The organism is Halobacillus sp. Nhm2S1, assembly GCF_019599545.1.
Taxonomy (GTDB): Bacteria; Bacillota; Bacilli; order Bacillales; family Halobacillaceae; genus Halobacillus.
Window position 1 is genome coordinate 403,700 of record NZ_JAIEZV010000001.1, and the last position, 230,686, is coordinate 634,385.

At 44.7% G+C, this 230,686-nt stretch carries 240 protein-coding genes (1 of these 240 only partly in view); 55 read left to right on the top strand and 185 right to left on the bottom strand.

All coding sequences use genetic code 11. The annotated features are described in order from the left end of the window. Positions 1 to 298 precede the first annotated feature (298 nt). The 10 genes from rplS to smc form a co-directional block, all read right to left on the bottom strand. The gene (gene rplS / locus K2225_RS02060; protein WP_089652436.1) at positions 299 to 643 is read right to left on the bottom strand and encodes a 50S ribosomal protein L19; all 345 of its coding nucleotides are present in this window, start codon (positions 641 to 643) and stop codon (positions 299 to 301) included. A gap of 127 nt (positions 644 to 770) precedes the next feature. After that, the gene (trmD, locus tag K2225_RS02065; RefSeq protein ID WP_220583268.1) at positions 771 to 1,502 is read right to left on the bottom strand and encodes a tRNA (guanosine(37)-N1)-methyltransferase TrmD; all 732 of its coding nucleotides are present in this window, start codon (positions 1,500 to 1,502) and stop codon (positions 771 to 773) included. Beyond that, entirely contained in the window at positions 1,502 to 2,017 is a 516-nt protein-coding gene (gene rimM / locus K2225_RS02070; RefSeq protein ID WP_160912448.1) for a ribosome maturation factor RimM, read from the bottom strand. The genes trmD and rimM overlap by 1 nt, the downstream gene beginning before the upstream one ends. Positions 2,018 to 2,025: 8 nt before the next feature. Then, positions 2,026 to 2,412 carry a YlqD family protein gene (locus K2225_RS02075; RefSeq protein WP_220583269.1) on the bottom strand — a complete coding sequence of 129 codons (387 nt, stop codon included), beginning with the start codon at positions 2,410 to 2,412 and terminating at the stop codon, positions 2,026 to 2,028. A 90-nt stretch (positions 2,413 to 2,502) separates the two neighbouring features. Further along, positions 2,503 to 2,730 carry a KH domain-containing protein gene (locus K2225_RS02080; RefSeq protein ID WP_220583270.1) on the bottom strand — a complete coding sequence of 76 codons (228 nt, stop codon included), beginning with the start codon at positions 2,728 to 2,730 and terminating at the stop codon, positions 2,503 to 2,505. A 22-nt stretch (positions 2,731 to 2,752) separates the two neighbouring features. After that, the gene (rpsP, locus tag K2225_RS02085; RefSeq protein WP_089652441.1) at positions 2,753 to 3,022 is read right to left on the bottom strand and encodes a 30S ribosomal protein S16; all 270 of its coding nucleotides are present in this window, start codon (positions 3,020 to 3,022) and stop codon (positions 2,753 to 2,755) included. A gap of 85 nt (positions 3,023 to 3,107) precedes the next feature. Further along, positions 3,108 to 4,448: a signal recognition particle protein gene (gene ffh / locus K2225_RS02090; RefSeq protein ID WP_146816522.1), complete on the bottom strand. Its 1,341-nt coding sequence runs from the start codon at positions 4,446 to 4,448 to the stop codon at positions 3,108 to 3,110. Between the two features lie 13 nt (positions 4,449 to 4,461). Next, on the bottom strand, positions 4,462 to 4,791 hold the full coding sequence (locus K2225_RS02095; RefSeq protein WP_089652443.1) for a putative DNA-binding protein: 330 nt from the start codon (positions 4,789 to 4,791) through the stop codon (positions 4,462 to 4,464). 75 nt (positions 4,792 to 4,866) lie between these two features. Then, complete coding sequence (gene ftsY, locus K2225_RS02100) at positions 4,867 to 6,156, bottom strand: signal recognition particle-docking protein FtsY (protein ID WP_220583271.1); 1,290 nt, start codon at positions 6,154 to 6,156, stop codon at positions 4,867 to 4,869. A gap of 13 nt (positions 6,157 to 6,169) precedes the next feature. Then, positions 6,170 to 9,730: a chromosome segregation protein SMC gene (gene smc, locus K2225_RS02105; RefSeq protein WP_220583272.1), complete on the bottom strand. Its 3,561-nt coding sequence runs from the start codon at positions 9,728 to 9,730 to the stop codon at positions 6,170 to 6,172. Positions 9,731 to 10,453: 723 nt separating this feature from the next. Here smc and K2225_RS02110 point away from each other — a divergent pair. Beyond that, on the top strand, positions 10,454 to 10,675 hold the full coding sequence (locus K2225_RS02110) for a DUF1128 domain-containing protein (protein WP_146816528.1): 222 nt from the start codon (positions 10,454 to 10,456) through the stop codon (positions 10,673 to 10,675). 78 nt (positions 10,676 to 10,753) lie between these two features. Here K2225_RS02110 and rnc read toward each other — a convergent pair whose 3' ends face one another. From rnc to sdaAB, 9 genes are all read right to left on the bottom strand, one after another. Next, the gene (gene rnc, locus K2225_RS02115; protein WP_220583273.1) at positions 10,754 to 11,446 is read right to left on the bottom strand and encodes a ribonuclease III; all 693 of its coding nucleotides are present in this window, start codon (positions 11,444 to 11,446) and stop codon (positions 10,754 to 10,756) included. 75 nt (positions 11,447 to 11,521) lie between these two features. Continuing rightward, a complete protein-coding gene (acpP, locus tag K2225_RS02120) occupies positions 11,522 to 11,755 on the bottom strand; it encodes an acyl carrier protein (protein ID WP_035505393.1) in 234 nt (77 codons plus the stop codon). Positions 11,756 to 11,876: 121 nt separating this feature from the next. Next, the gene (gene fabG / locus K2225_RS02125) at positions 11,877 to 12,617 is read right to left on the bottom strand and encodes a 3-oxoacyl-[acyl-carrier-protein] reductase (RefSeq protein WP_146816532.1); all 741 of its coding nucleotides are present in this window, start codon (positions 12,615 to 12,617) and stop codon (positions 11,877 to 11,879) included. Next, entirely contained in the window at positions 12,617 to 13,558 is a 942-nt protein-coding gene (fabD, locus tag K2225_RS02130; protein WP_220583274.1) for an ACP S-malonyltransferase, read from the bottom strand. The genes fabG and fabD overlap by 1 nt, the downstream gene beginning before the upstream one ends. Then, a complete protein-coding gene (plsX, locus tag K2225_RS02135) occupies positions 13,555 to 14,559 on the bottom strand; it encodes a phosphate acyltransferase PlsX (protein WP_220583275.1) in 1,005 nt (334 codons plus the stop codon). Before plsX ends, fabD begins: the two co-directional genes overlap by 4 nt. Further along, on the bottom strand, positions 14,556 to 15,137 hold the full coding sequence (gene fapR, locus K2225_RS02140; protein ID WP_220583276.1) for a transcription factor FapR: 582 nt from the start codon (positions 15,135 to 15,137) through the stop codon (positions 14,556 to 14,558). The genes plsX and fapR overlap by 4 nt, the downstream gene beginning before the upstream one ends. Positions 15,138 to 15,437: 300 nt before the next feature. After that, entirely contained in the window at positions 15,438 to 17,474 is a 2,037-nt protein-coding gene (recG, locus tag K2225_RS02145) for an ATP-dependent DNA helicase RecG (protein ID WP_220583277.1), read from the bottom strand. Between the two features lie 5 nt (positions 17,475 to 17,479). Further along, positions 17,480 to 18,364 (bottom strand): L-serine ammonia-lyase, iron-sulfur-dependent, subunit alpha, encoded by an 885-nt coding sequence (gene sdaAA, locus K2225_RS02150; RefSeq protein ID WP_089652453.1) that lies wholly within the window; start codon positions 18,362 to 18,364, stop codon positions 17,480 to 17,482. 20 nt (positions 18,365 to 18,384) lie between these two features. Then, entirely contained in the window at positions 18,385 to 19,047 is a 663-nt protein-coding gene (gene sdaAB, locus K2225_RS02155; protein ID WP_220583278.1) for an L-serine ammonia-lyase, iron-sulfur-dependent subunit beta, read from the bottom strand. A gap of 221 nt (positions 19,048 to 19,268) precedes the next feature. Here sdaAB and K2225_RS02160 point away from each other — a divergent pair, with 221 nt between their 5' ends. Next, entirely contained in the window at positions 19,269 to 20,537 is a 1,269-nt protein-coding gene (locus K2225_RS02160) for an NCS2 family permease (RefSeq protein ID WP_220583279.1), read from the top strand. Between the two features lie 83 nt (positions 20,538 to 20,620). Here the strand turns inward: K2225_RS02160 and K2225_RS02165 are convergent, their stop codons facing one another. Next, positions 20,621 to 21,007, bottom strand: coding sequence for a YuzC family spore coat inner layer protein (locus K2225_RS02165; RefSeq protein ID WP_220583280.1), 387 nt, complete (start codon positions 21,005 to 21,007; stop codon positions 20,621 to 20,623). Positions 21,008 to 21,471: 464 nt separating this feature from the next. Next, on the bottom strand, positions 21,472 to 21,921 hold the full coding sequence (locus K2225_RS02170; RefSeq protein ID WP_220583281.1) for an Hsp20/alpha crystallin family protein: 450 nt from the start codon (positions 21,919 to 21,921) through the stop codon (positions 21,472 to 21,474). A 168-nt stretch (positions 21,922 to 22,089) separates the two neighbouring features. Here K2225_RS02170 and K2225_RS02175 point away from each other — a divergent pair, with 168 nt between their 5' ends. Further along, the gene (locus K2225_RS02175; protein WP_220583282.1) at positions 22,090 to 22,578 is read left to right on the top strand and encodes a sulfite exporter TauE/SafE family protein; all 489 of its coding nucleotides are present in this window, start codon (positions 22,090 to 22,092) and stop codon (positions 22,576 to 22,578) included. A 19-nt stretch (positions 22,579 to 22,597) separates the two neighbouring features. On the opposite strand, the gene K2225_RS02180 is transcribed toward K2225_RS02175, so the two are convergent. Beyond that, on the bottom strand, positions 22,598 to 24,265 hold the full coding sequence (locus K2225_RS02180; protein WP_220583283.1) for a DAK2 domain-containing protein: 1,668 nt from the start codon (positions 24,263 to 24,265) through the stop codon (positions 22,598 to 22,600). A gap of 31 nt (positions 24,266 to 24,296) precedes the next feature. Beyond that, positions 24,297 to 24,659, bottom strand: a complete 363-nt coding sequence (locus K2225_RS02185; protein WP_220583284.1) for an Asp23/Gls24 family envelope stress response protein — start codon at positions 24,657 to 24,659, stop codon at positions 24,297 to 24,299. Positions 24,660 to 24,901: 242 nt separating this feature from the next. Here K2225_RS02185 and rpmB point away from each other — a divergent pair, with 242 nt between their 5' ends. After that, positions 24,902 to 25,090: a 50S ribosomal protein L28 gene (rpmB, locus tag K2225_RS02190; protein ID WP_035505437.1), complete on the top strand. Its 189-nt coding sequence runs from the start codon at positions 24,902 to 24,904 to the stop codon at positions 25,088 to 25,090. 145 nt (positions 25,091 to 25,235) lie between these two features. On the opposite strand, the gene spoVM is transcribed toward rpmB, so the two are convergent. The 14 genes from spoVM to K2225_RS02260 form a co-directional block, all read right to left on the bottom strand. Then, entirely contained in the window at positions 25,236 to 25,316 is an 81-nt protein-coding gene (spoVM, locus tag K2225_RS02195; protein ID WP_035505439.1) for a stage V sporulation protein SpoVM, read from the bottom strand. Positions 25,317 to 25,364: 48 nt separating this feature from the next. Beyond that, positions 25,365 to 26,024 carry a thiamine diphosphokinase gene (locus tag K2225_RS02200; RefSeq protein ID WP_370632682.1) on the bottom strand — a complete coding sequence of 220 codons (660 nt, stop codon included), beginning with the start codon at positions 26,022 to 26,024 and terminating at the stop codon, positions 25,365 to 25,367. Between the two features lie 359 nt (positions 26,025 to 26,383). Continuing rightward, entirely contained in the window at positions 26,384 to 27,037 is a 654-nt protein-coding gene (gene rpe / locus K2225_RS02205) for a ribulose-phosphate 3-epimerase (RefSeq protein ID WP_220583285.1), read from the bottom strand. 2 nt (positions 27,038 to 27,039) lie between these two features. Then, positions 27,040 to 27,921 carry a ribosome small subunit-dependent GTPase A gene (gene rsgA, locus K2225_RS02210; RefSeq protein WP_220583286.1) on the bottom strand — a complete coding sequence of 294 codons (882 nt, stop codon included), beginning with the start codon at positions 27,919 to 27,921 and terminating at the stop codon, positions 27,040 to 27,042. Between the two features lie 11 nt (positions 27,922 to 27,932). Then, positions 27,933 to 29,990, bottom strand: coding sequence for a Stk1 family PASTA domain-containing Ser/Thr kinase (gene pknB, locus K2225_RS02215; RefSeq protein WP_220583287.1), 2,058 nt, complete (start codon positions 29,988 to 29,990; stop codon positions 27,933 to 27,935). Beyond that, on the bottom strand, positions 29,990 to 30,751 hold the full coding sequence (locus K2225_RS02220) for a Stp1/IreP family PP2C-type Ser/Thr phosphatase (RefSeq protein ID WP_220583288.1): 762 nt from the start codon (positions 30,749 to 30,751) through the stop codon (positions 29,990 to 29,992). Before K2225_RS02220 ends, pknB begins: the two co-directional genes overlap by 1 nt. Positions 30,752 to 30,896: 145 nt before the next feature. Next, entirely contained in the window at positions 30,897 to 32,243 is a 1,347-nt protein-coding gene (gene rsmB / locus K2225_RS02225; RefSeq protein WP_220583289.1) for a 16S rRNA (cytosine(967)-C(5))-methyltransferase RsmB, read from the bottom strand. Continuing rightward, the gene (gene fmt / locus K2225_RS02230) at positions 32,236 to 33,183 is read right to left on the bottom strand and encodes a methionyl-tRNA formyltransferase (RefSeq protein ID WP_220583290.1); all 948 of its coding nucleotides are present in this window, start codon (positions 33,181 to 33,183) and stop codon (positions 32,236 to 32,238) included. The genes rsmB and fmt overlap by 8 nt, the downstream gene beginning before the upstream one ends. Positions 33,184 to 33,205: 22 nt before the next feature. Next, on the bottom strand, positions 33,206 to 35,614 hold the full coding sequence (gene priA, locus K2225_RS02235) for a primosomal protein N' (RefSeq protein ID WP_220583291.1): 2,409 nt from the start codon (positions 35,612 to 35,614) through the stop codon (positions 33,206 to 33,208). Then, on the bottom strand, positions 35,611 to 36,816 hold the full coding sequence (gene coaBC / locus K2225_RS02240; RefSeq protein WP_220583292.1) for a bifunctional phosphopantothenoylcysteine decarboxylase/phosphopantothenate--cysteine ligase CoaBC: 1,206 nt from the start codon (positions 36,814 to 36,816) through the stop codon (positions 35,611 to 35,613). The genes priA and coaBC overlap by 4 nt, the downstream gene beginning before the upstream one ends. Before the next feature lie 104 nt (positions 36,817 to 36,920). Further along, entirely contained in the window at positions 36,921 to 37,148 is a 228-nt protein-coding gene (rpoZ, locus tag K2225_RS02245; protein WP_220583293.1) for a DNA-directed RNA polymerase subunit omega, read from the bottom strand. Between the two features lie 2 nt (positions 37,149 to 37,150). Continuing rightward, positions 37,151 to 37,765 carry a guanylate kinase gene (gene gmk / locus K2225_RS02250; protein WP_089654637.1) on the bottom strand — a complete coding sequence of 205 codons (615 nt, stop codon included), beginning with the start codon at positions 37,763 to 37,765 and terminating at the stop codon, positions 37,151 to 37,153. 14 nt (positions 37,766 to 37,779) lie between these two features. Beyond that, complete coding sequence (gene remA / locus K2225_RS02255; protein WP_027954142.1) at positions 37,780 to 38,043, bottom strand: extracellular matrix/biofilm regulator RemA; 264 nt, start codon at positions 38,041 to 38,043, stop codon at positions 37,780 to 37,782. A gap of 79 nt (positions 38,044 to 38,122) precedes the next feature. After that, positions 38,123 to 39,004 (bottom strand): YicC/YloC family endoribonuclease, encoded by an 882-nt coding sequence (locus K2225_RS02260; protein ID WP_220583294.1) that lies wholly within the window; start codon positions 39,002 to 39,004, stop codon positions 38,123 to 38,125. Between the two features lie 150 nt (positions 39,005 to 39,154). On the opposite strand from K2225_RS02260, the gene K2225_RS02265 reads away from it, so the two are divergent. Both K2225_RS02265 and K2225_RS19960 read left to right on the top strand, forming a co-directional pair. Further along, positions 39,155 to 40,870, top strand: coding sequence for an Rqc2 family fibronectin-binding protein (locus K2225_RS02265; protein WP_220583295.1), 1,716 nt, complete (start codon positions 39,155 to 39,157; stop codon positions 40,868 to 40,870). Between the two features lie 105 nt (positions 40,871 to 40,975). After that, positions 40,976 to 41,101 (top strand): hypothetical protein, encoded by a 126-nt coding sequence (locus K2225_RS19960; RefSeq protein WP_255574117.1) that lies wholly within the window; start codon positions 40,976 to 40,978, stop codon positions 41,099 to 41,101. Between the two features lie 39 nt (positions 41,102 to 41,140). Here K2225_RS19960 and K2225_RS02270 read toward each other — a convergent pair whose 3' ends face one another. The 42 genes from K2225_RS02270 to K2225_RS02475 all read right to left on the bottom strand — a co-directional run bounded on the left by K2225_RS02270 (position 41,141) and on the right by K2225_RS02475 (position 87,390). Next, positions 41,141 to 43,315 carry an FUSC family protein gene (locus tag K2225_RS02270; protein ID WP_220583296.1) on the bottom strand — a complete coding sequence of 725 codons (2,175 nt, stop codon included), beginning with the start codon at positions 43,313 to 43,315 and terminating at the stop codon, positions 41,141 to 41,143. 1,020 nt (positions 43,316 to 44,335) lie between these two features. Beyond that, complete coding sequence (gene pyrE, locus K2225_RS02275; RefSeq protein WP_220583297.1) at positions 44,336 to 44,962, bottom strand: orotate phosphoribosyltransferase; 627 nt, start codon at positions 44,960 to 44,962, stop codon at positions 44,336 to 44,338. Beyond that, the gene (gene pyrF, locus K2225_RS02280) at positions 44,937 to 45,659 is read right to left on the bottom strand and encodes an orotidine-5'-phosphate decarboxylase (RefSeq protein ID WP_220583298.1); all 723 of its coding nucleotides are present in this window, start codon (positions 45,657 to 45,659) and stop codon (positions 44,937 to 44,939) included. Before pyrF ends, pyrE begins: the two co-directional genes overlap by 26 nt. Beyond that, a complete protein-coding gene (locus tag K2225_RS02285; RefSeq protein ID WP_220583299.1) occupies positions 45,625 to 46,557 on the bottom strand; it encodes a dihydroorotate dehydrogenase in 933 nt (310 codons plus the stop codon). Before K2225_RS02285 ends, pyrF begins: the two co-directional genes overlap by 35 nt. After that, complete coding sequence (locus K2225_RS02290) at positions 46,554 to 47,312, bottom strand: dihydroorotate dehydrogenase electron transfer subunit (RefSeq protein ID WP_220583300.1); 759 nt, start codon at positions 47,310 to 47,312, stop codon at positions 46,554 to 46,556. Before K2225_RS02290 ends, K2225_RS02285 begins: the two co-directional genes overlap by 4 nt. Then, complete coding sequence (gene carB / locus K2225_RS02295; RefSeq protein WP_220583301.1) at positions 47,309 to 50,512, bottom strand: carbamoyl-phosphate synthase large subunit; 3,204 nt, start codon at positions 50,510 to 50,512, stop codon at positions 47,309 to 47,311. Before carB ends, K2225_RS02290 begins: the two co-directional genes overlap by 4 nt. Then, on the bottom strand, positions 50,491 to 51,600 hold the full coding sequence (locus K2225_RS02300; RefSeq protein ID WP_220583302.1) for a carbamoyl phosphate synthase small subunit: 1,110 nt from the start codon (positions 51,598 to 51,600) through the stop codon (positions 50,491 to 50,493). Before K2225_RS02300 ends, carB begins: the two co-directional genes overlap by 22 nt. Further along, complete coding sequence (locus K2225_RS02305; protein ID WP_220583303.1) at positions 51,581 to 52,870, bottom strand: dihydroorotase; 1,290 nt, start codon at positions 52,868 to 52,870, stop codon at positions 51,581 to 51,583. Before K2225_RS02305 ends, K2225_RS02300 begins: the two co-directional genes overlap by 20 nt. Then, positions 52,871 to 53,767, bottom strand: coding sequence for an aspartate carbamoyltransferase catalytic subunit (locus tag K2225_RS02310; protein ID WP_220583304.1), 897 nt, complete (start codon positions 53,765 to 53,767; stop codon positions 52,871 to 52,873). It lies immediately after the preceding gene. Between the two features lie 163 nt (positions 53,768 to 53,930). Next, positions 53,931 to 55,319: a solute carrier family 23 protein gene (locus K2225_RS02315; RefSeq protein ID WP_220583305.1), complete on the bottom strand. Its 1,389-nt coding sequence runs from the start codon at positions 55,317 to 55,319 to the stop codon at positions 53,931 to 53,933. 186 nt (positions 55,320 to 55,505) lie between these two features. After that, positions 55,506 to 56,159, bottom strand: a complete 654-nt coding sequence (pyrR, locus tag K2225_RS02320) for a bifunctional pyr operon transcriptional regulator/uracil phosphoribosyltransferase PyrR (protein WP_370632684.1) — start codon at positions 56,157 to 56,159, stop codon at positions 55,506 to 55,508. 86 nt (positions 56,160 to 56,245) lie between these two features. Further along, complete coding sequence (locus tag K2225_RS02325; RefSeq protein WP_220583307.1) at positions 56,246 to 57,157, bottom strand: RluA family pseudouridine synthase; 912 nt, start codon at positions 57,155 to 57,157, stop codon at positions 56,246 to 56,248. Then, complete coding sequence (gene lspA / locus K2225_RS02330) at positions 57,154 to 57,627, bottom strand: signal peptidase II (RefSeq protein ID WP_146816600.1); 474 nt, start codon at positions 57,625 to 57,627, stop codon at positions 57,154 to 57,156. Before lspA ends, K2225_RS02325 begins: the two co-directional genes overlap by 4 nt. A gap of 660 nt (positions 57,628 to 58,287) precedes the next feature. Further along, entirely contained in the window at positions 58,288 to 58,812 is a 525-nt protein-coding gene (locus K2225_RS02335; protein ID WP_220583308.1) for a DivIVA domain-containing protein, read from the bottom strand. Positions 58,813 to 58,888: 76 nt separating this feature from the next. Next, positions 58,889 to 59,662 (bottom strand): YlmH family RNA-binding protein, encoded by a 774-nt coding sequence (locus K2225_RS02340; protein WP_220583309.1) that lies wholly within the window; start codon positions 59,660 to 59,662, stop codon positions 58,889 to 58,891. A 73-nt stretch (positions 59,663 to 59,735) separates the two neighbouring features. Beyond that, positions 59,736 to 60,005, bottom strand: a complete 270-nt coding sequence (locus tag K2225_RS02345; protein ID WP_089652828.1) for a YggT family protein — start codon at positions 60,003 to 60,005, stop codon at positions 59,736 to 59,738. 3 nt (positions 60,006 to 60,008) lie between these two features. Beyond that, the gene (locus K2225_RS02350; RefSeq protein WP_146818889.1) at positions 60,009 to 60,458 is read right to left on the bottom strand and encodes a cell division protein SepF; all 450 of its coding nucleotides are present in this window, start codon (positions 60,456 to 60,458) and stop codon (positions 60,009 to 60,011) included. A gap of 21 nt (positions 60,459 to 60,479) precedes the next feature. Next, positions 60,480 to 61,151 carry a YggS family pyridoxal phosphate-dependent enzyme gene (locus tag K2225_RS02355; protein WP_220583310.1) on the bottom strand — a complete coding sequence of 224 codons (672 nt, stop codon included), beginning with the start codon at positions 61,149 to 61,151 and terminating at the stop codon, positions 60,480 to 60,482. A gap of 21 nt (positions 61,152 to 61,172) precedes the next feature. Then, positions 61,173 to 61,970, bottom strand: coding sequence for a peptidoglycan editing factor PgeF (pgeF, locus tag K2225_RS02360; protein ID WP_220583311.1), 798 nt, complete (start codon positions 61,968 to 61,970; stop codon positions 61,173 to 61,175). 57 nt (positions 61,971 to 62,027) lie between these two features. Beyond that, the gene (locus K2225_RS02365) at positions 62,028 to 62,303 is read right to left on the bottom strand and encodes a YlmC/YmxH family sporulation protein (protein ID WP_089652824.1); all 276 of its coding nucleotides are present in this window, start codon (positions 62,301 to 62,303) and stop codon (positions 62,028 to 62,030) included. Between the two features lie 408 nt (positions 62,304 to 62,711). After that, positions 62,712 to 63,491 carry an RNA polymerase sporulation sigma factor SigG gene (gene sigG, locus K2225_RS02370; RefSeq protein WP_146818891.1) on the bottom strand — a complete coding sequence of 260 codons (780 nt, stop codon included), beginning with the start codon at positions 63,489 to 63,491 and terminating at the stop codon, positions 62,712 to 62,714. 82 nt (positions 63,492 to 63,573) lie between these two features. Then, positions 63,574 to 64,293: an RNA polymerase sporulation sigma factor SigE gene (sigE, locus tag K2225_RS02375; RefSeq protein ID WP_089652821.1), complete on the bottom strand. Its 720-nt coding sequence runs from the start codon at positions 64,291 to 64,293 to the stop codon at positions 63,574 to 63,576. Positions 64,294 to 64,311: 18 nt separating this feature from the next. Continuing rightward, entirely contained in the window at positions 64,312 to 65,265 is a 954-nt protein-coding gene (gene spoIIGA, locus K2225_RS02380; RefSeq protein WP_370632716.1) for a sigma-E processing peptidase SpoIIGA, read from the bottom strand. 654 nt (positions 65,266 to 65,919) lie between these two features. Next, entirely contained in the window at positions 65,920 to 67,083 is a 1,164-nt protein-coding gene (ftsZ, locus tag K2225_RS02385) for a cell division protein FtsZ (RefSeq protein ID WP_146818708.1), read from the bottom strand. A gap of 75 nt (positions 67,084 to 67,158) precedes the next feature. After that, entirely contained in the window at positions 67,159 to 68,457 is a 1,299-nt protein-coding gene (gene ftsA, locus K2225_RS02390; protein ID WP_146818707.1) for a cell division protein FtsA, read from the bottom strand. A gap of 193 nt (positions 68,458 to 68,650) precedes the next feature. Beyond that, positions 68,651 to 69,007: a small basic family protein gene (locus K2225_RS02395; protein WP_146818709.1), complete on the bottom strand. Its 357-nt coding sequence runs from the start codon at positions 69,005 to 69,007 to the stop codon at positions 68,651 to 68,653. A 1-nt stretch (position 69,008) separates the two neighbouring features. After that, positions 69,009 to 69,713, bottom strand: a complete 705-nt coding sequence (locus K2225_RS02400; protein WP_220583312.1) for a DUF881 domain-containing protein — start codon at positions 69,711 to 69,713, stop codon at positions 69,009 to 69,011. A 5-nt stretch (positions 69,714 to 69,718) separates the two neighbouring features. Continuing rightward, on the bottom strand, positions 69,719 to 70,423 hold the full coding sequence (locus K2225_RS02405; RefSeq protein WP_220583313.1) for a DUF881 domain-containing protein: 705 nt from the start codon (positions 70,421 to 70,423) through the stop codon (positions 69,719 to 69,721). After that, the gene (locus K2225_RS02410) at positions 70,410 to 71,225 is read right to left on the bottom strand and encodes a cell division protein FtsQ/DivIB (protein ID WP_220583314.1); all 816 of its coding nucleotides are present in this window, start codon (positions 71,223 to 71,225) and stop codon (positions 70,410 to 70,412) included. Before K2225_RS02410 ends, K2225_RS02405 begins: the two co-directional genes overlap by 14 nt. Before the next feature lie 350 nt (positions 71,226 to 71,575). Then, positions 71,576 to 72,670: a stage V sporulation protein E gene (spoVE, locus tag K2225_RS02415; RefSeq protein WP_220583315.1), complete on the bottom strand. Its 1,095-nt coding sequence runs from the start codon at positions 72,668 to 72,670 to the stop codon at positions 71,576 to 71,578. 64 nt (positions 72,671 to 72,734) lie between these two features. After that, positions 72,735 to 74,078: a UDP-N-acetylmuramoyl-L-alanine--D-glutamate ligase gene (gene murD / locus K2225_RS02420; RefSeq protein ID WP_220583316.1), complete on the bottom strand. Its 1,344-nt coding sequence runs from the start codon at positions 74,076 to 74,078 to the stop codon at positions 72,735 to 72,737. Continuing rightward, the gene (gene mraY, locus K2225_RS02425; RefSeq protein WP_220583317.1) at positions 74,075 to 75,061 is read right to left on the bottom strand and encodes a phospho-N-acetylmuramoyl-pentapeptide-transferase; all 987 of its coding nucleotides are present in this window, start codon (positions 75,059 to 75,061) and stop codon (positions 74,075 to 74,077) included. Before mraY ends, murD begins: the two co-directional genes overlap by 4 nt. 39 nt (positions 75,062 to 75,100) lie before the next feature. Next, positions 75,101 to 76,459, bottom strand: coding sequence for a UDP-N-acetylmuramoyl-tripeptide--D-alanyl-D-alanine ligase (locus K2225_RS02430; RefSeq protein ID WP_220583318.1), 1,359 nt, complete (start codon positions 76,457 to 76,459; stop codon positions 75,101 to 75,103). Beyond that, the gene (locus tag K2225_RS02435; RefSeq protein ID WP_220583319.1) at positions 76,456 to 77,931 is read right to left on the bottom strand and encodes a UDP-N-acetylmuramoyl-L-alanyl-D-glutamate--2,6-diaminopimelate ligase; all 1,476 of its coding nucleotides are present in this window, start codon (positions 77,929 to 77,931) and stop codon (positions 76,456 to 76,458) included. Before K2225_RS02435 ends, K2225_RS02430 begins: the two co-directional genes overlap by 4 nt. 48 nt (positions 77,932 to 77,979) lie before the next feature. Next, a complete protein-coding gene (locus tag K2225_RS02440) occupies positions 77,980 to 79,902 on the bottom strand; it encodes a stage V sporulation protein D (RefSeq protein WP_220583320.1) in 1,923 nt (640 codons plus the stop codon). An 87-nt stretch (positions 79,903 to 79,989) separates the two neighbouring features. Continuing rightward, positions 79,990 to 82,128, bottom strand: a complete 2,139-nt coding sequence (locus tag K2225_RS02445; RefSeq protein ID WP_220583321.1) for a penicillin-binding protein — start codon at positions 82,126 to 82,128, stop codon at positions 79,990 to 79,992. Between the two features lie 17 nt (positions 82,129 to 82,145). After that, the gene (gene ftsL, locus K2225_RS02450; protein WP_146818696.1) at positions 82,146 to 82,517 is read right to left on the bottom strand and encodes a cell division protein FtsL; all 372 of its coding nucleotides are present in this window, start codon (positions 82,515 to 82,517) and stop codon (positions 82,146 to 82,148) included. After that, positions 82,514 to 83,494 (bottom strand): 16S rRNA (cytosine(1402)-N(4))-methyltransferase RsmH, encoded by a 981-nt coding sequence (gene rsmH / locus K2225_RS02455; RefSeq protein ID WP_220583322.1) that lies wholly within the window; start codon positions 83,492 to 83,494, stop codon positions 82,514 to 82,516. The genes ftsL and rsmH overlap by 4 nt, the downstream gene beginning before the upstream one ends. A 21-nt stretch (positions 83,495 to 83,515) precedes the next feature. After that, complete coding sequence (gene mraZ, locus K2225_RS02460) at positions 83,516 to 83,947, bottom strand: division/cell wall cluster transcriptional repressor MraZ (RefSeq protein ID WP_160912596.1); 432 nt, start codon at positions 83,945 to 83,947, stop codon at positions 83,516 to 83,518. A gap of 162 nt (positions 83,948 to 84,109) precedes the next feature. Further along, positions 84,110 to 85,735: a bacillithiol biosynthesis cysteine-adding enzyme BshC gene (bshC, locus tag K2225_RS02465; protein ID WP_220583323.1), complete on the bottom strand. Its 1,626-nt coding sequence runs from the start codon at positions 85,733 to 85,735 to the stop codon at positions 84,110 to 84,112. A gap of 393 nt (positions 85,736 to 86,128) precedes the next feature. Continuing rightward, positions 86,129 to 86,512: a DUF3397 family protein gene (locus K2225_RS02470; RefSeq protein WP_220583324.1), complete on the bottom strand. Its 384-nt coding sequence runs from the start codon at positions 86,510 to 86,512 to the stop codon at positions 86,129 to 86,131. After that, entirely contained in the window at positions 86,509 to 87,390 is an 882-nt protein-coding gene (locus K2225_RS02475) for a ketopantoate reductase family protein (RefSeq protein ID WP_220583325.1), read from the bottom strand. The genes K2225_RS02470 and K2225_RS02475 overlap by 4 nt, the downstream gene beginning before the upstream one ends. A 159-nt stretch (positions 87,391 to 87,549) precedes the next feature. Between K2225_RS02475 and K2225_RS02480 the strand changes: the two genes are divergently transcribed. After that, positions 87,550 to 88,035, top strand: a complete 486-nt coding sequence (locus K2225_RS02480; RefSeq protein WP_089652800.1) for an N-acetyltransferase — start codon at positions 87,550 to 87,552, stop codon at positions 88,033 to 88,035. An 83-nt stretch (positions 88,036 to 88,118) separates the two neighbouring features. Here the strand turns inward: K2225_RS02480 and K2225_RS02485 are convergent, their stop codons facing one another. From K2225_RS02485 to K2225_RS02500, 4 genes are all read right to left on the bottom strand, one after another. Next, positions 88,119 to 88,601 carry an RsfA family transcriptional regulator gene (locus K2225_RS02485; RefSeq protein WP_146818688.1) on the bottom strand — a complete coding sequence of 161 codons (483 nt, stop codon included), beginning with the start codon at positions 88,599 to 88,601 and terminating at the stop codon, positions 88,119 to 88,121. A 64-nt stretch (positions 88,602 to 88,665) separates the two neighbouring features. Next, positions 88,666 to 89,421, bottom strand: a complete 756-nt coding sequence (locus K2225_RS02490; protein ID WP_220583326.1) for an enoyl-CoA hydratase/isomerase family protein — start codon at positions 89,419 to 89,421, stop codon at positions 88,666 to 88,668. Positions 89,422 to 90,059: 638 nt separating this feature from the next. Then, entirely contained in the window at positions 90,060 to 90,233 is a 174-nt protein-coding gene (gene rpmF, locus K2225_RS02495; RefSeq protein WP_035505553.1) for a 50S ribosomal protein L32, read from the bottom strand. Between the two features lie 47 nt (positions 90,234 to 90,280). Continuing rightward, positions 90,281 to 90,802: a YceD family protein gene (locus K2225_RS02500; protein ID WP_146818676.1), complete on the bottom strand. Its 522-nt coding sequence runs from the start codon at positions 90,800 to 90,802 to the stop codon at positions 90,281 to 90,283. 206 nt (positions 90,803 to 91,008) lie between these two features. On the opposite strand from K2225_RS02500, the gene K2225_RS02505 reads away from it, so the two are divergent. Beyond that, a complete protein-coding gene (locus K2225_RS02505; RefSeq protein ID WP_220583327.1) occupies positions 91,009 to 92,223 on the top strand; it encodes a nucleotidyltransferase in 1,215 nt (404 codons plus the stop codon). A gap of 137 nt (positions 92,224 to 92,360) precedes the next feature. On the opposite strand, the gene K2225_RS02510 is transcribed toward K2225_RS02505, so the two are convergent. Then, complete coding sequence (locus tag K2225_RS02510) at positions 92,361 to 93,392, bottom strand: SepM family pheromone-processing serine protease (protein WP_220583328.1); 1,032 nt, start codon at positions 93,390 to 93,392, stop codon at positions 92,361 to 92,363. Next, the gene (locus K2225_RS02515) at positions 93,389 to 94,186 is read right to left on the bottom strand and encodes a patatin-like phospholipase family protein (RefSeq protein ID WP_220583329.1); all 798 of its coding nucleotides are present in this window, start codon (positions 94,184 to 94,186) and stop codon (positions 93,389 to 93,391) included. Before K2225_RS02515 ends, K2225_RS02510 begins: the two co-directional genes overlap by 4 nt. A gap of 149 nt (positions 94,187 to 94,335) precedes the next feature. Between K2225_RS02515 and ylbJ the strand changes: the two genes are divergently transcribed. Continuing rightward, positions 94,336 to 95,547: a sporulation integral membrane protein YlbJ gene (gene ylbJ / locus K2225_RS02520; RefSeq protein WP_255574122.1), complete on the top strand. Its 1,212-nt coding sequence runs from the start codon at positions 94,336 to 94,338 to the stop codon at positions 95,545 to 95,547. A gap of 28 nt (positions 95,548 to 95,575) precedes the next feature. On the opposite strand, the gene coaD is transcribed toward ylbJ, so the two are convergent. The 3 genes from coaD to K2225_RS02535 all read right to left on the bottom strand — a co-directional run bounded on the left by coaD (position 95,576) and on the right by K2225_RS02535 (position 98,441). Further along, positions 95,576 to 96,052 carry a pantetheine-phosphate adenylyltransferase gene (coaD, locus tag K2225_RS02525; RefSeq protein WP_146818667.1) on the bottom strand — a complete coding sequence of 159 codons (477 nt, stop codon included), beginning with the start codon at positions 96,050 to 96,052 and terminating at the stop codon, positions 95,576 to 95,578. A 12-nt stretch (positions 96,053 to 96,064) separates the two neighbouring features. Further along, complete coding sequence (rsmD, locus tag K2225_RS02530; protein ID WP_220583330.1) at positions 96,065 to 96,637, bottom strand: 16S rRNA (guanine(966)-N(2))-methyltransferase RsmD; 573 nt, start codon at positions 96,635 to 96,637, stop codon at positions 96,065 to 96,067. Positions 96,638 to 97,094: 457 nt separating this feature from the next. After that, on the bottom strand, positions 97,095 to 98,441 hold the full coding sequence (locus tag K2225_RS02535; RefSeq protein WP_220583331.1) for a hypothetical protein: 1,347 nt from the start codon (positions 98,439 to 98,441) through the stop codon (positions 97,095 to 97,097). Positions 98,442 to 99,071: 630 nt separating this feature from the next. Between K2225_RS02535 and K2225_RS02540 the strand changes: the two genes are divergently transcribed. After that, a complete protein-coding gene (locus K2225_RS02540; RefSeq protein ID WP_220583332.1) occupies positions 99,072 to 99,461 on the top strand; it encodes a DUF7147 family protein in 390 nt (129 codons plus the stop codon). A gap of 69 nt (positions 99,462 to 99,530) precedes the next feature. Here the strand turns inward: K2225_RS02540 and K2225_RS02545 are convergent, their stop codons facing one another. Next, positions 99,531 to 99,809 carry a YlbG family protein gene (locus K2225_RS02545; RefSeq protein WP_174787838.1) on the bottom strand — a complete coding sequence of 93 codons (279 nt, stop codon included), beginning with the start codon at positions 99,807 to 99,809 and terminating at the stop codon, positions 99,531 to 99,533. Positions 99,810 to 99,893: 84 nt separating this feature from the next. Between K2225_RS02545 and K2225_RS02550 the strand changes: the two genes are divergently transcribed. Further along, positions 99,894 to 100,226 (top strand): hypothetical protein, encoded by a 333-nt coding sequence (locus K2225_RS02550; RefSeq protein WP_370632688.1) that lies wholly within the window; start codon positions 99,894 to 99,896, stop codon positions 100,224 to 100,226. Here K2225_RS02550 and K2225_RS02555 read toward each other — a convergent pair. The 4 genes from K2225_RS02555 to K2225_RS02570 form a co-directional block, all read right to left on the bottom strand. Then, on the bottom strand, positions 100,223 to 100,666 hold the full coding sequence (locus K2225_RS02555) for a YlbF/YmcA family competence regulator (RefSeq protein WP_220583334.1): 444 nt from the start codon (positions 100,664 to 100,666) through the stop codon (positions 100,223 to 100,225). The genes K2225_RS02550 and K2225_RS02555 overlap by 4 nt on opposite strands. Before the next feature lie 81 nt (positions 100,667 to 100,747). Further along, entirely contained in the window at positions 100,748 to 101,113 is a 366-nt protein-coding gene (gene ylbD / locus K2225_RS02560; protein ID WP_146818659.1) for a spore coat protein YlbD, read from the bottom strand. Positions 101,114 to 101,172: 59 nt separating this feature from the next. Continuing rightward, positions 101,173 to 102,189: a CAP domain-containing protein gene (locus K2225_RS02565; protein ID WP_220583335.1), complete on the bottom strand. Its 1,017-nt coding sequence runs from the start codon at positions 102,187 to 102,189 to the stop codon at positions 101,173 to 101,175. A gap of 120 nt (positions 102,190 to 102,309) precedes the next feature. Beyond that, the gene (locus tag K2225_RS02570) at positions 102,310 to 102,738 is read right to left on the bottom strand and encodes a CBS domain-containing protein (RefSeq protein WP_146818655.1); all 429 of its coding nucleotides are present in this window, start codon (positions 102,736 to 102,738) and stop codon (positions 102,310 to 102,312) included. Positions 102,739 to 102,946: 208 nt separating this feature from the next. Between K2225_RS02570 and K2225_RS02575 the strand changes: the two genes are divergently transcribed. Together K2225_RS02575 and ytvI are read left to right on the top strand one after the other, a co-directional pair. Beyond that, complete coding sequence (locus K2225_RS02575; protein ID WP_146818653.1) at positions 102,947 to 103,426, top strand: YugN family protein; 480 nt, start codon at positions 102,947 to 102,949, stop codon at positions 103,424 to 103,426. 126 nt (positions 103,427 to 103,552) lie between these two features. Then, positions 103,553 to 104,611, top strand: a complete 1,059-nt coding sequence (gene ytvI, locus K2225_RS02580) for a sporulation integral membrane protein YtvI (RefSeq protein WP_220583336.1) — start codon at positions 103,553 to 103,555, stop codon at positions 104,609 to 104,611. Positions 104,612 to 104,641: 30 nt separating this feature from the next. Here ytvI and K2225_RS02585 read toward each other — a convergent pair whose 3' ends face one another. The 8 genes from K2225_RS02585 to cyoE form a co-directional block, all read right to left on the bottom strand. Next, on the bottom strand, positions 104,642 to 105,181 hold the full coding sequence (locus K2225_RS02585) for a GNAT family N-acetyltransferase (RefSeq protein WP_220583337.1): 540 nt from the start codon (positions 105,179 to 105,181) through the stop codon (positions 104,642 to 104,644). A 124-nt stretch (positions 105,182 to 105,305) separates the two neighbouring features. Beyond that, entirely contained in the window at positions 105,306 to 105,761 is a 456-nt protein-coding gene (locus K2225_RS02590) for a DUF420 domain-containing protein (protein WP_146818647.1), read from the bottom strand. 29 nt (positions 105,762 to 105,790) lie between these two features. Next, complete coding sequence (ctaG, locus tag K2225_RS02595; RefSeq protein ID WP_220583338.1) at positions 105,791 to 106,690, bottom strand: cytochrome c oxidase assembly factor CtaG; 900 nt, start codon at positions 106,688 to 106,690, stop codon at positions 105,791 to 105,793. A gap of 251 nt (positions 106,691 to 106,941) precedes the next feature. Next, on the bottom strand, positions 106,942 to 107,268 hold the full coding sequence (gene ctaF / locus K2225_RS02600) for a cytochrome c oxidase subunit IVB (protein ID WP_146818643.1): 327 nt from the start codon (positions 107,266 to 107,268) through the stop codon (positions 106,942 to 106,944). A gap of 3 nt (positions 107,269 to 107,271) precedes the next feature. Further along, positions 107,272 to 107,895 (bottom strand): cytochrome (ubi)quinol oxidase subunit III, encoded by a 624-nt coding sequence (locus K2225_RS02605; RefSeq protein WP_220583339.1) that lies wholly within the window; start codon positions 107,893 to 107,895, stop codon positions 107,272 to 107,274. Next, positions 107,895 to 109,766, bottom strand: a complete 1,872-nt coding sequence (gene ctaD, locus K2225_RS02610; RefSeq protein ID WP_220583340.1) for a cytochrome c oxidase subunit I — start codon at positions 109,764 to 109,766, stop codon at positions 107,895 to 107,897. The genes K2225_RS02605 and ctaD overlap by 1 nt, the downstream gene beginning before the upstream one ends. 38 nt (positions 109,767 to 109,804) lie before the next feature. Continuing rightward, positions 109,805 to 110,869, bottom strand: a complete 1,065-nt coding sequence (gene coxB, locus K2225_RS02615; RefSeq protein ID WP_220583341.1) for a cytochrome c oxidase subunit II — start codon at positions 110,867 to 110,869, stop codon at positions 109,805 to 109,807. Between the two features lie 76 nt (positions 110,870 to 110,945). Next, the gene (gene cyoE, locus K2225_RS02620; RefSeq protein ID WP_220583342.1) at positions 110,946 to 111,881 is read right to left on the bottom strand and encodes a heme o synthase; all 936 of its coding nucleotides are present in this window, start codon (positions 111,879 to 111,881) and stop codon (positions 110,946 to 110,948) included. Positions 111,882 to 112,296: 415 nt separating this feature from the next. Here cyoE and K2225_RS02625 point away from each other — a divergent pair, with 415 nt between their 5' ends. Next, positions 112,297 to 113,217: a COX15/CtaA family protein gene (locus K2225_RS02625; protein ID WP_220583343.1), complete on the top strand. Its 921-nt coding sequence runs from the start codon at positions 112,297 to 112,299 to the stop codon at positions 113,215 to 113,217. 150 nt (positions 113,218 to 113,367) lie between these two features. Here K2225_RS02625 and pyc read toward each other — a convergent pair whose 3' ends face one another. The 3 genes from pyc to glsA form a co-directional block, all read right to left on the bottom strand. Continuing rightward, on the bottom strand, positions 113,368 to 116,811 hold the full coding sequence (gene pyc / locus K2225_RS02630; RefSeq protein ID WP_220583344.1) for a pyruvate carboxylase: 3,444 nt from the start codon (positions 116,809 to 116,811) through the stop codon (positions 113,368 to 113,370). A gap of 204 nt (positions 116,812 to 117,015) precedes the next feature. Continuing rightward, a complete protein-coding gene (locus tag K2225_RS02635) occupies positions 117,016 to 117,297 on the bottom strand; it encodes an Fpa/YlaN family protein (RefSeq protein WP_075036512.1) in 282 nt (93 codons plus the stop codon). An 80-nt stretch (positions 117,298 to 117,377) separates the two neighbouring features. Next, complete coding sequence (glsA, locus tag K2225_RS02640; protein WP_220583345.1) at positions 117,378 to 118,307, bottom strand: glutaminase A; 930 nt, start codon at positions 118,305 to 118,307, stop codon at positions 117,378 to 117,380. A gap of 90 nt (positions 118,308 to 118,397) precedes the next feature. On the opposite strand from glsA, the gene K2225_RS02645 reads away from it, so the two are divergent. Both K2225_RS02645 and K2225_RS02650 read left to right on the top strand, forming a co-directional pair. Beyond that, a complete protein-coding gene (locus K2225_RS02645; RefSeq protein ID WP_220583346.1) occupies positions 118,398 to 118,892 on the top strand; it encodes a hypothetical protein in 495 nt (164 codons plus the stop codon). An 83-nt stretch (positions 118,893 to 118,975) separates the two neighbouring features. After that, positions 118,976 to 119,554: a YhcN/YlaJ family sporulation lipoprotein gene (locus tag K2225_RS02650; RefSeq protein WP_220583347.1), complete on the top strand. Its 579-nt coding sequence runs from the start codon at positions 118,976 to 118,978 to the stop codon at positions 119,552 to 119,554. A 34-nt stretch (positions 119,555 to 119,588) separates the two neighbouring features. Here the strand turns inward: K2225_RS02650 and K2225_RS02655 are convergent, their stop codons facing one another. Continuing rightward, positions 119,589 to 119,873, bottom strand: coding sequence for a hypothetical protein (locus tag K2225_RS02655; RefSeq protein WP_220583348.1), 285 nt, complete (start codon positions 119,871 to 119,873; stop codon positions 119,589 to 119,591). 138 nt (positions 119,874 to 120,011) lie between these two features. On the opposite strand from K2225_RS02655, the gene K2225_RS02660 reads away from it, so the two are divergent. Next, complete coding sequence (locus K2225_RS02660; RefSeq protein WP_220583349.1) at positions 120,012 to 120,215, top strand: YlaI family protein; 204 nt, start codon at positions 120,012 to 120,014, stop codon at positions 120,213 to 120,215. A 691-nt stretch (positions 120,216 to 120,906) separates the two neighbouring features. Here the strand turns inward: K2225_RS02660 and K2225_RS02665 are convergent. Then, positions 120,907 to 121,287 (bottom strand): YlaH-like family protein, encoded by a 381-nt coding sequence (locus K2225_RS02665; RefSeq protein ID WP_220583350.1) that lies wholly within the window; start codon positions 121,285 to 121,287, stop codon positions 120,907 to 120,909. Positions 121,288 to 121,408: 121 nt separating this feature from the next. Between K2225_RS02665 and K2225_RS02670 the strand changes: the two genes are divergently transcribed. Further along, complete coding sequence (locus tag K2225_RS02670; RefSeq protein WP_246139367.1) at positions 121,409 to 121,597, top strand: hypothetical protein; 189 nt, start codon at positions 121,409 to 121,411, stop codon at positions 121,595 to 121,597. A gap of 38 nt (positions 121,598 to 121,635) precedes the next feature. Here the strand turns inward: K2225_RS02670 and K2225_RS02675 are convergent, their stop codons facing one another. Next, a complete protein-coding gene (locus K2225_RS02675; protein ID WP_220583351.1) occupies positions 121,636 to 122,445 on the bottom strand; it encodes an inositol monophosphatase family protein in 810 nt (269 codons plus the stop codon). Between the two features lie 691 nt (positions 122,446 to 123,136). Next, entirely contained in the window at positions 123,137 to 123,325 is a 189-nt protein-coding gene (locus tag K2225_RS02680) for a hypothetical protein (protein WP_220583352.1), read from the bottom strand. A gap of 178 nt (positions 123,326 to 123,503) precedes the next feature. Here K2225_RS02680 and K2225_RS02685 point away from each other — a divergent pair, with 178 nt between their 5' ends. After that, positions 123,504 to 124,142: a YktB family protein gene (locus K2225_RS02685; RefSeq protein ID WP_220583353.1), complete on the top strand. Its 639-nt coding sequence runs from the start codon at positions 123,504 to 123,506 to the stop codon at positions 124,140 to 124,142. 33 nt (positions 124,143 to 124,175) lie between these two features. Here K2225_RS02685 and K2225_RS02690 read toward each other — a convergent pair whose 3' ends face one another. Both K2225_RS02690 and K2225_RS02695 read right to left on the bottom strand, forming a co-directional pair. Next, a complete protein-coding gene (locus K2225_RS02690) occupies positions 124,176 to 124,448 on the bottom strand; it encodes a UPF0223 family protein (RefSeq protein WP_146818830.1) in 273 nt (90 codons plus the stop codon). Between the two features lie 12 nt (positions 124,449 to 124,460). Further along, positions 124,461 to 125,420: an NAD(P)H-dependent flavin oxidoreductase gene (locus K2225_RS02695; protein ID WP_220583354.1), complete on the bottom strand. Its 960-nt coding sequence runs from the start codon at positions 125,418 to 125,420 to the stop codon at positions 124,461 to 124,463. A 124-nt stretch (positions 125,421 to 125,544) separates the two neighbouring features. On the opposite strand from K2225_RS02695, the gene K2225_RS02700 reads away from it, so the two are divergent. Further along, the gene (locus K2225_RS02700) at positions 125,545 to 127,014 is read left to right on the top strand and encodes an aminotransferase class I/II-fold pyridoxal phosphate-dependent enzyme (protein ID WP_220583355.1); all 1,470 of its coding nucleotides are present in this window, start codon (positions 125,545 to 125,547) and stop codon (positions 127,012 to 127,014) included. A 32-nt stretch (positions 127,015 to 127,046) separates the two neighbouring features. Here the strand turns inward: K2225_RS02700 and K2225_RS02705 are convergent, their stop codons facing one another. The 3 genes from K2225_RS02705 to K2225_RS02715 all read right to left on the bottom strand — a co-directional run bounded on the left by K2225_RS02705 (position 127,047) and on the right by K2225_RS02715 (position 128,474). After that, positions 127,047 to 127,205 carry a hypothetical protein gene (locus tag K2225_RS02705; protein ID WP_220583356.1) on the bottom strand — a complete coding sequence of 53 codons (159 nt, stop codon included), beginning with the start codon at positions 127,203 to 127,205 and terminating at the stop codon, positions 127,047 to 127,049. A gap of 107 nt (positions 127,206 to 127,312) precedes the next feature. Then, positions 127,313 to 127,426: a GapA-binding peptide SR1P gene (locus K2225_RS02710; RefSeq protein ID WP_089652758.1), complete on the bottom strand. Its 114-nt coding sequence runs from the start codon at positions 127,424 to 127,426 to the stop codon at positions 127,313 to 127,315. A gap of 193 nt (positions 127,427 to 127,619) precedes the next feature. After that, positions 127,620 to 128,474, bottom strand: a complete 855-nt coding sequence (locus K2225_RS02715; RefSeq protein WP_220583357.1) for a polysaccharide deacetylase family protein — start codon at positions 128,472 to 128,474, stop codon at positions 127,620 to 127,622. A gap of 138 nt (positions 128,475 to 128,612) precedes the next feature. Between K2225_RS02715 and K2225_RS02720 the strand changes: the two genes are divergently transcribed. The 3 genes from K2225_RS02720 (at position 128,613) to K2225_RS02730 (ending at position 131,957) form a co-directional block, all read left to right on the top strand. Then, entirely contained in the window at positions 128,613 to 129,689 is a 1,077-nt protein-coding gene (locus K2225_RS02720) for an FUSC family protein (RefSeq protein ID WP_220583358.1), read from the top strand. Positions 129,690 to 129,727: 38 nt separating this feature from the next. Then, positions 129,728 to 131,263 (top strand): glycine betaine uptake BCCT transporter, encoded by a 1,536-nt coding sequence (locus K2225_RS02725; protein ID WP_220583359.1) that lies wholly within the window; start codon positions 129,728 to 129,730, stop codon positions 131,261 to 131,263. A 319-nt stretch (positions 131,264 to 131,582) separates the two neighbouring features. Then, entirely contained in the window at positions 131,583 to 131,957 is a 375-nt protein-coding gene (locus K2225_RS02730; protein ID WP_220583360.1) for a hypothetical protein, read from the top strand. 237 nt (positions 131,958 to 132,194) lie between these two features. Here the strand turns inward: K2225_RS02730 and lpdA are convergent, their stop codons facing one another. The 5 genes from lpdA to K2225_RS02755 all read right to left on the bottom strand — a co-directional run bounded on the left by lpdA (position 132,195) and on the right by K2225_RS02755 (position 138,155). Further along, a complete protein-coding gene (gene lpdA / locus K2225_RS02735; RefSeq protein WP_220583361.1) occupies positions 132,195 to 133,604 on the bottom strand; it encodes a dihydrolipoyl dehydrogenase in 1,410 nt (469 codons plus the stop codon). Positions 133,605 to 133,607: 3 nt separating this feature from the next. Next, positions 133,608 to 134,906, bottom strand: a complete 1,299-nt coding sequence (locus K2225_RS02740; protein WP_220583362.1) for a dihydrolipoamide acetyltransferase family protein — start codon at positions 134,904 to 134,906, stop codon at positions 133,608 to 133,610. A 28-nt stretch (positions 134,907 to 134,934) separates the two neighbouring features. Then, positions 134,935 to 135,912, bottom strand: a complete 978-nt coding sequence (locus K2225_RS02745) for an alpha-ketoacid dehydrogenase subunit beta (RefSeq protein WP_220583363.1) — start codon at positions 135,910 to 135,912, stop codon at positions 134,935 to 134,937. A 3-nt stretch (positions 135,913 to 135,915) separates the two neighbouring features. Continuing rightward, positions 135,916 to 136,998, bottom strand: coding sequence for a pyruvate dehydrogenase (acetyl-transferring) E1 component subunit alpha (gene pdhA, locus K2225_RS02750; RefSeq protein ID WP_146818847.1), 1,083 nt, complete (start codon positions 136,996 to 136,998; stop codon positions 135,916 to 135,918). 467 nt (positions 136,999 to 137,465) lie between these two features. Then, the gene (locus K2225_RS02755) at positions 137,466 to 138,155 is read right to left on the bottom strand and encodes a YkyA family protein (RefSeq protein WP_370632690.1); all 690 of its coding nucleotides are present in this window, start codon (positions 138,153 to 138,155) and stop codon (positions 137,466 to 137,468) included. 214 nt (positions 138,156 to 138,369) lie between these two features. Between K2225_RS02755 and def the strand changes: the two genes are divergently transcribed. After that, complete coding sequence (gene def, locus K2225_RS02760; RefSeq protein WP_220583365.1) at positions 138,370 to 138,924, top strand: peptide deformylase; 555 nt, start codon at positions 138,370 to 138,372, stop codon at positions 138,922 to 138,924. Positions 138,925 to 139,004: 80 nt separating this feature from the next. Here the strand turns inward: def and K2225_RS02765 are convergent, their stop codons facing one another. Beyond that, complete coding sequence (locus K2225_RS02765; protein ID WP_220583366.1) at positions 139,005 to 139,781, bottom strand: Cof-type HAD-IIB family hydrolase; 777 nt, start codon at positions 139,779 to 139,781, stop codon at positions 139,005 to 139,007. A 438-nt stretch (positions 139,782 to 140,219) separates the two neighbouring features. On the opposite strand from K2225_RS02765, the gene K2225_RS02770 reads away from it, so the two are divergent. Continuing rightward, a complete protein-coding gene (locus K2225_RS02770) occupies positions 140,220 to 140,429 on the top strand; it encodes a DNA-dependent RNA polymerase subunit epsilon (protein ID WP_220583367.1) in 210 nt (69 codons plus the stop codon). Between the two features lie 3 nt (positions 140,430 to 140,432). Then, the gene (gene rnjA / locus K2225_RS02775) at positions 140,433 to 142,103 is read left to right on the top strand and encodes a ribonuclease J1 (protein WP_160912931.1); all 1,671 of its coding nucleotides are present in this window, start codon (positions 140,433 to 140,435) and stop codon (positions 142,101 to 142,103) included. 42 nt (positions 142,104 to 142,145) lie between these two features. Here the strand turns inward: rnjA and K2225_RS02780 are convergent, their stop codons facing one another. The 5 genes from K2225_RS02780 to K2225_RS02800 form a co-directional block, all read right to left on the bottom strand. Next, positions 142,146 to 143,867 carry a pyruvate oxidase gene (locus tag K2225_RS02780; RefSeq protein ID WP_220583368.1) on the bottom strand — a complete coding sequence of 574 codons (1,722 nt, stop codon included), beginning with the start codon at positions 143,865 to 143,867 and terminating at the stop codon, positions 142,146 to 142,148. Positions 143,868 to 144,066: 199 nt separating this feature from the next. Next, a complete protein-coding gene (locus K2225_RS02785; RefSeq protein ID WP_220583369.1) occupies positions 144,067 to 145,449 on the bottom strand; it encodes a coiled-coil domain-containing protein in 1,383 nt (460 codons plus the stop codon). A gap of 27 nt (positions 145,450 to 145,476) precedes the next feature. Next, positions 145,477 to 145,752 (bottom strand): hypothetical protein, encoded by a 276-nt coding sequence (locus tag K2225_RS02790; protein WP_220583370.1) that lies wholly within the window; start codon positions 145,750 to 145,752, stop codon positions 145,477 to 145,479. A gap of 1 nt (position 145,753) precedes the next feature. After that, positions 145,754 to 146,302: a hypothetical protein gene (locus K2225_RS02795; RefSeq protein WP_220583371.1), complete on the bottom strand. Its 549-nt coding sequence runs from the start codon at positions 146,300 to 146,302 to the stop codon at positions 145,754 to 145,756. A gap of 125 nt (positions 146,303 to 146,427) precedes the next feature. Further along, complete coding sequence (locus K2225_RS02800) at positions 146,428 to 147,099, bottom strand: BMQ_0737 family morphogenetic spore coat protein (protein WP_160912922.1); 672 nt, start codon at positions 147,097 to 147,099, stop codon at positions 146,428 to 146,430. 311 nt (positions 147,100 to 147,410) lie between these two features. Between K2225_RS02800 and K2225_RS02805 the strand changes: the two genes are divergently transcribed. From K2225_RS02805 to K2225_RS02815, 3 genes are all read left to right on the top strand, one after another. After that, complete coding sequence (locus K2225_RS02805) at positions 147,411 to 148,433, top strand: hypothetical protein (RefSeq protein WP_220583372.1); 1,023 nt, start codon at positions 147,411 to 147,413, stop codon at positions 148,431 to 148,433. 1 nt (position 148,434) lies between these two features. Continuing rightward, positions 148,435 to 148,830, top strand: a complete 396-nt coding sequence (locus K2225_RS02810) for a M67 family metallopeptidase (protein ID WP_220583373.1) — start codon at positions 148,435 to 148,437, stop codon at positions 148,828 to 148,830. 66 nt (positions 148,831 to 148,896) lie between these two features. Beyond that, a complete protein-coding gene (locus K2225_RS02815) occupies positions 148,897 to 149,034 on the top strand; it encodes a hypothetical protein (RefSeq protein WP_220583374.1) in 138 nt (45 codons plus the stop codon). A 205-nt stretch (positions 149,035 to 149,239) separates the two neighbouring features. Here K2225_RS02815 and K2225_RS02820 read toward each other — a convergent pair whose 3' ends face one another. From K2225_RS02820 to K2225_RS02840, 5 genes are all read right to left on the bottom strand, one after another. Further along, positions 149,240 to 149,905, bottom strand: coding sequence for a potassium channel family protein (locus tag K2225_RS02820; RefSeq protein ID WP_089652745.1), 666 nt, complete (start codon positions 149,903 to 149,905; stop codon positions 149,240 to 149,242). A gap of 235 nt (positions 149,906 to 150,140) precedes the next feature. Then, positions 150,141 to 151,154, bottom strand: coding sequence for a cytochrome d ubiquinol oxidase subunit II (locus K2225_RS02825; RefSeq protein WP_220583375.1), 1,014 nt, complete (start codon positions 151,152 to 151,154; stop codon positions 150,141 to 150,143). Then, on the bottom strand, positions 151,151 to 152,512 hold the full coding sequence (locus tag K2225_RS02830) for a cytochrome ubiquinol oxidase subunit I (RefSeq protein ID WP_220583376.1): 1,362 nt from the start codon (positions 152,510 to 152,512) through the stop codon (positions 151,151 to 151,153). Before K2225_RS02830 ends, K2225_RS02825 begins: the two co-directional genes overlap by 4 nt. Before the next feature lie 842 nt (positions 152,513 to 153,354). Beyond that, positions 153,355 to 155,187, bottom strand: coding sequence for an ABC transporter ATP-binding protein (locus tag K2225_RS02835; RefSeq protein ID WP_220583377.1), 1,833 nt, complete (start codon positions 155,185 to 155,187; stop codon positions 153,355 to 153,357). Between the two features lie 13 nt (positions 155,188 to 155,200). Continuing rightward, the gene (locus tag K2225_RS02840; protein WP_220583378.1) at positions 155,201 to 156,958 is read right to left on the bottom strand and encodes an ABC transporter ATP-binding protein; all 1,758 of its coding nucleotides are present in this window, start codon (positions 156,956 to 156,958) and stop codon (positions 155,201 to 155,203) included. A 518-nt stretch (positions 156,959 to 157,476) separates the two neighbouring features. Here K2225_RS02840 and K2225_RS02845 point away from each other — a divergent pair. Further along, complete coding sequence (locus K2225_RS02845; RefSeq protein WP_220583379.1) at positions 157,477 to 158,316, top strand: mechanosensitive ion channel family protein; 840 nt, start codon at positions 157,477 to 157,479, stop codon at positions 158,314 to 158,316. 32 nt (positions 158,317 to 158,348) lie between these two features. On the opposite strand, the gene K2225_RS02850 is transcribed toward K2225_RS02845, so the two are convergent. The 5 genes from K2225_RS02850 to cbpB form a co-directional block, all read right to left on the bottom strand. Then, positions 158,349 to 159,641 (bottom strand): hemolysin family protein, encoded by a 1,293-nt coding sequence (locus K2225_RS02850; protein WP_220583380.1) that lies wholly within the window; start codon positions 159,639 to 159,641, stop codon positions 158,349 to 158,351. A gap of 93 nt (positions 159,642 to 159,734) precedes the next feature. Beyond that, entirely contained in the window at positions 159,735 to 160,850 is a 1,116-nt protein-coding gene (locus tag K2225_RS02855) for an N-acetyldiaminopimelate deacetylase (RefSeq protein WP_220583381.1), read from the bottom strand. Positions 160,851 to 160,924: 74 nt separating this feature from the next. After that, complete coding sequence (gene dapD, locus K2225_RS02860) at positions 160,925 to 161,644, bottom strand: 2,3,4,5-tetrahydropyridine-2,6-dicarboxylate N-acetyltransferase (protein WP_220583382.1); 720 nt, start codon at positions 161,642 to 161,644, stop codon at positions 160,925 to 160,927. 60 nt (positions 161,645 to 161,704) lie between these two features. After that, complete coding sequence (locus tag K2225_RS02865; RefSeq protein ID WP_220583383.1) at positions 161,705 to 163,177, bottom strand: MDR family MFS transporter; 1,473 nt, start codon at positions 163,175 to 163,177, stop codon at positions 161,705 to 161,707. Positions 163,178 to 163,244: 67 nt separating this feature from the next. Continuing rightward, entirely contained in the window at positions 163,245 to 163,712 is a 468-nt protein-coding gene (gene cbpB / locus K2225_RS02870; protein WP_220583384.1) for a cyclic-di-AMP-binding protein CbpB, read from the bottom strand. A 229-nt stretch (positions 163,713 to 163,941) separates the two neighbouring features. On the opposite strand from cbpB, the gene trhA reads away from it, so the two are divergent. Then, entirely contained in the window at positions 163,942 to 164,601 is a 660-nt protein-coding gene (gene trhA, locus K2225_RS02875) for a PAQR family membrane homeostasis protein TrhA (protein WP_220583385.1), read from the top strand. Positions 164,602 to 164,718: 117 nt separating this feature from the next. Here trhA and K2225_RS02880 read toward each other — a convergent pair whose 3' ends face one another. Genes K2225_RS02880 through K2225_RS02895 form a run of 4 tightly spaced genes read right to left on the bottom strand, consistent with a single transcriptional unit; the run spans position 164,719 to position 168,686 of the window. Continuing rightward, positions 164,719 to 165,663, bottom strand: coding sequence for a F510_1955 family glycosylhydrolase (locus K2225_RS02880; RefSeq protein WP_220583386.1), 945 nt, complete (start codon positions 165,661 to 165,663; stop codon positions 164,719 to 164,721). A gap of 59 nt (positions 165,664 to 165,722) precedes the next feature. Beyond that, on the bottom strand, positions 165,723 to 165,923 hold the full coding sequence (locus K2225_RS02885; protein ID WP_220583387.1) for a copper ion binding protein: 201 nt from the start codon (positions 165,921 to 165,923) through the stop codon (positions 165,723 to 165,725). 30 nt (positions 165,924 to 165,953) lie between these two features. Then, on the bottom strand, positions 165,954 to 168,356 hold the full coding sequence (locus K2225_RS02890; protein ID WP_220583388.1) for a heavy metal translocating P-type ATPase: 2,403 nt from the start codon (positions 168,354 to 168,356) through the stop codon (positions 165,954 to 165,956). Between the two features lie 12 nt (positions 168,357 to 168,368). Then, positions 168,369 to 168,686 carry a metal-sensing transcriptional repressor gene (locus tag K2225_RS02895; RefSeq protein ID WP_220583389.1) on the bottom strand — a complete coding sequence of 106 codons (318 nt, stop codon included), beginning with the start codon at positions 168,684 to 168,686 and terminating at the stop codon, positions 168,369 to 168,371. Between the two features lie 152 nt (positions 168,687 to 168,838). Between K2225_RS02895 and K2225_RS02900 the strand changes: the two genes are divergently transcribed. Beyond that, the gene (locus tag K2225_RS02900) at positions 168,839 to 169,492 is read left to right on the top strand and encodes a DUF4396 domain-containing protein (RefSeq protein WP_255574135.1); all 654 of its coding nucleotides are present in this window, start codon (positions 168,839 to 168,841) and stop codon (positions 169,490 to 169,492) included. A gap of 129 nt (positions 169,493 to 169,621) precedes the next feature. Here K2225_RS02900 and K2225_RS02905 read toward each other — a convergent pair whose 3' ends face one another. Then, a complete protein-coding gene (locus tag K2225_RS02905) occupies positions 169,622 to 169,942 on the bottom strand; it encodes a hypothetical protein (protein ID WP_220583391.1) in 321 nt (106 codons plus the stop codon). 298 nt (positions 169,943 to 170,240) lie between these two features. Between K2225_RS02905 and K2225_RS02910 the strand changes: the two genes are divergently transcribed. Further along, positions 170,241 to 171,701 carry a flavin monoamine oxidase family protein gene (locus tag K2225_RS02910; protein ID WP_255574136.1) on the top strand — a complete coding sequence of 487 codons (1,461 nt, stop codon included), beginning with the start codon at positions 170,241 to 170,243 and terminating at the stop codon, positions 171,699 to 171,701. Positions 171,702 to 171,802: 101 nt separating this feature from the next. Here K2225_RS02910 and K2225_RS02915 read toward each other — a convergent pair whose 3' ends face one another. Then, positions 171,803 to 171,997: a DUF2197 domain-containing protein gene (locus tag K2225_RS02915; protein ID WP_220583392.1), complete on the bottom strand. Its 195-nt coding sequence runs from the start codon at positions 171,995 to 171,997 to the stop codon at positions 171,803 to 171,805. 14 nt (positions 171,998 to 172,011) lie between these two features. Further along, positions 172,012 to 172,779, bottom strand: coding sequence for a 2,4-dienoyl-CoA reductase (gene fadH / locus K2225_RS02920; RefSeq protein WP_220583393.1), 768 nt, complete (start codon positions 172,777 to 172,779; stop codon positions 172,012 to 172,014). A gap of 148 nt (positions 172,780 to 172,927) precedes the next feature. Between fadH and K2225_RS02925 the strand changes: the two genes are divergently transcribed. The 4 genes from K2225_RS02925 to K2225_RS02940 all read left to right on the top strand — a co-directional run bounded on the left by K2225_RS02925 (position 172,928) and on the right by K2225_RS02940 (position 175,252). After that, positions 172,928 to 173,785 carry a metallophosphoesterase gene (locus tag K2225_RS02925; RefSeq protein ID WP_220583394.1) on the top strand — a complete coding sequence of 286 codons (858 nt, stop codon included), beginning with the start codon at positions 172,928 to 172,930 and terminating at the stop codon, positions 173,783 to 173,785. Positions 173,786 to 173,887: 102 nt separating this feature from the next. Further along, complete coding sequence (locus K2225_RS02930) at positions 173,888 to 174,448, top strand: SCO family protein (RefSeq protein WP_220583395.1); 561 nt, start codon at positions 173,888 to 173,890, stop codon at positions 174,446 to 174,448. A gap of 62 nt (positions 174,449 to 174,510) precedes the next feature. Further along, entirely contained in the window at positions 174,511 to 174,981 is a 471-nt protein-coding gene (locus K2225_RS02935) for a YkyB family protein (RefSeq protein ID WP_220583396.1), read from the top strand. Positions 174,982 to 175,042: 61 nt separating this feature from the next. Next, complete coding sequence (locus tag K2225_RS02940) at positions 175,043 to 175,252, top strand: hypothetical protein (RefSeq protein WP_146813253.1); 210 nt, start codon at positions 175,043 to 175,045, stop codon at positions 175,250 to 175,252. Between the two features lie 809 nt (positions 175,253 to 176,061). On the opposite strand, the gene K2225_RS02945 is transcribed toward K2225_RS02940, so the two are convergent. The 6 genes from K2225_RS02945 to K2225_RS02970 all read right to left on the bottom strand — a co-directional run bounded on the left by K2225_RS02945 (position 176,062) and on the right by K2225_RS02970 (position 179,921). Then, on the bottom strand, positions 176,062 to 176,967 hold the full coding sequence (locus K2225_RS02945; protein ID WP_220583397.1) for a chemotaxis protein: 906 nt from the start codon (positions 176,965 to 176,967) through the stop codon (positions 176,062 to 176,064). 236 nt (positions 176,968 to 177,203) lie between these two features. Beyond that, on the bottom strand, positions 177,204 to 177,404 hold the full coding sequence (locus K2225_RS02950) for a PLDc N-terminal domain-containing protein (protein WP_220583398.1): 201 nt from the start codon (positions 177,402 to 177,404) through the stop codon (positions 177,204 to 177,206). A 63-nt stretch (positions 177,405 to 177,467) separates the two neighbouring features. Continuing rightward, a complete protein-coding gene (locus K2225_RS02955; protein ID WP_220583399.1) occupies positions 177,468 to 177,875 on the bottom strand; it encodes an alkaline phosphatase family protein in 408 nt (135 codons plus the stop codon). Positions 177,876 to 177,934: 59 nt separating this feature from the next. Further along, the gene (locus tag K2225_RS02960; RefSeq protein ID WP_220583400.1) at positions 177,935 to 178,639 is read right to left on the bottom strand and encodes a DNA alkylation repair protein; all 705 of its coding nucleotides are present in this window, start codon (positions 178,637 to 178,639) and stop codon (positions 177,935 to 177,937) included. 160 nt (positions 178,640 to 178,799) lie between these two features. Further along, positions 178,800 to 179,657 (bottom strand): patatin-like phospholipase family protein, encoded by an 858-nt coding sequence (locus tag K2225_RS02965; protein ID WP_220583401.1) that lies wholly within the window; start codon positions 179,655 to 179,657, stop codon positions 178,800 to 178,802. Between the two features lie 114 nt (positions 179,658 to 179,771). Continuing rightward, positions 179,772 to 179,921, bottom strand: a complete 150-nt coding sequence (locus tag K2225_RS02970) for an FbpB family small basic protein (protein WP_089654755.1) — start codon at positions 179,919 to 179,921, stop codon at positions 179,772 to 179,774. 110 nt (positions 179,922 to 180,031) lie between these two features. On the opposite strand from K2225_RS02970, the gene K2225_RS02975 reads away from it, so the two are divergent. Beyond that, positions 180,032 to 181,189: an aminotransferase A gene (locus K2225_RS02975; protein WP_220583402.1), complete on the top strand. Its 1,158-nt coding sequence runs from the start codon at positions 180,032 to 180,034 to the stop codon at positions 181,187 to 181,189. A 96-nt stretch (positions 181,190 to 181,285) separates the two neighbouring features. On the opposite strand, the gene K2225_RS02980 is transcribed toward K2225_RS02975, so the two are convergent. Continuing rightward, positions 181,286 to 181,453, bottom strand: a complete 168-nt coding sequence (locus K2225_RS02980; RefSeq protein ID WP_220583403.1) for an aspartyl-phosphate phosphatase Spo0E family protein — start codon at positions 181,451 to 181,453, stop codon at positions 181,286 to 181,288. Positions 181,454 to 181,746: 293 nt separating this feature from the next. Here K2225_RS02980 and lepB point away from each other — a divergent pair, with 293 nt between their 5' ends. Next, a complete protein-coding gene (gene lepB, locus K2225_RS02985; RefSeq protein ID WP_220583404.1) occupies positions 181,747 to 182,268 on the top strand; it encodes a signal peptidase I in 522 nt (173 codons plus the stop codon). Between the two features lie 53 nt (positions 182,269 to 182,321). Here the strand turns inward: lepB and K2225_RS02990 are convergent, their stop codons facing one another. From K2225_RS02990 to K2225_RS03000, 3 genes are all read right to left on the bottom strand, one after another. Then, positions 182,322 to 182,465: a YvrJ family protein gene (locus K2225_RS02990; protein WP_220583995.1), complete on the bottom strand. Its 144-nt coding sequence runs from the start codon at positions 182,463 to 182,465 to the stop codon at positions 182,322 to 182,324. 448 nt (positions 182,466 to 182,913) lie between these two features. Then, positions 182,914 to 183,126 carry a DUF2922 domain-containing protein gene (locus K2225_RS02995; RefSeq protein WP_146813274.1) on the bottom strand — a complete coding sequence of 71 codons (213 nt, stop codon included), beginning with the start codon at positions 183,124 to 183,126 and terminating at the stop codon, positions 182,914 to 182,916. Positions 183,127 to 183,147: 21 nt separating this feature from the next. After that, positions 183,148 to 183,372, bottom strand: coding sequence for a DUF1659 domain-containing protein (locus K2225_RS03000; protein ID WP_146813276.1), 225 nt, complete (start codon positions 183,370 to 183,372; stop codon positions 183,148 to 183,150). Between the two features lie 572 nt (positions 183,373 to 183,944). Between K2225_RS03000 and K2225_RS03005 the strand changes: the two genes are divergently transcribed. From K2225_RS03005 to K2225_RS03030, 6 genes are all read left to right on the top strand, one after another. Next, positions 183,945 to 184,454, top strand: a complete 510-nt coding sequence (locus K2225_RS03005; RefSeq protein WP_220583405.1) for a DoxX family membrane protein — start codon at positions 183,945 to 183,947, stop codon at positions 184,452 to 184,454. A gap of 117 nt (positions 184,455 to 184,571) precedes the next feature. After that, complete coding sequence (locus K2225_RS03010; protein WP_220583406.1) at positions 184,572 to 185,345, top strand: carotenoid biosynthesis protein; 774 nt, start codon at positions 184,572 to 184,574, stop codon at positions 185,343 to 185,345. Continuing rightward, positions 185,326 to 185,988, top strand: a complete 663-nt coding sequence (locus K2225_RS03015) for a lysophospholipid acyltransferase family protein (protein ID WP_220583407.1) — start codon at positions 185,326 to 185,328, stop codon at positions 185,986 to 185,988. The genes K2225_RS03010 and K2225_RS03015 overlap by 20 nt, the downstream gene beginning before the upstream one ends. Positions 185,989 to 186,006: 18 nt before the next feature. Continuing rightward, positions 186,007 to 187,119 (top strand): glycosyltransferase family 2 protein, encoded by a 1,113-nt coding sequence (locus tag K2225_RS03020; protein WP_220583408.1) that lies wholly within the window; start codon positions 186,007 to 186,009, stop codon positions 187,117 to 187,119. Then, positions 187,116 to 188,588: a phytoene desaturase family protein gene (locus K2225_RS03025; RefSeq protein WP_220583409.1), complete on the top strand. Its 1,473-nt coding sequence runs from the start codon at positions 187,116 to 187,118 to the stop codon at positions 188,586 to 188,588. The genes K2225_RS03020 and K2225_RS03025 overlap by 4 nt, the downstream gene beginning before the upstream one ends. Before the next feature lie 54 nt (positions 188,589 to 188,642). Next, complete coding sequence (locus tag K2225_RS03030; protein WP_220583410.1) at positions 188,643 to 188,804, top strand: DUF4021 domain-containing protein; 162 nt, start codon at positions 188,643 to 188,645, stop codon at positions 188,802 to 188,804. A gap of 41 nt (positions 188,805 to 188,845) precedes the next feature. Here the strand turns inward: K2225_RS03030 and K2225_RS03035 are convergent, their stop codons facing one another. The 15 genes from K2225_RS03035 to K2225_RS03105 form a co-directional block, all read right to left on the bottom strand. Then, positions 188,846 to 190,072 (bottom strand): MFS transporter, encoded by a 1,227-nt coding sequence (locus tag K2225_RS03035; RefSeq protein ID WP_220583411.1) that lies wholly within the window; start codon positions 190,070 to 190,072, stop codon positions 188,846 to 188,848. Positions 190,073 to 190,229: 157 nt separating this feature from the next. After that, complete coding sequence (locus K2225_RS03040; RefSeq protein ID WP_220583412.1) at positions 190,230 to 191,255, bottom strand: ABC transporter ATP-binding protein; 1,026 nt, start codon at positions 191,253 to 191,255, stop codon at positions 190,230 to 190,232. Beyond that, complete coding sequence (locus K2225_RS03045; RefSeq protein ID WP_255574138.1) at positions 191,252 to 192,199, bottom strand: C40 family peptidase; 948 nt, start codon at positions 192,197 to 192,199, stop codon at positions 191,252 to 191,254. The genes K2225_RS03040 and K2225_RS03045 overlap by 4 nt, the downstream gene beginning before the upstream one ends. A 26-nt stretch (positions 192,200 to 192,225) precedes the next feature. Beyond that, a complete protein-coding gene (locus K2225_RS03050; protein WP_220583414.1) occupies positions 192,226 to 193,323 on the bottom strand; it encodes a dipeptide epimerase in 1,098 nt (365 codons plus the stop codon). 15 nt (positions 193,324 to 193,338) lie between these two features. Then, positions 193,339 to 194,259, bottom strand: a complete 921-nt coding sequence (locus tag K2225_RS03055) for a S66 peptidase family protein (RefSeq protein ID WP_220583415.1) — start codon at positions 194,257 to 194,259, stop codon at positions 193,339 to 193,341. A 57-nt stretch (positions 194,260 to 194,316) separates the two neighbouring features. Then, positions 194,317 to 195,945 carry a peptide ABC transporter substrate-binding protein gene (locus tag K2225_RS03060; RefSeq protein WP_255574139.1) on the bottom strand — a complete coding sequence of 543 codons (1,629 nt, stop codon included), beginning with the start codon at positions 195,943 to 195,945 and terminating at the stop codon, positions 194,317 to 194,319. A gap of 22 nt (positions 195,946 to 195,967) precedes the next feature. Beyond that, positions 195,968 to 196,966: an ABC transporter ATP-binding protein gene (locus tag K2225_RS03065; RefSeq protein ID WP_220583416.1), complete on the bottom strand. Its 999-nt coding sequence runs from the start codon at positions 196,964 to 196,966 to the stop codon at positions 195,968 to 195,970. A gap of 6 nt (positions 196,967 to 196,972) precedes the next feature. After that, positions 196,973 to 197,929 carry an ABC transporter permease gene (locus K2225_RS03070; protein ID WP_370632691.1) on the bottom strand — a complete coding sequence of 319 codons (957 nt, stop codon included), beginning with the start codon at positions 197,927 to 197,929 and terminating at the stop codon, positions 196,973 to 196,975. Positions 197,930 to 197,931: 2 nt separating this feature from the next. Further along, complete coding sequence (locus tag K2225_RS03075) at positions 197,932 to 198,864, bottom strand: ABC transporter permease (protein WP_220583417.1); 933 nt, start codon at positions 198,862 to 198,864, stop codon at positions 197,932 to 197,934. 11 nt (positions 198,865 to 198,875) lie between these two features. Then, positions 198,876 to 199,700 carry a M55 family metallopeptidase gene (locus K2225_RS03080; RefSeq protein ID WP_220583418.1) on the bottom strand — a complete coding sequence of 275 codons (825 nt, stop codon included), beginning with the start codon at positions 199,698 to 199,700 and terminating at the stop codon, positions 198,876 to 198,878. A gap of 164 nt (positions 199,701 to 199,864) precedes the next feature. Beyond that, positions 199,865 to 201,367, bottom strand: a complete 1,503-nt coding sequence (locus tag K2225_RS03085) for a UDP-N-acetylmuramoyl-L-alanyl-D-glutamate--2,6-diaminopimelate ligase (RefSeq protein WP_220583419.1) — start codon at positions 201,365 to 201,367, stop codon at positions 199,865 to 199,867. A gap of 166 nt (positions 201,368 to 201,533) precedes the next feature. After that, on the bottom strand, positions 201,534 to 201,680 hold the full coding sequence (locus K2225_RS03090) for a hypothetical protein (protein WP_167449425.1): 147 nt from the start codon (positions 201,678 to 201,680) through the stop codon (positions 201,534 to 201,536). Positions 201,681 to 201,851: 171 nt separating this feature from the next. Next, positions 201,852 to 202,688 (bottom strand): phytoene/squalene synthase family protein, encoded by an 837-nt coding sequence (locus tag K2225_RS03095; protein ID WP_220583420.1) that lies wholly within the window; start codon positions 202,686 to 202,688, stop codon positions 201,852 to 201,854. 2 nt (positions 202,689 to 202,690) lie between these two features. After that, positions 202,691 to 204,166: a phytoene desaturase family protein gene (locus tag K2225_RS03100; RefSeq protein WP_220583421.1), complete on the bottom strand. Its 1,476-nt coding sequence runs from the start codon at positions 204,164 to 204,166 to the stop codon at positions 202,691 to 202,693. Then, a complete protein-coding gene (locus K2225_RS03105; protein ID WP_220583998.1) occupies positions 204,163 to 205,647 on the bottom strand; it encodes a phytoene desaturase family protein in 1,485 nt (494 codons plus the stop codon). The genes K2225_RS03100 and K2225_RS03105 overlap by 4 nt, the downstream gene beginning before the upstream one ends. A gap of 275 nt (positions 205,648 to 205,922) precedes the next feature. Here K2225_RS03105 and K2225_RS03110 point away from each other — a divergent pair, with 275 nt between their 5' ends. Then, the gene (locus K2225_RS03110; protein ID WP_146813315.1) at positions 205,923 to 206,126 is read left to right on the top strand and encodes a hypothetical protein; all 204 of its coding nucleotides are present in this window, start codon (positions 205,923 to 205,925) and stop codon (positions 206,124 to 206,126) included. A gap of 75 nt (positions 206,127 to 206,201) precedes the next feature. Then, complete coding sequence (locus K2225_RS03115; RefSeq protein WP_089654777.1) at positions 206,202 to 206,327, top strand: YjcZ family sporulation protein; 126 nt, start codon at positions 206,202 to 206,204, stop codon at positions 206,325 to 206,327. 210 nt (positions 206,328 to 206,537) lie between these two features. Here K2225_RS03115 and K2225_RS03120 read toward each other — a convergent pair whose 3' ends face one another. The 9 genes from K2225_RS03120 to K2225_RS03145 form a co-directional block, all read right to left on the bottom strand. Then, positions 206,538 to 208,493 (bottom strand): sensor domain-containing protein, encoded by a 1,956-nt coding sequence (locus tag K2225_RS03120; protein WP_220583422.1) that lies wholly within the window; start codon positions 208,491 to 208,493, stop codon positions 206,538 to 206,540. Between the two features lie 28 nt (positions 208,494 to 208,521). Further along, the gene (locus tag K2225_RS03125; RefSeq protein WP_220583423.1) at positions 208,522 to 209,883 is read right to left on the bottom strand and encodes a TrkH family potassium uptake protein; all 1,362 of its coding nucleotides are present in this window, start codon (positions 209,881 to 209,883) and stop codon (positions 208,522 to 208,524) included. Between the two features lie 164 nt (positions 209,884 to 210,047). Continuing rightward, positions 210,048 to 210,473, bottom strand: a complete 426-nt coding sequence (locus K2225_RS03130; RefSeq protein ID WP_220583424.1) for a YwpF-like family protein — start codon at positions 210,471 to 210,473, stop codon at positions 210,048 to 210,050. 81 nt (positions 210,474 to 210,554) lie between these two features. Continuing rightward, positions 210,555 to 211,568, bottom strand: a complete 1,014-nt coding sequence (gene moaA / locus K2225_RS03135) for a GTP 3',8-cyclase MoaA (RefSeq protein WP_220583999.1) — start codon at positions 211,566 to 211,568, stop codon at positions 210,555 to 210,557. Between the two features lie 4 nt (positions 211,569 to 211,572). Then, a complete protein-coding gene (locus tag K2225_RS03140; protein ID WP_220583425.1) occupies positions 211,573 to 212,844 on the bottom strand; it encodes a molybdopterin molybdotransferase MoeA in 1,272 nt (423 codons plus the stop codon). Positions 212,845 to 213,022: 178 nt separating this feature from the next. Further along, positions 213,023 to 213,151 carry a hypothetical protein gene (locus K2225_RS19965; protein ID WP_255574141.1) on the bottom strand — a complete coding sequence of 43 codons (129 nt, stop codon included), beginning with the start codon at positions 213,149 to 213,151 and terminating at the stop codon, positions 213,023 to 213,025. A gap of 87 nt (positions 213,152 to 213,238) precedes the next feature. Next, a complete protein-coding gene (locus K2225_RS19970) occupies positions 213,239 to 213,373 on the bottom strand; it encodes a hypothetical protein (RefSeq protein ID WP_255574142.1) in 135 nt (44 codons plus the stop codon). Between the two features lie 118 nt (positions 213,374 to 213,491). Beyond that, positions 213,492 to 213,626, bottom strand: a complete 135-nt coding sequence (locus tag K2225_RS19975) for a hypothetical protein (protein WP_255574143.1) — start codon at positions 213,624 to 213,626, stop codon at positions 213,492 to 213,494. Positions 213,627 to 214,052: 426 nt separating this feature from the next. Beyond that, complete coding sequence (locus tag K2225_RS03145; RefSeq protein ID WP_220583426.1) at positions 214,053 to 214,586, bottom strand: HD domain-containing protein; 534 nt, start codon at positions 214,584 to 214,586, stop codon at positions 214,053 to 214,055. A 204-nt stretch (positions 214,587 to 214,790) separates the two neighbouring features. On the opposite strand from K2225_RS03145, the gene K2225_RS03150 reads away from it, so the two are divergent. Beyond that, a complete protein-coding gene (locus K2225_RS03150) occupies positions 214,791 to 215,516 on the top strand; it encodes an SDR family NAD(P)-dependent oxidoreductase (RefSeq protein WP_220583427.1) in 726 nt (241 codons plus the stop codon). A gap of 73 nt (positions 215,517 to 215,589) precedes the next feature. Next, positions 215,590 to 215,922 (top strand): hypothetical protein, encoded by a 333-nt coding sequence (locus K2225_RS03155; protein ID WP_220583428.1) that lies wholly within the window; start codon positions 215,590 to 215,592, stop codon positions 215,920 to 215,922. Positions 215,923 to 216,075: 153 nt separating this feature from the next. Here the strand turns inward: K2225_RS03155 and K2225_RS03160 are convergent, their stop codons facing one another. Then, complete coding sequence (locus K2225_RS03160; protein WP_220583429.1) at positions 216,076 to 217,461, bottom strand: MFS transporter; 1,386 nt, start codon at positions 217,459 to 217,461, stop codon at positions 216,076 to 216,078. Positions 217,462 to 217,677: 216 nt separating this feature from the next. Here K2225_RS03160 and K2225_RS03165 point away from each other — a divergent pair, with 216 nt between their 5' ends. Further along, a complete protein-coding gene (locus K2225_RS03165; RefSeq protein ID WP_220583430.1) occupies positions 217,678 to 218,241 on the top strand; it encodes an FAD-dependent oxidoreductase in 564 nt (187 codons plus the stop codon). A 47-nt stretch (positions 218,242 to 218,288) separates the two neighbouring features. Here K2225_RS03165 and K2225_RS03170 read toward each other — a convergent pair whose 3' ends face one another. After that, a complete protein-coding gene (locus K2225_RS03170; protein ID WP_220583431.1) occupies positions 218,289 to 219,812 on the bottom strand; it encodes a glycine betaine uptake BCCT transporter in 1,524 nt (507 codons plus the stop codon). Positions 219,813 to 220,010: 198 nt separating this feature from the next. Between K2225_RS03170 and K2225_RS03175 the strand changes: the two genes are divergently transcribed. Continuing rightward, positions 220,011 to 220,400: an SET domain-containing protein gene (locus K2225_RS03175; protein ID WP_160912837.1), complete on the top strand. Its 390-nt coding sequence runs from the start codon at positions 220,011 to 220,013 to the stop codon at positions 220,398 to 220,400. 481 nt (positions 220,401 to 220,881) lie between these two features. Continuing rightward, positions 220,882 to 221,064 (top strand): hypothetical protein, encoded by a 183-nt coding sequence (locus tag K2225_RS03180; protein ID WP_220583432.1) that lies wholly within the window; start codon positions 220,882 to 220,884, stop codon positions 221,062 to 221,064. Positions 221,065 to 221,067: 3 nt separating this feature from the next. Here K2225_RS03180 and corA read toward each other — a convergent pair whose 3' ends face one another. After that, complete coding sequence (corA, locus tag K2225_RS03185) at positions 221,068 to 222,018, bottom strand: magnesium/cobalt transporter CorA (protein WP_220583433.1); 951 nt, start codon at positions 222,016 to 222,018, stop codon at positions 221,068 to 221,070. A 113-nt stretch (positions 222,019 to 222,131) separates the two neighbouring features. Here corA and K2225_RS03190 point away from each other — a divergent pair, with 113 nt between their 5' ends. Next, positions 222,132 to 222,713 (top strand): GNAT family N-acetyltransferase, encoded by a 582-nt coding sequence (locus K2225_RS03190; RefSeq protein ID WP_220583434.1) that lies wholly within the window; start codon positions 222,132 to 222,134, stop codon positions 222,711 to 222,713. 45 nt (positions 222,714 to 222,758) lie between these two features. Here the strand turns inward: K2225_RS03190 and K2225_RS03195 are convergent, their stop codons facing one another. The 4 genes from K2225_RS03195 to K2225_RS03210 all read right to left on the bottom strand — a co-directional run bounded on the left by K2225_RS03195 (position 222,759) and on the right by K2225_RS03210 (position 226,303). Further along, on the bottom strand, positions 222,759 to 223,772 hold the full coding sequence (locus K2225_RS03195; protein ID WP_220583435.1) for a DUF1835 domain-containing protein: 1,014 nt from the start codon (positions 223,770 to 223,772) through the stop codon (positions 222,759 to 222,761). Between the two features lie 94 nt (positions 223,773 to 223,866). Beyond that, positions 223,867 to 224,937: a copper resistance D family protein gene (locus K2225_RS03200; RefSeq protein WP_220583436.1), complete on the bottom strand. Its 1,071-nt coding sequence runs from the start codon at positions 224,935 to 224,937 to the stop codon at positions 223,867 to 223,869. Beyond that, positions 224,934 to 225,503 (bottom strand): copper resistance CopC family protein, encoded by a 570-nt coding sequence (locus K2225_RS03205; protein ID WP_220583437.1) that lies wholly within the window; start codon positions 225,501 to 225,503, stop codon positions 224,934 to 224,936. Before K2225_RS03205 ends, K2225_RS03200 begins: the two co-directional genes overlap by 4 nt. 188 nt (positions 225,504 to 225,691) lie before the next feature. Continuing rightward, positions 225,692 to 226,303 carry a Type 1 glutamine amidotransferase-like domain-containing protein gene (locus tag K2225_RS03210; protein WP_220583438.1) on the bottom strand — a complete coding sequence of 204 codons (612 nt, stop codon included), beginning with the start codon at positions 226,301 to 226,303 and terminating at the stop codon, positions 225,692 to 225,694. Between the two features lie 384 nt (positions 226,304 to 226,687). Between K2225_RS03210 and K2225_RS03215 the strand changes: the two genes are divergently transcribed. Next, entirely contained in the window at positions 226,688 to 227,218 is a 531-nt protein-coding gene (locus K2225_RS03215) for a hypothetical protein (protein WP_220583439.1), read from the top strand. A 276-nt stretch (positions 227,219 to 227,494) separates the two neighbouring features. On the opposite strand, the gene K2225_RS03220 is transcribed toward K2225_RS03215, so the two are convergent. Together K2225_RS03220 and K2225_RS03225 are read right to left on the bottom strand one after the other, a co-directional pair. Next, on the bottom strand, positions 227,495 to 228,421 hold the full coding sequence (locus K2225_RS03220) for a manganese-dependent inorganic pyrophosphatase (RefSeq protein ID WP_220583440.1): 927 nt from the start codon (positions 228,419 to 228,421) through the stop codon (positions 227,495 to 227,497). Positions 228,422 to 228,537: 116 nt separating this feature from the next. Next, on the bottom strand, positions 228,538 to 228,930 hold the full coding sequence (locus tag K2225_RS03225) for a hypothetical protein (protein WP_220583441.1): 393 nt from the start codon (positions 228,928 to 228,930) through the stop codon (positions 228,538 to 228,540). A gap of 222 nt (positions 228,931 to 229,152) precedes the next feature. Between K2225_RS03225 and K2225_RS03230 the strand changes: the two genes are divergently transcribed. After that, positions 229,153 to 230,463 (top strand): glutamine synthetase family protein, encoded by a 1,311-nt coding sequence (locus tag K2225_RS03230; protein ID WP_220583442.1) that lies wholly within the window; start codon positions 229,153 to 229,155, stop codon positions 230,461 to 230,463. Positions 230,464 to 230,572: 109 nt separating this feature from the next. Here K2225_RS03230 and K2225_RS03235 read toward each other — a convergent pair whose 3' ends face one another. Then, positions 230,573 to 230,686: the final stretch of a dihydroorotate dehydrogenase gene (locus tag K2225_RS03235; protein WP_220583443.1), read on the bottom strand. It continues 1,650 nt past the right edge of the window; only the last 114 of its 1,764 coding nucleotides appear in the window; its start codon lies beyond the right edge, outside the window — the gene reads right to left on this strand; its stop codon occupies positions 230,573 to 230,575.

Below are 230,686 nucleotides of genomic sequence, written 5' to 3' on the forward strand. Positions count from 1 at the left end.
CTCTCTTGATTTTCTTTTACGTTTGTCTTTCAAATCCTATCATACCATTCTTTACCCTTGGTTCATTGCAGTTTAACTCGTAATTCTTTAAGACTCATTTCAAGACTTTTGTTTGAAAGGATGAAGGTGGAGGAGACGATTCCCCCACCCGTCCACTCACACAAAAGTCTAGAAATTGAGGATATCATAATCCTGCATAGACTTTAGCTGCTTCCATTAAAATAGGGAAAATGCTTCCGTCCACCTAAAGATAAGTAGAAAAAAGGAGCTTGGCATCGCAAGCTCCTTTTGACTGAAATTAGATAATTTCTTTAATACGTGCAGCTTTACCGCGTAGGTTACGCAAGTAGTAAAGTTTCGCACGACGTACTTTACCACGACGAGTACGCTCAATCTTAGCGATACGTGGAGAATGAACTGGGAATGTACGCTCAACACCTGTACCGTAAGTAATCTTACGAACAGTGAATGTTTCGCTGATTCCGCCGTTCTGACGCTTGATGACAACACCTTCGAATACCTGGATACGTTCACGTGTGCCTTCGACAACTTTCACGTGTACTTTTACAGTATCACCAGGACGGAAATCTGGGTGATCCGTACGAAGTTGTTCTTTTGTAATGTCATGAATCAATTGTTGCATGATTTTCACTCCTTTTTAACTAATGCTCATGTCTTCTAAGAGGCAGCGGAACATCGTTTTCCACTTAAACCGTACGTTTAAGCACAAAATTTAATATACCATATCTAGAGACAAACATCAACAATACTCAGCTATTTTTCCACTCTTCCAACCACGATTGCTCTTTAGCAGATAATTCTCTTCCTTCAAGCAGGTCAGGCCTTCTTTCGAAAGTACGCTTCAATGACTGATAGTGACGCCACTCATCAATTTTTGCATGGTTGCCTGATAAAAGGACATCCGGCACTTTATGCCCCCGGAAGTCAGCTGGTCTCGTATAATGGGGATGCTCCAGCAAACCGTTTGAGAATGAATCCATCGGTGCCGACTGTTCATTTCCTAGAACCCCCGGAAGGAGACGGACAACAGAATCGATGACCACCATCGCACCAAGCTCTCCACCAGTAAGGACATAGTCACCTATGGAAATTTCATCAGTCACCAATTCCTGTCTGATCCGTTCATCATATCCTTCATAATGTCCACAAATAAAGACAAGATGATCTTCTTCCGAAAGCTCTTCCGCTTTTTGCTGGGAGTACGGTTCTCCTTGAGGACAAAGAAGCACGACACGCGGAGGCTTTTCCGCTGAATCTTTGATGGACTGAATGCTGTCAAAGATGGGTTGAGGGGATAGAACAAGTCCAGCCCCTCCTCCGTAAGGGTAATCATCGACTTTGTTGTGTTTGTTTTCGGTGAAATCACGGAAATTGACATATTGATGTGAAAAGGCTCCTTGTTCTTGAGCACGCTTCATGATGGAATTCTGCAATACTCCATCAAACATTTCTGGAAAAAGTGTCAGAATATCGATATGCATCAGTCTAGCAGCCCCTCTATTGGATCGATGATGATTGTCTTCCGCTCCGTATCCACTTCTTTAACGACAGGTTCGATATACGGTATGAGAACATCCGGTTGATTCTTCCGCTTCACAACCCAAACGTCATTCGCGCCAGGGGTAAGAATTTCTTTGATTTCACCTAATTCTTCACCTGACTCCAAAAATACGGTACACCCGATAATTTCATAAAAATAGAATTCATGGTCATCAAGCTCTTCCTGATCATCTTCTGATACCATCAACTTTCCATTCTTGTATCCTTCGACATCATTAATCGTAGGATGATCTTCGAAACTTACAAGATCGAAACCTTTATGAGTCCGGTGTGTTCGAATGACCAGTGGTTTCGGCTCGTTGTTATCACTTACCCAATACAAAAGCTGACCTGGTTCAAAACGTTCATCAAAATCAGTGACGCGATGAACTTTGACTTCTCCTTTTATGCCATGTGTGTTTATGATTTTACCAACATTGAATAACTGTTTTTCCATGAATGCAATTACCTCGCTCGTATGACTTTTCCGTCTTTCAAGACGATTTGACGATCCTGAATGACCTCTTCCCATTGATCGCCTTCTCCAACTTCAATCAGTGCCTGTACTTCGTCCGTTTCAAGCTCACTTCCATCAGGCAGGATATCCAATTGTTTACGCTGATATTCTAGCCACTTTAATTGATCTTTTCTGCGTCCGATTTCCTTTGAAAAACGGCGCTCCACTTCCTGTCTTGACACTCCGGGCTTGCGTTCTAATTTTTTCTGCTCAAAGGAAAGCTGCTTGCATTCTCGTTCCAGACGTTGATATCTTTCATCGAACTTTTCTTTAATTTGCGCACGACTCGTCTCTGTCAAAATCTGTTTGACAGGTACTGTTCGGATGATCTGCATCTTTCGCCCGCCCTTCTGCCAGTCCATGAGAATAGTAAAAAAGGGAAAAGGTTTCCCTTCTCCCTTCTTACACCAATAAAATTAGTTCTCTTACATGATATCCAAATAGATTCGTTTTTCAGAATCTGACCCTGCCGCATAGACGACAGTCCGAATCGCTTTCGCAATCCGCCCGTTCTTACCGATTACTTTCCCTACATCATCCGGATGGACGGTGAGATGATAAACCACTTTGTGATTTTCCTTCTTCTCATCCACCACGATGTCATCAGGATGATCGACAAGCGGAGTTACGATCGTTTCGATCAAGGTTTTCATGGGATCACCACTACTTTATGATTTATTGGTTTTTCTTATCGTGGAACTGCTTCATGATGCCTTCGTTAGAGAATAGGTTACGAACAGTGTCGCTTGGCTTCGCGCCGTTAGACATCCAGTCGATCGCTTTCTCAGCATCAAGTTTAACCTCTACAGGGTTAGCAACTGGGTTATATGTTCCGATTTGCTCGATGATACGTCCATCACGAGGAGAACGAGAATCAGCAACTACTACACGATAAAATGGGTTACGCTTAGATCCCATACGTTTTAGGCGAATTTTTACTGCCATTTTTAACAACCTCCAAAATTTCTTTAATGTTTCACACAGATTTAGATTTTAGCAGAACTTCAAGGGTGTGTAAAGGTTTTTTCCATTACATAAAAGGAAATTTCATTCCTTTGCCTTTTTTCCCTTTTGTATTGCTCATTTGTTTCATCATTTTTTTCATTTCTTCAAACTGCTTCAACAGTCTGTTGACCTCTGACACAGAAGTCCCGGAACCTTTGGCAATCCGCTTCTTACGGCTTGCATTCATTACAGAAGGGTCCTGTCGTTCATTCTTTGTCATCGATTGGATAATCGCTTCAACATGAACGATCTGCTTGTCATCGAAGGACACATTCTGAAGTCCCTTCATTTTGTTCGCACCAGGAATCATGTTCAAGATTTCATCCAGTGGTCCCATGTTTTTCACTTGCTCCATCTGCTCAAGGAAATCCTCGAAAGTAAAGGACGCATTACGCATTTTCGACTCCAGCTCTTTCGCTTGCTTTTCATCGACTTGCGTCTGTGCTTTTTCAATTAATGTAAGCATGTCGCCCATTCCAAGGATCCTGGAGGCCATACGCTCAGGGTGGAAGGTCTCCAACTGGTCCAGTTTCTCCCCCATACCCGCGAATTTAATCGGTTTACCTGTCACAGCTTTGATGGACAACGCGGCACCACCACGGGTGTCTCCATCCAGTTTCGTAAGAAGTACTCCTGTGACGTCGAGCTGCTCATCAAAGCTTTCTGCAACGTTTACCGCATCCTGACCTGTCATAGCATCGACAACAAGGAAAATTTCATCAGGATTGACCGCTTCCTTGATTTCCTGCAATTCACCCATTAAATCACCATCAATATGCAAACGACCAGCGGTATCGATAAGCACATAATCATGGTGCTCCTCTTTGGCCTTGGCAATCGCATTTTTGGCAATATCGACAGGGTTTGCATCGGTGCCTTCCTCGTGGACAGGCATATCCAGCTGTTTCCCGAGTGTCTGTAACTGCTGGATGGCAGCTGGCCGGTAAACGTCGGCTCCTACGAGTAACGGCTTCCTGTTGTAACTTTTACGCAGCAGGTTCGCAAGCTTCCCGGTCGTTGTCGTTTTACCTGCACCCTGCAGACCGACCATCATGATGACCGTCGGAGGACGCTTGGCGACAGCGATTTTACTTTCGTCGCCACCCATCAATTCTGTAAGCTCTTCTTTAACCACTTTGATGACCTGCTGTCCAGGGGTCAGACTTTCCATGACCTCCTGACCGACGGCGCGTTCACGTACACGCTTCACAAAATCTTTAACGACTTTAAAGTTTACATCGGCCTCGAGGAGGGCGAGACGGACCTCCCTGGTCATCTCTTTTACGTCTTGTTCGTTTACCTTCCCTTTGCCTTTGATTTTCTTGATCGTTTCCTGCAAACGGTCGGATAAACCCTCAAATGCCATCGAAGATCCCCTCCTATTCTAATTCTTGTAATTCGTGCAGCCATGATTCATAAGGGGCTGGCAGCTCGTCCTTTTTAAACTGAGCTTCCATTTCTTTGATCACTTTCTGCCGTTTCTCAAACTTCTCATATAGATGAAGCTTTTTTTCATATTCTTCAAGCATCGTCTCTGTTCGGCGAATATTATCATACACCGCTTGACGTGAGACATCAAAGGTTTCCGATATTTCACCAAGAGAGTAATCTTCGAGATAATACAACTCCATGTAGTTTCTTTGCTTAGGAGTTAACAACGATTGATAGAAATCAAATAGATAATTAATCCGTGTCGTTTTTTCAAGCATGCTTGAAGCACTCCTTGTTAAGTGAAATGCCTTTACACATAAATACTAAAGGAACATGTACCTTTATGTCAAGGCTTAAGAAAGTTCTTCTTCTTCGTCATATTCTTCAATCATATCTGCAAACAGTCCATAAACAAAGGCATGAGCATCAAAGGTTTCAAGATCGGTCACTTTTTCACCAAGGCCGACAAGTTTTACCGGGATTTCCAATTCATTACGAATCGCAAGAACAATCCCGCCTTTTGCTGTTCCATCCAGTTTTGATAGAACAATACCGGATACATCTGTTGCTTCGGAGAATGTTTTCGCCTGGCTCATAGCATTCTGCCCTGTTGTAGCATCGAGTACAAGCAGCACTTCATGAGGAGCTCCAGGAACTTCACGTTCAATGACGCGTTTGACTTTGCTGAGTTCATTCATCAAGTTCACTTTATTTTGAAGACGGCCGGCTGTATCGCAAATGAGAACATCGGCATTCTTTGATTTTGCAGACTGTATGCCATCGTAAATGACGGCTGCGGGATCACTGCCTTCACTATGCTTCGTGACATTTACCCCTACGCGTTTGCCCCATTCTTCTAATTGCTCAATGGCACCTGCACGGAATGTATCTCCTGCGGCAAGTGTCACGTTCTTCCCTTCGCTTTTCAGTCGGTGAGCGAGTTTACCAATCGTTGTTGTTTTCCCAACCCCATTCACACCGACAAAAAGATAAATGGTTAAGCCATCTGGGTTTTCATTCAACCCTTCGATTTCTTCAGCACGGTCATCACCATAGTAGATTTCAACAAGCTTTTCAGAAATGATTTCCTTCACTTTTTGTGGGTCCTGAACGTTCCTGCGTTTCACTTCCATCTCAAGCTCTTCTATCATTTCCATAACTGTCGTAACCCCGACATCTGCAGAGATCAATACTTCCTCGAGTTCTTCAAAGAAGTCTTCATCAACGGTACGATAACGTGCGACGAGATCATTGATTTTAGTCGAGAATGAATTTCTCGTTTTAGCCAGACCCATTTTAAACTTGGATGCTATAGAAACTTTTTCATCCTCTTCCTGGCTCTCTGCACCATCCTCTTCACCGAATGATTCTTCAAGATCTTCAACATCCTGATCATCTTCTTCATCTACTGCCGATTCTAGAGTATCTTCTTCCTCATCCTCTGCAGAGACCTCCGTTTCCGGAGCTTCTGTTTCTCCTTGAAGGTCTGCAACCTCCTGATGCTCACTATCTGCAGAGTCTGCCTCTAGAGAGTGTGCCTTATCGTCGGAATCTTCTGTTTCATCGAACTTCTGCTGCTCTTTTTCTTCTTCCGACTCAGGACCTTTCACAAATTTTTCTTTCAGTTTCTTAAAAAAACTCATCGACTCATCCTCCCTATGCTTCCAATAATTCAGGTGTTTCTTCTAGTCTGACGGATACAAGTTTAGATACGCCTGACTCTTGCATGGTCACCCCATAAAGAACATCCGATTCTTCCATCGTCCCTTTTCTGTGAGTGATCACGATGAACTGTGTCTTTTCACTGAATTCTTTCAAAAACTTAGCAAAGCGATCCACATTCGCTTCATCCAATGCTGCTTCCACCTCGTCAAGGACACAGAATGGCACGGGACGTACGCGTAAGATAGAGAATAGTAGCGCAATCGCCGTCAGTGCACGCTCTCCTCCCGATAACAAACTCATATTTTGCAGTTTCTTACCAGGGGGCTGAGCAACAATATCTACTCCCGTTTCTAACATGTCATTAGGATCGGTGAGTTGCAAATCTGCTCGCCCACCACCAAACAAGGTACGGAAGACTTCACCAAATTCAGCACGGATTTTTGTAAAGGTATCTTCAAACTTACGTTTCATTTCACCATCCATCTCATTGATGACTGTATGAAGCGTTTGTTTGGCTTCGAGTAAGTCCTCTTGCTGGCCTTTCAAGAATTCATAGCGTTCTTTGATCCGGTCATACTCATCAATGGCTCCCAAATTCACAGTTCCTAACTCTTCAATGGCCCGCTTAATCAGCTTGACCTTCGTGGAAGCTTCATCAATATCATCTACCCCAGGGTAGTCTCTCTTCGCTTTTTCAAATGTCATGACATACTCTTCCTGCAAGTATTGAAGCATATTCTCAAGCTCTACGTCCAGCCGGTTGGCCCTTACTTCTTTTTGTTGCAAGTCTTGGATGAAGTTTTGGTGCCTTCGCTTCCACTCCTTAAGCCTCTGTTCCGCTTGCTGAATGTCCGCAGCCAGCTCTTGACGTTCTTTTCTCTTCATTTCAATGGACGAAGTGGTTTCTTCCTTAGCCGTTCTCATGTTTTCAATCTGAGCCTGAATTTCCTCTTCGGTCTGATTGGACTCCTTGACTTCCATCAGTTGTTGATAGGAAACACGGTTGCCTCGTAATTCCTGCTCTATTAGGTCTTTCTCCTGCTGATAACGGTCGGCTTTTTCCTTTTGGTTGTTTACCGCTGATTCTTGCTCGGCTAGTTGAATTTGGAGCTTCTGCCTGCGTTCCTGCAAGTTAGCCTCGTCTTCTTTTTGACGTTCTTTTGTTGTCGTCAACTCTTCGATTTTTGTATTAACCGAGACGAGTTGTTTTTCTAGGGTACGCAAAGTATCGTCAAGCTCGTTCAACTGCTGATCTGCGTGATGAGAATCTTGATCGTACTGGGCCTGGTCCTGATCAAACAATTGAAGCTGATCATTCAAATGATCGAGTTTCAACTGCACTTCCCTTTGATCGGACTGCTTTTCGTACTCTTCATCCTTTAATTCAGAGAGCTTCACATTCCACTGTTCTTTTTCCTTCTCTTGCTCAGCCAATGTCGTCTTCAACTTTTTAACTTTATCCTCAACATCCAACGCCTTCGCATCATAAGCGACGATTTTTTCACTAAGTTCCTGCAATTCCTTTTCTCTTGTGAACAAGGATTGTTTGGATTGTTTTTTCGCCCCTCCTGACATCGAACCCCCTGGGTTGACGACATCTCCATCCAGCGTCACAACCCTGTACTTTCGATTCAATACTCGGGCAATTTGGTTTGCATGTTCTAACCCTTCAGCAATGACGATATGACCCAGGAGGTGCTGGATCGCTTTTGAATGCCCCGTATCATATTGGATAAGATCTGCTGCAACTCCTACATACCCTTCTTGCTGTGAGAGCGATGCACTCCCATGGACAGAACGAGGCTGAATGGAAGTAAGAGGAAGTAAGGTAGCTCTCCCTTTATTATTCGTTTTCAACCAGTGAATCACTTGTCTTCCGGTTTGTTCATCTTTTACGACAATATGCTGAGCCTGCGCACCGAGTGCTGTCTCAATGGCTGTTAAAAGGTGGGAAGGGATATCAATCAATTCGAGCACAGCTCCATGAATTCCCTGCAGCTGACCTTTTTGAGAAGCTTTTAAAACTTCACGAACTCCATGGAAATAACCGGAGAAGTCTTCCTTCATCTCTTCAAGCATTTCCTTCTTCGATCGCATGTTTTCCAAATATTGATACCCTTTATACAACTTCTCCTGCCACTCCTGATACGTCTGTTTATTCTTTTCGTATCTTTTACTTAACTCTTGGACTTGAGACTCCAGTTCCTCCCGTTGCTTGGTCAGGTTTTCCAACTCGACTGTCATAGAAGTCAGTTGCTCTTCAAGCTTTGTTCGTTCACTTCTAAGGTCTTTGAATTTATCAATCTGACTGCCTTTTTTGGAGTGAATTTGGTTCAGCTGTTTTTCTAAGAGTTGCTTCTCATTCCGTTTAGCTGCCTGCTTATTTAGCAATTCAATATATTCACTCTTCAAGTCTTCAATTTCATCTTCAATAAGATGAAGATCCTGTTTTAACGCCTGGGTGGTTTGGTTTAATTCCTGCTTCGTATTTTCTCTTTTTTCTTTCATCTGTTCTAACTTTTGAGCTTCTTCTTCTGCAATTGCTTTCAAGTTCACCAATTTGTCAGAGAGGTCCTCATAAGCTTCTTCCAACTTGGACTTGTTTTCTTCGAAATGCTTATGACGCTCTTTCATTAGTTGCTTTTTCCCCTCAAGATTTTCGAGGTCTCTCGTTAGTTGAAGCAACTTCGCCTGCATGTTTTCTATAGAAGCATCAAGACTTTCCACATGATCCCTTTGACTCTTCAGTGAAACCTCATCAGCTTCGATCTTCTCACTTAACTCGTTTTCCTGGCTTTTGACTTCTTCCAGGTCTTTGAGAATACTTTCCCATTCTCCGTGAACTTGCTGTATTTGAGTAATCAATAAAGAGATTTCAACGTTCTTAAGCTCGTCTTTCTTCTCTAAGTAATCTTTCGCGACAGCCGCTTGTTCTTTTAACGGTTCCAGCTGACCGTCGATCTCCCATATGATATCTTCCACACGGTTCAAGTTTTCCTGTGTTTCAGACAACTTATATTCCGCTTTTTTCTTTCGCTGTTTGTACTTCAGGACTCCTGCCGCTTCTTCAAAAATGGAACGGCGATCTTCTGCTTTGGAACTGAGAATCTCCTCCACTTTTCCCTGACTGATGATAGAGAAGGCTTCTCTTCCAAGCCCGGAATCCATGAATAGGTCGACAATATCTTTCAACCGGCAAGTCTGATTATTTATATAGAACTCACTTTCGCCAGAGCGGTAAACGCGTCTCGTCACACTGACTTCCTGGTAATCCAAAGGAAGTGCCTGATCGGTATTATCAAGAGTCAAAGTCACTTCTGCCATATTCAATGGTGCCCGGCTCTCACTACCTGCAAAAATGATATCTTCCATTTTACTACCACGGAGCGACCGGGCTGATTGTTCACCTAATACCCAGCGAATTGCATCCGTTATATTACTTTTCCCACTACCATTCGGTCCGACGACAGATGTGACTCCAGAAACGAAATCGACGGTCACTCGTTCGGCAAATGATTTAAAACCTATCGTATCTAATTGTTTGAGGAACATATTCATCCTCCTGTATTTTCACAAATCTTTCATTCACTCAACTTATATATTTTATCATAAAGAAAGCCCCTACGGTAGGAACCGAAAGCTACTTTTATAACACCCTGGTAAATCCCATTTTTACAACATAAGCTCCCACTTCTTGAAGACTCAGTTTTGAGATGTTTTCGGGGGTCGTTACCCAGGTTCAGCGTTAGGGGTGGCTGGGAAGCTACTCGCTTTCCCGTGGGGGAGCGCCGAGCTTCCCAATCACCCCATTCGATGTATGTGAAAAACGAACCCCTTTCCAAGTTGGATTGTCTTCCACTATCTCGATTGTTAAAAGCATAAAACGCTCTGTATCAAGCTTTCAGAGTTTAAGTACCTAGGTATGGGAGTTTCAAGCTTGTATTCCAATTAAACAGTATAGCTGTTTATTCTGAAAGTGGTTTCGAGACTCTTATTTAGCAAAGGGGCGGAGGGGAATGGCGAGACTCCTGCGGGAAAAGAGTGCTAGGTGAGACCCCGCAAGGCGTCAGCCTGAGGAGGCTCATCGCGCTCCCGCGGAAAGCGAGCTATTCCCCGTAGCCCCCATCCACTCAATAAAAGTCTCGAAACTGAGTCTTACACACCCCTGGCAGTTATTTTAATAAGTCATAATATTAATGAAGGGTTTCAAAATTCGGCAAAGTCCTTTATCATATGTAATAGCCTAGATACCGAGCCTTGAAGGAGGATTCATTTTTGAGTTTACAAGAAGCGAACCAAGAAAACTTAGAAGTCATCATCAATGATATGGCAGAAAAACTGCAGGTCGTGAACCGTTCCCTTATGGACCCAGAGGATTACGATCTCAACAAATACGAAGAAATCAAATCCCTTCACGACATTATTGAAATGAAAGGTTCATTGAGTGTTTCTGAAATCCAGGCATTCGTTCAGGAGCTTGGCCAATACAGAAAATAACGAACGCTACTAAAAAAGACCGTTTTCCAAAGGTTCCCTCCGGAAAACGGTCTCTTTTTGATCACTTTTAAAGGCGGATTACGAATGGGCCCCTTGATTTTCCAATGCTTGTTGAGCCGCTTTCTGTTCCGCTTCTTTCTTCGTCCGGCCTACACCAATCCCGCCGATGTCATCCTGGATCAATACATGCGCGATGAACTCCCGACTGTGTGCAGGTCCTCTCTCTTCAACGATTTCATATTCAATTTTACTGTTTTTATCCCGTTGAATAAATTCTTGTAGCTGACTTTTGAAATCCATCGCATGAGAAAAAGCACCTTTTTTCACTTTTGGATACACATACGTTCTTAAGAACTGTATAACTGCATCGTAACCCTGGTCTAAATAAAGAGCTCCGATGAACGCTTCAAAGACATCAGCAAGCAATGCTGGTCGGTTGCGTCCTCCTGTAAGCTCTTCCCCTTTACCAAGTAAAATCAGGTCTTGGAAATTCAGCTCATTCGCAAATTCTACTAATGAGACTTCACACACAATCGAGGCTCTGAACTTCGTAAGTTCTCCTTCAGCCATATCCGGAAACTCCCGGTATAAATACTGCGAGACTCCTAGTTCAAGAACAGCATCTCCCAAGAATTCCAGCCGTTCATTATCCTCCCGATCGGTTTTCCGATGCTCATTCACATATGATGAATGTGTAAAAGCCTGTTCCAGTAACGAGATATCATTGAATTGTAAATTTATCTTTTTCTGGAAACTGGAAAAATCATCCATAAATCACCTTGTCCTTTACAATGAATTTCTTAAAAAATATAGGAAAGGCTGCCCGAAGAACGGACAGCGATCCTATTACGACTGGCTGCTTATGTAATTCACAGCGTCGCCTACTGTATTGATTTTTTCAGCTTCTTCATCAGAAATTTCCATATCAAACTCGTCTTCAAGCTCCATTACAAGCTCAACGACATCAAGAGAGTCTGCTTCTAGATCTTCTTTGAAGGAAGCTTCCATAGTCACTTTAGACTCATCAACATCAAGACGATCGACGATGATTTGTTTTACACGATCAAATGTTTCTGCCATTGGAACCTCACCTCCCTTCAGTAATTATAGTAATGTGTGTCCAAAAGCGCAAGAGGCTGTTTTGCCCCGACTCATGAACTCTTTGTTTCAATAGAGATCCGCGCTTAATAAGAGTCATGTTTTACATGACCATACCACCATCGACATGTAATGTTTGTCCTGTCATGTACGCCGCGTCTTCAGAAGCCAGGAAACGCACAACGCGTGCCACATCCTGCCCTTCTCCTAGACGCTTGAGTGGAATCAAGGCAAGCATCTGCTCTCGCTGCTCATCTGTAAGGGCATCAGTCATATCTGTAGCGATATATCCCGGAGCTACCGCGTTTACCTGGATGTTTCTAGCTGCCAATTCTTTAGCATTCGATTTCGTCATTCCGATGACACCAGCTTTAGCAGCGACATAATTCGCCTGCCCTGGATTCCCGGAAACTCCTACGATTGATGCCACGTTGATGATACGTCCATATTTCTGCTTCATCATTTGGCGTGTTACCCCTTTTGTACAGAGGAAGACGCCTTTCAAGTTTGTGTCAATCACTGAATCAAATTCTTCTTCTTTCATTCTCATCAAAAGATTATCCTTGGTAATCCCTGCATTGTTAACAAGGATATCCAGACGTCCGAATTCATCAACGACTGTTTTCACCATTCGTTTTACATCTTCATCATTAGAGACATTGGCCTGTATTTTGATGGCCACACCGCCCTGTTCATGAATTTCCTGAACAACTGCCTCAGCTTTATCTTCGCTTCCGGCATAGTTGACAGCTACTTTAGCCCCTTGTGCAGCAAGTTCAAGAGCAATTGCCTTTCCGATGCCGCGGGATGCTCCTGTAACAAGAGCTACCTGGTCTTGTAACATTACGATTCCTCCTTATACCAATCGATGAACGCTTGCAGTGACTCTGGATCCTGCACACTGAACGTTTTCATGCGACGTTTCACTTTACGGACAAGACCACTCAACACTTTCCCTTGTCCTACTTCTACAATAGCGTCCACATCTTCTTCAACAAATGCCTCTAGAATCTGATGAAACCTTACAGGTGAGTAGAGTTGCTCCACCAAAAGCTTTTCTATTTCTTCAGCATCTGTCACGGGCGCTGCGGTTACGTTCGCATAAACAGGCACATCAGCATCATGGATGGTAGTTTCGGACAAATGGTCAGCAAAATCATCACTGGCTGATTTCATCAGACGTGAGTGGAAGGGACCACTGACATTGAGTGGAAGTACACGCTTCGCCCCCGCCTCTGACAATTGCTCAGAAGCTTTGTCCACGCCTTCCTTTGTACCAGAAATGACAATCTGCCCTGGACAATTGATGTTCGCAAGGTCTACTGCTGACTCTCCATCAAAGTCACGCAAAACTTCTTCTATTTCTTCTTGTGATAGACCAAGTACAGCTGCCATTGTTCCCAAGCCTGTCGGGTAAGCTTCTTCCATCAGCTTCCCGCGGACATGGACAAGTTGGACAGCTTCCATTGGATCCAGTGCTCCTGCTGCGACCAAGGCACTGTACTCTCCTAAACTGTGACCTGCCGTCATAGCAGGGGCCACCCCTTCTTGCTGTAGTACTTTTTGGATGGCTATACTATTCAAAAGTAATGCCGGTTGAGCATTTTCTGTTTTCGTTAATTCTTCTGAAGGTCCTTCGAACATTAAACGAGTCAATGAATAACCAAGGGCTTCATCCGCTTCATCAAACAATTGTTTCACAGCAGGATAAGCCTCATACATCGCCTTCCCCATACCTACTTCCTGAGACCCTTGCCCAGGAAAAACACATGCGATTCGCTTCATGATTTATCCTCCTCTGTATTCATTTTAGAAAGTGTTGCTGAAATGGTATTCGTTACATCAAGCTCAATCATGTGGCAAGCTTGACGGATCGCATTCAAAACAGCTCGATCATTGGAGGAGCCGTGCGCTTTAATGACTGGCGCGGCCAAGCCAAACAACCCCGCTCCGCCATATTCACTATAATCAAGCTGGGCTTTTAAATTACGCAAATCATTTTTTGCAAGGCCAGCTGCAATTTTAGTTTTAAAGTTACTCATGAATGTTTGCTTGATCATTGAAAACATCGTCATAGCCGTTCCTTCAATCGTCTTCAAGGTTACATTACCTGTGAACCCATCCGTCACGACTACATCGGCTACCCCTTCAAGTAAATCACGAGCCTCGACGTTTCCGACAAAATTGATGGGAGCTTCCTTCATCAGATCAAACGCTTTTTTGGTCAAGTCACTTCCTTTGCCATCTTCCGTACCGACATTCAAAAGACCGACCCTCGGTTGTTTGATTTTGCGTACATTTTCAGCATAGATACTTCCAATCACTGCATATTGCAATAAGTGATCGGGCTTGGCATCCACGTTCGCCCCGACATCCAGCATAAGAAACCCTTTGCCATCTGACGTTGGAAGGGTTGGACTGAGGGCAGGCCGATCCACACCTTTCATGCGACCGACGACAAACAATCCTGCACTCATCAAGGCCCCTGTATTTCCAGCAGATATGCAACCATCCGCCCGTCCTTCTTTCACTTCAGTGGCCGTGAGAACCATAGAGGATTGCTTCTTTCTCCTTACAGCTCTTACCGGTTCATCCTCTGCTGTAATGACCTCTGTTGTATGTAATATGGAAACATTTGACTGCCCTTTTAAAAAGGGCTTTATTTGTGCTTCATCACCTACAAGGGTGATTTCCAGACCGTCGATTGTATCTGCGGCCTGGACGGCTCCTTTTACAATCGCCTCAGGAGCATTGTCACCGCCCATAGCGTCAATGGCTAGCTTCATTCTCGATCCATCTCCTTCTGTTGGTTCGAACGATACATCTCAAAAGTGCCCCCGAATACTTCTTCGTTACCTACGTAGCTATGCACATTCACAAGTGTTCGTCCCTTTTCATCTTCCCCTTTGACCGTCGCTTTGGCCACCACACGTTCTCCAAGTTTTACTGGACGCGTGAATGTGATCTCCGAATGCGCAGTAAGCGCGAGTTCATCGTTGATCAAGGCGACGGCCAGGGAGTTGGCTTGTGCAAATAAATAGTGACCTCTAGCAATATGGTTTCTGGAAAAGACATGTTCCGGACGGATATCCAAAATCGAAATGGCACGGTCGTCCAATTCCAGGTCCACCACTTCCCCGATGATTTCTTCCACCGGTAATGCTTTTACCGTTTCATTCCATTCTTGCGTGGCGACCGACTTGATCCGTTCACGCAATTCTGGAATTCCGAGTTCCATTCGATCGAGCCTTATTGTCTGAATGCTGACCCCGAATGTCTTTGCCAGTTCTTCGTCTGTGATGAAGGGGGTATGGTCTATCTTCGTCTTCAATTCTTCCTGACGTACTTTTTTAGACTTCTTCATACGAATGCCACCGTTCATTTAGTCATAATCCCATCACCTTATGACTAGGTACTAATAGTAATATATAATACCAAGTTCAATTACGCAAGGATTTGCTTATGATTCCCTATTTTCCACTCCATAATAATTTATTTAAACTCTCCCAATCGGTTTGATCGCAGTCGGAGTACGGAGAAGAAATTATTCCCCATAGGAACTTTGAACATCATCAGGGTATGGGCTGTCGAAGTCCCACAATCGATGACTCCTTTAATAAAAGAAAACACCCGGCTCTTGGAAACCGGGTGTTTTCTTTGATCGTTAGTCCAACACATTACCGAGCAGGTGTTGGTCACTATAAACGTGCTCTTTTAGAGTTTTGTACCGTTCGTCATTATCCAGCGTGTTTTCCATAATCATTTCAGCGGCATCTTTTCTCGCGGTTTCGAGAGCGCGGTAATCATGGACCATGTCTCCGACTTTGAATTCAGGAAGACCGCTTTGTTTTTTGCCGAAAAAGTCACCAGGACCACGAAGCTTCAAGTCTTGTTCAGATAATTCGAAGCCATCATTCGTTTCAGTCATAATTCTCATGCGCTCTTTCCCTACGTCTCCCTTAGGATCACCAAGAAGGATACAATAACTTTGGTCAGCTCCACGCCCTACACGCCCTCTCAACTGGTGAAGTTGGGATAGGCCGAATCTTTGCGCATCATAAATGACCATAACGGTTGCATTCGGTACGTTCACCCCTACCTCGACAACCGTTGTGGAAACGAGAATTTTCAGCTCGTTTGCAGCAAACTGCTGCATTACACTCTCTTTTTCTTCGTTATGGAGACGACCATGCATCAACCCGACTGATGTGGAAGGCTCAAAAACAGCGCTAAGCTGATCATAGAGGTCGATGGCATTCTGAATATCAAGTTGGTCCGACTCTTCGATTAAAGGACAAATGACATAAGCCTGGTGTCCCTGGTCGATCTCTTTTTGGATGAAGCTTAAAACACGGTTGGTCATTTCCCCTTTGACCCAATACGTATCTACAGGTTTTCTCCCCGCTGGCATTTCATCAATAACACTTACATCCATATCTCCGAATGCCGTGATCGCAAGAGTTCTTGGTATGGGTGTAGCTGTCATGAATAAGACATCAGGGGAAAGGCCTTTATCCCGTAATGACCTGCGCTGTTCAACCCCAAATCGGTGCTGCTCATCAACGATGACGAAGCCAAGATTTTTAAAAACGACCTCGTCCTGAATGAGCGCATGGGTGCCGACCAAGATATCGATCTCTTCCTGCTCGACAGCTTCAAGAATTTCTCTTCTTCGCTTCCCTTTTATAGATCCTGTCAGCAAAGCAACTTTGGCACGTCCTTCAAACATTTCTTTCAAGGAATGGTAATGTTGTTCTGCCAGAATTTCTGTCGGAACCATGAGAGCTCCTTGATGACCTGCAGTAATCGATGCGTAAAGAGCAATCGCGGCAACCGCTGTCTTCCCTGATCCAACGTCCCCTTGCAGTAGACGGTTCATTCTGTGAGGACTTTTCATGTCACTCAAAATCTCTGCCAGGGACCGTTTCTGAGCAGAAGTCAATTCAAACGGCAGGGACTGAACAAATCCGGTCAACTGATCGTTGTCATACATTTGGCCAATTCCTGTTGTCGACTCTCGGTTATGTTTCCTTAACAGCTGCATTTTCAATTGAAAAAGGAGAAACTCTTCATAAATAAAGCGACGCTTGGCATGCTTCAGCATGACCCTGGTCTCCGGATAGTGCATTTGATTCAAAGCTTGAGAACGGTCAGGAAGTTTGTATGCAAGAGCCAGATCTTCAGGAAGAATGTCAGGAATATCTGCACTGTAATCATCAAGAGCGTTTTTGATCACTTTCCTTAATGTGTTGAGGTTGACTCCTTCTTTCAACGTGTACACAGGCTGGATAGGTTCCTGACTTTTCGATTCTCCTTTTTTAAACTGACTGACCGTTATTTGGAGTCTTTGCTGATCCCATTTCCCTGTCACCGTAACCGTGTCCCCCTGATTCAGCTGTTTCTTTGCAAAAGCACGATTAAACATGACAGCTTTTACCGCAAACTGATCGACTTGAAGGGTAAAAGTCAGTCGAGATTTCTTCCTGCCATAGAAACTTAAAGCTGGTTCAGAGACGATCTCGCCTTCAATGGTCGCCTTTTCATTATGCGTGAGTTCAGTAAGAGGTTTCACTTCATAGGTGTCATAACGGTGAGGAAAGTAGAATAATAGATCCTCCACTGTAAAGAGTCCAAGCTCATTCAATTGTGATTGTAGTTTGTCTCCTACTCCTTTTACTTCACTGATCGATTGCTGCAACACGTCATTCACTCTTTCTTCAACGATATTCCATACACTTTGGCTTCCAATTCACGTCCTGTTGGTGTAGCTGCAAGTCCACCTTGCGCCGTTTCCCTGAACGCTGAAGGCATGCGCTGTCCGACTTTGTACATCGCATCAATAACTTCATCACAAGGAATCCGGCTTGTTACACCTGCAAGTGCCATATCTGCAGCTACGACTGCGTTGGAGGAGCCCATAGCATTCCTCTTCACACACGGCACTTCTACGAGGCCTGCAACAGGATCACAAATGAGCCCGAGCATATTTTTCAACGTAATAGCCATCGCTTCGGCAGATTGTGAAGGGGTACCCCCAGCCATTTCAACGATTGCAGCTGCCGCCATTCCCGCAGCTGAGCCGACTTCTGCCTGGCAGCCTCCTGCGGCTCCTGAAATAGAAGCATTATTCGCTACCACGAACCCGAAGGCTCCTGAAGTAAACAGGTAACGAACCATCTGCTCCCGTGTAGGATTCAACTGATTTTTCACAGCAAAGAGTGTCCCCGGAACACAACCAGCACTTCCTGCAGTAGGAGTAGCACAGATCGTCCCCATGGCTGCGTTCACCTCATTGGTTGCCACGGCTTTACTGACAGCATCCATAAGAAGGTTTCCGGATAACGGGGTATGGTTTTTCATATAGTTTTGGATGAGTACTGCATCTCCCCCGGTCAAACCACTGTGTGATTTAACTCCCTTCAAACCATCTTCTATCGCTTTTTCCATTACATCGAGGTTTCTTTCCATTTGAGAGAACACTTGCTCCCTCGTTAGTTGTTTCACTTCCATCTCCTGACGAATCATGACTTCAGAGATTTGGATATTTTCACTTTCTGCTAATTCTACGAGTTCAGCTACATTTCGAAACATGTGAGCTCTCCTTTCTTTATTTAATCTGATATTTTAGCTACTTGTGTAATGTGATCCGCTCGTTCGAGTTCATCGAGAATCGCATCATCAATGTTCTGATCCACTTCGATGACCATCAAGGCTTGTTCCCCTTGCGCTTTACGGGACACTTCCATGCGTCCGATATTGATTTCGTTTTTCGCTAAAATGGCCGTTGCCGAGGCAATTGCACCATAACGGTCATTGTGAATAAGCAGAATCGCCGGGTGACTTCCAGATAAGCGGAGCTCAAAACCATTCAATTCCGTGACTTCCGCTTTTCCTCCCCCGATTGAGATTCCGACTAGCTCGAGCTCTCCATCATCATCACCAATTTTAACTCTTGCCGTGTTGGGATGATCCGTATGGGCATCCTCTTCGTGAAACCTTATCTTCATACCATTTTTCCGAGCTGTAACGAGTGATTGACTGATTCGTTCATCATACGTATCGTAATCTAGCAATCCACCAATGATGGCTACATCAGTGCCGTGACCTTTATATGTTTTCGCAAAGGATCCATACAAATGGATATGGGCGTATTTTGGTTCCCTGCCAAATAAATGGCGTGCGGCACGCCCAATTCTGGCCGCTCCTGCGGTGTGTGAACTGGATGGTCCAATCATGACGGGACCGATAATATCGAATACTGAACGATATTTCATGAAAATCACCTTCCCTTTTCATCTATATATAAAGAAAGAAAACGCTTTCTACTATATTATAATCCTTTTATATCTTAACACAAACTGTTGTTCTACACCTCATTTTTTACAAAAAGCGAACAAATCAGGTTGATAGATTGTTCATTTACGAGTAAAATAAACGTTTGTGGGTTACTCGGTAACCGGGCGGGAGAGGGATAAATTTCATAGAGGAGATTATAATGCTCAATCAGCATCATCAAAAAGTGAGCTGGAAGAAAGAAGGTTTGGCTGGATTGATCGGTTATTTCACGACCGTCTATATCGTGGCCGTGAACAGCCAAATCCTTCATAGTGCAGGTCTGCCGCTTGAAAGCGGAATGATCGCAACGATTCTTGCCAGCGCACTCGGCTGTTTGATCATGGCCATATACGCTAATGCGCCTATGGTTCTCATTCCAGGTATGGGTGTCAACGCGCTGTTTGCCTACTCCATCGTTGAAGGCACGGGACTAACTTTTCAAGAAGGGCTGGCTGTTGTATTCATAGCTTCCTTGATCTTTTTAATCACGGCCTTCACCAAACTTGGAGACTGGCTTAAACACGCAATTCCAGCTTCCTTGAAACATGCGATTACGGTTGGTCTTGGACTATTTTTGACGTTAATCGGATTAGAGAAAGGCGGCCTTGTTGTCAGAGGGGAACACTCTTTGATCACACTCGGCAACCCTTCTTCCGCAATCGTCATCACAAGTATCCTCACCTTGTTTATCGGGATTTTCCTTTTCACAAAAAATGTTCCCGGTAATTTCTTAGTGACAATGATTGCAGGTACCATCATCGCACATTTCACGGGAGTATTAGGAGAGCGGGGCGATTCCCTCGCTCTCAGCGAACAACCCTGGGTCTTTATGCCGGACTTCACAAGCGTGACCGAATTCGGATTCTGGATGGCTGTTTTCCCCCTTGCGATCGTTCTCATTTTTGAGAATATGGGTCTGATCCACGGACAATTGGATATGCTGGATCAACAAAGCAAATTCAAAAAGTCTTATCAGGCCTCTGCCTTTTCAGCATTAAGTACGGGATTCCTCGGTACATCACCGACGGTTTCTTCAGCTGAGAGTGCAGCTGTCATCGCATCCGGAGGTAAGTCAGGAAGAGCATCCCTCACAATGGCTGTCCTGTTTATTGGTACGATCTTTTTAATTCCTTGGATTTCCATGGTTCCATCTACCGCTATCGCACCGATCCTCATCATCGTCGGAGCGCTGATGGTACAGAACATTAAGGAAATTCCACTGGATCAATTATCCGAAGCGATGCCAGCCTTCCTGATTATCGTGATGATTCCATTCACCTACTCCATCGCTGATGGAATGGCTTTTGGATTCATCGCTTACCCGATCGTAAAGTTCGCCATCGGAAAACAAAGAGAACTAACTACGCCAGTCGTACTCATCGCCATGGTCTTTCTCATTGAATTTATCATGCGCTCGCTTGGTCATTAATTTAGCCGCAGCGCAATTATGCTCTGTACCTTTAATTGGCTAGAAAAAGCAAATAAACCCCGCACATTTAAGATGTGCGGGGTTTATTGTATTCTCCAGCGTAAAACAATGGTTAGCTGACAACATTCTACTTGTTGGTTGCTTGCAGACAAGTGGATTTTCATCTGGTCGGGATTATATTCCGCTTGAAAGGGAGAATCCACTCCAGTGCTTCGAATCAACTTGTTTACTCTTGATTGATCCGACTCTTGCGCAGCCCCCATTATATCATTGGCAAAATCATGAGAATTGCTGATTCTTCCCACTACTTTCCTGGCATCATCCATCAACTTCTCCATCTCTGAGGCAGACTGAACAAACATCTCCTCATCAACTTCCGGATACAATCGAATAGACCGACGTTGATGATCATGATAGTAAGCATATGGATATACGACAGGGACATAGCACGGAACCCAAACGACATACATACAAAAACCCCCCGGGCCCTCTAGAACTTATCCTCTTCTATAAACCATTATTAAATATATGTACCCCACATCATTTCAAAACATCATTTCAGAAGCTTCAAAAATTTCCTCACTTTCATGTAACGCTCCTTTCACTTTAAGAATCTGTTTCGAGACATTCATTAAAAGGATAGGGGCTGCGGGGAATAGCTCGCTTTCCGCGCAGCCCCACACGAAATCGGGTCGTTCGATGTCGGCACAGGACGTGCCGAACTTAATCGAACTTCCTCTATTCTTTTTACCTCCTCGGACTTCGTCCTGTGGGTTCTCACCCTGCACTTTTTTCCTCTTCGATATCCGATTTCGGCGCCTAGCGGCTAGTGAGACTTCCACATTCCTGCCATTTAGCTTACTCACACAATAATGAATAGACAATCATCTAAAAAGCGCCCATAACTTCTGGACGCTTTTTACTATGTGCGAGGTTATTGATCATCTACATCTATGACCTTGATTGTAGAGTTATGCTTTGGGAAGACAATCGTAAGAACGCCACCTTTAAAGGATGCACTGCTCGCTGTCTCTGCAACGGCAAATGGAAGAGTCACTACGCGTTCTCTTTGGCTTAATGAATGAGAACGGTTGTAATAATGAACCTCTTCATTCTTTACTTCTCGTAGTTGCTGTTCATCTACGCGGATTCGAAGCTGATTCCCAGATCGATCTATGCGTATTTGCTCACGCGACACATTAGGAAGGTAAGCTTCGACAGTGACGTCTCGATCTGTTTCGAACACTTCCACAGGGATTGTGGTCTGTTGAAAAAAGTCATGGACGTGCTTAATCGATTCGTCAAAGAACGAATCGAACGCCTTGACGATGTCACGAAAACTTTTGTCAAACAAATCCGGCAATTGTTTATGTTTATCATCCATACCTTTGCACCTCTTTTTGCATAAAGTCTGCCCTACACTTTATGCACGGCGCTCGGTTTGGTGAACATTTCATTGATGAATGAAAATCCTGGCCTGAAGTTACCGGCTGGATGTATCCTATACGTATGACAAAATCTCCAAACCTTTCACCATCTTCCCGCTTACGGAATGAACTTCCTGGTTGGAATAGAAGGAAGCTTTTCGGATAGTGTCAGCGGAGGGGGACGAGGGCCAGTGAATACTCCCGCACTTCTTTCTCAATCGGCAATCGCTCTCAGAAAAGTCATTGGAACGGTGGATACGAGCGAATTTCCAAAAACGTTTTCAGCAACGGCTGGTTTCTTCATCTCTTTAGGGCATCAGTCATTCAGCTGGCTGCTCATTGCATCTTTCGTTATAGGTGGTGTTATAGCAGCACCCATCGCCACCTGGCGTGTCAAAATCCTCCCTTCTTCTATTCTGGGAGTATTAGCTGGTGGGTTTATTATCCCCACCAATGCAAGGACTTTACTATCTTCTATCCAAGCCAGCGATGAAATCCTAACATTTGTGTACACTTCTCTGATTTCCGGGTATCTCTTGATTGTTATTTTTCCGCTTAGAAATTACCTTCGATTTAAGCTATTGGGGAAAGCAAGCAAAAAAACGCAGCCCTAAGGCTGCGTTTCTGCACAAATTATTCTATTGAGAAGATATAGGAATAAATCGGCTGTCCACCATTGTGGATTTCCACTTCCAAATCTTCATACGTTTCTTCGATAAATGACTCAAGTTCTGCTACATCTTTTTCGTCGACTTCTTCACCGGTCAAGATAGTCAGAATTTCATCTTCATCTTCGTCGATCATCTGGTTCAACAACGTTTTAGCCGTCGTCAAAGCATTTTGATCGGTAGCGGAAATTTTACCATCGGCGATTCCCATGAAATGACCTTTGGAAATGTCCAACCCATCAATTTGCGTATCTCTGACGGCGTACGTAATTTGTCCTGTTTTCACTTCAGACATAAGACTCAGCATTTCGTCTTTATTGGCATCAAGATCCGCTTCCGGATTGAATCCAAGAAGGGCGCTCATCCCTTGAGGAATGGTTTTCGACGGAATAACAGCAACTTCTACATCCGCTATTTCTGCCGCTTGTTCAGCAGCCATGACGATATTCTTGTTATTCGGCAAGATGAGCACACGTTTTGCATGTGCTTCTTTAATCGCTTCTGAAAGATCTTGAGTACTTGGGTTCATGGTTTGACCACCCTGAATGACAACAGTAGCGCCAAGACTTTCAAACAGCTTCTTGATTCCGTCTCCCATGCTCACTGTTACAATTCCGTACTCCGCTTTTTCCGCTGACTTAGGCTTGGCCTTCTTTTTGTCCCCAACGATTGACGTATGCTGCTCACGCATATTCTCAATCTTCATGTTGATAAGACTACCGTATCTTTGCCCCAAGGTCATGGCTTCACCTGGATATTCCACGTGCACATGGACTTTGATCAAGTCTTCATCAGAAACGACAAGTAGAGAATCACCCATTTCACTTAGCTCATTACGGAAGGCTTCTTCATCATATGGATGTTCGGCAAGTTTATCTTCTTCAAATTTGACCATGAACTCTGTACAATAGCCAAATTCAATATCCTCCGTATTCATGAAATCCTGATTTAACTTGTGGTGTTCAGCATTGACCATGTCATCCATCGATACCGTTTCCTCAAGGTCAGGAAGTTCCTCCCCTTTTAAATTGGCCAGGAAACCTTCATAAATAGTGACGAGACCTTGTCCTCCACTGTCCACAACCCCTACTTCTTTCAATACAGGAAGCAGCTCAGGTGTGTGCTTCAAGGATTTTTTAGCAGCTTGAACGACTCCTTCGATGAACGGAATGAAGTCTTCCTCCTTTTCAGCAATCTCGACAGATGCTTCAGCAGCCTCCCTCGCTACAGTAAGAATGGTTCCTTCCACAGGCTTCATGACGGCTTTATATGCTGTTTTGGCCCCACCTTGAAGAGCGTCTGAAAAGTCCTTGGTTGTAATGACCTCTTTGTCTTCAATCGTCTTCGCAAAGCCACGGAAAATTTGGGAAAGAATAACCCCTGAGTTTCCACGTGCTCCCATTAAGAGACCTTTGGATAAAGATTGGGCCACTGTTCCTACATGATTCTGGTCCACGTTCCGAACTTCTTCAGCTCCAGAAGTCATGGACAGATTCATATTTGTCCCCGTATCTCCATCCGGTACAGGGAAAACATTCAAAGCATCAATCATCTGAGAGTTCTGCTTTAAATGATGAGCTCCTTGCAAGATCATTTCGGCAAGCGTCTTGCCGTCTAACTTTTGTAACGTCACACTTACTTCCTCCTTTGACTACAACCGCGATCTATTCGGTCGTCACACGAACTCCCTGAATGAAGATATTCACAGAATCCACGGACAAACCAACTGTTTTGTTTAGTGTGTATTTTACTTGTGATTGGACGTTGTGAGCGACTTCGGAAATCTTCGTACCGTAGCTCACTATAATGTACATGTCTATATGGAGGCGATCTTCTTCCTGTCTGACAACGACCCCTCTGGAAAAATTCTCTTTGCGGAGCATTTCAGATAAACCGTCACGGATCTGATTTTTAGATGCCATACCGACGATGCCGTAGCACTCAACAGCGGCTCCTCCAGCAATCGTTGAAATGACTTCATTGCTAATAGTAATATGACCATATTGGTTATTTAAATCAACAGACATATATAGATCCTCCTTTTAATCCTCTTCAATCCTACCCTATTATAACACAAAAATGTGATATGAATTTCTGTTCAATGGTAAGAAAATGACCTGGATATCCCTACTATACTGTGTAACAATTCATAAGTTCTGTCAAGAAAAAATTCTTGATATAATTCTGACTAGATTATTGCAAACACGTATTCTATATGATAAAGTTACTAAGTATCTGATGATTTATGTATGTAACAGGAGGGATTTTCATGGCACGCAGAAGTGTTCTATCTGGTAAAGGTACACGCTCAGGTAACCACCGTTCACACGCGATGAACGCTAATAAACGTAAATTCAAAGCTAATGTTCAAAAAGTTCGCATCCTTGTGGATGGCAAGCCTCAAAAAGTTTACGTAACAGCACGTGAACTTAAGTCCGGCAAAGTACAACGCGTATAATTGCTGACACAGAGCTTATAAGCTCACAAAAAAAGCACCCTTTCCGGGTGCTTTTTTTATTTGCTAAGATAAGTTAACGGGCGCTTTTGGTGCTCTCCGGAGCTCAGCCCATGTGTACTCCGGAGCTCTCCATTTTGATTTGGTCCTAATCTTTTTTAAATGTACTTATGACTGCGCGCACTAAACCCCCGACGAACCGTGGGAGTTTGATGGTATAAAATTTCAAAAGAGCCCCCTCCTCCTATATGAACTAATGCGAACTCCCTTATAACCCTCAAGTAGGCAAGTCTGTACTTCTTATTACTAAGAGTATGCCTGACTCAAATGAAAAAGTACCTGTATCTTCAATCAGTCGGTTCGAGATGCACAAGGTGGATCCAAATGGAAGATAAGCACGATCCAAAGGGTAGTAGAACCCTTCGAGGGTAATATCTGTTACTTCCAGCGTCACTGGCAAGAAAGAGACATATGGATAACATTCATCCGCTTCCATTTTATGCTCACCAGCTGAGACTAATTCCACCCGATTCTGTCGATCAATGATCGCACTTTTTACATTTTCCTCCATGAGGGGGTAAAGAAGCTGCATGTTCGCCTGAGAATGATCGATCCGACCACCGGTCACTCCGAATAATAGAATATGCCCTGCCTTTAAACGGAGTGCTTCATTTATTGCTAATTCCAAATCCGTTTCATCCTTTTCATCTGGATAAACTAGGACTTTTTTGGATTTCTTTTTTATTTCAACCAGTGATTTTTCTGATACAGAATCAAAATCTCCAATGGCAATGTCGGGGGCTATTCCCTGCTCGACGAGGACTTCTGCTCCTTGATCGGCCCCGATCCAAATGCATTCATCACATGCATACGCTTTTAAATCCGGTATGTATGATTTCGGTCCGCCACCGACAACAATAACTCTCTTCATATCCATAACATCCTCCCTGTACCTTTCACCATAAAAAAATCAATCCTTCACTATTCAGGATCAGCTGTTTGTGAAAGACCCAATTTCAAGATGTTTCGGGCTTCGTTTGCCATAATGAGATTCAGGAGTGGCCGGGAAGATACTCGCTTTCCTGTGGGGGAGCGCCGAGCTTCCTCGGAAAGCGAGTTATTCCCCGCAGCCCCCATCCACTCAACAAAAGTCTCGAAATCAAGTCTTTCACAATCCTGTTATATATTACAATAGGACGGTTTCTTCTATTGTAAAATGTAACTTATTTCTGAACTGGATGCCAATAAAAAAGCCAATAAAAAACTCAAAGGATCGGAGTCCTTTGAGTTTTTCATTTATTGTGCCGCTTGTCTAATTTCTTCAATCGCTTTTTTACGATCTACTTGGTTAAAGATGGCACTGCCAGCCACAAGCACATCCGCTCCAGCGTCTGTGCAAAGTTTAGCTGTATCAACTTTCACTCCACCATCTATTTCGATTTCGAAGGAAAGTCCTTCTTCTTCCCTCCACTGGGAGATTTGTTCAATTTTTGGTACGACCGACTGAATAAATGATTGCCCCCCAAATCCTGGGTTAACCGTCATCAATAGGACAAGATCGACATCCTGGAGAATCGGGCGAATGGCTTCCGCTGGAGTTGCTGGATTGATGACGACTCCTGCTTTTACCCCATGGCTTTTGATCAATTGAATTGTTCTATGGAGGTGTGGACATGCTTCCTGATGAACGGTGATGATATCAGATCCTGCTTTGGCAAAAGCTTCAATGTATTGGTCTGGATTTTCGATCATCAAATGGACATCAAGAGGCAGGTCGGTTACCGGACGAATGTGGTCCACAATTAGTGGGCCGATTGTAATATTAGGAACAAAATGTCCGTCCATGACGTCTACGTGGATATAATCCGCTCCTCCACGTTCGACATCCTTGATTTCTTCTCCAAGTTTTGAAAAATCAGAAGCTAGAATGGATGGTGCAATTTTTGTCATGTTCAATACCTCGGCTTTCTATTCTGTATTTCATTTAAAAATTGTAAATAATGCTCGTACCGTTGATCGGATATCTGCCCGTGATCTACGGCCTTTTTGACTGCGCACTTCGGTTCTTTGTTGTGCAAACAACCTCGAAATTTACAATCATTCTGTACTTCTACGAACTCTGGGAAACACTCAGGCAGTTGATCAAGTTCCAATTCGCCAAATTCCAATGAACTAAAACCAGGGGTATCTGCTACAAGCCCGTCTGCTATTTCATAAAGTTCTACGTGACGTGTTGTATGCTTCCCGCGGCCCAGACTCTCAGATATTTCATCAGTATCAATGGAGAGTCTAGGATCGATGGAATTAAGCAAGGAGGATTTGCCGACACCGGACTGACCGGCAATCACCGTTGTACGCCCAGCCAGGTGAGATTCAATTTGTTCCATAGCTTCTGTATCGTCTACAGCAGATAAAATAACTGGATAGCCGATTTTTTCATACAAGGATTTGTAGCTTTCCATCACTTCCATTTGTTGTTCATCCAATTGGTCCACTTTGGAAATGACAATAAAAGGCTCAATCCTCTTTTCTTCCACAAGGACGAGAAAGCGATCCAGTAATAAAGCATTGAAATCCGGGTGAACAGCAGAAGTGACGATTAACGCCTGATCAACATTCGATATTGGAGGCCTGACCAACTCATTCTTTCTGTTTTCAATGGATAAGATGTAACCTTCTTCTTTATTTTCCGCCTTGAATTCTACTAGATCACCAACTAAAGGGGTGACTTTCTTTTTACGGAAGTTGCCCCTTCCACGACATTGATAAATCTCCCCTTCACAAAGGACATAATAGAACCCGCTCAATGATTTAATAATTTTTCCTGCTGGCATCTTTTCACCTCTTAATACGGTACTTCCACTTCTTCTTGATAGACTTCTCCGTCCCTCATTACATAGTAGGTGGCTACTTCTCCCGGTTCAATGGTTAGTGTAATTTCAAACGTTTTCGTCTCGGTAATCGTTTCACTAATCACCGGTGTACTTCCGTCTCGATTAGCATCATTGACGTAAATCAATACTTCCTGACCCTCGGGTTCCGGCTGCTCTCCTTCTTGCTCGCCATCCCCTTGGCCTTCTTCCTCATTCGTTGCCGGTTCATACGGAACTTCAATAGAAACGGTTTCATCTCTAGGAGGCTTTGGCTCAGGCCCTTTAGAAATGACTAAGTTTACGGTAGACCCTTGCTCTACTTCTGTTTGAGCAGCAGGATCCTGTCTAATCACAATGCCTTCCCTTTCCTCTTCGGAAAATTGACGTGTCACTTCAAATTTCAAGTTATTTCTTTGGAGGTATTCTGTGGCAAACTTCTCATTCGCGTCCACTAAACTCGCAAGTTCAACTTTAGCCACTCCAGAACTAACCCGGAAGGTCACCGTGGTCTCATCTGGAATGACACTTGTACCAGGGCTTGGACTTACATGAGCAATTATTTCTCCTGCTGGTTGTTCCTCACTTGTTTGTTCAATTAAATCGATACCACTGTACCCCTTACTCTCCAACTCTTCTTTTACCTGTTCATAATCCTGCCCGGTATAATCAGGGAAATCCACGCGTTCTTTACCGTTGCTAAGATATACGGTTACCTCGGAACCTTCCTTCACTGTCATCCCAGCTTCAGGGTCTGTTTCAATGACATCGCCCTCTTCCACTTCATCGGAAAAACGCGTTTCTCGTTTCACAGTCAAGTTCAAGTCACTGAGTTCACTATAAGCCGCCTCATACTCTTCTCCTGCAAGATCAGGAATCTCCACATCCGCCGGCTGGATGATCCCAGGGATTGTAAATAATGCCACAAGTCCCCCGATCAATAACAAAAGAATAACTGTAAGGAACCAGGGCCACACTTTCCGCTTTTTCTTTTGTTTCTTCTCGTCAGCTTGAGGAGCTGAAGGAGGTGTCTCCTTATAGGTTTTAGTAGGCGATGCAGGCGTAGGGCTGACAGGCTTATGATCACTGGTATTGATGATCGTATCTTCTTCGGTTGAATTTCCGTATGCTTCATTTGTAATCACTGGGATGGCTTTGGTTTTTTCTTCATCACCATCATCGGGTAAAGTAAATACCGGTTCATTAGCGCGGTATGGTTCAAGAGAAGTTTCAATCTCATGCTCCATCTCCAATACCGATTCGTACCTATGAAAAGGATCTTTGGCCGTTGATTTCAAAACGATATTCTCAACACTTTGAGGCAGATCCGCATTCCATCTTTTCAAGGACGGTGTTTCATGCTGAAGATGCTTTAAAGCGATCGAGACAGGAGATTCTCCGGAAAAAGGGAGCCTGCCTGTCAGTAATTCGAAAAAAACAATACCGAGTGAATAGACGTCAGATTTTTTTGTTGCCATCCCGCCCCGCGCTTGTTCAGGCGATAGATAATGAACAGAACCAAGCACAGAGTTAGTCTGAGTCAAGGCCGTCGCACTGAGGGCCATGGCAATTCCGAAATCCGTTACTTTCACATGACCATAATGATCAATAAGAATGTTCTGCGGTTTAATATCCCTATGAACGATTCCATTATCATGCGCATGAGCGATTGCAGATGCAATCTGCCTCATAATATCCACCGCTTCAGACACATCGATTGGACTATGTTGTTGAATGTACTGCTTTAACGTCATTCCATCGACGTACTCCATCACCATAAAATAAATGTCGTCTTCCTCTCCGACATCGTAAATGTTGACGATATTTGGATGAGAAAGACTCGTAGCTGATTGTGCCTCTCTATGAAAGCGAGCAATAAACTCCTCATCATTTCCATGTTCGAGTCGCAGTACTTTAATGGCGACATCCCTGTCCAGAATCGTGTCATGAGCAAGGTAGACATTCGCCATACCGCCGCCACCGATCATCTCTTGTACACGATAACGGTCATTAAGGAGACGGTTATTCAACATTATTCCGCACCTTCTTTCTGGTCGGAAGAAGGATGATGATGGACGACTGCAAGCGTAATATTATCTTCCCCTCCACGCTCATTCGCAAGATCGATCATCTGCTTCGTAAATGACGACCATTCCCCTTCAAATGTTTTCAATTCACTTAATTCCTCATCACTAACCTTATTGGTTAAGCCATCTGTGCACAATAGAAGGCGGTCATCCTCCTCGAATTCCATTGTTTTCACATCGGCTGTCAATTCAAATTCTGTCCCAAGCGCTTTTAACAATACATTTTTCCTGGGATGGTGCTCGGCCTGTTCTTCGGTAATCTGTCCGGAACGCACAAGTTCGTTCACGAGGGAATGGTCCTCTGTGATCACTTTAAAGCCGTAAGCATTAGCAAAATAACAGCGGCTGTCTCCAATATGACCGATCGTCGCAAATTCATTTGTACACAACGCTACGACAACTGTCGTTCCCATGCCTGCGCATTCTTCATGTTCATTGGCATAGGCTTTGATTTCATTGTTCGCAGAGAGGACCGCTTCTTTGATCCAATTTTCAGCTTGATCAGGAGTATCAATGAGCTTGGCTTCCTGCCATTTTTTATGTAAGTGTGAGGTCGTCATCTGACTGGCAATATCACCGGCCTGATGCCCCCCCATTCCGTCTGCTACGATGGCAAGGACCTGGCCTGCATCGTTTTTAAAAACCCCGCCGGCATCCTCATTATGAATTCTGACTTTCCCTTGATCTGTTTCGTAATAACCTATCATGGTCTCACCTGCCTCATATTTATAACTTAGACTAAACATGGGTGTTCATTCTTAGGTGGTATCTTACACTCTGCCTGAAGGATAGGAATCCGAGTATTGGAATCAGATTCCACCCCCACGGCTTTGCTATTCAATTTAAGATTCTTTACTTTTTATACAATCGGGTTAAGAAAAATCCATCTGTATCCCAATCTTGAGGGAAAAGCTGAAGACCTGTTTCGGTAAGACCCTGCGATTCCTGAAGGGCTTCTGGAAGCTCCTCAAAGAAAGCAGGATCCACTTCAAAGTCCGGATTTTGACTCAAGAAATGCTTGACAGCTTCCTCATTTTCATGACGGTCAACCGTGCATGTACTATAGACAATCTTGCCTCCAGGCTTAAGTAGTGGCGCAACTTCTTTCAATAGATCATCCTGGATCTTTCTTAGGGAGAAAATATCTTCTTCTTTTTTATGGTATTTAATATCTGGCTTTCCACGTAAAACTCCAAGACCGGAACAAGGAGCATCGAGTAAGATACGGTCAAAAGTGCCCGGAGTGTGTTTTTCTCCAAGCTTTCTTGAGTCAGCCTGACTGGCAGTAATCGATGTGAGCTGCAGTTGTTCAGCCTTTTTACTTACCAGTTTCGCTTTTTTCTCGTGCAAGTCATAAGCGACGATTTCTCCCTCATCCTCCATCTTTTCAGCGATATGGGTGGTTTTACCTCCAGGTGCACTGCAGGCATCCAGCACCGTCAATCCCTTGTCAAGATCCATCATTTCCGCTACAAGCATAGAACTCTGATCTTGAACGGTTACATATCCTTCTTGGAAAAGGGGATGCGAGAGAATCGCACCTTCAAGAACAAGGAAGCCTTGAGGGGAGAGAGCGCTCTCTTCCACTCTGAATCCATCCTCCTGCAGCTGCTTCATCGCCTCTTCACGTGAAATTCTAAGCGGCTGGACTCTCAGCGACATAGGGAGGTGTTGATTGTTCGCTTCACACATCGCTTTTGTCGTTTCCATGCCATACTGATCAACCCATCGATTCACGAGCCATTGAGGATGACTGGTTTCAATCGCCATTCGCTCTACTGGATCTTCGATTTTATCCAGGCTTTGAACACCTTTGCGCTGGACGTTCCGAAGTACGCCATTCATAAATGAAGAAATCCCTTTATGTCCGCGCTTCTTGGAGATTTCCACGGCTTCATGGATAATGGCATGGTCCGGTACTCTTTCAAGAAAGATCATCTGGTAAACCGACATATAAAGCAGCCAGCGGACCCATGGCTTTATTTTCTTCTGCTTGGCAATATAAGGCTGGATGGAATAGTGGATCAAATCCCGGCGTTGGAGTGTACCGTATACGATTTCCGTTAACAATGCACCATCCTGGCGGGAAAGCTTTTGTTTAGAAATCTCCCGGTCCAGCAAAACGTGACTGAATCCGCCCTGCTCACCGATTCGAGTAAGGAGATCCAGGGCTGACTCTCTTAATGCATACTTAGTCATGCGTCTCACCCAGGCGCTCGCCGACCTGTAAGGACTGTCCAGCACCATTAATAAACGCCTGCCCGTCCATCTTTTTCTTTCCAGAAGGTTGGAGGGAAACGACCTTTACGGCTTTATTTCCACCTGTGGTTACAAGAAACCCATCTTCATCGATTCTTACAACTGTCCCAGGGGCTTCCCTGAATGTATCTTCCACTTTTTCGATCCACCAGACTTTCATCGGCTTGCCGTTCCAGTACGTGTAAGCGACCGGCCATGGATGAAGACCACGCACATGATTATAGACCGTTTGTTGCTCTTTGCTCCAATCAATGAGCTCCTGTTCCCTTTTGATATTGGAAGCGAAAGTGACTTTGGATTCATCCTGCTCTTCCGGGGTAATATCTCCGCTCAATAACTTCGGCAGCGTGTCCGCCAACAAGTCCGCTCCGGCGACGGAAAGTTTATCATGGAGCGTTCCTACATGATCATCGTCTTCGATCGGCACCGTCACTTTTGAAAGCATATCCCCTGCATCGAGGCGTTTAACCATATACATGATGGTGACGCCAGTCTCCTGCTTTCCTTCAAGGATGCTGTAATGGATGGGTGCACCACCTCGGAATTCAGGCAGTAAGGAGGCATGGACATTGATACATCCATGTTTCGGCTCCTTGAGTAAAGCTTCTGGTAAAATTTGACCGAAGGCAGCGGTTACGATCAAGTCGGGATCGTAAGCAAGAACTTCTTGATATTCTTCTTTGATTTTTTCTGGTTGAAATACTGGGATCCCGTGTTTCTCCGCTGCTACCTTGACTGGAGGAGGGGTCATCGTTTTCTTTCTCCCTTTCGGTCGGTCCGGTTGTGTAATAACGAGGACAACCTCATACCCCTCTTCAATGATGCGGTCAAGGACAGGTACGGCGAAATCCGGTGTCCCCATAAATGCGATTCGTGTCATGACTTTGTTGCTCCCTTCTTGCTTACATCAGCTGATACGGTTGGAAATCCACCGTGATCTGCAAACCATTTTCTTGTTTCATTTCATCTTCGTAATAGTGCAATATCCGTTCAACGAACTTTCGCTGCTCAGGTTCCTTCTTGTATTTTATCATGCATTGATAGCGATATCTATTATTGATCCTGGTGAGCGCAGAAGGAGTAGGCCCGAGGACATACGATTGGTCGGAAAGCTTCTGCTGCATGAACATGGTGATTTTCTGTGTCACTTCCTGCACTTTCAATTGGTTGGGGTGTGAAATTGTAAAAAGTGTCAAGAAGAAATATGGAGGATAGCGGAAAGCTTTCCTCAATTTCATCTCTTCATTGAAGAATTGTTCGTAATCATACTGGCTGGCAAGTTCAATACTATAATGCTCCGGTGTGTACGTTTGGACAACGACTTCTCCGGGCTTCTCATGTCTGCCTGCCCGTCCGCTTACCTGGGTGAGCAATTGGAACGTTTTTTCTGATGCACGGAAATCAGGCAGGTTGAGAAGGGCATCGGCGGCAAGAACACCGACAAGGGTTACGTTTCCGAAGTCCAGTCCTTTAGCGATCATCTGCGTGCCGAGCAGGATGTCTGCTTGTCCTTCTCCGAACTTTTTAAGCAGCCGTTCGTGGGCCCCTTTTCTCCTTGTCGTGTCGACGTCCATCCGGATGACACGTGCTTCCGGGATCAACTCCTGAAGCGCCTCTTCCACTTTTTGTGTCCCTGTACCGAAATAACGGATGGTTTTGCTCTCACATTCCGGGCACTCCGACGGCATAGGTTCTTCATGGGAACAATAGTGGCATTTCAGACGATTCTGCCTTTTATGATACGTAAGTGCAATGTCACAGTGCGGGCACTCACTCACGTGACCACAGTCCCTGCACATGACGAAGGTCGAATAGCCACGTCTATTTAGAAAAAGAACGATCTGCTCCCCTCGGGAAAGCCTTTCTTCGATCTTTTCCTTCAACGAGATGGAAAACATCGAGCGGTTTCCACTATGAAGTTCCTCTCTCATATCAACGAGATCCACCGTGGGCATGACTGCCTCATTCATACGCTTTTTCATCGTCAACAGTTGATAATTGCCTTTCACAGCTCTGGCATAACTTTCGAGAGCTGGTGTTGCACTCCCTAAAACGACCGGGCATTGATGGGTTTTTCCCCTTTCAATGGCGACATCTCTCGCATGATAACGTGTCCGATCTTCCTGCTTATAACTCGTTTCATGTTCTTCATCAATAATGATCAAGCCGATGTTCGTAAACGGAGCGAAAATAGCAGACCTTGCTCCGACAACCACCTGGACTTCCTTGCGCTGGATCTTACGCCATTCATCGTACTTTTCTCCCGCCGATAAAGCACTGTGAAGGACGGCGACCTTTGAGCCGAACCTCCCTTTAAAGCGTTCAACCATTTGCGGAGTCAAAGCAATCTCAGGAACCAGCATGATGGCTTCCTCGCCTTTATCAATGACTTCCTGGATCGACTGCAAATACACTTCCGTTTTCCCACTTCCGGTCACTCCATGAAGAAGAAAAACGTCATGAACGTTTTCTTCGATGGTCTTAAGGATCGGCTCGATGGCTGTTTCCTGTTCTGCTGTCAGCGGGAAAGGCTGAGTACGTTCGAAGTCTCGGTCACCATATGGATCTCTGAAAACTTCCTTCTTGAATTCCCGGATCATCCCTTGTTCAATCAGCGGTTTCAATGAGGCGGGTGTGGTGGATAGAATATCCAAAAGCCTCCTCTTCTCCATCGCATCCGGGTACTCCAGAAAATACTCGATGATGGTCCGCTGCTTTTTGGCTTGTGGGGATAGATCTTCAAGCTTCTCCTCTAATGCCATCGGATTTAACAAGGGCTCGACCATCGTCATCGTTTTCTTTGTTTCCCGGCTTTTCACTTCATAATGGACATCCACGGCTCCATCATTCATGTGCTTCCGAAGGGTATGGTATCCGATGCCTGATTTCTCAAATTCCTCAAAATCAACAACTGCCCGTCCATCAAATAAAGGGTCCAGTTCAGTACCGAGGGGTTCTTCAGTCAATTTCCAGAGTTCTTTTCGATATTTAGCTTTCATCACCTGAGGAAGCATGACCTGAAGACAGGAGATGTAGTAGCTCAACGTATTTTTCGATAACCACTTTCCAAGTTGGAGAAGTTCTTCCGTCAAGGTTGGTATAACATCAAGAACATCTGTGATTTTCTTTACGGAAGAGAAAGAACTTGTTTCTGAAAGAGAGACGACATACCCCAGAATTTTGCGTGGCCCGAAAGGCACGATGACCCGTACCCCCGGCTGAACGATCCCCTCGAATTTTTCAGGTATTTCATAATCAAAAGGACGGTTCGTATTTTGTGAGGGTACATCAACGATTACGTTTGCAATCACCGGTTTTCACTCTCCATCTCCCCGCTGGCCACCATAAGAATGTTTTCAGCGAGCTCGTCTTTGCTCATTAATGGATACGTCATCTCTTCCCCTTTTTTGGTAATAAACAAGGAGGCGTTCGTGTCCGTGCCAAACCCTGAACCCTCTTCGGATACATTATTGATGACAATCGCATCGAGATTCTTTTTAGCCATCTTCTCTCTTCCGTATTTTTCCACATCTGTCGTTTCTGCAGCAAAGCCAATTAAGTATTGATGTTCTTTACGATCTCCCAGCTCCATGAGAATATCTTTCGTCCGCTCCATCTCGACGACATAGTCCCCGGGTTTCTTCTTCATCTTTTGATCATAAGTGATTTTTGGCCGGTAATCGGCTACCGCTGCCGACTTAATGACAAGGTCTTGATCTGGATAAGCTTTCAAGACTTCCTCATACATTTCCTGAGCGGTTGTAATTGGAATCACATGCACACCAACGGGAGGTTCCAAAGCTACCTGACCAGAAACAAGAGTCACGTCAGCGCCAAGCTGCTTAGCTTTTCTCGCCAGCGCATACCCCATTTTGCCCGTCGATGGATTCGTGAAATAACGTACTGGATCGATCTGTTCACGTGTAGGGCCGGCTGTTATGAGTACTTTCATTCCTTTGAGTGGTTGAGGGCGTTGATATTCTTTCCTAAGTACTTCGACAATGGTCTCGGGCTCCTCCAAGCGTCCTTTTCCTACATAGCCGCAAGCAAGGTAACCTTCGCCGGGCTCGATGAAGCGGAAGCCCCATGCATCGAGTTGTTTTAAATTTTTCATCACAGCCGGGTGACTGTACATATGGACATTCATTGCTGGCGCGATATAAACAGGTGCCTCGGTCGCAAGTAAGGTCGTCGAGAGCATGTCATCAGCGAGACCGTTCGCGAGCTTTCCGATTACATTGGCAGTCGCGGGGGCGATTAAGAAGAGATCCGCCCAGTCAGCGACATCAATGTGCTGGATTTGAGAAGAATCTTGTTCATCAAAGGTATCGGTATATACAGGCTGTCTGGACAATGCCTGAAAAGTAGTCGGGGATACAAAATTCTGAGCGCTGTCTGTCATGATTACTTTAACGACTGCCCCAGCTTGAACGAGTTTGCTGGTTAAAGCGGCTGCTTTGTAGGCGGCGATTCCACCTGATACTCCTAAGACGATCTTTTTTCCATTCAACATCTGATAGCCCCCTGTACTTGAAAAATGTTGTCACTAAAACACGTAGGAAAAGCCGCGCTGATTCAATGAAGAAGCGCGGCTTTTCCTACGTTGTTTCGATGTTCTTATGTGGTTTCTGTTCGTTCTTGGATTTCATCCGCTTCGATATAGTTCAATTTGCCATCGCGGATCTCTTCAAGCGCTACACCGACTTGCTGGTGGGAAGTCGGATTATCGATCATCGGCGCGCTTCCTTGTTTCAATTCACGCGCTCTTCTCGCAGATAGCGTGACAAGCGTGTATTTTGATTTGATTTGTTTCTGTAGGGAATCAATGGACGGTTCTAACATCATGATTATTCATCCTCCAATGCTTTTTTATATTGATGGGCGACACGTTCACGTTTGCAGTGTTCACTGGCAACGATCGATTTCACTTTCGTCACAGCATTGTCAATCTGATCGTTCACGACGACATAATCATACGCATCCATCATATCAATTTCTTCTTTCGCTGCTTTCAGGCGGTTTTTCACTTTGTCTTCCGTTTCCGTGCCGCGGTTAACAATGCGGTCTTTCAATTCTTCCAAAGAAGGTGGAATCAAAAATACGAACACGCCTTCAGGGAAGTTCTCCCTTACTTTGAGTGCTCCCTGAACTTCAATTTCCAAAAAGACGTCTTTGCCTTCGTTCAATGTCTGCTCCACGTATTGACGGGGGGTACCATAATAGTTTCCCACATATTCCGCATGTTCAATCAATTGGCCTTCACTGATTAATTTCTCAAATTCATCTCTTGATTTGAAAAAGTAATCGACCCCGTCCACTTCACCCTCCCTTGGATCACGAGTGGTCATGGATATGGAATAGCGCAGATCTGTCGACTGCTCAAATAATGCTTTACGTACCGTTCCTTTTCCGACACCTGATGGGCCGGAAAGGATGAATAAAATACCTTTCTGATCAATCACTGCAAAAAGTCCTCCTAGTTTTCATCTGAGATCTCGTCGTTACTGATGACACGCTGCCCGACGGTTTCCGGCTGGACGGCTGAAAGGACGACATGATCACTATCTGTAATGATGACCGCACGCGTACGGCGGCCATATGTAGCATCTACTAATTTATTATTGTCACGGGCGACCGTGATGATACGTTTGATCGGAGCGGATTCAGGCGAAACAATAGAAATAATACGATTCGCAGATACCACGTTTCCAAAACCGATATTGATTAATTTCAAGCTCAAAGCTGACTCCTCCTTCTTCTGACCAAGCACTTTTATGACTACCTCTATTATATGAAAAAACTAGGCATAAACACAATTGTTATTCGACATTTTGTACTTGTTCTTTCATCTTTTCAATCTCGCTTTTCAAATTCACAACCATTTCCGTCATTTTGCCGTCATTGGATTTCGACCCGATTGTATTCACTTCACGGTGCATTTCCTGCACAATAAAATCCAGTCTTCTTCCAACAGGCTCATCTAAGAAAAGGGTGCTTTCAAATTGAGTGAAGTGGGACTGTAGTCTTGTCAACTCTTCGGTGACGTCCCCTTTCTCTGCAAGCAAAGCGACTTCCTGGAGGATTTTCGTTTCATCGGGGCGGATTTGCTCTTTGGTGTATTCTTCTACGCGGGTCCGAATCCTCTCTTTATACTCTTCGATTAACATCGGCCGCCTTTCGTCCAGGCTGTTCAACCATGACCGGACTTTAGCGATGCGTTTTTCAAGATCATCGTGTAACTTGTGACCTTCCTTCGTCCGCATCTCAACCAATTGTCTAACAGCGTCATCCATGGTTTCTAATAAAGCCACTTTCCACTCATCTGAATCGTTTTCCATCTCTTTTTCCGAAAAAACATGGTCTAACTTGGATACCATATCAATAGAAATATCCCCCGTCAACTCATAACGGCGCTGAATATCCTTCAAGCGTGTAATATATTGATCGACCATTTCCCAATTCACATCGATTTTCTTTTCAACCAAATCTTCTCCTTCAAGGGATACGAAGATATCGATGCGCCCCCTGGCTAACCGGCTTTTGACGACTTGTTTCAGACGATCTTCCAGAAACAGCAAGGCGGTGGGCATCTTGAATGTCATATCCAGAAAACGATGATTCACAGACCGGATCTCTACATGTATCTTTGTTTCGTTGACTTCCACCGTACTCTTTCCATACCCTGTCATACTTTTTATCATTACGATCATCACCTATATGTAAAATGAATGCACCCTCCATTTTAGCAAAAGAAAGTATAACGTTGCGAATGTTTGCGTTTACGTAAAGAAAAATCTTAGAATAACAAGCTTTACTCATGCTATACTTCTAACAGTAGAGAGGTGAAGACGATGTCTTTTGACGGAATTGTAACCCGGGCGATCACGAATGAATTGAATGAAACGATTCAGTCCGGACGTATTATGAAAATTTATCAGCCAACCGAAACGGAACTCGTATTTACGGTCCGTTCCAATCGAAAAAAACATACGCTATTATTGTCCGCCCACCCGAGCTATGCTCGCTTTCATTTGACGGACGATCAATACCATAACCCTAAAGAACCACCCATGCTATGCATGCTCCTACGAAAGCATTTAATTGGTGGGTTTGTCGAACGCATTGAACAGGTGGACATGGAAAGGATTGTGAAGTTCCATATCCGCACCCGTAACGAAGTCGGGGATGAAACAATGAAAACCCTCATTATTGAGGTGATGGGAAAACACTCCAACATCCTGCTGGTTGATGAAGATGAAGGACATATGCTCGACAGCATCAAGCATTTGCCCCCTTCCCAAAACCGGCACCGGACGATTATGCCCGGCCAGCCTTATAAACTCCCACCAGAACAAGGGAAAATCAACCCTGTGGACCTTGAACCAGATTCGTTCATTAGAAAATTGGACTTTAACTCAGGCAAAATGGATAAACAAATTTTGAATGTGGTGATGGGTTTTTCACCGATGATAACAAAGGAAATCGTGCATCGGGCTGGACTCGGTGGGTCACAGGCCGTAAAAGAAGCTTACCGGGAAATACGAGAGATCATTCTGAGCCACGCGTATGAGCCACAAATCCATCGGGGAGAAAAAGAACAGTTCTATGTGATTCCTTTACACGCTTTTTCAGATGATGTAGAAAGATTCGACAGCGTAAGTGCGATGCTGGATGATTATTATTCCGGGAAAGCTGAGCGCGACCGTGTGAAGCAGCAGGCAGGAGATCTGCACCGTTTCTTAAAAAATGAACGGGATAAAAACAAACGTAAAATAAAGAAACACGAAACAACACTGAAGAAATCTGAATCCGCCGAGGAGTACCAGAAACTCGGCGAACTCTTGACTGCACACATGCATATGGTCAAAACAGGAGACGAATCGGTGACGGTCGTTGACTACTACGATCCAGATCAATCAGAAATGACAATTGAACTCAACCCTAATAAAACGCCGAGTGAAAATGCCCAAAGCTATTTTCAAACCTACACGAAAATGAAGAAATCCAAAGAAGTCGTCCAAAAGGAAATCCGAAAAGCAGAAGACGAAATCCTTTACTTCGATCGACTCCTTCAACAAGTCGAATCGGCCAGGGAAGAAGATATCGAGGAAATTCGAGAAGAATTGCGTGAACAAGGGTACTTAAAGAAAAAAACGGCTGCGAAAGGGAACCGTAAAAACAAACCCCAAAAACCGAAGCCGGAAAGTTTTGAATCAACGGATGGTACGTTGATTTATGTAGGGCGTAACAACAAGCAGAACGAATATCTGACGAACCGCATGGCAAATAAAATGGATATTTGGCTTCACGCTAAAGACATTCCCGGCTCGCATGTCGTTATCAGAGACGAAGACCCCAGCGAAGATACGTTGTTTGAAGCCGCACAGCTTGCTGCGAATTTCAGTAAATCAAGCAAGTCTTCCTCCGTTCCAGTAGACTACACGCGTATCCGGCATGTGAAGAAGCCGTCAGGAGCGAAACCTGGGTTCGTCACTTATGACCAGCAACAGACGTTGTTCGTGACACCTGATTCAACCTTCATTAAAAGATTAAAGAAAAAAGACTGAACCCTCATCCCTGTGCCTATAAATGGCACAGGGATTTTCACATACCACAGGCCCGGATAACAAATAATATAAAGGCAACTGAATATGATGAAGGAGGTTGCCTTTATGCCGAAGAATTCAAAATCAAAACGCAATCCGAAAAAGAGCAGGGATGCGGTTCAACCAGCTTCAGGAGAAGAACGAATTACGATCTCCAAAGCTGGAGAAAGTCCTTACGATCGAAACAGATAAATGAAAAGCAGCACGTGTGAAAATTCACACGTGCTGCTTCTATTCTTCCATCCGTTCTACTGTTTCAAGCCCCATTCTTTCTCCAACAGCAAGCAAAGCTTGATTGATTTTCCAAATATAAAACAGATGGTGGACAATATCCCCCTGCCCATCCTTATGTCCTGGGGCAAACCGTTCAATCATTTCCCGCTCATGTTGAAGTCTAAACAGTTGCCCACTCATGACTTCCCCATTCAATACCGCCATGATTGTGCGAATGTTGTGCTTGTACACCTTTTCCGTTCGCTTGAGAGCCTCTGTAATTTCTTCGGAACGATGAAAATCCTTTTGGTACGTGGACGCCACTAACTGTTTCGCATAATAATTAATAGCCGTAAACGACATTAGCAGCCGGGGAATACCGGAATATTTATTAGCTCCAGGCCTCTGCAGGGCAGGCTTTGCATCCTCTTCAAGCAGCTGAATCTTCTCATCCATCTCAAAAGCGAGATCCGCAAGCCCCTTCATGCTTTCGGAACGGCGGAAATTTTGAATATATGAAAGGACATAACCCTCGAGATCCTCTAAGTAATCAACCAACTGTTCCTTCATTTTATCAAGCGTCCGTGTAGGGAATATAAAGGCCGCAGCAGCTAGAGCAATGCCTGCTCCTGCAATTGTATCGACCACCCGTGCAAGTAGCAATGCATAGCTGATTCCACCAAGAATGAGGTCATACATGAAGGCGATGAGCATGGTGATGAACATACTCATGACTGTGTAGGAGACCGGAAGCATGTAAAAGGCAAAGAAAATAACCGCAAAAATGAGGGCTACTTCCAACTCCGATTGACCCGACACAGATTTCGCTAAAAAGAAACCAATGATCGCCCCGGCTACCGTGCCAATTGACCTTTCCAAACCTTTTAGATATGTGCGCCCGACGGTCGGGGTGCCCAATTGGATGATGAAGGTTGTTAGCAACACCCAGTAGGGTTGGATAGGAGAGATCAAATGACCGACAATGACAGCAATCGTTCCGGCAATCACCGATTGAATCGCCTTTTTCGTTGAAGGCTCCATCCCCTTATTTTCATCTTCCTTTTCTGCTGCTTTCTTTTCTTCGGACCATTCATCACCGGAATCATGTTCGCCACTGTATTTGATGGCGAGGGCTCCCTCCGTCACATGTGTAGCAATCGCCTCAATCCTGCGAAGCAGATAGAGCCATCCCTCAGGCCTTGTTTCATGTTCCCCAAATCTTTGATCAATCAACTTCCTCAACGCGTGTATTACACGTTCGGCTTCAGCAAGATGCTTCTCTTCCTGTTCCATTTTAAGGACTTCTGACTTTTGCAATGTACGAATGAGACGGAAGAGGATCATTCGGATTTCTTCTGTCTCAAGCGCTCCGCTTTTCTTCAATTTCTCTAAACTATCTGAAAGGGTCATGACGAACATTGCCGTATCGAACACATATAACCGCAATTGTTCCGTACGAACTCCTGGCCAGACTCCTTTAATGTTTTGCGCATTCAAATCTGTGGACACATGATTGGCATAGTCCCTCAACTTTTTTACATTTTCGGTCAATTTCTTAGAGCGAAAATGGTTCGTGTCTGGATCCTCAATAACATCTGCCAACAGTTCAAAAGTCAGGTTCGCCTGCCTATGAAAAGATTGGACACTACGCTTTAGCTGCTGAGCCGTATCTCGGAAAATAATGAAATTATATAGGAAAGCGTAGCTGACCCCTATACAAATCGCACCATAAAACCATGGGAATTGTGCAGGAGGAAGTTTTAAGAAGGAAGAAAAATATACGGTTATAAAACCGATCATCCCTAATGAAAAATAACGACTGCCGAATTTAGAAAAATAAAAGCTGCAAAAGATGATCAAAATCATCAATGCGGATACGAGCACGGCACTCCAGGAAAGGAGAGAACCCAGCGTCACTCCACAGATAGCTGATAAAGGAAGCAAAAGTGTCGTCCCCTGCTTTTCCTTTTTGGTATCATCCATAACTGCCATGATGCCCAGCAGCCCACAGGCGCCGGAAATGATTGCAGGGAGAAGCGGATCCTGCCCCAGCAGGTTCAATATCAGCAAGGTAGTGAATACAGCCGAGATGACACTGAGTGTCGCTTTCCCAGCCTGCTGCAGCCGCTTATGACCAGGATCTGACGCCAACATCCTCTTTAACCAATAGGATTGTTTTCCTAATTCATACATGTACCCATTCCTCCTCTCCTATTTCTTTTCATGTAATGGATCCGTTCCATCTATAAAATAAATCATCACTTTTCAATAAGTACACACGTCCTTAATCCCCTTACGCTCCATAATTAAGGATAGGATAGATAGAGATAAATTATAGAGCGCTCTATCCCATCTGTCAAAAGGGAACCGGTCTTTCTTAAGCATTTATCTGATTGTCTTTCATCGCTGTTTCCTTGTTTAGCAAAATGGCAGGGTTTTTGAAGACTTGACTCCGAGATAATCACGGTTCGTTGCTGAATTGAGCGTCAAGGGTGGTTGGGAAGCCACTCGCTCTGCGGGGGAGCAACTTCCAACCTCCTTGATTAGTAGTCATAAAGCGCGCTGTAACAGTGTTTTAATGGGGGCGTCCGGCATCGGATATCGAAGAGGAAGAAAGGGCATGGTGAGCCCCACAGGACGCAGTCCGAGGAGCGTCTAAGAATTGTGGAAATTCTATTAAGTTCGGCACGTCGCGCGCCCACATCGAACGCCCATACCTCGTGTGGGGCACCGCAGAAAAGGAGCTATTCCCCTCTGCCCCATCCACTCAACAAAAGCCTCAAAAATGACTCTTCAAGAATAGGGAGATGATCTATAATAAATCTTCAGTGGCATTCTTGTCAGTGGATAAAAAAAACCACGATTGAATCGTGGTTTCAGGTTAGGAAATATGCGAATACCGCTATCGATGCAAGATAAGAAAAAATCGCTTGTGCCCAGTATCTTCGTCTCTCGCGCTTCAGCATGTAAACATTCCAGAGAATAAACAACGCGAGAGAAGCGAACAAGCTTAATAAGGGTTCTAAGGACCACATAGACTCCATAAATGCAAACGCCACCCACGTATATAGATAGACAAAACAGGTCAATAAGCCGAGCGAGGCATTCATGAGTATGAAAAAAGAATGTTTTTTAGATTTCATTTTCATCACCAATACGTTTTGATGACTTCATCGTACTAGGAGACTGCAGAAATAGCAACTCCCTTAGCTGTTAAGAATTCGTAAAAACATAAGGATCCTGTCTCCACTTCATCAACAGCTGCTCTTGTTCTTTTTCGATTTGATTTTCGGTAAGTAACTGCTGAAGGAGCTCTTCATAACTGGTCAGTGATTGGTACGAATAGCTTCTTTCCCTGAATGCTTCCTGCGCCGCTTGAAGATTATAGGTGAAGATCGACAGTACTTCAACCACTTCAACTCCTTCATCCTGGAGGGCTTCTGCTGCTTCTATCGACGATTTTCCAGTTGATATTAAATCCTCGATGACGATCGCCTTTTGCCCCCTATCAATATGACCTTCAATCTGATTTCCTTTTCCATGCTTTTTGGCTGAAGAACGTACATATACCATAGGAAGGTTCAGAAGATCTGCCACCCAGGCCGCATGGGGAATGCCTGCTGTCGCACACCCTGCAATCACATCGATAGGACCTAGAGCCTCGATTTTTTTCGCAAATGCTTCAGCAATGTCTTTTCTTACTTCAGGATAAGACATCGTTAAACGATTGTCGCAATAAATCGGAGACTTTAATCCGGACGTCCATGTGAAGTAGTGATCGGTTTCAATTTTAACCGCTCCTATGTGAAGCAGGTCACGAATGAGGGTTGATTGACTCATACTGAAAGGCCTCCTTTATCTTTCTATACATTCTTTGGGGATTTTCTGCGTCTCGGATGGCTCTACCTACAACCATTGCATCACTTCCGTTAATCCGAGCCTTCTCAGGAGTAGCGACACGTTTCTGGTCGTGATGTTCTCCACCAGCGAGACGGATGCCGGGTGTCAAAGTAACCAGCCCCGTATTTTTCTTTATGATCCCGGCCTCTTCTACCGAGCAAACGACACCATCCACCCCACATTTCTCCGCCCCCATGCCGTAATGCTTGACTACTTCAGCTAAAGGATGTTCAATCAGCAACTGTTCATTCAGCATTTGTTGATCTGAAGAAGTAAGGACGGTGACAGCTAATAACACAGGCACATGATTGTGTGCCCCTTCTTCTAAGCCAATCTTAGCTGCTTTCATCATGTCTTCCCCACCTTGAGCATGGACGTTGACGACATCGACGTTCATGCTTGCAAGATTTCTCATCGCACGGCGGACCGTTTCTGGAATGTCATGCAGTTTCAAATCGAGAAAAATTTCGTGCCCGTTTTCTTTTAATCGATGGATGATGCTAGGGCCTTCTTTATAAAAAAGCTCCATACCCACTTTAACCGGAATGGCCGTAAGATGGTGACACTCCAAGAAATCCAAGGCCTCGTTTCCTGTTTGGAAATCAAGAGCGAAGTACAGGGGTTTCAACTTTTTCAACATGGGCACCTCCAATCGCTTGCATTATGTTTGAAAAACCGTAGCGCGCAAGAACTGCCGGCAATTCTTCAATGATTTCCTTACAAATGAAAGGATTTTTGAAGTTCGCACTTCCGATCGCCACAGCACTCGCACCGGCAAGTAAGTATTCCAATACATCCTCAGCTGTTTCAATCCCGCCCATGCCAATGATCGGAATAGATACGGCCTGATAAACCTGATGGATCATCCGGATACTGATTGGTTTAATCGCTGCTCCTGAGAGCCCACCTGTTCCATTTGCAATGACAGGTTTTCGTGTCTTAGGGTCAATCCTCATTCCTGTTAACGTATTAATCATTGAAATGCCTGATGCACCTGCGTCCTCTGCTGCAAGAGCCATCTCGACGACGTCGGTCACGTTCGGGGAAAGCTTCACATACACAGGTACATGGCTAACTTCAACGACATGACGGGTCACTTCTTTAGCTAAGACCGGATCGGTGCCGAACTGCACGCCCCCCTCTTTCACATTCGGACAAGAAATGTTCAATTCAATGGCATCCACGTGAGGAGAGATTTTTTCAGCGACCTCCACATACTCCTCTACTGTACTGCCAGCAACATTTGCAATAATCGGAAGGTGATGGTTTTTCAAAAAAGGAATCTCGTCTGAGATGATGCTTTCCACCCCAGGGTTTTGCAGTCCGATCGCATTCAACATGCCACTTGCGGTTTCTGCGACACGTGGCGTGCCATTTCCAAAGCGGCGTTCCTTCGTAGCCGCTTTCATAATGACGGCTCCAAGGGTGGATAGATCATAAAATTGGGCGAATTCCTTCCCGAATGCAAAACAGCCTGATGCCGGCATAACAGGATTTTTCAGGTTCAAACCCGGTAGATTCACAGATAAATTCATGCTAAGACGACCTCCCCGGCTTTGAATACAGGTCCATCACAACAGATGCGCTTGTATCCTTTTTCATCTTTCGATTCAACGACACACGCAAAGCAAGCTCCGATTCCACAGCCCATTCGCTCTTCCATGGACAAGTATCCTTCTTTGTCGGGAAGAAGATCAGCCACGGCTTTCAGCATCACTGTCGGACCACAGGACAAGTAGTGCTGGTAATTATCTTTCACATCAGGAAGAGCGTCCGTCACACGGCCGCTCCTTCCCAATGATCCATCTTCTGTCGTCACGTGGACTTCTCCAAGGGCTCGGAATTCATCCACTAAAAAAGCATCCTCTCTGGATCTAAAACCGAGAATACTCGTGATTGCCACTCCGTTTTCTTTCAGTTTCTTCGCCGTGCTGTAAAGCGGGGGTACTCCGATTCCCCCACCTATAATCAGGACATGCTCGGAATGGATTTGAGATGTCGGAAACCCTTGACCTCCAGGACCAAGAACGTCTAAGTTTTCCCCTATCTGAAAACGCGTCAAAGCCTTCGTCCCGTTTCCCATGACTTTATAAATGAGAGTCACTGTATCATTTAACGGATCATAATCCGCAATGGATATGGGGCGTCGCAGGTAGAATCCATCAATCTTGACGTGGACGAATTGGCCGGGATCTGCAATGTCCCGGGCCAAATCCCCCTCCAGCATGAGAAGGTGCGTATCTCTCGCAAGCTTTTCATGCCTAACAATGATCATCCTTTCATTTTTCATCCTGACACCCCTTCCATCGGTGTGATCGCACGTGCCGAGAAGGACATAGCATTGATGACATCAACAATGGTTTTTGCCGTGTCCAGACTGGTTAAGCAGGCGAGGCCATGTTCGACGGCTTCTCTACGGATTCTGAATCCGTCCGATCTTGCACGCATGCCTTTATTGAGTGTATTGACGACGAATTGTACTTCCCCTTGTTGGATCAGATCAATGACATCGCGCTGATCAGAACCCACTTTTCCTACGGCTTCCACCGGAATCTTCGCTTCTTCTATTACTGAAGCTGTACCTTCTGTAGCGAACAACCGGAAGCCCAGCTCAAAGAATGTCTTCGCAATGTCCAGCATCTCGGATTTATCTTTGTCTGCGACCGTCAACAGGACTGATCCTTGTGTCGGTATTTTCAACCCTGCGGATGTCATTCCTTTATAGAGGGCTTTTTCCAACGTTTGATCATACCCGATGACTTCACCCGTCGACTTCATCTCAGGCCCGAGCGTCGTATCGACACTTCTCAATTTTTCAAAGGAGAACACAGGGACTTTGACATAGACACCATTTGGCTTGGCAGCGACTCCGGAAGGGAATCCTTCTTCTTTCAACGTTTTACCTAAGAGAACCTTCGTCGCAAGTCGTGCCATTGGTACGCCTGTGATTTTACTCAGGAAAGGTACCGTCCGGCTTGCTCTCGGGTTCACTTCCAGAACGTAAGCCGTTCCTTTGTAAGCGACGAACTGGATATTGATGAGCCCCTTCATATTCAGCTCTCTGGCAATCTTCGTTGTCGCATCGATACACTGTTGTTCAAGGTCCTTTGTAAGCCGCTGCGTCGGATATACCGCCATAGAATCTCCGGAGTGAACACCGGCGCGTTCAATATGCTCCATGATCCCTGGAATGAAAACATCTTCCCCGTCCGAGATGGCATCGACTTCGATCTCCATTCCCGTCATGTACTTGTCGATCAAAATGGGGTGACCATTGTGTGCGGCTGCATTTGTTTCCAAGTAAGAAGAGAGCTCTTCGTTTGAATAGACGATCGCCATCGCACGGCCTCCCAGGACATAAGAAGGTCTGACCACAAGTGGATAGCCGATTTTCTCAGCAGCAAGGAATGCTTCCTCTGCGCTTGTGACACTTTCCCCTCCTGGTTTAGGGATGTTCAAATCGTTGAGCAACTGTTCAAACAAGTCTCTGTCTTCCGTTTTATCAATGGACTCCATTGTGGTGCCCAGAATTTTGACGCCTTCCTTCGTCAATCCGTCTACCAGGTTAATGGCTGTCTGGCCCCCAAACTGGACGATGACACCTTCAGGCTGTTCGAGATCAATGACGTTCATCACATCTTCAAGCGCTAATGGCTCAAAAAAAAGCTTGTCAGAAACGCTGAAGTCTGTGGAGACTGTTTCTGGATTATTGTTCATAATGATGGCTTCATAGCCCATTTCCTTGAGAGCCAGGACAGAATGGACGGTTGCATAGTCGAATTCGACCCCCTGGCCAATCCGGATCGGGCCAGAACCAATGACAAGCACTTTTTTATTTTCACTCGGAATGGCTTCGTTTTCATCTTCATAACTGCTGTAAAAATAAGGTGTTTCAGATTCAAACTCACCAGCACACGTATCGACCATCTTGTACACAGGGCGAATACCGTGACTTCTTCTCCATTCACGAACTTCTGCTTCTTTCCGTTGGGTTAATCGTGCAATCTGAGCATCAGAAAATCCGATTCTTTTGACCTTCTGCAACAAGGCAGCATCCACTTCACCTTGTGCGACTTGTTTTTCGAGCTGGATGATCCGCTGCAATTTATAAAGGAAGAATAAATCAATTCCGCCTGTCGTTTCATGCAGACTTTCTATGGAATATCCTCTTCTTAACGCCTCTGCGATTAAGAAAATCCGTTCGTCATCCGCTTTTTTCAACCTTCTCGTAAGTTCTTCTTCTTTCATATGTTCCGCATAAGAGAGATACAACTCTTCTGTATCGCCTTCTAGCGAACGGATGCCTTTCAGGAGAGATTCTTCAAAGCTCCTGCCGATGCTCATCACTTCACCGGTCGCTTTCATCTGCGTACCAAGTGTACGGTTCCCTTTTGCGAATTTATCGAACGGCCATCGCGGGATTTTCGTAACGACATAATCGAGGGCTGGTTCAAAACAGGCATAGGTCGTACCAGTGACCGGGTTCTTGATTTCATCTAGTGTCATCCCCACTGCGATCTTGGCTGCTAGTTTTGCAATCGGATAGCCGGTCGCCTTGGAAGCAAGCGCTGAAGAACGACTGACCCGCGGATTCACTTCGATGATGTAATATTGGAAACTATTCGGATCAAGCGCAAGCTGGACATTACACCCACCTTCAATTCGGAGAGCCTGGATAATTTCCAAGGAAGCATTTCTAAGCATTTGATATTCCCTGTCACTCAGCGTTTGGGAAGGAGCGACAACGATGGAATCTCCGGTATGAATCCCGACAGGATCGAAGTTTTCCATGTTACAAACGACGATTTTATTGTCCGCACCATCACGCATCACCTCATACTCCACTTCTTTGAAACCGGCAATATTTTTCTCTATCAAGCACTGGCTGACCGGAGAAGCGGCAAGTCCGCTTCTAGCAATCTCTTTCAACTGAGCGGCATCATCACACATGCCCCCGCCGGCTCCGCCCATCGTGTAAGCCGGACGGACAATAACCGGAAAACCGATTTCCCCCGCAAAATCCAGTGCTTCTTCTACTGTGCTGACAATTTCACTTTCAGGTACAGGCTGGTTCATCTCATGCATCAAGGCCCGGAATTTTTCACGGTCTTCCGCTTGTTGAATGGCATCGAGCGGCGTCCCTAACAGCTCTACATTAAATTCTTCTAGAATGCCAGATTCACTCAATTCTACTGCCATATTCAGCCCCGTCTGCCCTCCAAGCGTCGGAAGAATCGCATCCGGGGTTTCTTTTCGAATGATTTTCTGAAGGAACTCAAGGGTCAGTGGTTCCATATAGACCTGATCGGCAAAGGTATGGTCGGTCATGATCGTGGCTGGATTCGAATTCGCAAGGATGACTTCATACCCTTCTTCTTTCAACGATTGGCATGCTTGTGTGCCGGAATAATCGAATTCAGCCGCCTGGCCGATGACGATTGGACCGGATCCGATGACGAGAATTTTAGTTAAATCTGTACGCTTAGGCATTGAGAGTCCTCCTTCGTTGTCTTTTGATAGTGATCGATCATTTTCAGGAATTCATCGAATAAGTGGGCGGTGTCTTCCGGTCCCGGTGAACTTTCCGGATGGTATTGTACAGAGAAAACCGGATGGTTCGTATGTTTCAGCCCTTCCACGGAGTTGTCATTCAAAGAAACTTGGGAAAGACGCAGTTCGGTCTGTTCCAGTGAATGAAGATTGACTGCATAGCCATGGTTCTGTGATGTGATATAGGTTCTGCCTGTATCCAGATCTTTCACAGGCTGATTAATTCCTCTATGTCCGAATTTCATCTTAGAAGTATCTGCGCCAGATGCGAGAGCAATCAGCTGGTGCCCGAGACAGATTCCAAAAATCGGTACCTGACCAATCAGTTCACGGATCGTTTGAATCGCTTCCGGAACATCTTTTGGATCTCCAGGACCGTTCGACAGCATGACGCCATCCGGTTTCAGCCTTAGGATCTCTTCTGCTGAAGTATGGTAAGGAACGACGGTCACATGGCAATCGCGCTTCGTGAACTCTCGTAAAATGCCGTGTTTCATGCCGTAATCAACAAGGACGATCCGCTCTCCACGTCCTGGAACGACATAAGGCTTCACCGTTGACACTTGCTTGACTTGGTCATTCAATGAAGGAGTAGCTTCCAGTATGTGAAGAACTTCCGATACCGGACGATCAGTAGAAGTGATCATCGCCTTCATCGTTCCATGTTGGCGTATGATTTTTGTCAGCTTTCTCGTATCAATATCGCTGATGCCTGGAATGTTTTTCGCTTTTAGAAATTCATCGATGGTTTCTTCATTCCGGAAATTGGATGGAAAATCACAGTGTTCTTTTACAATGACCCCGAAGACTCCCGGATTGACGGTTTCAAAATCATCGCGATTTATCCCATAGTTTCCGATGAGTGGATACGTGAAGGTGATCAGCTGCCCGTAATAAGACGGGTCAGAAATCACTTCCTGATAGCCGCTCATCCCTGTATTGAATACGACCTCTCCGATTGTTTCCCGTTCACTTCCAAATCCTTCCCCTGCAAATACCGTCCCATCTTCAAGCACGAGTTGTTTCATGCGTTTTCCCCTCCCATACAATTTTCCCTTCAACCATTGTTAGCTCCGGCCATCCTTTCGCTCTCCAGCCATGGAAAGGCGTGTTCTTTCCTTTTGAGGCAAAGCTGTGACGGTCAATCATCCGCTCCTGATTCACTTCCACAATGGTTGCATCCGCTGGAGCTCCTTTTTCCAATGTTCCATAAGGGATCCCGAAAGTCTCTGCCGGCTTCGACGTCAGCCATGCCACAAGACGTTCCAGCTGAATTCCATGCTTTTCTACAAAGTGGGTGTACAACAGCGGAAAGGCGGTTTCCAAACCTGTAATACCAAACGGCGAGTAGAGGAAGCCTTCTTTCTTATCTTCTTCCGTATGCGGGGCATGATCGGTCGCAATAAAATCAATGGTTCCGTCTATCAAACCCTCGATGAGCGCTTTCTGATCTTCTTTGGAACGAAGCGGTGGGTTCATTTTGAAAAAGGCATCGTCTTCAGGGATATCCGTTTCGTTAAGAATCAAATGGTGCGGTGTCACTTCTGCGGTGACATGAATCCCTGCCTTTTTCGCATCCCGGATGACCCTCACCGATTCCTTCGTTGATACGTGACACACGTGATAATGGCAGCCGGTCGCTTCGGCAAGAAGGACGTCTCTTGCGATTTGCACGGATTCAGCAACATTCGCTATGCCAGGGAGGCCGAGCCTCTCGCTTACCTCGCCCTCATGAGCGACACCTTTGTACACGAGTGAATTATCTTCGCAGTGAGCAACAATGGCTTTGTTCAGACGACTCGCTTCCTTCATCGCTTCGTACATCATGCCCGCGGTTTGAACACCGACTCCATCATCGGTAAAGGCGAAGGCACCCATTTTTGACAGCGTCGGCATGTCAACAAGCTCTCTTCCAAGTTGACGAATCGTTATGGAAGCATAAGGCAGCACTCGAACGGATGCCTCCTGCTTGATCTTCTCCATTAATGTTTCCATGTTCTCTTCGGAATCAGGTACAGGCTTTGTGTTCGGCATGGCACACACCGTTGTGAATCCTCCACGAGCCGCAGCTTCTGTCCCAGTACGTATCGTTTCTTTTTGTTCGTCTCCAGGTTCACGCAAATGGATATGGACATCGACCAACCCGGGCAGAACAAGCCCCTCTTTCGCATCTATGACTTCATCCGCTTCTCCGACATCCGGAGCTATTTCAACAATTTTACCGTCCTCGATCAGAATTTCGCATGAATCAAAGCTATGATCCTTAAACACCTGACCGTTGATGATTTTCTTCTTCATTTAAAGCTCCCCTTTCATGAGTGCGTGGATGATGGCCATCCGCATTGTCACTCCATTCGTCATTTGCCTGAAAATCTTTGATTTTTCACATTCCACAAGCCTCACATCGATTTCCACCCCGCGATTGACAGGAGCTGGATGAAGGATGATGCTGTGGTTCATCATTCGTGCCTCCCTTTCGACGGTCAGCCCATATTCTTTTAAATAACTTCCTGTTCCACCATGGTTTGTATGCCGCTCATGTTGAATCCGCAGCAGCATCAGGACATCACACGTTTCAACGGCTTCGTCCATCGTAATGTAGTCCTTTGTCATGGTAGGGTCCTGCCAATCTGGTTTACTGACAAAAGATATCCGGGCCCCGAGCTGTCTCAGTGCATAAGCATTGGACCTTGCCACCCGGCTATGTTTCAAATCTCCCGCAATGCATATATGCAAGCCTCTGAAACTATGAAAATGTTCATGGATCGTGTACAAGTCCAGAAGGGATTGTGTCGGGTGTTCCCCGCAGCCATCCCCGGCATTGATGAGGGGCATCTCCAATTCTTCTGTACATGCTGACAGGCCGCCGACTTCGGACTGCCTGACGACAGCTAGATCTACGCCGATGGACTCCAACGTCTTTAACGTGTCATACAAGCTTTCCCCTTTCGTTAAGCTGGAATCAACTCCATCCAACTCGACGACATCAAAACCCAACTTCCTTTCGGCTATGTGAAAGCTCGTTTTTGTACGTGTGCTCGGTTCTAAAAATAGATTGGCAGCAAAAAGTCCCGAATAAGAGAGGACGTTTGCGGGGTCTTTCAATCGATCTGCTAAATGAATCAGATGATAGATCTGTTCATTGCTCAGCTGTTTCATGGAAAGCAAATTCCTTTTGGATTGAATGGCGGTCATGTACATCTCTCCGTTCCTTTAATTAATGTAACGGGGACTAAGGAGCAAAAAAGCACCCCCAGGTGTCTGGGGGTGCTGAACTCGTCGCATGACAAACGAGCCCATCCCTAGTACACCTTTTTGAGCCTCTCGGGACTCAGTTAAAACGTGAAGCTAGTGTTGGTTATGCTACATGATTCTTCTTTTCCTGTTGCTCGACTTCAGGAGCTTCGAACATCTGGCCATTTCCGTGTCCTTTTTCTTTCCCTGGAAGGATTAAATTAAGTCCCACACCGATGATGGCTGCAAGCGCCATTCCTGCAATTTGTACATCCTCTGTCACTTGGACGAAAGCACCGCCTACGCCGATGACGAGGATGACAGAGGCGATGATCAAGTTTCGCTTTTCACCAAAGTCGATCTGATTATCAATTAACATCCGCAGGCCGCTGGAGGCGATGATTCCGAAGAGAAGGATGGATACCCCTCCCATAACGGCTGTCGGGATGGAGCTGATGACCGCGGTTACCATGCCGATAAAACCGAAGACGATGGCGATGACAGCCGCTCCTCCGATGACGAACACACTGTACACTCGTGTAATCGCGAGCACACCAATATTTTCTCCATACGTCGTGTTCGGAGGTCCTCCTAGGCAGGAGGCAATGAATGTGGCGACTCCATCCCCAAGAATGGATTTGTCCAGACCTGGATTTTTCAAAAAGTTTCTTCCTACGACTTTTGATAAGACCATTTGATCGCCTGTATGTTCCGTAATGGTGACAAGCGCAAAAGGAACCATCAGAAAGGCGATTTCCCAGCTGATCACTTCCAGCGGTGAGAAGTCGATGAATGGGACAACGAAATCAGGAGCCTGGAAGAGAGCTGCTATGGCGCCTGTAAACGAACCTGCTGTGGTTATTGCTGTCCATTCTTCTTGAATCCCGCTTGTGTCTACGATTCCTTGAGTCATAGCGAAAGCATACCCGCCGACAATTCCGAAGAGGATCGGCAGCAGAGAGAAGAATCCTTTAAAGTAGATTGATGCGATGATCGTAATTGCCAATGTGACAAGCGCAACCATGAAGTGTGTGCCACTGTAGATGTTTTCTTCCTGCCCCGGTAAGTACATGGCCATCTCCACAGCGGTTGATGCTAATCCAAGACCGATAACTATGATGACCGGGCCAACGACAATCGGAGGAAGCAGGTTCATAAGCCACTTCGTACCGAAAATGGAGATTAAAAGTGCAACCAACCCGTAGACGAGGCCGGCAAGAAAACTTCCAACCATCGCCCCGGCAACCCCGCTCGATTTTGAAACTTCTATGATCGGAGCAATGAAAGCGAAACTTGAGCCGAGATAGGCCGGGACCTTCCCTCTTGTAATAAGCAGGTAAGCAAGTGTTCCAAACCCGCTTGATACGAGCGCTACTGATGGCGATAAGCCGGTCAGAAAAGGAACGAGAATCGTTGCGCCGAACATCGCGAACAGATGCTGGAGGCTTAGAACAAGCCATTTATTGAGTGCTGGGACTTCATTAACGTCGAGTGCTGCTTTATGTTGTTTCATATTGAATTCCTCCTTGATGTCTCCTCTTCTGCGAGAGGTAGTAAGTGGCTTTGAGCCCTCGAAAATTCCCCATAAAAAAACCTCTTTGCGCTTAAAAAGAACGCAAAGAGGTAGACGTGTAGAGACACACGTATCCTTACGAACCTTTTAAGCCTCACGGGACTTCCTTTAAAGGTTACTCTTCATTCATTTTTCAAAAATTTTCACTTCGTCTGCTTCATCCGTTTCAGATAAAGTGACGGTAATGATTTCTTCATGGGAAGTCGGAACATTTTTTCCTACATAATCCGCTCGGATCGGCAGCTCCCGGTGTCCCCGGTCTACTAAAACTGCCAGCTGGATTTCTTTCGGTCGCCCATGGTCGATCAGTGCATCCATTGCGGCACGCACCGTCCGGCCTGTATAAAGAACATCATCGACGAGGATGACTTTTTTGCCATCGATATCCGTCGTAATATTCGTTTCTTTCAATTGAGGTTCCGCTCCATTTTCCTTAGGAGTCAAATCATCGCGGTAAAGCGTGATATCAAGCTCTCCATCCGGAAGGTCTGCACCTTCAATCTCTTGGATTTTTTCCTTGAGACGTTGAGCGATTGGAACGCCTCGGGTTTTAATCCCTACTAGGACAAGGTCCTCAATCCCTTTATTTTTTTCTATAATTTCATGTGAGATCCGGGTCAATGCCCGTCGGATCGCTGCATCATCGAGTACTGTAGCTTTTGCATTCATGATTGAGTCCTCCTTGTTTGCATCATGGGTATAGTGACGAAAAAACCCCTTTTCCGCATAATGGCAGAAAAGGGGTTCTCGATACACGTAGCCTGTGTATATAACCGTCACCTTTTCAGCCTCACGGGACTGTCCTTAAAGGTCTTTATATTCTATATGGAAGTATGACACTCCCTTTAGGGTTTGTCAATAACTTTTTATACCTCTCTTGTTTCCAAGTACTTCAGTGTCTCTTTAAATTCTGCTGGAGGCTCCACCTCAAACTTTTTCCATTCACCTGTTCTCGGATGCTCAAAACCTAAGGATTTCGCATGCAAGGCCTGCCCATCAAGATCTAACGTTTTACGAGGGCCGTACTTTGGATCTCCCGCTAATGGATGCTCGATGTAGCGCATATGCACCCGGATCTGGTGCGTACGTCCTGTTTCCAGTTTACATTCGACCAGGGTGAAATCAGTGAAATGACGCAGCACGCGGAAATGGGTGACCGCATCACGTCCACCATCAACCACTGCCATCCTTTGACGATCTTTAGGGTCCCGTCCAATCGGTGCATCAATGGTGCCATATTCATGATGAATTTCCCCATGAACAATCGCCTCATATTTACGTTCCACTGTCTTTTTCGACAGTTGCTCAGCGAGTGATTGATGAGCAAGATCATTTTTAGCAACCATCAATAGACCACTCGTGTCTTTATCAATCCGGTGGACGATTCCCGGACGCTCCACCCCATTGATTCCAGACAAATCTTTCACATGGAATAATAGAGCATTTACGAGTGTTCCGGAATAGTGGCCCGCTGCCGGGTGGATCACCATTCCTGATGGTTTATTGACGACAATCACATCTTCATCTTCGTACACAATCTCGATCGGAATGTCCTCCGGCAGGATATCCATCGGTTCAGGCTCAGGAATATGCCAAGTGATGCTCTCCCCCTCCTGAACCTTGTAATTGCTCTTTACCGCTTTCCCATCCACGAAGACAATGCCATCCTTAAGCCATCCCTGAATTTGAGATCTGGATGCTTCCTCGATGACTTCTGTTAACAATTTATCAATCCGCTTGGACTGATCGTTTTCTGTAACCTTATAGTGTTCACTCAAGATTTTAAACTTCCTTTCTTTCTGCGCTCATCCACGAACGTGGCAATCATGACAAAAATCACTCCGACGACAAGAGCAGAGTCCGCTACGTTGAAAATAGGAAAGTCGTAAGTGAAAATGTACGTGTTGGCGAAATCAACGACTTCCTTACGAAATACACGGTCGATGAAATTCCCAATCGCTCCTGCGAGGATGAATGCAAGAGCTACACCTACAAAACGACTTTCTTTTCCATATTGATGTAAATAATAAATGACAAAACCAATGACGACCACTGTTATGATATAAAAGAACCACATCTGCCCTTGTAGGATTCCCCAGGCAGCTCCTTGATTTCGGTGAGAGGTCAAGTAGAAAAAGTTCTCAATGATCGTTATGCTTTCTCCAATATTCATTTTCGTGACTACAAGCCACTTTGTCCACTGATCAAGGATGATGAGACCAATGGCGATGATATAATACAAAATCATAAGCGTCCCCCATGAATCTTAGTCCTAGCCTATTGTACCACAAAACTCCCTCTGCAAAGAACAACTTCTCACTTCCACATAAGCTCCCTTTACTTGAAGACTCAGTTTCGAGACTTTAGTTGAGTGGATGGGGCTGCGGGGAATAGCTCGCTTTCCGCGGGAGCGCGGTGAGCCTCCTCGGACTTCGTCCTGTGGGGTCTCACCCTGCACTTTTTTTCCCCGCAGGAGTCTCGCCATTCCCCTCCGCCCACTTTTCGTAAGACATTCTCGAAACTACCTTCCAGTAATAAGAGCTTTTGTAGTTAGGAATCCTATACCGATGTTGATTAAGCAGGATTCCCCAACACAACTAGGCATGTTACTTTAAGAGGGATTTGGAGAACCTCATTTGGTAAAGGGGCGGAGGGAAACGGTGAGACTCCTGTGGGAAGTGCGTGGTAGATGAGACCCCGCAGAGCGTTAGCTCGAGGAGGCTCATCACTCGCCCACGGAAAGCGAACCTTTTCCCGGAGCCTTAAGCTCCCATAAAAGTCTCGAAACTGAGTCTTCAACAATCCTGCCCGTTTGCTTAAGAAGGGGTGGAAGAGAAAAGGTGCCGTTCTTGTGGGAACGGCACCTTGGTTAGTATGAAAGAATAATTTCCGTATGTACGGGATGGGATTATGGCTGGGAGCTGTATTCCTCTTCCATTTTACGCTCCACTTCTTTCTCATCATCAAGCTCTGTATCAAATAGATGATCCCAATCATCGTTGTCGATCATATCGATTTGAGCTTCTATCAGCATACGCAGTCTTGTTTTGAAAACTTTCGCCTGCTTTTTCATATCTTCAACTTCGATATTAATGCGGCGTGACTTTTCCAATGCTTCATTAATGATACGATCAGCATTCTTTTCTGCTTCTTTGACGATTAATTTCGATTCTTTGTTTGCACTGTTTTTTACGTCTTCTGCCGTTTCTTGGGCGACGAGAATTGATTTATTGAGCGTCGTCTCAATATCGTTGAAGTGACCGAGACGTTCGTTCAATTGACTGACTTCTCGCTCCAACTCTTTCTTCTGGCGTATGACGATTTCATAATCTTTGATGACCTGATCGAGAAATTCATTGACCTCATCTTCATCATACCCTCTGAAACCGCGAGTAAATTCTTTATTATGAATATCCAGTGGTGTTAATGGCACACCATCCACCTCCCCAAAACATCGATCTAGTTAATAAATTCGACAGGAACCTACGTTATCCTTCTTTGTTGGTGCATTAATTTAATTTTGATGTCATGACTTTATATTTTTCCTTCTTCGTTTCGCCGAGGATTTCATCCAACCTGCTCCTCCCTTTTCCACGTAGAGAAATGAGATCGCCTTCCTCTAATGGAAAAGAAGCGTCTTCGACGGTACGGAAATTAACCTTTACTTGGCCTGCTTCAATGAACATCGAAGCTTTATTGCGGGACATGCCGTATATTTCCTTGACCATAACGTCCAGGCGCAATGAAGACACCGTCGTTTGTTTGGTGGACCATGTTTCATTGCTCTCTATTCGTGCGGATAATGGTTTTTCATCAAATTGTACGTTGGAACGCTTAATGCCGGTTAAGTTCATTTTGATGTAATCACTAATCTCAGAAGCTGCTGTAATTTGAATCGTCCCATCTTGAACCACGAGGTCGCCCATTTTCTCTCTGCGAATTCCTAAGGACATAAAGGCTCCTAAAACATCGCGGTGTTCCAGCGTTACAAATTTTTGAGGATAAGCAGCTTCCAACAGAGTCAGTTGAAAGTCCTCTTTTTCAATAATCTCGTAATCAGGAGCGATGATGGCTCGTTTTCTTTCACTAGCATCCGCGCCACCTTCCAATCCGTAAATAAGATCCGGATCGTTTCCCATAATCGCCTTCATGATCATCTGCTCCCTCGGGTCGAGGAAATCTGTCAGTTTCCGCTGATATTTTAGAGCGACATCTTCGCGAAAAGATAAGACTTGATCAATGAATGGCTTTTCTTCTTTCCGAAAGTGCTGATAGATATCCACCTAAAAAACCTCCATAACTACCAAAAGGAACAGATGTGAGAACATAGATGTGCTCTCTGATCTGTTCCTAGACTCATAATCCCATAATGATGTAATATAGTTCGCCTAAACCTGCTCGAGCAAAGTTCAAAACGAGAATAGCAACGATTGGTGAAATATCAATCATACCTAGAGGAGGAATAATTTTTCGGAAAGGCTCCAAGAAAGGCTCAGCCAATCGTGAAAGAACTTCACCAAAACTGGATTCACGTGCCCCAGGGAACCAGGACATCAAAATGTAGATAATGAGAATCCAACTGTAAATTTGTAGTGCTGTCATTAAAATCTGAAACAAAAACGCCATGTCTTACCACCTTCTGTTTATATCATCGTCTTCTTGTGCAATCATTTCTGAAATCGACCCTGAAATCTCAACGTTATCAGGCGTACATAGAAATGTTTGTGTACCAAGTTTCTGAATATCTCCACCTATAGCATATACCGTTCCGCTTAAAAAATCTACAATCCGTTTTGCCTGATGATGATCAACACGCTGTAAGTTGATGACCACGGCACGACGGTTGACCAGCTGATCAGCAATGTCCTGAGCTTCATTGTAGCTGCTCGGCTCACTCAATACCATTTTTGATGAGGATTTAGCACTTTTCAAACTGACGACGTTGCCCTGCTCCTGTTTCTTCGTCGTTCGTTGGCGCTGTGCAGGTTCTTCTTCGTAATCATCTTCTACTTCTTCCTCAATGTACTCGTATTCATCATCCAACGTGAAAAACGAACGAAATTTATTTTTCATGCTCATTTTCATCACCTCTGATTTTATTTATTCACCGACAAGACTGGAGCCAAGGCGGATATGTGTCGCTCCTTCTTCGATCGCCAGTGCGAAGTCGTTGCTCATTCCCATGGACAAATATTCACAAGGGGCATGACGATAACCTTTGTCCCTGATGCGATCTCTTAAAGCCCTGAGTTGGCGGAATACACCACGCAACTTCTCCTCGTCGTCTGTATGAGGGGCCATCGTCATCAGACCGACGACTTTAACATTTTCGTAATGACTTAACACTTCTATAAAAGATTCAACTTCTGAAGCAGCCAACCCGTGTTTGGATTCCTCTTCACTAATATTCACCTGAATAAAACATGGAACCGGGCAGTTGGCCCTTTTGTTTATCTCTTTCGCTAGGGATTTCCGGTCAAGAGAGTGGATCATGGAGACTTGTCCAATCACATCCTTCACTTTTCGCGATTGCAGGGTCCCGATAAAATGCCAGGTTGCCTGATCGCCGATTTCCTCATATTTTTCCAGAAGACCTTCTTTACGGTTTTCTCCAAGATGTTTAATTCCTGCCTTAAGGGCTTCTTGTGCCCGTTCAGTAGTGACGTATTTGGTAACCGCAATAAGGGTGATTTCATTTTTAGCACGTCCACTATTTTTACAAGCTTGTTCAATTTTTTGATCTATTTTTGCTAAGTTATCTACAACCGACATGTTAGAACTCCTTCCCGCTCATCAAGTTCGAAGCGTGATAAACCCAAGCATACGCCCCGTACTCCCCTGATCCCGACGGTGGGAATAAAACGTTTTTTCTTCCTCGTATGTACAAAAGTCAGTCATTTGAATATTGTCTGCCCTCAAACCTTCTTCGATCATCATTCTCCTGTGAAGAACTTTAAGGTCTAATTGATATTTCCCTTTTCCTTTGTTTATCACACATTCTTTTTGGTAACTTTCAGGGATGAAACTGATGACATGGTCATCTACTTCATAGTGTTTCATACCAATGGATGGCCCGATGACGACATGGATGTTTTCAAGCTTACATCCTTTGTATTGCAGCGCGCGGAGCATCTCTCCTGCCATCCCGTTTACTGTGCCCTTCCATCCAGCATGAGCAATGCCTACCCACCCTGATTCAGAATCAGCAAAATATAAAGGTACGCAATCTGCAAAGAAAGCGCCAAGGACAAGGTTTTTCTCGTTGGTAATCAATCCATCAACGTTCGTCACGGCTGTCTGCAAAGAAGTCGTGCCAGCTCCGGCACTCCTCTGATCTACAGCAGCAACCTCCGTGCCATGAACCTGCTCACCGATGACCCATCTGGAAAGAGGGATACCAATCTCCTCGGCAAGCGCTCGTCTATTATTCAATACATCTTCTTTTTTATCGGATACATGGAGCCCCATGTTCAGCGTATCGAAAGGGGCTTCACTATGCCCGCCCTGTCGTGTCGTCAATCCTGCAGTCACATTCTGGTGGGAATGAAAACAAGTCATCTGTCTAATGGAATGTGATTGGAAAGGTTCCATTTGAACACCACCTCAATTTCACTCCATTTTAACACATTTTTCATCCAATTTCTTCTCTTATTCGTCTGATTCTGTCTTTTGTACTGTAGAAATGCTTTTGTAGCCGTTCTTTTTCACTAAAATGACATCGGCTCCGATGTTGACAATTTGATCCCATGGAATCGTCATCTCTTCTTCTTTTCCGAAAAGCCCCATGGCTTTTCCTTTCATCGTGAGGACAAGCCCCTTGAGCCGGCCTCTTTGAGTATCAATATCAAGATCGCTTATATAGCCCAGTCTTTCTCCTGTTTCCATTGCAATGACGTCTTTCATTTGCAGTTCCGTGATTTTCATGTCTCCTCACACTCCTTATTCCCACTATATGCATAACATCAACAAATTAGAAAACAGAGAAAATGATTCTCCCATTTACTCAAACTCTTTTTAATGGATATGGCAGGTTTCTGTAAGACTCAGTTTCAAGACTTTTATGGGAGCTTAGGGGCTCCAGGAAAAGGTTCGCTTTCCGTGGGCGAGTGATGAGCCTCCTCGAGCTAACGCTCTGCGGGGTCTCATCTACCACTCACTTCCCACGGGACGAAGTCCGAGGAGGCTCACCGCGCTCCCGCGGAAAGCGAGCTATTCCCCGCAGCCCCATCCACTCAACTAAAGTCTCGAAACTAAGTCTTCAAGTAAAGGGAGCGTTTGTGGAGGAAGTTTTGTCATAAAAAAAAGCTTCTGCGTGGGCAGAAGCTTAAGGTTTCATTGGAACATAGATGAATTCATTTCTTTAATGGCCGCTTTTTCTAGCCGCGACACTTGAGCTTGCGAGATTCCGATTTCCTCAGCGACTTCCATTTGCGTTTTCCCTTGAAAGAAGCGTTTCGTCAAAATCATTTTCTCTCGGTCATTCAGTTGCTTCATTCCTTCTCTTAGCGATAGTTCATCAAGCCAAACAGAATCTTTTTCCCGGTCATCTTTCAACTGATCGACAACAAAAATCGGATCACCACCGTCATTGTAGATCGGCTCGAAAAGGGATACGGGATCCTGGATGGCATCCATCGCAAAGACTACATCTTCGTGCGGGACTCCCATTCGTTCTGCGATTTCATGAGGAGCCGGATCTTTACTCGTCTCACTAATCATTTTCTCACGCATCTGCAAAGCTTTATAAGCTGTGTCGCGCAAGGATCTGGATACACGAATCGGGTTGTTGTCTCTTAAGTACCTGCGAATTTCACCAATGATCATAGGTACAGCGTAAGTAGAAAATTTCACATTGTGGCTTAAATCAAAATTATCAATGGATTTCATGAGACCGATGCATCCAACTTGGAACAAATCGTCTCCATACTCTCCGCGATTGTTAAAACGCTGAATAACGGATAAAACGAGGCGGAGGTTGCCATTCACCAGCTGTTCTCTTGCCTCCAGCTCTCCACTTTGCAAGCGTTCAAACAGGTCTCGCATTTCTGCATTTTTCAGTACCGGAAGTTTTGATGTATCTACGCCGCATATCTCTACTTTATGTCGTGTCAATGTAAGACCCTCCCAGGAAGCTGTAATCAGTTCTCAGTATCTCCCTGGGTGGGAAAATTATGCATCAAAGGGTCGTCGTCCGTTAGACCATTTTGTCGAATTCGCGTTGTAAACGGCGGATGATTTTCTTTTCAAGCCTTGATATATATGACTGTGAGATGCCCATCATATCTGCCACATCTTTTTGTGTTTTTTCTTTTTTCCCAATCAATCCGAAACGAAGTTCCATGATTTGTTTTTCACGATCATTTAATTGCTCAAGCGCCGATTTGAGTAATTTCTTATCGATTTTCTTTTCGATGCCTTTCGTAATTAAATCCTCGTCTGTTCCTAAAATATCAGATAATAAAAGTTCATTTCCGTCCCAGTCCACATTCAATGGCTCATCAAAGGATACTTCTGTTTTCAACTTATTGCTTTTTCTAAGGTGCATGAGTATTTCATTTTCTATGCAGCGGGAAGCGTAGGTCGCAAGTTTGATTTTCTTTTCCGGATCAAACGTGTTTACGGCCTTGATGAGGCCGATCGTCCCAATACTGATTAAATCTTCTATGTTCAACCCCGTGTTTTCAAACTTCCTGGCGATATAGACGACAAGTCTTAAATTCCGCTCAATGAGCATCGCACGTGCCGCCTTATCTCCTTTGGGAAGAAGTTCAAGCAATTCTCTCTCTTCTTCTCTCGATAATGGTGGTGGCAGGGCTTCACTTCCACCAATGTAATAAATCTCATCTTGTTTAATTCCAAGCTTCATAAGTAAGCGATAATACCATAGGCGTGCTTTAAAGAACCACTTGAACATGGAATCCCCCTCCTGAAATCACGCTGATTTGCCTTTGACCATCAAGTGCGGATGGATGAGCATTTGGTATAGGCGATCGTGTGTTAAATCCTGTTGCTGCACCCCCAAAAGGGGCGCTTTCATTTCCAAATTGCCTGACTCTGTTTTTACTGTGATCTTATCCACCATTAATGTCACGAGTAACTTTCCTGCAACACCTGCCGCCTGGTAAGGAACAAGCCGTACAGAGGACTGAATCTCATCTGGTAATTCCGCTAGAGCGGTGACGACATGATCTACTTCAAGCTGCTGGATCTGTTCCTCTGATAAAAATTGTTCCCATAAAAAAGAGTCTGCGAGAAATACCATTTTCCGACTAACCGGGTCCACGAGCTGGTTTCCGCTATCTACTAACCCTTTACAGTGGGCGGTCTTTCCATTCCACTCTACTGTCACATCATAAATATCCTCAAGCTTCATCTTATGGACGCTGACTTGATTCAAACGCCATTTCGTAAAAACAAAGGAACATGGAAAACCAATGATTACAAACAACCAACTGACCGGGTCTCCATAACCACCACTGAATGTTACGATTGAACCCCCTTGTAAGCTGATCTCTGTCGCAAGAAAGTAATGAACCCCCATCATGCTTCCGCCGATGGCGAAGGTAATAAAATAAAAACTGATCCACTGGACAAAAAATGCACGGAGAGAGGTGTAGGAAAAGGCCACCCAGATGATGAATATTGAAAAAAAGATTTTCCCGAAACTTCCTACAAGCCAGGAATCCGGCATATAAATGGTAATCGGGACGATCGTAGAGGCGACAAACGCCCCAGTGGCCAATCTGATTTTCGATGATTTCGCTCTCGTAATCCCCTGTGTAAGCGATAAAATCATGCCATCCATCAAAAGGTTGAGCAACCAGACAGCATCAAGATAAATGATCCTCTCTCCCCCCTTCTCTTTATCTGCTGTACTGAAAAGTATAAGCCCGTCCGGTTAAAAAGTCTGTCACAATCTGAACCACTCACTAGCAAGTTTTGTAGAAGGATGGAAAGATCTCTTTTCTCCACAAACGCTTCCTATAGTGGAAGACACGGTTTCCAGACGATTATGTGTTTCTAGGGGCTCCGGGAAAAGGTTCGCTTTCCATGGGGCGGGCGGTGAGCCTCGTCGGACTTTTCGTCCTGCGGGGTCTCACCTGTCCCACACGTCCCATAGGAGTCTCACCGTTTCCCTCCGCCCCTTTGCCATGGAAGATTCTCGAAACCAACACCAAAAGCTCAGCTCGTTTTATTATGGGAGGTGGATTATAGAACAACCTCCACAGCACGTAAAAGCTTGCTCCAGAGCGTTTTGTACCCCTAACTGTTGGTTAGTGGAAGACCATCCCATTTGGTATAGAGGTTCGTTTCTCCCTTACATGATATGGGGGGATGGGAAGCTGCGAGACTCCCCCACCGGAAAGCGAGTTGCTTCCCAGCCACCCCTGACGCTCAACTCAGCAACGAACCCCGGAAACATCGCGAAACTGAGTCTTCCTCAATCCTGCCATTATCGTTAATAAATATTAGGATGGAAAGAACAAAAAGGAAATAAAAAAACCGCCACACTGGAATGTGTGACGGGTTTGGATGGTTATTATCGGCGACGGTTGCGGTTACGCAGGAACGTCGGGATATCAAGTGTGTCTTCTTCTTGATTCGGCTTGTTCTGTGGCTGTTGCGGAGCTTGACGACGAGGAGGTTGCTCTTCTCGTACGTTACGCTCTGGCTGTTGTTGTTCTACTTGCTTTTGCTGGTTCACAGGGTTTACGGTTGGACGCTTTTTCTGCTGACCTTGAGCAATTTGCGCTTCATCGAAACCTGTAGCAATAACAGTAACAACGATTTCGTCTTTCAGATTCTCGTTAATCACAGAACCGAAGATAACGTTTACTTCCTGATCTGCTGCAGAAGTTACGATATCCGCCGCTTCCTGTACTTCATAAAGACTCAGGTTGGCACCACCGCTGATGTTCATCAGGACGCCGTGTGCCCCGTCAATAGAAGTTTCGAGTAATGGAGAAGAGATCGCCTTTTTAGCTGCTTCAGCCGCACGGTTTTCTCCTGTCGCGATACCGATTCCCATAAGGGCGGATCCTTTGTCCACCATGATTGTTTTCACGTCGGCAAAGTCGACGTTGATCAATCCTGGTACGGCAATCAAATCGGAAATACCTTGTACACCTTGACGAAGGACGTTATCCGCTTCACGGAACGCTTCAAGCATTGGCGTATTCTTATCTACAATTTCAAGCAAACGATCGTTCGGGATGACAATCAGTGTATCAACTGCGCCTTTAAGGCTTTCCGTACCACCGCTCGCTTGTGTGGAACGCTTACGTCCTTCAAACGTGAATGGGCGAGTAACAACCCCTACGGTTAGGGCGCCAAGCTCTTTGGCTACTTGAGCGATAACGGGAGCGGCACCTGTACCTGTTCCGCCTCCCATTCCTGCCGTTACGAAGACCATGTCTGCACCTTGAAGGGCTTCTTCGATTTGCTCTTTACTTTCTTCCGCGGCTTTACGACCGACTTCCGGATTCGCACCTGCACCGAGTCCGCGAGTCAGTTTTCCACCGATTTGCATTTTAACTTCTGCTTTAGAAAGGTTCAGCGCTTGAGCATCCGTATTGACGGCGATGAATTCGACGCCTTGGACACCATGTTCAATCATTCGGTTGACGGCGTTACTTCCACCGCCACCTACTCCGATTACTTTAATCGTTGCTAGTTGGTCCATGCTTGTATCAAAATCTAACATCTTACGTTCCTCCTAATACACGAGATTACAAGATTTATTGGTTCGTCCGTCCCTTGACCGACTCAAACTTGTTCATTAATCAAAGAAATACTTCAAGAGATTACTGAAGCCTGATTCTTTTTTCTTCTCTGGTTTTTCACTTTCTTCTTTCGGTTGTTGCTGCTTTGTCGTACGCTTTTGTTTTTTTGGTTGAGGTTTTTCTTGAAATTCTTCAGTTACAGATGGAAAGATCTCTTTGCCTTGTATTTTCGCATTACGATAGGCGAATTGCAAGATTCCTACCCCACTCGTAAACTGCGGTTCTCTTACTCCGATGTAATCCGGAATCGCCAGTCTTACGTTTGCGTGGAAAACATCCTGCGCTAACTCAAGTACACCAGGCATGTTCATCGTACCTCCGGTCAGTACAAAGCCTCCCGGAAGTTCGCGTACACCCATACGCTGGATCTCCTGGGCAGCAAAGACAAATATTTCTTCTAGTCTAGCTTCAATCATATCAGAGATTTGCAATTGATTGAATGCCTGTTGACGATTACTTCCAATAATCGTGACAGAAAAATTTTCCTCTTCATTCGCATCGTCAAAAAATGCATGACCATGTTCCAACTTCACCTGCTCAGCTTCTTCTGTAGAAGTCCTCAGGCCGATCGACAAATCTTTCGTTAAATTGTCACCACCGAATGGAATCATGCTCGTTCCTTTTAGATGTCCTTCTTCAAATACTGAGATCGTGGTAGAACCACCACCGACATCGATAAGGGCTACGCCCAGATTCTTTTCATCCCCGGATAACGAGACAGTTCCAGAAGCTAACGGCTGCAGACAAACATCCAATACTTCCAAACCTGCTCGTTCTACACATTTTAATGTATTATGTAAAACGGTTTTGGCACAGGTAATAATCATACCTTCCATTTCAAGCCGTACCCCGATCATACCTCGCGGATCTGTAATTTCATCCTGACCATCTACGATGAATTGACGAGGAATGACATCGATAATCTCTCTTTCCGGCGGTACGGATACCACTTGAGCAGCATCGATGACCCGAGTGATATCTTCGTTTCCAATTTCTCTACTTTCACTGGAAACAGCGACAACACCGTGGCATGGCTGTAATTGAATATGATTTCCATTCACACCCACAACGACACGATCAATTTTCATATCCACCATACGTTCGGCCTGTTCAACCGCTGAGCGGATTGAATGAACCGTTTGATCGATATCTACGATCGCGCCTTTCTTCATTCCGTTCGATTTAGCTGTTCCTACCCCAATAATATTGAGGTTATCATTCATAATTTCTCCTATAATCACTTTGATTCGACTTGTGCCTATATCTAAACTTACTAAAATTTCATTTTGATTCACCAGTGACGCACCTCCTGTAGCAAGCCATATAAGTAGTTCAAAGCATATCGAATTCACGCTTAAAAAACAATCTTTGAAATACAAACGTAAATGAAATGATATATTCCAAGGGGTATAACCTTGGAATGTAAGAGAAAAAACTCGTTCCTATGTTGTTTTCCACAGTGTTTCGTGAATTTCCTCTTAAATACGTTTATTTTTTTCTGAATTTCGTTAGCAATTTTTGGTCAATGACAATTCTTCTGACGATCGCAAGGTTTCTGAACAACCGGACACCAAAGGCAAAGACGGCTGCAAGATAGAGATCCACGCCTAATTGGACGCCGAGGAAGGCAAGCATGGCAGCAAGTGTAATGTTGAAAAAGAAACCTGTCAGAAACACTGTATCATCAAACGTTTTTTCCAGCTGTGCCCTGATGCCGCCAAGTAGCGTGTCAAAAGCGGCCAGTACAGCAATGGATAAATAATCGGAATAGGCATCCGGGATACGAATATCCGTAAGAATGCCGAGGGTCACACCGATGATCAGAAATAAAAGGGGTAACCACAAATTAACCACCAGCTTCTTCTAAAATTTCTAAATGGAGCGGATTATCATACTTGGGAAGCACCAACTGCTCTTTCACTTCGAAGACAATCTCCATATTGTCGATATTGAATATATCTTGAGTGGGGCTCGCTTTCATATGATCCTGCAGTTTTTCAGGATCTTCAGCCAATACCTTGATGGTCAGCGGCAGTGAACCGATGGGTCGATTATTTACATAGGTCGCCCCATTTACATCTCTCACCGGTGAAAGGTTTGTTAATCGTTCATTCCCAATACTAATGTCTTCCGCACCGTATGTGTTCAGTTCATTAAAAAGTCGGCTTAGAAGGAGAGGGGAGACGCTTGGGTATGCCTGTCCTGCAACACCTTCATCAAAAATGGGACGAATGGTCAATTCCACCCCTGCCCCCTTCTTCTTCTGCAGGCCTATCTTTTTTTCCAAAGTCTCAATGGACCCTTTCAATGTCTCCACTTGTTCGCTTGACGATTGCTTTTCATAATTTTCAATGGTCTGATCCGCCCCGGCAATTTTCTCTAAGAGGTCCTGTTGATGTTCCTGCTGGATCTTCAGATCTTCTCGCACTTCCCATACATCTCTTGTATCTCGCATCTCTGTCTCATGGGAGGTGGTTTGGAACTGCACAGCCACCATGAATCCAATCAATAGAAAAACGGCGGACAGCAGCCACTGTGTTTTTCGCTTCATGTCGCTCACCCTTCGGCGGATAGCCTTGCCTTCATTTCCACTTGGTTTTCTTTCGATAATTGCACATCAACATTTTCGTTGAGAAGCTGATCGACGACACCTCTGGTCAGTTCAAGGCTCGAATGAAGCACCTCCGGGTCCCCGATTGCAGAAATGACGAATGGAGCCGGGTGTTGAACACCGTCCACCGTAATGACCGGTCCTGTACATGCAATATAACTATCTCTCATAAACCGTTGTCCATTGATGGCAATGGCTTTTGCTCCAGCACTTAAAAGTTCATTGATCACGCTGTGAATATGACTTTCATGAACGATATATTGGTTCACCTGATCTTCATCCGGGATATATTCCGCATCACTCAGAACGACTTCCACTCCTTGACCCTGAATCGGAACCTCACCATTCAGCATCTGAAGCTTCTTTTTTCGTTCGACGAAGTCGGCGACCACCTGTTCACGATCGGCCATCTCATTCTCAAAGTCTTGAATCGTATGCCGCTTTTCTTTTAACTCCTCACGCAGCTGCTTGTTCCTTTTTTCCATGTCCAGCAGCTGTTGTTGGTAAAAGTACTCTTTTTCCCATTGCGAATCATTCAGTTGTACCATCTGTGGTGAACTCTTAGTCAATTGATAGCTGTAACTGACAAGAAAACCGGAGATGAGAAGGACGAGAGATAAGATGATTGGTTTCCCTTTACGCCTCTTCATCCGTGTTCTCCTCTTCTTCACCAGCACCTGAATCACCTTGCGGCTCTTCTCCCTCAGACTGAGGATATTCCTCAAAGTAGGCCCCTACATCAATATGTATAATCCCTTCAGCTCCTTCATCAAGCTGTGCAACGATGGAAGGATAAGCCGGCATTTTTTCGGCAAAGCTGCGGATCGAGGCCTGTACTTGATACCCATCATTCATATAAAGAAGGATTTGATATGGATTCCCGTCACGAGGGTCCCAATGAATTTCTGAAATGAGACTGCTTACACTTGAAGGCAGTTCTTTCAGCTCTTGAGAGATTTCTTTCAGATACGTTTCCTTATTAAACCCGGCTAGGATCGGAGCATCTCCTCCAGGAAGAGCTGTTTGTCCATCCAAGCGTGTTCCATTTTCAAGAATGGCATGAAAGGCACCATCCTGCTTAACGTAACCGATTCGTTCTGCTTCCTTCACTTCAATTTGAACATTGTTCGGGAAGGAACGGTCGATGGAAGCAAAGGTGATTTCTTGATGCGACTCGATCTGCTGTTTCATCTCTTCTTCATCGACTCTCCAATAATTCGTGGATGTTGTGACTCCGGCAAGCTCGATAATTTCTTCTTCAGAAACGTGGTACTCACCTTCCACAACTATATGACGAACATTACTGAGTGGCGACTGAAGGTAAATGACCGTCGCAATCAGCAAAAATAGAATAGTCAAATACAGAATCAAGCGACGATTGGCTTTTTTCCGCCTCGTCTGTTTCAATTTAGGTATGCGATCTTCTATGGAAACCACTTTTCTCTCTTCCATAACGGGCATTTCTCCTTATTGCTAGACACCCTTTACGCTGTTTGTCCTAGCTGTTTGAAAGAATGATGTTCCTCTAAAAGATGCCGAGCTTACTCTACATCTATACGTTTCCCATTATATCACAAAAATAGAGTGAAATATTGATAGAGTTTTACTAGTTTGCTATCAATTTTATTACAGGAAAACCCGCATTTCGATGGGTCTCAAGTGATTTCGCTAAATTCGTATACCCATTCTCCCGATGAAGTAAACTTCCTATAACAAATCCTTCTTTGTTCCCCCACTAATACTCCCTCTTTTCACCCAAAGAAAACAAGCAAAATAAAAAGGCCATGGATTCCATGGCCTTTTTATTTTATAGAGAAACGACTGACACTCAGAAGTAATCCCAGGGAGGCAAGGGTCAGGGTTAAAGAGGAGCCTCCATAGCTGATAAGGGGAAGCGTGATTCCTGTGACAGGAATCAGCCCAGTGACTACACTAATATTGATCATGACTTGGATACTGATCATTCCGACGATGCCAAGGGCAAGTAATGAGCCGAAAAGATCCGGAGCAAGGAGACTTGCACGGATCCCTCGCCATAGAAGAATAAAGAAAAGACCAAGGACGAGTAATCCTCCAAGGAATCCTAGTTCTTCAGCAAGTACCGCAAAAATGAAGTCCGTCTGAGGTTCCGGCAAATAGAAAAACTTCTGCATACTGTTGCCTAACCCTAATCCCATTAAGCCGCCGGGCCCGATGGCATATAAAGACTGGATAATCTGGAATCCTGCTCCTAAAGGGTCTTCCCACGGATGTAGGAAAGCGGTGATTCTTTTTATACGGTAAGGAGCTGAAGCAATCAATCCGACCATACCCGCTGCTCCCGCGCCGGCAATCCACATAAAGTGGCTGATGCGCGCCCCTGCTGTAAACAACATGACAAGGCATGTCCCTACCATGACGACCCCTGTTCCCAGGTCGGGCTGAAGCATGATGAGTGCGAACGGGAACAGAATTAATGCTAGTGCAGGCAGAAACCCTTGTTGAAAAGAGTTCATGAGTTTCTGGCGTTCCGATAAAAAGCGCGCAAGGAATAGGATCAAGCCGAGCTTCATGAATTCTGATGGCTGGATGCTGAACATCCCCACCCCGATCCAGCTTCGTGCTCCTCCACGGACCATACCTACTCCCGGAATGAGTACGAGTACAAGGAATACTAGGCAAATGATCATAATCATCTTTGAATGTCCATGCCATACGTAGTACGGAATTCTTGATAACACCACCATGGCAATCAGACCAGCCACAGCGAAGAGAATCTGTCTTTTCGCGTAAAACCACGGATCGTCAAACTTATATTCAGACCAGATGCTTGATGAACTATAAACCATCACGACCCCGATGATCAAAATTCCGAGTATGGCGGCAACCAACCATAAATCCGGCTTTTTTTCTTCCATAAAAAAAGCCCTACCTCCCATCTAAGTGGAAAACAGGGCTTAAGCTTGTCGCATAAAGCCCTTATTAGAGCTTATGCACAGCTTGGATAAACATGTTGCCTCTTTCTTCAAATGTACGATACTGATCCCAGCTCGCACAAGCTGGTGAGAGCAGGATGACATCGTCTTCTTCTGAGTACTGGTAGGCCTGACCAACCGCTTCCTGCATCGTTTCTACTTTGGTGACTTCCTCAATGCCGGCATCTCGTGCCGTTTCACTCAATTGATCAGCGGTTTCCCCGAAGACAACCATGGCTTTGACACCTTTCATGTGGGGAACCAGTGATTCGAAGCTTGTCCCACGATCAAGGCCGCCTGCAAGGAGAATGACTGGATTTTCGAATGATTTCAACGCATAAGAGGTGGCTAAAATGTTCGTCGCTTTAGAATCATTGTAAAATGAGCGTCCGTTCTTTTTCATCACGAACTGCAGGCGGTGTTCGACTCCAGCAAAAGTGGTCAGTACTTTGACAATCGCTTCATTACGTATGCCGTTCACTTTAACCGCAGCAACTGCAGCCAGGATGTTCTGCAGGTTTTGTTCTCCTACCAAAACAATGTCTTGTTTTTTCATAATCGGTTCGTCTTCAAAGTATATGAACGTATCATCAGCCCAGGCACCTTGTCCTTCTTTCTTAATAGAAAAAGGAACGAGCTTCGCTTTGACATCAGGCAAAAATCGGGCGATGCTCTCATCATCCGCATTGTATACCAACGTGTCATCAGCCGTTTGGTTAGCTGTGATTTTCGCCTTCGCCTGATGATAGTTTTCTAACGTATGGTGATAATCAAGGTGGGCTTCGTAAAGGTTGAGCCACACCGCAATCTCTGGATGGAACTTTTCTGTCCCAAGCAGTTGGAACGATGAAAGTTCGGTCACCATCGTTTCATCTTGCTCCGTGCTTCTTGCCACCTCACAAGAAACATGCCCAATATTGCCTGCAAGGGAAACCTTTTGTTGATCTGCTTGAATCATTTCATGGATCAACGTCGTCGTGGTCGTCTTCCCGTTCGAGCCTGTTACGGCTACGAATGGACCTTCATGAAGGAAACTTGCCAATTCCACTTCGGTTACGACCGGAATATTCCGTTCCTCAGCTTTTGCAATAACTGGGTTTTCATAAGGAATGCCTGGGTTTTTGACGAGGTAATCCACATCATCCAATACGGATAACGGGTGTCCCCCTGTAATGACCTCTGCCCCTTTTTCTATCAGTTTACGCACGTCTGGTGCGTGTTGATCCGCCTTTAAATCATTGATTCTCACTTGAACACCGCTGTCCAGGAACAATTCAGCAGCTGCTGTACCACTTTTAGCAAGCCCTAGTACGAGAACCTGCTTATATGGAAAGTTTTTTAATGTTTTCATCCAAACATCACCTCAATATAAATACCGATCACTGCAAAGACAAGTCCCACAGCCCAGAATGTCGTTACAACACGCCATTCGGACCAGCCCTTCAATTCATAATGGTGATGAAGTGGACTCATTTTGAAGACACGCTTTCCTGTCGTCTTAAAAGAAATCACTTGGATAATAACAGACAGAGTTTCAAGGACGAAGACACCGCCTATAATGACAAGTATAAGTTCAAGTTTCGTTAAGATCGCAATAATGGCAATCGCTCCACCTAAAGCAAGCGATCCAGTATCTCCCATGAAAACTTTCGCCGGATGCGCGTTGAACACAAGGAAACCGAGCAGCGCTCCAACAATAGCAAGAGAGAAAATGGTGATTTCAACGTTCATTTGGCCTGTCCACGCCAGAATACCGAACGCGCCAAACGCGATCGCTGCCGTCCCTGCAAGAAGACCATCGAGACCATCGGTCAGATTGACAGCATTCGAAGCACCTACGAGCATAAACAGGATCAATAGAGCATAACCCCAACCGAGGTCTACTTCAAAGGTTGTACCAGGAATACTAATATACGTTGGGAAATCCGAATTTCTAAGAATGAAATAGACAACGAGGGCAATGACAATCTGCCCGAGCATTTTCTGCTTTGATGTAAGACCCAAGTTTCTTTTCATCGCCACTTTAATGTAATCATCCAGGAACCCGAGCAGTCCATACCCGATTAAAACAAATAATACTAAGAACAACTGCGTGTTCCCCGTGTCCGGGGTGAACCAAATGGATGCTAGGATCGTGGTAATGACCACAGCTACAATGATCATCACCCCGCCCATCGTCGGTGTTCCGGATTTTTTCTGATGGGATTCAGGTCCCTCATCCCTTATAGCCTGACCGAACTTCAACCTTCTCAAAAAAGGGATGATCATCGGCGAGATCACAACAGTGATTGCAAATGAAATAGCCATAGTGATTAGTAGTATGTAGTCGTTCATGTGTAGTTCTCCTCCTTTTCCATCATCATCGCCTATCGATCAATCCACGAGATTTTCAAGTAGTTCTTCTAGTTTCATTCCTCTGGAAGCTTTGATAAGTACGACGGTGTCCGCTGTTAACTCTTGACGGACGTGATGACTTAACGTTTGTTTGTCTGTAAAATGATGCGTTTCAATGGAAGGATACTGCTTTTCTACGGCCTCCGTGATGGCTTTGGAATCTTGGCCAATCGTATAAACCGCATGAATCTTCTCATCAATAGCATCGGCTACGCTCCTATGAAGCGATTCTGACTGCTCTCCTAACTCAAACATATCACCTAATATTAACACTTTCCTGCTTTTAGATGTCAATTGACTGACAACTTCGATGATTGCTTTCATGGAAGTCGGGGAAGCATTGTAGGCATCATTAATGATTAAGGAACCTTTTGGCCCCTCATGTTTTTCAAAACGCATGGCAGACATTTGCAGTTGCTGAAACCCTTGCTGGATCTCTTCTGGAGATAACCCTAAGCGTTCGGCAAGAGCGATGACGTATGTAGCATTTTTCACATTATGTTTCCCGGCCATAGGCAAATCATAAGACTGCCCACCGACTTTAAATGTACTGCTCTCATCTGTCAATCGAAGAACCTCGGCCTGATAGTCAAGCTGATCACCAAAACCACAAGTAACCGTCCAGCTCTTAGACATTTGTTCTTGCAATAGAGGCTCATCTCCATCGAGAATTAAGGCCCCTTTTTCAGAGAGGCCTTCTGTAATCTCAAGCTTCGCCCCTGCGATTCCTTCTCTGGAACCGAGATTCTCAATATGGGACTCTCCAATATTCGTAATGATGGCGTAATTTGGTTCAGCAAGCTTTGATAAAACAGAAATTTCCCCTGCACGATCCATGCCCATTTCCAGAACGACAGCTTCTGTTTCTGGATCCATGGCAAGGACAGTGAGAGGGAGACCGATATGATTATTGAAATTACCAGCGGTCTTATGGGTTTTGTACTTGACTTGCAGGACGGATGCTGTCAGGTCTTTCGTTGTCGTTTTCCCATTCGATCCCGTGACACCGATGACGACTGGATCCACCTTTTTCAAGTAATAGGAAGCCAGTTGTTGAAGTGCTTTCGTCGTGTCTTCCACAAAAAAGACAGGGAAGTCTGTAGGTGTCAACTTCGGCAAAGGTTGGTCTTCCTGCCATAATGTTGCTACCGCTCCCTGTTTAATGGCATCTCCAAGAAAATCGTGTGCATCGAAATTCTCTCCGACAATCGGAACGAACAAACTTTGCCTCGCCGTTTTACGACTGTCAGTCATCACAGACCTGAGCTGTATCCGATCCGATGCGGCTCCTTTATTTTTCGAAAAAAGTTGTGTGAGTTCATTTACTTCTACAATCATGATGGATGCTCCTTCATCTCTCTTAATATCGTACGGGCCACCTCACAATCATCGAAATGATGACGGATGCCCTTGACTTCCTGGTAAGTTTCGTGGCCTTTTCCTGCAATTAGAACGATATCACCTGTTTTTGCATGTTCAATCGCATAGGTGATGGCTTCTTTACGATCCTCTATTAGTTTATAACGCCCTTTTACATGGGTGGTCATATCTCTGAAAATCTGTTTAGGGTCCTCTGTCCGAGGGTTGTCATTGGTGAAAATCACCCGGTCCGCATAGTCGACACTCACTTTCGCCATCTCAGGACGTTTGCTGCGATCACGATCACCTCCGCATCCGACAACCACGGTGATGGTGCCTTTACATAAATCCCGGAGCGTCTGCAATACGTTCTTTAGTGAATCCGGAGTATGGGCATAGTCCACCACGACACCGAAACCTTGACCTTCTCTTACGGGTTCGAACCTCCCCCTCACACCTTTAGTCTGCTGGAAGGATCGTTGGATGGTCTCTAAAGGGACCCCGGACAAAATAGCCGCACCCGCTGCCGCAAGCATATTATAAATGCTGAACAGCCCCATCAATGGACTCTTAATGGAGACCGAACCGATGGGAGTGGTCATAATGAAGGCAGTACCCGTTTCTGTCATCGTGTATTCCTCCGCTTTTATATCTGCCTTTTCAAAAATGCCATAAGTCAGCAATCCTTGGGAAGTAGAGCGGATAAATTTTTTTGCCTGCGGGGAGTCGTTGTTGATGACTGCGAATTTCTCACGTTCCTTATTATACCCATTCCCTAATTGTGCGAACAATAGGGACTTTGCACGAAGATAATCATCAAAATTTTCATGATAATCTAAATGATCCTGGGTCAAATTCGTAAACACGGCGATATCAAAATCACAGCCGAATACTCTTCCTTGATCAAGCGCATGGGAAGATACTTCCATGATCGCATGATCGACGCCCGCCGCATGCATCTTATGGAAATAGCGCTGCAAGGTAAGAGCGTCTGGTGTCGTGTTTTTTACAGGGAACGTTTCTCCAGCAATATTCACCTGGATGGTTCCGATGATCCCGGTTTTCTTTTTATGCTGCTGAAAGATTTCTTCCAGCAGATAGGTGATGGTCGTTTTGCCATTTGTGCCGGTTACTCCTATGACATGGAGAGACTCTGAAGGGCATCCATAAAAAGCAGCAGACGCCATGGCAAGCGCTCTTGATGTATCATTCACAAGAACGACAGGAACAGAGAGAGCCACCTCCTCTTCAGCGATGACAGCCACGGCCCCTCTTTCCACTGCGCCTTTTGCAAACCGGTGCCCATCAACGTCCACACCGCGCAGGCAGACAAACACATCTCCAGGCTCCGTCGTTCTTGAATCCATGGACAGCCCTTTAATATGAAGGTCTGCCACTGGTTTCGTTACTTTATAAAAAGGAATGTACCGCAAGAGTTTCTTCATTTTCATATGTGTCACCCTTACCTGCTCACAAGTTTTATTATACCAAACGTCGGTTTAATTCCCCAGATACACACGAATGGTCGAACCACTAGGCACTTTCACACCGGCTTCAGGCGCCTGTGTAATCACTTTAGACCCGCTGCCACTGACTTCCACTTTTAAGTTCAGAAGCATTTGACTTAATTCTTTTTTCTCCATCCCTGTAACGTCCGGTATTTCTACTAAGGGCTCATCCGGCCAAGAGTATTCTTTTTCCAACCCGTCTTTCCTAGGCTCCACTCCTAAAGCGCGTAAACTGTCACTCATAATGTTTCCTACGATTGGAGCAGCTACGACACCACCGAACTGCACCGTATTCTTTGGATTGTCGATGGCCAGATACACGACAAGTTCAGGATCGTCCGCTGGAGCAAATCCGATGAAGGATACGATATGGTTATTTTCCATGTACCTTCCATCCGGGCCGACTTTTTGAGCGGTACCGGTTTTCCCGCCGACACGATATCCTTCCACGTACGCTCCCCGGCCTGTCCCTTTGGCGACAACACTTTCGAGAGCACGGCGGATTTCTGCCGACGTTTCTTCAGAAATGATTCGCTCTTTTAGTTTCGGTTCATTTTTTTCTAACGTTTCGCCAGTGGTTGGATCAACCCATGCTTCTTGGATATACGGTTCATAATAATAGCCCCCGTTCACCGCTGCGGCTACAGCCATGACCTGCTGGATCGGCGTGACCGATACCCCCTGACCAAAGGCCGTCGTCGCCTGCTCTACAGGACCGACGTTCTCCGGCTTGAACAGAATCCCTTTCCCTTCTCCCTCAAGGTCAATACCGGTCTTCTCACCAAAACCAAACCGATCGATGTATTCAAAAAGCTTTTCTGTGCCAAGTCGTTGTCCAAGAGTCACAAACCCAGGGTTACACGAATTTTGGACGACTTCAAGGAACGTCTGGTCCCCGTGTCCGCCTCGTTTCCAACAGCGAAGAGTCGCTCCGTCTACTTTGATCGAACCGGAGTCATGGAAATGTTCATCTTCAAGGTCAACGAGATCTTCTTCCAGAGCTGCCGCGAGGGTGATGATCTTAAATGTGGATCCAGGCTCGTACGTACTCCAGACAGGTAAATTTCGGTTGTAGACTTCCGGTTTCACTTCCTGGTAATTAGCTGGGTCAAAATTGGGGCGAGTCGCCATTCCTACCACTTTCCCTGTATCTGGATCAACCGCTAAAGCCACCGCTCCATCAGGGTTATATTTGGCCTGAGCGATATCAAGCTCTCGTTCCATAATGGATTGGACTTTGTAATCAATCGTCAGCTGCAGATCTTTTCCATCCTCGGGCGGCTTATAGATATCCGCCATATCCGGCATCCTTTTCCCTTTTGCATCAGAGAAAAAAGACAAAGCCCCTTTTTCTCCTCTCAATTCTTCGTCATAATAGGCCTCTAAGCCGAGCAGCCCCTGATTATCGATGCCACTGAATCCAAGGACGTGTGAAAGGAAAGAGCCGTGAGGATAGTATCTCTTTGAATCTTCGGCGATATAGACACCAGGCATCTGCAAAGACTGGATCGCCTCCGCCTGTTCCTCACTGATTTTACGGCCTTCCGGGTGGATCCTTTCGATAGAGGTCACTTTTGTGACGTGAGAATAAGCTTTCTCCACACTCATGTCCAGAATCTGGGCAAGGTTTTGTGCCGTCTGTTCCGCATCTTTGATTTGTCTCGGGACGACCATGACCGTTGGGGCGGATTGATTACCGACGAGCACTTCGCCATTGGAGTCAAGAATCTTCCCCCGCTCCGGTTCAAAGGTTATATCCCTGCTCCATGATTCCTCCGCCTTTGAAATGAGGAAATCACTCAAGAAGAACTGGACATACCCGAGCCTCCCTGCGATGACAAAAAAAATAACCATTCCAACAAGAAAGACAGCGACTAATCGTTTCTTTACGACCACTTGTGATACTCGTCTCATCTTAATAACTCCTTTTTGAAGTCAATAGAGTCAGCTTGTATCACTATATGCAATCTAGAAACGATTAGAACACTGCCTGGAATGGTGTCACTCCTCTCTCGGAGGAGCTAATTCTACGACTAAATAGCCGCCTTCTTTTATACTGGAACCTTCAGGGATGCTCTGTTTTTCAACAAAGCCATTCCCCATCGTCTCGATGTTCAAGTTGAAATGTTTCACAAGTCTGTGCACATCACGGGCTGAATATCCGGTCAAATCAGGCATGGTCGGTTTGTCTGTAATGACCATAATCCTTTGATTTTCGACCACTTCTGAGCCCGGTTGTGGAAGGACGGCGGTCACCTCGCCGCCGTTTCCAATAACTTCTACATTCGAGAACGTCTGTTTCAGATCTTCTTTGGCTTTTGAAGTACCTTTACCAACGACATCTGGAATAGTCAACGGTGAAACGGATTCGTCCACCTCTTTATCCGGTTGAATATCCATGTAATGGAGACTGTTTTCGAGCACTGTTCTGGTAATGTAAGATACAGGCTCAGAACCAAGCTCCGTAACCTCTAAATCCGGCTGCTGAACAGCAACGTACATGAGTAGTTCAGGATCCTCTTTCGGAGCCATCCCCATGAAGGAGAAAATGTAGTTATTCCGCCCTGTCAAATACCTTCCATTTTCAATCATCTGGGCCGTACCTGTTTTACCTGCAAGGGTGTAGTCATCCAGTTTGAACGATTGAGCAGTCCCTTGTTCAGACGTGACGACTGTTCCCATAAGGTCACGCATCTGCTTGGCCGTGCTCTCAGAAATAGGCTGCCCGATCTCTTCCGGTTTGTTTTCCTTCAACACTTCACCCGTTTCACTTGAGGTGATTTTAGACAACATATAAGGCCGCATCATTTTGCCCTCATTGGCGACAGATGTCGCCGCTGTCATCAGTTGAATCGCCGTGAATGTGGAACCCTGTCCGAAAGACGTCGTCGCTTGTTCAGACGGCTTATTAAAAACAAAGCGTCCATTTTTCTCATTCGGAAGATCGATCCCTGTCTTTTCATCAAAATGGAAATCAGTCAAATATTTTCGTAGTTTCGTAGGCCCAAGAACCTCAAGGGCGATTTTAGATGAGGCCACATTTGAAGACCGTTGAAATCCTTCGTCATAAGAAATCGGTCCCCAGCCTTCCCCATTGTTATGATCCCCGATCGTATGACCTGGTACTTTGTATGTTCCTGATTTGAACATATCGCTTCCTTTATACACACCTTCTTCGATTGCAGCTGCCCATGTGAAGATTTTCATAGTGGAACCGGGTTCGAAGGTGTAGGAAACAATGTCGTTATACCAATTATCCACCTCGCCAATATCGTTCGGGTTATAGCTCGGACGGTTACTCATCGCTAAGATTTCACCTGTATCAGGGTCCATCACAGCCGCCATGATTTTTTCCGGACTGTACTGTTCATCTACCTGTGATAGGGCATCTTCTAAAAAGGTTTGGATTTTCTGGTCAATGGTCAAATGAACATCGTTCCCGTTTTCAGGTTCTGTCATCACTTCGTTCGGATCTAACAGTTTCGTTCCGTATTTGTCTCGTTCGTAACTGATTTTCCCCTTTTCTTCTTGCAGATGTTCTTCCATCTGCTTCTCAATGCCTGTCACGCCGTTGATGTTCCCATCCTGGCTACGGGCAAATCCGATGACATGAGAAGCAAATTTCCCATTTGGATAGTAGCGTTTCGACTCTTGTTTGAATTCGATACCGGACAACTCAAGATCTTCTATTTCATCTTTCGCCTCCTGGGAAATCGAACGTCCGTTGGAACCGAATTCGACTTGGAAGCGTTCATTTTCCTGGCCTTCTTCAATCGTTTGTCTGATATCCCTTGCTTCCATATCAAGCAGTGGAGCAAGTTTCTCTGCTGTCTCCCCAGGGTCCGTCACGTGCCTCGGTGGATCGAGGTTAGCGGAATACTCCGGGTCTACGATGGCATAGATTCTATAAGTGGGACGATCATAGGCAAGTACCATCCCGTTTTTATCATAGATTTTCCCTCTGTCTGCATCGATTTCATAAGAGCTTGTCCGGATGTCTTCCGCCCATTTCTGTAAATCGACACCTTCCACTGTCTCTGCTGTCTCAATATAAATGAAACGCCCCGCAATGATGAAAAATACAATCGCAAAGGCGACCATCAAAAATGCGGAGCTTTTATTATTGTTGCTTTTTTTCATTAGGAAATCACCAGCCGTTACTCGTTATTGATTTTACCGGCTTGCTTCACTTGTGCATTTTGGATATTCAACCCATTTTCTTTAGCAATGCTCAAAATCCGATCCGGGTTACTAAGTTCTTTCACCTGATAAGCAAGGTTTTCATTAAGGGACTCCTGTTGTTGAATCTCTTGTTCAAGCCCGCGGATATCACGGTTGATCGTATCTGTTTGAGCAGATGTCTGCACTAAAAACACCGACGCTGCAAGCACTGCAGTCGTTGCAAACGAATAGAGGAACTTTTCCCCTGTGCTAATCCATTTTTTCTTTTTATGTACCTTTACTTTCGCCTGTTTTTGTCTTTCAGGCTGTTGTAAAGGCTGCTGTTTTCTAATCTGTTCAGCACTCATGTTTGTTTCCACCCTTCATTAAATTCGAATTCTTTATTCCAAGGTTTGACTTTCTCGACAATCCTCAGTTTCGCAGAACGTGAACGACGATTCTCCTCAAGCTCTGATTCATCAGCTACAATAGGCTTTCGGCTGACCATTTGGAAAGGTGGCTGTTTATCTTCCGGGATCATTGGGATGTTTTTCGGCAATGGAGGATTTGTACTCCATTTCTTGAACGCCTGCTTGCATAAACGATCCTCTAGAGAGTGGAAGGTGATGACAGCAATCCGTCCACCGATCCCAACGACTCTTGCTGCCTGATGAAGGCTGTCCTGAAAAGCTCCAAGCTCATCATTGACTGCAATACGGATGGCCTGAAAAACCCTTTTACCAGGGTGTCCGCCTTTTCTTCTGGCTGGCGCAGGGATCCCTTCCTTGATGAGTTCAACCAATTCTCCTGTCGTTTCAATGGTTTTCTCTTTTCTTGCTGCTTCGATCTTCCTTGCAATTTGTTTGGAGAACTTCTCTTCTCCGTATTTGAAAAAGATACGGACGAGATCCTCGTATGGCCACTCATTGACAACTTCTTTCGCACTGAGCTCTGCTTCCTGGTTCATCCGCATATCGAGCGGAGCGTCCTGATGGTAGCTGAACCCTCGCTCTTCTACATCCAATTGGGGACTGGAAACGCCAAGATCATAAATAACACCATCGACTTCCGTTACCTCAAGCTCTGCTAATTTCTCTTCCAACTGACGGAAGTTAGCATGGACGAAAGTAACACGATCCTGATAATCCTTCAGACGGTCCATTGCAGCTTTCAAGGCAACTTCATCCTGATCGAAAGATATCAACCGACCATTCCCCTTCAAGGCTTTGGCAATCGCTTCGGAGTGCCCTCCACCTCCTAAGGTGCAGTCGACATAAATGCCTTCCGGGTCCAAATCTAAATGTTGTATGGTTTCACTTTTTAATACACTGTAATGTTCAAACATGGTTTCACTCGTTTCTATCGATCAGATATCAAAATCCAACATATTTTCTGCGATCTCTGAGAAGGAATCTTCCGATGCCTCGAAATAACTTTCCCATTCATCATGACTCCAAAACTCTATCCTATTGGATACACCGATGACGACACATTCTTTTTCTAATGATGCATATTTTCTTAGAGGTTGTGGAATGTTGATTCTTCCTTGCTTGTCTACTTCACACTCAACAGCACCAGAGAAGAAAAAGCGGGTGAAAGCGCGGGCATCTTTTTTCGTTAAGGGGAGTTTTTTCAGCTTCTCTTCAAGCAGCTTCCACTCGTTCATAGGATAAGCAAACAGACACTGATCTAAACCTCGGGTGAGAACAAAGCTGTCACCAAGGTCCGGGCGGAATTTCGAAGGTACGATGATCCGTCCTTTTGTATCAATGTTGTGTTGAAATTCACCCATGAACATAGAGTTCCCCCACCTTCTAATTTCACCTTACCACATCGCCCCACTTTTCTCCACTTACTTTTTTATCATTCTCTTCCCATGAAAAAAATCCTGCCCGTGAAGGCAAGATTTTAAAGGGTTTAATCATATTTTTTTGTGGTGGGGGATGGTGGAGGACCTTCCCTACAAATATACGACATAATGATCGTTTCTAAAGCTCAGATGGTGTCTGTTCATCTGCTGAAACACCGTCGTTCCGTATGTGTTCACCCATGGGACGATGCTCCACATCCTCTCCTGCAGTCCACCACCAGGATGAAGTGTCCATTCCATATTTTCAAACTGATCCATCTCATGTTGATGGCGTGATTCCATCGATTGGTGAAGCCGTTTCTCTAGAAAGTCAATGTTTTCCAGGATGTATTCCAAATTCTTCTCAGCCAGCTGACCAAGGTCTGCACCTAGTGCAGCAGATTTTTCACGGAGCGGCGCATGGACGGCCTCGACTTCTTTTTTCACCTGTTCGGTTAAATGATGGACCTGAGGGGTACTTTGGGAAGCAATCCAATTCATCTTCTTCTCTCTCACTCCAGAGCGGATGGCTTCATCCGCAGGGATATGAAACCTTTCTAACTGCTGGCCTGTCTTCCGGTCAATCATTGTAAAGGATAGACGCGGAAGCACAGGCGGCATACACAACCCCGCCGCTTCAAAAGCCGGCTTTAAAACAGACCAGTAATTGATTTCTCCCGGACCACCGATAAAGGCAAGGACTGGGAAAAGGGCCTCCTGCATCAACGGTCTTGTCACCACATTATTGCTTAGCAGCTCTGGTGTTTCTTCTGCGACCTTCAACAACTCTGATTCCGTCAAAACGACTTCATTATTTTTTCCACGATAATTCCCTTCTTCGTCCCGAACAAGGAGAACTCTTTCTCCTTCGAAACTATAGAACAAATGGGCGTCATCAAGTTCGCTGTCAAGAATGGTCTCATACCCTTCCTGACGGTTTTTCTGCAAGACCGCGTACACCCCACTGGCTATTTCTCTATTTTTATCAATCATCGTACTGAAGTAAGGCGTTTCAAGGCGGCGGACTTCAGGATCATGAGCATCCATTAACACGAGGCCTTCCTCAGGGAAAAGATGATAAACCACTTTGGCGAAAAAGTCACTGTAACTGTCCGATTCTTTTAATAACCTTTCCATTTCTTTATAAAAGTCCTGCGTATGCTCTGTTTCCTTCACCATTCCGAAAACGTCCTTCAACCAGGCAGAGGCTTTTTGCTGATCAATGGTGATCTCAGAAACGGAAGCTTTCGTCTCAGGGGTATGATCGATTGTCATCTTTTCCATACCGCTTCCCTGCTTCATCATGATATGGTGAATCTCATCAAAATCGTGATCTTCCCCAGCAATCCAAAAAACAGGAATGACCGGTTTTCCAAGATCGCGTTCCTTTTCTTTTGTCAGCTGCAGAACGGATATGATTTTATGGACGGAATAGAGCGGACCTGTAAGCAGGCCGGCTTGCTGGCCAGCGATGACGACCACACTATCTTCATCTTTTAGCTTTTCAATATTGTTAAGGGTTTCCTCTGGAGCTTCCCACCGTCGATTCATTCGATTCAGCACTTCAGAAAGCTCAGTCCTTTGATACGTTTGATTCCTTATTTCAGATAACCGACGCTCCCAAGTAGATTCTTCAAACGGGTGGTGGTTAAACCGATCAGCTATATTTTCATAATTGTTTTTATAGTCACGAAACAACGTTTGTTTCGGTTCAAGTTTAATCGGTTCGATGCGCATCTCTATACGACTCCTTTATCGGCAATAATTACATGATTAATTATGTATCCTATTGTATTGTACAAAAAACCACCACAGACTTCACATTATCTGTTTGAAACTCTAATTCCATATAAGCTCCCGTACTTGTTATTAAAGAAAATATCAAAATTGTGGAAGACTCGATATCAAGATCATTCGAGGTTCGTTCCCCGTTTTGAGCTTCAGGGGTGGCTGGGAAGCTACTCGCTTTCCTGTGGGGGAGTGGCGAGACTCCTGCGGGGGAAAAGTGCAGGGTACGAAGGAGACTTTTCCACAGGTAAGCACAGCCTTTTTGATTTGGGCTGTGCTTATCGTTTGCTTTCATTATTTTATGTCGGACTGAAGAATTCATGTAAATGCTTTGTTCAGGCACTAGCTGAAAAAGACTCTTGTTACGAACCCAAACGCACTCAATCCCATATAGAATACGATGAACAAAAGAAAACTTACGCGCCAGAATCCTTTGAGTGCCCGGAACAGGCGGACTTCTTCGTTGATTTTATACTGCGCTACCATCGACATACCTAAGAGGATCAAAAGGAAGATAATAATGAACGGTAGAAAGCTGCGGTCAAACAAAACGACAAGGAGAACATGGACCGACAAAATAAAGATAGGCGCGGTATAGTTTGCTGTGCGGTGCAAGGCCTTTAACTTATGCTTGCTCCACTTTCTGGCACATAGATAGAAAACCACCAGAAAAGGAAGAGGAAGAGTCAGCAGAAACGCAATCGTATAAACGATCAGATCACTCATCTTTTTCGAACCCCCCTTTCATATTCGAGTGCATGAATCGCATGCAAGACGAAATGATGGTAAGGAAGTGGGCATTTTCCATGTTTCAGGATGTAACCACTAATACTGTCCACTTCTGTCAATCTGTTTTCTGTGATGTCCTTCATCATCGAGGAATGATTTTCTCCCGTTGCCTCTGCTACTTTCTTCACTCGCTCCCATTCATCAGAAAAGGAAAGGCCTAAAACGGAACAAGCTTCTTCGCACAAGAAACGGGCCAGTTCATTTATGGATGGATTCGTGAGGATGGAACGGTTCGGTTGATAGAATAGTGCCGTGAGAGGATTAATCACCGTATTTATGATTAGTTTGCTCTTTAGCATAGGCTCATATTGTTCTTTAAATACGACTGGAAAATGTGCTGTATGTAATTCCTTTGAGAGGGCTTGTCCCTGAATAGGATCCATTTTTTTATAGACGGCCATTTGAATATTCCCACGCCCCCTATGGTCGACTACGTTTTGACCTTTAGCCAGTGCACCGTGTTCAATGACACCGACACAGCTTATCAAACGAGTTTGTGATAGTTTCTCCAAATGCCCCATCCCATTTTGGAGGAATAAAAACGGGGCGTCACCAGGGAGGGCCTGGTCAAGAAAATCATCCATCGCATGTTGTTTAATGGTTACCATCCATAAGTCATAACCTTCACTCATTTGTGTAACAAGATGCGCATGAACGGGCACAGCCTCTGTAAATTGTTCACAGATAATCCCTTGTGCCTCAAGGATTTCTCTCTGTTCTTCCTTTTTCACAAACATATGCACTTCGTGATTCTTACCTAAATAGGCCCCTGCCAATAATCCTATGGAACCCGCCCCAATGATGCCGATTTTCATGATTCTCTCCTCATTTCGTACTAATCTGCTTCACTATTGTAGCAGATTCCTAAACGATATTGCAGTCGATTCTTGTCCAATGTATTATTATTCATTTCATTCTGAAAATTTTTATATTATAATATGGATATAGACAGATATTTGAAAGGGGATTCTTTCATGATGACGAAAACAAGAGTTCAACCTTTATTGGTCAACTATAAGACGCTTGAGGAATTTAAACGGTTCAAAGAATATGGGAACCAGGAACTTGCGATGCTCGAGGACTTGGAGAGCAATATCGTGGAAAACGATAGTGAGTCACCATTTTACGGAGTGTATTATGGAAGCGCTTTAGTCGCACGCATGAGCTTATACCGAGTTAAAGCCAAGTATGACCATTATTTTGATCCTTCTCAGGACTATCTGGAATTGTGGAAACTTGAGGTTCTTCCGGATTATCGTGGGCTGGGCTATGGAAAAGCGCTCGTGGAATTCGCCAAAAGCTTTGATTTACCGATTAAAACAAACCCTAGAATTAATTCTCATGGTTTTTGGGAGAAAATGGGCTTTCAAAAAGCGCATTATGATGTAGAACGTGACCTCGGAGAAAATCCACTGATCTGGATGCCTTCAGGTGTGGAAGAAAGAGATGTAAACGCATAAAACATGAATGAGGCCACTACACAATGTTGTAGGGGCCTTTGTTTATGATGGTAAATAATATGAATGGCAGGTGAATCGATCGATCAAACACCACTCTCACTTTTTCTTTTTTCTCTTACCCAATGGACAAGTTTATCCATTTCATTCCACGCCGCTTCCCACTGTTTCAATTCTTCTCTAAGCTTCTCATTATCTTCGTTCAGTTTTTTCAACTGGGTTTCTAAATTTTCTTTCCCGTAATCTTCAAACTGCTTTGATCTCATTTCTTTCAGAAACGAGATGGCGGCATCCAAAGACATCGGGGCATCATCAGAAGACTTAGAGGATGAATAAATCGTCCGTGTGGCTTTACGGCTGTTTTTCGCTTCCTGAATTTCTTTCTGATATTCTTTGCGCACAGTCGCATTCCACCTGAATCCACATGCAGCAGGCGTCCTGTGTAATTGTTCAGCCACTTCCTGGAAGGCTTCCAGCTGGGTCTTCCCTTCCCGAATATGTTTCAAAACCGTCGTTGCCAATAACAGGTCTTCCTCGTCCTTCCAGGCATCTTGTCTCGGGGCATCCATAGCATCCCTCCTCTATCGTTTGCTTATAGTTATGCAGGAGGAATGATTGATAGAATCGCATTTCTCATCTTTTTCTCTTAGCTTCAAAGTTTCGAACCGCTTCTTTATGCTCATCCGATTCCCATAACAGGGAGCACTGTCTGACCTCACGCTCCATACGTTCAGAAAGCCTGTTGAATTCCATATGATCCATATACTGTCGCTTGAAAATTTTCATTTGTTCATGTGTTTTATTGAGAAAAGATGAGAAAATGTCTTCGTTCCAGTTTACTGTAATCATCTTATGTAACCATCCAATTCGATAGACTTGCTCTGCTGAGTACATGTCAGCATCCATTAACCAATGAGCAGCTACGTCGTTGTTTATCCGCTGATATAGAAGGGTGCCCCCTCCCCATCCAGGGATAATACCTAAATTAGCTTGGATAAAACCAAAGGACGCGCCCTCTATTCCATATCTAAAATCACAGGCCGTTGCGATTTCACACCCGCCTCCCCTTGCTTGTCCGTTTAATACGGCAATCGTAGGGACAGGAAACGCAGCCAACTCATACAGGACCTCTTTCATTGGATGCAGCGTGGTGTAGGCTTGTTCGGCACTCATTTCGCCATGGAGTTCACGCAAATCCCCCCCTGCACAAAAAGCACGATCACCCGCACCTGTGACCACAAGGAACTTCAAGTTTTCTTTCTTCAACTCTATGAGCGCTTGATAAAATTCTTTCGTCATTTGTTTTGAGATCGCATTCATCTTTTCTGGTCGGTTCAGGGTTAAAACCGCATACCCTTCTTTTTTCTCTACTAAAATTAGTTGTGACACTTCCTCCACCCCTTCCAATACTAATGTACCAGAAATCTATAGATTTTGTTCAACTATATGGCAGGATTGTGGAAGACTCGGTTTCGAGACTTTTTCGGGGTTCGTTGCTGAGTTGAGCGTCAGGGGTGGCTGGGAAGCAACTCGCTTTCCTGTGGGGGAGTGGCGAGCTTCCTCGGGCTAACGGCCTGCGGGATCTCTCCTATCTCCTTTCTCCCACGGGAGTCTCGCAGCTTCCCAACCACCCCTTTCAATGTAAGGGAGAAACGAACCCTTGTACCAAGTTGGAGGATCTTCCACTATCCAACTGTTAGAGGTATAAAGGTGTTATGGAGGTGTTCTATAACCCACTTCCCATAATTATACGAGTTGACCTTTTGGTAGTGGTTTCGAGAATCTTCCATGGCAAAGGGGCGGAGGGGAATGGCGAGACTCCTGCGGGAAAAAAAGTGCAGGGTGAGACCCCACAGGACGAATTCCAAGGAGGCTCACCGCGCTCCCGCGGAAAGCGAGCTATTCCCCGCATCCCCATCCACTCAACTAAAGTCTTAAACTGAGTCTTCAAGTATAGGGAGCGTTAGTGGGAGAGTTTGCGGACATAAAAAAAGACCTGACGGATGTCAGGCCTTTCTTTGATGAACTTAGTCGTTCACCACTTGTTTTCCATTATATTGTCCACAAGATTTGCAAACATGGTGTGGTTTTGAGTACTCGCCACAGTTATCACACTGAACCATTCCTGGTGCGTGAAGTTTCTTGTGAGTACGACGTTGGTTTTTGACTTTCTTAGACGTTTTACGCTTAGGTACTGCCATGTTGTACACCTCCTTTAAGGGATTTCTGAGAACCATAACATATTGTTTTACTCGTTCTCTTCTTCATTTAATAATGATTGCAGTTTAGCCATTCGAGGATCCACTTTCTTTTCCTCAGGTTCCTCTGTAACCACCTGCCAGCCCTTCCCTTCCTGGGGGGCTGCTTCATGAGCCTCATCATCATGGGAAAAAACGCGAGTCGGAATCTCCAACTGTACATTTTCCTTGATATAAGGCGTTAAGTCAAGCACTTCTCCATTCACGGAATGAACTTCAGAGTCATCTTCTTCTGTATGGTAAGGTGACAGATTAAATGCCTCCAGAGCATCAATGTGAAATGGATAAGTCACATCAACTAACGTTCGGGCACAAGGCAACACCATTTCTCCATCAATCGAAAAAGTTACCGTTATATCATTTCCTCGAGTCATTGCTTGACCTTTGACATGAACAGGGGAAATCCTGCGAATGTCATTGTTCAGTTGTTCTAATTCGCGAATATCTACGTCATCCTCAAAGTAGAATGGCTCATCACCTGTCTGCTTGAGTTTTTGTAGAGGAAATTTCATAGTTATCACCTCATGGCAACAAGAGTTATTGTAAAAGGATTTCGCTGATTTGTCAATATTTTTTCTTTACAGCATATCCTTATTCTCGTGCGGTTTTAGTAAGATTTATCATATTTCACGGTCAGGAATGCGAAATTTCCATAGTATCATGATAAAATAAACCAAACACTTGTTCAATAGTAAAGAATCGGATGGGAGGATCTTTTGTGAAATCATGTGGAGTTGTTGTTGAATATAATCCTTTTCATAATGGACATCTTTATCATTTGGAAGAATCGAAAAAACATGCAGAAGCCGATTGCATGATCGCCATCATGAGCGGGAACTTTTTACAGCGTGGAGAACCTGCGATAATCGATAAATGGAACCGAACGGAAGCCGCGCTCCGTGGCGGGGCGGATCTCGTGCTTGAACTCCCCTTCCTTTATGCGGTCCAACACAGCGATTACTTTAGTCAAGGGGCTATCCAGACACTTGCTGAAGTCGGGGTGGACAGCGTTTGCTTTGGCAGTGAAAACGGCAGGATTGCGGCGTTCACGGAGGCTTTTGAGCATATGAGCAGACATCAGGAAGAGTATGATGTGACCGTGAGAAGATATTTGAATGAAGGATATGCCTACCCAGAGGCTTCCCGCCTTGGATATGAATCCATTTCTTTCCCCTCTGGTTCCATCGACCTCACACAACCGAATAACATCCTTGGCTATAGTTACGTCAAACAACTTCTTACTTATGCTCCAGACATTGAACCACTGACCGTTTTACGAAAAGATAACCACTACCATGATGAAGAGATTCATGGAAAGATTGCAAGTGCAACAAGCATTCGAAAAGAATTGTTTGAAGAAAAAGAACTGACAGAGAAGGCTGGACAGTCGCTTCCCCCTTCCACAGTTGAGGTTTTACATGAGTACAAAAACACCCATGGCCTTTGGCACGATTGGGAAGCCTATTTTCACCTGCTTCAATACAAGATCATGACGATGGAGGAAAGTACCCTCCGCTGTTTCCATGGAGTCGACGAAGGTTTGGAATACCGTCTTAAAAGGACCATCAAAGAGGCTGCAACCTTCCATCAGTTTATCTCTTCTTTGAAAACGAAGAGGTACACGTGGACACGCCTTCAGCGGACCCTTGCCCATATTCTTGTTGGAACGGATAAACAGGAAGCCCGCGTGCTTTTAAGAGAAACACCGCCCCCTTATGCAAGAATCCTTGGCATGTCAGACACAGGTAAAAAGTATTTAAGCGGTATAAAAAAAGAAACCTCTATCCCGCTTATCACACAACCTCAGCAGCTGGAGCATGAAATGTTGGATTTGGAAGCAAGGGCTGCGGCCGCTTATTATAGTGTCTTGTCTCCTGAGCGTAGAGTAGATCAACTGAAACGTGAATACGGCCCGCCTGTGATCCATTCATGAACGGGATAAAATCATCCCCCCAGGAGTGCGAATGGTACTTTAAACCAAAGGTTGCACCTATATCACCGTGAACGTTCCCTGTATAGTATTTATTTAAAAATAAAAACAGCCGCTCCTCCTTCGGAACGGCTGTTTTTTTATGCTTCCTTCTTCGGTTTTAATTCCTGCAGAAAATCCAGTGCATCCTGGAATGTATCCACAGGAACGACTTTCATGTCGGTATCGATTTCTTCTGCCGTTTCTTTGGCAATTTGATAATTGGATCCTTCTCTTCCCTCTTCATTTGGTGCAAAGAAAACTTCTGCACCGTGGTCGGAAGCGGCCACCACTTTCTTATCAATGCCTCCGATTCTTCCTACTTGTCCTTCATAGTTTATTTCTCCGGTCCCTGCGATTTCATAACCTTTTGTGATATCAGGCTCTGTCAATTGATCATAAATTTCCAAAGAAAACATCAGTCCGGCACTCGGCCCTCCGATTTCACCACTTTTGACGTTCACTTTCGGATTCACATCTACTGTCCGGTCGGTCACAAGGGAAATGCCGACCCCTACCTTGTCTGGATTATCAGGAAAAGGAGCCAGTTCAAGTTCACGTTCGATTGTTTCCTCATCTCTTACAATGGTAAGCATGACGGACTCTCCTTCACCCTTGTTGCTCACATAGTCGATCAGGTCACTCGTTTCTTGAATGTCCTGGCCATCGACTTTCACAATCTGATCGCCCGTCTCTAAAATCTCTTCGGCTGGCATCCCTTCAATCACATTCATGACATAGACGCCTTCATAGTTAATCTCAATCTCTTTGCCGGCTGCTTGATAGGCGACGACTTTGGAGGCTTCCTGAGAAGATTCCATCATTTGCAGCTGGGCATGGAAGTACTCTTCCTCTGACACCCCTTCCGGACGAATGTCTTCTAATGGATAGATTTGATGGAATGGACGGACCTGGGCAAGAACCCATTGAATAGGTGTCGCCTGTCCACCTCTGACGGTTACAAGGTGCATATCCCCTTCACTGTCGTAACCACCCTCGACTTCGACAATGTCATTTAACGCATCCGCGGTTCCCGGTTTATAAATATAATAAGGGAGGCGGAAGGCCCCCAGGAATGCCACGATAAGTACGGTTATAATTCCAGTGATAATTAGTTTACGATTTGCTTTCATTCGTCATTTGACTCCTTCCACGCAGCGAGCTTCATCTTTATTTCTTGTATGCAATCTTCCGCTGCTTTCTCCCCCGCCTCTACAATTTCCTGGATCTTCGTAAAAGCCCGGGAGCTGAATTTGGATACATCCGGTTTGATCATCACATCCGCATCAGAGGAGACCCCAATAGCTGTGACTAATTCATCCTGCATAATATCAATGCTCTGGGTAATGACATCATAAATTGAATTAATGTTTGGGTCAGAGTCAAAGTGAGCACAATCCACAGCAATAATAAATGCAGCCCCCATATCTTTCACCACAGAGACAGGGACACGATCAATGACCCCTCCATCAATATAGAGACGATCTTCAATTCTTTCGGGTACGAAAATCCCGGGAATGGCAATGCTTGCTCTGACCGCATCACTTGCAGGACCTGTCGTGAAGATTTTCTTCTCTCCGGCGTAGAGATCCGTAGCGACAATGGACATGGGTGTTTGAAAATCCTCGATGTTCTTTCCGAACGTGAAAAGCCGGATGTATTCTTTGATTCTTTTCCCTTGAACAAACCCCATTTTGGGGACAGTGAAATCCAAATAGTACTTTCTTTTAAACGTAAAGGCAAGTTTATACATATCTTCGATTCTTTGTCCGGCAGCAAAAAAAGAGCCGACGAGCGCCCCCATACTGCTTCCTGCAATGAAATCAACGGGAATATCATGTTCACGAAGGACCTTCAGAACACCCAAGTGTGCAAAACCACGCGCTCCTCCAGAACCTAAAGCCAATCCGATCTTTGGTCTCGCCACTCGCCATTCCTCCTTCATCCATGTGGTTTATTTTATGGAATAAACCATTCCCTTATGAGCGTACACATGGAATATAGACAACCTGTGAGCACGCGTCGAAATCTATACCCATTCTACTATTCCTATGATGAGAAGTACAGAAAACAGCCATGTCTAAGGAGGCGTTCTCGATTTCCAAATTGAAAACCATCGCATTGACGCTGCTTGCTTCGGCGCTTGCGGTTTCCTTGATTTTATATCCACGTGATGCCCTATCCGCCAGTCTCAGAGGACTCGATCTTTGGTGGGAAATCGTCTTCCCTTCCCTTCTCCCATTTTTTATAACCGCAGAATTTTTAATCGGTTTCGGTGTCGTACACGGGCTCGGGGCCCTTAGTGAACGGTTTATGAGGCCCTTGTTTAATGTTCCTGGTTGCGGCGGTTTTGTTTGGGTGATGGGAATGGCAAGCGGTTATCCTTCCGGAGCGAAGTGGACGGCCGACCTGCGTAAGAAAGGACAAGTGACCCGTGTCGAAGCGGAGAGGTTGGTCGCTTTTACTAACGCTTCTAGTCCACTTTTCATTTTCGGAGCCATCGCTGTCGGATTCTTTCACGATGCAAGCCTTGGCATTCTCATTGCTATCGCCCATTATGGTGGGAATTTTCTCGTGGGCATCGGCATGCGTTTCTATAAGAGAAATGATCAGGAACGTAGCATGGAACGTACGTCTGCTTCCTGGAAAGATGCGTTCAGTAAAATGCACCAATCTCGGCTGGATGATGGACGAACACTAGGCAAATTGATGGGAGATGCAGTGACAAGATCAGTGGATACACTGCTTATGGTTGGTGGTTTTATCATGCTTTTCTCCGTTCTCACGGAATTGTTGAAGCAGACAGGTGCCATTCATATTTTTTCACACCTGCTTCTTTATACAGGACTTCCTGAAACGTTCCATGTTCCTTTTACAGCAGGAATGTTGGAATTGACGACTGGTATCGGAGCGGTTACCGAAACCCATGAACCTTTGCTCGCTCAGCTTTTAATCGTAAGCTTCATTCTCGGTTTTCATGGATTTTCGATTCAGGCCCAAATCGCAAGCATTCTTGCAGAAACAGACATCCGCTTCAAACCTTACGCACTGGCAAGGATTGCTCATGGAATGGTCGCCGCTGCGTTGATTTATGTATTGTATTTCGTTTACCGCCCCTTTCAACAACAAAGCATGCCGATCTGGAATCCAAATGAAAACTTCACGACCCCCATTCTCGAATTTTTCAATCATTATGGACCGCCGATTACTTTGCTCATGATCATGCTCATGATCTGTGTAAAATGGAACAGTGAACGGAAAACAAAAAAACGATCCCTACACGTATAATCCGTAGAGATCGTTTTTTCTGTCGTGTTTAAAATTTTTCTGAAAGAGCTTTTTCTACAGGCGGTGGAACAAGGTCACTGATGTTCGCCCGGTATTTCGCCACCTCTTTAACAATGCTTGAACTCAAGAAAGAGTATTGATTGTTTGTCATCACGAAAAACGTTTCAATATCTTCATTCAGCTTCCGGTTCATGGAAGTGATCTGCATTTCATATTCAAAATCACTCACGGCCCGTAAACCTCGAATGATCGCATGCGCTCCTTTTTCCTCGGCATAATCCATCAAAAGGCCGCTGCAGGCGTCCACGGAAACATTGTCGATATCTTTGGTTACTTCTTCCAACAATTCCTTGCGTTCGTTCACATCAAATAGAGGAGATTTACTCTGGTTGTTGAATACCGCCACGATGACGTGGTCAAAGACTTTCGCCCCTCTTCGGATAATATCCAAATGTCCATATGTAACGGGATCGAAACTTCCCGGGCAAATCGCAATACGTGTCATACCCTTCTCTCCTTACTCAAAAATCGATACACCGATATTACTTCCATAATGATCGGTTTTCATACGTTTCAGACGCCCCACTTCTTCAGGTATTTCTTCGGAAGCATCGTGTTCACAAACGATAACCGCGTGTTCTGAGATCAAATCAAATTCTAAAAGCGCTTCCATTAAGTCCTGATAAGAAAACTTCTTATAGGGTGGATCCAGGAAAATATAATCAAACGTCAGTCCCCGTTTCCCAGCCGCCTTGATGGCACGCATGGCATCGGTTTTGAAAACTTCTGTACGCTCTTTGATCTCGAGCGTTTTTATATTTTCATAAATGGTCTGGATCGCTTTTTGCTGTTGATCGACGAACACACAAGATTCCACACCACGACTCAAAGCTTCAATTCCGAGACCACCGCTCCCTGCAAACAAATCCAGAGCTTTTCCGCCCTCAAAAAAAGGCCCAATCCCGTGAAAGACCGCTTCCTTCACTTTGTCTGTCGTCGGTCTGGTTTTATGTGTAGGGACAGATTTCAACGGACGTCCCTTAAATTCACCAGCAATCACTCGCATCCTGTACACCTCACTTGTCAGCATTCCCCATAATCCTACCACAAAACAGACGTCACAGGGAAGTACAGGGTGTGGAAGTGCCCTGGGAGACACGACAAGCATAAGCAAATCTGCGGAGTGGCGGGCTTTGCCACAGAGCAGATTTGCTTATGTCTCGAGTGTCTGGGCACTGGGACCGGATTATTAGGGAGTGGAGATGGGCTGGGAGACCTGACACGCATAATGAGATTTGCAGTGAGGATAGACTAGAAACTTAATCAAGCATGGAATTTTGCACATTTTTTTATTTCAAGTGAATAAGGTGGTTCAGCAACGTACATACTAGCACTTGAAGCGGATGATACTGCTTCTGAAAACGGAGAAGGCTTACATCCCCATAAGCTCTTCCTCCGGTTTCTCCTCTCCCTTTACTTTTTTGTTTCATCTCTGATGAATCAGAAAAGCAGGGTCGCCCGTGATGGGCGACCCTATTTTTTTGCCATTATTTCGGTCTAGTCGTAAAGTTTATATCAAACAATCCCTGAAAATCCTGCCATTTTATATAGGGAGAATCTTCGACCATGATCAATAGTTCCTCCCCCATTCCAAACCTTTCTTTGTCTACGATAAACGTCGGTTGATCAACGTAAAATCGATACTCTTTGCCGGGAACCTCCAACCGATAAACAGCACCTTGCTCAATTTCCGTAAGTTCATAATCCATCACACGACTGATCTCCGGTAGCGAAAGATACGATGATCCATGATAATGAACAATGCGATCCGTGACCATCTGATCATGGTAAAGCACACGCTTTTTTTCAACATAACAGAGATGATCAGTTGTGGGAGCTTCATAGTTTTGAAAATAGGTTGTTTCTGCTCCATATACGTCGGATAACGACTCATCCAGAAATAGTCCTAAATCTTCTGTCCTTTCAGCTTGCAGCATACGTTTTTTCCACGTCAGCAGATCTTCTTCGGTTAAAGAAGTGACCACTTCGTTGGCCATCGACATGCTGTTACCTGTATAAACATCTTTAACAACCTTCAACTCCCAAGGGTTTTCTTCTGTCGTAACTTTTTTCAAATGCTCCACCACATACTCCGCTTGCAGTTCCTTCACATCTCTTCCTTCAACCTTCATGTGGTTGTCCAATACTTTCGTATCGGACTGATCGAGCTGAATCAAAATAGGACCGGTCCACTCTAGAAAGGTTTGTAACTCCTGCTGTACTTCAGCAGAAAGCTCTGTTCCTGCTTCATATGTAACAATACTATTCCCTTTCTTCCACAAAGAGGCTTCTCCTTTTCTTGTAAGCGGGAGTGATTCATTCATAGAAGAAAACTTATAATAACGCAGGTTTTCCATCGGGATATCACTTTCCTTAGCGGAAGGAACAAGCCATGGATCCTTCCTCTCATCCAAATCTTTTATGGTCAATGAAAATGGAGACTGCAACACACGGTCCTCTTTCTTCAATACAAGCATCCAATCGTTGATGACCTCATTTTCAGGCATCGGCATGGTATAATCTACAAGGACTTTCCCTTCTTTTTCTATAATCATTTCTGTCGTTTTCTGATGGGTTATACGACAGGACGACTCTTGATGGGAACAGACGATTCCTGTTGCTTTTTCCGGAGGATCAAGCTTGTAGATCCCTGCTTTTAATTGATCATATGTATAGTGAAATTGCAGCGTATCCTCTTTGACGGTCATTGAAACATCCAGATTTGGAGATTTGGTGACTTGTTCACTACCCGCTTCAGCTCGGTCCCACTGATAAAGGAGCATAAGGGTGGACACACTGAGAAGCAAAGTGAGCGGAAACCATAAGGGCTTCATCCTGCTCCCCTCCTTTTCCAATTTACATGCACAACGTTTCGTGCTACCTTTAATTTGATTGTTTACTAGAAAGCTCTGTTATATCTCAATGTTTATTCCAGATGAAGGCCAATAATGGAAGACTCATTTTTTCGAGGTAACCGGGTTCGTTGCCTTGTTGAGAGTTAGGGATGGATGGGAAGCTACTCGCTTTCCTGCGGGGGGGCTTCCTCGGGCTGTATGAGCACTAAGGATTCTCCCATTTGATGAAGGGGAGAAACGAACCCCTTCACTCAGAAGGACTGTTTTATACGATCCCTGTGCTATACACAGAAAACTCTCTTTACCGAGTAGCTGTGAAATAAATACCTGATTCACATGCTCACACAACTTACCTCCATGAAGCTGGAAGTGAGCTGTTTCCAGAAGTGGTTTCGAGACACTGATATGTTGAAGGGGCGAAGGGGAATGGGGAGGCTTACCGCGCTCCCGCGGAAGCGAGCTATTCCCCGCAGCCCCCTCTACTCAATAAATGCCTAGAAACTGAGTCTTCAAGATTCCTGTCATTTACTTTAATTATAAAATAATCAATGAGTATCAGAACTGATTAGAAATGAGTATCAGAACTGATTAGAAAGGGTGTACATATTTATGATACAAAAATTCATCGAACTTGGCGAAGGGTATGCGGATATTTATGAACTGATCGACCTCGGTACGCGGATGCCTGAACGCATTCAGCATGCCATCGCTTTCTATAGCGAAAAAGAGGGCAAACCGGTGGCTTCCTTATCTTTAGTGATGAAGCCTGCCCATAACGATAAATTCCAGCCCATCTATATTTGCAGGGAAGGCATTCCCAATCCTCACGAAAAACCGAATCAACGCTTCGATATGTATAAAGAAATGGTCGAACAGGCAGGAAAAGAAATTGCGGAATTCACCATCAAACCTTCCAACCTTTTTCCTGAAACCGAACTTTTTTATCAGCATTTAATCGGAATTCTCCGTATGAATAAATTCATAGCTCCATTAAGTTAAGACCTGTGACCATGCACTCGAGAGAAGAAAAAAGCGTCCACTCAAGAAGCGGACGCTTTTTTGGTGCAGTCAGATGCCCATCTTATAGTCATATTGCTTGGCTTTGTCAGGCTTCGCCCCTTCGTATTCCGTGCGAACATCTGGTTTATAAGAAGGCACAACACGGGAAACGAATGGTAAGCGTTCGAGCTTTTCCATTTTATACTCGACATCTTCCTGATTCACATATACTAAGGCATACTTCATTTTCTTAGATGCATGAATCAAATGACCATGTTTCTTAATCTGCCTAATGTTTTTCATATGCTGAAAATATACGATTAGTCCTTGTCGTTTTGTTCGGATCATTGTTTGACTCTACTCCCCATCGAACATAATAAGTTAACGTCAGTTTACCAAATATCCCCGCGTACGGCAATGAGGAGGTTGGTAGTGTTGCTCACAGATCATGAACGGGCATCCCTTATTTTTGAAGAGCTTTTACAAAAATCGGACAAAATCAATACGGCCGTCTTCAAAAAAATTGCTGGAATCCCTTTCGTCTATTTGCACCCAGAAGAAAGTACAACAAAGAAAGAGGTGGAAGAAGTTTTAAAATGGTGTGCATCGAAGGCAATGAAAGGAAAACGCCTGACCCTTGCGATGAGCTATGTACGCAAGAATCAGGCGCTCTATGTGTATCGCGTCCGCTTTTTAGTTCCCCAGCGTAAAATGTTTTGCTGCGGGAACTTATGCGACGACTGTATTCGTTTTACTGATCCTTAAGAGGCGCAACCACAGCTGCCGCCACTTCCGCATCCTCCACTACACCCTGTGTCGGTAAGCGCCATACCATTTTTCGGCACTTTGATTTGCTCACTTACACTGAAGGCTACACTTTCACTGATCTCATCCAGCAGCTTCTGGATATTGCGTTCAGCTTTTTTGAAGTGGGCTACCGTCTCATGCATATCCATTTCTCTTTTTACGGAGCGGACTTTTTTCATGATGGTGTTGTAATCGGGGTGATAACGGCCGAAACGCTGCACGTCCTCGTAATGCTCTTTCATGTCTGCAAAGCTTTTAATGAGTCTTTGCGCCTCTCTATCATTTTCAAGAGCGCTCTTAGCCTCTTGGTACTCTTGCATGGTGTCTGAATGCATGACCATCTGGCCGATCGATTCAGAGCGATCTAGCAGATCGACAATTTCCATTGTAGCTAGCATAGTACATGTCCACCTCCATCTTCTATCTTATCAAATAGGAAAGCAGATGGAAATAAAAGATCTTTTCCATCTGCCCTGATTTTAGTAATAAGGGTATTCCATTTCCTTCTGATTTTTTCCAGATTCCTTTTTGACGTTGGTGATCAGCTGCTGAAATTGCCCGATCGCTCCGTTCAGTTCATCGATTTGTCTAGAAACCTCTTCCCAATTGATATCTTCCATCAGGCCACCCAGCTGTTTGATCCAGTCCATCTTGGCCGTAGAGCTTTCCTTTTTGGCAGATGGCAGGGAATCCCAGAAAGGGTCATCTTCGCCGAGGATCATATATTTCTCATAATAACTTTGTATCAATTTATGATTTTTCCTCAACTGTCCCTTCACTTTCGGGTGTTTGTTGACAAAGGCTTTGAACTGCTGAACGCTCGGGTGCAATTCATTTGTACTCATACCTTCTACACCTCACTGTAAGAACTACAGTATAGCCTATGCAGAAAATAAACAGGCGTTCATGGGACAGTCAAGAAATTCTGTGTATAATACCGGTGATGAACGCCGACACCGAGATGAGTGTAGTGTGGATCAAGGAGAGCTTTTCTGTGCCCCGGACTGTTCAACCAACCATGGACCGCAGCGGTCGCGTCTACATATTGGGAGGCTATATTTTCACCAGCCCGCACATATGAAATCTCCCCCAGTCTCTCTTTCAAACCGTCCCCATTTTGGGAATAATGAGAAAAATAATTATTCTGATTCATATCCCTGCTATGGGCATAGGCGACAAATGAGGCTTCCTCGTGCTCCAACAGCGGGCCGGCATCATGGAGAGCACGGACGCCATTCGTCATCGATAGGATTTGAGCTTCCATTCCATCTTCAACTTTGCCCCATGCCTTCTCGTCCAAAACTTCTTGAAGAGGAAGGGTGCCGCGATAAACGACTTTGTATGGTTGATGCTTCAGAAGAAGGTCATTCCTCAACATTCGAATTGCAAAAATTTCATGGGTCACGTTGTCAAAGTACAATTGCGCACTCCAGCGGTCCCCAAGAGGAATGACGGGTCTCTCAGCGATATCCTTCTCTGTAAGCTTTAAGGTGTACGCTCCTTCACTATCCAGGCGGTAGGAAGATGCAAAAGGATAAGACTCAGCTACCTCTTCGTATGAATCGAGCACACGGACGGGACCCGCTTCCCTTTTGAATAGAACACCTGTCACCACTTCCCTGTCCTGGATACCGAACTGCATCTCGATCTCCTCATCAGAGCCATAAACCCACCAGTCGTATCCATACTCACTTGGGTCTTGTCTCAGCGGTTCTCCCATTTTATCCAAAAGTGCATCAGAGGATAACCCACGCAAAGAGAAAAAATCCGCTTCATTTTCAGCCGGGGGCTGACCAACGGTTTCTAATGTAGGTTCTGAAAACTCTTCGACTACCTGTTCTTCTAAAGGAGAATTCAATAGTAGAAACAACCCAATGAAAAGAAGTATAACCAAACATAAGATTACGGATTTTTTTATCATATCGTACTCCTCATCAAAGACCATTTTATTTTATGTATAAGCGGATGGGTTGGAGGCTATGATTAGAATGAGCGATTCAGAACGAAAAAAGCCTGCTTCCATAGAAGCAGGCCCATGTAATTAGTGAACTTCAGGACGTTCAGAGATATCCTGTAATGCAACACCCGCTGCATGGTCGGACATTTCTTCTGTCGATAAGTCACCCAGAGAAAGGATGCCGGAAAGTTTCCCGTTCTCAACAACAGGCAAACGGCGTACCTGGTGCTCAGCCATGATTCTGCTCGCTTCTTCTAGTGAACAATCTGGTGTACAACTGTACATGCGGTCACTCATCACTTGTTGAATCGGTGTAGAATCAGGTTTTTTCGCTGCATATCCACGAATAACTAGGTCACGGTCTGTCACCATACCCATAAGGTTGCCTTGATCATCACAGACAGGTATCGCGCCGACATTCTTTTCTTTCATCATAGAAGCTGCGTCACTCAACTGGTCATTCGTATGACAGATGGAGACATCGCTTGTCATGATATCTTTTACACTTTTCATGAAAGATCCTCCTCATTAATCATGATCAATGTTTATTGTCCCCTTTTTACCGAATTTATTACATGCATCCGTTTTCCTTTTATAGTATAATGAGAACGTAATCACAGATATTAAACCTATGGCAGGACGTTTGTCATGCCAAAATTGCAAGCATTACCTTTTCATACTAAAATGAGGTAAGATACATAACAATTGCGAGGTGGAACAAATGAAATTAGAAGGTACTGGGATTGAAGGTCTCGTTGTTGACTACAAGCCATTGACAGAAATCATGGAAAGAAATGGATTCATCCTCGGTGGATCCTGGGATTATGAGCGTGTCACATACGATTATAAAATCCCCGCTCCAGAAAAAAACATTACTTATTATATCCGCATCCAGGGATTTGCCCTTGAAGGGGATGTCGATAAGGGAGATGCTGTTGTTCGTTTGATGAAACCGCTTCTAGGCCGCCACTATTACCCACACGGTGTAGAATATGGTCACCAGGAAGGGTTTACAGACAGCATCATCTCTAAAGCGAAATCATTGGTTTCCAAAGTAAGTGAACCTGCGAAAAAATACCACAGCCAAGTTCCAGAACATGTAGTTTTGGACAAGCTGAAAAAATGGGCGGAAGAGAACGAAAACGAGGAAGTTCTTAAGAAAGTCGAAGAACTATCCACGGATTCCGATCGCCGAATATAATCACTCATCCACACTTTCCGGATGAACAACAGTCGCACATCATTGTATGGTGAGCGACTTTTTTAAAAGGAAGTAAAAGATCGAACTCATGACTGGTCTATGGGGGAAAGGAGACTCATACATAAATTGTTCCGTTATCTATCAAAAAAACAGTGGATTTTAATACTAATCTCCGCTCTACTTATCATTGCAGGCTACTTCATTTTACCTGTCTCTATTCCATTGATACTCGCTTTCGTTACGGCCCTGTTCTTAAATCCGGCGGTAAGATTCACCCAGTTCAAGTTCCGTATCAATCGAAAAATGTCCGTGACGATTGTTTTCTTATTGTTCCTTGTCTTTCTTGGCCTCTTGGGAACATTCGCTGTGACCCGCGCCGTCACCCAAATCGTACAACTGGCTGACAACGCTCCACAGTATATCAATCAAATCAATAATGTGCTGTTGGATTGGGAAGACCATATGGCTAGTTTTTCACAATCGATGCCGAAAGAATTTGTAGATAAAGTAACAGCAGAAATGATGAATGCCATCGACCGGACGACGACCGCCATTTCTGAAAAGCTTCAATTATCCAACATAGCAGCTGTGGCTGCCAAAATACCTGAACTGCTCGTCAGCTTTCTCGTTTATTTAATCGCTCTGTTCTTGTTCATGCTTGAACTTCCACGCTTGCGAGATAAAATGCACGATCAATTCACAGAAGCCACATCAGAAAAAGTGAAATTCATGAACGCCCGTCTTTCTTATGTCGTGTTCGGATTTTTAAAAGCGCAGTTTCTCGTCAGCATCATCATTTTCGTCGTATCATTGATAGGTTTATTATGGATTGCTCCAGATGTCGCTCTCATTATGTCGCTGATCATCTGGGCTATCGATTTTATCCCCATTATCGGTTCCATCGTCATTCTTGGACCATGGTCGGTGTATATGCTTATTGTCGGGGATATTGCAATCGGCACAAAGCTTGGGTTACTCGCGATTGTCCTGCTTGCGATTCGAAGAACCGTTGAACCGAAAGTCATGGGACGACACATTGGTCTGTCCCCGCTTGCCACGTTGATTGCTATGTATTTAGGGTTACAACTGATTGGACTTCTCGGGTTTATCCTCGGGCCACTCGTTGTTATTGCTTTCAACTCTGCTAAAGAAGCAGGCATCATTCGATGGAACTATAAGCTATAAAGAAAAACCTGAAGCATTGCTTCAGGTTTTTTAAAATTCTTTATTCATGGTATTTTCTTTTTGATGGATTTTTTTCTCTTTCTTAAAGACAAGGATATCCATACTTCTTCCCGTATGGTTGAACCCATTATTGATCAGTACTTTTTGTGAAGGGATATTATCTTTATCACACTGTGCTTCGATCCCCTCTACCTCCGGATGCTTAAAAGCCCATTCGCAGAGAGTTTGAACGGCTTCTGAAGCATAACCGTAATTTCTTTCTGAAGCGACAACATGATAACCGATCTCTACATTGCCTTCATTGTCAGGTTTGCCTTTGAATCCGATGTCACCGATCACATGCTCACCGGCAGAATCAATGATCACCCATGGACCAAAACCTAATTCATCCGAATCGTTTTCTAACCGTTCCGCATACATGGGCATAAGGGCTTTCAAGCCATCATGAGGCCAGTTTTTGTTCCAGGGTAGCTGGAACTTGTAATAAAAGGCAAGCGAATTCTTCATCAGTGTCTGTGCAAGGTCTAAGGTAATCGGGAATAGCTGTAATCTCTCTGTCTTTAATTCCATAGTGGGTCATCCCTTTCCTATTTTTATGTATATGGAAATTTATGCATCCATACACTGTTTCCCTCTCCCAACACAAGATAAACCAAAAACAACGAATCGCTCATCAACGATTCGTTGTTTTTCTTTATGTCCCTAATATGGCTTTAATCATGCTTGTCGTTGTACCACCATCATAAATGATATATAACAGCATATAAACGGCGACACCCGTCACAGCCGTGCAAAACCAGATAATACTTGTTACCGGACCAATTTTTCGATGTTTCTTAATCTTACGCTTGAAAGCGAATGTTAAAGTCACCAATCCGAAAACGGCTCCGACTGTCGCAAGGAAGATATGAAAAATCAAGAAAATCGTATAAAAGATTTTTATATCGTCCGGTCCACCAAAGCTGGTGTTTCCAACAAAAATCGTACGGCTTAAATAAATGATAAAAAATGTAAGAGCACTGATGGCCGCTGCAATCATCACTTTACGATGCGAGCTTCTTTTATTTTTAACAATCAGTACCCAACCGATAGCGACGAGTACAGCGCTTAATACAATGAAGAATGTACTCAGTGTCGGCAGTAACGGCATACTTCCACCTCTTCCCCTCTAGCAAAACTTTAAGATTCTGTCTGTACTTGGCTCGGCAGTGGATCAATCGTATCTCTTTCCCTGTTGAACCAACTGAAGAAGATATAAGCAATGATCGCACCAAAGATTACTTCCTGAGCAATCTTCATGATAATTCCACCTAATTGCTGATCTTCAATTAATGGCATCGGTGTAAAATAATTCGGACCACTCAGGTTGGATGCGAGACCATTCAAAACATCTGCAGGTACACATAAACTCATCGCCTGCATCCACGCTCCAGCTTCTGAATAGGTTTCATAAAGCGGTGTGCCAGCAAAAATGATTAGACCACACGCCGGTGTAATCAGCACACCATTGGCAAAGATGAAGCCGATTTTTAAAATCGGGCTTAACCTATCCAAACGCTCTAGTGGAGGAAAGACAGAAATCCACATACAAAAAGCGATAAACAATATGATCGTAGTAATCACGGTGTGCGCCAGATCGCTTGATTTTGCGTAATCGAATACGACAGGCATGTGATACATTGAAAACAGTCCATTAAAAAGCAATAAGGAAATCAATGGCCTTGTCAGAAGATGAAGCACGTTTTTTATTCCCTTGGCAGCAAAAACTTTTTCCCATATCCATCGAGGAAGTCCTTTGATGACCAGGATCGGAAACAGCAAATAGTAGATCGCCATTTGAGTCATGTGGGCTGTAAACATGATATGCCCAAGCAAGTCGACAGGAGAACCTTTGACGATGTATAAAAGAAGCATCCCGCTATAGAACATTACTTGCTGAAAAGTACTCGGACGGTCCGTGCCCTTTTCACGTCCAGGTCCTGTTATGTAATAATATAAGGCTGATAATAACAGAACGAATACAAAATAATATGGACTCCACAAGGCACGGAAGCCAAAGATTTGAAGTTCTAACCACATTGGTGTCTCACCCCAGATTGTTTTACTTGTTCTTCTCCATTTTACCTAATTATCGCCGAAAAAACGAGCGCGCATAAGGAATTCATCCATTGTTCATAATTTAGTCATATCTCTCAAGGAGGACAAAGGCCTTTGCGCCGGGCGTGTATGATTAGGTCGGTGTCATGCACAGAACCCGAAATTTATCATCTCCCAAGCAAAAATAAAGAAAAAGACCGGAATCCGGTCTTTTTCCTTTGATATCTATTGACTTACCACCAAATAATGGATGTGAACGTGATGATGGTCAATGCAGCGACAGCTACTCCTCCATACATCATAACAGCAACCATATCATGGCCTTTATTCTTCATATGCATGAAGTAATAAAGCTGAAAAGCTACCTGGACGACAGCAAGGATAATCAATGTCGGAATGATGAAGTAAGAATCCACTTCAAAAATAACCATTCCGAAAGCAATGAACGTGAACAAAATCATCAAGGCGAAAGTAAGTACCTGCTGTTTCATTTCTTCACGATGCTGCTTTTTCTCATATTCCTGGTGGTGTACGGGTTTGGAATGTGATTGATCTGCCATGGATTAACCCACCTTTCCCATAAGATACACAACTGTAAAGATGAATACCCATACAACGTCGATGAAGTGCCAATACAGGCTTGCAATATAAAACTTCGGAGCGTTATACAAGTTCAATCCACGCTTCTGGTTACGGAGCATAAGCGCTACAATCCAGCTTAGTCCAAAGAGAACGTGCCCTCCGTGGAAACCGACGAGTGTATAGAAAGCTGAGCCAAATGCGGAGGATCGGAACGTGAACCCATATTCATGGATGTAATGATAAAACTCATAAATCTCCATGCCAAGGAATCCAAGTCCTAATACTACGGTAATCCCAAGCCACATTTGCATTTTTTTAAAGTCATGATTTTTCATATGGTACATCGCATATACACTTGTTAACGAGCTTGTCAAAAGTAGCATCGTCATGATGAACACAAGTTCCAATCCGAACAGATGTTCAGGAGTGTTCTCCCCTTGTGTTGAGCCATTCAACGCAAGGTAGGTACCGAATAGACTTGCGAACAATACGGTTTCTCCACCGAGGAAAAACCAGAAGCCAAGGAATTTGTTTCTACCTTCAAGGGTGGCTTTTTCCGGGTCATGCGGCATTCGTTTTGGATTGAGTACATCTTCAGAACTCATTATTTGCCAACCCCCTTCTTAATATCTTCTTCAAGCTCTTCTTTATGAATATGGTGCCCCAGATCATCCTTCAAAGAACGTGTCAGCATAGATCCGAGTGTAAGTCCCATACCAGCAAAGACAGCCACTAACCAGATCGGATCATCGACTTGGTAGATGAATCCGAAACCGGCGATGAATGTACCGAGTGAAATGGTAAATGGAAGTATGGAAGCATTCGGCATGTGAATGTCACCCAGTGGTTCTGCAGGTGTCATGCCTTCCTTTCCATCCATTTTTTCCACCCATAGAGGGTCAAGCCCACGTACGAGTGGTGTTTGTACAAAGTTGTAGTGTGGTGGTGGAGATGGGATCGACCACTCAAGCGTACGGCCATGCTCCCAAGGATCTCCGCTCACTTTCTTCTCTTTGACGGATGTGTAAACAACGTTGATTAGGAAAATAATCGTACCAATCGCCATGAAGAAGGCGCCGATTGTACTGATCAAGTTCCCTGTAGCAAGCCCCTGTCCTTCAAGGAAGACCCAGTAACGACGAGGCATTCCCATAAGACCAAGGAAGTGCTGAATAAAGAATGTCAAATGGAAACCGATAAAGAACGGCCAGAATGCCAGTTTACCTAGTTTCTCATTCAAAACTTTACCGAACATCTTCGGCCACCAGTAGTGTAGAGAAGCGAAGAGTCCAAAGGCTACCCCACCAACGATGACATAGTGGAAGTGTCCAACAACGAAATAAGTATCGTGATACTGGAAGTCAGCAGCTGCTGCAGCTAGCATAACTCCAGTCATTCCTCCAATGGTAAACGATGGAATAAAGGCGATGGACCATAGCATCGCAGCCGTCATCCGGATTTGTCCGCCCCACATCGTAAACAACCAGTTAAAGATCTTAATCCCTGTAGGTACGGCAATCGCCATTGTAGCTACAGCGAAAATGGAGTTTGCAATAGGTCCCATACCAACGGTAAACATGTGGTGAGCCCATACCATGAATCCTAAGAATCCGATTAAAACGGTTGCAAATACCATCGCAGAATAACCGAAAAGACGTTTCTTAGAGAATGTTGAAAAGATATCACTGAAAGCTCCGAACAACGGAAGAATCAATATGTACACTTCCGGGTGACCGAAGATCCAGAATAAGTGTTCCCAGATGATGGCATTACCACCTAGCCCCACGTCAAAGAAGGCAGATCCGAACATACGGTCGAACATCATAAGGAATAGTCCTACTGTCAAAGCAGGGAAAGCAAATAGAATCAAGGTACTTGTGACGAATACAGACCATGTGAACAATGGCATACGCATATACGTCATACCTGGAGCTCTCATGTTTACAATCGTTACAAGGAAGTTAATTCCACCAATTAACGTACCGGCACCGGATATTTGCAGACCCATGACATAATAGTCTACCCCGTGCCCTGGTGAAGTCGTCGATAATGGTGCATAGTTGGTCCAGCCGGCATCCGGTGCACCACCTGTGAACCAAGATACGTTCAGCATAAGTCCTCCAAACAAGAACAACCAGAAACCTAAGGAGTTCAAGAATGGAAAGGCAACGTCCCTTGCCCCGATCTGTAAGGGGACAACGGCGTTCATAATGGCAAAGATGAGCGGCATGGCCGCTAAGAAAATCATAGTTGTACCGTGCATCGTGATCATTTCATTGTAAAGTCCAGCGGAGATGAAATCATTGTCAGGCTTCATCAACTGGATACGAATTATCATGGCTTCGAGCCCACCGATTAGGAAAAACAGCCCCCCAGAGACCAAGTAAAGATGCGCGATCTTCTTGTGGTCTACTGTTGTCAGGTAATCCCAAATCACAGCGCCGAGCCCACGTTTTTGTGCTACTGCAGTACTCACGCTTTAACCTCCCTTTTCAACCTCTTTCTCATAAATCCTTACTCTTCAACACTTTGCATCTCAAGATCGTTTCCTACATCTGAGTGATCCAACTCTAGAAGATAATCAGCAATTTTTGCTGCATCTTCTTCTGAAACCAGCTCTGCAGGCATTTGGTTCCCCGGCTTAACTTCATCCGGATGAACAATCCAATCTACAAGGTTATCTTTCGATGGCTGCAGGATCCCTGCAATTTTCTCGCGGTTTGCGAAGTTGCCTAAATTCGGTCCTACACCAGCTGACGCGCCACCAATTGCGTGACAACTCATGCAGTTGTTGTTGAACAACTCTTGACCTTCCTGAGCGGTTGTTGTTTCTGGCGTTGCTTCAGGATCAATGTTCTGCATGTCTTCTACCCATTGATCAAACTCATCAGGGCTGACAGCGATTACTTTGAAGTACATCAGGGAGTGGGAAGGTCCGCAAAGTTCTGCACAAAAGCCTTCGTAAACCCCTTCTTCATAAGCTTCTAAGTACATAGTGTTCATGTTTTCACCAGGAATGGTATCCATCTTACCCGAAATTGCCGGTACCCAGAAGGAGTGGATGACATCACTGGCTTTCATGTTTAAGTATACCCTTTCATTTGTAGGGATGTAGATTTCTTGACTTGTAGAGATCTCTTGATCTGCATAGTCAAACTGCCACCAATATTGGTTACCTGTGACATCGACCGTTAAAACGCCTTCATCTCCTTGCGTCGATTGATCAGCGAGGTCGAAAGTCGCCTGCACAGTAGGGATTGCCAGCACAAGTAGCAAAATAATTGGAATGACTGTCCAAATCACTTCCAAAGCTTTATTCCCTTCTGTTTGTTTCGGAACGATGTGTTCCTGCCCTTTCTTCTCACGATAACGGAGAAGAACAAAAGCATAAATGGCCATAACGATTACGAAAACGAAAATCATTATCGCAATACTGATCAACATAAGATCAAATAATAATTCCGAGCCATACCCTTTTGGTTTTAGTGCACTGATGTTTTCAATACCACATCCGGTAAGGAGCATGGTTAGTGCACCAAATAAGAATAATGAACGGAATTTTCCCATCCAACCTCTCATGCGTCATACCTCTCTTTCTCTTGTAATGCATTTTTTTATTTAGAAACTGACCTCCTGGTATTAGGAGGTCAGTTCTTTAAAATGGGAATGGCAATGTGACGATGACCATCATAAAGAACATGATCGTCAGATAGTTCAAGGAAAAAATGAACATCCATGTCGCCCACTTGTAGTCATCTTTCATGAAAAAGCCTGCGATCCCTAGAGCCAGCCAGCCGATAGAGAGCACATAAGCCGTGATTAGAAAGACCGTGCCAAGAGAAGCCAAATAAATCGGTAATGGGAGCAGACAAGCAACGTAAACGACGATTTGACGTTTAGTCATGTCGAACCCGTGAACAACGGGAAGCATCGGGATTCCAGCTGCTTTGTATTCATCCTTTTTCTTCATGGCAAGTGCCAGGAAGTGCGGGGTCTGCCAAATAAACATAATTAGAAACAGAATCAGAGCTTCCAATTGCAATCCTGGATCAACAGCAGCCCATCCGATTAATGGTGGAACAGCTCCTGAGAAGCTTCCAACCACTGTATTGATCGTGTATTTTCTCTTTGTCCACATCGTGTAAAGGACGACGTAGACGAACCAACCAAATGCGCCCCACAAGGCTGCCTGCCATGTTGTGAGGAGCAAAGTGACAAATCCGAGAATGGACACGCTGATCCCCAATGTTTTTATAAATGATAAAGACATCGTTCCTGTAACCGTCGGACGATTGCTTGTCCGTGACATGATCGGGTCAATGTCTCTGTCATACCAATTGTTAAGAATACATCCACCAGCAATTACGAAAGCGGTTCCGAGCATCGTCAGCAGGAAGGTGACCCACTGATCAAAAAATAATGTACCCGTATAATGGAGAGCCAGCCAAAATCCTGCAAATGTAGTAATCAAATTAGAGTTAATGATACCGACTTTGATCAAGCTCTTTATATCAGCTAACAAAGAATGGTCATTGGTTTTTGTTTGGATCATTTCTGTAGAAGCAGATTCGACTGTTCTTGGATTGTCCATCGTATTATCTTCCTCCTTCTACCACCCTCTTAAAAGAATAACATGAATCCTTATTCATTAAAGGACTCACCGAGGGCTATTTCCAGTCTTGCATCATAAAGGATGACAAGAAACATCAAAATAATTGTATCATGTAATTGTGGTTCTATCTATTTAAACTGCACAATTTTATTTATTTGTGACAACTTTGTGAAACGGCATTCTCTCTTAGTATCTACCATTCTCAGCAATTTTAACGCTGCTGGCCTTTTTCCCTCAGAAAAAGCGACGACATTGACGTTAAACACACCCTTTTATTTCTAGCAAACCCTGTCATACATTGCAAGTTTTTTTCAAGACTTTAGTGATTTTGATGAGGTTAAATGGTATGATATCCCTCGTGTTCTTTTGACAGGAATGGAGGTGGCTTCGTGCCATGCGATTATTAAAGTGGTTATCGGTTTTTGCCACATTAGGGATGCTGCTCGTTCTATTAGGCGGAGCACTTGTTACAAAAACTGACTCAGGTATGGGATGCGGAAACAGTTGGCCGCTATGTCACGGAGAATGGATCCCATCAGAAATAGATGTCGCCTTAATCATTGAATTAAGTCACCGACTTGTTTCTGGAGGTGTAGGTTTACTAGTGCTGGCCCTTTCCGTGATTGCTTGGGTGAAAGTTGGTCATATACGAGAGGTGAAATTCCTTTCCTTTCTTGCCTTCTTCTTCTTGCTCACTCAAGGTTTAATTGGTGCCGCTGCCGTAAAATGGGGACAGTCCGACTTCGTACTAGCGCTTCACTTCGGAATATCCCTGGTATCTTTTGCAGCAGTCCTCCTTTTGATGCTGATCATATTTGAGATTGACCGGAAATTCGACGCACATTCCCTACTTATTCGTAAACCATTTAGGCTTCAAATTTATGCTTTAACTACATACACATTGATCGTTGTTTATACAGGTGCACTTGTCCGTCATACCTACTCATCGATGGCTTGTTTAGACTGGCCGCTTTGCACGAATGCTTCCCCTTTTGACTTTTCATCGTATGGCTCAGCTCAATGGATTCAAATGGGACACCGGGCTGCAGCAGCCGGAGTTTTAATATGGACGGGATTTCTCATGTTAAAAGCTTTCAAAGATTACAAAAACAGTCCAATTATGAAAAAAGGCTGGATCCTTGCAGCAAGTCTGATGGTCTTACAGGTTCTCGTAGGTGCTTTCGTTATCATGACGTATGTGCATTTGGGCCTTGCCCTCCTGCATGCGTTGGTTATTTCTCTATATGTCGGCCTTCTATCATACTTCCTATTACTTTCTTCAAGAAGCGCCAAATATGAACGTTCGGTGAAATAAACCAAACAAAAATCTCAGAGGGACCCCTCTGAGATTTTTTTAATCGTCTACATATACTGCTGTTGCAAAGATTTACTGAACACTTTAGTCCAATTGTTGATTCATTCATGAAACAGTGGAAACCACTAAGTGGCTTCCACTGTTTTTGGATCATTCAAATTCAATGAGTAGATCACCGACATGGATAGCTTCATTGTTTTCTACGTAGATATCCTTAATGACACCATCAAAAGGTGCTTGGACGGTGGTCTCCATTTTCATCGCTTCTGTGATCATCAGGTGATCGCCTTTCTTCACTTCCTCACCTTTATTAGACAACACTTTAATGACTGTCCCTGGCATTGTTGCACCAATGTGTTTGCTGTCCGCTTTATCTGCTTTCGGACGCTGTTGAACAGCTGCTTTCACGTTCTCATCCTTCACAACGACTTCACGAGGTTGGCCATTTAATTCAAAATATACCGTGCGGGTTCCATCGATCTGCGGCTCACCCACGGAGACAAGCTTCACGATTAAGGTTTTTCCTTGCTCGATTTCCACTTCAATTTCCTCACCCAGCCTCATTCCATAAAAGAAGGTTGGGGTGTCGAGTACTGACATATCCCCGTATTGCTCTCTAAACTTATGATGGTCCATGAACACTTTTGGATAAAGAGCGTAGCTGATCATATCAAAGCTTGTTACTTGTCGATCTAGGGAATGGAACAGTGTTTCTTTCAAATTATTGAAGTCGACCGGTTCCAATAGCTCCCCTGGTCTCACCGTGATCGGCTCCCGCCCTTTCAATATGATGCGTTGTAGTTCCGCAGGGAATCCGCCGTAGGGCTGGCCGAGGTAGCCTTGGAAGAATTCAACGACACTGTCAGGGAAATCAAGAGAATCGCCTTTTTCATAAATATCGTCTTCATTCAGCTCATTTTGGACCATATAGAGAGCCATATCTCCGACGATTTTCGAAGACGGTGTTACTTTTACGATATCACCGAACATATCATTCACCCGGCGATACATCGACTTGACTTCATCCCAACGGTGCCCTAACCCAACCGCTTTTGCCTGCTGCTGCAAGTTACTGTATTGTCCTCCGGGCATTTCGTGTTCGTACACTTCTGTGTGTGGAGCCATCATCCCGCTCTCGAAATCCTGATAGTATTTTCTCGTATCTTCCCAAAAGTGTCCGAGCTCTTCATAAGCGGAAATGTCCAAATTCGGCTTACGCTCACTACCTTCAAGAGCATAGTAAAGGCTGTTTGCACTCGGCTGGGAGGTCAATCCTGCCATTGAACCCGTGGCAACATCGACGACATCGACACCTGCTTCAATCGCTCTCGCATATGTGAACAATCCATTTCCACTCGTGTCATGCGTATGCAGATGGATCGGGATGTCGACGGTTTCCTTCAGTGAGCTGATCAACTGGTAAGCCGCTTCCGGTTTGAGCAATCCAGCCATATCTTTAATACCAAGGATATGAGCACCAGCTTCCTGAAGTTCGAGCGCCAGCTTTTTATAGTAAGCAAGATCATACTTCGGTCGGCTGCTATCAAGGATATCCCCTGTATAACACATCGCCGCTTCGGCAACTTTTCCACTCTCCCGCACAGAATCGATGGCGAGCTTCATGCCCTCTACCCAGTTAAGGCTGTCGAAAATCCGGAAGACATCGATCCCTGCTGATGCGCTTTTTTCTACAAATTCACGAATGAGGTTGTCGGGATAGTTTTTGTATCCGACCGCATTGGAAGCTCTTAAAAGCATTTGGAAAAGCACATTCGGTGCTTGAGCCCTCAACTTCAACAAACGCTCCCAAGGATCTTCATTCAAGAAACGGTAAGAAACATCGAACGTCGCTCCTCCCCACATTTCTAATGAAAACAAATCAGGTAAGAGACGGGCCGTTGGCTCTGCTATATTCTCAAGATCTTTCGTCCTTACCCGGGTGGCGAGTAACGACTGGTGGGCATCCCGGAAGGTCGTATCTGTGAGCAGAACTTCATTCCTCTCTTTCAACCATGAAGCGAGACCTTCAGGACCTCTTTCATCAAGAATTTGTTTTGTCCCATCTGGAATCGGTTCCGAATGCTTGATCATTGGAATTCTTGGCTTTGAATAGCTCGGTTTCTTACGATTGCCGTATCCTTCGAAACCATTGATGGTCCGATCAGCGATATAGGACAACATTTTCGTCCCGCGATCCTTTCGTTTTGGAAAAACGAAGAGCTCTGGAGAACGGTCGATAAACGTTGTATCATATTCTCCGTTCAGGAACTGCTTGTGCTGGACGACATTCTCCAAGAAAGGGATGTTCGTTTTGATTCCGCGTATACGGAATTCTTTTAAGTTTCTAACCATCTTATGAGCGGCTTGTTCAAAACTGAGCGCCCACGTAGACAGTTTGACAAGCAAAGAATCGTAGTAAGGAGAGATGACCGCTCCCTGAAACCCGTTTCCGGCATCCAGTCTCACCCCGAAGCCGCCTCCAGAACGATAAGCCATGATTTTCCCTGTATCCGGCATGAAGTTGTTCAGAGGGTCTTCGGTTGTGACACGGGATTGAATCGCATATCCATGCGTGACAATGTCCTCTTGTTTCGGTATGGAGATGCGGTCGCTATGTAAGTCATATCCTTCCGCGACAAGAATTTGGGTCTGAACGATGTCCACACCGGTAATCATTTCTGTGATTGTGTGCTCCACCTGTACACGGGGGTTCACTTCTATAAAGTAAAATTCATCTCCAGTTACTAGGAATTCTACCGTACCGGCGTTGATGTATTTCACATTATCCATAAGTTTGACTGCTGCATCACATATGGCTTCTCTTACTCCATCCTTTAAGCTGACACTCGGAGCGATCTCCACAACCTTTTGGTGTCTACGCTGGACCGAACAGTCCCTTTCATACAAGTGAACAATATTTCCTTCCCGGTCACCAATGATTTGAACCTCAATGTGTTTGGGTTGTTCGATCAGCTTTTCGACATATACTTCATCACTGCCGAAAGCGGCTCGTGCTTCCGAACGGGCACGGTCATAGGATTCTTCCAAGGTGGTAGCACTTCTGACGACACGCATCCCCCGGCCGCCACCGCCCATCGCCGCTTTGATCATTAATGGATAGCCATGCATTTCACCGAACTGCCGAATCTCTTCCAAGCCACTGACAGGACCATCACTCCCTGGAATAACGGGAATTTCCGCTTGGACGGCTTGATCCCTCGCCTTCACTTTATCTCCGAACATATTCAGATGTTCACTAGTCGGCCCAATAAAAGTAAGCCCTTCTTCTTCACACCGTCTCGCGAACTCGATGTTTTCAGATAAAAATCCATATCCAGGGTGGATGGCATCAACCCCCACACTCTTAGCGATTTCAATAATTCCTTCAATATCCAAATACGCATCGATCGGCTTCTTCCCCTCGCCGATCAAATACGCCTCATCAGCTTTATAACGGTGGTAGGACCCCGTATCTTCCTGCGAATAAATGGCGACGGTACGAATATTTAATTCTGTACACGCACGAAAGACTCGAATAGCAATCTCGCCACGGTTAGCGACTAAAACTTTATTGATTTTCTTCGTATTTGCCATGATTCCACTCCCTGTTTGTCTATATTTTAGGAATTTGAACGTTCTGTTACTTAGTTTTCTACTCAAGTAACGAAAATTCCTTCAAATCTGACAATTTTAGTAGGAAGAGTACCTGGCAAACTGGATTAAAAAGCTCTTCGTTTTTGTATATGAGAAATAAAAAAACTCAAATTACAACAAACCGTCGCAATTTGAGTTCTTATCTTATGACTTCTGTGCAGCCTCATGCAAAACGTTCAACTGTTTTTCAAGGTTATCCAAAAGTGCTTTTCCTTCTTCATCGCTGATTAAATTCAAGCGAACCGCAAAATGAATTTCGCGGGATAATCCAAACATTTGTGTATCTAAAACTTCTTCGTAAAGTGGACACTGAGGCATCGTCAAGTTGTCCATCTGTACTTTTATTAACCTCAATATTTTATCAGCGTCAGCTTTTAGAAGGGCATAGGCTTTTTCTCGATGATCCACAGCCACATCAGACAACATCAAAATCCCCTCCAATGTACGAGTCTTTCTTTTTTTATCTTATCGTTTAACACAATAAAATGCAAGATAGGAATGAACAATTAGAAGATCGATAAATCGTATCGATTGGACAGGATTTCTAAAAGTTTTAAGCCTACAACGCTGTTCCCCTTTTCATCAAGGCTCGGCCCATATACCGCGATTCCTCCAAACTCGTTTAAGGATGCGAGGACGGATCCTGATACACCACTTTTGGCCGGGATACCAACTTTGATGGCAAAAGAACCTGAAGCATCATACATCCCGCACGTCACCATAAATGTTTTACAAATTCTTGCGAGATGCTTCGGTATGATTCTCCGTCCCGAGTGGATATCCTTCCCTCCATTTGCAAGCAGCGCTCCGATTCGGGCGAGTTGACAGACATTCACTTCAATCGCACATTGTTTGGTATAGGCATCAAGAGTTTCTTCTACACTCCCGGTGACAATCTGATGCTGCTTCATGTAAAAAAGCAGGGACCGGTTCAAAAAAGCAGATTCGAATTCCGAGGTAGCCACTTCTTCGTTGTATCCGATGGAATGATCATCGGTCAAGTCATGAATAAAGCTCAATAAGCGGCCGACCTTTTCATCAGGTGTATCTCCGTGGATCATATTTGTTACCGCAAGGGCCCCTGCGTTGATCATTGGATTGAGCGGCTTAGATGGGATTTGTTCCAAACGGTAGATCGAATGAAAAGGATCCCCTGTTGGTTCCATGCCTACACGGTCGAACACATAACTTTCCCCATTATCCATAAGAGCCAAAGCGAGTGAGATGACTTTCGAAATGCTTTGAAGCGTAAACCTCACTTCTGTCTCTCCGGCCTCCACTGCATCTCCATCTAAGTAGTGGATGGCGACAGCTAGATCCTCTGGATTGCTGCGTGATAGTGCCGGGATATAGTTGGCCACCTGACCGTCGTAGGCATAGGGGCGGACGTTGTCCAACCAATCTTCCAGAACACTTTCTGTAATATCTTTAATCAATGGATCATGCCTCCTTTAATGAAATCGAATTCATTTTTTGCTATGATTTTGGATGGATGACTTTTTATTAATCGAAAGGTGGCCAAAGCCATGATTGTTCAAATAGCAGGAAATGTTAAATTCCCAATTACACTCGACCCAACCGTCTGGATATTCGACGATCGAAAAATGACTTTTCCGGAGGTCTTCGAAGGTGAAGAAAACCCGACAGCACTAACGGAAGAAGACGAATTAAAGCGCCAGTCTACCCGTTTTGACAGAGAAGTTTATCAGCAAAAAATTAACCCGCCTGTCAACAAAAGCATCAATCGTTATGAAAAACAAAGGATTCTAAAAGGTACGTTTCTCATGCCACTGAAGCCGTTCCTACATACCAGCGAACCAGCCGCTGATGTGAAAAAAGCGGCCCTGGTCACGGATGAAGGCGAAAAAGTGATCGATGCCGATGTTTTATCCGAATCCCTTTTACTTTTCGCTGAAAATGGAAAGCCTTTGCAAGAGCACGGCCCCGTTCACCTTTATTTCAAAGACGGATCCAACCGTTCCGAACCGATCAAGGGAATCAAAAAAATTGTATTGCAGTAAGGATTGGGCAGCTTTTTTAGCTGTCCTTTTTGTATATTATCTGCAAGCTGACACAGGCTATAAATAAAAAAGTGGTGATTCCTTTGAAAAAATTTATTTGGTTAGCAGCCCTTTTGGCCTTAGTAGCGTGTCAGCAAAATGGCGGTGAAGAGTCACTGCTTCAAGAGCGACAAAGCGACCCTGAGTTGAAGTATGTCACGGATTCAGATCCGGTGGAAAAGAAAAACATGACGAGCCAGCAAGCGGCAAGACATCTTGCAAAGCTTGCCGTCCAGGTTCCGGATGTCCATGATGCAACCGCCCTTGTCCTTGGCAACTATGTAGTTGTAGGAATTGATGTAGACAAAGACCTGGATCGTTCCCGCGTCGGCGTAATTAAATACTCTGTAGCCGAAGCTTTAAAACATGACCCTTACGGAAAACAAGCGGCTGTCATTGCAGACGCAGACGGTGTGGAACGAATAAGAGGACTTGGTCAGAAAATGGCTGAAGGTCACCCTGTGGAAGCAGTCACCGATGAACTGAGTAAAATTGTCGGACGTTATATGCCGAGTGGTTCCGTTGAAGAAAAACCACAATCCAACTCCAACCAGGATTCTGTGCCGGAAAAAGAGCAAAAACAGCTTGAGCAAGTTGAAAAAGAACAATCAAAGCAGAACTAAACGAACAGAAAAACAGCTAAATCCTCGCAGGGATTTAGCTGTTGCTTTTCTCAAGGATTTCTCTTTCTTTTTCGGTCAACTCATTATAGTATTGGACGCCGAATTGAGATCCTTCTGCAACCATATCCGAATTATCCAGTGAAGCGGTTTCAGGTTTCCCAGCTTCTTCAATCGGCATTTCCTCTGATTTCCCTAGGCTGCTCTGGATTGATTTTGCTTTGTCTTTGACTTGCTGACGCTTGTCCTCATCTTTCAGGAAATAAGCAATTGTTCCTCCAAGAGTGGCACCGATAGCCGTAAATATCCAACGTTTTCTCAAACAAATCATCCTTTCCTCTACTTCTGTAATTACATTTCCCAATCCCCTGATAAGTCAAACGTCGAAATCCAATCTATTTATAAAAAACTTATTATGTTAAACTATATGTAATCGAATGGAAAAATAGAGGTGAAAAAGATGCGTGTACAATGCGTCATTTGCGATGAAATTGAGAGAATTGACAGCTACTGCCTGCAGGCAAAACGACTTCGGAATCGCCGGATTCACACGTACATGTGTCAATCCTGCCACGATCGTATAGAAGAAAACACCAACAGACGTTTAGCTACCGGGAATTTCCGTTTCAACAGAGAACGCAAAAAAGAAAAGCATTTAAGCTAGTTACTAAAAGAGAGAGGTTCTGCCTCTCTCTTTTTTAATTTCACAGTTAAAGAAAAGCTCCCGATTGTGGAAGACTCGGTTTCGAAACGATGGTGTGGTTCTAGGGGCTCCGGGAAAAGGTTCGCTTTCCATGGGGCGGGCGGTGAGCCTCCTCAGGCTACGCCTTCCGGGGTCTCACCTGTCCCACACGTCCCATAGGAGTCTCACCGTTTCCCTCCGCCCCTCTATCAAATAAGTGTCACCAAACTACTTTTGTTTTCGTACCTAAGGGAGTCGCAGGAGGATATACTTGTCAAACAAGGATCTAGATTGTGAAATATCTATATAGAGATCTTTATAACTAGAGAGCAGTGGTTTTGGAAATTGATCTACCCTGTATTTGGGTTCCACTCCTCACAACCATACAAGCTGATTTTCTGGAAGTGGTTTCGAGAAACTTCCTTGGCAAAGGGGCGGAGGGGAATGGCGAGACTCCTGCGGGAAAAGAGTGCTAGGTGAGACCCCGCAAGGCGTCAGCCTGAGGAGGCTCATCGCGCTCCCGCGGAAAGCGAGCTATTCCCAGGAGACCCTAAGCTCCCATAAAAGTCTCGAAATAAAGTCTTCCACAATCCTGCCATATTCTTTAATAACTAGACACTTTAGGGCAAAGCAAAAGCCCCTCTCCTTATTTGAAAGGAGAGGGGCTTTTAGATCAGGATGATTCGTTTTGCTGACGGGCGCCGCGCTCTCTATGGAGTCTGACCCGGTATATCCCAAGAATTAAAGCTGCCACCACTAAACTTTCAGGAAGGGGCAAGTTTAATCCAAGGATTAAGGTTAAGATAAATGTCCCTATAATGAGAACGGAATAAACGACAATCGTTTTCATTAAAGGTAATTTTCTCGCGAACCCGAGCTTGAACGTAATAATAGCTAGACTTACAGTCGTTAAGTATAGAAGCATGAAAGAACGAAAGAGCATGGTTACTTCGCTTTCATCATTTAAGTTCACTTCACTTCCGAAACCTCGGAAAAAGAAATCAGCCACAGGCCATAGATCCGTTGGCACGGGCAGTGTGGACATATCGTTCATGATGTTCCTCCTCATGGATACCCTATTCTGCTTTCTATCATACTAGAAAGCCTCGCTCGATGCTACCCGTGAAACCATTTTCATTATTTAAACAAATCCTATATAATAGACCTGAATAGAGGTGAGCCTTTTGAAAAACTTTCATTTGAACACAGCACTTTTAGCAAGTCTCGTTATTTTATCATTCATCGCTGTTGGTTTTGCGATCGGACAAGAAATCTTCTGGCTGGCAGCCGTCCTTTTCTTTTCAGGATTTGCTCTTATGAGTGTAGGTTTGAGAAGAAAAAGAAAGCAACAGCAAACGTCTTGAATCATGCAGAAAGCGACCCCGATGGAGGTCGCTTTCTTTTATTTCTTCAAACGGACGTAATCTTTTGATATTTCTTCATGAATGTTGGAACGGCTCGCGAGGACGGTCGTCTTGTTCAACAAGTCCAAATCTTCCCGATCCGCACGGGTAACGATTCCACCCACCTCACGAACGATAATGCTTCCAGCTGCGTAATCCCACGGCATCAACGTCATTGTCAAATACCCATCCAGCAGTCCTTCGGCTACAAAAGCAAATTCTAAGGCGGCTGATCCATAAGATCTGGTACTTCGTAATTTTTTAACTAGATCTTCCATGCCTTTATGGTCTACGTGTGGATTTTCAGGAATTAACCAGGATGTATTGAGCGCGAGAATGGACTGATTCAGTGGTCGATCTTCACTGAGCTGTGGCAGCTTCACTTCGTTTCTGTAAGCACCTTCTCCTCTTTTAGCTGAGTACAAAACACCATCCATAACGTTGTAAATTAAACCGATTTCGCCGACTCCGTCAAAATAAATACCAACAGAAATGGCGAAGTTCCTTTTTTGATGAACAAAGTTCATTGTTCCATCAATGGGATCTACAATCCAGACGGTTCCTCCGAGGTCTTCTATTTCATCCCCGAACCCCTCTTCTCCTAATAAGTAATGATCCGGATACGTATCATTGATTTTTTTTGCGAAAAATTGTTCTGTTTCCTGGTCCATTTCTGTAACCAGGTCGTTCGGGTTGGATTTCGTTTCAATGGATCGAGGCGAATCAATGTTGTTTTTGATTCGTTCACCAGCTTCCAAGACCCAAGCTTTTGCGTTTTCAAAAATCTCGTTCTTTTTCTGTTGATCCATAACATCGTACCCCTTTTATAAGTATCAATCTTTATCGTACCAAATCCAACCCAACATTGCATCAAATCCGCCCCTTGTCCAACTAAAGCTCCCTTTACTTGAAGACTCAGTTTCGAGACTTTAGTTGAGTGGATGGGGCTGCGGGGACTAGCTCGCTTTCCGCGGGAGCGCGGTGAGCCTCCTCGGACTTCGTCCTGTGGGGTCTCACCCTGCACTTTTTTTCCCGCAGGAGTCTCGCCATTCCCCTCCGCCTCTTTACCATGGAAGATTCTCGAAACCACTACTAAAAGGTCAGCTCGTATGATTATGGGAAGTGGATCATAGCAGACCTCCATAATACTTAAAAGCTTGATTCAGAACGCTTTAAACCTCTAACAGCTGGATAGTGGAAGACCCTCCAAATTGGTACAAGGGTTCGTTTCTCCTTTACATCGAAAGGGGTGGTTGGGAAGCTGGGAGACTCCCGTGGGAGAAAGGAGATAGGCGAGATCCCACAGGACAAAGTCCGAGGAAGCTCGCCACTCCCCCACAGGAAAGCGAGTAGCTTCCCAGCCACCCCTGACGCCCAACAAGGCAACGAACCCTGGAAACATCTCGAAACTGAGTCTTCAACAATCCTGCCATATACTTGAATAAGCCGTTTGGATTTTAAGGCAATAAAAAAGACGAGCAACTATAGTGTTGCTCGCTCTTATATGGACCATTCAATCAATTGCTTACGAAGTTCAGAGAGTCTTCGCTTTGTCTTTGTCATTTGTTCGACATCTCCGGCGATCATGGCATCATGCAACGTCACCAATTCGTAATCAATTTCCATACGGATTACCGGGAGCTTCTCTTCAGCTTCTCTTTTACGCAATGCTTCCATGACATGTTTCACTGCTAACCCCTCCCTTTCAAATCCTTACTATATATATATGTGACTTTTGCGACAGAAGTTTCAATTAGATTACTTATATGTAACCCATTTTTACAGGATTCAAACCAACCGAACACATTTCTTAGTAAGCTTGGTTTCTTGTGGTAAAATAAGGGCGAGAAATGAAGGAGTTGATCGAATGGCGACATTTAGTGGATTTACACAAGAGGATTTTGACGTTTTTACCATTCCCGGATTAGAAAATAGAATGGAAGCTTTGAGAGATCGTATTTCCCCGAAACTTGAGGCTATCGCGACAGAACTCTCAGCAGATGTTACCGCCATGACTGGTGACGAAATGTTCGTACACGTAGCAAAACACGCGCGCCGGAAAACGAACCCGCCGAATGATACATGGGCGGCACTCGCCTCAAATAAACGCGGTTATAAGAAGCTTCCTCACTTCCAGATCGGCCTGTGGGAGACTCATGTTTTCATTTGGTTTGCTGTGATCTACGAAAGCCCCATTAAACAGGATTTTGCTTACAAATTGGAGCAGAACAAGGATGAAGTTCTTGGTCATATTCCGGAGGACTTTGTATGGTCCATTGATCACACAAAGCCTGACAGCATTCCGCAATCTGATGTAGATGAGGACAAGTTCTTGATTATGACGGAGCGTCTGAAGACGGTAAAAAAAGCCGAGATTTTGTGTGGCAGGAACATTGAACGTGGTGACGAGCGGTTGAAAGATCCTGATGCTTTTCTTGAACTTTGCAAAGAAACGTTTCAAACCCTTGAACCCCTATACCGCTTAACAAAACAACTGGATCAGTAAGAAAGGCGCCCCTTTGGGAGCGCCTTTTTTTGTTTACATCTTCACTTTGTCGCCTTTACTGAGACCTTTCGCCTGTTTGACAGCTTTATAGCAGGAATAGCCGGATTCTTTTTCAAATTGTCCGCACAGCGTTTTTTCTTCACTTTTAGATGGAACGATTTGTTTGAACCGGGTGTATGCGAGCATCAGCTCCTCACGGTCGACTCCTTTTTCATAGGCTTGTTCCACCATGCTGTAAAAATTGACGACATCGATAATTTCTTCTTTTGACCAATAAATTTCATCGATTGGATACGTATAACTCATTATTCTTCCTCCTTACTTGTTCCACCGGTCGCGGATTTCTTCTGCTTCTGTGACAATGCGCCTGAACAATTCATCCACCGATGGAACATCATGGATCCTCGAAGCTACTTGACCAGCCCAACCGAATCCGTAGTCTTGTTTTCCATCATAAATGAACGTTTTATTCGCTTCGCCGTTAATGTATGATTTCAAGCCTTCATAACCTGCTTGATCATCTTCTAATTCCAAAATACGTGCTGTCCACTCATTTTTCAAGGCGCGGGCCGGGGCCTTTAAACTCCTTTTGATGACGGTAGTGGATGTCTCGTCCGCTTGAATTAAAGCTTCCAGATAAGCGGGATGTGCGTGCACACACTCTTTGGTTGCGATAAACCGTGTCCCCATTTCCACTCCTTCCGCTCCTAAAGCAAGTGCAGCCATCAGCCCTCTACCGTCTCCTACTCCTCCTGATGCGATGACAGGTATATCCACGGCGTCTACGACTTGTGGAGTCAGGACAAATGTACCTACATCATCACGACCGAGGTGTCCACCGCCTTCATGACCGACGACCATAACAGCATCAGCTCCAAGCTCTTCCGCTTTGACAGCCTGCCGTCTAGCTGCTACAAGTACGAGGGTTTTGATCCCAGTATTCTTGACAAGTTCAAGAACAGGGGCAGGATTCCCACCTGTAACTGAGATGACCGGCACCTTTTTTTCCACGGCTACTTGAACCATTTCTTCAAATGGACGACCATGCTGACCAATCGCGAAGTTCACACCAAACGGACGGTTTGTTTTTTCTCTTACAGCATCAATTTCTTCTCTCAATTGATCTGGACCTTCCATACTCATCGCTGTTAATTGACCGAGTCCCCCAGCGTTTGATACCGCTGCCGCCAATTCTGAATAAGCAAGATGTGCAAGTCCTCCTTGGATAATCGGGTATGTAATGCCTAAAGCTTCTGTGATGCGAGTTTTCCATTCCACATGAATCCCTCCCTTGTGTTTTATTTTAGCATGATTGGAAAAAGGATACACAAAAGACTAGCAAGGGAACGCGGAACCTGCTATAATTCATGTGCTTTTCTAATTTAAAGAGGTGGAAACACATATGAACCAACACGAAACTCCCCTGTTTACAGGGTTAAAAAAACATAGAGACCGAAAGCCCGTCCAATTTCATATCCCAGGTCATAAAGGCGGAAAAGGAATGGATGAAGAATTCCGGTCCTTTATTGGAGACCAAGCACTTTCTATCGATCTTATTAATATAGAGCCGTTGGATGACCTGCACCATCCTCAAGGCATGATCAAACAGGCGCAAGATCTTGCAGCAGAAGCCTTCGGTGCAGATTATACCTTCTTCTCCGTCCAGGGCACATCTGGTGCGATTATGACGATGATCATGAGTGTCTGTCATCCCGGTGATAAAATCATTGTCCCGAGAAACGTCCATAAATCCGTAACGACAGCGATTATTTTTTCAGGTGCGAAACCCGTCTTTATCCACCCGGAACTTGACGACCGCTTCGGGATCTCTCATGGAATTACTTCTGACGCTGTAGAGAAGGCTTGCGCAGCTCACCCCGATGCGAAAGGACTGCTCGTCATCAACCCGACTTATTTCGGAGTGTCTGCCGATTTGAAAAAGATCGTCAACATTGCCCACAGTTTTGATATCCCCGTCCTTGTTGATGAGGCACACGGCGTCCATATTCACTTTCATGAGCGTCTTCCCCTTTCTGCTATGCAGGCAGGAGCAGACATGGCAGCTACGAGCGTGCACAAGCTTGGCGGATCTCTAACCCAAAGTTCCGTACTGAACTTACGAGAGGGACTCGTGTCACATGAGAGGGTCCAGTCCATTTTGTCTATGCTCCATACGACTTCAACTTCATACCTTTTGCTTGCGAGTCTTGATGCTGCCCGCAGACACCTCGCTATCAACGGCCGAGAGGTGATGGAAGAAACGCTACGTCTGGCTGATCATGCGAGAAGAAGACTGAATGAAATACCGGGCATTTACTGCCCAGGTAGCGAAATATTGACAAGCGATGCGACCGTAGACTTCGACCCTACGAAATTGATCATCTCCGTGAAAAAACTGGGATTGTCTGGCTATGATGTAGAGGTTTGGCTCCGGGAAAAAGCTAATATCGAAGTGGAACTGTCCGATTTGTATAACATTTTATGTATCGTCACCCCTGGTGATGGAGAAGAAGAAATCGACGCGCTTATCTCAAGCTTAGAAACACTTTCCAATGAGCACTCTGATAAAGAAGAGACAGAAAACATTCGGGTAAAGGTTCCAGACATCCCTGTGCTTGCCCTTTCTCCAAGAGAGGCCTTCTACTCTTCGACAGAAACGATTTTGCTAAAAGAAGCAGTTGGAAGGATCAGTGCAGAATTCGTGATGGTTTACCCCCCTGGCATCCCTATTTTCATCCCGGGTGAAATCATTACACAAGAAAACATCGACTACATCCACGATAATGTCGAAGCCGGTCTACCTGTACAAGGCCCTGAAGATGATACACTAGAAACCATTCAAGTCATTCGTGAACAACGCGCTTTTAAATAAAAAGAGGCCCCGTGCGGGCTTCTTTTTTTATGTTATTGTTCTTTTTCGCGATCCTCTGCCTCTTTGGCGCGATCCTCTGCCTCTTTGGCGCGATCCTCTGCCTCTTTGGCGCGATCCTCTGCCTCTTTGGCGCGATCCTCTGCCTCTTTGGCGCGATCCTCTGCCTCTTTGGCGCGAAAGGATTTCCTCACATCGTAAATCCTTTCGCGGAACAAAAAAGAACCAGGTCCATGACCTGGTTCTTTCCTTTTATGCGTCCTATTCAGGAATGATGCCCCCATTTAATAGTACATACTCTTTATTTATCTTCTGGTTTGTTGCAAGTAGGACAGGTGCTGTAAAGAGTAGAAACCTTTTCATTTTCGTAGTGCTCAATTACCTTCTGACAGTCTTGACATACGATTGTACCCATTCACATCCACTCCCCATATTTGTAATCGTTTTCAACGTAATTTTATTCTAATATGGCACAATCGAAAAATCAAGCCCAAAAGTATAACTTTTTATAAAATGTGTCATACTAATAATTTCTCTTCCTACTAGTATATGATCAGGATTCATCTTTAAGCCTAAAAAAAGATCACTCGTGGGAGTGATCTTTTCAGCTATGGTGTTTGAATCAGGGCTGGGTCTAACAGCTCGTAGCCTTTCTCTCGCAGACCATCTGCGATAAGACCGAGTGCCTTATTTGTCCATTCCCGGTCGTGCATGAGCAGGTTAGCACCGTTATTTAGAAGGGGAGTATTAACCATGATGTCAGCAAGAGCTTGAGCGTCCTGGTATTCACTTTCCCAATCGTATCCATAGGTCCAGTTCATGACGAGCATGCCTTCTTCTTCTGCCAATTGCTTAGAAAAATCGGTATTCTGTCCAAATGGGGCACGGAAAAAGATTGGTCGTTCACCTATAATTTCTTCGATCTTATCATTCAGTCCAACAATTTCTTTTCTTTGTTCTTCTTCATTTAGGTCAGGTAAGCTCGCGTGGGTTTCTGTATGATTTCCAATAGGAAAACCCATTTCGTGAATCTCTTTTAATTTTTCTTTTTCTTCTGGTGTATCAATGAAATGGCCATTTACAAAAAAGATTGCAGGTGCATCTTTTTCTTTTAACGTTTTAGCCATCTCTACTGCGTGAGTATCTGGTGCATCATCAATGGTAAGGAGAGCGACTTTCGGATTCGCATCTGCGATCGGTTTGAAAGACCAGTTCCCCGTCAATTCATATTGTGGTTCTACATTCCTGTCGAAGGCTTCGCCTCTCTCGACAGGTTCTTCAGGTTCTTCAGCCTCCTCTACCTCAGCAGCTGTTTCTTTCGATTCTTCTTCCTGTTCAACTTCTTCCGTCGCCTCTTTCTCAGCTGGCTCTTCTTTCGTTTTTTTAACCTCTTCACTGTTTGCTCCCGAGCAGGCAGAAAGCAGAAAGATCAGTACAAACAACAAACTTGTCCATCTTTTCATAGGTGTTCCCTCCACTGTTATGTATTTCCACTTCCTCCATTATAAAAGAAAAATCAACATTTTTTCTATCGTTTTCGGGTAAAATATTATATAATGTTTAACCGTGGTCTCATGACTTCTTACATATGGGTGATCAAAATGCTACATTCATTGAAAAAATTCAAATTTTTAGGAAGCCGTACATTGAAAACGGGGATTTCTGTCTTTTTGACTGCATTGATTTGCGGTTTTTTTAATTTACCCATCATATTTGCTGTCATCACAGCTATTGTAACGATTGAACACACCGCTGCAGATTCGATTAAGAAAGCCTTCGTCCGCTTCCCTGCCTCAGCCATTGGCGCTTTACTTGCGACGGCATTTTACGGGATGCTTGGAAAAGGTGCTTTGACATTCGCTCTTGTAGCTATGGTGACGATCGCCGTCTGTCACAAACTGAAACTGGATGATGGAATTTTAGTCGCTACCATCACGGCGACTGCCATGATTCCAGACTTCCAGGACCACTATGTGGTTTCATTTTTCACGAGATTGGGTACAACCTCCATTGGAATCATCATCTCTACTTTTGTGAATTTTTTCCTTTTACCACCCAATTATTCGCCTATGATTTACAAAAACATCAACGGTTTGTATAATCATGCTGGTCTGCTTTTGAAACGAATAATTTCTGAGGTTACGGCAGAATCTAAAGAGAAAACTCGTGTGATTCAGAGGTCCTACCGGCAATTGACGGCCCATCTGGAAAAGACAAATCAGCTTTCTCAATACCAAAGGGAAGAGTGGAAATACCACCGCCACTTAGAAGATGAGATGGTCGCTTTTCAACTCTCTCAACGGAAACTGGCGGCATTCCAACAAATTGCTTATCATCTCGGAAACTTACAGTACGTCCAAACAAAAGCCTCTGATTTTACGAAAGAGGAAAAAGAGCTTTTGCTTGCACTTACAGAGGAATTCACCAAAGTACTTAGTGACCCGACCCACTCGATTAATGAAAGGCAATTCGAGATGGTCAATCAATTGGATGATGCATTCTGGAAATGGAAAGAAGACCATGTCGTAAAGCAGACAGGTTACCGACACCATTTACCACCGCAGACGATCTTAATTTATGAATTGCTTTGTTTTCACGATGTCTTGGAAGAATTGCAAAATTTGTCAGAAAAACAAGAACAATTAGTGAAAAAATGCTATTTAACAGATCATTCATAATGTGGTGAAGAAATCTTTTATTAGGAGGGAAGTCAGTAATGAAACAAGTATCAAAAGTGTTTTACATTTCAGTTGTTATCGCATTCTTATTTATTGGCTGGGGAATCATCCCAGAAGCTACATTACCGACTTGGAACTTACAAAATGTAACATCAAACATTCAAGGTTTCCTGACAGAGAAATTTGGATGGTTCTACTTGCTGTCAGCTACAGGATTCTTAATTTTTGCTATCTTTTTGGTCTTCTCGAAATATGGAAAATTAAAACTAGGTAAGCCTGATGATGAACCGGAATATCCATACATTACATGGTTTGCCATGCTCTTTAGTGCTGGTATGGGAATTGGACTAGTTTTCTGGGGATCTGCAGAACCCCTTTTCCACTTCCATACTCCACCGATCCCTGGTCAAGAACCGATGAGCGAACAAGCGGCTCAGTCAGCTATGAAGTACACGTTCTTCCACTGGGGATTTCACCCATGGGCCTTCTACTCTGTCATCGCTCTAGCCCTTGCTTACTTTAAATTTAGAAAGGACGCTCCTGGCGTGATCAGTGCCGCTCTCACACCAGTCCTAGGTGAAAAGAGAGTGAAGGGTCCTCTAGGTACGATGATTGACTTTATCGCTGTATTCGCAACAATCTTTGGTGTAGCGACATCTCTTGGATTAGGTGCACTACAAATTTCCAGTGGTCTTGCCTTTACCATTGATGGGTTAGAAGATACGTTCACACTACAACTTACGATTATCGCTGTTGTAACTATCCTCTTTATGACTTCAGCCATGACTGGTTTGAACAAAGGGATTAAATACCTTAGTAATACGAACGTCGTACTTGCTATTGGTTTGATGGTATTCATGTTGTTTGCAGGTCCGACAAACTTTATCATGGATTATTTCACAACATCATTCGGATCTTATCTCAGGGATCTTCCATACATGAGTTTTCGGATGACTCCATTTGAGGAAGATAGTTCATGGGTTCAAAGCTGGACGATATTCTATTGGGCTTGGTGGATTTCCTGGGCTCCATTTGTTGGAACCTTCATTGCACGTGTATCCCGCGGGCGTACGATCAGAGAATTTATTTTAGGTGTACTTCTAGTACCGACAGTCTTCGGAGCTCTATGGTTCTCTGTATTCGGTGGAACAGCTATTTCACTTGAGTACTTCAATAATGTTGATCTCTATTCAGATGTCAGCGAACTTGGAGCTGAAGTCGCTCTCTTCTCTATGTTGGAAAATGTACCACTAGGATCAATCATGTCCATCATTGGACTATTGCTCATTAGTACGTTCTTTATCACATCTGCTGACTCTGCCACATTCGTACTTGGCATGCAGACGACAAACGGAAGCTTGAATCCTACAAACCAAGTGAAATTCACATGGGGAGTCATTCAGGCTGGAGCAGCTGCTGTCCTTCTTTGGCAAGGTGGATTAGGAGCATTACAAACGGCAGCGATCATCGCAGCCTTCCCGTTCACCTTTATCATGATTCTCATATGCTTCTCCTTGTTTAAAGCATTCCAAGAAGAAGCGAAAAAAGTGGACCTTAAGAAGAAAACAAAATAAAGCATCAAAAAGGAACCCAGAATTTGTTTCTGGGTTCCTTTTTATTTTGATCCTTATGAGGCTTACTCTAAAGTCAACAAAGGCCCCACACCCCTGTCCCCTCTATACGCGCAACCTTTGTTTCAACACTTCGGCCTACGCTGCATATTAACACCTAAAGATAGATACCGCCCCTTTAGGTTTTATTAAGGATTTTACAATCGATGTCACAATACAACATGCCACTATCATTTCCATGACAAAACGATAACATGTAAATAATCTGCCTAGTTCCTTGTTACACTAAAAATGGATCAAAGACAAGGGAGTGGGTCGGACTATGATCAATCGTATTATCCTATCTTTTTTAGCAATATTCTTACTCGCGGGATGTCTACAAAAAGGGGAAACCGTACAAGTACTTACAGCTACACCTGAGGATTATGAATTATACTTATACTCCGAGGCGGACCAGGAAAAGTCCGCACAGGATTACTTGAGCGCCCTTCTGGATTGGAAAATGAAACAGGATGACGGGACTGAATTACAGTTCAAACAGACGGAAAAGGACAAAAACGAATTGAGCATCCCGACGGAAGAATTACCCGTCCTCGTAGTTAAAGAAAAAGGTAAAACGATAGCCACGATTTCCGGAAACAACCCACGGGAAAAAATTTTAATGACTTTGGAAAATCATATAGCGATGGTTAGATGAATTCCAAGCCTCCCTTAGTATAGTGGAGGCTTTTTTATGTACTTAGTAAGGATTTTAGTTAAAGGACGTTAAAGCTTAGTTTGAGTACATTAACTCCCTATTATAGGACATTGATGCTCAGTTTGAGGACATTGACTGACCGCTAAGGGACATTAAAGTCCGGTGAGCGGACGATGAACTCTTTCCGAAACAAAAAAGCCCGACAGACTCATAGGAGCCGTCGGGCTTTTAATCTTATTATTTAACGATGTGAATCGGTTGATCAATCGCAACTTCAGCTGCTTCCATCGTGATTTCACCTAGTGTTGGGTGAGCGTGGATCGTAAGCGCTAAGTCTTCGGCAGTCATGCCGGATTCGATCGCCAAGCCAAGCTCAGCAATCATGTCACTAGCATTCGCACCAGCGATTTGAGCACCAATGACAAGGCCGTCTTCTTTACGTGTAACGAGTTTCAAGAAACCGTCACTTTCGTTAAGAGATAGCGCACGTCCGTTTGCTGCAAATGGGAACTTAGATGCTTTGACATCATAGCCTGCATCTTTGGCTTCCTGCTCTGTGTAACCAACAGAAGCTAGTTCTGGATCAGAGAATACGACCGCTGGAATTCCAAGGTAGTCGATTTCTGACTTCTCACCAGAAATCGCTTCTGCAGCGATTTTACCTTCATAAGAAGCTTTGTGAGCAAGCGGTGGTCCTTCAACGATATCACCGATCGCATAGATGTTATCAATGCTTGTACGGCACTGTTTATCGATTTCGATCAGACCTTTGTCTGTCATCTTAAGTCCAAGATCTTCAAGACCGATTTCGTCTGTGTTCGGACGGCGACCGACAGTGACAAGTACGTAATCCGCATCGATGGATTTTTCTTCACCTTTAGCTTCATACTTAACCGTCACGCCGTTTTCCGTCTCTTCCACACCTTGAGCCATAGCTTCCGTTACAACGTCTACACCTTTTTTCTTCAGACGCTTCTTAACGATGGAAGACATTTGCTTCTCGAAGCCGCCAAGGATGTCTTTTGTTCCTTCAAGGATGGTTACTTTTGTACCGAAGTTTGCATACGCTGTACCAAGTTCAGTACCGATGTAACCTCCGCCAATCACGACCATCTTCTCTGGGATTTCATCCAGGTTCAAAGCACCTGTTGAATCTAGAACACGATCAGAGAATTTAAAAGAAGGGATCTCAATTGGACGAGAACCTGTTGCAATAATGCAATTGTTGAACGTGTATGTTTGAGAGTTTTTCTCGTCCATAACACGAACTGTGTTTTTATCTACGAAGTAAACTTCGCCTTTTACGATGTCTACTTTGTTTCCTTTAAGAAGACCTTCGACACCGCCAGTCAGTTTGTTTACAACGCCGCCTTTCCACTCTTGTACTTTAGAAAAGTCAACGGTTGTATTTTCTGACTTGATTCCCATGTCTTCCGCGCCTTGAGCGTGTTCGTAACGGTGACCGGCTTGGATCAACGCTTTGGAAGGAACACAACCGACGTTCAAACAAACGCCGCCAAGGTTACCTTTGTCGACAATGGTTACATTTTGACCGGATTGTGCAGCACGGATGGCGGCAACATAACCGCCAGGACCCGCACCGACAACTAACGTATCTAGTTCAATTGGGAAATCTCCTACTACCATACTTTACGCCTCCATCATGATTAGTTGTGGATCGTTCAGTAAACGCTTGATGTTGTTCATTGCGTGCTGAGCTGTCGCACCATCGATGATACGGTGGTCGAAGCTTAGGGAAATCGCAAGAACTGGAGCTACTACAACTTCACCATCGCGTACGATTGGCTTGTCTGCAATACGTCCGATACCAAGGATCGCCACTTCTGGGTGGTTGATGACTGGTGTGAACCACTGGCCACCGGCAGATCCGATATTCGTAATTGTAGTGGAAGCACCTTTCATTTCTTCAGATGATAGTTTACCGTCACGAGCTTTTACAGCTAGTTCATTGATTTCGCTTGAGATTGAGAAGACAGACTTGCGGTCTGCGTCTTTAACGACTGGAACCATTAGGCCTTTCTCTGTGTCTGCAGCGATACCAATATTATAATAGTGTTTCTGAATAATTTCATCCGTATTGTCGTCAATTGACGTATTAAGAACAGGATATTTTTTCAGAGTAGAAACAAGAGACTTCACAACATATGGAAGGTAAGTCAACTTGATGTCCTGCTCAGCTGCAACAGCTTTGAACTTCTTACGGTGAGCAACTAGTTCAGATACATCCACTTCGTCCATCAACGTAACGTGAGGAGCTGTGTGCTTGGAGTTCACCATAGCTTTGGAGATCGCTTTACGGATCCCGCTCATCTTCTCACGAGTTTCAGGGTAAGCTTCACCTGCAGCTGGAGCTGCTTGTTGCGTAGAAGCTGCTTCTTCCTGCTTGTCTTCAGCCGGAGCTTCTGTCGCTGCTTCCGCTTGTCCGCCGTTCATGAAGCTTTCAACGTCTTCTTTAAGAACGCGTCCGTTTTTGCCGGATCCTTGAACTTTACGGATATCGACATCGTTATCACGCGCGAATTTACGCACAGAAGGCATCGCTACAACACGGCGGTCTTCGTCGACGTCACCATCGTTTGCAGATGCAGCTGGTTGTTCAGCTTTTTCTTCTTTACTTTCTTCTTTAGGTGCTTCTTGTTTTTCTTCTTTCGGCTCTTCTTTAGGCTCTTCAGAAGCAGGAGCATCTTCAGATCCATCATCGATTGTGATGATAACTGTTCCAACAGTCGTTGTTTCACCTTCGTCCACGTGGATGTCTTTGACCGTTCCATCTACTTGGGAAGGGATTTCTACTACTGCTTTATCGTTTTGTACTTCACAAAGTACATCGTCTTCTTTTACTTCGTCGCCAGGCTTGACGAACCACTTCGCAATTTCACCTTCGTGGATACCTTCACCGATATCAGGCAGTTTAAATTCGAATGCCACGGTTATTACCTCCTAGTATTAGAGATGATTAAAAGTTCATAACGTCGTTGACTTTTTCAACGATCGTGTTGTGATTTGGCAACCATACTTCTTCTGCTTGTGTGAATGCATACACCGTGTCTGGTGCTGCTACACGCAATACAGGAGCTTCAAGGTGAAGGATGGCTTTCTCTTGAATTTCAGAAACAACGCTCGCTGCGATTCCTGCTTGTTTTTGAGCTTCCTGGACAACAACAGCGCGGTTTGTTTTCTTAACAGATTCAAGGATTGTTTCGTAATCGACTGGAGATACAGTACGAAGGTCGATGACTTCAGCACTGATTCCATCTTTTTCAAGCTCTTCTGCAGCTTTAAGAGAAGAGTGAACCATTGCACCATAAGCAACAAGAGTAACGTCTGTACCTTCGCGCTTAACGGCAGCTTTATCAAGATCTACTGTATATTCTTCTTCCGGCACTTCTTCACGGAATGAACGGTAAAGTTTCATGTGCTCAAGGAAGATGACAGGATCGTTATTACGGATGGAAGAGATCAAAAGACCTTTCGCATCGTATGGATTGGATGGGATAACTACACGAAGACCAGGCTGTTGAGCCATTAGACCTTCAAGGCTGTCTGCGTGAAGTTCTGGTGTGTGTACACCGCCGCCGAAAGGAGAACGAACTGTAATCGGCATTGGACGAGTACCACCAGAGCGGTAACGATAGCGAGCCATTTGACCGCTGATTGCGTCCATAACTTCGTATACGAAACCGAAGAATTGAATTTCAGGTACCGGACGGAAGCCTGTAAGAGCAAGCCCGATGGACATACCGCCGATTCCGGATTCAGCTAGTGGTGTATCAAATACACGATCTTCGCCGAATTCTTTTTGAAGACCTTCAGTCGCACGGAATACTCCGCCGTTTTGACCAACGTCTTCACCGAAAACAAGCACGTTTTCATCATTTTTAAGTTCTGTGCGCATCGCGTCTGTGATGGCTTGGATCATTGTCATTTGTGCCATGATTTACTTCGACTCCTTTTCCTTATATTCTTCCAACTGCTCTTTCAAGTTTGAAGGAAGTTCCTCATGCATGATACCGATCAGATCAGTAACACTTTGTTTTGGAGTATTGTCAGCCTCTTTAACAGCTGCTTTAATTTCTTCTTTTGTTTTTTCGATCAATTCGTTTTCTTCCTCTTCAGACCATAGGCCTTTCGCTTCGAGGAACTTACGGAAACGAACGATTGGATCTTTCTTCTCCCACTCGTTGTCTTCATCTTCCGTACGGTAACGAGTCGGATCGTCTCCGGCCATTGTGTGTGGGCCATAACGATAAGTAAGTGTCTCGATCAATGTCGGACCTTCACCGTTCACAGCACGCTCACGTGCATCTTTCGTTGCTGCATAAACAGCAAGAACGTCCATACCGTCAACCTGGATGCCTTCGATTCCGGCAGCTACTGCTTTTTGAGCGATTGTTTGTGCTGCAGACTGTTTCTCAACAGGTACAGAGATCGCAAAGCGGTTGTTTTGTACGACGAAAATCGCTTGCGCACCGAATGCACCAGCAAAGTTGATTCCTTCATAGAAGTCACCTTGGGATGCTCCGCCATCACCTGTGTATGTGATTGCTACAGCATTTTCACCGCGTTTTTTATAACCAAGACCAACACCAGCTGTTTGCGTAATTTGCGCACCGATGATGATTTGTGGGCTTACTGCGTTGACACCTTCAGGCATTTGGTTTCCTTTATAGTGTCCACGGGAGAATAGGAATGCTTGGTAAAGTGGAAGACCGTGCCAGATCAATTGTGGTACATCACGGTATCCTGGAAGAATAAAGTCTGCTTTCTCCAATGCAAATTGGCTTCCAAGCTGAGATGCTTCCTGTCCTGCAGTTGGAGCATAGAATCCAAGACGTCCCTGGCGGTTAAGTGCGATGGAACGCTGGTCAAGAATACGCGTATAAACCATACGGCGCATAATTTCTTTCAGATCTTCATCAGATAGGTCAGGCATAAAATCTTCATTTACGATTTCGCCTTCTTCGTTAAGGATTTGAAACGTTTCGAACTGGTTTTCAATGTTCTCAAGAGTTCGTTTCAAAGTCATTCACCCTTTCCTTTCGTATTTTAAAATGGATGCTGTGAGTAGCTTTCCCAATTATGAAAAAAAACTGTACCGATTTGCTCTTTACGTTTTACCCTGAACACATATTTATTAATCATGCAGGGGCGTTTATAGAAACTGTTACATTCTTCAAGTAAGATTCAATGGTACAATGTCAATCCATTATGTAGTTTAGCTCAAATCGTCATCATTCGTCAATCACTTCACTACATAATATCTATACATAGTCATAGAGGCTTCTGACAGCAGTCGAAAAATGACTTATTTTGTTATTTCAGAACACGATACTGTATCACCACAAAATTAAGCCTGTATTAATCTTACGTCTTTTTTCCTTTACAATCAAATGAATTGTTCCGTATGAGCTTTCCTACTGGTCCCGTCATCATGCGTGTGCGCTCAAATAAAAAGCCGTTGACGAATGTCCGTCAACGGCTTTCCTATTATTCCTCTTCTGAAGCAGAGGATTCTGATTGTTCTTCATAAGTTACATCAAGTTCCATCGCGTCATAAAGTTCTTTCTTCAATGTATTGTACTCTTCTGTATGTTCATTGAATGTTTCATTATGTTCAATCACTTCATTATATTTCTGATTGATCTTATCAATTTGTTCTTGAAGTTGTTCTTCCGTCAAATCTTCGTTCTGCATCATTTCATAGAGTTTGGCATCCATGGTTAATGCTTCGTCGTATGCCCCGTACAAATTTTGATAAGAGTCATATCTTGCATTCATCGTGTCTACAAGCTGCTCTGCTTTTTCTTTTGCATCTTCGTTCTCTTCCTCTAAATCTTCAATAAGAGGTTCGATCTTATCAAATTCTTTTTTAGCTGCATTAATGCTTTCTTTCTCCAGTTCGAGCTTTTCTCTTCGTTCCTCAACAATTGAGGCTGCCTGCTTCGACTTTTCCTTGATTTCATCAAATTGATCCATATTCAAATTGATGATTTCTTCATATAACTGTTGTTCTTCCGTTTCAAGATCCACCATCGGCTGCTGTTGTTCGCGGAAAGCATCTTCTTGAGTCACCGCTTTTTCCAGATGTTCATAAATCTGTTCTTCTGCTGACTGCCCTGTGCAGGCTGATAAGAAAACTGCAACTGCCAGGAGCACCACTAGCTTATGTACTCGCACACCTTTTCCCCCTCGAATTCCGTGAAACATTATTGTAATCTAAACGTATCTACAATAGTATAATAAATGATATTAAATGAAAAGTGCCTTTTTCACATATGTTACCATTGACATAGAAGAGAAAAGGACTTACTTGAGAGCTCTTTATTTTATTTTTATGACTACATGATTGGGGCTTTTTTTGAAAATGTATAGGTTGAAAGGATGTTGCTGAATGATCACAATGGACGATATTGTTCGTGAAGGTCACCCTGCTCTGCGTAAAGTGACAGAGGAAGTGCCTCTTCCCCCTTCTGAGGAAGATAAAAAAACGTTGGAAGAAATGATCCAATACTTGAAAAACAGCCAGGATGAACAAGTTTGTAACCGTTACGGCCTCCGTCCCGGTGTAGGCTTGGCTGCACCACAGATCAATGTGAATAAACGGATGTTAGCCGTTCATTTCACTGATATGAAAGATAAGTTATACAGCTATGGCTTATTCAATCCTCGTATTGTCAGTCATTCTGTGGAAAAGACCTACCTTTCTACAGGAGAAGGATGCCTTTCCGTGGACCGTGAAGTGCCTGGTTATGTGCCACGCTATCGCCGTATCACAGTGAAAGCCACGGACCTTGAAGGAAATGATGTGAAGCTGCGCTTGAGGGATTATGCAGCGATTGTCTTTCAACATGAAATTGACCATCTCCATGGTGTTATGTTTTATGATCACATCGACCAGGAGAATCCTTTTAAGGAGCCTGACAACGCTACACCAGCCGATCGATAAAAACCAAAAGCTCCACCGTCCAAGGACGGTGGAGCTTTTTTAAAATTCTTCCGGATTAGGTTCGGTTTGTTAAAGAAAGGTTACTTCAGCAAGCCTATTTCATAAATCGCATGAGAGAGGCCGTCTTCCCCTACATCTTTAGTTACAAAATCACTGACGGCTTTCGTTTCAGATACCGCATTTCCCATCGCGATCCCTGTTCCTACCTCACGGATCATTTCGATATCGTTCAACCCGTCACCAAAAGCGTAAGTATCCTCCATCTTGAGACCGGCTGCTTCGATCATCTTCTTGATTCCTTCCGCTTTTGATCCACCTTTAGGAAGTACATCACAGGAAACGGGGTGCCAACGGATGTAATCGAAGGATTCGTATGCATCTCTATATTCTTCGATTTCATCCCCTTCACAAAACAGGAGGGACTGATAAATATTTCTTCCTTTGAAAAAGGAGGCGTCCGCACTAGGGTGATCAATATACAGCGTTCCTAGACTTTCTTCGATATGATTGTGATCCGGTACAGAAGCTTTCATTTCTTCATGGTTCATGAAGACCATTGGATGGTCATTCTGCTCTGCGTGTTTATGAAGTCTTTCTAACTCAGGTTCAGATAGTGGATTTGTGTAAATTTCTTTTCCTTCAAAAACGACATATTGTCCGTTGAAACTGACAAAGGAATCGATTCCAAGTTCCTCTCTCAACTTCTTGTACATGAAAGGAGCACGACCAGTTGCAATGGCGCAGTACACTCCTTCATCTTTTAATGCTTGAATCGCTGCTTTCGTTTTCTCTGGTAACTTTTTATCGTGATCCAGCAGTGTTCCATCGATATCAAAAAAAGCAATTTTCTTTGTCATCCTATTGTTCCTCCTCGGCGTCTTCAGTGCAATTTCGTTTATGTATCATAGCATACCCCACTCTTTGGCTATACTGTAGCATGAGTGGATAGGTTTGAGAAGAAAAACACACGATATATACAAAATCTAATATGTAAATGTTTCATTCTTCCACAAACCGTATTATACTAGAGATAACAGGGATTGGGCGGTTTAACGTTTTTTTGTTTTCTTCTTCACAATGAAAGGGGATAGATGCACATGATGAAGCGTCTACGAAGGAAGCTTAGAAAACGTTGGAAAAATTTCATGAAACGAAAAACATACGCGTAAACCATTGTTTTAGGGTGTACCGAGCACCCGCACATACCATTATCATTCCCATACAGGAAACAAACGTGCTATGATGATGACAGGACAAGAATGTGGAAATTATATCTAGTTAGGAGCGATAGAGTAATGATATTTAAAGTACTTTATCAGGAACTTGCGAGCGAAGTTCCTGTCCGTGAACGTACAGACAGCATGTACGTGGAAGCGGAAACAGAAAGACAAGTTCGTGAAAAATTAAAAAATGAAGGATTCAATATTGAATATATTCAGGTGCTTGATGAGGATCACCTTGAGTATGAACAGCAATCCGAAGATTACAAAGTGGAGAATTTTTAACCGATGAAATTCGTCAAAAATGACCAGACAGCCGTATTCGCCCTGGGCGGACTCGGTGAGATCGGTAAAAATACGTACGGAGTACAATTCCAAGACGAAATCATCCTCATTGACGCTGGTATCAAATTCCCGGAAGACGAGCTGCTCGGTATCGACTATGTTATTCCGGATTATACGTACCTCGTCCAAAATCAAGACAAGATCAAAGGGCTGTTCATTACGCACGGTCACGAAGACCACATTGGTGGAATTCCTTACTTGTTGCGTGAAATCAACATTCCAATTTATGCGGGCAAACTGGCGCTCGGCCTGATCCGCAATAAGTTGGATGAACACGGTCTCTTGCGGAATGCGAAACTGAATCCTATTCAGGAAGACGATGTCATCAAATTCCGTAAAACGTCCGTATCGTTCTTCCGTACGACGCACAGTATCCCTGATTCCTACGGTGTGGTAGTTAAAACTCCACCAGGAAACGTCGTACACACAGGGGACTTCAAATTCGACTTCACCCCTGTAGGAGAACCAGCTGATCTTGCTAAGATGGCTGAAATCGGTAAAGAAGGCGTGCTTGCCCTATTATCCGATAGTACCAATGCAGAAGTTCCTGGTTTTACTAAGTCCGAACGAATCGTAGGACAAAGTATCGATGACATCTTTTCGCGTATGGATGATGGTCGATTAATCTTTGCAACCTTTGCATCAAACATCCACCGTCTTCAACAAGTGGTGGAATCTGCCGTTAAGAAAGGCCGTAAAGTGGCTGTTTTCGGACGAAGTATGGAATCTTCCATCCGAATCGGTCAGGAACTTGGATATATCCGTGCCCCTAAGGATACATTCATTGATGCCCAGCAGATCAACCGACTTCCAGCAAATGAAGTCGTGATCCTTTGTACAGGCTCACAAGGTGAACCAATGGCTGCCCTGTCACGTATCGCCAACGGAACTCACCGTCAAATTCAAATTCAACCTGGCGACACCGTCGTGTTCTCTTCTTCCCCAATCCCTGGAAACACGATCAGTGTCAGCCGTACGATTAATAAACTCTACCGTGCCGGTGCTGATGTCATCCACGGCCCATTGAATGACATCCACACATCCGGTCACGGTAGCCAGGAAGAAATGAAGCTGATGCTTCGTTTGATCCAACCGAAATTCTTTATGCCGATTCACGGGGAATACCGTATGCTGAAGGAGCACACGAAGCTCAGTCACGATTGTGGCGTCGAGCCTGAGAACTGCTTCGTCATGGATAATGGTGACGTCCTTGCTCTTGGTAAAGAAGAAGCAAGTGTCGCAGGTAAAATCCCGTCCGGGTCTGTCTATGTCGACGGAAGCGGAATTGGTGACATCGGTAACATCGTCCTTCGTGATCGTAGAATTCTTTCTGAAGAAGGTCTTGTCATCGTAGTCGTCAGTATCAATATGAAAGAATTCAAGATCGCATCAGGTCCTGATATCATCTCGCGTGGATTCGTCTACATGAGAGAATCAGAAGACTTGATCAAAGAAGCACAGAATCTCGTCAGCTCCCATGTTGAAAAAGTGATGGAGCGTCGTACGACTCAATGGTCTGAGATCAAAAATGAAATCACAGATACCATTGCTCCGTTCTTGTTTGAAAAGACGAAGCGTCGTCCGATGATCCTTCCAATCATTATGGAAGTGTGATCGTAAAAAAATCCCCGCTGGATTTCCAGCGGGGATTTCTTTTTATGTCAGTCGTTTCAATGCTTTTTTCATGTCCGGTAAGTCGAGGTTTCCGGATTCAAAAAATTCTTTGACGATATACTTGGAAAAGTTAACGGCTGACTGATAATCAATCTTCCCAGGGAGTGGCGCCTGGTCTTCAATGACGACATCAATCAGTACAGGTTTTTCGGAAACGAAGGCCTGCTTCATTTTTGTAGAGAGCTCTTCATAGGACTCCACTCGATAGCCTTCTCCCCCACAAGCTTCCGCAAACTTAGCGAAGTCCACTTCTCCCAAGTTTGTCGCATAATTCAAATGCCCCATCTGTTCTTGTTCGTACTTAATCATCCCGATTTTACTATTGTTCAGCACGATCATCTTGATCGGCAGCTCATATTTAACGGCCGTCACAAAATCATGCATCACCATGGAGAATCCACCATCACCGGAAACTCCGATTACCTGTTTATTCGGATACGCTTTTTTCGCAGCAATCGCTCCAGGAAGTCCACTTCCCATCGTTGCCAACCAGCCAGACAAAACGAACTTTTGGTTCACAAGATGCAGGAAGCGGGAAAGCCATACGGTCACGTTGCCTACGTCGCCAGAGATAATAGCCCCCGGTTCCATATGTTTTTCAAGTTCGTACATCACCTGAGGCGCATGTAATGGGTTCTCTGTGGATCTTTTCTCCTCTTGAAGAGCGATTCTCCAGTCATTCATTTTTTCCTGGTAATACTCGAGATACTCTCTCTTTTCAACAGGAGCCGTAAGCTTGGCAAGAGCAGCGAGCGTTTCTTTACTGTCCCCAGCAAGTCCGACTTCAATGGGATAGTACTTCCCGAGGTTTTCAGGCTTATTGTCGATTTGAATGGCTGCAACATCATCAGGCAGGAAATCACGGTATGGAAACTGTGTGCCTACGAGAATCAACAGGTCCGTTTCCTTCATGGCATGGTAAGCCGGCTTTGTACCGATTTGACCATGCTGTCCGAGGCAGTAGGGATGATTATCAGGAATCACTCCTTTTGCAAGCAGACTTAAAATAATGGGAGCTTTAATCGACTCGGCAAAATCGATCAGTTCATTCGGGGCATTTCTCGTTCCCTGCCCTGCCAAAATGATCGGTTTTTCTGCTTTTTCAATAAGTTGCCTTGCTTCGTTTAATTGTTTTTGTGAAGGGAAAATTTCTGGTCTATAATAATCTCCGGAAGTGAGGCGGACCTCATCTGTCTGCTTGGCCGCAAATAAATCATCAGGGACAATCAGGACAGATACACCTTTATGTGCGTAGGCTTCTTTAATAGCCTGGTCAAGCAGGTCTGGGAGCTGTGCTTCCGTCTCTGCCCGGCGGTTGAATACCGCGACATCATCGAACATTCTCTCCAGGTTGATTTCCTGGAATGCCCCTGTCCCTACTTCTTCACTATGCACTTGTCCAACAATCGCAAGAACAGGCGCGCTGTCCGCTTTGGCATCATAAAGGCCGTTAAGTAAGTGAACCGCTCCAGGTCCAGCGATAGCGGCTGTAACTCCGATCTTCCCTGTCAATTTAGCATAAGCAGCTGCTGACAAGGCTCCGGTTTCCTCGTGGCGGACTTGGACGAATTCAATTTCATCCTGCCTTTTCCTTAAATCATCGATTAGCTCGTTGATGGAATCTCCCGGCATACCATATATATGATCGACACCCCAATTAATGAGTTGTTGCGTCATGACTTCACCTGTTCGTTTATTGAACATCCAAATCATCCTTTCAAGCTCCATATTATCTTCTATAACCTTTCTTATTTCCTTTTCCCGCTTTTCTTAAACAAAAAGATGGATGAGCAAACCTAATCATCCATGTGCTGCCTATCAGTCTTATCGTTTCTCATTTTCGATCTATTTACTGATAAAATAAAAAAAGCGCTGCGAATAATCATTCGCAGCGCTTTCTGAACTACTTTTTATTCTCTTTGTCTTCCAGTTCAAGTATTTCATTTCCCAGCTGATCAATTTTCTCCTCCAGAGACTTCATAAACAGAATTTTCGAATCCAGTTCTTCTTCGTATTCAAAAGTCTGACCAAGGATCTTTTTCATTTGCTCATCTAAAAAGGTTATCATATCTTCGGAAGCATCCCCTGTTTCATTTGAAAAAGCATGCAAGTATTTTTGATTGAGTTTCACCAGTTTTTCATTCTCAGCCTTCCATTGATGCAAAGACTGTTCTTTTTGCTCCAGTTCAGAGCGGGCGGCAGATAATTTCTTTTCTAACTGCCCTTTCGTCCGCTCCCATTCTTCCTCTTTCTTCTTCCATTGCTGACATTCCTTTTCGTAAACCTGATTGTTCGTCTCGAACTGCTCTTTTTCTTTTTTTAATTGTTGAAGCAATTGGTCATTTACTTTTTGCTGACCCATTAATTTGTCTTTTTCCTGCTTCAATTTTTGAATCGAGTCTTGTAAAGTCGGCAATTTCTGCTCAAACGCTTTACTCGTGGCACTTCGTTTTTCAAGCTCATTTTTTAAATGTCGAATCGTGGCCTGCTGTTCGGACTTTTCTTCTAAAGAATTCTTTAACCTGCTTGCCTGCGATTCATTTTTAGCAAGGAGTTTATTGAATTTTCTATCCTTATCTTCATAGGCAGCTTTCAGTTTTGTATACTCTTCTTTCTCTTTCTCCTGTTTATTCATCAATTCAGCATAGGTTTCTTCTGCCTGATGTAAGGATTTTTTGTACGTATCCATTTGTTTGTCTCTTTCCACTTGTTGAGACTCTAACCCCTGGACCTTTCCATTTAATTCTTCTTTTTCTTGAAGGATCATTTCCATGCTTTCTTTCAACGATTGGTTTTCTCCGGATAGATCAGCCAAGCGTGCCGCATGTGCAGATGCTTTTTCTTCATACTCCTGGATGGATTTTTTCCACTCTATTTTTATCTCATCCAGTTCTTTTTCTTTCTTATGGAGCCGATACTCGACTTGAGTGATCTCTTTTTTAGATGAGGAAAGGTGTTGGGAAATCTCCGAGAAATTTTTTTGATACCGTTCCGCTTTTTCCCTCCACACAGCCGCTTCCTCTTGTAACGCTTCTTGACGCTTCTGGCTATTGGACAATTGGGATTCTATTCCTTGAATCCTGCGATGGGCTTCTTCTGTGGCTACGCCTTTTTCTTTAATCAGTTCTTCATTCTCCTGCAAGAGTTCAGCATTTTCTTTTTTTAATTTACTTAAAAGAGCATAATGGTAGTTTTCCTGATAATCCTTGACTTTCTCTTTGTATTTGGCGAGTTCTGACTTAAAATGAATGATTTTCTGTTGAAGAACGATTGTGTCTTTTTCCATTTTCATTCCTCCCATCAACAAATCCACTTACTCCTCCAACAAATCAAGAATGTCCTTGAGCTTTTTTTCTTGTTCTTCCATAAGGGACTCCCATTTTTCATTGTCTAGAGGAGCGGAAGCCACAGGTTTATTCCAGGAGTGTCCTTGATGGAACATCATCATTATAAATAGCATATGAATGGTCTCCCCATCCAAAAACATGAAACTCTTGCCTGTATCGCCTTCCTTTACTTCTCCCAATTTACGAACCATCCATTGTTTTAGATACTTTTTCATTAAAATTTGGAGTTCCAGGTCATCCACCTCAGCCTTCCCCCTCCCTCACATTCGTTCCACTAACATGAATTTGATTCAAAGAAGGGATGCCATTTTCAAATCCATCCCCATACGTAAAACCTTTCATGCTCTCTGTATAATTCTCTTGAGGTGACCATTTCATTTGGAAATTATTAAACGATAAGAGGTTGCCAGGCTCTATCTGATTCACCTCTATTGGCTTCAACCAAAACTCTTCTTTATCGGATTTTTCATTCATCCTTTCCCAGGCTCCCGGCATGCGCATTTTCATGGTTGAGTCCTTGTAAACATATTTTCCGGAAAACCGAAGGATGGAAGCTTCTTTAAGCTTCAGACAGATGTAGGGGTTACGGAAGGGTTCCATTTGATGATTATAGATATGAAAACTTCCAATAAGCATGCTTTCTTGAGCTGGGTCGTGGGAAAAATGAATAGAATATGTAAAATAACAGTACGTGGATCGAGCCTGGTGTTTTTTTAGTGCTTGAATCTTCGCTTTAATGGATTGAAGATACTGGTCATTCTTTCTCTTCCATTGTGAAATGTTGTCCTCCACATTGACCACCTCCTCTAGTCTCCATGACTTCCTATTAATGGAGGACCCGCCGTTTGAGGGTTCACCATTTTTTGCAAAAATAAAAAGAGAGGATCAGATCCTCTCTTTTAATCTATGCTTAATATTTAAGCATCATCACCATTGTCGCCATCAACATTTGGGAACAATACAGGGCATTGTGGTGGAATTGTAGGAGTCGGGCAAGGCGGGATAGGAAGAATATCACGCGGTTGGCAGAACTCTGCTACGATTTCAAGTGTGACATCGTATGTGGACTGAATGCTTTGGCATAGACGTACAGTCACATCAACATCAAGCTCGTCGACTTCTGTTCCATTTTCTACACAGGAAGCTGTGCAAACGAAGCAGCTCAAGTCCGTGTAATCCACATCAATGTCTGTTCCTTCTGGTGCGCAAAGAAGGACCTGCTCACAGCGCGTGAATGTAGCGCTTCCAACCTCAACGGTTCCTCCACCTAATTCAGGTGTAAGTTCAACAGAAATGGTCACTTCAAAGTTTTTACGGATGTTGACAAGCTGCAAAGTCAGCAACGTACCATCGACAACAAGTTCCTGATCGACTCGGCCAAGAACCTCGACATCCACAGGCTCCACTTCACATGTTACTGAATCGATGACGATATCGTCACATGTCAACTGAGCCCCATCTGGACCGACTGGTAGTTCAAGTCCATCAACACTCAAATCGAAAGTCGCTTCATTGATAATCCAATCATAAACTTTTTCTGTGTTGATACATAGGAGCTCCTGGCCCCCAGTAAGATTTTTTGCTTGCATGATATGCAAACACCTCCGAATAAGATTTTTCTTTCATTCGTAGCATATGAACAGATGTACCGATGGGTCTAGTGCAAATGCTGATATTTCGTACGTTTTAGCATTTTGTGCGAACACCTATAGTAGATTCATGAACATGGATGGCTGAGACTGTCCTTATAAAAAGAAAAATCTAAAATAATCCTTTTTTCAAGGCATACAATGATTAGTACACGAATACAATTGAGGAATTTACGAAATAACCGGCACATATGTCACGTATTGGAAACACAAAAATAGTATATTAATGTGCTTGAAAAGGGTGATGAGTGATGGATCAAAAACGTCCGAACAACTCAAAAGAACTAGAATCTAAACTGGAAAAATTGTCGCTTTATAAAGAGATGCTGCAATCACTACAGAAAACCAATGTCATCGATGACTACCTTCTTATCAAACAAGAATCTCATGATTCTAAGAATCAAACAGAAGGAGTTTTAAAGAAAATGGATGAATACCATTACAACGCCGAGCAGAGATCCCAACAACTCGCTGCTCAAATACAATCCGTGAAGGAAACGGTGAACGGATTGCAAAAAGACATCGACTTTATTAAAGAGAAAATGGACCGCCTTCAAGTCCATGATTTAATGGAGAAAATGAATCGTTTCATGGATAATCAAGGGTCTGCTAAAAAAGCAGAGGAAGTGAACGAGGTCACTCGTTTGACTCAGGAAATCCAGCAGTTGAAGCAACAAATGCAAACCGTTGAGCATCAGAAGGAAATCCCTGTTGCTGAACACCCTGCAAAGCAAAAAGGAAAAGTTCAAACCTCCGATTTTCGGAAGCTTCAAAATATGCTTCAATCAAAGAGGATCTCACCACAACGAAATGATTACCATCAGCCAATGAGTCACCAACATCCCTATACGTCCTACCAGCAAAACTACTCTGCCAATACACAGGGGTTCCAAGGCCCCTCATCGTTTCCTAAACCGACGAGAGCCAAAGCTGGAAAATCAAAAACTTACGTCAACCCTCAGTTCGACTTCAACCAGCAGACAACGATAAAGGCAAACTCAAAAAAAAACGATAAAGAAACCGCCCACGTCGGAATAAACAAAGAGAAGACCACAAAGAAAACGAATATTCAATTTCAATTGATGAAACCAGAATCTGCACAAATGGCCATTTACCATGCAGAAGCGCAGAAACCAAGGATGAAGAGAGATGAATCGAACAGTGAAAATAATCAAATAGAAACCAAGGATCATTCAAACCTTCCTTCCAGTAGTGAATCCATGAAGAAAAAGGAACGATCCCTGCTTTCTATTTTCCAGCGGTGGAACAGCTGATATGAAAATACTGAAGGATTTATATGATCAGATGATTCTCCAAGGTTCTGAAGCTCTCCCCTATGAAACGTGTGGTCTACTCACTGGTGAAGGTCCCAGCGATATTCAAAAGTTATGGCCGTTAGAAAATGAATGGAAGTCGCCTCATCGCTTTTATGTGAGTAAGAAGGTCGTCGAAGAGACATTAAAGAGAATAACAGCAATCCATCAGACGGTGCTGGGCGTTTATCACTCTCACCCAACCACAGCACCAGTTCCTTCCTTTTATGATCTTAAAAATCATCCGGATGACGATATAAAAATGATGATTATCTCCTATAAAAATATCCCTCCAACCGTAAAATGTTATTCCATTAAAAATCGCACTTATGACGAACACCCTTTTTCCATAGAATAAACATCTGCCCTTCCCTTTCCACCATTTTTGATTATAATAAAATATCAAGGTTAAGGAGAGGTAAACGTGAAAGCCAGGAAAGTGAAAAGACAAGTTCAAAATAAGCCTTTTGTGAAAGCTTCCAACCAACCGATTATCATTAACACAACTCCAAGTAAAGCCATTCGTCCCCGTGGCGGATGCTGCGGTAAAAAGAGAACCTAATCCACTCGCCTCCGAATGAGAGGAAATGTGCGTTCTTATTTTATGTTTCATAAACTTAATGACTTTCGTCTACTAAAGGGCATTCGAAATTACCTTGTATCACAAACTTAACGAATAAATCCTATATATAAAGATAAAAAAGGAAGAAGACGCTCAAATTACATGGCGTCTTCTTCCTTTTTATCTATTTCTATGGCTTTTCTTATTAATCCTCTAATACGAGGTTCTTTTCAAAGCGACTGATATCTTTATCCGCACCAATCACAATAAGCACATCGCTCTCTTTAATTTCCTCCGTTGCCATCGGAGAGACGATGACATCCTTATCCCGTTTGATTGCGACGACGTTACATCCATATTCAGCTCGGATGTCAAGATCAACAAGTGTTTGTCCGCCCATTTTGCTTCCGGCTTTTACCTCGACGACACTGTGATCATCAGAAAGTTCGATATAATCAAGGATGTTATTTGAGATAATATTGTGAGCGATTCGTTTCCCCATATCTCGTTCCGGGTGAACGACTTGGTCGGCTCCAATCTTGTTCAGTATTTTTTCATGGTAATCATTTTGGGCTTTGACTGTGATCATCTTGATGCCCATTTCTTTTAGAATTAATGTTGTCAGCATGCTCGCCTGAATGTTATCACCAATGGCTACGATGACATGATCAATGTTCCGAAACCCGAGCTCTTTCAGCACATTTTCATCTGTAGAATCGGCTATAACAGCGTGTGAGGCGATATCCCGATATTCGTTTACTTTATCTTCATCAAGGTCGAGGGCAAGGACTTCCATTCCCTCTCGGCTCAATTCGCGGCAGATGCTGCCCCCGAAGCGGCCGAGACCGATGACGGCAAATTCTTTTTTCATACGTCAACCTCCAACTGTCTCGCAAAATCTAAGCTTATTCTATCATATAAAACCTTACTCCACATGCGGAATCATCAATTTCAATTTAGAATCTATCTGTACTTTGCTAGTTTTCTTTGTATTTAGAACCGTTTAGTGATCAGGCAAAACCGTTTATAAGAACGATACCCTATCATCAAGTAAACTCGAAAAAAAGCTTAGAGTCTATAGACTCTAAGCTTTTTAGTGGATGGCTTTATTTTTTACCTTTGACATAATCCGCATCGAAAAGGAATAGACGCATCAATAGGATGAGTGACGGGATTAACAAAAGCAGTCCGGCAATGAAGACGATGACCAGAGCAATAGCCATGGACTCATTGGTCACGCCACTTGTAATGGTTACATATGGGTAAAGCAAGTACGGCAAGTGAGAAGCTCCGTAACCAAAGAAGGCGATGAAAAATTGAATCATGACAGCAATAAACGCCCAGCCGTAATACTTCCCTTGATAGACTAGGAAGACAGCAATCATGAAAAAGGCTACGGATATACCGAAGACCCACCATAATTCTATCGCTCGTTGGTAATGGTCCATATTCTGCTGACTAAGCGCGATAAACGTCGTGAGACTGGCAATGATGGTCGGCGAACTCCAAAATAACGCGTATTTTCTAAGGATTTCAAGCGCAGGCTTATCACCTGCCCGGTTAGCATAATACGTCAGGAACATGGCACTGATATAAAGGACACTAACGATGGCAAGGAAAACGACACTCCAGGAATAGGGACTTGATATCAACTCTCCGTATAGGAGCTGCACCCCGTATGCCGTTTCCTCAATGAATCCACCTTCAGATATGGTAAGTGCAGTCGAAAGAGATGCAGGGATGAGTAATCCAGTGGCCCCATACAGAAACATATAAAGAGAGTTATCCTTCGATCCATAATTCTCAAAGGCATAAAAGGACCCCCTGATTGCGAGCAGGACAATGGCGATACTTCCCGGAATCAAAAGCGTTTGACCAAAATAGTAGGCCATATCCGGGAAAAATCCAACGAGTCCTACGAAAAAGAAGACGAAAAATACGTTGGTCACTTCCCACACAGGCGATAAATACCGGGAAATCAGCTGGTTGATCAAGTGATCCTTCTTTGTCATTCTTGCGTAGTAAGCGAAGAAGCCAGCACCGAAATCAACGGAAGCAACGATCAAATATCCATAGAGGAAGAGCCATAGAACGGAAATCCCAATCAATTCATAACTCATACGTCATCCTCCTTACTTGCAGCGGCTGTTTGAGGATAACGATGTTCCAACTCCAATTCAGCCGGTTTTCCTTTAAATATTTTCCGCAGTGTGATGAGACATCCCATACCGAGGACAAGATACACAGCTGCGAAAAGGATAAACATCGAAAACACATACGGAGAGGTTGTGGCACCTTCTGCTACGGTCATAAACCCACGTAAAATCCATGGTTGGCGGCCTACTTCTGCGTAAACCCATCCAAATTCAATAGCAAGCATCGTAAGCGGGCCTGTAGCTACAATTCCCCATAAGAGAAGCGGGTTGTATTCGTTCCATTTTTTCATCTTCCAGAATATGAGGAATAGGAACGAGATACCTAGCGTATAAAACCCGATGCTGACCATGAGATCAAACATGTAGTGGATCCATAGAGGGGGCCGTTCCTCTTCCGGCGTTTCATTCAACCCTTCCACCTCTGCGTTAAAATCGCCGTAGGCAAGGAAACTTAATGCGTTTGGAATTCTTATGGCATTTTCTACTTCATTGTCTTCATTTAATGTACCGAAGACGACTAGATCGGCACCTTCTTCAGTCTCAAAATGCCACTCCCCTGCTGCTAGTTTTTCCGGCTGAAACTCGGCAAGAAATTTGGCAGACAAGTCGCCGGCCACAGCTGTCAGAATCGCAAATAAAAACGTCATCGTAACCGTTAGCTTCAAGGCTTTTTTATGGTAGAGCGACCCTTTTTTTATAAGAATGATGAAGGCTGCAATACCAGCCAGGACCGCAGCCGCCGTTAAATAGGAGGATGAAATAACGTGAAACACCTTCGTCGGTGTCGCAGGGTTGAACATCGCTGCTATCGGGTCAACCGCTGTGAAACGCCCGTCCTCCATTTCGAAGCCTTGAGGTGTATTCATAAAGGAGTTGACTGTAGTAATGAAAAATGCTGACAATGTCCCACCGATGACAACAGGAATGGATAATAGCCAGTGGTAGATCGGTTTCTTAAAACGATCCCACGTATATAAATAAATCCCAAGGAAAATCGCTTCAAAGAAGAAAGCGAACGTTTCCATGAATAGTGGCAGTGCAATCACATTCCCCGCCAACTGCATGAAACTAGGCCATATCAGTGACAACTGCAAACCAATGGCTGTACCTGTTACAACACCGACGGCTACGGTAATCGTATAGCCGCGTGTCCAGCGACGGGCAAGCAGGGTATAGTGTGGATCTTTTTTCTTTATTCCGATGAGCTCGGCAATCGATACGAGGACAGGAACACCGACTCCAAGCGTCGCGAAAATCGCATGGAAAAGCAGTGTCATAGCCGTGAGTGCCCGGCTCACTTCAACGGTTTCAAAACCAAACATCTTTCTTCCCCCTAACTAAAATCGGTCACTTCTACCGTTAGTATAAAGCTTGAAAACGGTTCATGGTCAGATGGTTGTTGACGATTTTGTGACATCCTTCACAAAGTTTCTATTTGATTAGGATATTACCCGATCTCTTTTTGATTGTCGAACGTTTTGCCTATATCTCTTCTTCCCTATTGGTCATTTAAATTAACGTACGAATGCCGATAACCAGCACACCACTTCTTCCACGAAAGCTCCTAATTGTGGAACACTCAGTTTCGAGAGACACGGGAGTCGTTGCCTGCATTGAGCGTCAGGGGTGGCCGAGAAGCTACTCGCTTTCCTGTGGGGGAGCGCCGAGCTTCCTCGGACTGCGTCCTGCGGGATCTCGCCTATCTCCTTCTCCCACGGGAGTCTCGCAGCTTCCCACCCACCCCATTCGATGTATGTGATAATCGAACCCCTTTACCAAGTTGGATTGTCTTACGCTATCCCGATTGTTAGAAGCAAAAACACTCTGTATCAAGCTTTCAAAGTTCAAATCCCTAGGCATGGGAGTTTTAATTTTATACTCCAATCAAACGAATAGTTGTTTGTTCTGGAAGTGGTTTCGAGACACTGATTTAGTAAAGGGGCGGAGAGGGATGGCGAGACTCCTGCGGGAAAAGAGTGCTAGGTGAGACCCCGCAAGGCGTCAGCCTGAGGAGGCTCATCGCGCTCCCACGGAAAGCGAGCTATTCCCCGTAGCCCCCATCCACTCAATAAAAGTCTCGAAACGGAGTCTTCCACAATCCTGCCAATTAGTTGAATAAAAAAGACACCGGATTTCCGGTGTCTTTTGAAATAAACATATTTAATCATATGGCATCGAGCATTTGGAACTGGGCTTTTACTAGATCATAGTACTCGCCTTCCTGGTCCATCAATTCATCATGCGAGCCTTGCTCGAGGATGCGCCCGTTTTCCAGAACGAAAATATTGTCCGCTTCCCGTATGGTCGACAAGCGGTGCGCAATCATGATTGCTGTTCGTCCCTTGAGCAGTCTACGAAGCGCCTGTTGGATTTTCAGTTCTGTTTCGGTATCGATGCTGGCGGTCGCTTCATCCAGAATAAGAATCCTCGGATTAGCAAGAAGCGCACGGGCAAAGGACAAGAGCTGTCGTTCACCGGCGGAAAGGATATTTCCGCGTTCTTCTACTTCCGTTTCATATCCATTGTTCAGACGCTGGATAAAGTCATCGGCTCCGACGACTTTCGCGGCTTCGATGACTTCTTCATCGGAAGCATCCGGACGTCCGAAACGTATGTTTTCCATGATCGTCCCTGAGAAAATGAAGGTATCCTGAAGGACGACACTGATCTGCTGGCGCACACTATCAATCGTAGCATCTTTCAAGTCTACCCCATCAATTTTGACGGCTCCTTTAGTCGGATCATAAAAGCGGCTGATCAAGTTCGCAATCGTCGATTTACCAGAACCCGTATGACCGACAAGGGCGACGGTCTCCCCTTCCTTCATTTCAAGGTTGATGTCGTGTAGAGCAACGCGTTTGGAATCATAAGCGAATTGAACATGATCAAATTCAATGTGGCCGCGCATATCTTTCAGCTCAATCGCATCTTTCTTCTCTTCGACATTCGGTTCCTCATCCAGAAATTCAAAGATTCTTTCAGAGGCGGCCATCGCCATCAAGAGTTGGTTATACATCTGACCTAAACGGGAGATCGGCTCCCAGAACATGCCAAGGAAGAAAGCGAACATGACAAAGTCACCGACTTCAATACTTGACTGCAAGATTAAATGAGCTCCATAAGCGATAAGTATGACCGTTCCGACTGCATTGCTCATTTCAACAAATGGGCGGAACATGGCACTTTTCTTTGAAGCTGTGTTCCAGGATTGGAAGTTATCCGTATTCACACCATTGAAGTATTCTGTATTTTCTTTTTCCTGAGAAAACGATTGAGTAATACGAATGCCCTGAAGGCTTTCATTTAGATGCGAATTCAATTTAGATTGTTGAATCCGGACATTCTGCCAGGAGCGGCGGATGTTACGGCGCAGCTTTGTTGAGATATAGAACATGAGCGGCAGGATAACGAGAATCGCCAGGGCAAGTTTTGGACTGAAAACTAATAGAATAACGACAATTCCTGTCAACATGACGACATCCATCAGCAGGTTGATGATTCCATTCGTGAACAATTCCTGGAGGGAGTTGATGTCGTTCATAATCCGGACAAGGATCGAACCTGCGGATCTCGAGTCGAAAAACTTATGAGAAAGTCTTTGGACGTGGGAAAACAAATGCTGCCTCAGGTCATAGATCACATTCTGACCGAGGATGTTCACATATTTAATTCTAAGTGCATTACCGATATAACTGAGTAAATACATGATGGCAATGCCCACCACGAGTTGGATCAATAGATTGGTGTCCCCTTCAGCAATCGCAATGTCGATCGCTACTTGACCAATTAACACGGGAACAACCAGCCTCACGATGGTGGAAATGAGCATCGCAACGATGGCAACAGGCAGCAATGTTTTGGCATAAGGCTTCAAGTACGTAAGCAGCCGCCACATTTGAGCCCAGTTGAACGGCTTTTCAATCGCCTGGTCCTGCGTATATTTAAATCGATTCAAATGAGTACTCGTTTCTGGTTCATGCTTTGGTTTGCGAGCCATGGTCTCCCTCCTTTTATGAAATGTTAGATGTCTTTAAAATTTTCTCTTTATCCTGATACTGAATATCGTAAATTCGTTGATACGGTCCACCATTCGTAAGAAGTTCCTCATGAACCCCACGTTCTTTGACGCATCCGTCTTCAAGAACGATGATCTCATCGGCGTGTTTTAATGAAGAAATGCGATGGGCAATGATGAAGGTCGTGCGTCCTTTCATCACTTCCTGCAACGCTTTTTGAATTTTGAATTCTGTTTCCATATCAACAGCAGAAGTCGCATCATCCAACACGAGGATCGCCGGGTCAATGAGGATCGCACGTGCAATCGCAATCCGTTGTTTTTGACCTCCGGAGAGTCCCATGCCACGTTCACCTAAGAGGGTGTCATACCCATCCGGCATATCCATGATAAATTCATGCGCCTGTGCCCTTTTGGCGGCATCGATGACATCTTCAAGCGTCGCATCTGGATTTCCATATGCGATGTTTTCTTTAATCGTCGTTGAGAAAAGGAATGACTCTTGTAAAACAAAACCGATGTTTTTGCGAAGACTTTTCAATCCATAATCTTGTACCGGACGACCATCGACGAGGACTTCCCCTTTTTCCGGTTCGTAAAAACGGGTGATCAATTGCGTGATACTCGTTTTACCTGAGCCTGTAGCTCCGATCAGTCCGATCGTTTTTCCAGGAGGAGCATCAAAGCTGATATCTTTCAATGCGGAATCGTCATCTTCAACATAAGTAAGGGTGACATCTTTGAACGTCACGTGCCCTTGTAAACGATCCTGGTGAATGGAGTCCTCTTTTTCAGAGATTTCTTCAGGTGCTTCTAAAATCTCCAGCAAGCGCTCACCGGAAGCTTTCGCCTGTGAGAAAAGGTTGATGACGAAACCTAAGTTCATCAATGGCCCGAGAATGTACCAGACCAAACTGAAAAAGGCGACCAGTTCTCCTAGCTGCATCATATTATTCATAACCATATACCCGCCGTAGGCAAGCAAGGCTACGACCGACACGTTGCCGATGAACTCCATCAGAGGGAAATAACGCGCCCATATGTTGGATGTCGTAATGAATTTGGATCGGTAATCTTCACTTCTATTTGAAAAACGCCCGATCTCAAAACTTTCTCTTGAAAGAGATTTAACGGTATTCATCCCGCTGATATTTTCTTGAACCCTTGTATTCAGCTTCCCGAACGACTTACGGATCTTTCGGAATGCCGGGTGTACTTTGCGATCAAACCGGTACACCACAAGGGCAAGAAACGGCATCGCAGCCATTGTCACAAGGGCAAGGGGAACGGAGAAGTAGAACATGACGCTCAAACTGATGACGATCAAAAGGAAGATTCGGATCAGTTCTGAGAATCCAAAGGAAAGGAAAAAACGGAACCCTTCCACATCTGCCGTCAATCTCGACATCAAATCTCCTGTCTTGGCATTGTCGTAATAACGAAAAGGAAGCCGCTGCAATTTTTTGTACAGCTCGTCACGAAGGGTATAAACCGAGCGTATACCGAAGAAGTCCCCTAAATACTGATGAAAATATGTAGCGAATCCCTTGATGATCATGAGTGCGATAAATGCGATACATATATAAGGAATGAGACGATACTCTTCAGCGAGAACAACATCATCGATGGTGATCTTCAATACGATTGGGTAGACCACAGTAATGATGGTTACGAAAAATAATGAGAACAAAGACCAAAAGAAAAATTTTCGATATGGCCAATAAAATGCTTTTAGTTTTTTAAACGTATCCAAAGGTTTTCCTCCTTCTTATTTTTTAACGTAATATTAAATATATCGGGTTACGAAATAAATATCTACCCATTTGCAATAATTTTTGAAATTTTCTATCTAGAGGATGATTTTCCCTCATTCCAAAGTTGTAGATGAATATTTTGTTGAAGGGTATGACAGAACTCTCTAAAAAAAAGTACATCATATACCTTTCAATGGTCTTTATTATCAGCGGTTCTAGGGCTTTAATCGGTGACTTTTGCTCTTTTACTAGTGACTTCAACGATCCTATAAGAAGCATCAAACCTTCCAGCCTTACCAAAGCTTGAAAAAACTCAATCCTTCCATATTTATGGAAATTGTTTTCCTTCTATGCCTTCTTCATTCGCTACCTCCTGCCCCCTTCTCTCCAACGCATCCAACCTTTATATTGGTGTTATCCAAATAAAATTTGTGTCTTTAAATGCAAAACGTTGAATTCTACTGTCAGATTCCGATATTCTATTAGAGGAGACTAAAAGATAGAAAGGAGTTTATTGATGAATTTATTTGAAGAAGGATTAGTTTTTAATTTTGATGTCCTCGTCGAGTGGCTGATCACGGGAGGACTTAAAATCGCTGTTATCCTTATCGCCTTCGCGATAATTAAACCTTTAGGTACGAAAGCGATTGAAGCAGCGATCAACCGGATGAGTCAGCAACGGAACATTACAGACGGAAGAAATAAAACGCTGCAAAAAGTTGCTGTGAATCTGTTTTCTTATGTTTTACTATTTATTTTGGTTATGATGCTGCTCAGTGCCGTAAATATTGAAATTGGACCATTGCTTGCAGGTGCAGGAATTCTCGGTCTAGCCATCGGATTCGGGGCCCAGGGTCTTGTTTCTGATATCGTTACCGGATTCTTCTTACTAATTGAGCGCCAGATTGAAGTCGATGATTACGTCACAGCTGGCGGTTATGACGGGGTCGTTGAAGAAGTCGGAATTCGTACAACGAAGATCCGCAGCTTTGATGGAACATTGAATTTTGTTCCAAACCGTAACATCGTTGGTGTCGCCAACCACTCCCGCGGCAACATGCGTGCGCTTGTGGACATTGGCATCGGATATGATGAGAACATTGATGAAGCACTCGCTGTTCTTCAAAAAGTCGCGGACCAATTTGCAGAGGACGAGCGTTTCGTTGAAGGACCGAACGTGCTTGGTGTCCAGAGCCTTGGTTCTTCTGATGTCGTGATCCGTATCCTTGGTAAGACGGAAAACATGGAACAATGGGCGGTTGAACGTGATATGAGAAAAGCGATGAAAGAGGCCTTGGATGCTGCGGATATCGAAATTCCATTCCCGCATCAAGTGTATATTCAAAAAGAATCTTAATAATAGAAATAACCCGACCTGATGAGGTCGGGTTATTTTGTTTCTTCTTTCCACATTTCCACTTTCTTTATTTGGCCTTTGACGAGGTCAACGATCTTAAATCGGTACCCCTCTCCTTCGACAACGGTCCCCTCTTTCGCCTCAAAATCTTTCGTATAAATCCAACCTGAGATTGTATCGATATCCATGTGATCCAATTGGATGTCAAAGAAATCATTGATATCCTGGATGGCGGTCTTACCTTCTATTAAAAAGTGACCGTTTTTCAGTCGTTTGATATCCCGTTCTTCTTCGGCGTCAAATTCATCGCGGATTTCCCCGACAATTTCTTCGAGAATATCTTCCACCGTCACGATTCCGGATGTTCCCCCATACTCATCAATGAGCACAGCCATATGGGTATGGTCTTTCTGCATCTTCACGAGCAAGTCGTGGATGGGGATATTCTCGAATACTTTCATGACCGGTCGCAAAAACGGCCGGAGTGTACTTTGATTTTCCGCATCATCATAGAGCAGTTCTTTCATATGAATAATGCCGATAATTTCATCTTTGCTGCTATCGATCACCGGATAGCGGGTATAGCGGTTATGCTTCACTTCCCTTACCGCGTTCGTCACCGACTGCCTGACATCAAGCACGGCCATTTCTGTGCGGGGGATCATGATCTCTTTCGCTGTCCGGTTATCGAATTCAAAGATGCGATCGACATACGTATACTCCGATCGGTTGATCTCCCCTTTTTGATAACTTTTTGTAAGGATGTGTCTCAGCTCTTCTTCTGAGTGCACTTCATCTGATTCACGAGCGGTCTGGAAACCGAGCATGCGCACAAAAATATTTGCAGATCCGTTCAACAGCCAGATGAGCGGATACATCAATTTGCTGTACAACATGAGAGGTCTGGATAAAAGCAGGGTGATACTTTCTGCCTTCTGAATCGCCATCGTTTTAGGTGCAAGCTCTCCGAGGACGACGTGTAAAAAGGTGATGACAAAAAAGGCGATCACAAATGAAAGCGTGTGGGTGAGACCTTCGGGTAGAGCAATTTGATCAAATAAAGGTCTCAATAAAACTTCCAGTGTCGGTTCCCCTAACCAACCAAGCCCAAGGGCGGTGATCGTGATGCCTAGTTGACAGGCACTGAGATAATAATCAAGATCACTGACAACACGGATGGCATTCTCTGCTTTCTTATGCCCTTCCGCTGCCTTAGATTCCAGTCTTGTTTTTCTAACCTTTACGATGGCAAATTCACTGGCTACAAAAAAAGCAGTAAGCAGAATCAAGAGTGCGACTGCTGTCAATTTAATCGTTATTTCCATCAAGGCCACTCCTTATAAAAAAGAAGGAGGAAACTTCCTCCTTCTCTCATCTATCCTCTATTGTTAACTGGAATGACCAACCTATGCGTCCTTTTACAGTTCTCTAAGTGTTTTTTCAACGATATTGACCCCTACAGGGAGTGCCTCTTCCTTCGGTTTCAACGTGGATTGATGAAGACCTGCTTTCGAATCGACGCCAAGCCAGAACATAAACCCTGGAATCTCTTTCACCATATAGCCGAAGTCTTCACCGGTCATCGCCATGTTCGCTTCTTTGTATTGATATTCGGTCTCTTGTACAAGCTGCTCAAAGCGCTGCACTTGTTCAGCATCGTTGAACACTTGGTGGTAGTTGGACCCGTAATCGATGTGAATGCTGCAGTCGTTAGCGATCTCAAAACCTCGCGCAACCTTCTCGATCTCCGCTTTGACTTTTTCCATAGCTTCTGGAGACAACGTTCGGATCGTGCCCTCTAAGCGGGCCGCCTGGGCGATAATGTTCTGCACCGTCCCCGCTTCAATTCTTCCAATGGTAATGACCGCGCTGTCCAGTGGATCGACTCTGCGGGCAACGATTTGCTGCAGATGCGAAACAAAGGTACTTGCTGTTACGACCATATCGTGAGTCAAGTGAGGAAAGGCCGCGTGCCCCCCGACACCTTTGAAATCGATGAACAGTTCACTCGTGTTGGCGAACAATAATCCTGGCTTTGAAGAAACGGAACCGACCGGAAGTTCAGGTGCCACGTGCAATCCGAAAATGACGTCCGGACGGTACCTTTCCATCACTTCACACTGAAGCATCGGTTCTGCTCCTCCCGGCCCTTCCTCCGCGGGTTGGAATAGGAAAACGACATCATCTTCAGCGGGATTCTGAGCGAGTCGCGTCAATGCTCCAAGGGCGATGGTCATATGAAAGTCATGACCACAGGCATGCATGTGTCCTTCATGGGTGGACTGAAACTCATAACCCGTCTCTTCCGTTAGCGGAAGTCCGTCGATATCCGCCCGGTAACCAATGGTTTTTCCCCCGACGCTCCCTTTGACACGTACAAAAATACCTGTTCGCCACGTTTCTACTGTCAAAGCTTCTTGAGGAAGTTTGTTTATATAATCCAACAAATACTGCTGTGTCTTGTACTCCTTAAAGCCAAGTTCAGGAATTTGATGCAGCTCTCTTCTGATTTGACTCAACCATTCTTGTTCCAAAAAGGTCCCTCCCTATACGAAAGGCCCTGCTCCAGGAGCAAGGCCCTTCCTTCTATTCATCGGATCAAAAAAAATCAGTTATCCAGTTTACGAAGTGCCTGCATGATCTCCGTCTTGGACTTCGTCTGATCATCAATTTCCTTGATCACTTTCGCAGGTGTGCCGGCAACAAGGGTGTTCGCTGGTACATCTTCTGTGACAATCGCTCCTGCAGCAACGACCGCCCCTTCACCGACCGTTACCCCTTCAAGTACGACAGCGTTCGCACCGATGACGACACCATCTTCAATGACAACCGGTTTGGCAGAAGGTGGTTCAATAACTCCTGCAAGAACTGCACCTGCTCCGATGTGGCAGTTCTTTCCGACCGTTGCACGTCCTCCAAGGACAACATTCATGTCGATCATCGTGCCTTCACCGACGACAGAACCGATGTTGATCATCGCTCCGAGCATGATGACCGCTCCGTCTCCGATTTCCACCTGGTCACGGATGACAGCACCTGGCTCAATACGCGCGTTGACTTTTTTCAAGTCAAGCAGAGGAATAGCAGAATTTCGACGGTCGTTCTCAAGGACATAGTCCTCGATTTCATTTTCATATTTTTCTAGAATCGGCTGGATGACTTTCCATTCTCCGAAAATCACTCCAGAGTTGCCTGTGATGAAATCCTGTACTTGTTCACCAAACTCAAGGCTTTCTAAGTTTTCACCTTTCAAATAAACTTTGACCGGTGTTGATTTTTCACTATTTGATATGAATGAAATGATTTCATTAGCGTCCATCTGTTTCATGAGTAGTTCCTCCTTTATGTATCTTTCATCCTTTACTTTATCAAAGGAAGAGAGACTTTTTCAATCTTCTTTTTTTGGAATTCTGAGAATTAGTAGAAAACTCAAGACAGCGAGTACAAGTAATCCCATGTAGACGAGATGCAGCCCTGATGTCAAACCGTCTTGTAAAACAAGGAGAGCTTCCTGGCTCAATTGCTCTCTCGTTTCCTCTCTGAGAAGGGAATTGGCAGAATCGACGCTGAAAGAGGCCGGAAGATTTGAACTTTCAATCGCATTTGCCACCTGGCTGTTTAAAATCCCTCCAAGGAGTGCTGCACCAATGGCACTGCCAATCGTACGCATGAACATATTGGTCGCTGTCGCAATGCCTCTTTTTTGCCAATCGACACTGTTTTGAATCGAGACGATAAAGGAGGTTGATGACAGCCCCATCCCGATTCCGATGAACAAGGAGCCCATGGCGGCAAACACGGGGCCTTTTTCCGGGCTGAGCAGGGAAAAGATGGTTCCCCCGATGATGAGCGAGACCCCGCCGAGGACGGCGGTTGGGCGAAAGCCGATTTTTAAAATCAAGCGTCCGGCGACGGTGGCTGCAATCGGCCAGCCGATCGACATGGTCGTAAGCGTAAATCCGGCAACGGTCGCTGATTGCTCCATCACCCCCTGCACGAAGGCCGGTAAATAGCTGCTCACCCCGATGAGGATCATCCCGGTCGTAAGTGAAGTAAGGTTGGCATAGCGGATGGAACGAATGTGCCATAAATCCATCGGCATCATTGGGTCGTCCGTTTTCCTCTCATGGAAGAAAAAGGCCAGTGCACCAACAAGAGCGACAATCACCATTGAAAGCATGGTCCAGGACATCCAATCGATCCCTACTCCGCCTTCCACTAGGATAATCATCAGCGTGCTGACCGTGATGACGACCCACATGGATCCGGCTATATCCACATTCCTCTTTTCTTTGGAAACTTCTTCTTTAAAGAAAAAGAGAATGCCCAAAAACGCGAGCAGGCCGAGAGGAAGGTTCATCCAAAACACATACGGCCAGGAGAGAAAATCAACGAAGAACCCCCCGAGTGCAGGCCCCGTCACAGCAGAGATGCCCCAGACGCTCGATAAATACCCTTGGATCTTCGCCCGCTCTTCTTTCGTATAAATATCACCGACAATCGTCGTTGCAATGGGCATCAAGGCTCCAGCACCGAGCCCCTGGACGAGTCTCGCCCCAATCAAAACATTCATGGAAGGGGCAAGGGCGCAAAGAACAGCTCCCAATAGAAAAAGGCTGATTCCGAGCATGAAGATCGGTTTCCGACCGAAAACATCAGCTAATCGGCCGAAAAGCAGGACAGTCGCTGCATTCGTCAGAAGATAAGCAGAAAACACCCAGCTGTATAAGCTGAACCCTCCGAGATCCGCTACGATACTCGGCATCGCCGTGGACACGATCGTCGCTTCTATCGCTGCAAGGAACATGGCAAGCATGATCGATGCCAGCACAAGTCCCCGTTTTTCTTTGTCTTTCTTCATATGTAGATTCACCTTCAATACAAAAATAGATGACATCTTAGATGCCATCTATTCTATCATAATCAATTTATTGACTTGCTTCTACCATTGTATGTTTAAACGTTTCATGATAATGCTTGCTGAATTGTTTAAGGATTGTCCGACGTGTTACAATCCCGTCGAATTCTCCCTCTTCATTCGTCACACAGACAAACGGATAATCAATAAGCTTGTGCATCGCATCAATCATACTGTCACCAAGCTGTAGACAAGGCACTTCATCATCCATCACTTCACTGACCGTCATTTCAGATAGTCGGTTCAATTCAAATTGTTCAATTCCCAATGTTTCTTCCAAAATTTTCGTTTTGCTGATGACTCCTTGAAATTTAAAGGTAGGATCCAGTACCGGTACCGCAGAATACCCAGACTTCACTAACACCAAAAGCGCATGCTCAAGCGGGTTACCAATTTGCACGTGGGCTACTTTCTCAGCTGGAATCATAAGTTCTGAAACGAGTGGGATTCTCAATGCTTCTTTTTCTAAACTTACCATGTTCTTGTTCACTCCTCTTTTTCTTGAACATTGAAGGAGCAGAAAGAGACGCTCTTAAGACCATTACATATTCTAACACACTTTCTCCCTAAGCACGAACGCAAATTCCGACAATTCTCTCTCTAGCATTCTTCCGACTATCTAGTACCCCCATTTCTGTTCTGGATAAACCTGTTTAATCCTCCATTCTTTATAAAAAAACGATTGAAGCGTATAATGGAGTCAGTTCATGAAATTGGAGTTGAAAAATGTGCTGACACACACCTTTACAAAGCGCGAAGAAATCGCCAATGCCATCACCCATGGGATTGGTGCCATTCTCAGTATCGCCATGCTCGTCCTGCTCATCGTGTTCGCAAGTATCGGCGGCAATGCCTGGCATATTACGAGTGTGACGATCTACGGGGTCACGATGCTCATCCTGTTCGTATCCTCGACCCTTGTTCACAGTTTCCCACCCGGCCGTGCCAAAGATTTGTTTGAGATTTTTGATCACTCCGCCATCTACCTTTTCATTGCCGGAACGTACACGCCGATCATGCTCGTTCCGTTACGCAGTACACTCGGATGGACGTTGTTCGGCATCGTTTGGGGAATGGCCATTCTCGGCATCATTTTCAAAGTGTTCTTCGTCAAACGATTTGTGGTGATGTCCACGGTCTTTTATGTACTGATGGGCTGGCTAATCGTCCTTGCCTGGGGGCCATTGACAGCAGAAGTCCCTGCAGCAGGCATCACTTACCTTGTTGTCGGGGGCGTCATGTATTCGATTGGATCGATTTTTTACGTCTGGCGGAGCTTCAAATACCACCACATGGTCTGGCATTTGTTCGTGCTCGGCGGTTCGATTCTTCACTTTTTCTCGATTTTCTTCTATATTATTGGTTGATTCAAGACTCGCAGGCGCCTCCTGCGAGTCTTTCTCTTATAACCGGACGTGAAGAGATCTTCAGGTGCGTATCCAAAAGTAAAAAAACTCCAACGGCATCCCATTGGAGTTTCTTCATTACGAGACGGTTTCCCCTTTTTCTACAATCTTTTCCCAATTCTCTCCTCCGTCATCAGAGATATAGGCGGAACCATTAAAGGTGTAAATGGCCATTTTGTTATCCGTTTTGGTAAAATACATGACCGCGTCTTCTGTCAGGTCTGGGAGCGGGACATCCGAAGTGCCGGCTTCACCAATGATATAGGAAGTCATCGTCGCTTCCCCGGTATACAAGCCGTAAAACAGTTCGTCTTCGCTAAAATAAAGGCCCCCCGCTTGTCCAGTCTCCGAAATCCCTTCAAAACTCTGTCCACCATCTTCGCTCAGGAAAACCCCGGAATCTGTAGCGATAGCCATCGTTTCTCCATCTGTAGGATGGACGGCCATCTGGAAAACGCCACCCTCGATTCCTTCAGCTGGGATAGCCTCCCATGTTGAGCCAAGATCGGTACTTTTATAAAACCCTTGATCCAATTGAGAATTAGGCTGCTCATTGAACACGTAAACAGACTCATTGGCAAACCCTGCTCCCATGACGTGAAAATCACTTTCCCCGACAAATGCAAGAGGTTCTAAGCTCTCTTCAGAAACTTTCCCTTTTTGTAGACCCAGTGGATTTTGAAGGTCACTGGAGGGAATCGGGTGACCTGAAAAGAGAAATCCGTCCTCTCTCACCTGAAAGCCCATGTAATCATGAGGGTGATCAACCGCTTCTTGCCATTCCCCCTCCTGGTATATTTTGATTCCCGTATGGGCGGCAAAAGCGAACCCCTCTTCCATATGGCCAAGCCCATGAACATGTCCAAGATTTCCTTCAAAGGGTTGTAAGTATTCCTGCTTTTCTCCCTTTTCTTCTGAGCTGTCCTTAGAATCCGTTGCTTCTTCTTCCACTTCCTGACTGCAAGCCCCAAGGATAGTCGAGGCTGCCAGGAGGCTCAGTACTGCTTTTTTCAAATGACCCATAAGATTTCACCCCATTTTAAAAAATACCCCCGGGGCGTGTTACACCGGGGGTTTGTTCGTTATACCACATCGTAGCCCTGTTCTTCGACCGCTTCTCTCATTTCTACTTTATTGGCAGTTTCTGAATGAGATACTTTTACATTACCCGTCTCAAGGTTGACGTCAACAGAGGTTACGCCGTCGACTTCTTTCAAAGCTCCTTCGACAGCACTTTTACAGTGTCCACATGTCATTCCTTCTACTTTTAATGTTGTTTCCATCTTCAACATCCTTTCATTATTATCGTGGGTTTATATTCTCGCCCGCTTCAAGCGTAGGGAGTTTGTGACAACGCTGACGGAACTGAAAGCCATCGCAGCGCCGGCCACCCATGGAGCGAGAAGTCCAATCGCAGCGACTGGAATACCGGCCGAGTTATACGCAAGTGCCCAGAAGAGATTTTGACGAATGTTACGCATCGTCTTTCTGCTTAAGCGGATCGCCTGACTCAAGTGAGCAAGGTCTCCACCGACAAGTGTAATGTCTGCTGTTTCAATCGCTACATCGGATCCGGTACCGATGGCGATGCCGATATCGGCAGTAGCAAGAGAAGGAGCATCATTGATGCCGTCTCCGACCATGGCCACTTTTTCTCCCTGTTTTTGCAGTTCTTTCACTTTTTGAGCTTTCTGCTCAGGAAGGACCTCTGCAAAGACTCCATCGATTCCGACTTCTTTGGCAATCGCTTCGGCGGTACGTTTATTATCTCCTGTAACCATATAGACGCTCAGACCGATCGCTTTCAAATCGGCAATCGCTTGTTTGGAGGTTTCCTTGACTGAATCTGCGACAGCGATGTAGCCTTTCAATTCACCTTCAACAGCGATGAACATCGCGGTTTTCCCTTGTTGTTCCAGTGTAACCAAGGACTCTTCATAAAAGCCATAATCGATGTTTTCCCGCTGCATTAATTTTCTTGTTCCGATATCGACCCGATTGTCGTCCACTACGGCTTTAATTCCGTGCCCAGGAATCGCTTCGAACTCAACAGCGGCTGCTTTCGTGACACCCTTCTCCTCTCCGTATTGGACAATCGCTTCTGCTAACGGATGTTCCGATGATTTTTCTGCAGCAACGACGAGTGGCAGTAACGTTTCCTCTTCCTCAAAAGCTACAAAATCAGTCACTTCCGGCTTTCCTTTTGTGACGGTACCTGTTTTGTCTAAAAGAATCGTCGTCAGTCGGTGGGTGCCCTCTAAATATTCACCGCCTTTAAACAAAATGCCCTGTTCCGCTCCTTTTCCTGTACCGACCATGATCGAGGTCGGTGTAGCCAGGCCAAGCGCACATGGACAAGCGATGACGAGCACCGCAATAGCAGCTTCCAAGGCCGGCGGCCATTCTCCCGGAGATACAAACAGAAACCACACAAGGAAAGTCAAAACAGCAATTCCGACGACGATCGGAACGAAAATTCCAGAAATTTGATCGGCGGTTCTTTGGATCGGTGCCTTCGATCCTTGCGCTTCTTCTACAATTTTGACAATGCCGGATAGAGCCGTATCTTTTCCTACCTTTTCTGCTTTCATTGTAATGGTTCCATTTTTGTTGATCGTTGAACCAATGACAGGTTCACCTTGTTGTTTATCGACAGGGATCGATTCTCCTGTGATCATCGATTCATCGACAGACGTAACGCCTGTGATAACCGTCCCGTCGACAGGGATTTTTTCTCCTGGCTTGACGAGGATGTCATCGCCGACCTGTACATCATCGACAGGAACTTTTTCTTCTTTTCCATCACGGATGACCGTCGCTTCTTTGGCCTGAAGATTCAACAATTTTGTCAGGGCTGCTGTCGTCCGGCCTTTGGCGAGCGCTTCAAAAAGTTTCCCTACGAGGATGAGGGTGATCAGGACGGCACTCGTTTCAAAATATAGTTCAGGCGTTATGGATGGATTCAACTGCCAGCGGATGGCTTCGACCAGGCTGTAAAAATAGGCAGCCGAAGTTCCCAAAGCTACAAGGACATCCATATTGGCACTTTTATTGGAGAGTGCCCGGTAGGCTCCTTTATAAAACTGGGCCCCGATATAAAATTGGACGGGGGTTGCGAGCAGGAATTGGAACCACGGGTTCATCAGCCACATCGGGACCGGAAGACCGATATCCCAAGGTAGATGGCCGACCATCGTGTACAAAAGAGGAAAGGATAGCAAAGCTGAAATCCAGAGTTTTCGTTTTTTCTCTTTGATTTCTTCTTCTTTCTGCTCTTTCTGTTTCTCCCGGTTCTGTTTCGTCACTGCATGATAGCCGAGCTTCTCCACTTTTCCAATAATGTCATCGACGCTCAGTGTATGGGGATCGTATTCGATGACACCCGCTTCTGTAGCTAAGTTGATGTTCGCCTCACTTATGCCACCTGTTCTAGACAATACTTTTTGTATCCTTGTTGAACAGGCAGAACAGGTCATCCCTTGGATATCGAGCTCGACACGCTCTTTTTGAACACCATAGCCAAGCTTTTCGATCTTTGCCTCTATATCCTCCGGCTGCACTTTGGACTCGTCATAAAGGACACTCGCCTTTTCCATGGCGAGGTTGACGTTGGCTTCAACACCCTCCATTTTGTTGAGTACTTTTTCAATTCTTGTGGAGCAGGCAGAGCATGTCATTCCAGTGACCCCGACGTTCATCTGTTTCTTATCTGCCATAGGTCTCCCTCCTTACTTGGAGAATTGCTGGACGACTTTCATCAATTCATCAATTGCTTCGTCCCCGTTCCCTTTTTGTATGGCATCTTTGACGCAATGATGCGTGTGACGCTCCAACAGGTTATATCCAACTTTATTCAAAGCATTATTGATTGCAGAAATTTGAACAAGAATGTCTACACAATACCGATCGTCTTCCACCATTTTCTGAATCCCACGGACTTGACCTTCGATTCGTTTCAAACGGTTTAATACTGCAAGCTTCTCATCCTGAGTCCTCGGTTTAGCTGGTTGTTTGCCGCTATCTTCCGGAAGATGATCCTCTGTCATGCCACCGCCTCCTTAATGAATAGTATATACCCGGTATAGGTATTATAGTCAATTGTTTCACCTTGGTAATCCTAAATTTTTTTGGTGTTTATCAATTTACTACCTTAGGGTATAGATATTTAAACTTTAAATGTATAGAGGTGATTGTTTTGTTGTCGACGATTTCTGTAATCGCTCTTGCGATTGGTCTTTTATGTTCCCTTATTATTACCATCGATGTTCTAAGGCACCCTCAAATGATGAAAATCATGAATGTCGTCTGGCCCATCAATGGATGGTTTATGGGGCCGGTTGCCTTATGGACCTATTTCAGATGGGGACGTTTAAAGAGTAAGGATAATGAAAAAGAGGATCATCGTGGCCGACCTGCGAAAGTGTTTGTTTCCACAAGTCACTGTTCAGCAGGATGCACCCTTGGTGATGCTGTTGGTGTACCGATTGTCGCTTTAACAGGCCTGACCATTGCCGGGTCCACATTATTTGCCCACTACACCGTTGAATTTATCCTGGCTTACTTATTCGGCATCCTTTTTCAGTTTTATGCCATTTTTCCAATGAATGAAGACCTTGGTAAAAAAGGAGCCGTATGGGCCGCGATCAAAGCCGACTCTTTATCGTTGATCGCTTTTGAAGTCGGGATGTTCGGATGGATGGCCATCGTGCACTTCGTCCTTTTCCAGGAGCCGCCGAAGCCGAACGAGGCGACGTATTGGTTCATGATGCAGATTGCAATGATCTTAGGCTTCCTTACCAGTTATCCTGCCAACTGGGTATTGGTGAGGAAAGGAATTAAAGAAGAAATGTAATAAGAGTAAAAACGGCTGAGGAAAATTTTCCTCAGCCGTTTTTTGTTCAGAAACCCAAGCCCATCGAAACGATCACCTATACAATTTTTCTGAATATGTAGGCGACGGGGTTGGAAAGCTTTTGATCTTTTATGGACCTTTGAAATCTTCTATTTGTGTGTCAGCAAAATAAAGACCTGTAACATACCAAAGAGTAACGAAGAAAACGATCCACACGTCTTTCCTTATTTCTCTCCAAATGATCCCGAACGATATTCTCGTGTGTCCCACATCCTCAACAGGCTTGAAAGGTATTCTCAGCAATAAACTCATTAAAAATAAGAAGAAGTTTTTCATGCCTTTGTGAGGGGAGATGATCGCGATCTTATAAAAGATATGAAAGACTAATGCCGAGATACAAAATAGATAAACCATTGTGGCAATGAAGGTATAAAAATTCACTTGAGCCACACTGTCTGCCTCCGGAAACATCCTACCCCTGCTTTCTATGTAAGAATACTCCATTCTATAAATCATCTTAACAGCAAGGCCCACAGTGACTATAGAGGTAATTCCCACCAGGCAAAGAGACACGTCCACTCTTTTTTATGAATGCATAGTATTTGAGTTTTTTACATCCTATAAAAAAGGGGAGTAACCCCATATCTTCCACTCTCTCCGCTCCCCCTGCAAGTCCTTAAGAGATTCTACAATCCTGGAATTTCCTTACTTCCCCCATCGTAAGATATACGATGAGGGGGAGGTTGAGATGAACATGCGAGTAGATATTCACAGTTACGGAGAACTAAGTTACCCCAAAGACATGCTTTCCATTATTCAAGATGGATTGCCTGCTCTGGATGGCCCACCGAAAAAAGTGGTCATCATCGGGGCCGGCATGGCCGGATTGGTTTCTGCTTCCCTATTGAAACAAGCGGGACATACGGTAAAGATCATCGAAGGCAATGATCGGGTCGGTGGAAGAATCTACACATTAAGAGAACCTTTTTCAGAAGGGCAGTATCTGGATGTCGGGGCTATGCGCTTCCCGAATATCCATGAGCTGACCTTTTCCTACATTCGCAAATTCGATTTGCCCATCAATGAATTCAATAACGAGAATGACCTCTATTACGTCAATGGCGTCCAGAGCACAACTACCACGTACAACCAAAACCCCAACGTTCTTAAATTCCCATTGGCTCCCGAAGAACAAGGGAAAACGGCAAAAGAATTGCTTTCCCTTGCTGTTCAACCCTACTTGGACTTGTATGAGAATGCCTCCCCCACTGAACAAGAGCGCTTAAGAAGAAAGTTTGACCGTTATTCATTTGAAGGATTTCTGAGATATAACCCTTTAGGGGTTTCCTTATCTGAGGGTGCGATAAGAAAAGTCAAAGTGTTGTTAGGAATTGAAGGTTTTCCTGAACTGTCCTTTGTCGATATCTTGTTGGATATTGTCCGGACCGTGTTTAATCCAGACCTCAAATTCTATGAAATCACGGGAGGAAATGATTTACTGCCTAAAGCTTTCCTTCCTGAATTAAGTCCCCACATCTTATACAAAAGGAAAGTACAGCAAATCTTTCAGGAAGAAGATGGAGTCAGAGTCGTCGCCATTAACCGGCACACGTATGAATACGAAAATTTCAAAGGAGATTATGTGATTGTCACCGTCCCGTATTCCGTCATGCAGTTCATTGATATCATTCCCTATGATTCCATCTCTTTTGAGAAGTGGAAAGCAATCAAAGAGTTGTCCTACGTTTCATCAGTGAAAATCGGACTTGAATTCAAATCAAGGTTTTGGGAGGAGTTGAAAATTGGGAATGTCTTAACAGATATTCCTTTAAGGTACACTTACTCCCCCAGCCCAGGACGTCAGGTGATGCTTGGAAGCTATAGCTGGGGAGCGAATGCCAATTTGTGGAACAGTTTGCCTGAGAGAGAAAGAATCAATGAGGCTCTTTATGGCTTATCAAAAGTTTATGGTAAGAGAGTGTACGAAGAATTTACGAAAGGTGCATCTTACAGTTGGAGTCAAAATGAATTCTCAGCCGGATGTTTTACTTTATTTGCTCCAAACCAAGCGACTGATTTTGCCGACCGTCTTTATACACCAGAAGGAGGGATCCATTTCGCCGGTGAACATACCTCCACGTTCCATGGATGGGTAGAAGGTGCGATCGAGTCTGCGATACGTGCTGCAAATGAAGTGAACAAAAGATGAAGTTAAATGTGGGAGTTTCATATAAAATGGGTTCCTGCCCAGATGCATTCTTCTGACTATGAAGCCTGTGGCAGGAACCCAATTCAAAATGCCAAGTCGTTCTATCTCAAAAACTTATCGTGTGAATCAATCATATCCGGATGGAGTCCGGTGCTTGTCTGCGCATCTTTTTGCATCGACTGATTACAAGATTTACATACATAGGACGCTTTAGGATTTTTACTGATTTTCATATATTGCGGATCTGAACGGTCTAAGTTGTACGTCTTTTTACAAAAGAAGCATTTCTTTTCCATACACTCTCCCCTTTTTAAAAAGGAAATTTGTTCAGCCACTGACCACCATCAAGGGTGACAACTTCTCCATTCATATAAGAGGCTTCTTCAGATAGAATGAATTTCGCCAAACCTGCGATTTCCTCCGGTTTCCCTAGGCGGCCAAGGGGGACGGATGCAAGGGTACGCTGGGCCGCTTTTTCCGATTGAAACAATTTCTCCGCACCACCGGTACGTTCGATCGGTCCAGGAGCGATGGCATTAGCACGAATGCCGTATTTCGTTCCCCATTCGACGGCGAGTGTACGTGTCATCGTGAGCACTCCTGACTTCGCAGAAGCGGAATGGATGACGCCTGCGCCTGCATTCCACGCGTAGGTAGCGACGATATTCAAAATCGATCCTTTGATCTCATTTTCAATCCAATACTTACCGACCGCCTGGCTGCAATAAAATGTTCCATTCAAGACAATGTTGATGACAGAATTCCATCCGTTTGGAGACAACTCTTCCGCAGGTGCAATGAAATTACCAGCGGCATTATTGACGAGATGATCGATTCTTCCGAAGGCCTCCACGGTTTCTTTCACCATTCGCTCGGTATCTTCGACTTCACGGACGTCCATTTGAACCGTTAGGACATGATCTTCTTTTCCTGCTGCAATCTGCTTTTTCGCTTCTTCCAGCCTTTCCACATTCCGACCGGTAATCGCGACCTTCGCTCCTTCTTCTACAAACCTTTTTGCCATATGCAGCCCCATTCCACTGGAACCACCTGTAACGATGACGACTTGATTTTCCATATGTACATACCTCCTCTTCTTGACTACTTAAGTAATTCAACAAGAACAAACTGAATACCTGTTCATTTTCAAAAGAAAGTATAAAAATTCGACGTAATCTTTCTTCCACCCATGTTATAATGGCGGAAGAATTCAGAGGAGAGACGTCATGAAAATAACCAGAAGAACCTTCATCAAACGTACATTAGCAAGTGCCGCCGCCTTGATCGGCCTCAATGCGTTCGGATATACGTATGCGCGTTACATGGAACCGAATATGCTCGCCATCCGCCGTCACGATATTGTACATGGGAAGATTCCCCCGCATTTTCATAATTTCAAAGTCCTCCAGTTTTCTGACACCCACGTTGGCTTTCATTATGAATTGGATGATTTGGAGCGTCTCGTTGAAAAGATCAATGAAGAAGAAGCAGACCTCATATTGTTTACGGGAGATCTTGTGGACGAACCACACACCTACTCGTTTCCACCCCGTCTGATCCGAATACTGAAACGGTTGGAAGCCAAGCAAGGGAAGTATTGGATCTATGGAAATCATGATCATGGCGGTTATGGAACGGAAAAAATCCGTGATGTCATGGAACAAAGTAATTTTAAACTTTTACAAAATGAGCATACTCTCATTGAAAATGGATCCGCCTCCTTCACACTTGCTGGTGTCGATGACATCATGCTCGGCCAACCTGATTTAGAACAGACACTCGAAAATGCCCCCGAGGATTCTTTTACCTTACTAATGGTTCATGAGCCTGATGTAGCGCTTGAATATCAGCATTACCCCGTGGATGTCCAATTGTCCGGGCACAGCCATGGCGGGCAGGTGCAGGTCCCTTTTTTTGGTTACCTTGTCACACCTCCGTTTGCTGAGCATTTCGTCGAAGGACACTATCCATTAGTGAACGGCTTCAATCTATATGTGAGCCGTGGCATCGGTACGACAAGACTGCCTTACCGATTCTTGTGCCGTCCTGAATTCTCGGTGTTCCAATTAAAATCAACCCCATAAACCAAAGGGAACTCTTACAGTTTTGTGACAGATAAAAAACAAGCCTGGCCTTTTGCTTTTGGAGTGATACACTAAAGACAATTTAGAAAGTTGGAGGATCTCATGAAACTAAGATTTTGGATCAGCATCATCATTCTCGTATCCATCACAGCGGCCTGCGGGTCAAAGGATGTCGGAGAATTATCAGCTATCAATCAACATGGAAAAGAGATCGCTGTGCCACAAGCCTACGTGGGAGATTACTGGGTAGCGGATTTCATTTTCACCAACTGCGAAACCGTCTGTCCTCCGATGACAGGGAATATGGCCCGGCTGCAGACACAATTAGAACAGGAAAATTTAGACGTTCAACTTGTCTCGGTCAGTGTAGACCCTGCGAACGACACGGAGGAAAAATTACTTTCTTTTGCCGATAATTATCAGCCGAATTATGAGCAGTGGGACTTCCTTACAGGTTATTCTTTTCAGGAAGTGAAAGAATGGTCCATCAAATCATTCCAATCGCCCGTCAAGAAAATGGAAGATTCGGACCAGGTCGCTCACGGAACGAGTTTTTTCCTCGTCGATCCTGACGGAAACATTGCAGAAACTTACAGTGGGACGAAAGCTGAATCAGTAGAGAAAATCGTCGAAGATCTAAAAAAATATAAAAAAGAATCCTAATATTGTAAAATGTTGTAAATAGACAAAAAGAGAGCTATACTTGGATGGAAAGGAGATCATAGATGAAAGACAATCAAATATCCAACCGCGAATTAGCCGAATCTCTATTCATCGTCAACCGGCATGCCAAAACAGCACCAGAACCGAGGCATCTGTATGACATTAAGAAGCATACGATTGACAAACTCCTAAATGAAAACCGCGCCAAAAAGGTCGGACTCCATTTCTCCGACCATCCGAAATTCAGCCAGCAGCACTCGACCCTCCTCATCGAAATTGGTGGTTACTATTTCCATGTTCCTGCGACAAAAAAAGACTTTCAAGAATTGGAGCATTTAGGAAAAGTCGACCAGTCCTACCGGAACCCGAAACCCAAATTATCACTGTCGAGAGCCAAACGAACGCTTTATCATTACTTGGATTGGCAGCAGCCGAAAAAGCCTGCGTATTCTTTCCAGACGAGTTCTCAACCGAGTATGCTCGGCCAGCCGACAGGCAGCCCTTGGAACCAGCGCCGAAGAAAGCGCCCGTAACCCTTTTCGAGGTTTCATTTCTTATTAAATAAGGAATGGACAGGTAGAGGAGGATGATAGAATGCCAGTAAGTGAAGTCGAAGATTTTTTATATCATTTAAAGAAGTATATGGAATACACAACCGAAATGCGTGCTTCCTACGAACACCTTTCCGATCATCACAAAAATATCGTCGTGGAGTCATCACCGACAAAAGCTGGACCGGAAACGTTGTCCAAGCATGCCTATGACTGGCACGATGAATTGTTCGAACGATTAAAGAAGGAATAAAAAAATCCGCCACGGAGCGGATTTTTTTATTCCTTCTTTTTTATACCTGGTATTCAATAATAGGCCACAAAAGCTCCCTATTGTGGCAGACTCAGTTTCTAGATGTTTGTGTGAGTTTTGGGGCTCCGGGAAAAGGTTCGCTTTCCATGGGGCGGGGCGGTGAGCCTCCTCGGACTTCGTCCTGTGGGGCCTCACCTATCCCACACGTCCCATAGGAGTCTCACCGTTCCCCTCCCCCCCATTACCTAATAAGTCTCTCGAAACCACTTTCGGATTAAGCTTCTTTTATACACATGTTAACTGGAAAAGAATCTCCTTTTATGAAAGCTATGCCGTATGCGGAAAGCTTGTTATAGAGCGTTCTATGCTTATAACACCAGGCTAGAGAAAAGACCCCTCCCACAATGATTGGTTTGCTTGCTATATTGTGAGTCAGGGGTGGGTGGGAATCTTCCGGTTTCTCTAATGAAAAGCATAAAATGCTCTGTCTCAAGATTTCATGGGTCAAATACTTAGGCATGGGCGTTTTTTACGTTCACCCCCAACAAGCTGAATAGCTGATTATTCAGGAAATGGTTTCGAGACACTGATAAAAAGGGGCGGAGGGGAATGGTGAGACTCCTGCGGGAAAAGAGTGCTAGGTGAGACCCCGCAAGGCATCAGCCTGAGGAGGCTCATCGCGCTCCCCGGAAAGCGAGCTATTCCCCGCAGCCCCCGCCCACTCAACAAAAATCTCGAAACTGAATCTCCAACAATCCTGCCATTTCCTTTATAAAAAGAACAGACATTCATTAAGAGCACCTGCTTTTTCAGAGGATGTGATGATCGATGATTTTTACGAGTTCGACGATTTCCGGTTTGGAAACTTGAGCATCGGCTCCTACGATTTCTCCTTTATGACGAAGGTCGTCCGTGATCAGTGAGGAGAAGATGACAACAGGGAGTTTACTCAAATCGCTATGATCCTTTATTAAACGAGTAAAGTGGTGGCCGTCCATTCGCGGCATTTCAATATCAGTGATAATCAACTGATATTCCTCTTGGATCGTTTTCCCTTCTTCCAATAAATCTTCCAAATGTTCGAAGGCTTCTTTTCCATCCTCAAAGGAAATCGTATGTTCATAACCTGCTTCACTCAACGTTTCCTGAAGCATAGCCCGAAGCATGCCGGAATCTTCAGCGATCAGGATTTTCTTTTGTGAGCGGTCCCTTTGGCCAAGTTCACGCAGCTGCTCAGCGTTAATACTGGATTCAGGATTAATATCCGCCACGACTTTTTCAAAATCAAGCAGAAGCAGCATGTCGTTATCCATTTTGATGACTCCGGTGATTTGCGTTTCAAGTCCCTGGTACATCTTATTCGGCTTCTCAATTTGTTCCCAGGAGATCCGGTGAATCTGTGTCACGGTATGTACGTGGAAGACGATTTTGGTCTTATTAAACTCTGCCAGAATAAACTTATCCTGCTTCGGGTTTTCTGAAGGTGAAAACCCTAGAGCATGGGCTACATCCACGACAGGGACGACTTCCCCCCGGATTTCGATGATCCCTTCCACCGATTTATGGGAATGGGGGATTTTTGTTACACGTTGAGGGTTCAGAATTTCTTTTACTTTTATAACGTTGATTCCGAAACGGTTATGGCCGATCCCAAACTCAACGATTTCTAATTCATTCGTTCCACTTTCGAGTAAAATGCCTTGATCCTGCTTCATGAAGCATCGTCCTTCCTTTGATAGAATCCACTTTTTATATCGTCTATCAGCCGTTAAATGTAAAGCCGTTGCCCTCGAATACTAGAACAAGTCTTTCATTTCTTTAGGAAATCAAAAGAAGTCTCGAGTCATTCCTCTCCGCCCCGTCCACTCAAAAACATCTGGAAATCGATTCTTAAAGAATCCTGCTTTAAAAACGAAGGGCATAAAAAAAGAGCGGGAGACCCGCTCTTTTTTTAATCGTTTCTTATAATGAGATATACAATCAGCCCGACTAGGGGGAAGAATAATGTACCGATAAGGACGACGAGACTGTAGGCTGTACTTCTGCCTTTGCGGACAGAATCCCGATACGCCCATACACTCGTGATGATATTCAATACCAACAACCCGATTCCGAAGATCAGGAAAGTTAGAAATAAGATGCCGATTTCCATGGTGTTCCTCCTCTATTCCCGTTTCTAACTTATTCTACGATTTAGAAAAGAGAAGGTTTCAAATCAGGCCGCTTTTCTTTTGCTTCTTTTCGATAAGCGAGTGTAGAGCTTACGCATCCATCTTATGGTTACATACACCACACCGAAGCTGCTGATGGCAAGAAGGCAGACAGACCAGTAGGAAGCGGGCAGTGTTGAGGTCGTATCCGACATAGCATAACGATCGACAAGCTGAAGAAATACCAGGGCTAGAAGAGTGCTTGTGACATAACTTGATAAGGTCTTCCAATGATTCAGCATCATCCATTCGATGATTGGTTTGACGACCCACATGAGGGAGAGCATGAAAAGAAAGACGAGTGAGAATTGAACATACTCAGGCTTCAGCCCGAAAACATCCAATAGATCGTGATCAAGCCAGCTTATGGTCTCATCTAAAAACGAAGGATCGAACCAATCCATAATATTCATCTTCTACCGCTCCTTGTTCTTTTTTTACCATTATGAACAAGGAGAGTAAGGAATAAACTTCATACCTTTAAAAGCTGTGGATGTTTGCTTTTCAGCCACTTTAACCCTTCCCGGCGGCTCAACGGACGGACTTCCTCCCTCTCCAGAAAATCCACAACTGCACGCGGATCGGTTTTGCTGTATTCGCGAAGGGCCCATCCGATGGCTTTTTCAATAAAAAATTCTTTTTCATGCTTGAGGGCATCTATCGTTTCGAAAAGGAGGGGCGCATCTGTTTTTTCTTTATATTTCAGCTGATGCAGAACACTCGAACGTCTGACCCATAGGTGATCGGACTCTCTCCACTCTTCTGTGCAGGGGCGCAGCTTGTCTTCGTACTGAAGAAAATATCCGCCGCACAACGTAGATGCGATCATATCGACCGTGTCCCACCACGGTTTCGTCATAAGCAATTGTTTGTATGTATCAATGCTGTGTTCTGGAGCTTTTTTGATGCCTTTTTCAAGAAAAGCGAGAGCAGCGTAGTGACATTCTCTCTCCGACTTTTCAAAAAGCAGCACCGCCGCTTCCAGGCGCTCGTCTTCCGTGATATCTTTGTATTCTTTCAGCAAAGGTGCGAGGATGCGTTTCCGATCAGGGGCCTTAATTCCGAAAAAAGGAAAATGATTCTTCATGTAATTCTCCATAGGAATTCGTTGGTCTTCATCTCTATGTTTTTCTAATGCGGTCGTCATATTCTCACAGAATTCAGCAGCTCTGTCCATTTATTCTCCTCCGTTTCTTTTAAAAGGCGTAGGCGGCAATGCCCGTTGTGCCCATACCAAGGAAGCCATGGAAAAGAAAAGATGATGGTAAAAGCCATGAATATAACAGCAATCATGCCGGCCACCATTCTCCCCACTTTCCGTTCAACCTAGGAGATCATCATCCTCCCACCTGCAAAAAACGTTCCAGTCTAATTGCGTGGGCCTCCGCTTCTTCATATCCTTGAGCATACAGGTCGTGCAGACGGTCGCGATTCCTTTCGATTCTGCTCACTTTCAAAGGCTTTAAAGGACGGATGACGAACGCATCGCCGTTTTGTTCCGCTTCTTTCACTTTTTGCAATTGCTGATTATAACGAACGTGTCGTTCAAGCAAGGCTTTCGCGAAAAGTGGAAACTTCTTGTACTTGCGGTTGAAGTACCAGCCGGCTTTCATTTTACCTTTGATGTAGCCATCGTTACGTGTGAGCACGACCACATGTTTTTTGTTCCCATCCCGCTCAGAAGCCTGCATCGGTATAGGGTCGGCAATTCCCCCATCCATCAACTCACGACCCTCATACTGAATACTTGGGGCGACCATCGGCAAAGAGCTCGAAGCGCGTATCACTTTCAATAGACTTTCCCTGTCGGGGAAGCGGTCGTAAAAGACCGGTTCTCCCGTATTCATATCTGTAGTCCCCACGACAAAACGCGTTTTTTGCTGAAGGAACGTGTCATAATCGAACGGAACAAGCTGATTGGGAAGCTTATCAAATATGAAATCCATTCCAAACAACTGCCGTTTTGTAATCATCCGCTTGTACGATATGTATTCTGGATGCGCCCCGTACTCAACAATCACTTCGTAGTTCCTTCCCCGCTGTCTCGCAACATATGAGCTGCCATTGCATGCTCCCGCTGATGCTCCGACCACATAAGGGATGTGAATGTCTTCATCGAGAAAGAAATCAAGCACGCCCGCGGTATAGGCGCCTCTCATCCCGCCACCTTCAAGAACTAAACCGACATCATCCATGGGATTAAACACCTTCCTTTTCACATTTGGTTCGTTTATCTATATTTTGCCATGTTCTCTTAGAAAAGTAAAAAAGCAACCCCTTCTATGCGGTTGCTTTTTGGTGTGATATCATCAGTTTACATAAGCATCGGAATCGTTTTTTCTTGTATGTTTTTCATCTATTTGACGTTCGATTTTTTCGATTGCTTCCTGATCGTTTAACAATTGTCGCTTGTTACGATCCACTAAGTCTTCAAAGGAAATTCGTTTGTGGCTTCTCATTCTACAACTCCTTTCATAGGCTTATTCTAAATTATAACAAAATTCAACAAATTCCAGATGTTAATTGTTTGAACATTTTGTTAACTTTATGTAAAGAAGGAGACTTTGCTATGGAACACTTCATCAACCCAAAAGTGAAACAAATTGAAATCTCTGGCATCCGTCGTTTTTTTAACATGGTCTCCCATTATGACGACGTCATTTCATTGACCATCGGCCAGCCTGATTTTCCTACCCCACCGCAAGTGAAGGAAGCTGGAATCCAGGCCATCAAAGATAATCAGACGAGTTACACGCATAACGCAGGGATGCTGCCCCTTAGAAAAGCCATCCAGCAACACGTTAAAAATGCGTATGGCCTTGATTATAATGCAGAAGAAGAAATCATCGTCACGATCGGTGCTTCTCAGGCTCTTGATATTACGCTTCGAACCATTATCCAGCCGGGAGATGAAGTCCTGTTGCCAGGTCCCGTTTATCCTGGATATGAGCCGCTGATCCGGTTAGCGGGGGGGACGCCTGTGTTCATTGATACAAGCAAGCATGAATTCAAGTTAACAGGAGAAATGATCAAACAAAAAATCAGCCCCAACACGAAAGCTGTTATTTTACCCTACCCTTCCAACCCGACGGGCGTTTCATTGACGGAAGAAGAGCTGCGCGGAATTGCAGATGTGATCAAAGAGCATCAACTCTTCTTATTGGCCGATGAAATCTACAGTGAACTTGTATATGATCGGCCGCACGTATCAATCGCGAGCTTTTCTGATGTACGTGACCAGGTCATCGTCATCAATGGGGTTTCGAAATCCCATAGCATGACCGGATGGAGGATCGGCTACCTGCTCGCTCCATCCTGGCTGAGCCGCCACCTATTGAAAGTCCATCAGTACAACGTTTCCTGCGCGACTTCAATCAGTCAGCACGCGGCCCTCGAAGCTCTGACAAACGGCAAACAAGAAGCCGAAGCGATGCGTGATGCTTATCAAGAAAGAAGAGCGTTCGTGGTCAAGCGTCTGAAGCAAATGGACATACCATTTGCTAAGCCTGAAGGAGCTTTTTACATTTTCTTGAACTTTCCGCTGAACGGCAAAACGACGTTCGATCGTGCGGTGCAGCTCGTCGAAGAGGCAGGGGTCGCGCTTGTTCCGGGAGATGCTTTTTCAGAATATGGCAAAGGCTATATGCGCCTGTCGTATGCATACAGTAAGGATACATTGGAAAAAGGACTTCAGCGCCTGCAGGACTTAATTTCAAAAGAGGTTTAAGCTTGGCCTGGAAATCCAGACATGGTTTGACGATGGGCTGGATTCTTTTTTCCGGACATGAAAAGAACTCATGGATGCCATTCCCATGAGTTCTTTTTAATTTGGATTGTTTTTTTGTACTTCATTCAAAAGGGCATCGAGTTGTTGACTGATCTTGACAGACTCGGGGCTTGACAACCCTTTTTCAAATGCCACTTTTGTCATTTTATTCCGCAAATACTCTAATTCAGCAATACGAGGATCTTTGTCGGCCACTTGCACCATCGACTACCTCCTGACTTAATTTTCCTTCTTATTGTACAACATTTTTGCAGAAATGAAAAGAATGTGTGTTCGCATCCAGTTCTTGCACGAGAAGAATTATCTCAATTTTCTTTTTAATTGTAAAGGCAATCGGGAAAGGTTCTTATATTTCGACAGAGGTTGATAAAACGAAAGAAATCAGTAACGGGAGTTTACAATTTCGTAAAAGCATTCCTTAGCATCTTTTCTTTCCGTTGCGATATGGTAAAATTAAGGATGAGATATTCTATGTTCATCTAGAAAGGAAGATGAGTTTGTCTGAGCAATCAAAAAAAGAATGGTTGGAATGGTTGAAGGCCATTGCTGTTGCCATTACACTCGCATTTATATTACGAACCTTTTTCTTTGCCACCTCGATTGTTGAAGGGGCCAGCATGGACCCGACACTCAAAAATGGTGAACGTGTCATGTTCAATAAGATTATATATTATGTAGATGAACCCGAACGCGGGGATATTGTCATCATTGAGAGACCAGTAAAAAGTTATGTGAAACGAGTCATCGGCCAGCCGGGCGACACGGTGGAAATCCGTAATCACGAGCTGTATGTGAACGGTGAGGAGCAGACCCAGGAGTACTTGACGGAAGAGGCAGCCTCCGCAACGCGAGATTTCGGACCCATCGAAGTTCCAAAAGGGAAATACTTCGTCATGGGAGACAACCGTTCCATCAGTAAGGACAGCCGGAATGGGCTTGGTTTTGTTGAAGAGGAAGAAATTATCGGACGTACAGAGTTGATCATTTACCCATTCAATGAATGGGGACTTACGAAATAAACTCAAAAACGACCCTTGATCAGGCGGGTCGTTTTTTTCATCTCCAATGTCATTCATTTAGTCGTGGCGATTTTTTCCGGCATTTGATGAAGTGTTTCAATCAGTTGATCAAGCTTCCCTTCCACGCGGTGCAGCAGGTAAAACGTTACCGCTACAGGGAAACCAACATCCGCCAAAATCGAAATCCAAGCATCAATCCCCATACATCCACCTCTTCTCTTTTTATATATGGCCAGTTTTGAAAGACTCCGTTTCTAGATGTTTCCGTGGTTCGTTGCTGTTTTGAGCTTCAGGGGTGGCTGGGAAGCTACTTGCTTTCCTGTGGGGAGCGCCGAGCTTCCTCGGACTGCGTCCTGCGGAATCTCGCCCCCTATTATCGAGTTGAATTGTCTTCCACTATCTACTATTAGAAGCATAAAGCGCGCTATTTAAGCTTTTAGGATTTAAACACCTGTACGTAGGAGTTTATTCCAACAGCCCCATCAATCTGGATGGCTGCTTATTTGGAAAAGTGGTTTCGAGACACTAAGCGGTCACAAATATCTCGAAATTCAGTCTTTCACAAGACTGACATAACATTTAATAATTATAATGATTGATTCTGATAAAAAGAGCCGCTACTTATGGTTAGCGGCTCTTTCATTTTTAGAATGTGATATCAAAAACGTTGCGTTCGACGATGCGGGCTTCTTTCTTCTCAACAAGGTCTCCCCCATTAGAATAGAAGCAGCCTTGAACAAGGATGGCGTCCATCGCCGCACTCACCTGTACAGGATCGACAGGCTCTACCGGGTCGTCCAGGCTGATGGTGACTGTTTTTCCTTCTTCATTCAGAAATTTAAGCTCCAGCTTTTTCATTGATTTCCCTCCTCCTCTAGATTAAGATTCAGTCAAAACTGAGCGGTCATCACGGGCGATATCGACAAGGATATGCTGCTGTAACGGGGATAGAGCGATCGACACTTCATGCAGTTGTTCATCTGTTGCCTCCGTCTTGATGTTGTTGAATGACTTACGCTTAAGAATCATGTTTCCGTCTTCATCCGTTCCTGTTGAAAAGACTAGCTGCAAGCGACTGTCTACTTTCAAAGTATTTACGGCCATCTGCTTCACCTCCTCTCACTTCTATAATCGAAGGAGAAGAGGAAAAAGTGTCGGTTGTACTCTTATTATTCTTTTCTTTGCTTCTCATCTATGTATCAGCCCGTATGGTGGATGGCAGAAGAGGAAATATGGGGCTTATAAAGAAAGGAGATAAAAAAAGCGTCAGGGGAAGGAACCTTGATGGGATTCCTTCCCCTGACGCTTTTTTTCATTAAGTATCAACCATTATCAAAAATCGTTAACCCTATGAGGCCCAACATTACAATAATACTGACAAAAAACATAATCATTTCCATTCTTGTTCCACCCCTCTTTCTTCTCTATCATAGCAAATATTTAAAGCGTTTGCTTTGCTTGTTTTTATTCCTCTGATATTTTTATCATACCCTGGATAGAAAACGTAAACACACGCGATTTCACAATTCCGCCATAAAACATTGAACAGATTGTGAATTACTGAACAAAATATGGATATCCTTTCCTTCTGGGACTATACTTGAATTGTAAGAAAGAGATTTTCTTACAAAACATCATGTGAAATGGTGAACAAACTATTATGAGGAGTGAGTTCCATGTTGAATGAAATGTTACGAAACAACAAGGTGGTTGCGATGATCCTTACCGTCTTTCGTGTTTACCTGGGGTATGCCTGGTTGACCGCTGGCATCGGAAAAATGACAGGCGGGTTTGAAGTAAGTGGTTTTCTGAATGGAGCGATTGCGAAGGCAGAAGGCGCACACCCGGCTGTCCAGGGATGGTGGGCCGCATTCCTTGAACAATTCGCCCTTCCGAATCATGAGTTTTTCGCTTTCATCGTTATGTGGGGAGAAGTTCTTGCAGGCCTTGCACTTATCTTAGGATTATTCACGAACGTAGCCGCTTTCGGAGGCATTCTCATGAACTTCGCTTTCTTATTCAGTGGAACAGTCAGCACGAACCCGCAGATGGTTCTGCTCACCATCTTTATCCTTGTTGCCGGTGCCAATGCCGGGCGCTATGGATTAGATCGCTGGGTCTTGCCAACACTCAAAAAACAAGGCACCAAACTTCACATGAGAAGAGGAAGACTTGCTCATCAATAATACACCCGAGCCCTATGGATTGCGCATAGGGCTTTTTTCGTTTATTTTACTTCCGGATGAGGTATGATGATTTTATACATAACTCTTTTGAGGACCGTAAAATGAGAGAGGTGCTCTATGGCTACTTATATTTTCCGATTTTTTATTTTCTGGTACATATGTGGAGTTTTTTTAGTGACGTTTGACTTGCTTCCCCCCTGGCTGGAATGGGCGAACAGCGTTTTCTTGATTACTGCAGGGGTCGTGGCAGGGATCTATTTTATGAAGATGTACGGCGTTTGGCGCGGAATCATCTACAGCCTGATCATCATTGTTGTCAGTATCTATGTGGAACATTTGGGAGTAAAATACAATTTCTTATTCGGAGCCTATCATTATACGGAAAACTTCGGACTAAAGATTGCCGATACACCGATTACGATTGGATTTGCGTGGCTGTTGATTATCGGCTGTTCTCATGAACTGGCCCGGGTGTTATCGAAGGGATGGAGTCTTTGGGCCAGCCGGTTCATTTTTGTTCTCTCAGGTGCGCTTGCAGCGGTGACCATGGACCTTATTCTCGACCCGGTTTCTTTCAAAGTGAAGGAATATTGGATTTGGGAAGATCCCGGCTTCTATTACGATATTCCGTTTTCCAACTTCTTTGGCTGGTTTGTATTGGCTGCCTTCTTTCACCTGATTTTTCTGTTTATCCATCGGGACTTGGAAGGTAGAGACGTTCACCCTTGGCCGGGAAGGATGGTTCTGACGTTCGGCCTGATTATTTTCCTTTTTCTCTGTATCGCATTCACCGGCCGGTTGTATGGAGCGATTGTGTTCGTAAGTGCTCTTACACTCTTATGGTATGGTCTGTACTTTTGGAGGAGATCAAATGTTTCAACCCGCACGTAAAACACCTTGGATCGATTGGGGATTCACCCGCTTCAATCGTTTATTTTTAAACTATCATTTCAATGACATCCGGATTCAGACCCCTGAGTCGATACCTGATGAGAAGACACTGTTTCTTATCAATCATTCGACATGGTGGGATCCGCTCGTTATCTTTTATATCAACGATCGCCTTGTTCAATCAGACGGTTACGGCATGATGCACGAAGAAGGGATCCGCCGTTTTCCTTTTTTCCGGAGGATCGGTGCCTACTCAGTGAGCGGTGAGGACCGCCGCCATTTGATGGAATCATTAAAATACAGCAAGCGTCTGCTTGAGCAGGGCAAAACAGTGTGGATCTTTCCTCAAGGGAATGAACAGCCTCTTGAGAAAAGACCGCTTGAATTTTTTTCAGGCATCAGTTACCTCACCCAGAAGTGTCGGGACATTAAAATCGTTCCCGTTTCCTTGTACTATGCGCTTGAGCATACAAGAAAGCCGAATGCGTACATACGACTGGGAGAAGCTCTCCCCAAACAGGAATACGTATCACTCCCTAGAAAAGAAATGACCCGGTATTTTGAGAAGAAGGTCACCGAACAGCTGGATGAATTACGAGAAGACATCATCCAGGAAAACCTTCATTCCTTTAAAAAATTATAGTGGAAAGGAGGAATCAAGATGTCGTTGGTATTTTTCATTCTTTTGATCATCACCATCGTTCTGAATGTGTGGACCATTTTCAACAGCCTCTTCCTGTACCCTTTATCAGCGCAACAGGAGCTTGAAGCAAAGCCATCTGTTTCATTACTCGTCCCACTGAGAAATGAAGTGGACAATGTAGAAGGATTGATCCGGTCGTTACGTTCGCTTACTTATCCCGATTTGGAAATCATCCTGCTTGATGATCATTCCGAAGATGGCACCTTCGATAGGCTCAACGAACAGGTCGCAGGTGATGAACGTCTTACTGTCATTCAGGGAAAAGAGCTCCCCGAAGGCTGGAACGGAAAAGTTCATGCCTGTCACCAGCTCGCGCAAGCGGCTACCGGAGAGTATTTTTTATTCCTTGATGCCGATGCCCGGGTCGCACCTGGTGTCATTCAACAAACCCTTGCTAGGATGCAGCAGAAGAAGGCAGGCATGTTGAGTGGGTTTCCCAATTATCCCAATGCCAATTTTCTCAGTCATATGCTCGTTCCGCTACAGCATATGGTTGTCCTGCTGCACCTCCCCCTTTTCGTCGCTAACCGGACAACGAAGCCGATGTTCACAGCTGCCTGCGGAATTTTCATCATGATTGAAAAGAACGTCTACGAAGCGATCGGCGGACATGCATCCGTAAAAGGCTCTCTTGTGGAAGACGTACATATTGCGAGAGAAGTAAAAAAGCACGGATACAAAATGATCCTTGCAAACATTACGGAATCCGTGCTTTCCTACATGTACGATTCTGGAAAAGAGACATGGGAAGGCTTTAAGAAGAATGTGTACACAGGGATTGGTCGATCGGCGGGCATGGTGGTGTTTTTGACCTTGTTCTATGCTGTCGTTTTCTTAGCCCCCGCTGTCTTTGCAGTCGTAGGACTTGTCAGCGGAAATTATGCCTTATTTCTTCCGTATCTTTTAACAGTTGCGTTCAAGATGTATGTGGACGCCCGGACCGGACATCCGTTATGGCTATCCTTCCTTCTGCCCGTCGCAGTCGTGTTGTTGATCGCAATCATGATGGCGTCGATGTTCGTTCATAAACGAGGAGAAAAATACCAGTGGAAAGGGAGGTTCTATCAATGAAAGTGGCCATCATCGGGGGAGGCCTTGGCGGCTTATCCGCTGCCGTCACCCTCGCCAAGCACGGAGCTGATGTAAGACTGTTCGAAAAGAATGATCACTTTGGTGGAAAAATGATGAGCGTCGATGAAGGTGGATTTCACTTTGATTTTGGTCCCAATACCATCACGATGCCTGAAGTGTTTCAGGACGTGCTCAGACAAGGAGGACTCGATCCACGGGAGGAGCTTCCTTTTGCGAAAATCGTCACACATACGAGAAATGAATTTCACGACGGGACGACGTTTGATTTTTCCACAGATCAAAGGTATATGAAACAGCAGCTACAACGCTTGGATCCTAAGGGGCACGTGATGTATGAAGATTTCCTAATTGAAATTGAACGCTTATACCACCTGTCCCAAAAACATTTTCTGCACAGGACTTTCAATGGGTGGAGCGACTACCTTTCCCCCTCCCTCGCCAAAAGCATGACGAAAGTGCGTCCTCTCGAATCGATGGATCACTTTTTCAGGCGTTATTTTTCAAATCCGAAGATCATCCAGGCTTTGAACCGCTATTCCACATACATTGGTTCCAACCCTTATCAGGCACCCGCCACGTTCAGTATGATCGCTCATCTCGAGTGGAATGATGGGGTCTATTTTGTCCGCGGTGGCAATACGAGGATTGCGGACCGGTTCGTCAAAGCTGCAGAAAACGTAGGGGTAAGGTTATACAGCGGAACAAAGGTTACCCGTATCCTTCACGAAAATCAAAAAGTGACAGGTGTAGAGACGGATGATGGCGACCAATTTGAAGCAGACCATGTGATCATGAACGGCGATCTCCTCCAGGCTGTTCCTGAATTGATTGATCCAGAAGCGAGACGCACGATGACCAACCGGAAATTAAATGGCTACGATCCTTCCATCTCAGCCTTTGTCATCATGGCCGGACTTGATACAAAAATCCGTCGGTTGAAGCATCATCATTTATTTTTCTCAAGCGATTATAAAAAAGAATTCAACGTTTTAAGAAACGGCTATTACGCGGATGATCCGACGATTTACATTTGTACTTCTTCCAAATCGGATTATTCCGTCTCTTCTCAAGGAGATAACTGTTTTATCCTCGTCAACGCACCCGCCCTCCAACAAAAAGGCGGTTACGATAAGCAGGCGTACAAAAACCATATTTATGATCGACTCCAGGATGCCGGGGTTCCCATTAAAGATCATATCCAGGTCGAAAAAGTATGGGATCCCGCGGACATCGAAAGACATTTTGGTGCCTACCGTGGATCTTTGTATGGTCCTTCTTCCAACCGCAGGTCCCAAGCGTTTATGAGGCCGTTCAACAAATCCCAGGATCTTGACGGGCTCTGGTTTTGTGGGGGAAGTACGCACCCGGGCGGCGGGTCTCCGATGGTCGTGTTGAGTGGACAGAATGTTGCGAATGAGATTTTAGGAAAACTTGTCCAAATCGAATAGCCTCCTGCATACTCCTTCCCTTTTCAGCCAAGCTAAAAAAGGGAGGTGTCCGGAATGGAGAAGAACAAACGCAACAAACCGCAAAAAGAAGAAAAGCGCCCGATGAATCCTGTGACCAATGACCTTGGAGTCGACCAGGATGAACAGGCGATGAACGGCGATTACGGCATGCTTGAGACGGAAGAAGAAGATCGTCTGCACGACCGTAAGAAATAAAAAGAGGAAAACATAGCCGCACAGCTATGTTTTCCTCTTTTTTAGTCCTCGTCTGTTAAGGTTTCATCCATTCTGAAGAGCGAAAGCATACCAGACAAAATCGGAAGTGCTCCAACGATCCCGATCGCCCAGGGTACGGAAAAAAGATCCGCAAAGACACCGGCAAGAATGGCGCCGAACGCATATCCGCTGTCGCGCCAAAAACGATAGACGCCCAAGGAAGTCGCTCTCCATTCCGGTCTGGCGACATCACTGATCGAGGCAAGGATGGTAGGGTAGACCATCGCTGTACCAATTCCCAAGAAAAAAGCACCGGTCAGCCACATGGGATACGTTTGGGCAAGGAGAATAAACCATAGGGAAAGGCCTTGAAGCAGCATTCCTGAAACGATCAATTTCTTCCTGCCGATTTTGTCACTCCATATCCCTGTGAACAATTGAAAGAATCCCCAGGCCGCCGGGTAGAGCGCGACAACTGTCCCTACTTGACCGACACTCAGACCCCCAGCACTCAAGAAAATAGGAAACAGTCCCCACGCCATTCCATCTTTTAAGTTCGTCGTGAGACCAGCCAGACTACCGCTCGCTAAATTTTTATTTTTCCATGTCGTTTGCTTGAAGACCTCTTTGGTTGATGAAGCGACTGTCGAACCCGTCTTTTTCACCTGGCTTTGTACATGCTTGTTCGTATCTTCAGCAAAACAGGATAAGAAGAACCCTAGGATGACGAGAACAATGCCGATGTAAAAAGGTTCTGGTACAAGGGAGTATTGAGAAGCCACGTAACCGGAAACAGCAGCCATAACGGCTACACCGATGTATCCAGCAAATTCATTGAACCCGACAGCCAAACCTCTTTGTTCAGGCTTCGCGAGGTCCACCTTCATATTAACCGTCATCGACCATGTCAGGGCCTGATTGATTCCAAGAAATAGGTTAGCGACAACGATCACCCACCACGCCTCTGCAAAAATGACGAGCAGAGGGGCGATAAGACCGATGGCCCAGCCACCTAATAGCACGCGCTTTCTCCCCCACCGGTCCGCCATGCTTCCCGCGAAAAAGTTCATCACCGCTTTTGAAAAACCGAAGCTGACGATAAAAGACAGCGCGGCACTCGTAGAAGCTATTCCATAAACTTCTTCTCCAATGGTCGGCAAGATCGTGCGTTCCAAGCCAACCATGGAGCCAACAAAGAAGTTCACGAGGACGAGGAGGGAAAATGAAAGGATATTTTCCCTTACTCCTATCTTTATGGATGGTTTCATTTTCATCACCTGCTACCTTTTTGTTTTCATTCCACCATGTTACCACACGGGGTATTCAAATGAAAACACGACATCCTTTGCATCGACGGTGAGGATTTTCGATTCCTATCGCTTCATTAATAAAAAGCATGCCTCGTGTAAAGGCATGCTTTCAGTATTAACGAATATTTACTTTCATTTGTTCCGTTCTCTTCTTTCTTTCGGAAGGATCGACCACTGAATCATCATACAAGTGACAAGCGACTCTATGGCCCTTTTCCACTTCCTGCCACACAGGAGACTGCTCGCTGCACACATCCATCGCAAAAGGACAGCGCGTCCGGAATACACAGCCACTAGGAGGATCGATCGGGCTTGGGATTTCCCCTTCGATTATGACTTGTTCCCGTTGATCTTCGATATCTGGATCCGGAATAGGAATGGCTGAAAGCAGGGCTTGGGTATAAGGATGTAGAGGAGTATCATAAAGCCGGTCACTGCTGGTTAACTCGACTAAGTGACCGAGATACATGACACCAATCCGATCCGAGATGTGCTGCACCATAGAAAGGTCATGGGCAATAAACAAATACGTCAGCCCTTTTTCTTCTTGAAGCCGCTCCAGTAAGTTAACCACTTGCGCCTGGACAGATACATCCAAGGCAGAAATTGGCTCATCTGCGATAATGATCTCCGGGTCGAGTGCAAGCGCCCTCGCAATCCCAATCCGCTGACGCTGTCCTCCACTGAATTCATGAGGGTAGCGGTTGGCATGATCCCGATTTAAACCCACTTCTTCAAGCAGCTCGTAGACACGTTCCATCCTTTCCTTATTCGAAGGAAAGAGACCGTGGATCTCCATAGGTTCGAGTATGATTTCGGATACGGTAGAACGTGGGTTCAGTGATGCATAAGGGTCTTGGAAAATCATTTGCATTTGGCGCTTTAAACGAAATTGTTCTTTCGGTGTACGGTCTTGAACACTTCGTCCTTCAAAAAGGACTTCTCCACTAGTTTTTTCGTAGAGGTTCATGATTGTGCGCCCTGTCGTCGACTTTCCGCAGCCGGATTCTCCGACAAGTCCAAGCGTCTCTCCTTTGTACAAGTCAAAACTGACACCATCGACCGCTTTCAATGATTTCCCTTTCCCCATCTTAAAATGCTTTTTAAGATCTTTCACTTCAAGTGTTTTATGCAGGCTCATGAGGTCTCCTCCATCTCGCTCCAATATCTTCTTGCCACACATAATTCTTTTTCGTAGACGGTTCCTTCCAGATCAATGATTTCAATGCTCTTCCCAACATTCGGTGAATGAAGCATCTTGTTGTCACCATAGTAAAATCCGACGTGATGAATGCTCCCTTTTCCTTCCTCATAAGCAAAGAACAGCAGGTCCCCCACTTGAAGATCATCCAAGGGGACATCCTTTCCACTCTTCGCCTGATCTGTCGCGTCTCTTGGGATTTCGTAGTGGAAGGCTTTATGCATGTTGTAGGCAAAGCCTGAGCAGTCGTATCCAAAAGCACTCATCCCTCCCCAAAAATAGGGAAGCCCGACGAAGGCTTCTCCTGAGCGGATGAGATCTTCCCCGTTACCTTTAGCCGTCGTTTCCTCTTTCGTTTGTACCGCGACGTCTTCGGAAACAAAATACGCAGCCCCATCCGGAGAAAGAACTTTTACAAATCTATCTTTTTCCTCGAGGACAGGAAGGGAAGTTAAATAACTGACTTCCATAAGCGGTTCTTCTGCACCATTGTAGAGCCATGCTTGCTTCTTATGGACAACCGCCTGTTTGTTTGCCTTCCATTCGTCTTCCCTTATTTCGACCAGCTGACTTCCCGGAATATAACCAGGGTAGCCCCGCTTATCTTTTTTGGAAGGCTGTGAGGGAACCACGACTTTTGCCCAGTCATCCACCCACTCCTCTACCCACACCTCTTCACCTAATAGAAGTTGGGATTGAACAAGGTTCTCATCACACAGCCCGCGCTTTTGATCGTCATTCAAAACTTTCAGCCAGTCTCTCATAGAAGGTGAGGCTGTAAGTGAAGTTTGATCCACTGCTCTTGGAGAATCAGGGGCTGTCCAAAGAGTAGCTACAGGGACACGCACCACTCTCTTTTCTTTGTTTTCTTTCGTTTGTGTCATCATGGACCTCCTTGAAAAGACGTGTTTTATATATTTACAATCTGTTCGGTCTTTACGTTTGCAAGCCCCATCCCGGAGCCTTCCGGAAACGTAAGCAGCGCTTTTTCATACTGGATCCCGCCCTCAATCGGGTCTTCGGTAAGCATCAATGGGGCATCAAAGTCGACCCTTGTAACATTGTTCTGACTTGCTGCAAAATGCGCGGCTGCCGTAATTCCGAGTTTTGTCTCAATCATGCTGCCAACCATGCATTCCACTCCATACGCTTCTGCCAGATGGTTGATTTTCATAGCTTGATGAATACCACCGGATTTCATCAGTTTGATATTGATCAAATCGGCGCTCCTTGTCTCCAGGATCCGCCTTGCGTCTGTTGGACTAAAAACACTCTCATCAGCCATGATCGGTGTGTACGTATGTTCGGTTACTTGCTTCATCCCTTCTATATTTTTGGCATGGACAGGCTGTTCCACTAATTCAATGGGAAGGTTATGGTCTTCCATTTTGCGGATGGCATAGATGGCCTCTTTCGGCGACCACCCTTGATTCGCATCCAGCCTGATCCGCACCCCTTCACCTACCTGCTCATGGATGGTCTGAATCCGTTCGATATCTTTTTGAATGGTATCTTTTCCTACTTTCACCTTTAAGATTTTAAACCCCTGGCTGACATAGCGAGCCGCATCTTCCGCCATTTCTTCCGGCTCATTTACACTGACCGTATAATCGGTTTCCAACTCGCACTTCGCTCCTCCTAGCAACTGATAGAGAGGAAGTTGATAGACTTTACCTAGAAGGTCGTGTATAGCGATATCCACAGCCGCTTTAGCGCTTGTATTCCCAATGCAGCAGCTGTTGAGCTTTTCAAAAAGGTCCTCTCTATAAGTGATGTCCTTTCCCAGCAGAACAGGAGTGATGATTTTATTTATCGTATGATCGATACTCGTTAAACTCTCTCCGGTAATCACGACCGTCGGCGGGGCTTCTCCCCACCCTGCGGTCCCATCGTCACCAACCACTTTTACGTAAATGGACTCAGCGACAGTCACGGTGCGTAATGCCGTTTTGAACGGAGTATGTAAGGGAATCGCCACCGGATACGTTTCAATCGACTGAATTCTCATGTTCCTCCACCTTTCTTAATAGACGCCTGGCTGGATCATCAAGGCCTTCTTGTGACTGGATAACACCGCGTCTGTTCCAAACGGAATACTGTAATGGGGCAGGCAGTGACCAATCTTAAACCCGGCTAATACCGGTTTATTCAAACGAGAAAAGTAGTCTTCATAAACCTGTGCCAAAGACAAGGTTTCTTTTGTATTCTCTGTTTCCGTTCCACTAAAGTCTCCAAGGATGATCCCCGCCGCATCTTCCAGTTTGCCTGCAAGTTTCAATTGATTAAAAAAGGAATCCAAACGGTAGGGCTGCTCTCCGACATCTTCCATGAACAGTAATTTGCCTTTTGTATCAATCTCGTAAGGGGTACCCATGGTATTTACAAGCAAAGAAAGATTTCCGCCTACCACTTCCCCTGATGCTTCTCCTTCTCCAATAACTTCTAGTGGAGATAGACTTTCATCGTAATGGATCACCTCAGGTTGGAAAAGCTGCTGGAACATTTTTTTTGATTCCTCATCAAAATCTTCTTTTCCAACATCCGAACAAAGCATAGGCCCGTGAAAAGTGACCAGTCCTGTTTCCTGACGAATCGCCGTATGTAAACTTGTGATATCACTATACCCCAAAAAAATTTTAGGGTTTGCTTTCACTGTTGCATAATCAATGGTCGAAAGAATCCTTCCTGTTCCGTATCCCCCACCAGCACAAAAGATAGCGGCAACTTCCGAGTCTTGAAACATCTGATGGAAGTCTTCCATTCTTTCTTTATCATTTCCTGCTAGATACCCGTGCTTTTTCTTTACATGAGCTCCTAGTTTCACGTTCAAGCCTAAGCTTTCCAGAAAAGAAAGGCCTTTGTCCAGGTTCTTAAGATCCGGCGGACTTGCAGGAGCTATAACCCCCACCGTATCCCCCTGTTTCAACCGTTTCGGCTTCATCATTTCCATTCCTCCAATGAAGGAAAAGAGGCGAAAATATCGCCTCTTTTCAAAGAAAGTCTATTGTTTATCTGCCCACTTCAACTCAAGGTACCCTACAGGGTGACGAACGATATCGGATACGCTGTCTTTCTCAAGAACGACTTGGTTATAGAAATGTACAGGGAAGATCGGCATCTCTTCAAAAAGAAGCTTCTCTGCTTCATACATCAATTCCCAACGCTGTTCTTCATCCGCTTCATTTTTAGCATCGGCGATCAGCTGATCGTATTCTTCGTTCGACCAACCTGTACGGTTCATGGAAGAATCCGTCGTGAAACTTTCAAGGAAGTTGATGGGATCGGCATAGTCTGCTAAGAAAGAACTTCTGGAAAGTTGGTGTTCCAAAGCTTTTTGCGCTTCAAGGAAGACATTCCATTCCGCATTCTCCAATGTAACTTCTACGCCAAGATTTTCTTTGAACATTTGCTGGATGGTTTCTGCAATTTTCTTGTTGTCCTCGCTCGTGTTATAAGAAAGGGTGATGGCAGGAAGTTCGTCGTAGCCTTCTTCCTCCATTCCTTCCTGTAGCAATTGTTTCGCTTCTTCTACATTTGGTTGGACAAGCTTGCCATTGTGCTCACGGAAGTCTTCCCCTGATGGACTCTCAAACCCATAAGAAACGAATCCATAAGCGGGTTCCTCTTTATTCTTCGTCACATAATCGACGATTTCCTGTTGATTGACGCTCATGGCAAGCGCTTTTCTTATCTTCTCATTCTGGAAAGGCTCTTCATTGACATTAAAACGGTAGAACGCTGTACCTGCCTGGTCCTGAATCGACATTTCTTCACTGTCTAACAGCTCCTCAGCCATATCAGATGGAATATTAGAGGTGTCAAGCTCTCCACTTTCATACATTTGGTATTCGGTATTGGTATCATTCACCATCGCCCAGTGGACTTCATCCAGCTTCACTGTTTCGTGATCCCAATATTCTTCATTCTTCTTCATAAGCATTTCGCTATCATGTTTCCATTCTGCCAATGCAAATGGTCCGTTTCCTACAAAGCTGTCCGCTTCCGCAAACCACTCTGGATTTTCTGTAGCTACAGACTCATTGACCGGGAAAAAGGCCGGGTTGGAAATGATATTCAAGAAATATCCTGTTGGTGCACTCAAGGTCACTTTCAACTCTTTGTCACTGACCGCTTCCACCATTACATCATCAGCTGATCCTTCTCCATTGTTGAAGGCTTCTCCACCTTCAATGAAATATCCAAGGAACGCGGCTGGTGAAGCCGTCTCAGGATCCAGAAGACGTTTCCATGCAAACTCGTAGTCCCCTGCTGTCACGTCATCTCCATTCGACCATTTTGCATCTTCACGGATGAAGAAGGTATATTCCTTCCCATCTTCGGAAATTTCCCATTCCTCAGCGGTTGCTGGTTCTGGCGTATGATCTTTGCCAAGACGGGTCAGACCTTCCATCAAGTTGTTCAGCGCGTTCCAGGAAACCGCATCAAACCCTTGAGATGGATCGAATGATGTCGGCTCCTCTCCGTTGTTGAGTAAAAGCGTTTTGGTTCCTGAATCACTTTCTCCTTCAGAACCACCCTCATCACTATCTCCTGCACTTTCCGAAGCTGTACATGCGGCTAATACAAGGACAAGTAAAACCCCTGTTAAGATTGTCCACCATTTTTTCATTTTCGTTCTCCTCTCTAAATGTTTAATAAGTTGACGCCATATATTTCTTTGCCCGCTCATCCTGCAGCCAACAGTCCACTTCATGTGTTCTGCTCAACTCAGAATGAAACGGATACACCTTTGTGCACACTTCCATGGCCATCGGGCACCTGGCAGCAAATGGACATCCCTCCGGTGGGGAAAACAAATCCGGCGGTGTGCCGTCTATGGGAATAAGTTTTTCTCCTTTTTGATCCATCCGGGGAACGGAGTGAAGCAGCCCTTTTGTGTAAGGGTGCTGCGGGGTGTAAAAGATCTCTTTCCGTGTCCCTGTTTCAATGACCTTCCCGGCATACATGACCGCAATCCGATCCGCTATTTTAGCGACCACCCCTAAATCGTGCGTGATGAGGATGATGGAAACTCCGGTCTGTTTCTGAATCTTTTGAAACAGCTGAAGGATTTGCGCCTGGATGGTTACATCTAAAGCTGTCGTGGGTTCATCGGCAATCAGAAGTTCAGGATCACAGATCAGCGCCATCGCAATCACGATTCGCTGGCGCATGCCGCCACTGAATTCATGAGGATACTGTTTCATACGTTCCACAGGATTGGGGATTCCGACAAGGGTCAGCATTTCTATCGCCTGCTTATCCGCTTCTTTTCTGGAAATCGTACGATGCTGGCGAAGCCCCTCTGTCAATTGGTCCCCGACGGTCAAGGTGGGATTTAAAGCCGTCATAGGATCCTGGAAAATCATCGAGATATCAACTCCGCGGATTTTCCTTACTTCCTTGTCCGAAAGCTGAGTCATATCCTGTCCTTTGAAAAGAATGGATCCATCCTTGATCTCACCGGGAGGGGTTGGAATAAGGCGCATGATGCTGTTCGCCGTGACACTCTTCCCACAACCGGACTCCCCGACAATGGCAAGGGTTTCCCCGCGATATAATTCTAGATTCACGCCGCGTACGGCCTGTACTTCTCCCCCGAATGTTTTGAAAGACACATGCAGGTCACGAATGTCCAAGATTTTTTCCATTGATGTTTACCTCCTGAGCTTAGGATCAAGCGCATCCTGGAGACCGTCTCCAAGCACGTTAAAAGCGAACATGGTTGCTGAAATGAAAAAGGCAGGGAAGAAAAGACGCCACCAGTCGCCTGATAAAATGACACCCAGTGCATCATTGGCCATCATCCCCCAGCTTGCATAGGGAGATTGAATACCCAGTCCCAAAAAGCTTAAAAAAGCTTCAGCAAATATAGCGGTTGGAACAGTGAGAGTCATCTGTACGATAATCGGCCCCATCGTATTCGGCAGCAGATTCTTTTGAATGATCCGCTTCGTTTTCGCGCCGAACGACTGGGATGCCATGACGAATTCATTGTGTTTCAACTGCAGAACCTGCCCTCTGACTATTCGGGCCATACCAACCCAACCGGTAACCGTTAAAGCGATGATGATGGTTAAAAGACTCGGGCCCATGACCACGAGGAGCAGGATAACGACGAGAAGATAAGGCAGGCCATAAAGAATTTCGATGATCCGCATCATGACGTTATCCGTTCGCCCCCCTTTATATCCGGAAAGTCCTCCATAAGCGACTCCAATAAAAAAGTCGATCAAAGCGGCCATCAGACCTACAAATAAGGAGATCCTTGCCCCGTACCATGTCCTTGTAAATACATCCCGGCCTAATTCATCTGTCCCGAACCAATGGTTAAGCGACGGAGCCTGATTCTGATTGGGCAGGTTTTGAGTGTCCACATCGTGCGGCGAAATCCAAGGACCGATGACAGCCATAACCCCCAGAACAATAAGGAAAATGAGCCCTGACATCGCTAATTTGTTCTGTCTGAGTCTTCTCCAGGCATCTTCCCAATAGGAAAGAGAAGGACGGACAACGGATTCCGCATCATCGGTATTTTTTTCTTTTGGCTTAAACCATTCGTCCGGAATGGATGAATGAGGCGTTTGTTCCTTCTGTTTTTTTGCCGGAATCACTTTTATTTGCCTCCTTCTTTATGAAGCTTGATTCTAGGATCGAGAATTCCGTATGCGATATCCACCAGAAACAGCATCAATACAAGAAAAGCACTGTAAAAAACGGTGGTTCCCATAATGACCGGGTAGTCCCGCTGGTTGATCCCTTCAACGAAATACTTACCCATACCGGGGATGGCGAAGATCTTTTCAATGACGAACGTCCCGGTTAAGACCCCTGCAAGAAGGGTACCTAAAATGGTGACCACCGGCATGAGTGCATTTTTCAATGCGTGCTTCACAATGATTTTTGCTGGTGATAACCCTTTGGCTCGCGCGGTTTTTATGTAATCCTGTGTTAACGTCTCGAGCATGCTCGACCTGGTCAGACGGGCGATAATCGCCATCGGGCCGGTGGCAAGCGCAACAATCGGGAGCACCATATGTTGGGGACTGCTCCATGTCGCAGCAGGAAGCACGCCCAGATTCACCGCTAACTGCTGGATTAACAAGGTAGCTAATACAAAGTTAGGAATCGATATCCCAAGTACGGCGATGGTCATCGCTATGTAATCAATCACTCCATTGTGCTTCAATGCTGCAAAAACACCGAGGGCAACACCAGAAATTAACGCAATGAGGATCGTCCATATGCCTAACTCAGCGGATATCGGAAAACCTCTGCCTAGTAACGAATTGACCGTCTCTGTAGGTTGTTTGATCGAAGGACCGAAATCCAGGGTCACAATCGACTTTAAATACAAAACGTATTGCACAACTAACGGTTCATCCAGATGATAATGGGCTTCTAAATTCTTCTGAACGGCTTCGTTGGTTGTCCGCTCTTCATTGAACGGAGAACCCGGAAGTAAGTTCATTAAGAAAAACGTAAGCGTTGCAATGATAAAAACAGTAACAATCATGTAAATGAAACGTTTCAATATGTATTTCGCCACGACTACTCCCCCTAGCTGGATGTTGTCTGCATGGCAAGCTCTGTCATGACAATCATGGCTTGGTATGCTTCCACTATGTTTTTAGCCTGAAACCGTACCGTTGTTGAATCTGGTTCGATTTCCGTACCAGGCATGAGATTGGCCCATTCGGCCTGGCCGTAATTCATAAATTCAATCCTCAGAGTGGGATGTTCAGGAGGGACGAGCGGCTCGATTCGATTTCGGTTATGTATCGCTTCCGTCGTGCGTTTTTGCAGAAGTTCCCCGGCCTTTTTCGGTGTCAAACTCTTCACTGCAGACCGGGAAATGGTTTCTTTCACCGGTGCTGTGACGATATTCGGAATCAATGCTTCTGCTTCCATCGCTGCACAGTCATCCCCGGCCACCATCAAAACAGGGACCCCGTAATACCCGGCCACATAGGCATTAAAGCCAAGCTCTCCCACAGCCACATCATTTATGTAAAAATTACGAACCCCGAAGCTCATCGAGTGTGAAAGGACGCCTTTTTGAGCTGCTCTCGCATGGTACCCTAGAAAGATCGCTCCAGCATATGATTCATCTAACCCTTGAATCATAGATAGCGGTTTGACACTTCCTGTAATTAATGTGGCATCCGGATGAATCTCATCAATCAGTAAATTGTTCATCTTCGAATGGCTGTCATTGACCAATACTTCCTCCGCATGGTTTTGAAACGCGGCTTCAATGACATGGTTCGTTTCTTGTGTCATGATCCTCCTCGCCCGTTCATAATTGTGCTTCGAAGAATCAACAAAGGTGTAATCCGGTATTCCCGTGATTCCCTCCATGTCGACGGAGAGGTACAATTTCATGAAATCATCTCCTTTTTTGGTAATATTGTTAATTTTCATAAAATTTTACCAGTAGCTGACAAATTTTGCAATAGGACTCTTACTCTACTTCTCTTTAAAGCGTAAACGTTCTAAACCCCTTGGCATGGCTCACACAAAAAAACCTGGAGTCTGGACTCCAGGTTTCACACAGGCTTTTTGACTAATGATTGGTTTTCATAGTAGGAATCAATGACTTGAAGCTCAGAATAAGGAATCTTCTCATCGCCGACAATTTGGTAACCTCCAAATCCTATGCCGGTCAGCAATACCACATCACCTGTCCTTGCAAGATCAAGCGCCAAGTGGATGCCTTCTTCTCTATGCAACCGTGTATGGATGTGCGGGGAGGATGGCTGCTTGAATCCACGACAAACATCATTCACGACCTCTTGCCGATCCGCATGGCCTGGTTGATCGACGCTTACAATCACTTCATCCGCCACACTTTCAACTGCCCTTGCCATGAGGGGTCGTTTTTTAGGATCTCGTAATCCAATTCCGGTAATCATGACAATCAATTTCCGATGTGGAATTTGTTTAACGGATTCTAAGACATGGGCCAACGCATCCGGGGTATGGGCATAGTCGAGGATAAGCTGATAAGGTACATCTTTATCCACTATTTGAAAACGGCCTTCAGGTTTGCGAATGTGACTGATGACAGAAAGGATTGAGGCGATCGAGAAACCGACTTGATGACAGGCGGCCATAGCTGCGAGTAAATTCGATACATTGTATTCGCCAAACACAGGAGCCTGGACCGTATATTTGGTTCCGAAAGCATCCAGTTCAAAGGTGGTCCCTGTTCTAGTCGTATGGATATGAGAGGCTTGAATATCGGCGGGCTGACGGATCCCGTACGTGATGGCTGGACCTTTAAATGTATGGATGAGATCATCAGCCATCAGTGGGTCATCGGCATTAATCACTGCTTGATCCGCTTGTTTAAACAATTTCATTTTCGCCTTTTTGTAAGCGTCCATGGTTTGATGAAATTCTAAATGTTCCGGGGTGAGATTGGTGTGGATCGCTACATTGAAGTGGATGGTTTCCAGTCTTTTTTGTTCAAGAGCGATCGATGTGGATTCAATTACGGCTGCCTGCATCTTTTTCTCACAAAAATATTCCAATACTTTATGGATATCCGGTGCTTCAGGAGTCGTTGGAACCGTCTGTTTGAAATTGGTTTTCTCGCGGTCATCCCAAATCCCTGCAGTTCCGAGCGATCCTGTCCGGAATGAAAGGCTGTTTAAAATGGAATGCGTGAATGTTGCCACCGTCGTTTTCCCATTCGTCCCCGTAACCCCAATCGTATGTAAAGATTCTGAAGGTGAACCACACACAATAGAAGACAATACAGCAAGCGCAGAACGACTGTCTTTCACATGAATAAAGCTCAGGTGAGGATGTTCGGCTGCAAAAAGGTCCAACATATGATTATCCGTTCCAACAACAGTGCGAGCCCCCGCTTCAATCGCCTGTTTTATATAGAAATGCCCATCATGATGTTCACCTTTTATGCAGATAAAGGCATCCCCTGCTTCGATTTCCCTTGAATCATAAGACACAGAACGAATTTCCTGGCGATCCGGGCCCTGGAAAGAACCGTTCAATAGCTCGTCCAGGATATACGTCTTCTTTTTCATATCATCATCCTCTGTTCGTTAAAATCCGCTTTATTTCGGTAAAGCACTATATTTCTCTCATTTCCCACATTCAAGATTGTTGAAACCTGACATCTCGAATTCATTATTCTTCACATAAAAAAGGCAGCGCCTCGTGCGGCGCTGCCTTTTTTCTAGAGAAAATAGGTTATAAAAGACGAATATGTGTGATTTTTGCTTGCGGGTTACTTTTCAAATGACTCTCGCGCGCTTTTTCTTTATGCGAAGCATACACAGGTACCTGTTTCACTACGCCTGATTTTGCCTGGTAATAGATTAAATATTTTTCGGCCATTCTACTCTACCTTTCCTGGTTCATTCTTGCTTCAAGTATTTGCAGGAATAGACAGGAATATACATGGTAGGCTTTTGTACGGGTTGGGGCAACCTTGCGCGGGGTTGAGGAGGGCTTGCGCGTGAATCACGCACTGAAGGCCTGATTCGCTCAAACAAAAGAGAAGCAGCATCACTGCATGTCTGCAATGATCTGCTTCTTCTCCTGATCGGTCACGTAATTACGATGGTTGAATACATGATAGCCGTTTTTTCTTACGGTCGGGAGGATGGCCCGATACATTTTGGCGGCGCCTCCGACCGGTGTCCGTGAATAAATCGGATAATCCGGTAATGTCCTCATTGCCTTGTCATAGTAGAATTCTGCATCAGAGGCCAAGTCTTCCCACATGCTGATGAACGCTTGATTGACCCTTTTCTCTTTCAGATCAAAAAACGTATAGCCATGAAGATCCATCACTTCTTGGGGTAAGTAAATGCGGTCAATTTCCATGTCCTCGCCAATGTCCCGGAGGATGTTGGTGATTTGCATGGCGTAGCCGAGTTCAATCGCCCCTTGACGGAGAGCTCCCACTTTTCCTGGAGCGATGACAGGCAGAAGCATCAGACCAACGGTACTTGCGACATGATAACAATAGTCTAACAAATCTTCTTTTGTACGGATGGTGGTGGGGTACAGGTCCATGCGCTGACCTTTGATCATGTCATAATAGGGTGCGGGATCGATGGAGAAGTGTCTGAAGACATCATCGAGCGCGAGCCAGGAAGGGTCTGTGAGTTCGAGCTTCCCTTCCATAAATTGATCAAATTGCTGGGAAAAAGATTCTAGTTCTGCTTTTGGGTTATCTCCTTCATCTACGATATCATCGACGCGACGGCAAAAGGCATAAATCGCCCAAACCGCTCTTTTCTGCTGTTTGGGCAGCATAGCGAATGCTTTTGAGAACGTTTTGGAGTGCTTTTCGATTACTTTACGACAATGATCGTATGCTTGGTTCAAGTCCGTCATCACTAAACACCTCGCTTGTAATTATGCCTTTCTTTGACCTCATATTGCAAATAATCTGCCAACAATTTTGCTCCCTGCATGACGATTGGTACGCCTCCGCCTGGATGTATGGAAGCTCCAACCGCATACACATTTCCTATCGCGTACGGCTGCAGTTGTGGGCGGAACACCCCTGATTGGAAAAGGGTCGGGGCTATTCCGAAACTTCCTCCTGCATATAAGCCTTCACGTTCAGCATCTTCAGGGGTCCGGACATGCATCCATTCTATATGTTTTCTTAAATCTGGGAATCCCCGTTCCTCCATGGCATCAATGACGCTTTCGACCAACTGATCCTTTTTCTCCCAATCCACAGCTTCTCCTGTAGGAACAGGGATCAATGTATAGAGGACTCCTTTTCCTACAGGTGCGAGTGAAGGGTCCACTAAGGAAGGATGGAAGGTATAAAACGACGGATCATCCGGCAGTTGTTTATCCACGAACACCTGCCGCATATGGCGGTCAAAGTCTCGGGACATGAAGAACTGGTGGATGGAGTCGTTTTCATAGATGCGGTCAAGTCCCATATAGAGCAAGAGACAACCTGAGGAAGGAGTATATTTCCGTTGAAGCTGATTTTCAGCAGGCATGATTTTGTCCATCAGAGGAAAATCCCCGTTCAAAATGAGCTCATCGAATGTGACCTTTTCTCCCCCTGCCATTATGGATATCGCTCTATCTTTCTTAGTTTCCACACGGTCTACAGAAGTTCCTTTGAAAATTTGAACGCCTCTTTTTTCCAATTCCTCCTCGATGATCTCAACAAGATGAGCATAGCCGCCTTTCATGTACCAGATGCCATGCTCATGTTCACTATAAGACACGAGCGAGTACATCGCCGGCGATTGTTCAGGATGACCTCCGATGTACAACGTTTGTAGCGTGTAGGCTTCTACAAGACGCTCATCGTCAAAGTAGCTGCGCATCATTTTCTTCACGTTTTGGTAAGCTTTTAACTTGATTAATGTTTTTAAGTTTTTACGGGAGAAAAACGTTCGTTTTTCTACGAAAGATTTTTCAAGAAACTGAGCTTTCCCTTGCATAAAACGGACCCGCATATCATTTAAGAACCGGTCGAAATGCATTTCATTGCCAGGAAACTTCTCCTTCAACTCTGCTTTTTGTTTTTCAGCTTCGGAATATTTATTGAACGTCGTGCCGTCAGGGAAATGGATGTTATAAAGAGGGTCGCATGGAATCAAAGGAATGCGGTCCCTCGCAATTCCACCCTCTTCTAGTATACTGAGAAGCATTTCAGGCAGAAGGACGATCGTAGGTCCCTGGTCGATTTTGAACGCTCCGTGCCGTTCGTAAGTAAGTCTCCCTCCGAGCACATCTTTCTTTTCATAGATGGAAACTTTCCTGTTCGGATCGTTGGATAAGAGCAGGGCCGTTACGAGACCCCCGATACCACCGCCGACAATCGTCGTCTTTGTCATATCGGCTGCACCTCCTCTTCCCTGATCCATCCTGTCGTTATCCTGGCTGATTCAAGAATGGTCGGCAATCCGCTTCCCGGGTGGGTGCCGCCGCCGACGAGCCAGCAGTGATCAAGTTCCTGGAATCTGTTGTGCGGCCGGAAGTACATCATCTGGGAAAGCTGGTGACCAAGACTGAACGTCGCGCCCTGATGCACGAAATGATCGGTCTGCCACTGCTTGGGAGTAAGGACTTTCTCCTCGACGACGTGGCTGCGGATATCCGTAAACCCTGTTTTCTTCTCGATTTCGTCATAGATCAACGATTTGAATGTTTCCTGCTTGTCGTCCCAGTCGATTTCGGAATAATTGTTCGGCACCGGGGCTAAGATATAGACGGCCGAATGTCCCTCTGGCGCAAGCGTAGGATCGGTCACACTTGCGTTATGGATATAGATGGACGGCTCATCGGACAGGACGAGATCTTTCGTCATTTCATTCACATTATTTTGATAATCCTCTGCAAAAAGAATGGTATGGTGTGGCATGTCGTACTTTTTATCAAGCCCTACATAGATCATGAATGTAGAGCATGAAAACTTCTTCTTTTCGAGCTTCTCTTTGGAATGGCGGCGCAGGACGCCGTCATCGACTAAGCGGGTCATCGCTTCAGCGAAGTCTGCATTGATGATGTATTCATCCGCCTTCACCGTCTCTCCTGAGTCAAGCACAAGGCCAGTGATTTCTTTGCCTGAGACGTTGATTTTCTGAACTCCTTCATTCAAATGAATCTTTCCCCCGTGCTCCTCCGTCACTTTAGCCATCGCTTTCGACAGTTGATTGACTCCTCCGATCGGATGAAACACTCCCCACTCGTGTTCCATGTAAGAGAGTATAGAGAAGGCTCCCGGACATTCCCATGGGGACATGCCTAAGTACTTTGCCTGAAACGTAAAAGCAATTTTGAGCCGCTCGTCTGTAAAGTAATCGGAAAGCACGTCATAAACGGATTTCCCAAGGGATAGTTTCGGGAGTGCTTTCAGCGCCCTTTTACTCATATAGTCCGTCAGTTTGTTGTGTTTCGTTTGCAAAAGAGGCATCAGCGCCTGCATTTTTTCCCTTGTATCATGCATGAAGTTTTCATATCCGGCCTCATTGCCCGGGAAATGCTCAGAAATGACATCCAGCATTTTTTCCCGTTCCCGGTACATGGGTACTCTTTTTCCGTCAAATTGAAGTTCATACATGGGGGAAAGTTCTTTCAAATCCATGTAATCATGGACATTTCTTCCTGACATTTCGAAGATCTCCTCCATGATTTGGGGCATACTCAAAAATGTCGGTCCAATATCGAATGTATAGTCCCCGAGCGAAAAATGACCGTTCCTTCCGCCCACATAGGATTGTTTTTCATAAACATGAACGTCATAGCCTTTAGCTGCTAGGATCATCGCTGAGGCTAAGCCTCCAGGTCCCGCTCCGATTATGGCGATTCTCTTCATAACCATCCACCTTCTCTCCTGAACTTCTACTGTGCAATCATTATACAAAATATGTACAAAGGGAGCTATTGATCCATCTTCATCAATGTGCTCTGCCATTTTTTCCATTTCTATATACTCATTTTTTACCCTTCCGGTGGATGTTATAACCCTCTACTTTAGTAAAGTATTACTTTCGCTCCTTGATCTTCATATTCCTTCTTACGATTTAAGGTGGATCACACAAGGATAATAAAGGGAATCGAGGGGATAATATGGTCGAAGGAGGCATGGTTATGTATTCAAATCAAAGAATTTCCGGACCTTATTACCCTTCCCATTCGACCCACAACCCGCCTCACAACCAATACAGCAACGAACAGTTGAACCATTGGTGTGAGGAGCTGGATCAGTGTGAACATCACCAGGAGCAACAATCGGACAGCATGCACCAAAAAAGTAAAATCACAAAACTTTCGCCCCCGACTTTCATGATTTGATGAACGTGGGTAGATGACCATACACAGTCCCTCTCTCGTGCATAGGCTACGAATGTAACAACAGGAGGTGAGCTTATGTACGGAGGCTATCCTTACGGAGGAAGACGGTGCCACAGACCACGACGTTACGGCAATAACTTCGCCTTGATCGTCGTATTGTTCATCCTATTGATCATCGTAGGTGCAGCATTTTACTGCTAATACGGATGGGTGCTTGAAAAAGAAACGATCAACACAAGACAAGGGACAGGAGGATGACCTTCCCCCTGACTTGTCCAGCGTCTTTTGGAAAAAGTAGAAGCAGACGCTGAGTGAGGAAGGGAGAAGAACATACTTCTCCCCCTTTACAAGACTCATCTTTTTCTTTTTCCTAAAAAAGGACACAGCCTTCAATGGGCTGTGTCCTTTTTGTTAGTGGATGGATTTGTTTTCAAAGACTGTGATTAATTCCTCAGGGGGCAGCGGTTTACTGTAGAAATACCCTTGGATCTCATCACACTTTTCACTTTTCAGGAAGTCCCATTGTTCAGCGGTCTCTACACCTTCGGCAATGACTTTCATATTTAATGAATGGGACATGTGGATGATTGATTTTACAATCGCTTGATTCTGCACCTGATTCTCGCTGATGAAAACTTTATCGATCTTCAATTTGCTTACAGGGAAGCGACTCAAGTATTTGAGTGATGAATATCCGGTACCAAAGTCATCGATCGAGACGTGTACGCCCAGATTTCGGAGGTCATTCAGCGTCTGGATAATGTACTCTTCATTCGTCATCGCCATGGATTCGGTAATTTCAAGTTCAAGATACATAGGGTCAAGTCCGGTTTCTTCTAAGACCTGTTTCACCCGGCTGACGAGATCTTTTTGTAAAAACTGCAGGGCTGAAAGATTCACACCAACGATGACAGCTGGAAACCCTTCTTCCTGCCACTGCTTATTCTGACGACAGGCTTCCCGTATGACCCAATCGCCAATTTCAAAGATCTGGCCGTTTTTCTCTGCGACCGGAATGAAAGTCGCGGGGGAAATCCTCCCTTTTTCAGGATGATTCCAGCGGATCAAAGCTTCGAGGCCGACAATTTCGCCTGTGTGAATGCTTTTTTGAGGTTGATAGTGCAACTCCAATTGATTTTCTTTCAATGCTTTACGAAGTTCAGAATCGATGGAAAGCATTTGTTCAAACTCTTCACTGATGGATGCATTATAGCAAAGGTAATCATTTCGCTGCTGTTCTTTAACGGTGTACATCGCGCTGTCGGCCTGCTTGATGAGATCGCCCGCTGTTTTTCCATGCTGTGGGTATAGACTGATGCCAATGCTTACGGATGTGTACAGCTCGTACCCGTCAATGACGACAGGCTCACGAAAGGCTTCAATCAATTTCTGTGCCAAACACTCTGCATCCTTCTGGTCATTGACTTGTCTTTGCAGTACAAGGAACTCATCCCCTCCCATCCGGGCCATGAACGTGTCTGCCCCCTGATGCTGTTTCAATCTTGACGCACAAGCTTTCAACAGTTCATCCCCGAAAGAATATCCAAGGGTGTCATTGATCTGTTTGAAATAATCGAGGTCGATGAAGTGGACAGCGAGCCCCTCCTTTTCTTCGATGGCCTCTTTGACCATATCCATGAAATAATACCGGTTGGGAAGCTCCGTCAGCTCATCATAATAGGACATGAATTCAATTTTTCTCTCGTTATGTACACGTTCGGTGATGTCCCGAACGATGGCTACGCGTAAAATACGGCCTTCCTGCGGGTAAGGATGGGCGAGGACTTCGATATAAAAAGGGGTCCCGTCTTTCTTGACCGCTTGCAACACATATGGCTGTTCGGGATAGCTTAGAAAAAGCCTGTGAAGCGTTTCATGCTCACGTTCTGAGGTGAGTGTGAACGCGTCCTGCTTCACCATTTCTTCTTTTTTGTAACCGAACATGGAAGCGAGGGTATGATCACAATCAATGATCTTCCCTTTGTCATGAATGACCATCCCCTCGGAAGGAACCACCAATCGTTGTTCCATTTTCTTCTTCACTTCGAACGTTTGATCAAGCATGGGGACGGGTTGAAGAAAGATGGCGTATAAGGATCTATCGTGCTCCATCTGTCGGCACTGCACCTTGTACAAACAGCCCCCAGATGGGGAAAGCTCCACCATTTTCGGTGCTTCTTCCTTCTTCAATTGATGAAAATCAAGGAGATCGAGGAGTGATTGGACATCTCCGTCGATCAACTCTCCCGATTTCTCATTAAACCGAAGCAGCCTGCCTTCTGCATCCACAAAAAGGAGGGCATCATTCATTTGTTGATAGATCCATTCATCTATAGGTAATGCAAGCTCTCTCAAACGGTCCGACATTTGGTGTGCCCCCTAAAACAGCTGTGTTCTAACCAATAATGATTCTTTCTCTTGGATAATGATATTTCCCTTGGGCTTTATCATGTTTCTTGAAGGAGAATAAGAACGTTAATAATCCGATTCGTCCTAAGAACATGAGCAGCATAAGCACAACTTTTCCAAAGGAAGACAGTCCTGGAGTGATGCCGAGGGATAATCCGACGGTACCGAACGCAGAACAGACCTCAAAAACGAGTTCATTCAGTGTAAAAGGTTCAGTGATGGTCAGGGTGATGACGGCACTGAAGCAGACGAACAAAGCAACGATTGTAACGACAACCGCTTTATTCAAATCTTCTGGGTGAACTTCTCTTCTAAACAATCGAATGTTGTTCCCGCCTCTTGCAAAGGTCAATACGAAGATGACCACAAGGGCGAACGTCGTTGTCCGGATTCCGCCTCCAACACTACTCGGAGACGCTCCGATAAACATCAATGAAGACATGAACAGCTGGGTTTGTTCAGTGAATTGATTGATATCCATCGTGGAGAGCCCTCCACTCCTCGTTGTAACAGACTGGAACAAGGCATAAAAGAAAATTTCATGCCAGGACTTGTCCATAAAGAAATGGTTGCTCTCTAAAATGATAATCATGATCGTGCCCAATACGACCAAAGCAAAGAAAGTAAACGTCGTCAGCTTGGCGAATAATGAAAAGCGTATCGTTTTCTCCTCATGATTTTGCATCAAGTATTGTTTGACCTCGATCAGAACCGGAAAGCCGATGGCTCCAGCGATGATGAGGATAATATTGATGAACTGGACAAAATAGTCGTCACTAAAAGGGATCAGTGATTGGCCTGTGATATCAAATCCACCGTTCGTCATGGCACTGATGGTACCGAAGAAGCCTTGCAGATAAGCTTCGCCTGGTTCATAGTACTGAAGGAAATAAGTCCCAAGAACAAGAAAGCCGACGAGTTCGATGAGTAGGACGACAAGCACGATTTGTTTGACAAGCCGGACCATCCCGGAGAAAGAAGTCTGGTTCTGGTCGGTCATAATCAAACGGCGCTCTTTCAAACCGATTTTTTTGCCGAGCATCAACCAGACCAGCGTACCTAAGGTCATGACACCGATCCCTCCGAATTGGAGCACGATCGCCAGGATGAAATATCCAGTTGTGCTGAACGTTTCAGCCGTCGGCAGGGTGGTCAAACCTGTAACGCTGACCGCACTGACCGCTGTAAATAGTACATCGATGAATTCAACTTTGACCCCGTCCCGATGGGCTACAGGCAGGGCAATCAATATGGAAGATATGGTCACCGCGACCATATAGTATAATGCGATTAATTGGAATGGCGATAAGTCATTCAGCCATCGCAGGCTTTTTCTTCTCACCCACATATAGTAAAACTCCTTTGATGTTGCCAGGTCTAATGGATGTCTATCACCACTAATAGTATAGCAGGATATTCGACAAATTACTTCCGTTTTTTAAAAAATGTAAGACATTTGAACTAATACACACGTCGGAGGCGTCTGAATATCAGACGCCTCCAATCGTTTGCTTATGCTTTTGATTCCTGGCCACGTTTTTTGAATTCTTCTAAGAGGTCTTCTCCCTGATAGCCTTCATCCATCAATTGCTTTAACACCCATTCCACTTGTTCTTGCTGACGATCGACAATCGTTCCCATAAAGATGACATTCATCCGGTCACCGATCATATTGACATCAATCGGTTTCACAAGGAAAGTCGCTGGACGGTTGCTTTGTTTCGTAATCTTTACTTGGATGATGATTTCTTCTTCCTTTTCTTTCATCGTTTCAAAGAAATCCCGATAACTCTCATCTACGTAAACTTCAATAATCCAACGGCCGTGATCATCTTCCCTGTTGATAATTAAACCGTCTTCGAGCTTAATGCGTCTTTGAGTAATATCATCGTGCTTTTCTTCCATGATATCCAGTGAAATCAGTTTAAAGGTTTTCATTCGAATGACCTCCGAGAATGATAATTACCTCTATTATAGAACACGGAGAGGACTGGAGCAAAGACTGATTTCGACCTTTTTTTATCCTCCGATGTAAGACATTTCGATTTTGTTCTCTTTCATCGGCTTTCCTTGGGCTCTGTCGACCGAATACTGATCCGTTCGACCTGTCCATATCGCAAGCAGATAATCCGTAATCGCATCATCGCTCTCCCCTTCACGCAGCATAGTTTTCAAATCATAGCCGGAAGAGGCGAAAAGACATGTGTACAGGTTGCCGTCTGCGGACAAACGAGCCCTTGTGCAGCTTGAGCAAAAAGCTTCCGTCACGGAGGAAATGACTCCGATTTCTCCCGATCCGTCCTTATAGCTGTAACGGGAGGCTACCTCTCCATAGTAATTCGGATCTTGTGCGACGAGCGGCATTTCTTGATCGATCTGTTCGATGATCCATTTTTTCGAAACGACCGCATCCATATTCCAGCCGTTGTGGTTGCCGACTTCCATGAATTCAATGAATCGGAGCGTATCGCCCGTTCCTTTGAAATAACGCGCCATCGGCAGGATTTGATCTTCATTCATTCCTTTTTTGACGACCATGTTGATTTTTATTTTCAAACCTGCTTCTCTTGCTGCTTCGATCCCTTTTAATACCGGTTTCGTTTTGATTCCGCGTCCATTCGTTTCCTGGAAAACGTGATCTTCAATCGCATCAAGACTGATGTTCACACGGTCAAGCCCGGCATCCTTCAGTTTCTGGGCCTGTCTGACGAGAAAGACCGCATTCGTCGTAACGGCAATATCCTCGATGCCGTCGATCTCTTTTAACCGGCGCACAAGGTCAGCAAGATCTTTCCTCATCAGCGGTTCGCCACCGGTCAAACGTACTTTTTCCACTCCAAATTTAGCAAAGATTTCAGCAAGCCGCACGGTTTCATCAAAACTCAGGAGTTCTTCTTTAGGTAAAAATGCATAATCCGGACCGAAGATTTCTGCCGGCATACAATATGTACATCGGAAATTGCATTGATCGATTACAGATATTCTTAAATCTTTAATGGGACGACCGAGTTGATCAATGATGTGGGATTTGATAAGATCACCCCTCCTCGAAATATTTTTGTCCGCCTTGATTTTCTAAAAGAATCGCTTCTACAGCGTCTCCTTTTTCAAACCCTCTCGTTCCTCCGGGAAGGACAAGAAAGGCGTCTGTATGAGCTAAGGATGTGACGACATTTGATTTGTCCATCCCTGCGGGTGACGCCATCACCTTCCCATCCTCGTAGTGAATTTTTCCACGTACGAACCGGGTGAATGGATTCGGTTTAGGGAAGTCCTCCCCGAGTGTTGCTTTGATTCGTGTATGGAAAGGTCTAGGGTTCCCAAGCAACGTTTGAATGATTGGATAGGTGAATAGCTCAAAACCAACGTAACAGGCAGACGGATTGCCGCTTAGTCCATAAAGAAGCTGACCGTCAAGCTCTGAGACGGTGGTTACGCTCCCCGGGCGCATCGCAACTTTGTTAAAGAGCACCTGAGCCCCCAGCTCTTCATAAATGTCTGGCATCAGGTCATAATCCCCAACCGATACACCTCCTGTTGTAATCAGGAAATCGTAATCGTGCAAGGAACGGGAAACCGCTTCGTAACAAGCGTCAAAGTCATCTACAAGTTTTCCTAAAAAGTGGCCTTCCGCTCCGGCGCGTTCGATTTGGGATAAGATCATGGGAGCATTGGAATTGCGGATTTTCCCCGGTTGAAGCGGTTCGTGCACATCAAGCAGTTCTGTCCCTGTTGCAAAAACGCCGATTTTCGGTTTCTGATATACCTTGACTTCCGGATATCCGAATGTTGCGAGCAGAGCCTTCACACCAGGGTTGATGCGGGTACCAGCTTCAACGAGCACGGTCCCCTCCTCTGTCTCTGAACCTTTGCCGATAATATTCTGATCCTTATCCATTGAACGCTTCAATGTCATATAGGAAGTGCCCTGATCATCGTAGGTTTGGCAGATTTCAAACATCGCGACACAATCCGCACCATCTGGAATTTCAGCCCCAGTCATGATCCGGACCGCTTCTCCTTTTTCTACCGGGTGACTTGCCAGCTGGCCGGCACCAATCGTCTCCGTTACATGAAAGTGTCCTGGATTATCCCGTGATAAATGCCTCGTATCCTCCGCACGCAGAGCAAATCCGTCGTAAGGAGATTTGTTGAACGGAGGAACAGGATGAGTGGCAAGTAAGTCCTCAGCTAAATGACGGCCATCGCTATTTTCAAGAGGAATGGTTTCAACCTTTCCTGCTTTTTTATCCATCATGACCCTGTCGACAGCTTCAGAGACAGGGAGTGGTTTTCTATGTAAGTTCATCTTCGATCCTTCCTTTAATAACGTCTTCCTTTGAACATATAGGAATATTCATATTTTTTCAAAGATTGTCTATGCAGGATTGTGTTCTTTTCCCCAAACGCTCGGAAAATAAACGCGAATCCTGCTGATGTTTTGGATATAAAAAAGCCCGAAGCAACAGCTCCGGGCTTGGTCTCATTTAAATAGGATCGTACACATTGACAACGTGGTTGATTGCTGTCTCATCCTGTTTCTTGCTGCGTCTTTCTTCTTTACGCGCATGCTTTTTCTCATTACGCTTCGTTATTTTCTTGTTTCCAGATGCCATGTTCATTCACTCCCCTCTTTCCTATTGTCCCAAGGAAAGAAGGATTTTATGACAAAACCTCTGCCTGTTAAGCAGAGGTTTCATCGTTTATATGAATGTATATTTGATTTTTACATCATTGATTTTCTGTCCGATCTGCCGGCTGCGTCGTTTCGATTTCTCGACAGAGGCGACATCCGCACGTTCAATAATGATGGTAAACAGAATCATATGGATTCTCATGTATTTTCCTCCTCTTTGTACTGAGGCTAAGCGGTATCCTTCTCAACATTCAACCAGTTCATAAACGCCATTCTTAGTAATTCTCCCATTTCCATCTCCTCCTTATTATTTGTACCTGTTACATGTAACGGCTGAATGCGGACTTCCGGTCGAGCCACTGGTCTTTGGCCGTCGGTCGGTATCCTGGTAACGGCTGATAACTTCTCTTGTTTTTCGCAACGGTAATCGTAAAAATGAAAAATTGAATCGTCATGAAAACCCCTCCTTTTTAAGTGTAATATTTATATCTAAAGAGTAATTTTACTCTTAGATAGCATAAGAAAAAGCCGCAGGGCATGCTGCGGCTTTTTTAGAGAAATTTCTCCATTAAAAAAGCCACAGGAATACATTATGCATCTCCTGCGGCTCCTATGAATGCTTTTTATGAATAGTCATAGATCTCAGTATTGGATCTCCGCGCAGGTCGATGGTATGAAGTTGGTTTGGTTTTGTGTCATCCAATTTTTCATGGTTTTCCGACCTCGCTTTCTGAGAAATTTTTCTTACACTGGAAATTATATAGGACGTTTTACGGAAAGTAAAGCCCATTTCCAAAATATTCTTGACTTTTTTAGGAGGGCAGAAAATTCTGCCCTTTAACGCCCCTGCTCTGATCCATTGTATGAAAGGCCAGCGTCAGTTATGCCAGCTCATCATCATTTTCTAAAAATTCTTCGATTTTCAAATCCAATTCGTGCAATCGTTTCAAGGCTTCGCTTCTGTCCATTTGTTTGTAATGGTGCAGCCCCATCGGCTGCTCATCCTTTTCATCGGCTTTTGCAACCACATCTTGAAGCGCGGTTCTTTTTTCTTCCAAACCAAAAGGCAGATAACTGTCTGTGTGGAGAAGAACAGCGACAGACACCTCTTTCGCTACAAGACGGTCTTCTCCGAGCCGGATCAGGAGCTTATGCGCCCGTTCTGCTCCTTTGATTGCATGGATATCGGACTTTCGGTATTCGTCATAATCCCATTTGCCGTCCCGGTACCATTCATAATGTCCCATGTCATGAAGCAAAGCTGATTTGGTAGCAAGATCAGGGTCCACTCCCTTTTTCACAGCCATATCAAATGCGTATCCTGCAACGGTGACCGCGTGGTTGATGCCTGAGCGCTGCAAGTACTTCTGAGTAATGCGGTGTTTGAACACATCGACGAGTGTCACTCTTTTCATACGATCACCTCCGATTTTTAAGAAAGATCATACCATGATTTACCCTTTTAGAACAAGATTCCACTCATAAGGATGGCCGCTTTAGGAGAGATTGATGGTGAAGGGATACGTGGTGAGGAGTTTATGGCTCAACCCTTTATTTCACATCCACAAGGAAGTTTACCCTATAATAGAAAAAGGAAACGATACCGGGGAGGGATAACCATGACAAAACAGAACGAAACGGTTCTGATCACAGGCGTTGCCAAGGGCATTGGACGTGGATTAGCTACAGCTTATGCAGAGGAAGGGTACCGCGTGATTGGCTGTGATGTAAATGAAGAAAAAGGCCGGGAAACAATGGAAAGTGTGGATGGGCTGTTTTTGCGGTGTGATGTGAGTGATCCAAAGCAGGTCGAAACCCTTTTTCAAAACATTAGGGAGCCTTTTTCCATATTGATCAACAATGCTGGCGTGAGCGAGTTCAAATCGATGTTCGAGCTGGATGTTAACGAATGGGACCATGTGCTGAATACGAACCTGCGCAGCTGTTTTCTTTTTGCTAAATATGCAGCGGAACGGTGGAAGCAAGAAGACATTCCAGGACGGATTGTGAATATCGCGTCCACGAGGGCATTCATGTCTGAGCCTGACTCGGAAGCGTATGCCGCAAGTAAAGGGGGCATTTTCGCACTGACCCATGCGATGGCCGCTTCTTTATCTCCCTACAATATTCGGGTGAACAGCATCAGTCCAGGTTGGATCCATACGGGAGATCCTGATGATTTGAGAGACAAGGACCATCATCAACATTTGTCCAATCGTGCAGGTACCGTCAAGGATGTTGCGAAAGCTTGTTTTTATTTAACGGATCGGGAAAATGGTTTTGTGAATGGAGAAAATGTGACCTTGGATGGCGGTATGACTCGAAAGATGATTTATGAACACTGAAAATGGCGAAATGTTTAGTACAAGTTTTGTACGGGTAGTGATATAGCAACAAAACATTACGGAGGTGACGACAGTGAATCAACTGTCTTCTTACCAAATCACATTGAACCGCCCGTTGAAAACCAACCAGATCATGAAAGTGTACAAAACGATTTCGAAAAATGGGTGTGACTTATACTTACATCAAAATCAGCTGATCGCTGATGCTGGGCACCTTCCGAAATTATTATCATTTTTCCTATTCATGAACAAAGAAGAGCCGTTCGTCATGATTATCGATGGCGAGTGTGTCGATGATGTTTATCAAGAAATTGAAGGCGAATGGCAGGACCATATTGCTGAAAGTACGTGCCGAAGAAAATACAGTGAAGATATGGTGGAAAACGAAACTTCTATCCTGGTATAACTTTTGTGCAATTATTATAGAATCATTTGTAGGATGTAAATGTCGAATCATAATGAATCTTCTTCCCAGCGAAGGAGTGACCCCCTTTGTCTTCATGCCTATCTCAGAGACTCCTTCGCCAATTTTTTTACATAAGACGAAAACCCGCTCCTTTTACAAGGAAGCGGGTTTCTTTTGTGCATACGTCTGTTCTTTTTTATAAAAATTTAATCGGAACTGCAGGAACCCTAAAATAATGATAAGGGCAAAAGCAAGAAAAATGTTACTGTAAACCGCCGTTGTTCCTTCAAAGCCAAACCAGTTGAACGGCTGGATCGGATTGAATACGTCAAGCGCTTTGCCGATCAAGGCGCCACTCAGAGCACCGGATACGAAGTTGAGCAAGTTGAACACTCCCATGCCTACTCCGGTTTCATTTTTGTGTAAAATGTTCGCAAGGATGTCAGCGGATGATGCCTGCACGAGCGGGAAGCTCATGTAGGAAACGATAATCGCTGCACTTACGATATACGGATGAGCTCCGACGAGTGTAGACAACACGATAAACCCGGTCCCCAGCAACCCTAAAGCCATATAGAGAACGAACGTGTTCCCTTTCGAATCGACGAGGTTCCCACCTTTTTGACCCATCAAGGCAGCACTTAAGGCACCAGGGAAAAGGACGAGACCAATCATCATCGTTCCGAGTCCATAGGCATCACGAAACATGATCGGCAGCATGAACATCATGCCGAACAAACACACGACGCCGAGAAAGCTTGTAATGATGGTGGCTCTGTACTGATTGCTTTTGAATAGATGAGCCGGGATGAATGGTTCATCGATCGCCTTCATCCTCCATAAATTCAAAGCAAAGAATAGAACCGTAAAGGCGAATAACCATGTGATACCCAGTGTAATACCAAGCATAAGCGTGGAAATCACCCCAGCGATCAAAGCGGCACCGACGTAATCGATGTACCCTTTTTTCGACTCTTCCTGCGGCAGGTTTTTACGCAGGAATGGCAAGGTAATAATAATCAATGCGGACGTTAAGAACAAATAACGCCAATCGAGAAAACCTGCAATGAAGCCGCCCGCAATCGGGCCTACACCTGAAGCGAACGCCATCACAGAGGAAACGATGCCAAGCACTTTCCCGCGTTCATTCGGAAAATAACGGATCGGTGCCAGGAAAACGAGCGCTGGGATCATGGCCCCACCGACAGCCTGGATGACCCTGGCTAGCAGCACCATCCCATAGTTTTGAGCGAAAAAGCCAAATAAAGAGCCGGCACAAAAAATACTGAGGCCGAACGTAATCAATGTTCGATACGGATAGAAGTCCGCCAATTTCCCGTATGTGAGAGCTCCGACAGCATAGACCATAATATATCCGGTCATGACCCAGCTGACTTCCGATGGCATCAATTGATAGGTTTTAGCTATATCGGGAACAGCGATGTTGAACATTGTTCCATTCATCACTGACATCATCATAACCGCGCAAAGAGAGATCAATAATCCCTTTGGGTTACGGACTTGTTGTTCTTCTTTCATGTTTTGATCTCCCTCCCTTTATTTCGTTACCCGAAATGATTCTACAGGACATAACCAAATAAAGCAACGGTCAAACGTTGGATATGGAAAATTCAATTCAACCTTATTCTTTATTCGTCTAAGCTCCCGATTGTTCAACATAACCATACTGTCAAAATTTAAATAGACGGAAAATTCAGATATAATGGAGGAGAGACTTCAAAAAGGAGTGGTTGGATGTACGATGTAGCGATTATCGGTGCCGGACCTGCTGGTGCCAGTGCCGGACTTTTCACAGCAAAAGCAGGAAAGAAAACGATTCTTTTTGATAACGGAAAAAGCATTACAGCGAAAGCCTGGGTCGAAAACCACTACGGCGTCGATCCGATTGAAGGTCCGAAGTTATTAAAGCAGGGACAAAAACAGGCGGAGAAATTCGGGGCAGAAATCATCCGGAATGATGTGGTTTCCATTGAGGAAAAAGAACAGCTCTACGTCATCCAGACAACTGAGGGCAGTTATGAAGCCTCCCACGTCATTTTCGCGACCGGCATGTCTGTGAAAGCTGCCGAATCCTTCGGTCTTGATGTTGTCGAAGGAACCGAACCGCGTGTGGCAAAAATCATCGAAACCGACAAACATGGACGGACGTCCAAGCCGAAAGTCTGGGCCGCCGGCACCGTTGCGGGAGTAAGTGTCCATACGATTGTGACATCAGGTGATGGGGCGAAGGTCGCCATCAACGTCATTAGTGAGTTAAATGGAAAACGCTATGTAGATCATGACGTTATGAGTAAATAAATACGTAACAAAACAAGCCCCTGATCTTTTCAGACCAGGGGCTTGCTTTATGATTTTTTATCGTCCGGCGGGTTGAACCGTCCTACACCCAGCTCCCTGCCTTCTTTATAGATCGCCTTCACAAAACTGATGACCATCATCAACATGATGATCGAAAAAGGCAAAGCCGCGATGATCATCGTATTTTGCAATGCCTGCAGCCCTCCTGTGTAAAGAAGCGCTAAAGCTGTGGCAGACAGTAATCCACCCCATGTCAGCTTGATGGATGTTCCAGGTGTTTCGGAACCGCCTGTTGTCATCATTCCGAGGACAAAAGTCCCTGAGTCTGCGGAGGTGATGAAGAACGTAGCGATCAGTGTCATGGCAACAATTGAAGCCAGCCAGCCGAGTGGTACGTTTGAAAATACTCCGAATAACGATTCTTCTGTCGCCAGAGATGAAATCGTATCAATCGCATTGTGCTCCAGTTGTATAGCTGTACCCCCGAAGGCAGCAAACCATAAGAATCCGATGATGGACGGAACAACAAGGACTGTGAAAACAAACTCACGAATACTTCGCCCTCTCGAAACCCGGGCAATAAATACTCCGACAAACGGTGACCACGCAATCCACCATGCCCAGTAAAAAATCGTCCACGCATTGATCCATTCACGCGTTTCCTGATTAAGAGGAGCAATCCGAAAGCTCATGGTAGGCAAGTATTGAAAATAGGCACCGATCGAACTGGTGAAGATGTTCAAAATGAACATCGTCGGTCCCACTATAAAGACGAGAAGGAAAAGGAGCCCGGCGAGCGCCATATTCGCATTACTGAGGATCTTGATTCCTTTTCCTAAACCCGACCAGGCGGAAATCATGAACAAAATGGTGACGATCGCTACGATAATGAATTGAACGACAATCCCGGTCGGAATACCAAAAAGATAGGAAAGCCCTCCATTGATCTGCACGGCACCAAACCCAAGAGTCGTCGCCACCCCGATGACGGTCGCGATGACGGCAAGGATATCAATGACTTTTCCTACCACCCCTTCTGCTGCCTTTTCTCCGATCAACGGTTTTAATGTGGCACTAATAAGCCCTGCATGACCGTGACGGAAATTGAAATAAGCGAGCACAAGCGCAACGATCCCATAAATGGCCCAGGCGTGAATGCCCCAGTGGAAAAAGGTGAACCGCATCGCATCTTTGATCGCCTGATCGGTCCCTGTTTCTCCTGTCGGTGAACTGAGCGCATAGTGACTGATCGGTTCCGCTGTTCCCCAGAACACGATCCCGATGCCCATGCCGGCACTGAACAGCATTGCAATCCAGGTCGGACGTGAAAATTCGGGTTTTTCCCCCTTTTTCCCTAACTTGATCCGCCCAAGCGGTGTGAAAAGGAACGTGAGACAAACAAGCACAAATAATGTGACGACGATCAGGTAATACCATCCCAGTTTGTTGGCGATGAAGCTTTTGACATTCGTAGTCATCTGTTCCAAACCATCCGGCCAGACGACCCCAATGATGACGAGGACAAGCATGATTCCAGCTGAAACCTTGAAAACTGTATTGAATTTTTTCATCAGCAAGCGATCCCTTCCAAAAAAGATTGTTAGAGATAGTATCTTTCCACATGCTTTTCCTATTCTTTTTGAGGAAAACTGAAAAATAAGAAAGTTGCTTTCCATTTCGATACCTGTCAGACTTGAATAGTCGAAGAAACGAGAATATCCGTGGAAACGGATCGCTTTTATAGAAGAAAAAATTACGGAGGTGAGACGATGATCGAAGTACGTACGTCTACACTGGAAAACGAAGAATTGAACCGCGGCATTTTCGCAAAAAGGGATATTGCCAAAAATGAGCTCATCCACCAGGCTCCTGTCATCCCTTATCCAAATGAAGAACACGTCCACATTGAAAAAACCCGCCTGGCTGATTATGCGTTCGAATATGGCGAAAACCATACGGCCTTTGTGCTCGGCTATGGAATGATGTTCAACCACTCCTATGAGCCGAATGCCAACTATGTCATCAACTTCGAGACACACACGTTCGACTTTTATGCTTACAAAGATATCAAAGCGGATGAAGAAGTGTACATCAACTACAATGGTTTTGTTGATGAACAGGAACTTCTTTGGTTCGACCAGGACGAAGAAGAATCTTAAATGAATATTTAAAAACGGTCGTGACATTCGTCACGACCGTTTTTTATTAGCGAGGGCGGCGCTCCTGGATATCAAGAGAGATTTCAAAGATGTTGATCATTCCGGTCATCTCCTTTGTTTTCTTGTTACTTTAAGTATAGAGCGCTTTCCATTTCTTTCTAACGGCCGTTGGAGTGATTTCCCTTCATCCTCTGGACCGAAAAAAGACGGAGGAGAAAGGACTGAGCCGCTTCCGCCTTCTGTCTCAGAGAGATAGATACTGATAAATGCTTCAAACCCACCGATAAAAGTGCAAAAATTACCGTTAAAACCTCAATAGCCACTGATAAAAGCTTAAAAGTAATCGATAAACTCTTAATTGAGACTGATAAATGTCCAAAGCCCCTAACAAGCAGATCCTATGTAATGTGCTCAACAAAAAAACGCCCGCGACCTCTCAGTCACGAGCGTTATTTCTATATAATCAGCGAGGGCGGCGATCATGGATATCGATAGAGATTTCAAAGATGTTGATCATTCCGGTCATCTCCTTCGTTTTGTTGGTACTTTAAGTATAGACCGCCTCGCTTTTCTTTCTAACGGCCGTTGGAGTGATTTCCCTTCATCCTCCAGACTGAAAAAAGACGGAAGCCAACCACCCGGGTGGCTTCCGTCTTACGTCTGAGGTTCAATCAAACCATCCTTTGTTTCGGAACCAGATGAACATAGCAATCGCGACAGCAATCATGACTCCCCAGACGACAAAATAACCGTACTCTGTCTGCAGCTCAGGCATGTTGGCAAAGTTCATGCCATACACACCAACGATGAATGTCAGCGGCATGAAAATGACGCTGATGACGGTAAGGATCTGCATCGTCCGGTTCGTTTCGTGGGAGTTCAGGGATAAGTAGCTGTCTCTGATGTCCTGGGTCATTTCCCTGTTCGATGCAACCATGTCGGCCACTTTAATCAAGTGGTCATGGATATCTGCAAAGTATTCCCGTCGATCAAACACCCCGTCCAAGTGCCTTGTATTCAATATTCGGTAGAGCAAATCTCGCATCGGGTGAATCGTCTGCCTCAACGTCAGCAGTTCACTGCGTCGATCAAACAACTCCTCCAGCAGCCTTTCCATCGACAAATCTTTCGTGTTGTCTTCGATCTCATTGATATGGTCCTCAATTTTATAAATGATCGGAAAATAATGATCGACGACCTTATCCAGGATCTGATGAAAGACATAATACTCGTCGACATCCTCATGCTGCTTGTTCCCCTTGACGATCCTTTTCGCTTGTTCCAGCGGTTCATTCTTTTCTTTGTGAAAAGTGACGATGGAACAATGACCGAGAAAAACGTTGATTTCCTCCCGCTCCAGGGTCTGTGGATTTATGGAGTGGACAACGATGAAGCTGTGATCGTCATAGTAATCCAGCTTCGGACGCTGCAGCCCGTGCAAACAGTCCTCAACCGCCAATGGGTGGAACTCGAACGTTTTTTCTAAGAGGGTCACTTCCCCCTCCGAGGGTTGATTGAAGTCGACCCAATACCAGTCCCAATCCCCACTGGAAAGTTCTTCGATGGAGAGATCGTCATGCAACCCAGACTCTCGATTATAAGCCATAACCTCAATCATGCATTTCACCTGCCTATGTACGTCTTATTCTTTTATAACCGTAAATGAAATGATTCAAACAACCATTCTTACTTATGGTACGATGGAAGAAAAGAAGGAACGGAGGCACGTGGATGCTGCAACGATTGAAAAGCGACGAACAATTGAAAGGACAACGGGTAACTTTACGGGCGATCACTGAGAAAGATATTCCCGTCTTGTACCAGTTGATCTACAATGGCGACCAACCGGAATGGAAGAAATGGGATGCGCCCTATTATCCGCTCGAGCCTCATACGCTTGAAAGCTATCGGAGTCATGAAAAAGCCCGCATAAACAGACTCGGCCCAAACGAACCCGACTCACGACTCATTATCGAAGTAGACGGAAAGACCATCGGTACGGTCACCTACTATTGGGAGCACAAAGCATCCCTATGGCTCGAAGTCGGCATCGGCATCTATGATCCCGACTATTGGAACGGAGGGTATGGCTCTGAAGCCCTTGAGCTTTGGGTCGACTACCTTTTCCGCACGCTCCCCCTTGCCCGCGTAGGTCTCACGACATGGTCCAAAAATGAGCGCATGATGCGTGTCGGGGAAAAGCTCGGCATGAAAGTCGAAGGTCGCTTAAGGAAATGCCGCATTTATGAGGGACGGTTTTATGATTCGATCCGTATGGGTATCCTTAGAGAAGAATGGATGAAACGTGCATAGAAAAAAGCTTGGCTAAGCAGCCAAGCTTTTTCTTTTTCCTTCCTTCTAAATGACTTGTCCTGTGTTCCCTTTCACTTCGTAATACCTCATCCCTCTAGGAACACCACGAATCAGGAATTCCCTCTGCAGGACAAGTTCACGGACTCGGTACTCAAAAAAGCTGTCCCCCACGACTTGTGACGAGTGCCCCAGTACTTCCCCAATTAATCGGGCTGCTTTTATGTAATCTCCGCTTTCTCCCTGCAACCTTTTTAATGATTGGATGAGAGCCGCATCAAAATAGTCTTCAGACTTCGATTGGATGCCGTCCTCCCAAACTCGGAGATTCGCATTTTCCTCGGATAAAGCGTGCCATTCGTCCTGATAGGATTTCTTGATCTGTCCGGACACGGGGAACCTAAAGGAACGCTCCAACAAAACCGCAAAACGATCGGGAGAGAGTTCCCCTGTGTGAAGCGGAAAATCTAAAACATCCGTTACTTGAACCACATCGATTTCGTTGGGTTTATTTTTCAAAAGGTGCATAACAAAACGTAATCCGGTCTGTTCATGGGCATTGGTACCGGCCCAGATCGTGATCGGCACCCCAGTTGGAATGGACCTTAAGTCTTCAATGGTCTTCAGGGAATCTTCTCCCATGTGCATCCACTCTTCATCATCTATGACAAGATGATAGAACAGCCATTCCTTCCGCTTTTCGATGCCTTCCATTTTATCCAAATCCTGAATGGGCCCGATGGAAAACATAGGAGAAAGAGCTATGACTTCTTCCCTCGACTCTTTTTGGTTCAAAGCAAGTTGCAAAGAGCCTTTCGTAGATTCACTAAAGACGATATGTACGTGCTCTACATCGTTCCCTTCCTCCCCTTGGAACGGAGTCAGACGATCATCACACTCTCGTTCTGTTCTTTCATTCATTTCTTTTATCCGATCGAACCATTCTTTCTCTGAAATCTTCCCCATTTCTACATAAGAGAAGAGCGTCCACTGATGAAGCAGGATGGTACGCATCTCGTCTTCCTTCAATAGTTCCAGTTTTCTTTTCATGGATCGTTCCATTTCCTACCTCCTTTAATAAGGAATAAACGTAAATACGATTCAACAGGTTAATGGTTTCATTTTATAAAAAACGGACACCCGCATAGGTGTCCGCTTAACTCAGTGATACACTGCTCATAAGACCCAGGTACAAGCACCATACAACCATGGCACTGACGAAAAAAGTACCTGACAGCGAGTTGCGCTTGACCATCACTGCGGTAAACAGCAGAAAAATGAAAGCTAAGACCAAAGAAGCGATACTGATCAAATTTGGAGCAAGGGTCAATGGGCCGAGCCCGTCAACCGTTGTGAATAGACGGAAAAGGACAGAAGGTTCCTGTTGCTCCAGTGTTTGTGCAATATTATGCGGCGTTTCTTGTTCAGTCATGTATCCTGTAATCGTATAGATGAAAACGACGAGAAGACTTTCCGCTTTCCACCAGCGCTTGGGTGAGAAACCGGCATCCTCCGCTACTAAGCGCTTTATGAGAAAACCATTGATGAAAGCAAACAGCAGGAGAACGATAAACAGAAGATGTTTGACTAACAACGCCTGACCATAGGAGAGCATCCATGAACCTACGATACTCTCTGATAATAATAAACTCATAGCTACTCCAGTCAGAATCACCCAAACGATACAGCCGATAGCTACCTTCGTAAACCAGCCCACAAAGGATTCCCAATGGTGCTCCCAATCAGAAAAAAAGCTGACAACCAGCAATATTCCAGACCATACGCCTACAGCGATAAAATGAATGGTATGAAAGAGAGCCCCTTGAAAAGAATTTGTGTTCGCGGAATGCCCCGTCATACTTTGGGTGAGAATCATACCCACGATGATTAGTAAACTGAATGAATAGACGATCTTTGGCCTTTTAACTGTGTTCAGCAACACCATATGAAGAACAGACAGGGAAAATAAAAGAATCCATGACTGTCCTCCCTTCAACTGGGTAAGCACGTGAATGAGACTCGACAAAAAGCTGCCATCGCGATAACCCTGAAGCATAACCGAGAGCTCTATGATGGGAAATAAAGCGAAAACAGGTACAACCAGAGTGATGACAGTCCATGTCTTTCTTCGATGAGCAAGCTTTTCATCGGAAAAGGACAGGAGGCTTGCTCCGATCAGAATGGAGAGACAAGCATAGAGGCCTCCATTCGTTAACGCATGAATCATGATTTTTTCTTGATCCCTAGAAATACAAGGACAGCCGTAATCAAAATCCCGAATCCAAGTACCGGTACAATCCAGACCATCGATTCATTCCCCTGGTTGGACGCTGCCACTTGGTCACTCTCAGATGCTTCTCCGTTCGCATTTTCATCTTCACCTGAAGTCGTTGCTGGTTCTTCTGTTTCGGTGTCCTTTTCAGGTACAGCTGACTCCTCGTTCACCGCATAGGTAAAAGGCAGCTGATTTTCCATAACGTGCCCGTCTTCCCCGATGATGCTGTAGAAGACCTCGATCTCCCCACCATCGACTTCATCAGGAATGCTGAATTCAATCACATTTTCAGGGGAATGGGTATAGCTCTTTATGTCGAACTCCTGTCCATCTTCACCTGTAACCGTCAGGGCAGTAGGCTCCTGGACTTTTGAGTCAAAGGTCAGTGTGACACCAGGGTCTTCAGAGGTTAACGCCTCTCCTGATGCAGGTTCTGAGCTTTCAAGATGTGTATGTGCCCCTACCGTCATTGGCAGTGCAAGTACAGTAAGTAAACAAAACATAGAGATATATTTCATGGTCCTACTCCTTTTTCTCTTTTATAAAGACTACGAATGTAAAGGAGCGATGGTTCACTCCTTCTCTCATTTAATCAGAGCAAAGGTAGGAATACCAGAGGAAAACATGGACAATTTGGTGAACAAAAACCTCCGCTCATGAAGGAAACATGAACCAAGACTTTGTCGAGGTCCCTTCCATCGAGGGTTTATTGAATGGTGTTTTTCTTACCTCTATCAAATATATAGATACCACCACTGACCCTCTTTATCGTCTTATCAGAAACAAGGACAGATCCGCCGTCTTCCATAGCGAGGATTTGTAATCCGTCTCTTCTTGTGACTATATCGATTTCCCTTTTATTCTCAGGTTTGTAGTGACACCAGATCCTGTAGCCCTCCACAAGGTTCAAAACTCCTCCTGAAGGGGCCTCTCCGAACAGCATCGCACCTGCACTCTGACCGAAAACGACGCCGCCTTGTTTGTAATACTCCAGGAGAATACGATCGAATCCACTCTCACCCATCAACCTTCGCAGCTTCAAGGAACAACCTCCGCTGATATAGACCCCCGAGTATGTTTGAATTTCCTCTATTGAACGATCGTTAATTTCCGTCCACATTTTAAACTTAGACATACCGAACGGCTTGAGACAATTTTTTATGTAACGGAAACTCTCTTCATGAGGCCGCTGTTCAGGGTCCCCGGCGACCGGGATATAAAGGAGCGGCTTTCTTTGGTCAAGCCTCTCTACGAACGCTTCATGAGCTTTCACGTTCTGCTCTGCACTTCCGCCACCTGAAAGAATTAATGCTCCCATTCCACCTCACCTTTCTTTTTATGGAACATGTACAAAAGAACAACAGCCCAACTACTCGAACTCCCGAATGTTATGAAAACAGCACGAAACCATGTCACCCCGATGGAATGAGCGGGGAAAATAAGAAAACCTACCAGAAAGAACACCATAGCCCATAGTACGTCATTTGTGAACATTCTCTTTTATGAAATGTAACGACTCCGCTCAAGAAAGAAATACAGAAAGCAACGACATACTGCACGAAGATCCGCATGGTTGAATCCACTCACTCTTTACCAATTATTTCAAAAGTTCATGGAATACTCAATTCTTTTTATCAACATGTGGACGTGTTCCATGATACGATACGGTTAATGATGGATAGCAAAAAGGAGCCCGATCCCCATGTACAAAATTCTTACAGGAATCTTCTTATTAACCAGTATCGTTTTCGCCTATCTTTGGTTCGATGCAACCAGGTCCTCAGAGATTGACACCTTCACTAGAGATGCCGCTACTTCTGCAGTATCGGAACTTCCCTTTCGAATAGAAGACGTCACCCTATCTTTTGAGTCGTTTCATAGCACAGAAGATGAAAAAGCAGAATTCTACGCTGGGACATTGCTCACCCGCAGCCTCCAGCAACTGACCGGAAATCAAAGGCTATTGAATGCTGCCGAACGATCAAATGAATTGGAAAAAGGATACTTCCGTGATTATTCGAATGAGTTATTCAAACTTCGATCGGTGATTACGAGGGAGTCATTCAAAAATGAGGAGTCTGACAAAATCAAGGAAATCACAACCGCTTTAAAACAGATCCATACCGACGTGAAATACATAATAGAAAAAGAATCTTTCACGGTATCTGACAAGGAAAAAATGCAGGCCCTGACAGAAACGATCCGTTCATTTAATGACCAGTTTCTATCGTAGATATCTATGGCAGCTATTAAAAAATAGCAGGATTGTTTAAGACTTGAATTTGAGACTTTTGCGGGTGTTTAGGGTCTCCGGGAAAAGGTTCGCCTGCCGTGGGCGAATGAAGGGCCTGCACGAGGTTGAAGCGAGCCATTCCCCGCACCCCTCAGTCCCCACCCACTCATTAAAAGTCTCATAACCTATCCTTCCGCATTTGGGAGCTTATATGGAAGAGAATGAATGCTATAAAAAAAGCGAACGCCTCGTTGTGAGGCGTTCGCTTTTTTCATCTTAACCGAAATAGGTGTTTAATGGAGGTACGATCTGCTTCTTACGGGAGACAACGCCTTTCAGAACAGCCTGATTGCCATCAAGCTCTGTTTCGAAAGCTTTTGCCACTGCTTCTGTTTCGTTACCGACCGCAACGACTGTAGAGTCGCTTTCCAAAATATCTGTAACGACTAGCAGGAACAAGTCCAATCCTTTTTCAGAAACGTTCTTTTCGATCGCTGCTTCAAGTTCGCTCTTACGGGAAAGCACATCATCTGTATCAACCGTGTTCACTTGAGCAATCTCTACTTTTTTATCACCCATGTCGAACTCTTTTGCATCCAGGGAGATCAGTTCTTCTGCTGTCTTGTCACCGATGTCTGCGCCTGCTTTTAACATCTTCAAGCCGTATTCCTCAGCATCTACACCAGCGATCGCTGCAAGTTCTTCCGCTGCTTTACGATCTTCGTCTGTGCATGTTGGTGATTTGAACAGCAGGGAATCGGAAATGATCGCAGACAGCATCAGCCCTGCCATTGGCTGCGATACTTGCTGGCCTTTTTCCTTATACAGCTTGTTCAAAATCGTTGCCGTACATCCGACAGGCTCGGCACGATAGTAAAGAGGTCCTTTTGTTTCAAAGTTTGCAATCCGGTGGTGGTCGATGACCTCTAGCACCTGCACCTCATCAATATCGTCAGCACTCTGCTGGCGCTCGTTATGGTCGACAAGGATGACCTGCTCGACTTCATCCGATACACGCTCAACAAGACGCGGCGCGTCGACATTGAACTGATCCAATGCAAATTGAGTTTCTCCATTTACTTCCCCGAGACGAACCGCTTCTACCACTTCGCCAAGGGCTTTTTTCAACTCAGCATACACGAGTGCTGAAGTAATCGTATCCGTATCGGGGTTCTTGTGTCCGAAAATGAATGTTTTGCTCACAAAAATCTTCCTTTCTTTATCAAGGGTATGTAGGATGTCTTGTCCGTCTCGATTATAAAATAGATTGCAGCCATAGTCCATCTTCTCCTATCATTCCCCTTAATATGGAAGGAATGCTATTCTTTTTCGAACCCTTTTATCAAAAAGTAACCGCATAGAACCTGGATGACTGAACTTACCGAAGGATTAGTGATCAGTAGATTCGGAAAGAGTGAATCGACAGGGATGACGTAGGGAACCAGCATCATATATAAAGTAGGGAAAAGAAAAAACAGCCCGTACCTTTTCTTCCATTTCCACTGCCCTTCCTCTTCCCATTGACGGAGCAACTCAGGCAGAGCGAGTAGAATTCCTACCGGGACATAGACAAATTGTGAGAAAATAATATAAAAATAAAAATTTTCTGTCATAAGAGCCGTCCCCTGGACTTTCACTGTGGCGAATGATGTAAATATCAAGTACCCAAAAATGGACAAAGACTGCATGATAACAAGCTTTTTACGGTTCATTCCATCCCTCCATTCCACTTATAATCTACCTTATGTAGGAGCACGATATTTTTTGCTAAATCATAGGTTTAAGTGAAAAAAATAAGGGAATTTACATAAAAGACATTTGAGATTTGTCTACACTATGTGTTAGAATTCCTTACATAAGAAAAAGTGAGGTACATATCCAGCACTATTCCGGATACAAATCTCATAATAAAATTGTTAAAGAGAGGGTAATGTATGACTTACACAAAAGAGCAAATTATTCAGGAAGTAAAAGAAAACAACGTTGAATTTCTACTATTAGAATTCACAGATATGTATGGGGATACGAAAAATGTTGAACTACCAGCTGAAGAGCTAGAAATGGTTTTAGCAAATGAAGCGATGTTCGACAGTTCTTCCATTTCCGGTTTTTCCGATATCCAAGAGAGTGACATGTATCTCGTTCCAGATCTAGATACATTCCTACTACTTCCTTCTTTGGTCGATGAAGATCGCAGCGCGCGCTTCATTTGTGATATCTACAAGCCAGATGGCACTCCATTCGAAGGAGACCCTCGTTACATCCTTAAACGTGCAATGAAAGAAGCCGAAGAGATGGGTTACACTGTAAACGTCGGTCCAGAACCAGAATTCTTCCTATTCAAATTGGACAAAGATGGTTACCCAATCCGCGAAATGAACGACCGCGGTGGATACTTCGATGCTTCTCCTAAAGATAAAGGGGACAAAGTGCGTCGTGATATCGTACGTACACTGAAAAAATTCGGTTTCGAAATGGAAGCTTCCCACCACGAAGTAGCGATGGGTCAGCACGAAATCAACTTCCGCTTCGATAACATGCTGAAAACAGCAGATAACATCCAAACGTTCAAAAACGTCGTAAAAGATATCGCTACAAACCACGATTATCACGCGACATTCATGCCTAAACCAATCGCAGGCGAGAACGGTTCTGGAATGCACGCCCACCTTTCCCTATTCAAAGATGGCGACAGTGCTTTCTATGATGAAGATGCGAAAGATGGCGTTTCTAAAACAATGAAACAGTTCATCGCAGGTATCCTTCACCACGCTCGTGCGATCGCAGCGATCACGAACCCGAACGTAAACTCTTACAAGCGTCTTGTTCCTGGTTATGAAGCACCTGTAAGTATCGCTTGGTCTCACTCCAACCGTAGCTGTATGGTCCGTGTACCAACAACACGTGGTCAAGGTACTCGTTTCGAAGTCCGTAACCCGGACCCGACAGCGAACCCTTACCTGACGCTTGCGGTACTGATCCAAGCTGGTCTTGAAGGGATCCGTAACGAATATGATGCAGGTGAAGCAGAAAGCCGTAACCTTTACGAAGTTGAGGACGACAGTGTACCAACACTTCCTACAAACTTGAAAGAAGCTCTTTCTGCTCTTAAGAAAGACGAAGTTCTTCTTAAAGCTCTTGGCGATCACACAGCCAATGCGTATATCGAAGACAAAGAAGATGAGTGGACTCAGTACTCCTTGCAAGTAAGCAAGTGGGAAATCGACAAATATATGAACAAGTAAGATAAAGAAAAGCAGCGCTCCTCTGATGGAGCGCTGCTTTTTTGTGTGCGTTTGTTTCAAAATTCTTGGGCGTGATTCAGGCTTCCTCAAATCGGATGACCCATTCGCTTCATTTATCCATTAAGTAACGATAGGACAGAACCAAGCCTCCTACGTAAAAGAACAGAGCGATGTACGCAGGCAGCAAGTGGATGAATGTCGTATAACCGATCATGACGTGTAC

What these genes read in the sequence shown, in the direction of transcription:
- rplS (WP_089652436.1), bottom strand. Translation starts at nt 643, where the DNA reads ATGCAACAATTGATTCATGACATTACAAAAGAACAACTTCGTACGGAT.
- trmD (WP_220583268.1), bottom strand. Translation starts at nt 1,502, where the DNA reads ATGCATATCGATATTCTGACACTTTTTCCAGAAATGTTTGATGGAGTA.
- rimM (WP_160912448.1), bottom strand. Translation starts at nt 2,017, where the DNA reads ATGGAAAAACAGTTATTCAATGTTGGTAAAATCATAAACACACATGGC.
- K2225_RS02075 (WP_220583269.1), bottom strand. Translation starts at nt 2,412, where the DNA reads ATGCAGATCATCCGAACAGTACCTGTCAAACAGATTTTGACAGAGACG.
- K2225_RS02080 (WP_220583270.1), bottom strand. Translation starts at nt 2,730, where the DNA reads ATGAAAACCTTGATCGAAACGATCGTAACTCCGCTTGTCGATCATCCT.
- rpsP (WP_089652441.1), bottom strand. Translation starts at nt 3,022, where the DNA reads ATGGCAGTAAAAATTCGCCTAAAACGTATGGGATCTAAGCGTAACCCA.
- ffh (WP_146816522.1), bottom strand. Translation starts at nt 4,448, where the DNA reads ATGGCATTTGAGGGTTTATCCGACCGTTTGCAGGAAACGATCAAGAAA.
- K2225_RS02095 (WP_089652443.1), bottom strand. Translation starts at nt 4,791, where the DNA reads ATGCTTGAAAAAACGACACGGATTAATTATCTATTTGATTTCTATCAA.
- ftsY (WP_220583271.1), bottom strand. Translation starts at nt 6,156, where the DNA reads ATGAGTTTTTTTAAGAAACTGAAAGAAAAATTTGTGAAAGGTCCTGAG.
- smc (WP_220583272.1), bottom strand. Translation starts at nt 9,730, where the DNA reads ATGTTCCTCAAACAATTAGATACGATAGGTTTTAAATCATTTGCCGAA.
- rnc (WP_220583273.1), bottom strand. Translation starts at nt 11,446, where the DNA reads ATGGATGATTTTTCCAGTTTCCAGAAAAAGATAAATTTACAATTCAAT.
- acpP (WP_035505393.1), bottom strand. Translation starts at nt 11,755, where the DNA reads ATGGCAGAAACATTTGATCGTGTAAAACAAATCATCGTCGATCGTCTT.
- fabG (WP_146816532.1), bottom strand. Translation starts at nt 12,617, where the DNA reads ATGTTACAAGACCAGGTAGCTCTTGTTACAGGAGCATCCCGCGGCATC.
- fabD (WP_220583274.1), bottom strand. Translation starts at nt 13,558, where the DNA reads ATGAAGCGAATCGCATGTGTTTTTCCTGGGCAAGGGTCTCAGGAAGTA.
- plsX (WP_220583275.1), bottom strand. Translation starts at nt 14,559, where the DNA reads ATGAAGCTAGCCATTGACGCTATGGGCGGTGACAATGCTCCTGAGGCG.
- fapR (WP_220583276.1), bottom strand. Translation starts at nt 15,137, where the DNA reads ATGAAGAAGTCTAAAAAAGTACGTCAGGAAGAATTGAAGACGAAGATA.
- sdaAA (WP_089652453.1), bottom strand. Translation starts at nt 18,364, where the DNA reads ATGTTTCGAAATGTAGCTGAACTCGTAGAATTAGCAGAAAGTGAAAAT.
- sdaAB (WP_220583278.1), bottom strand. Translation starts at nt 19,047, where the DNA reads ATGAAATATCGTTCAGTATTCGATATTATCGGTCCCGTCATGATTGGA.
- K2225_RS02160 (WP_220583279.1), top strand. Translation starts at nt 19,269, where the DNA reads ATGCTCAATCAGCATCATCAAAAAGTGAGCTGGAAGAAAGAAGGTTTG.
- K2225_RS02165 (WP_220583280.1), bottom strand. Translation starts at nt 21,007, where the DNA reads ATGTATGTCGTTTGGGTTCCGTGCTATGTCCCTGTCGTATATCCATAT.
- K2225_RS02170 (WP_220583281.1), bottom strand. Translation starts at nt 21,921, where the DNA reads ATGGATGATAAACATAAACAATTGCCGGATTTGTTTGACAAAAGTTTT.
- K2225_RS02175 (WP_220583282.1), top strand. Translation starts at nt 22,090, where the DNA reads ATGAACTTCCTGGTTGGAATAGAAGGAAGCTTTTCGGATAGTGTCAGC.
- K2225_RS02185 (WP_220583284.1), bottom strand. Translation starts at nt 24,659, where the DNA reads ATGTCTGTTGATTTAAATAACCAATATGGTCATATTACTATTAGCAAT.
- rpmB (WP_035505437.1), top strand. Translation starts at nt 24,902, where the DNA reads ATGGCACGCAGAAGTGTTCTATCTGGTAAAGGTACACGCTCAGGTAAC.
- K2225_RS02200 (WP_370632682.1), bottom strand. Translation starts at nt 26,024, where the DNA reads ATGGATATGAAGAGAGTTATTGTTGTCGGTGGCGGACCGAAATCATAC.
- rpe (WP_220583285.1), bottom strand. Translation starts at nt 27,037, where the DNA reads ATGACAAAAATTGCACCATCCATTCTAGCTTCTGATTTTTCAAAACTT.
- rsgA (WP_220583286.1), bottom strand. Translation starts at nt 27,921, where the DNA reads ATGCCAGCAGGAAAAATTATTAAATCATTGAGCGGGTTCTATTATGTC.
- pknB (WP_220583287.1), bottom strand. Translation starts at nt 29,990, where the DNA reads ATGTTGAATAACCGTCTCCTTAATGACCGTTATCGTGTACAAGAGATG.
- K2225_RS02220 (WP_220583288.1), bottom strand. Translation starts at nt 30,751, where the DNA reads ATGATAGGTTATTACGAAACAGATCAAGGGAAAGTCAGAATTCATAAT.
- rsmB (WP_220583289.1), bottom strand. Translation starts at nt 32,243, where the DNA reads ATGACTAAGTATGCATTAAGAGAGTCAGCCCTGGATCTCCTTACTCGA.
- fmt (WP_220583290.1), bottom strand. Translation starts at nt 33,183, where the DNA reads ATGACACGAATCGCATTTATGGGGACACCGGATTTCGCCGTACCTGTC.
- coaBC (WP_220583292.1), bottom strand. Translation starts at nt 36,816, where the DNA reads ATGTTGAATGGAAAAAAGATCGTCTTAGGAGTATCAGGTGGAATCGCC.
- rpoZ (WP_220583293.1), bottom strand. Translation starts at nt 37,148, where the DNA reads ATGATGTTAGAACCGTCCATTGATTCCCTACAGAAACAAATCAAATCA.
- K2225_RS02260 (WP_220583294.1), bottom strand. Translation starts at nt 39,004, where the DNA reads ATGATAAAAAGTATGACAGGGTATGGAAAGAGTACGGTGGAAGTCAAC.
- K2225_RS02265 (WP_220583295.1), top strand. Translation starts at nt 39,155, where the DNA reads ATGTCTTTTGACGGAATTGTAACCCGGGCGATCACGAATGAATTGAAT.
- K2225_RS19960 (WP_255574117.1), top strand. Translation starts at nt 40,976, where the DNA reads ATGCCGAAGAATTCAAAATCAAAACGCAATCCGAAAAAGAGCAGGGAT.
- K2225_RS02270 (WP_220583296.1), bottom strand. Translation starts at nt 43,315, where the DNA reads ATGTATGAATTAGGAAAACAATCCTATTGGTTAAAGAGGATGTTGGCG.
- pyrE (WP_220583297.1), bottom strand. Translation starts at nt 44,962, where the DNA reads ATGAGTCAATCAACCCTCATTCGTGACCTGCTTCACATAGGAGCGGTT.
- K2225_RS02285 (WP_220583299.1), bottom strand. Translation starts at nt 46,557, where the DNA reads ATGAATTTATCTGTGAATCTACCGGGTTTGAACCTGAAAAATCCTGTT.
- K2225_RS02290 (WP_220583300.1), bottom strand. Translation starts at nt 47,312, where the DNA reads ATGAAAAATGAAAGGATGATCATTGTTAGGCATGAAAAGCTTGCGAGA.
- carB (WP_220583301.1), bottom strand. Translation starts at nt 50,512, where the DNA reads ATGCCTAAGCGTACAGATTTAACTAAAATTCTCGTCATCGGATCCGGT.
- K2225_RS02300 (WP_220583302.1), bottom strand. Translation starts at nt 51,600, where the DNA reads ATGAAACAACTCGTGCTTGAAGATGGGACGGTATTTGCAGGGGAAGGA.
- K2225_RS02305 (WP_220583303.1), bottom strand. Translation starts at nt 52,870, where the DNA reads ATGAAGAAGAAAATCATCAACGGTCAGGTGTTTAAGGATCATAGCTTT.
- K2225_RS02310 (WP_220583304.1), bottom strand. Translation starts at nt 53,767, where the DNA reads ATGACCGCCATTCAATCCAAAAGGAATTTGCTTTCCATGAAACAGCTG.
- K2225_RS02315 (WP_220583305.1), bottom strand. Translation starts at nt 55,319, where the DNA reads ATGAAACAACATAAAGCAGCACTCGACGTTAATGAAGTCCCAGCACTC.
- lspA (WP_146816600.1), bottom strand. Translation starts at nt 57,627, where the DNA reads ATGATTTTGTATTATATCATCGCCATTGGTCTCATCATCCTTGATCAG.
- K2225_RS02345 (WP_089652828.1), bottom strand. Translation starts at nt 60,005, where the DNA reads ATGGCGTTTTTGTTTCAGATTTTAATGACAGCACTACAAATTTACAGT.
- K2225_RS02350 (WP_146818889.1), bottom strand. Translation starts at nt 60,458, where the DNA reads ATGAGCATGAAAAATAAATTTCGTTCGTTTTTCACGTTGGATGATGAA.
- K2225_RS02355 (WP_220583310.1), bottom strand. Translation starts at nt 61,151, where the DNA reads ATGTCGGTTGTAGATAACTTAGCAAAAATAGATCAAAAAATTGAACAA.
- pgeF (WP_220583311.1), bottom strand. Translation starts at nt 61,970, where the DNA reads ATGGAACCTTTCCAATCACATTCCATTAGACAGATGACTTGTTTTCAT.
- K2225_RS02365 (WP_089652824.1), bottom strand. Translation starts at nt 62,303, where the DNA reads ATGAAAATCACGGAACTGCAAATGAAAGACGTCATTGCAATGGAAACA.
- sigE (WP_089652821.1), bottom strand. Translation starts at nt 64,293, where the DNA reads ATGTTCAAGTGGTTCTTTAAAGCACGCCTATGGTATTATCGCTTACTT.
- ftsZ (WP_146818708.1), bottom strand. Translation starts at nt 67,083, where the DNA reads ATGTTAGATTTTGATACAAGCATGGACCAACTAGCAACGATTAAAGTA.
- K2225_RS02400 (WP_220583312.1), bottom strand. Translation starts at nt 69,713, where the DNA reads ATGAAGCGAAAAACACAGTGGCTGCTGTCCGCCGTTTTTCTATTGATT.
- K2225_RS02405 (WP_220583313.1), bottom strand. Translation starts at nt 70,423, where the DNA reads ATGAAGAGGCGTAAAGGGAAACCAATCATCTTATCTCTCGTCCTTCTC.
- K2225_RS02410 (WP_220583314.1), bottom strand. Translation starts at nt 71,225, where the DNA reads ATGGAAGAGAGAAAAGTGGTTTCCATAGAAGATCGCATACCTAAATTG.
- spoVE (WP_220583315.1), bottom strand. Translation starts at nt 72,670, where the DNA reads ATGGAAGAAAAAAAGCCGGATTTATGGTTGGTTGCCGCCATACTCGGA.
- murD (WP_220583316.1), bottom strand. Translation starts at nt 74,078, where the DNA reads ATGAAAACATTAAAAAACTTTCCATATAAGCAGGTTCTCGTACTAGGG.
- mraY (WP_220583317.1), bottom strand. Translation starts at nt 75,061, where the DNA reads ATGAACGACTACATACTACTAATCACTATGGCTATTTCATTTGCAATC.
- K2225_RS02430 (WP_220583318.1), bottom strand. Translation starts at nt 76,459, where the DNA reads ATGATTGTAGAAGTAAATGAACTCACACAACTTTTTTCGAAAAATAAA.
- K2225_RS02435 (WP_220583319.1), bottom strand. Translation starts at nt 77,931, where the DNA reads ATGAAAATGAAGAAACTCTTGCGGTACATTCCTTTTTATAAAGTAACG.
- K2225_RS02440 (WP_220583320.1), bottom strand. Translation starts at nt 79,902, where the DNA reads ATGAGACGAGTATCACAAGTGGTCGTAAAGAAACGATTAGTCGCTGTC.
- K2225_RS02445 (WP_220583321.1), bottom strand. Translation starts at nt 82,128, where the DNA reads ATGAAAAAAAGCAACAATAATAAAAGCTCCGCATTTTTGATGGTCGCC.
- ftsL (WP_146818696.1), bottom strand. Translation starts at nt 82,517, where the DNA reads ATGAGTGCTGAACAGATTAGAAAACAGCAGCCTTTACAACAGCCTGAA.
- rsmH (WP_220583322.1), bottom strand. Translation starts at nt 83,494, where the DNA reads ATGTTTGAACATTACAGTGTATTAAAAAGTGAAACCATACAACATTTA.
- mraZ (WP_160912596.1), bottom strand. Translation starts at nt 83,947, where the DNA reads ATGTTCATGGGTGAATTTCAACACAACATTGATACAAAAGGACGGATC.
- bshC (WP_220583323.1), bottom strand. Translation starts at nt 85,735, where the DNA reads ATGCGCATCGAACCGATTAAACTTGAACCGAAACAAACGTTGTTTCGT.
- K2225_RS02470 (WP_220583324.1), bottom strand. Translation starts at nt 86,512, where the DNA reads ATGAGTGATCTGATCGTTTATACGATTGCGTTTCTGCTGACTCTTCCT.
- K2225_RS02475 (WP_220583325.1), bottom strand. Translation starts at nt 87,390, where the DNA reads ATGAAAATCGGCATCATTGGGGCGGGTTCCATAGGATTATTGGCAGGG.
- K2225_RS02480 (WP_089652800.1), top strand. Translation starts at nt 87,550, where the DNA reads ATGATGACGAAAACAAGAGTTCAACCTTTATTGGTCAACTATAAGACG.
- K2225_RS02485 (WP_146818688.1), bottom strand. Translation starts at nt 88,601, where the DNA reads ATGGATGCCCCGAGACAAGATGCCTGGAAGGACGAGGAAGACCTGTTA.
- rpmF (WP_035505553.1), bottom strand. Translation starts at nt 90,233, where the DNA reads ATGGCAGTACCTAAGCGTAAAACGTCTAAGAAAGTCAAAAACCAACGT.
- K2225_RS02500 (WP_146818676.1), bottom strand. Translation starts at nt 90,802, where the DNA reads ATGAAATTTCCTCTACAAAAACTCAAGCAGACAGGTGATGAGCCATTC.
- K2225_RS02510 (WP_220583328.1), bottom strand. Translation starts at nt 93,392, where the DNA reads ATGAAAGCAAATCGTAAACTAATTATCACTGGAATTATAACCGTACTT.
- ylbJ (WP_255574122.1), top strand. Translation starts at nt 94,336, where the DNA reads ATGTCTAAGGAGGCGTTCTCGATTTCCAAATTGAAAACCATCGCATTG.
- coaD (WP_146818667.1), bottom strand. Translation starts at nt 96,052, where the DNA reads ATGACACGTATTGCGATTTGCCCGGGAAGTTTCGATCCCGTTACATAT.
- rsmD (WP_220583330.1), bottom strand. Translation starts at nt 96,637, where the DNA reads ATGCTGACAAGTGAGGTGTACAGGATGCGAGTGATTGCTGGTGAATTT.
- K2225_RS02535 (WP_220583331.1), bottom strand. Translation starts at nt 98,441, where the DNA reads ATGAAGCCCTTATGGTTTCCGCTCACTTTGCTTCTCAGTGTGTCCACC.
- K2225_RS02540 (WP_220583332.1), top strand. Translation starts at nt 99,072, where the DNA reads ATGATACAAAAATTCATCGAACTTGGCGAAGGGTATGCGGATATTTAT.
- K2225_RS02545 (WP_174787838.1), bottom strand. Translation starts at nt 99,809, where the DNA reads ATGATCCGAACAAAACGACAAGGACTAATCGTATATTTTCAGCATATG.
- K2225_RS02555 (WP_220583334.1), bottom strand. Translation starts at nt 100,666, where the DNA reads ATGCTAGCTACAATGGAAATTGTCGATCTGCTAGATCGCTCTGAATCG.
- ylbD (WP_146818659.1), bottom strand. Translation starts at nt 101,113, where the DNA reads ATGAGTACAAATGAATTGCACCCGAGCGTTCAGCAGTTCAAAGCCTTT.
- K2225_RS02565 (WP_220583335.1), bottom strand. Translation starts at nt 102,189, where the DNA reads ATGATAAAAAAATCCGTAATCTTATGTTTGGTTATACTTCTTTTCATT.
- K2225_RS02570 (WP_146818655.1), bottom strand. Translation starts at nt 102,738, where the DNA reads ATGAAAAGTGTAAAAGATATCATGACAAGCGATGTCTCCATCTGTCAT.
- K2225_RS02575 (WP_146818653.1), top strand. Translation starts at nt 102,947, where the DNA reads ATGAAATTAGAAGGTACTGGGATTGAAGGTCTCGTTGTTGACTACAAG.
- K2225_RS02585 (WP_220583337.1), bottom strand. Translation starts at nt 105,181, where the DNA reads ATGGAATTAAAGACAGAGAGATTACAGCTATTCCCGATTACCTTAGAC.
- K2225_RS02590 (WP_146818647.1), bottom strand. Translation starts at nt 105,761, where the DNA reads ATGCCGTTACTGCCGACACTGAGTACATTCTTCATTGTATTAAGCGCT.
- ctaG (WP_220583338.1), bottom strand. Translation starts at nt 106,690, where the DNA reads ATGTGGTTAGAACTTCAAATCTTTGGCTTCCGTGCCTTGTGGAGTCCA.
- ctaF (WP_146818643.1), bottom strand. Translation starts at nt 107,268, where the DNA reads ATGGCAGATCAATCACATTCCAAACCCGTACACCACCAGGAATATGAG.
- K2225_RS02605 (WP_220583339.1), bottom strand. Translation starts at nt 107,895, where the DNA reads ATGAGTTCTGAAGATGTACTCAATCCAAAACGAATGCCGCATGACCCG.
- coxB (WP_220583341.1), bottom strand. Translation starts at nt 110,869, where the DNA reads ATGAGAGGTTGGATGGGAAAATTCCGTTCATTATTCTTATTTGGTGCA.
- cyoE (WP_220583342.1), bottom strand. Translation starts at nt 111,881, where the DNA reads ATGGACAATCCAAGAACAGTCGAATCTGCTTCTACAGAAATGATCCAA.
- K2225_RS02625 (WP_220583343.1), top strand. Translation starts at nt 112,297, where the DNA reads ATGCGATTATTAAAGTGGTTATCGGTTTTTGCCACATTAGGGATGCTG.
- pyc (WP_220583344.1), bottom strand. Translation starts at nt 116,811, where the DNA reads ATGGCAAATACGAAGAAAATCAATAAAGTTTTAGTCGCTAACCGTGGC.
- K2225_RS02635 (WP_075036512.1), bottom strand. Translation starts at nt 117,297, where the DNA reads ATGTTGTCTGATGTGGCTGTGGATCATCGAGAAAAAGCCTATGCCCTT.
- K2225_RS02645 (WP_220583346.1), top strand. Translation starts at nt 118,398, where the DNA reads ATGATTGTTCAAATAGCAGGAAATGTTAAATTCCCAATTACACTCGAC.
- K2225_RS02660 (WP_220583349.1), top strand. Translation starts at nt 120,012, where the DNA reads ATGCGTGTACAATGCGTCATTTGCGATGAAATTGAGAGAATTGACAGC.
- K2225_RS02665 (WP_220583350.1), bottom strand. Translation starts at nt 121,287, where the DNA reads ATGAACGATATGTCCACACTGCCCGTGCCAACGGATCTATGGCCTGTG.
- K2225_RS02675 (WP_220583351.1), bottom strand. Translation starts at nt 122,445, where the DNA reads ATGGATCAACAGAAAAAGAACGAGATTTTTGAAAACGCAAAAGCTTGG.
- K2225_RS02685 (WP_220583353.1), top strand. Translation starts at nt 123,504, where the DNA reads ATGGCGACATTTAGTGGATTTACACAAGAGGATTTTGACGTTTTTACC.
- K2225_RS02690 (WP_146818830.1), bottom strand. Translation starts at nt 124,448, where the DNA reads ATGAGTTATACGTATCCAATCGATGAAATTTATTGGTCAAAAGAAGAA.
- K2225_RS02700 (WP_220583355.1), top strand. Translation starts at nt 125,545, where the DNA reads ATGAACCAACACGAAACTCCCCTGTTTACAGGGTTAAAAAAACATAGA.
- K2225_RS02710 (WP_089652758.1), bottom strand. Translation starts at nt 127,426, where the DNA reads ATGGGTACAATCGTATGTCAAGACTGTCAGAAGGTAATTGAGCACTAC.
- K2225_RS02715 (WP_220583357.1), bottom strand. Translation starts at nt 128,474, where the DNA reads ATGAAAAGATGGACAAGTTTGTTGTTTGTACTGATCTTTCTGCTTTCT.
- K2225_RS02720 (WP_220583358.1), top strand. Translation starts at nt 128,613, where the DNA reads ATGCTACATTCATTGAAAAAATTCAAATTTTTAGGAAGCCGTACATTG.
- K2225_RS02725 (WP_220583359.1), top strand. Translation starts at nt 129,728, where the DNA reads ATGAAACAAGTATCAAAAGTGTTTTACATTTCAGTTGTTATCGCATTC.
- K2225_RS02730 (WP_220583360.1), top strand. Translation starts at nt 131,583, where the DNA reads ATGATCAATCGTATTATCCTATCTTTTTTAGCAATATTCTTACTCGCG.
- lpdA (WP_220583361.1), bottom strand. Translation starts at nt 133,604, where the DNA reads ATGGTAGTAGGAGATTTCCCAATTGAACTAGATACGTTAGTTGTCGGT.
- K2225_RS02745 (WP_220583363.1), bottom strand. Translation starts at nt 135,912, where the DNA reads ATGGCACAAATGACAATGATCCAAGCCATCACAGACGCGATGCGCACA.
- def (WP_220583365.1), top strand. Translation starts at nt 138,370, where the DNA reads ATGATCACAATGGACGATATTGTTCGTGAAGGTCACCCTGCTCTGCGT.
- K2225_RS02765 (WP_220583366.1), bottom strand. Translation starts at nt 139,781, where the DNA reads ATGACAAAGAAAATTGCTTTTTTTGATATCGATGGAACACTGCTGGAT.
- K2225_RS02770 (WP_220583367.1), top strand. Translation starts at nt 140,220, where the DNA reads ATGATATTTAAAGTACTTTATCAGGAACTTGCGAGCGAAGTTCCTGTC.
- rnjA (WP_160912931.1), top strand. Translation starts at nt 140,433, where the DNA reads ATGAAATTCGTCAAAAATGACCAGACAGCCGTATTCGCCCTGGGCGGA.
- K2225_RS02780 (WP_220583368.1), bottom strand. Translation starts at nt 143,867, where the DNA reads ATGTTCAATAAACGAACAGGTGAAGTCATGACGCAACAACTCATTAAT.
- K2225_RS02785 (WP_220583369.1), bottom strand. Translation starts at nt 145,449, where the DNA reads ATGGAAAAAGACACAATCGTTCTTCAACAGAAAATCATTCATTTTAAG.
- K2225_RS02800 (WP_160912922.1), bottom strand. Translation starts at nt 147,099, where the DNA reads ATGCAAGCAAAAAATCTTACTGGGGGCCAGGAGCTCCTATGTATCAAC.
- K2225_RS02805 (WP_220583372.1), top strand. Translation starts at nt 147,411, where the DNA reads ATGGATCAAAAACGTCCGAACAACTCAAAAGAACTAGAATCTAAACTG.
- K2225_RS02810 (WP_220583373.1), top strand. Translation starts at nt 148,435, where the DNA reads ATGAAAATACTGAAGGATTTATATGATCAGATGATTCTCCAAGGTTCT.
- K2225_RS02820 (WP_089652745.1), bottom strand. Translation starts at nt 149,905, where the DNA reads ATGAAAAAAGAATTTGCCGTCATCGGTCTCGGCCGCTTCGGGGGCAGC.
- K2225_RS02825 (WP_220583375.1), bottom strand. Translation starts at nt 151,154, where the DNA reads ATGAGTTATGAATTGATTGGGATTTCCGTTCTATGGCTCTTCCTCTAT.
- K2225_RS02830 (WP_220583376.1), bottom strand. Translation starts at nt 152,512, where the DNA reads ATGTTTGGTTTTGAAACCGTTGAAGTGAGCCGGGCACTCACGGCTATG.
- K2225_RS02835 (WP_220583377.1), bottom strand. Translation starts at nt 155,187, where the DNA reads ATGGCTCGCAAACCAAAGCATGAACCAGAAACGAGTACTCATTTGAAT.
- K2225_RS02845 (WP_220583379.1), top strand. Translation starts at nt 157,477, where the DNA reads ATGAATTTATTTGAAGAAGGATTAGTTTTTAATTTTGATGTCCTCGTC.
- K2225_RS02850 (WP_220583380.1), bottom strand. Translation starts at nt 159,641, where the DNA reads ATGGAAATAACGATTAAATTGACAGCAGTCGCACTCTTGATTCTGCTT.
- dapD (WP_220583382.1), bottom strand. Translation starts at nt 161,644, where the DNA reads ATGAAACAGATGGACGCTAATGAAATCATTTCATTCATATCAAATAGT.
- K2225_RS02865 (WP_220583383.1), bottom strand. Translation starts at nt 163,177, where the DNA reads ATGAAGAAAGACAAAGAAAAACGGGGACTTGTGCTGGCATCGATCATG.
- cbpB (WP_220583384.1), bottom strand. Translation starts at nt 163,712, where the DNA reads ATGGTAAGTTTAGAAAAAGAAGCATTGAGAATCCCACTCGTTTCAGAA.
- trhA (WP_220583385.1), top strand. Translation starts at nt 163,942, where the DNA reads ATGAAATTGGAGTTGAAAAATGTGCTGACACACACCTTTACAAAGCGC.
- K2225_RS02880 (WP_220583386.1), bottom strand. Translation starts at nt 165,663, where the DNA reads ATGGGTCATTTGAAAAAAGCAGTACTGAGCCTCCTGGCAGCCTCGACT.
- K2225_RS02885 (WP_220583387.1), bottom strand. Translation starts at nt 165,923, where the DNA reads ATGGAAACAACATTAAAAGTAGAAGGAATGACATGTGGACACTGTAAA.
- K2225_RS02890 (WP_220583388.1), bottom strand. Translation starts at nt 168,356, where the DNA reads ATGGCAGATAAGAAACAGATGAACGTCGGGGTCACTGGAATGACATGC.
- K2225_RS02895 (WP_220583389.1), bottom strand. Translation starts at nt 168,686, where the DNA reads ATGACAGAGGATCATCTTCCGGAAGATAGCGGCAAACAACCAGCTAAA.
- K2225_RS02910 (WP_255574136.1), top strand. Translation starts at nt 170,241, where the DNA reads ATGAACATGCGAGTAGATATTCACAGTTACGGAGAACTAAGTTACCCC.
- K2225_RS02915 (WP_220583392.1), bottom strand. Translation starts at nt 171,997, where the DNA reads ATGGAAAAGAAATGCTTCTTTTGTAAAAAGACGTACAACTTAGACCGT.
- fadH (WP_220583393.1), bottom strand. Translation starts at nt 172,779, where the DNA reads ATGGAAAATCAAGTCGTCATCGTTACAGGTGGTTCCAGTGGAATGGGG.
- K2225_RS02925 (WP_220583394.1), top strand. Translation starts at nt 172,928, where the DNA reads ATGAAAATAACCAGAAGAACCTTCATCAAACGTACATTAGCAAGTGCC.
- K2225_RS02930 (WP_220583395.1), top strand. Translation starts at nt 173,888, where the DNA reads ATGAAACTAAGATTTTGGATCAGCATCATCATTCTCGTATCCATCACA.
- K2225_RS02935 (WP_220583396.1), top strand. Translation starts at nt 174,511, where the DNA reads ATGAAAGACAATCAAATATCCAACCGCGAATTAGCCGAATCTCTATTC.
- K2225_RS02940 (WP_146813253.1), top strand. Translation starts at nt 175,043, where the DNA reads ATGCCAGTAAGTGAAGTCGAAGATTTTTTATATCATTTAAAGAAGTAT.
- K2225_RS02945 (WP_220583397.1), bottom strand. Translation starts at nt 176,967, where the DNA reads ATGAAGCAGGATCAAGGCATTTTACTCGAAAGTGGAACGAATGAATTA.
- K2225_RS02950 (WP_220583398.1), bottom strand. Translation starts at nt 177,404, where the DNA reads ATGGAAATCGGCATCTTATTTCTAACTTTCCTGATCTTCGGAATCGGG.
- K2225_RS02955 (WP_220583399.1), bottom strand. Translation starts at nt 177,875, where the DNA reads ATGAATATTATGGATTGGTTCGATCCTTCGTTTTTAGATGAGACCATA.
- K2225_RS02960 (WP_220583400.1), bottom strand. Translation starts at nt 178,639, where the DNA reads ATGGACAGAGCTGCTGAATTCTGTGAGAATATGACGACCGCATTAGAA.
- K2225_RS02965 (WP_220583401.1), bottom strand. Translation starts at nt 179,657, where the DNA reads ATGGATGATGTCGGTTTAGTTCTTGAAGGTGGCGGGATGAGAGGCGCC.
- K2225_RS02970 (WP_089654755.1), bottom strand. Translation starts at nt 179,921, where the DNA reads ATGAGAAGCCACAAACGAATTTCCTTTGAAGACTTAGTGGATCGTAAC.
- K2225_RS02975 (WP_220583402.1), top strand. Translation starts at nt 180,032, where the DNA reads ATGGAACACTTCATCAACCCAAAAGTGAAACAAATTGAAATCTCTGGC.
- K2225_RS02980 (WP_220583403.1), bottom strand. Translation starts at nt 181,453, where the DNA reads ATGGTGCAAGTGGCCGACAAAGATCCTCGTATTGCTGAATTAGAGTAT.
- K2225_RS02995 (WP_146813274.1), bottom strand. Translation starts at nt 183,126, where the DNA reads ATGAAAAAGCTGGAGCTTAAATTTCTGAATGAAGAAGGAAAAACAGTC.
- K2225_RS03000 (WP_146813276.1), bottom strand. Translation starts at nt 183,372, where the DNA reads ATGGCCGTAAATACTTTGAAAGTAGACAGTCGCTTGCAGCTAGTCTTT.
- K2225_RS03005 (WP_220583405.1), top strand. Translation starts at nt 183,945, where the DNA reads ATGTTGAATGAAATGTTACGAAACAACAAGGTGGTTGCGATGATCCTT.
- K2225_RS03010 (WP_220583406.1), top strand. Translation starts at nt 184,572, where the DNA reads ATGGCTACTTATATTTTCCGATTTTTTATTTTCTGGTACATATGTGGA.
- K2225_RS03015 (WP_220583407.1), top strand. Translation starts at nt 185,326, where the DNA reads ATGTTTCAACCCGCACGTAAAACACCTTGGATCGATTGGGGATTCACC.
- K2225_RS03020 (WP_220583408.1), top strand. Translation starts at nt 186,007, where the DNA reads ATGTCGTTGGTATTTTTCATTCTTTTGATCATCACCATCGTTCTGAAT.
- K2225_RS03025 (WP_220583409.1), top strand. Translation starts at nt 187,116, where the DNA reads ATGAAAGTGGCCATCATCGGGGGAGGCCTTGGCGGCTTATCCGCTGCC.
- K2225_RS03030 (WP_220583410.1), top strand. Translation starts at nt 188,643, where the DNA reads ATGGAGAAGAACAAACGCAACAAACCGCAAAAAGAAGAAAAGCGCCCG.
- K2225_RS03035 (WP_220583411.1), bottom strand. Translation starts at nt 190,072, where the DNA reads ATGAAACCATCCATAAAGATAGGAGTAAGGGAAAATATCCTTTCATTT.
- K2225_RS03040 (WP_220583412.1), bottom strand. Translation starts at nt 191,255, where the DNA reads ATGAGCCTGCATAAAACACTTGAAGTGAAAGATCTTAAAAAGCATTTT.
- K2225_RS03045 (WP_255574138.1), bottom strand. Translation starts at nt 192,199, where the DNA reads ATGACACAAACGAAAGAAAACAAAGAAAAGAGAGTGGTGCGTGTCCCT.
- K2225_RS03050 (WP_220583414.1), bottom strand. Translation starts at nt 193,323, where the DNA reads ATGAGAATTCAGTCGATTGAAACGTATCCGGTGGCGATTCCCTTACAT.
- K2225_RS03055 (WP_220583415.1), bottom strand. Translation starts at nt 194,259, where the DNA reads ATGATGAAGCCGAAACGGTTGAAACAGGGGGATACGGTGGGGGTTATA.
- K2225_RS03060 (WP_255574139.1), bottom strand. Translation starts at nt 195,945, where the DNA reads ATGAAAAAATGGTGGACAATCTTAACAGGGGTTTTACTTGTCCTTGTA.
- K2225_RS03065 (WP_220583416.1), bottom strand. Translation starts at nt 196,966, where the DNA reads ATGGAAAAAATCTTGGACATTCGTGACCTGCATGTGTCTTTCAAAACA.
- K2225_RS03080 (WP_220583418.1), bottom strand. Translation starts at nt 199,700, where the DNA reads ATGAAATTGTACCTCTCCGTCGACATGGAGGGAATCACGGGAATACCG.
- K2225_RS03085 (WP_220583419.1), bottom strand. Translation starts at nt 201,367, where the DNA reads ATGAAAAAGAAGACGTATATCCTGGACGAGCTATTGAACGGTTCTTTC.
- K2225_RS03090 (WP_167449425.1), bottom strand. Translation starts at nt 201,680, where the DNA reads ATGGCCGAAAAATATTTAATCTATTACCAGGCAAAATCAGGCGTAGTG.
- K2225_RS03095 (WP_220583420.1), bottom strand. Translation starts at nt 202,688, where the DNA reads ATGACGGACTTGAACCAAGCATACGATCATTGTCGTAAAGTAATCGAA.
- K2225_RS03100 (WP_220583421.1), bottom strand. Translation starts at nt 204,166, where the DNA reads ATGACAAAGACGACGATTGTCGGCGGTGGTATCGGGGGTCTCGTAACG.
- K2225_RS03105 (WP_220583998.1), bottom strand. Translation starts at nt 205,647, where the DNA reads ATGAAGAGAATCGCCATAATCGGAGCGGGACCTGGAGGCTTAGCCTCA.
- K2225_RS03110 (WP_146813315.1), top strand. Translation starts at nt 205,923, where the DNA reads ATGTATTCAAATCAAAGAATTTCCGGACCTTATTACCCTTCCCATTCG.
- K2225_RS03115 (WP_089654777.1), top strand. Translation starts at nt 206,202, where the DNA reads ATGTACGGAGGCTATCCTTACGGAGGAAGACGGTGCCACAGACCACGA.
- K2225_RS03120 (WP_220583422.1), bottom strand. Translation starts at nt 208,493, where the DNA reads ATGTCGGACCGTTTGAGAGAGCTTGCATTACCTATAGATGAATGGATC.
- K2225_RS03125 (WP_220583423.1), bottom strand. Translation starts at nt 209,883, where the DNA reads ATGTGGGTGAGAAGAAAAAGCCTGCGATGGCTGAATGACTTATCGCCA.
- K2225_RS03130 (WP_220583424.1), bottom strand. Translation starts at nt 210,473, where the DNA reads ATGAAAACCTTTAAACTGATTTCACTGGATATCATGGAAGAAAAGCAC.
- K2225_RS03140 (WP_220583425.1), bottom strand. Translation starts at nt 212,844, where the DNA reads ATGAACTTACATAGAAAACCACTCCCTGTCTCTGAAGCTGTCGACAGG.
- K2225_RS19965 (WP_255574141.1), bottom strand. Translation starts at nt 213,151, where the DNA reads ATGGCATCTGGAAACAAGAAAATAACGAAGCGTAATGAGAAAAAGCAT.
- K2225_RS19970 (WP_255574142.1), bottom strand. Translation starts at nt 213,373, where the DNA reads ATGAGAATCCATATGATTCTGTTTACCATCATTATTGAACGTGCGGAT.
- K2225_RS19975 (WP_255574143.1), bottom strand. Translation starts at nt 213,626, where the DNA reads ATGACGATTCAATTTTTCATTTTTACGATTACCGTTGCGAAAAACAAG.
- K2225_RS03145 (WP_220583426.1), bottom strand. Translation starts at nt 214,586, where the DNA reads ATGAAAAGAGTGACACTCGTCGATGTGTTCAAACACCGCATTACTCAG.
- K2225_RS03150 (WP_220583427.1), top strand. Translation starts at nt 214,791, where the DNA reads ATGACAAAACAGAACGAAACGGTTCTGATCACAGGCGTTGCCAAGGGC.
- K2225_RS03160 (WP_220583429.1), bottom strand. Translation starts at nt 217,461, where the DNA reads ATGAAAGAAGAACAACAAGTCCGTAACCCAAAGGGATTATTGATCTCT.
- K2225_RS03165 (WP_220583430.1), top strand. Translation starts at nt 217,678, where the DNA reads ATGTACGATGTAGCGATTATCGGTGCCGGACCTGCTGGTGCCAGTGCC.
- K2225_RS03170 (WP_220583431.1), bottom strand. Translation starts at nt 219,812, where the DNA reads ATGAAAAAATTCAATACAGTTTTCAAGGTTTCAGCTGGAATCATGCTT.
- K2225_RS03175 (WP_160912837.1), top strand. Translation starts at nt 220,011, where the DNA reads ATGATCGAAGTACGTACGTCTACACTGGAAAACGAAGAATTGAACCGC.
- K2225_RS03180 (WP_220583432.1), top strand. Translation starts at nt 220,882, where the DNA reads ATGGATATCGATAGAGATTTCAAAGATGTTGATCATTCCGGTCATCTC.
- corA (WP_220583433.1), bottom strand. Translation starts at nt 222,018, where the DNA reads ATGATTGAGGTTATGGCTTATAATCGAGAGTCTGGGTTGCATGACGAT.
- K2225_RS03190 (WP_220583434.1), top strand. Translation starts at nt 222,132, where the DNA reads ATGCTGCAACGATTGAAAAGCGACGAACAATTGAAAGGACAACGGGTA.
- K2225_RS03195 (WP_220583435.1), bottom strand. Translation starts at nt 223,772, where the DNA reads ATGGAACGATCCATGAAAAGAAAACTGGAACTATTGAAGGAAGACGAG.
- K2225_RS03200 (WP_220583436.1), bottom strand. Translation starts at nt 224,937, where the DNA reads ATGATTCATGCGTTAACGAATGGAGGCCTCTATGCTTGTCTCTCCATT.
- K2225_RS03205 (WP_220583437.1), bottom strand. Translation starts at nt 225,503, where the DNA reads ATGAAATATATCTCTATGTTTTGTTTACTTACTGTACTTGCACTGCCA.
- K2225_RS03210 (WP_220583438.1), bottom strand. Translation starts at nt 226,303, where the DNA reads ATGGGAGCATTAATTCTTTCAGGTGGCGGAAGTGCAGAGCAGAACGTG.
- K2225_RS03215 (WP_220583439.1), top strand. Translation starts at nt 226,688, where the DNA reads ATGTACAAAATTCTTACAGGAATCTTCTTATTAACCAGTATCGTTTTC.
- K2225_RS03225 (WP_220583441.1), bottom strand. Translation starts at nt 228,930, where the DNA reads ATGAACCGTAAAAAGCTTGTTATCATGCAGTCTTTGTCCATTTTTGGG.
- K2225_RS03230 (WP_220583442.1), top strand. Translation starts at nt 229,153, where the DNA reads ATGACTTACACAAAAGAGCAAATTATTCAGGAAGTAAAAGAAAACAAC.